Raw genomic sequence first — 226567 nt, forward strand, 5'->3', positions numbered from 1 at the left:
GAACCCGGCGCGGATAAGCTGCCTGAGCTGCCGCTATTTGACCTATTGCCCGATCGAAAGCGCCTCCTCTACCGCCAGTTCGGCCATGGCAAGCGCCGCCTCTCGGGTCCTGGCGGCGGCGATGAATCGGCCGTTGTGGCAGAAGCTCGCGCCCTCTATGCCGCACGCCGCCTCCAATGCGCCATTGGTGAGCCCGGCCCAGGCCGCCGGCAGATCGGCCCTGAGCTCGAAACCATCCTCGGCGCGGCGGATGCCGGTCACGCACCAGTCCTTTTCGCGCGGGTGGACGACGAACAGCAGATGATCGGCGCCTGCTTTCACGATAGCAGGCCGGAAGGGCATTCCCCTCGGCAATTCCAAAACACGCCCCTGCCCGGTAGCCTCGATTGCCTGATGCACGACCGCCTCGGCCCGCAATTTCGCAGCACTCTGCGCAATCCTGGCCTCGACGAAACTGCGGGCGATGGCAAGGGCCGCGTGGAAGGCACGGTCGTCGGCAGCGGGGTCGGCATCGTCGAAGACCGGTTTCAGCGTTTCCAGCAGAGCCGGCAGCGTCAACCCGGCCAGCGGCCCGGAGGGGCTGAGCGCGCCATTGTCCGTCAGGTCGACCGGCAGCACGAAACTGGCGTCGAAAGAACCATGCAGCGTCTCGACATGTGCTTCGGGAAGGCCGGAGGCTGCGAGATAATCACGGCCGTAATGCTTCCAGATCAGGCCGAAGGAACTGTAGGGCTGGCCATCGTCACGCAACGGCGCGCCGCGCTGGTGGTGGTCGAATATCCCGGCGGCAGGGTCATAGGCGCCGCCGACATCGTAGATGATGCGATCCTTGCCCGGCGTGATCCATTCCGGCGCCCGGCTGCGGACGATACGCGCCTGCGGGAAAAGCCGGGTCAGGATGACGCTCGACAGCAATTCGTCGGCATGGAAGCCACCGGAATGGGTGACGAGGAAATCGGGGATCATAAAAGGCCTTATCGTTCTCGGCGGGTTCGCCTAGGATCAGCACCAGATAGCGGTTGGCGGATATGACGACAAGTCTCTCTGGGATAAGGCTCTTGGACTTGGCCTTGATTATGTCTCGGATGCGTCATTTGCAACCCTCGCGAAACTGCCTATTCTGCCGCCACCACAAGTGAATAGCGACATTTGCGAAAACGGAAGACGCAACTCCGCCCTTCCCGGCTACCTCATGCTCAGTTCCAAGACCGATACCAACGATCTGTCGGATTTGTCTGAAGACGCTTTGGCCGAATTCGGCCCCTTGCTCGCAAGGGTTCAGAGCGCCCTGAAACGGAAATTGAATGCCCAGCGCGTCTATATCGGCCGATACGGGCACACGCCCGGTTATCCGATCCATTTCCATGTGATCCCGATATATGACTGGGTGGAGGAGTTGTTCTGGAAGGACGCTCGATATCGCCTGCTCCAGAGTTTTGCAGAGGGTCCGGGGGAAACCGCAACGGATGGCGCGGAACTGACGCTGTTTGTCTGGCGCGAATTCTGCGAACGCACAGAGCCGCCGCCCATCAGCGGGCCATCGGTCTCAGAGGTCATCAAGCTGTTGCGGGAGGCAATGCGGTTTTCGGCGCCTGAAGCCTAAGACAGCGCCGGTCCCGGCTGTCTTGCGACGAGCGCACGGCGCCAGGCCCGGAAGAAGGCCAGTGAGGTCATACCCCTCCTTGAGATCGAAATTCCCCGCCGTTCCTTAATCCATGACGTATTGGATATGATGCCGGCCATGCACGGCCGATTTCTGGACATGGGCGCGAACGCCGAAGACCCGGCCGATCATCTCCTCCGTCAGCACATCCTCCGGCGCGCCCGAGGCGATGACCTTGCCCTTTTGAAGTACCGCCAGGCTGTCGCAGAACATTGCCGCCAGGTTGAGATCGTGCAGCGCGACGATACAGGTGATACCGAGCTTCGAGATCAGCGAGAGAATGTCGAGTTGGTGCTGGATATCGAGATGGTTGGTCGGCTCGTCGAGCAGCAGTTCGCTCGGCGCCTGCGCCAGCGATCTCGCAATATGGACGCGCTGGCGCTCGCCGCCCGACAGTGTCTGCCAGAGCTGGCCTGCCCTCTCCCGCATGCCCGTCCGCGACAGCGCCTGGTCGACGGCAGCGTCGTCTTCGGCGCCCCAGGACGACAACAGCCCGCGATGCGGGGTGCGGCCAAGCCGCACCACATCGCGCACGGTCAACTGCGTATCGGTCGTCGACTGCTGCTCGACGAAGGCGACGCGACGCGCAAGGGCTGCGCGCGACAGCGAGGAAATGTCGTCCTCGCCGAGCCTGATGACACCGCTGCGAACCTTGCGCAGCCGGCAGATCAATCTGAGAAGGCTCGACTTTCCGGAACCGTTCGGCCCGAGCAACCCGAGCACCTTGCCCCTTTTCACCGTCAGGCTGACGCCGTTGACAATGACGTTGTCGCCGGCGGCAAAGCTCACCTCGTCGACGTTGATGCTCATGCATTCCCTCGTACGCGATAGAGGATGACGGCGAAGGCCGGCGCGCCGAAGAGCGCGGTGACGACACCGATCGGCAGGATCTGCTGCGGTATGATGATGCGCGAAAGGATATCGGCGCCGACCATGTAGATGGCGCCGCCGAGCGCCGTTGCCGGCAGCAGCCGCCCATGGGCCGGCCCGACAAGGAAGCGGGCGGCATGGGGTATGACGAGGCCGACGAAACCGATCGAGCCCACCATGCTGACGACGCTTGCCGTCATCGCCGCCGTCAGGGCGAACAGCACGATCTGGACGCGGCGCACGGCAATGCCGAGCGAGGCGGCGGCGTCCGTGCCGAACGCGAAGGCATCGAGCGCCCGCACATGGGCCATGCAGACGATGAAGCCGGCAAGCGCGATCGGCACCGAAAGGTAGACATCCGGCCAGCGTACGCCGCTGAGCGACCCCAGAAGCCAGAACAGGATGCCGCGCGCCTGCTCGGCATTCGCCGATGTCGTCACGATGTAGGAGGTGAGCGCGTTGAAGAGCTGCGAACCGGCGACGCCACACAGTATGATGCGTTCGCCGGTTCCCCCCGCACCCGTCGCCAGGAAGCCGACCAGCAAAAAGGCCATGACTGCGCCGATGAAGGCCCCGCTCGACAGGCCGAGAATACCGTAGCCGAAGCCGAGAATCATCACGCAGACCGCTCCCGTCGAGGCGCCGGCGGAGATGCCGAGCACATAGGGTTCGGCCAGCGGATTGCGCAGCAGCGCCTGCAGGATGGCGCCGCAGAGCGAGAGCGACGCGCCGGCGCTGGCCGCGACGAGGGCGCGGCTCAGCCGATAATCCCAGACGATGCCCTGGTGGATGCGGCTGAGCTCGAAATCGGTTCCGAACAGGCGGTTCGAAACCGCCTCAGCCGTCGTCGCAAGCGGGATGGCAATCTCGCCGATGGAAACGGCGAGACTGATCATCAGTCCAAGAAGGAGAAGCGCGGCAATGGTGAGCGCGGCGAGCGCCCACCATCCCTGCCGCCTGAGCGATACTGTCTTCACTGTGCCAGGCCGAAGGACTTGATGCCCTTCGCCAATGTCTCGACGCCGTCGATCGTACGGATCGTTGGATTCATCGATTGCGCATCCATCATCACGAAGTGCCTGTTCCTGACGGCATCGAGTTCCCTGGTCACAGGGTCGTTCTCGAGAAAGTCGAGCTTGACCTTGGGATCGTCGGCCGCATAACGGCGGCGATCCATCGTCGCCAGCACGATCACCGCCGGGTTCGCCTGGGCGATGGTTTCCCAGCCGACCAGCGGCCATTCCTCTTCGGTTGTCACGACGTTCTTCGCGCCGATCGTCTTGAGGATATAGGCAGGCGCGCTGTTCTTGCCGGCGATGAAGGCGTCGCCGTTGACCTCCTTGCTGGAGAACCAGAAGACGACCGGTAGGTTCTTGCCCGTTGCGCCCGATATCGACGCCACGGCATCCGCCTCGCGCTTCCTCAGCGTGGAAATCAGCGTGTCGCCGCGCTCCTTGACGTCGAAGATCTCCGAGAGTTCGGCGATTTCCCGGTAGATCAGATCCATCGTGAACAGCTCCCCACGCACACCGTCGCCGCCATCGGTGTTGACCTTGGCGACGCAATCGGCCGGCGCGAGAAAGGTATTGATCCCGAGATCCTTGAACTGCTCCCGCTTGCCGACGGAGCCCTGCGCGCCGACATGCCATTCGAACTCGGCCGCCACGAGGTCGGGCTCCTGCCCGACGACGGATTCGAAGCTCGGATCGTTGTCGGCGAGGCGTTTGATCTTGCTGTTGGCCTCGGCATATTGCGGCAGGACGGGGCCAACCCAGACTGCGGTTCCGGCGATCTTGTCGGCAAGGCCGAGCGAGAACAGAATTTCAGTCATGCCCTGGCCGATCGAAACTATCCTGGCGGGCGCCTTCTGGAACGTCACCTGCTGGCCGCAATTGCTGACGGTCAGGGGATATTGGGTCGCGGCCAAGCTTGGTGCCGCAAGGCCGGCCAGCCCGAAGGCAAATGTCATGATGGCGAGAAATTGACGCATGAAAACCTCGATGATGGGAAAACAGGCACGGCCGCGCCGCGCGCATATACGCAACGCTGAAGTCACGCCGACGCGTAGACTAGCCGCGGGAGGCCCAATCGAGACGGATGCATGCCGATATCAGGCGAAGGTTCAGAAGGTCAATCATGTCTGTTCCTTGTCCGGGCATCCCCGCCCGGTTGATTGGATCGCGATTGACGGCAGGTCTCCTGGCTTGCGGATATCCGTCTTTCATCCGCCTTCCCGCGATATCCGCAGTGGCGTAGCCTTTAGGCCAAGGGCATGATCGCTCCGCGATCAACCCCGAGATCGACAATCCGCTTACAGTTGCGGGGGCAGCCACGGTCTCGGTCCCTACTGGGTCGTCCTCACCGTGTTCCCTATTAATCCCCTTGGAGTCATCTTCAGGGAACCGTCTCCCCCAGTTACGTCGCCTGCCCGCGCGCCGTCAATGATTATTCAGAGGGCGCCGCGCCACCGGCGGATAAATATATCGCGCGCATGGCTGCGCGCCGCCGTTCGGTGCGCAAACTGCCGGTGGCGGTCGGTTGATATTGCGGCGAAAGGCGCTTCCTTACGATAAACTGCCTTGCCTATGAAGCAGTTGGGGAACATGGGTGCCGGCTGCTATTGGTGGGGATGACTTCGCCGGGGCTGCTATAGGAAACGCGCTTTGAACGATGCGGCGGTTGCCAGGGCCGCCCCCTCACAACGCATCCAGCGGAATCTTCAGATACCGCCGGCCGTTCTCCTCCGGCTCGGGCAGCCGCCCGCCGCGGATATTGACCTGCAGCGCGTGCAGCATCAGCTTCGGCTTCGGCAGCGTGCGGTCGCGCGCCTGGCGCAGCGCCACAAAGCCGGCCTCGTCGATGCCCGATATATGCGGATTGGCGCGCTTCTGGGCGGCAACCGTGCTTTCCCAGCGCGGGTGGCGGCCACCCGGCTGATAGTCGTGGCCGGAAAACAGCCGGGTCTCCTCGGGCAGCGACAGGATCGCCTGGATCGTGTGCCAGAGGGCGCTGGCGCTGCCGCCCGGGAAATCCGTGCGGGCGGTGCCGGAATCCGGCGTGAACACCGTATCGTGCACGAAGGCGGCGTCGCCGATTACATAGGTGATCGAGGCGAGGGTGTGCCCGGGCGAAAACATCACGCGGGCCTTGAGCGTGCCGATCTCGAACGTCTCGCCATCGGCACACAGCCGGTCCCATTGCGAGCCGTCGGTCGCGAGCGCCGGCCAATTGTAGATCTCCTTCCAGAGCGCCTGCACGTCGGTGACATGGGCGCCGATCGCCGTCGGCGCACCGGTCTTTCCCTTGAGGTAATACGCAGCGGAGAAATGATCGGCATGCGGATGCGTGTCGAGGATCCACTCGACCGTCAGCCCTTCGCTCTCGATATGGGCGAGGATGGCGTCGGCATTGGCCGTGCCCGTCGCCCCCGACATCTCGTCGAAATCGAGCACCGGGTCAATGATGGCGCAGCGTTTCGTCGCCGGGTCGGAAACGACATATTGCACACTGCAGGTGCGGGGCTCGAAGAAGGCCTTCACATGAGGTACCTGCCCTGCCCGCTTCTCCAGCCAGCGCCGCGCGCCGGCAAGATCGAAGCCGAGGCCTTGACCAAAGGCCTCGACATCCCCGGACTTCATCCGCCCGTCCAGCGCCTCGCCCAGCGCATAAAGCGTCAGCGCCCGTGTGCCGCTCTTGCAATGGGCGACGACCGGCCCCTTCGCCTCAGCTATCGCCGCCTGAAAGGCGCGGATATCGGCCTCGGTAATCTCGGCCCCCTTCACCGGCACGAAGCTGTAGGCGATCCCGGCGGCGGCGGCTGAAGCCTTCTCCGCTGCATTACCGGGTTGCCCCGGCTCCTCGCCATCCGGCCGGGCATTGATGACGGCGGCAAAGCCGTCTGCCGCGAAAGCACCAAAGTCCGCGGCGCCGGGCTGCCCCGTCACCGATATCAGCTCATTGACCCTCACGGATGTCATCGAAGCCCCCGCGCTGCCCTCATCAGGCATTATCGCATGTATATCGACACAATCTCACAAGTATATTGCCGAGCGCAAGAATAGACCACTTGTCGCATCCCCGAGCTTGCCGCCGGCCCGCAAAGCCTGACGAAACCGGCGGGAGAGGCTCCTCATACTTCCGCCCGGCCCGGCTCCTCCGGTCAAAACGACAGCGTCGCAGCGCCCTCCTTGATCTCGGCATGCATGGCGCTGGCGCCGACGATGACGACACCGTCGAGCATGTCCTCCTGCGTGTAACCGCGCGAGGTCACGCAGGGCGGGCAGGCCCAGATCGTGCCGCCGCGCTGCTGGAAATTCTCGATCAGCATCGACAGCGGATCAAGCGGCGGCACATGTGTCATGCGCTGGCCACCCTTGCGCACCAGATCGATCCCGGTGCTGGTGAGGAACACCGAGACCTTCAGCCCGGCGGTGATGCCGCCATTGGCAATGGTGAAGGCGACGGAGGACAGTTCGGATTCGATGCCCTTGGTGATGAGCACGACCAGTTTGTCGCTTTGAGTTTGCATAGTATTCTCCCAGTGAATTGAAATGAACGCTCACCACGAGTGAGCGAGAACACCATAGGAGGGTGCGCGGGGCGCGTATTTGGCCGGGATGCGTGAAGCCTTGTCCGAAAATCCAGGCGTTGCGGGTGTCGTGCGCGACGACGTGTTGTCGGCGCTGCTTTCGACGATCCGCCTGTCGGGATCGCTGCAGTTCTGCTTCATGCCGACGGGCGACTGGCAGACGGATGCCGCGCCGGCCTTAGCAAACCTCTCGGCCAAGGCTTCGGGCACGATGCCTTTTCACATCGTCGTGGCCGGCAGCTGCTGGCTGAAGACGGAAGGGGAAGAGACCGATCTGGAGGCCGGAGACGTGCTGGTCTTCCCCTTCGGCACCGGACATCAGCTCGGCGCGGGAAGGGACGGCATGCTGGTGCTGCCGACGCGCGACCTGCCGCAGAAGCCCTGGCGTGAGATTCCCGTGCTGCGCTATGGCGAGGCGGCGCAAAGGGTGCGGCTGCTCTGCGGCTATCTGCAATGGGACGGCTTGAGCTTTGCGCCGCTGCGCCAGGCGCTGCCGAAAATGATCCATGTCAGGACACGGGCCGTCAATGACGGCGACTGGTTGCGCGCCACCATCCGCCAGATGATCGAGGAGGTCGACAGGCCGCGCGCCGGCGGAGTTTCCATGCTGCCGCGGCTGACTGAAATCGTGTTCATCGAGATCCTGCGCCATCAGATCATGATGGCCGAACCGCGCTCGGTCGGCTGGCTGGCAGCCCTTGCCGACCCCGCGCTGTCGCGCTGTCTCTCCCTCATTCACGACGATCCCAGACACGACTGGTCGCTGGAGGACCTCGCCTCAGCCTCCGGCCTGTCGCGCAGCGCCCTCGCCGACCGCTTCCAGGCGATGCTCTCGACCTCGCCCATCCGCTATATCAGGGACTGGCGGCTCTACCTCGCAAGTGTCGCCCTCGCCACCTCAGGTCAGCCTATCGCAACAATCGCCTACGACGCCGGCTACGCCACCGAAGCCGCCTTCAATCGCGCCTTCTCTCGCGCCTTCGCCACCCCGCCGGCGACGTGGCGGGCGATGGCGCGGGCCTAGAGTGTGATCGGCTCGGACAAGGTTGGCATGAGGAAGCCGCAACACTCATGGGTGGAAAAAATCAAAGGATGCGCTAATTAGAAGCACCATCAAAATCGGGAGCGCGCCTTGGATTCCGAATCCCCTCAGCCACTCACAACTCGCTTTCCTGTCGGTGGCGGGGAAATTGGCCGACTGATCCAGACCCGCGACTGGAGCAAGACGCCGCTCGGTCCTCTCGATCTCTGGCCGCAAAGTCTGAAGACGGCCACCAACATGCTCCTGCTCTCACCCGTGCCGATCGTTCTTCTCTGGGGCGAGGACGGCGTGATGATCTATAACGACGCCTATTCCGTCTTCGCCGGCAGCCGCCATCCGGATCTTCTCGGTTCCAAGATCCGCGAGGGCTGGAGCGAAATTGCCGACTTCAACGACAATGTCATGAAAGTTGGGCTGTCCGGTAAAACGCTCGCCTACGAAAACCAGGAACTGACGCTGTTGCGCCACGGCAGCCCGGCTCCTGCCTGGATGAACCTCGACTATTCGCCCGTCCTCGACGAAAGTGGCAAACCCGCGGGCGTCATCGCGATCGTCGTCGAAACGACGAAAAGCGTCCTTGCCCAGCGGCGGCTGCGCGAGAGCGAAGAGCGGTTCAGGGCGTTCACTACGGCCACGACCGATATCGTCTATCGCATGAGCGCCGACTGGAAGGAGATGCAGCAGCTCGACGGTCGCAACGTTCTTGCCGACACCGCCAATCCGACTGTCGCCTGGCAGGAGGCCTATTTGTTTCCCGAGGACATTCCGGCGATCCAGGCGGTGATCGACGAGGCGATATCAAGCAAGGGTGTTTTCGAATGCGAGCATCGCGTCCGGCGGGCCGACGGCAGCACCGGGTGGGTGTTGTCACGGGCTGTTCCACTCCTGAACGACGCAGGCGCCATCGTCGAATGGTTTGGGGCCGCGACCGATATCACCGAGCGGCGACGCAAGCAGCAGCAGCTGGAACTTGTCGTTCATGAGCTCAATCATCGCGTTAAGAACAATCTGGCGATGGTGCAGGCTTTTGCGTACCGCACCTTCCGGGATGCCGACGACATCCCGCGTGCACTGGACAGTTTCACGGCGCGGCTGGTGTCGCTCGGCCGTGCCAATGATCTGCTGACGGGAGAACTGTGGAGCAGCGCGTCCCTGAAACAGACGCTCGACCAGGCGACAGTTCCGCATCGGCCGGATGGCGGGCGATGGGAGCTCACCGGAGACGATATCCGGGTTTCCGCAAAGACGGCGCTGGCGCTGACCATGGCCTTTCATGAACTCGGCACAAATGCCGTGCGCCACGGCGCATGGTCGAGTGATGGCGGCGCCGTCCGCGTCAGATGCTCCCTTCAAATCATCGACGACGGAACGCAACGCTACCGCATAGACTGGGACGAACATGGCGGACCGCCGGTGGAACAACCGAAGCGGAAGGGGTTCGGCACGGTCCTCATCCAGCGCGGCCTTGCCGCGGAGACGGGAGGCAATGTGGAGATTTCGTTTGCCGAACGGGGTTTTTCCTTCCGTCTCGACGCTCCGGCAGACCGTCTCCGGAACGAATGACATGGCCAAGCGTGTACTTGTCGTTGAAGATGAAATGACCATCGCCATGATGATCGAGGACATGCTGATGGACCTCGGTCACGAGGTCGTGGCGACCGCCGCGCGTTTGCCCTCGGCGCTGGAGGTTGCCGCCGATGGCAATCTCGATTTCGTCGTTCTCGATGTAAACCTCGCCGGGCATCAGTCATTTCCGGTGGCGGCGGTCCTTCAGCAGCGCGGTATCCCCTTCGCCTTCGCAACCGGATATGGGCCAGCGGGTATCGATCCCGCCTTTGCCGGCCGGCCGGTGCTGACCAAGCCATTCACATCAGCCGATCTCGCCGCCGTCATCGAAACCGTCAGCTGAGACCCAAGAGGGCCGACGCCCAAGTCCAAGAGCCGCCCCAATGAGACATGTTGTGGCGGGCGATGGCGAGGGCCGAACTGGATTCGATCGACACCCAGATAATCGATCAGCGCGGTTGCGGGCCTGTCAATCCGAGCGCCAGCGTAATGTCGTTGATGATCCCCAGTCGCGCTTCGATCACCGCGATTTTCTCAGGCGTATCGGCACTGCAAGCCTCGATATCGATGAACATTTGCTCGCAGCCGCCTGGCGTCACCGTGCCGAACATCTGGCCGGGTTCGTCGCCTATGTTTCGCCAGCTGTGCGGGACATGTGGCGGCAGAACGACGACGGTTCCCACAGGCGCGTCGAACGCTTCGTCGCCGCATTGGAATCGATAGAGCCCCCGGATGACCCGAAAGACTTCCGTCTCCCGCGTATGCGTGTGGGGAGCCGGACCATGACCCGGCGGTGTGAAGGTTTCCCACATCCCGAACGCGCCGCCGGTCTCGGCGGCCGTCGCATGAATGATGATCCTCGCGCCAAAGGGCGTCCTCGCCAGGCGCTCCTTGCCGGGTAAAGAGACGACGGCGTTCCTGAAACTTGACATACCCACCTCCCCTCGATTGCAATCTTTGGGCGGAGCCTGCCCCTCACCCTTGCGACGCCGGCTGATTGAGCATCGCTTCGATATTGTATCCGTCGGGATCGAGAACGAAGCAGGCATAATAGTTCTCTTCATATTCCGGCCGCGGACCGGGCGCGCCGTTGTCCCTCGCACCGGCTTCAAGCGCGGCGCGATAAAACGCCTCGACCTCCGCCCTGCTTTGGACCCGGAAGGCAACGTGCACACGCGTCAGAGGCGGCTTGTCGTCGGTGTGCTGGATCTCGAACAGACTGCCGCCGACATCGAAGGCCCAGAACACGCCCTCCTTCCCGAAGGTACGGCGATAGCCGAGGGGGGCGAGAGCACGTTCATAAAACAGCTTGCTCTTCTCGAGGTCACTCACTGCGATGGTGATATGATCAATCATGCCGTGCATCCCTATCGTTCCATCATCCCATCATAGGCGAAATCGCCGCGGCGGAAAAACAGACGACTGCTGGCGAAGGATGGATGCCAGATCAGCGGCCCTTGCCCCAACGGCGCGGGCTCGCCCATACCTCGTCTGCCACCTGCCCGCCGGACAGCAAAAGCCCCGCCAATCATTGACGGGGATGTGCATGTTGAAAATCGGCCTGCATTACATCCTGGGAAGAATCAATGATCGCCTTCTGCAAATCGAATCCGCGCTTGCGTTTTGGATCCTTATGCCATCGACCTGCAGCCGACGCATCCGCGCAGCGGAATTTTCCGACTAGCGCATCGACATCAACTTCGTCATCAGCCCTGCCTTGATCTCGATCACAGGGCGATTGATCTGGGGATGGCCGAGTTTATCCCGGGGATAGCCGATGTCCCTCAGTTGATCCGGCGTCAGGTCCGCCATTGCCTTCCGTCTTACGACGCTCAGCCGCCACGTCCTCAGGGCGGCGACGATGATTGCTACGGCGTTCGGCTTAGCCCCGAACAACTGTCCTTTCGGCGCGCTGATGCCGGCATGCGTTTCCATGTGAGCCATTTTTCCGTCTCCCATTTTTCAGATTTGCAAGTGGGAGCCTGCCACGCCGGTGTTTTCGCGCCGTTCGGCTGAGCGTGAACGGGCGGGAAAACTTCGACAAGCCGCCGCTAAATCGGTGTTAAATCTGTCTGCCGAGATGTTAATCTGCGGTGGCGGTCGAAATCTGGGAGACGGTCTGTGCGCATCAGGTTGCTGGGTGGCCTCGAAGTGACGTCCCGGGAGCACCGGCAGGTCCGCTTCACCACGCGCAAAACGTCGCTTCTCTTTGCTGCCCTGGTGCTCGCCGGCCACCGCGGTCATCGCAGGGAACCGCTTTCCGAAGCCTTTTGGCCGGGACGAGGCAGTGATCAAGCTCGCAATAGTCTCCGGCAAGCGCTCGTCGATATCAGGCGATCGTTTCCAGCCGGCGGGGATGCCACCATCTACATCGATGGGGATCAAGAGACCATCGCGCTGATAACAGGTCCTGAAGAGACCGACATTTCGATCTTCGACCGTAAACTCGAGGCGGGCCGGACGGCCGATCTCGCCTTCGCCGCCGATCTCTATCGCGGCGAGGTGTTGGCAGGCGAAGCCATTCCGGACGGGCTGGATGAGTGGTTTCGACCCTACCGGAGCACATATCAACGGAAGGCGCTGCAGCTCGTGGAGCGACTGAGCCTCGCATTCTCCGAGCCGGGTTCCGGGGAAGAATCGGCCTGCGAAAGGCTCGCCGAAAGGCTATTGGCTGCGGACCCGACCATCGAGGGCGCCCATCGGGCACTGATACGGATACACACTCTCAGGGGTCACGAAAACGCCGCCCTGCGCCAGTTCGAAGCCTGCCGGGCATTGTTGAGGAAGCATCTTCAGGCAGAACCCGAGGCAGAAACCTCCTCCTTGGCTGCTTCGCTGCAATCGCGGCAGGGATCCGAATATCAGCGGAGCGCACCTGGCCCCGACCTCGTACCGCAGCCGCAGGCCATCTCAGCGCCGGCGAAACATCACGATCGGCCATCGGTTGCCGTATTGCCGTTTCAGAATCTGAGCGGCGACGCGGAGCAGGAATATTTCGCCGACGGCATCGTCGAGGACATCACCATCGCGCTTGCTCAATTCCGCCACCTCTACGTCATCGCGCGGAATTCGAGCTTCACCTACAAAGGTCAGGCGGTCGACATAAAGCAGGTCGGGCGCGAGTTAGACGTCCGCTACGTGGTCGAAGGAAGCGTGCGCCGGACGGGTGACCGCCTGCGCATCGCAGGCCAGCTGATCGACACCTCGACCGGTGCGCACCTTTGGGCCGATCGTTTTGATGGAACCCTGGCGAATGTCTTCGATCTTCAGGATCAGGTCGCCTCGAGCATCGTCGGCGCCATAACGCCGAAAGTGGAGGAGGCTGAGATCGAGCGTGCCAAACGCAAGCCGACCGAGAGCCTCGACGCCTACGACTACTATCTCCGCGGCCTGGCGGCCTTCGACCGGACCATCACCAGCAGATCGGTCGTCGACGAAGCCTTGCGGCTGTTCATGAAGGCGATCGAGCGCGACCCGGAATTCGCCATAGCCCTTGCCCGGGCGGCGCGGTGTTACGCCACACGAAAGAGCAACGGCTGGATGGTCAATCCCGCAGAGGAAACTGCCGAAGCCACCCGACTGGCGAGGAGAGCTGTCGAACTCGGCTGGGACGATGCAGTTACGCTCTCCTACGGTGGATATGTCATCGGTTATGTCGGCGGGGACCTCGACGGCAGCGCGGCCTGTATCGATCGCGCGGTCTTTCTCAACCCGAACCTCGCCGCAGCACTCGGCGTCAGCAGCTGGGTGAAGGCGTGCCTGGGCGAGCCTGATATGGCCGTCGAACACGCCGCCCTTGCCATGCGCTTGAGCCCTTTGGATCCACGCCTGTTTGCCTGGCAGTTCAACACCGGGCTCGCGCATTTTTGCGCCGGCCGCTATGACGACGCTACAGCCTGGGCAGGAAAATCGCTACGCCACCAGCCGAACTACCCGAGCGCCATGCGCGTGATGGCGGCGGGCCAGGCCATGGCCGGGCGGATTGGCCAAGCCCAGGAAACGGTCGCTCGCCTGTGCCTGATGGATCCCGCGCTCCGGCTTTCCAACCTCGCCGACGTGCTCCCACCGTTCCGGCGGCCCGACGATCGTGCACGCTATATCGAGGCTCTCAGGATGGCGGGACTGCCGGCGTAGCGCCGTCCTCCGAGGATCGTCTCTGATCCAACGGACATGCATTTATGAACCCAACTCATAAGCCCATGCCGATATCACCGGCTAATCGATACCAGCCTTTGCCCTTAGCTTACGACCGAACCTGAGGAGGACATCCGCATGATCAAACGTAGGCTCGGCCAAAGAGGCCCTGATGTATCGGCGATCGGTTTCGGCTGCATGGGACTGAACTACCATCGCGGGCCGGCGGTGGAGCGCGGCGATGCCATTGCGCTCTTGCGGGCGGCGCACGAGCGGGGCGTGAGTTTCTTCGACACGGCAGAGGCCTACGGGCCGTTCACCAACGAGGATCTTGTCGGCGAGGCGCTGGCGCCGATCCGTGATGAGGTGGTGATCGCGACGAAATTCGGCTTCAAGGATGGCCGGCCGGAAGTCGGCCTGGATAGCCGGCCGGAACGCATCCGTGTGGTCGCAGAAGAAGCCCTCAAGCGGCTTCGCACCGATCGCATCGATATCTTCTACCAGCATCGGGTCGACCCTGCAGTACCGATCGAAGAGGTGGCAGGCACGGTGAAGGATCTGATCGGCGCCGGTAAAGTGCTGCATTTCGGCCTATCCGAAGCCGATGCCGGCTCTATCCGCCGCGCCCATGCCGTGCAGCCGGTCTCCGTGTTGCAAAGCGAATATTCGTTATGGTGGCGCAACCCCGAAGCGGAAATCCTGCCCGTCCTCGAAGAACTCGGAATCGGCTTCGTGCCCTATAGCCCGCTCGGCCGTGGCTTCCTCACCGGCAAGATGGATGAGAACACCAGTTTCGAAGGCGGCAACGACCACCGCAAGACCAATCCGCGCCTTTCGGCCGAAAACCGCAAGGCAAACCAGCCGGTGGTCGATGCAATCGAGGCGATTGCCGGCCGCAGGAAGGTGACCGCGGCCCAGATCGCCATCGCCTGGCTGATGGCCCGCAAGCCCTGGATCGTCCCCATTCCCGGCACCACCAAGCTGCACCGGCTGGAAGAAAATATCGCCGCCGCCGACATCACCTTCACATCGGAAGAACTGGCTGAGATCGACGCGGTGTTCTCAGGCATCGAGATCCACGGCGACCGCTACTCCGCAACGTCGGCAGCCCGCGTCACGCGGTGAGCCGACGACACCGAGTTCGATGCGACAGCACGAACATCCTTGTCCCTCAATGCGCCGGCGTCCGATGGATGCAGGGAGTGGCGCCTTCAGTCGTCAACCGTAAATCCCCATGCCGACGGCTCTATCAATTCGCGCGGCGGGAGCATTTCGTTGATGTCGACGGGACGGCGTTTGACCTCGACGGCGGTGTAGAATTCACCGTCCCCCATACCGAAATGCAGTTCCACTTTCAGGGGCACGCCATCCGGCGTCAAACATTCCATTCTGATCGCGTCTGCCGCGTCGGGCGTCATGTTGAACCAGGCGCAGGATTCACCAAGGTGATTATCCCTACGTTTCATGTCCGCATGGCCTGTTTCAGCGTCGAATTGATTGAACGGTCGTGCGGGATCAAGCGGTGAACGGAAGGCTTGAAGACTATATTCGCGCTTGGAGTAAATGACATTGATTCCCTGATTTTCGAGGTCGTTCCAAACCTTGAACCGCACCGATCCGTCCTTGCCGCGACGCTCTTCAGCTTGCCAGGGATAATGTCTGAATATTCTGAGGTCTGAGTCTATCCCCGCCATTCTGGCTTCAAAATCGACGAGCGCGGCGGGTCTGTCCGGATAGTACCTGAGCGGCTTCAGCCAGAACCCGGGGTCGAAAAGCCTCTTCGGGGGCAGGACTTCGGAATCGGCAACAGGTGTTCGCTCGAGCTTGACCAATTGCGTTTCGGTCATAGGCTCCTTGAGCTCCTTGCTACTGAGCAATACCCTTGTGCCAATTTCAATGCCGTCACCTGACAGGCAACTGAGCCAGAGCGGTTCGGACGTGCTACTGTGCGAGGCCTTGCGGGTGATCTCCGACCATTTGCAAGCTTCACCAGCCTGATTGTCCGCGTCCCCGGTGTCCCTCGCTTCCCGTGGCGTGGTCTTGTCGATGAAGATCCCCGTAAAGTCCTCGTCACCGGTCTTTGTTGCCCACAACAAAACGTTATCGCGGGCGCTTCCATAGGCAATGCGTGTCCTATTGCTTATGACCTCCTCGACCCGGGTCCAGCCATCGTGATGGACGACCGAACGCCAATATTCCTTCGGCTCATGATAGGCCTCTCGAACGGTCATCGACGCCCTGTAGTCCGGAACATTTCCGCTGGCGGAAAATGGGACCCCGCCGGCATCACTGGTGCCGGCCGGAAGCACCCCAGCGCCGCCCGCGAGTAAGAAGACCCACGCCACGACCCGTCTTTTCAAGATTGCACCTCGCCAATGTCTACAAGCAGAACAACTGCCAAATCAAAGCTTTGCACTCTGATTGACTCTCAAGAAAAATCCAATATTCATTCAAGCAAAAGTTGAGGGTTTATAAGTGAAAAGCATCTTTGCATATTCGATATTGGCAGCGGCGGTGATTTCGCTTTCGAGCTGCACGACAACCTCCGACAGCTTCAGACGCGAGTCCGCATCATTAACGGTACGCAGTGGTGAAAGGACGAGAGCGGGCCAAGTCTGGCGTATCCACAGCGATTGCAGCCTCGCCGATTACCCGCCTACGCATATCATCGAGCAGCCCAAGCATGGGCGTCTCCAGATTGTCCATGAACCGATATTTCCCCACGAAGCAAAGGGAAAACTGGCAAAATGCCGGACGGTCAAGGTGGGAGGCGTTGCTGGTTATTATACATCAAAGCCAGGCTACATCGGCAGTGACAGGTTCGTTGTCAGGTTCCCTGTTGGAGACGGGGAGATCAAGGAGATGGTGTTGAACGTGAGCGTCATGCAATAGCAGGCTGTTGAGATGGGGGTGGCGGTCTGCCACATCGAGCCATCACCTCCGAGAAAGTCACAAAACCACCTGCGAGAGGACGCGCCAACCGCTCTTCCGTCATGCTTGGGCTTGTCCCGAGCATCTGCATCCGGCGCCGCAGATCCTCGGCACAAGGCCTGACATGACGAAGAGCGGGGCGGCGTTCGCGTCAAACTTAAACCGCCCGCGAGAAAACGCGGACGGTTGCATTATCGTGCGGCATCCGCCTCAAGTGCGGATGATCAGTCCTGCCCCTGCAGGCGGTCCATCACCTGCAGCAGCAGATCCGCGCAGGCCTTCATCGGTTCGTCCTCGGCGCATTTCAGATCGATCCGGGTGTTTCCATCCTCGATCCGGAAATGCGCTGCCTTCGATGGCGGTAGCGGTGGCGGGCGATGACCGCGGAAGCCACGGAAGCCCATATCGCCTCTCCGACCATGCCAGCGGAAATCCGGGCGATCTCCCGGCCTCGCGTCCGGCCGGTCCGTCATCTGCTCATCGTCATCAGGAGCGGACGGAGACGGCGGCGGAGGCGGCGAGCCGGGTTCAGCCGCTGCGGGCGGAGTCGCGGCGGATGGCGGAGCCGGCGGCTGCTGGGCGAAGGCGGTGCCGGCCAGTGCGGCAAGGGCAAGGCCTGATAGCAGAAGTCGTTGCATGGAAACGTTCCTTTCGGAGTTATGAGGCGTGTCTGTTAACACCGCAGCGCGGCTTTGGTTCACGCCCGTCACGGCCTGTGATCGAAATCTGCAAACCGTCTGTGCGGAGGACCTTTCGGCGGACGCAGCGCTTCGGTTCGTCCGTCCTGGCGAACGAGGTAACTCGCATGCACAAAGCCGTCGTCGAAGCGGCCCTGGACGGTGACGGCCTCATCCTGGGTGACGAGTGCGCCACCCTCGCCGGCCCGACCGGTCTCAACAAGCGCCTTGCCGCTGTCGTCCTGCAGCACGAACTTGTTGCCGTAGATCTCGGCGACCTTGCCCTTGATGGTGACGAGGCTCGATACCGGCATGGTCGAAATCGCCACCGGCGTCATCGGCGCCATTTCGGGCGTGGGACGCATCATCTTCACGGCGCCGGCACCACCGGCAGCACCGATAACAAGCGCCACTGCGGCTGATATGACAGGGATCGCCAGCCGGCGCCGGCGGTGTCCTGGCGGCATCGGCGCGGCGGCACCTTCGGGATGTCCGTTGTCCTGGTTTTCATCAGGCATATATCTGCTCCTTGCTTCAGTAATGGCCGCAATCTAACCGCGACACCCCCTCGCCTGCCTGAACCTCTCCGTTCAGATTGAGTTAAGCTCGGCCCGATAGTTTTGGTCCGTCCCCGGCGATGCCCTATGAAAGCCCTGCCCATGCGCGTACTACTCGTCGAAGATGACGAAGACCTGAGCGGCCGGATCGCCGCCGTGCTCCGATCGGAAAACTTCGTCGTCGATATTGCGCGCAACGGCGAGGACGCTCTCCATGCGGGACTGACCGAACTCTTTGATGTCGCAATCCTCGATCTCGGCCTGCCGAAGATCGATGGCGTCAGCGTGCTGAAGGGATGGCGCGAGGGTGATCGCAACCTGCCGGTTCTGGTGCTGACGGCGCGCGACGGTTGGCCGGACAAGGTCTCGAGCTTCAAGGCCGGCGCCGACGATTTCCTTGCCAAACCTTTCAAGGTGGAGGAACTGGTGCTGCGCCTGCGCGCCCTGGTGCGCCGGGCGTCCGGTCACGCCGCCTCGCGCCTTGTCTGCGGCGCGCTGGTCTTCGATGCCCAACTCGGCACCTTCGAGCTCGACGGCCTGCCGCTGAAGCTGACGGCGCTGGAATGGCGGGTGCTCTCCTGCTTGATGCTGCGTAAGGGAATGATCGTCGACCGGCGCGAACTCACCGAGCGCGTCTATGACGGTGATGCCGAAGTCGACTCCAATTCCATCGAGGTCATCATCGCCCGCTTGCGCAAGAAGCTCGGGGCCAACAGCATCGAAACGGTGCGCGGCCGCGGCTATATGCTGACGGCAGCAGCGGCATCATGAAGGCCCCGTCCGTCAAGCCGAGATCGATCGCCGGCCGGCTGCTGATGTTTTCCGGCATCTTCGTGACGCTGGCGCTTGTCGTCGCCGCCATCGTACTCTGGCTGGCGCTGAAGACTGTGGTGCGCGAGCAGGTCGACCAGCGTTTGGACATTCAGATCGGCGCCCTCGCCAGCGCGGTGACGCGTGACGCTGGGGGAAGGCTCGCCCTCTCCGCACCGCTCGATGCGCCCCCATTTGATCGCCTCTCATCCGGCTGGTACTGGCAGATCGATGACGGACAGCAGCGCCTGACCTCACGCTCCCTGATGAACGGCACGATAGACGCGCCGCCACCCCGGCAGGATCTGCGCCATGTGCTGATGGGCATGCCGACATCAGGCATGGGCGGTGATCGCGGAAGAGGACCGCTCTATCTTCGGCAGGCCATCCGCAGCATCGACGGAATGACGCTGACGATCACCGCGACGGCGCCGATGATCGCCCTCGTCGGCCCGGCACTGCGCGCCCTCTTCTGGCTGGTGCCCTGCATGCTGCTGCTCGGCCTCGTGCTGATGGCCGGCACGCTCTGGCAGATCCGCTTCGGCCTGCGCCCGCTGATATCCATGGCGGCTAATATCGATGCCATCAACCGGGGAGAGCGCGGCCGCCTACCCGATGAGGCGACAGTCGAACTTGCGCCGCTCTCACTGAAAACCAATGCGCTGCTGGAGGCCAACGAAGAGAGGCTTGCGGCAACGCGCATGCAGTTTGCCAACCTCGCCCACGGCCTCAAGACTCCGGTGGCGAGCCTGCTGCTGGCGCTCGACGAGCAAAACGACCCCAAAGGCGCATTACGCGGCCTCGCAGCCCGGATAGACAACAGGATCAAACATCATCTCGCCGCCGCCCGCCGGGTGATGGCCTCCTCGGACAATGTCGCCAGCACCGACGTGGCGGCAGCGATCACCGATCTGCATCGGGCGATCGGCCAGATTCATGCCGAGCGCAAGCTCGCCTTCGACACCGATATATCAGAGAGCCTTCGGGTCGCCTGCGACGAAAGCGATGTCGAGGAAATGCTCGGCAACCTGATCGACAACGCCTTCAAATGGGCCTCCGCGCGCGTCATCGTCCGCGCCCGCCGCGACGGCCCGATCGCCCGCATCACCATCGAGGACGACGGCCCCGGCATCCCCCCGGACCGCCTCGCCGCTGTGCTGCTGCCGGGTGTGCGCGAGGACGAACATGTCCCGGGCAACGGGTTCGGACTCAGCATCGTCAATGAACTCGCGGGGCTTTACGGCGGCTCGCTGGTGCTAGAGGCGAATGAGGCGGCGGGCTTGCGGTGTGTATTGTGTTTGCCGGTGGCTGTGGGATCGAGGCTGTAGGTTTCTTCTGCGTCGATGCAGAAATGGAGTCACAGCGCAATTTCATTCCGAGAGGCGTAAAACAAAACCCTACGCGGCGATTTTTTCAACAATATCGCCGCAAGCTACCTTCACGGCCTGTCCTTGAAGCATAATTGTCAGCTCTCGGCATGATGCTCCCTCCCTGAAAGGCACCAGCTGGGGGCCCTTCCCGACCATCTCCGCTCCATCCGAGACGTCTTTCGCCTCGCCTCTGCCTTGTTGCTCGCGTATCCTGACGCCCGATTCGCCGTCCGCAAACGAGGGTGGGCATGAACGAAGCATCAAAGGAGAGCGCGATGACGGACGCCAAGAGCGGCATTTCTGGACTACGGCCGCATATTACAGTCATTGGCGTCGGCGGCGGTGGCGGCAATGCGATCAACAACATGATCGCGGAAAAGCTGGCAGGCGTCGAATTCGTCGCCGCAAACACGGATGCTCAGGTGCTGGCCACCTCCAAGGCGACGCGCCGCATCCAGCTTGGCGCGAATGTGACGGAGGGTCTCGGCGCCGGTTCGTTGCCGGAGGTCGGCCATGCGGCGGCCGAAGAGTCGCTCGATGAGATCATGGATCACCTGGCCGGCTCGCACATGTGCTTCGTCACCGCCGGCATGGGCGGTGGAACGGGCACGGGTGCTGCACCCGTCATCGCCCGCGCTGCGCGTGCCGCCGGCATCCTGACGGTCGGCGTCGTCACCAAACCCTTTACCTTCGAAGGCAATCGCCGCATGCGGATGGCGGAAATCGGCATCGAGGCGCTTCGCCAAGCGGCCGATACGGTCATCGTCATTCCCAACCAGAACCTCTTCCGCATCGCCGATGCAAAAACAACGTTCGCCGATGCCTTCATGACGGCCGACCGCGTGCTCTATGCCGGCGTCGGCTGCATAACCGATTTGATCGTCAAGGAAGGCCTGATCAACCTCGATTTCGCCGACGTGAAGTCGGTCATGTCAGGCATGGGCCGTGCGATGATGGGTACCGGCGAAGCCTCCGGTGAGAGCCGCGCGATGAAGGCGGCGGAAGCAGCAATTGCCAACCCGCTTCTGGATGACATCTCGATGAGGGGCGCCAGGGGCGTGCTGATCTCGATCTCCGGCGGTTCGGATATGACGCTGTTCGAAGTGGACGAGGCGGCAAGCCGCATTCGTGACGAAGTGCAGGAAGACGCCGATATCGTCGTCGGGGCGATCTTCGACCGCAGCCTCGACGGCAAGTTCCGCGTTTCGGTGGTAGCGACCGGCCTCGAAGGCAGCCCCCTGCCCGCATCCGCGCCTCACGCCGCCGAGCAGATCCAGACGCGCACGCTGCAGTAAGCGCAGCGGCGCGACATATCCGAGCACGACAGCCTGCCACGTCTTTTCAGACGCGCGGCGCTGTCGCGCTTCAATGTCATGCGCTCCGGGGAAATCGCTGCGATCACCGATCGTTGATTCGCGATCACCTGTCGTTGATCGTGGGAAGGTGCGTTTCGACCTCTACGCGGCGCTTGTCATCCAGCGGCTCGATGTGCTCCTGCCAGAAGGCCTCGGCCTCCGGCGTGTCATCCTCCCAGTGGCGGATTTTAACGATATTGTCATCGATCTTGGCCAGCCGTTTGCCGCCAAGCCGCAGGTATTCGTCCGCCAGTTCTTTCGATCGGGTCGTTTGCATGTTGTATTCCTCCATAGGCGAACCGAAAGGCCGATCGTCATTACCGGGTTGGCCGGCAATCGGCATCCCCGTTATCGGCGCTTCCGCGCCTTCCAGTTAAACAGTACTGCGGGATCATGGTTCCAAATCATCGGCCGAAACCGGTCCACGCGGCCGGCTGAGGGCATCGGCCGCCATCCATGTTCCGCACGCCCCGCCGCTCTTGCTGCAAGGACAGCCGGAGACGCCTCGTACTTGCTGGAAAGCGGCCTTGTCCGGAACGGCAAGACTGCATACGTCGGGGCGATTTCCGACCGCAGCCTCGACGGCAAGTTCCGCGTTTCAGTGGTAGCGACCGGCCTCGAAGGCAGCCCGCTGCCCGCATCCGCGCCTCACGCCGTTAAACGCCCCGCCGTGAAGAGAACGGGCGGGGCGGCGTCGGCATTCGAGCGGTAAGGCCCATTAGAGCGCCGTGCGTCCTTTCGGACGCACAAAGGACGCTCTAACACTTTCAATCCTCGCATTGTGCTTTCCGAAAATCGATTCCGATTTTCGGGCCGATGCGCTAGGCGAACAAAACGTCCGAGATATTATGCACCACGGCGATTTCGTCGGTCCCGGTGTTGGTGAGGTAGAGATTATCCGCCGCTGAGTCATAGACCACGTTGGTGATCAGGTCGTCTCCCGGTATGGCGATGTTGACGTCAACCGTTGTCTTGACCCCGGTTTCGAAGTCGAAGGCCGTGCCGATATGCTCGCTGCTGGAGGAATCGCCGAAGAAGAACGTGCCGTCGACGGCAAAGCCGTATCCGAGCCCGCCCGCCGCGAAGGTCTTGGATTCGATCGGGCTCAACGTTTCGGGGTCGATCTTCGAGACCTGCCAGGTGGAATCATTGATGCGGCCGACGACGTAAATGCCGATCGAATCCTGCATCGTATTGACGGTCGTGAATCCACCCCAGTCGAACGTACCCGCGCCATTCTTGCCGATAAGGCCGGGAATCGAAGCACCCTTCTGATCGAGAGATCCGTCGGCGGCATCCCATTTTGCAAGATAGGTCTGATCGGGGAAAGGGTCCTCCTCGCTTCTCGCCTCGTTGGTTCTTCCGATGATCTCGCCTCCACGGACCGAAAAATAGGTTCCGCCGACGTCATATTCGCCCTTGTCATAGTCGCCGAGGGAGATGGCGCCGCTGGCGTTGCCGGCTTCAAATGCCGAGGCGTTGTCGTAAACGCTCACCATGGAATCATCCGGGAAACCGTGGCCGGAACTGACGTAATACTTGCCCGTTAGCGGATCGACCGCGACTCCCTGGAGTTCGTAATGATCCAGGAAGGGGCGCACCACATCCGCCTGGACCTCGACATGATTGGTGTTCAACGACTTCCCGTCCGTCGCGCCGTCGACGGTCAGGGTGATCACGCCGGCATCCGCGTGACCGGCGCCGTCGGAGACCTTGTAATATTGGAGTTTCTCCGTGACATGCTCGCCATCGTCGAGGCCCGCCTTGACGGCCGGATTGAGATCGTAGGTGAAGCTTCCATCGCCCGCGAAATGGAAGATACCGAATTCACCCGCCACGTCGGTCGTCTGCCCCTGCCCCTGACCGGCAGGAATGCTGGTGCCCTCGACCGAGCGCAGAAAGAGCGTGCCGGCCTCTCCCGCGTGATCATTGGCGAGCACGTTGCCGGCCATCTCGCTTCCTTCGCGGAAGGAAAAGGCGCCGTCGACCGCGACCGGCGGGCTCGTGACCCCGTGAATGTCGAGCGTGAAATGGCCGACATCGGTGTTGCCGGCACCGTCGGAGATCTTGTAGCCGATCGTCTCCGTCAGCGTCATTCCCTGGAGGAAACCCGCCTTGGCGGTCTCGTTCAGCGTATAGGTGTAAGAGCCGTCGGCCTTGACGTGGAACGTGCCGTATTCACCCTCGATATCGGTGACCTGCCCGTCCCTCTTGGCAAGAACTCTCTCGCCGTCGAAGAAGTTGAGAAACATGTTGCCGGAGCCCCCGGCCAGATCATTCTCCAGCAGATTGCCTGAGATCACGTCATTCTCGGAAGCGCTGCTGACATCGTCGACCGTCACAGGTTTTGCAAGCTCTGTCATGGATATCTCCTTCAAGACCCATTCGCCTTGGCCTATCGGAAAGAAAGCAGCAGAGACTGGGACGGTCAACGAATTTTCCAGCAAAGGTAGTATTTTAGATTTTCACAGCTTTGCCATGAATGCTTCGCTTTATGGGTTGCACACCAAACCACTAGGGACGACGGAAGATGCCGCGCCTAAAGGCGTCACGGAATTGCCCTAGCCTCACCCCACCAATCCCTTGATCTTCGCCGCATCCTCCGCCGTCGCCGGGTTGTACACGACCATGCTGAGATCCGGCCGCCCGTCCACCTGGAAGGCGGAATATTCGAAGGCGAGCGGGCCGAGGATGGGGTGGCGGATATGCTTGGCGCCCTCGCCGTGGCTGCGCACGTCGTTGTCGCGCCACATCGCCAGGAATTCGGGGCTCTTGCGGCAGAGTTCGTCGACGAGGGGCTCGACCTCGGCCGCGGCACCCGCGCGGGCCGCATCCACGCGGAAAGCGGCGACGACGAAGCGAGCGACACTTTCCCAGTCGTATTGAGCGGCGCGTACGCGCGGATCGAGGAAGATGAAGCGCAGCACGTTGCGCTCTTCCGGCGGCAGCGCGCCGTAATCGGTTAGAAGCACCGTCGCCGCCCTGTTCCAGGCAATCACGTCCCAGATGGCGTTGCGGATCAGCGCCGGGCTCGGGTCCAGCGCATCAAGCACGCCCTGCAACCTCGGCGTCACGCCCTCTTGTCTGTGGTAACGCACCTCGGGCGGTCGACCGAGGCCGATGAGGAAGAGATGCTCGCGCTCGACATCAGTCAGCATCAGCGCGCGAGAGATCCGGTCGAGCACGTCGGCAGACGGCGCCCCGCCACGCCCCTGCTCCAGCCAGGTGTACCAGGTCGGGCTGATATTGGCGCGGCTCGCGACCTCCTCGCGCCGCAGACCCGGCGTGCGCCGCCGCTCCCCCGCAAAGCCGAAGGCAGCGGGATCGAGCCTGACGCGGCGCCCCTTCAAATAGGCACCGAGCCGATTGTCCGAGGTGACGAATTCGCCCATCCTGTTAGCCTTTATACCATGATAATGTCACTATTTTACCATGATATAGGCAGGGCCGATATGTGTCTCCGGCAAAAACTGGAGATATCACATGCGCGTATTCGTCACTGGAGCCACCGGCTGGGTCGGCTCGGCCGTCGTCGATGAACTGATCGCCGCCGGCCACAAGGTGCTCGGCCTCACCCGCTCGGACAAGGGAGCGGATCAACTGGCCGCCGCCGGTGCCGAGGTCCATCGCGGCACGCTCGACGACCTGGACAGCCTGAAGAGCGGCGCGGCAGAGGTGGATGGCGTCGTCCACACGGCCTTCAATCATGATTTCTCGAAATTTGCCGAGAACTGCGCCGCCGACCGGCGCGCCATCGAGGCGCTGGGCGAAGCCCTCCAAGGTTCCGGCCGGCCGCTGCTGGTGACGGCGGGCCTCGGCCATGCGCCGGGGCGCACCGGCACCGAGAAGGACCCGCCCATGCCAACGTCGCAGACCTACCCTCGCGCCTCCGAAATCACCGCGATATCGCTTGTCGCGCGTGGCGTGCGGGCCGCCACCGTCCGGCTGCCGCCGTCAGTACATGGCCATGGCGATCATGGTTTCGTGCCGATCCTGATCGATTTGGCCCGGCGGACGGGAGTCTCGGCCTATATCGGCGAAGGGCAGAACCGCTGGCCCGCCGTGCACCGGCTCGATGCCGCCCGGCTCTATCGGCTGGCGCTGGAGCGCGGCGCTGTCGGTGGCCCGTTCCTGTCAGTCGCAGAAGAGGGAGTTCCCTTCAGGCAGATTGCCGAGGTCATCGGCCGGCGGCTCGATGTGCCCGCTGTCTCGCTCTCACGGGAAGAAGCGGCCGAGCATTTTGGCTGGTTTGGCATGTTCGCCGGCTTCGACGTCCCGACATCGAGCGAGCATACCCGCGCGCTGCTCAGCTGGGAGCCAAAGCAGCCCGGCCTCCTCGCCGATATCGACCATCCGGCCTATTTCGGTGGGTAGGAACAGTGTCCACATATGAAACTGGAGCATTTCCCTGACTGGAGAAAACGGAAATGCCTCGCGGCTTGGCTCGTGAGGAGAAGCAGCGACAGCCGGAGCTAGTGCGACCGGCTCTCGTTCCTAGCGGCGGGATCGTAGTTGATATCCCAATCCTTCCCGGACTTCTTCTTGCCGGGCGGGTTCTTGTTCACCGTGGCATCTTCCGAGCCGGTGATCACGGTCGGTTTGGCGCTGGCCACACCGCTGCTTTTCCGGTCGGCCTGGGATCTGGCGAACTGGCCGGCTGCGTCTTTTTTGGGATCAGCCATGTCATTGGCCCTTCTGCTTCAGCGCATCGCTGAGAGTCTTCGTCTCGGGATCGCGGTTGTTTTCGCCATGCGCGTCGCGATCGCGATCCGGATCGTCCTTGGCCTTCATATAGCCGCGAGGTTTATTTCCCTTCGGCCCTTCCCAGCGGGGAGACTGATCGGTGGTGCCGGGGGCGCCGTCTTTCGGTGTCGTCATGCCCATCTTCGTTTCTCCTTGTTGAACAGGGGAAACCGAAAAGATCAGGAAGTGTTCCCGCGGGAATTCTTCCCCGGTGAGCCGCCCTGTCGTTCGAAAGCAAGCTTGGCGCAGCAGAGGTGAGCAGGCCCAACCCGCTACCCGGCCCCGCCCTCCGCAAAAAATATGGAACCGTGTTGTCCGCCATTGGTTGACCAGAGGTCTACCTCAAACATGGAGCCGAAAATGAGCAAGACCAACGTTCGTGAACTCCAGAAACGCGCCGAACGGCAGGTAAAGAACACCAGCGCCGGCGGCCATCTCGGCGGCACATATTTCGGGCAGCAACCGGATGGAAAGACCGCCTCGTCGACCAGCAACGACAGCGCCAAGGCGCGGCCGAACGACGGAAGCAAATAGGCGCAGCGGACCTTACCTCACCTAGTAAAAGAACTTCTCCTGCGCCCAGGGACCTGGGCGCCTCCTCTGCTCGCGCCACTCCACCTCGCTATTGATCGGCGACGCCTCCGCTCTAGCTTCTGCTCGCGGGCAGAGCGGCCGCGAGGGATACAATCTTTGGGCGAAGGCTGAGGGGCGACGTGGCATCCTATTCGATTGACGATGCGATCCGGGAACTTGCGCCGGCTCTCGGCAAGGCGCCGGCGGGCGCGGTCAGTGGCGAATGGACTGCCACCACGATGCAGGCGGGGCACTCGTCCCGGACGGGCGGTTACCGCGATGCCGAAGGAAACCATGTCCCGGAGGCCTCCAGGCATCCGCTCGATATCATCTCCGAAGTCGTCGAAAAGCTCGGTGCATCAGGGGTGCCTCGCTTCAACAAGGTGCTAATACGCTGGAAGAAGCCGAAGTTTCCCTTCATGCGGGGAGAGATCACGCTCCAAACCAGTTATGATCGGACGATCGTGCCGCGCGCCCCCGACGACCCGATCTACGAAACCGCAGCCGCTGCGCGGCGCGTCTTCTGGCAGAGCCGCGGTACAGTGCTTCAGAACTTTGCGGCCGAGCGCGGAACGGCCAACATTCACGCCCAGACGAAATGGTTCGGCCCGCATCGCCGCATCCTCGCCATCCAGGCGCCGGACAGGCTGACGCTTGCCACCGACGGGCTGTCGACCCCTTGGGCCGGCATATCCGAGCCGGAGAACGGCGTGGAATGCGAACTCTTCATGGAATTCGGCCCCGCGACCCTGAATGCGGAGGGGATCAAAAACTGGGCAAACCTGCTGATCAACATCGGCGACCTTGTGGCGGACGGCTATCGCGTCGCCCGCGATGTCGAGAAACACGGCGCCATCCTGTTCTGCCGGCTGACCGAGGATTATAGCCCGATGAGCCGGATCATGCTGAGCCAGGCCCCCGGGCGGATCGACGGCCTGCCTTTCGGCTCGGTGCCGCTGATCCGGGCAACGCCGATCGCCGAAGCCGAGATCGAAGGGCAGGATCTTTCCGACGACTGGGGCGCTGCGGCCGCCCGCAACGCGCTCGCGAAACGCGGCATCGGCAGTCATTGATGTCGGCTGGTGCCGGGCGGTTGCCGCCCGGCCAGCGCGATCTTGGACTATTCCTGGATGTCGGGCTCGACGACCCTGGCGAGGTTTCGCAGCGACTCCTGCCAGCCGAGATAACAAGCCTCGGGCGGAATGACGTCAGGCACGCCGGCCTGCACGATGTCCACCTCGGTGCCGACCGAGACCTTTTTCAGTGTCACGGTGACTTCCATTTCGCCAGGCAGGTTGGGGTCGTCGAACCTGTCGGTGTAACGCAGGCGTTCACCTGGGACGAGCTCCAGATATTCGCCGCCGAAGGCGTGGCTGTTGCCCGTCGTGAAGTTACGGAAAGACATTCTGAACGTGCCGCCGACAACCGGCTCCGAATGATGCACGGTGCAGAGGAAGCCGTTCGGCGGAAGCCACTTGGCAAGCGCGTCCGCCTCCAGGAATGCGCGGTAGACTTTCTCCGGGCTGGTCGCCAGAACGCGGTGCAGGCGTATGGTACTCGGCATGGTCGTGATCCTTTTTGAATGGACGGAATGGACGAACCTAGGACGGGCGTGGGCTGATCGATCCGACACCGGATGGAACTTTTCTTCAAGAAAAATTGCTCAAAGCATGTCGCGCAAAACTGTGCAGCGGTTTGCGTCGCGGCTCAGCCGGGCATGCCGTCGAACTGTGGAAGATCGAGCGGCCTTGCCCAGGCGAGCCGCCGCTTGGTGAACATTTCGACTCCCGGCTTGATGAGCTCGGGCCGATCCAGACTGCCGAGCGTCACGAAGACGAGGCCAGGAAAGCTCTCCAGGTTGCTGCTGAACAATCTGGCGCCGCAATCCGGGCAAAAATTGCGGTCGAGCCCCTTGCCTGAATCGGCGACATAGTGAAACGCCTTCGGGCTACCGCTGATCACGGTGAAATCATCCTGCGGTACGGCGAAGAACGTGGCGGCCTCGCCGCCCGTTGCCCTCTTGCAGTCCAGGCAATGGCAGTTGGCGACAAAGTTCGGGTCGGTGTCGAAGGCAAATCTCACCGCGCCGCAAGCGCATTGTCCCGTATATTTCCCCATCATGTCAGGCGCCTTTCATCCCGTGTTTGAACGTTGGCTCGCCGCCGCCGTGCTGCAGACGTCGTCGAGACGCACCTGCGGCCGGCGTCGGCACAAGCCGAATGAGGAGATCTCGACCTCCAGGGCAGCCGTCGTGCCCAGGGCTTAAGCCCTTAAGCCGCGTCCTGCTTTCTCAAGGCCTCAAGAAGCCTCCGGGCGCCCTGTTTTGACGAAGCCGGGTTTTGACCGGTGATCAGCAGGCCGTCCTGGACGACATGCACGCCCCAATCCGCCGTCTTCGAAAACTTTGCGCCCTGCTCCTTCAATACATCCTCGAGCAGGTAGGGAACGACCTCGACCAGGTGCATCGCCTCTTCTTCGGAATCGGTGAAACCCGTGACCGTCCGGCCCTTGGCGATGGGCTTTCCATCCGGCGCCTTCACATTCGTCAGGATACCTGGTGCGTGGCAAACGAGCGCCACGGGTTTTCCCGCCGCGAGCATATCCTCGATGAGCGACAGAGCGTTGCGGTCGTTCGTCAGATCCCAAAGCGGACCGTGCCCGCCGGGGAAGAACACGCTGTCATAGTCCGCCTGGTTGATGTCGGACAATCTCAAGGTGTTGGCGAGCGCAGCCGTTGCCGCCTGGTCGCGCTCGAACCGCCGCGTGTCTTCCGTCTGGAAGGCCGGCTCGTTGCTCTTCGGATCGAGTGGAGGCTGGCCGCCCTTCGGCGAAGCGAGCGTGATGTCGGCTCCGGCGCCACGGAAAACAAAGTAAGGGGCGGCGAGCTCCTCGAGCCAGAAGCCCGTCTTCCTGCCGGTGTTTCCCAGTTGATCATGCGATGTTAGAACCATGAGAATTTTCATTGCTCAGCTCCTTCAAAGCCGGCCGGCGGACAACGCCGTCGGCGCCCGGTTTTACGGTGAATACTGCCTGCAGATCTCATGCTGAAACGGGAGAGGACATAGAGCGGCTGCGCTGGGAAACAAGCTTTCCCGCGTGGTGTTTGCTAGAATTGTCTGAGCAGAAGCCTAACCCAACGAACGGATGTCCCAGGCGACCTCGCTCATGTCATCATTGAACTGGTGATCCCTGCCCTCGAGCGTGCGCACCACGGCGTGCGGAATCGCTTTCGCGTAGAAATGGACGTGAGCCGTCGGCACCTCGTCGTCATCAATCCCATGATAGAGATGGACGGGAAGGCCGGGCGGAAGGGACCCCGAGAAATCCTCGGCACCGCCGATGTCATCGCTCGGCCATCCGCCTTCGCCGATGAAGGGTGCGGCGATGAGAAATAGCCCGCCCAACCTCGGTGTCGGCGGCTGCTCGGCAAGCGCATGCATCAAGATGGTGCCGCCGAACGAATGGCCCACGAGCATTGCGCCATCTTCCAACAAGGCGAATTCCCTCATCAGCGCAGACTTCCACGCAGAGAAGCTGGGATTGTCTTCGCCGGGCATTCGGGGATAGCGGACAACATAATTTCCACCGAGCTCGCGCTCGAGGCTCGCCACGAGCTTGTTGTCCCAGTGGTCATGAACGCCTTCGCCGGCGCCTTGGACAAAGAGAACCTGTTTGATCATCCCGTCAGCCTATTCCCCATAGCAGAGGCAGACAAGATTGCAGCCGCGGCCACGCCCAAACTGTCCGACCTGAGAGATAGATGGACACATGAGGTTGCCACCTATCGCCACGAAAAAGTCAGCTGTCTGCGAGAGCCGTGGACGAAACATTTTCCACAAATTCAGTAGAAAAAGAACGACCTGTCTTTCTCATAATCCCTCAAGCCTCTAGCTTCCACATTGCAAATCGAGCGGAATCATCTGTCGACGGTCGATGGGGAGTCCCGCTTGAAAGGAAGACGAAAAACAAAAATGGCTTGCACCTTAGGAGCCTACCGGTCGGACGCAGCATGGCCAAGCCTTCGCCCCCTCGGTTTCTGGTCCGCTCGACACCATCGATCGCGAAACAATGCAGCCAACCTCGGCAGAACACTTGCAATGACCTGATGATATGGGCTTGCTGATCCCATGATACATTCCCAACCCGAAGCGATCCAATGAAAGAGCCTATATCAGATCAGATCCTTACCGCCGCCAGCGCGCTTTTTTATAGCGAAGGTATTCGCGCCGTCGGCATAGATCGAATCATCGAAGAGGCAAACGTTGCCAAGGCGACCCTCTATCGACACTTCCCATCCAAGGACCACCTTGTGGCAGCCTATCTCCAGGATCGCCACGACCGCGTCATTCGTTCGCTACAGGAGGTTTTGGATGCGGCAAGCACGCCGAGGGATCAGATCAAACTGATTTTCGAGCGCTTGTACGAAAAGGCCGACAGCCCGGAGTTTCGGGGCTGCGCCTTTGCACTTGCCGTCGCCGAGCACGGCGATTCCGAACGCGTCCTCACCGTCGCGCGAACGCACAAGAAGGTTGTGAGGGACATATTTCGCACCATCCTGTCGAGGGCCGATGTCAAGCCCGACCAGGCGGCTGCTCACCTTTCCCTTCTCTATGAAGGCGCCCTTGCCACGGTGGCGGTCGGACGCGATCCCCAGGCCGTTCTCGTCGCCCGGGACTGCGCACTATCGGTATTCGACGCGGCAATCTACTCGACCAGATCTCTTGAGAAGAACGGAACATGACAAAGACCATCGATTACTTCTTCGGCATTGGCTCTCCCTGGGCTTTTATCGGCCTCGAGCCGTTTGCGGCGCTCGCCTCCGAGCATGGGGCATCGATCCACCCCTATGTGATCCCATTGATCGAGGACAATGGCGCGATCTATTCCCGCAACCGGCCGCAAGCGCGCCGCGCCTATTGGGTCAAGGACCTGAAACGTTGGGCCGCGCTGCGGGGTAAAACGCTGAACTTCGAAAACCGCGCCGCCCTTTCTGACCCGACCCCCGCCGGTTTCATGGTCATTGCCGCCATCGATGCGGGGCAAGACTGGCTCAGACTGACAAAGGCGCTTCAGGAGGCCTTCTGGACACGTGGCGAGGACATCGGCCGAGCCGAGGTTCGTCGCGCAATTGCGGATAAGGCAGGGTTCGACGGTGCAGTTCTGGAGCAGCGTGCTCAGGCCGAGGACGTGCAGGCGATCTGGAAATCGAACGCCGAGACCGCCAAGGCTGCCGGTGTCTTCGGGCTTCCAACCTTCCGATACGAAGATGAGTTGTACTGGGGACAGGACAGCCTGCCATTCCTCGAGCGCCATCTCAACGGCGACAAGATCGCCGCCTGATGGATCATCGAGCAGGCCGGCGCCAACAGCATCGGCCCGTTCGTCCCCGGCCAGAGCATCATCCGGAGCACTCCATGTCCATCATCCCCACCGAATGGCTGGCGGCGCATCCGGATAACCCTAGCCGCGTCATTCCTGAAGAGCGTCGAGGCGGCAAATGAGTGTTCTTTCTCCCGCTCTTTCGCAAACGCTTCGCATCCGTTTCGGCGATCGCTTCTCCATCTCGCAGGCCTTGCGCGAACAGCACGGCCGCGGTGAATCCCACCACACGCCCGCCATCCCGGATGCTGTCGTGTTTGCGGAAAGCACCGAGGACGTGGCCGAGATCGTCCGGCTCTGCGCGGCTGAAGACGTGCCGGTGATCGCGTTTGGCGCAGGCACCTCGCTCGAAGGCCATCTGACGGCGGTGCGCGGCGGTGTCTCGATCGATCTTTCACGCATGTCGCAGATCGTCCGCGTCAGCGCCGAGGACCTCGATTGCACCGTCGAGGCCGGTGTGAGCCGCGAGCAATTGAACACGCATCTGCGCGATATGGGCCTGTTTTTCCCGATCGATCCCGGCGCCAACGCCTCGATCGGCGGCATGGCCTCGACGCGGGCATCGGGGACGAACGCCGTGCGCTACGGCACCATGCGCGAAAACGTCCTGTCACTGACCGTCGTGCTGCCGAGCGGCCAGGTCATCCGCACCGGCGGCCGGGCGCGCAAGTCGTCAGCCGGCTACGATCTGACCCGACTGTTCGTCGGTTCCGAGGGTACGCTCGGCATCATTACCGAGGTGACGCTCAGGCTCTACGGCATCCCGGAGACGATTTCCGCAGCGCTCTGCTCGTTCGAAAGCGTCGAGCAGGCGGTCAATGCGGCGATTGCGGTCGTGCAGCTCGGCATTCCGGTTGCCCGCATGGAGTTGATGGACCGCGGCCTGATCGCGGCCGTCAACGCCTATTCCAATCTGTCGCTGAAGATCGAGGACACGCTCGCCTTCGAATTTCATGGCTTTCCGGCTGGGGTTCAGGAGCAGGTCGAAATGGTCAAGGCGATCGTCGAGGAGAATGGCGGCAAGGATTTCGAATGGGCAAACGCACCTGAAGAGCGCAACCGGCTGTGGAAGGCGCGTCACAACGCGTTCTACGCGGTCGTCTCCCAGCGCCCGCATGCCAAAGGCTGGTCATCCGACGTCTGCGTCCCTGTCTCACAGCTCAGCAGCTGCATCCTCAAGACGCGTGATCTTCTGCGCGGCTGCAGCGTTCCCGCCGCCATTCTCGGCCATGTCGGCGACGGCAATTATCACGTCGTCTTCGCTGTCGACCCGGGAAATCAGGCGGAACTCAATGAGGTTGCAGCCATCAACAAGAAGATGGTGCAACATGCAATCTCGGTGGGCGGCACCTCTACCGGCGAACACGGCGTCGGTACCGGCAAGATTGGCTATCTGCGCGGGGAACATGGCGATGCCGTCGATCTCATGGCCGTCATCAAGCATGCCATCGATCCGACAGGCATCATGAACCCAGGCAAAGTCTTGCCCGGATAGACGTCCGCAGTCCGTTGATAAACCCTTGTTTGCCTGGAGCTTTACAAATGAGTTCGTTTCAGCCCCATAGCTCCCACTGGGGCGCCTTTTCCGGCCGCTACGAAGATGGAAAGCTTGAAATCCGTCCCCATCCGGCCGACCCGCATCCATCGCCCCTGCTGGGCAATCTCGCCGCGATCGCCCATAGTCCGGCGCGCATCAGACGTCCGGCTGTCCGGCGCGGCTGGCTCGAAGGCAGCACCGGCAACGCGCAAAATCGCGGGGCAGACGATTATGTCGAAGTCAGCTGGCCGCAGGCGCTGGACCTTGTTTCGAAGGAACTTCGGCGCGTTTATGCAGACTTCGGCGCGCAGGCCGTGTTCGGTGGGTCCTATGGTTGGTCGAGCGCCGGACGCTTCCATCATGCGCAGAGCCAGATCCATCGGTTTCTGAATGTGCTGGGCGGATATATCAGATCCGTCAACACCTACAGCTCGGGTGCGGCCATGGTCATCATCCCGCATGTCTTGGGACCCTACGACCATTTCGAGCGCAAGAGCGTCACCTGGGATGCCATCGAGCGGAGCAGCGAACTGGTCGTCGCCTTCGGCGGAATGGCGATCAAGAACACGGATGTGCATGGCGGCGGCATCAGTGCGCATATCGTGCCCCGGACGCTGAATGGCGCGCACGCGCGCGGTGCGCGTTTTGTCCTCATCAGCCCCCTGAAAGACGATTTTCCTGCTGAGGTGAACGCCGAATGGCTGCCCATCTTGCCCGGCACCGACATAGCGCTGATGCTCGGCCTCGCGCATGTGCTTGCCAGCGAGGGATTGCACGACCGCCAATTTCTCGACCGCTATACGGTCGGCTACGAGCGCTTCGAGGACTACCTGCTTGGCCGGACCGATGGTGTCGACAAGAGCCCGGAATGGGCGTCCCATATCTGCGGCATCGGCAAAGACACCATCAGGAAGCTCGCGCTTTCCATGGCGCGCGCCAGGACGCTGATCACCGTCAGCCATTCCCTGCAGCGTGCCGAGCATGGCGAGCAACCGGTCTGGATGGGCATCGTGCTCGCCGCAATGCTCGGGCAGATCGGACTGGATGGCGGCGGCTATTCCTATTCGCTTGGCGCATTGGGCAATATCGGCAAACACCAGCTTGCCGTCCCACTGCCCACGCTCAGTCAATTCAAGAACGCCGTGCCGGATTTCATTCCCGTCGCGCGCATCGCCGACATGCTCCTCAATCCGGGCAGCGCGTTCAACTATAATGGTCAGGCGATGCGTTATCCCGACATCCGCCTCGTCTATTGGGCGGGCGGCAACCCATTCCATCACCATCAGGATCTCAACAGGCTGCGGGCGGCGTTCAAGAGGCCGGAAACCATCATCGTGCATGAGACGGCCTGGACGTCGTCGGCCCGTCATGCCGACATCGTGCTGCCGGCGACCACCACGCTCGAGCGGGACGACATCGGCGCGGCGGACCGCGATCCGCTGATGATCGCCATGAAAAAGTTGATCGAGCCGGTCGGCGAAGCACGGGACGACTATGACATCTTCTCCGAGATAGCCCGCCGCCTCGGCAGAGCCGAACAGTTCACCGAAAGCCGCACCAGCAAGGAATGGCTCGCCTTTCTTTTCGAGACGACGCGCGAGGCGCTCATAGCCGGTGGACACGAAGCTCCCGACTTCGAGACGTTCTGGGAACGCGGAGAGATACGCCTGCCGCTGAAGCCTGACGACGGTGGACCGGCGCGCGCCTTCCGCGATGATCCATCCGGATCTCCGCTGCAGACGCCATCCGGAAAGATCGAGATCTTTTCCGAGACGATCGAGAGCTTCGGTTACGACGATTGCCGCGGCCATCCGCGATGGTATCGCCCCAAGATGGAGGCAGAGGGCGATGCAAGCAACTACCCGCTCCATCTGGTCTGCAATCAGCCGCATCAGCGGCTGCACAGCCAGTTGGACTATGGCGATTTCAGTCGTTCCACCAAGATCAAAGGCCGGGAACCAGTCCGCATCAACCCGGCCGACGCGGCCGAACGCGGCATTTCGGATGGCGACATTCTGAGGCTGTTCAATGCCCGCGGCAGCTGCCTAGCGGCAGCGGTGATAAGCGAGGACGTGCGACAGGGCGTGATGCAGCTTGCGACGGGTGCGTGGTTCGAACCGAACGACCCGACCGCCGAGAAGTCCATGTGCATCCACGGCAACCCGAATATCCTCACCCGCGACGTCGGAACCTCGCAATTGGCCCAGGGCTCGACCGGACAGCTTACCAGGGTGGAGGCGGAGCGGTTCGCCGGCGAACTGCCGCCGGTGCGGATCTTCGAGGGAATGAAGTTCGCAGACATATCGCGACAAGCCCGGAAAAGCTGATCCACACACACGCAGAAACCGAACAAAATAATCCATAAATTTAGTAGAAAAAGAACAACTGGTCTTTCTCCCTCCTGTTGCCCTGCTTAGGCTATGCGTCGTGATCTCCTTGGCAAACAATACAGGACCGCATTATGATCGAACGCTTTTCCCCGTTCTCCCTTCCCCGGCGTCGCCTGCTGATCGCCACGTCCGCACTGGCAATCGCCGCCTTGGTGGTAACGGCGGAGTTCAATCCGGCTCTGAGTGCCGATAGCCCACACAACGGCGGTGACATCACCTTCCTCATCGACTCGCTGGGCGATACCTGGATCCCGAACAACAGCGCCATCTCCAGCTTCCAGGGCCACATCTGGGGCCATGTGACCGATAAGCTCCTTTACGTCGATGCTGACGGCAAGGTCAGCCCCTGGATCGCCGAGCGCTGGGAGCAGAACGACAAGGCCACCGAGTTCACCCTGCACCTGAAGAGCGGCGTGACTTTCTCCGACGGCACCCCGCTCGATGCGTCGGCCGTCGTCGCCAACCTCGACATCTGGTACGCCGGCCGCAAGAGCGAGGGCATCAACCCGATCGGTCTCTTCCCGAAGACTTACGACCACGCCGAGGCAGTGGACGCGGCTACCGTGAAGGTCTTCTTCAAGGCGCCGACACTCGGCTTCATCCCGACCCTCGGCTACCACGGCTCGATCCTGATCTCCCCCAAGACCCTCGCGCAGCCTGCCGCCCAGCAGGCCGACCTCAGCAAGACCGCCGGCAGCGGCCCCTATGTGGTCGATTCCTGGAAGGAAGGCGACTTCGTCAAGCTGGTCAAGCGCAAGGACTACAACTGGGGTCCCGCCGCGGTCGGCCATACCGGCCCGGCCTATCTCGACACGATCACCTACAAGCTGGTGTCCGAGCCGTCGCTGCGCGTGGCTGCGGTTCAGTCCGGCCAGGCCGACGTCGCCTACAACGCCTCGCCGCAGGAGCTGGAGTCTCTCAAGGCAGAAGGCTTCACCACCGCGACACCACGTTATCTCGGCTTCGTGAACGGCTGGGCTGTCAACACCAAGCTTGCGCCCTACGATGACGTGAAAGTACGCCAGGCCCTCCAGGCCGGCATCAATCGCCAGGAGATCATCGACACCGTCTATACGTCAGACTGGAAACTGGCGACCTCCTTCATCCAAAGCAACGTGCCGGGAGCGACCGACCAAAGCGCCCTGCTGGCCTACAACCCCGAAAAGGCCGAGAAGCTCCTCGACGAAGCGGGCTGGACAAAGGGCGCGGACGGCATCCGCACCAAGAACGGCCAGCCGCTGGTGCTGACGCTGCATTCCAACCCCTACCTCGCAACCTCGAAATCGGTCGATGAGCTTATCGCCCAGCAGCTCGGCAAGATCGGCTGGAAAGTCGCTATCCGTTCCTACGACGTCGTCACCTACGGCCAGAAGGTCAAATACGGCAGCCCGGCCGTGCCGGCCTATGAGGTGACGCGCAGCTTCATCGACGCCGGCACCGTCGCCAGTATCCTGACAAATGCCAACAACGGCGAGAACTGGTTCGCCCTCGACGAGAGCGACAAGACGCTCAACGAACTCCGTGACAAGATCGCCAGCGCCGGTTCCATCGAAAGCCGCAAACCGCTCCTCGACGAACTACAGAAATACATCCTCGATCAGGGTTACTTCATCCCGCGCACACAGATCGTCCAGCGGATCTACGTGCAGTCTCCGAAGCTCAAGGGCGAAGTCTACAACGGCGTCGCCTATGCCAGCTACTACACGGCCACGAAGAGCGAATAACCCGCAATTCAACCGAGCAACTTAAGAAGGTGACGGCATGAGCAAAGCCTACCTCAACTACGCCGCAAAACGCCTCGTGCAGGCGATCGTCGTGATCCTGCTGGCTTATGTCTTCACCTTCGTCGTCGTCAGCATCCTGCCCGGCGACCCGATCACCAATGTCCTGAACAATCCTCAGAATGGCTTCACACCGGATGAGATCAAGGAGATCATCGCCGCCCAGGGCCTGGATAAGCCGATCCCGGTCCAGCTGTGGACATCTTTTTCCGGATTCGTGACCGGCGATCTCGGCCTGTCGATGCGAACCAACCGGCCCGTGTCGACCCTGATCGCCGAGGTGCTGCCGTCGACCTTGGTCCTTGCTTCCGCAGGCCTCGTCGTCGCGCTGCTGCTGTCGGCGGTGATCGCCTATGGCACGCAGTTTCTGCCAAAACGGTTCGGTCAGGGCCTGCTGCGCGGCTTCCCGTCCCTGTTCCTGTCGGTGCCGAACTTTGTGATCGGCCTGGTGCTGATCCATCTCTTCGGCTTCCAGCTCGGCGTCTTTCGCGTGATCGAGCCCGACAGCTTCTGGGCGACGCTTTTCGCGGCCATCGCGCTCGGCATCCCCATCTCCGCGCAAATCGCCGAAGTGCTCATCGCCAATCTCGATCATGAGTCCGGGCAGGAATACGCCGCCGTCGCCCGGGGTCGCGGCCTCGGGCAAATGCGCCTGTTCGCCAAGCACCTGCTCAAGCCGTCGTCGCTGCCGGTTATCACCGTTATCGCGCTCACCATCGGCGAACTGCTCGGCGGTTCGCTGATCACCGAGACGGTGTTCGGACGCACCGGTCTCGGCAGCCTGGTGCAACGGTCGGTGAGCACGCAGGACCTGCCCGTCCTGCAGGCGGTCGTCTCGCTGGCAGCGGTGGTCTTCGTGATCGTCAACCTGATCGCCGATCTGACCTACCCACTGCTCGACCCGCGCGTAAAGCTTCTTGGCGCTCCCGAGCGCCGTCCAACCACGGCTGACGAAGGCTCCATCGGCATTTCCAAGGCGGTGACGCCATGACCCTCGCCTCCGCTTCCTCTGCCTCGCATGTCGCGGCGATCAGCCGGCTGACGGCGCTACGCCTACCGCCGATCGTCGCGCTGTCCTTCGCTATCGTCGCGCTCGCCATCGCCTGGTCTCTCGCTCCGAGCCTGTTCACCAGCTATGACCCGGTCAACGGCGTTCCCGCTCAAAAGCTGCTCGGCCCCAGCGCGGCGCACTGGTTCGGCACCGATCACCTCGGCCGCGATCTCTACACCCGCGTCGTCTACGGCACGGCCTCCTCGGTGGCGAGCGCGCTGATCGCCGTCGTCATCGGCGTTGTCGCCGGTGGCCTCATCGGCCTCCTGGCCGGCTTCTTCGGCGGCTGGGTGGACACCCTGTTCGCCCGCCTCGTCGACGTTCTGCTGGCTATTCCGAAATTCCTGCTGGCCGTCATCGTCGTCACCGCGATCGGCTTCGACACCACCAACGCCGCCATTGCAACCGGCGTTTCGGCGGTCGCCCTCTTCGCCCGGGTGATGCGCTCGGAGGTGATCAAGACCCGGCAGGCGACATTCGTCGAGTCCTCCTTTCTGCTCGGCGGGTCGCGCTGGCACATCCTGTGGCGTCACGTGCTGCCGAACGCCTCGCGCTCGGTGCTGCCGCTTGCGGTGCTGCAGTTCGGCGACTCGATCCTGGTGATCGCCAGTCTCGCTTTCCTCGGCTACGGCGACCCGCCGCCGGCCTCCGACTGGGGCCTGCTGATCTCGATCGGCAAGGACTACCTCAAATGGCCGTGGCTGGTTTACGCCCCCGCCTTCGTCACGATCGCAACCGTCCTCTCCGTGAACAGGATCAGCCGATGGCTTCGCAAAACAGACTGACTGAGCTTTTCGCCCACACAGACGCCACCGGGCTGCCGCTCCAGCGATCAGCCCCTCTGCTCCGGGTTGACGGGTTGTCGGTTTCCTACGGGCCGCACGAAGTCGTCAGCAACGTCGGGTTTCAACTCGGCCGCGGCAAGAGCCTCGCCCTCATCGGCGAGTCGGGTTCGGGCAAATCGACCATCGCCCGGGCGGTGTTGCGGCTGCTCCCCAGCGGTGGACGCGCTGCCGGCCGCGTCGAGTTCGACGGCCAGGAGATACTGGGACTCCCGGAGCGCCGTTTCCGGCCGCTCAGAGGACGGGCGATCGGGTTCGTCCCGCAGGATCCCGGCAACTCGCTCAACCCGGTGCGGACGATCGGCGCCCAGGCGATGGAGGCGGCAGCACTCGTCGACGAGCCCAATAAGGCAATCCGCAAGGCGCTCATCCTGGAGACCTTCGCCCAGGTCGGGCTCGACAATCTCCAACGGGTCTACGACTCCTACCCGCACCAGCTCTCCGGCGGCATGCTGCAGCGCGTGCTGATCGGCCTTGCAGTCCTGCCACGGCCGTCGCTGCTGGTCGCGGACGAGCCGACGTCGGCGCTCGACGTCACGATCCAGAAGCGTATCCTCGACCTGCTTTCCAAGTTGCAGCACGAGCTTGAGATCAGCCTGCTTCTCATCACCCACGACCTGGCGATCGCCGCCGAGCGGGCGGACTCCCTGGTGGTGCTCAAGGACGGCGTCGTCCAGGAAGCCGGCAGCACCGCTTCCGTCTTCTCCGCGCCCTCCTCGGCATACGCCAGGAAGCTGCATGCCGACGTCCCGGCCCTCAACCCCGATCGCTACCGTGCGCTGCGCGATCCCGGCTTCCGTTTCCTCGGAACCAAAGCCGACAAGGCACCGAAGATCGAAGTCAGCGGCGTCACGAAGACCTTCACGGTCGACGGCAAGGTTCTGACGGCCGTCAATGAGGTGTCGTTTGCCGTCCCGGCTGGCACCACACACGCGCTGGTCGGCGAATCCGGTTCGGGCAAGACGACGGCAATCCGGCTGCTGCTCGGGCTCGAGCAACCCGACATCGGCAATATTGCCGTCGCCGGCGAGCAGCTCGCCGGTCGCTCGCCAGAGTCCCTGCGCGCGGTATGGCGCCACCTTCAGCTCGTTTATCAGAACCCGTTCACCTCACTGGACCCGACCTGGAAAGTCGAGCAGTTGGTGCGCGAACCGCTCGACCGGTTCAAGATCGGCACCCGCGAGGAGCGGGCCGAGCAGGTCCGCGAAGCGCTGGCCAATGTCGGGCTCGGCGAACACCTGCTTTCCCGCAAGCCGGAAGCCTTGTCAGGTGGCCAGCGCCAGCGCGTGGCCATCGCCCGGTCGCTGGTGCTCAAGCCTGACGTCATCGTGCTCGATGAGCCCACCTCCGCGCTCGACGTCAGCGTCCAGGCCGATATCGTCGAGGTGCTGCTCTCGCTGCAAGCCAAGCTTGGCCTCACCTATGTTTTCGTCTCCCACGATCTGGCTCTGGTGCGCCAGCTCGCCCACACGGTTTCGGTGATGCAGCGCGGGCGCATCGTCGAGCATGGGACCGTCACCGACATCTTCGAACGCCCCAGGGAGCCGTACACACGCTCGCTGCTGGAATCGATCCCATCAGGCGCCGCTGCTATCGCCCGCGCGCCACACCCCAGACCGCAGTGGTTCGTCAACGAGGAAAAGATCGCATGACCATCGCCGCGCCTGCCATCCCTCAGCCCGCGCCGTTCCGTCCGAAACAGCGGCTCGGCTTCAACACCCGGGTGTCCTTCAACGACGACGCCGGGCCGGCGCAGGGGCTACGCGACGGGATCGAGCTGTTCAAGGCCGCCGAGCGGCTGGGTTATCAGTCGGGCTGGGCCTACCAACGGCACTTCGACCACTACCTGTCGTCACCGCTTCCGTTCTTCGCCGCGGCCGGCCAGCATACCAGGCATATCACGCTCGGCTCGGCTGTTATCCCGATGCGCTACCAGGACCCCATCCTGCTCGCCGAGGCGGCCGGCACGACCGACCTTTTGATCGGCGGCCGCTTGGAGCTGGCCATCTCGACGGGCGCCAATGCGGCGTTCGACGCCGTCTTCGGTACGGCAGACACCGATGCCCGGACGGAAGCCAAACGCCGTCAGGCGCGCTTCCTCGCCGCGATCTCGGCTGAGGTTCTCCACACCGTCGCTGGGCAAGGCCAAGGCGCCCCGGAGGGTACTGAACTGCGGGTGACGCCGCACAGCCCGACCCTGCGCTCGCGGATCAGGCAGGGCTCGGCTAGTCTGGATTCGGCGGTGCAGGCTGCCAAGCTCGGAATCGGGCTCATCTCAGGCACTGTGCAGCACGACCACGACGAGGGCGAAACCTTCGGGGAGTATCAGGCTCGCTGCATCGCGGCTTTCCGTGCGACCTGGCGCGAGACGTGGAACACCCAACCGCCGCCAGTCGCCGTTGCCGCCTCAATCCTGGTCGGCACCACGGCCGAGCTTCGGGAGAAGTATGCCGCCTACGACCTCGAGCGCCGCACCCAGGGAATTGCCGCGTCCCGTCCCAAGGGGGCGCTGACGCCGGCCGCGCCAGCCAATCAGCCGCCCGGCATCCAGATCTCCCCGGTCTTCCAAGGCACGCCCGACCAGGTGCTTGAGGCCGTGCTTGACGACCCAGGCCTTGCCTCCGCCGATGAGCTTGTGCTCTTCCTTCCCCCCGCCTTCGACCTTGCCGAAAACGTGCGGCTGCTGACGGACCTGGCAGACACGGTGGCCCCCAACCTCGGCTGGTCGCCTACCATTTGAACCACACTGATGCCAGCGGTTGAGCGTCGCCATTGCGGCTGGAGCAGCCATCAGGGTTTTCAATGGAGAAGGTGACCAACTCTTCCCCACCAGGCTGCGACGCGCGAATATTTTCTACAGTTTTAGTAGAAAAAGAAAGACCTGTCTTCCTATGGGATTTGTCACGCCATAACGTGAAGGCATGTTCGGCAACCCCGGGAGAAACGCTCACATGGCCACGGAATTCATCAGCGCAAGCTTCGCCAATGCCTCCAATGACCTCAACCCTATTCCCGACGCGCCGGTCGATGCGCGTTTTCTGGAGCGATACGCACGGGCGCTCGACGATTACGGCTTCAACTACACGCTGATCCCCTATTCCTCGTCCTCCTTCGATCCGTTCACGCTTGGAGCGACGATCCTCGCACATACGAAAAAGCTCAGCATCATCGTCGCCCTACGTCCGAACACGGTCTATCCGACGGTTGCGGCGAAATCGTTGGCGACGCTCGATCAGTTGAGCGGCGGGCGCGTCGTCGTTCACTTCATCGCCGGCGGCAGCGACGAGGAGCAGGCGCGTGAAGGCGACTTCCTCAATAAGGAAGAGCGTTACGAGCGGCAGGAGGAATATATTCGCATCTTGCGTCTGGCCTGGACGTCGACCGAACCCTTTGATTTCGATGGGAAGTATTATCAGTTCAAGCAGTTCCGCAGCGCCGTGCGTCCCACCAGGGGCCTCATCCCCATCTCGCTCGGCGGCTCGTCGGATGCGGCTTACCGGATCGGCGGTTCGCTGTGCGATATCTTCGGCCTATGGGGTGAGCCGCTTGCTGAAACCAAGCAGCAGATCGACCGGATTTACGACGAAGCCGCCAAGGCTGGCCGCACGGATCGCCCGCGCATCTGGGTCACCTTCCGGCCGATCGTGGCCGAGACCGACGAATTGGCCTGGGCGAAGGCACATAAGGTTCTGGACCGGCTGAACGAGAACCGCGAGAAAGGTTTGAGCCGTGCGCCGCTTTCGGCTCCGCGTCCGGCCAATGTTGGCTCTCAGCGGCTGCTGGACATTGCTGCACGCGGCCATGTGCAGGACCGCGCCCTGTGGTATCCGACAGTAACCGCCACCAATGCCAGCGGCGCCACCACCGCGCTGGTGGGTTCGCCACGCACCATCGCTGATTCCATCCTCGATTATATCGATCTTGGTGCCGACCTGATCTCGATCCGCGGCTACGACAATTACAACGATGCCGTCGATTATGGCCGCTACATCCTGCCGCTGGTGCGTGACGGCATCCGCGAGCGAGAAGAGACCAAAAAGAAGACGGCCGCCTGATGATCACGGTCCGGTACGGTTGGACCATGCATTCAATCCCAGAACGAGCAGGCGACGCTGTCTTCATCGCGTCGGAGGATATCGCTCGGGCTTCCATCAGAAGGCTTCAACGACATGCCCCATGACACAAGCGTCCTGAACGCAACCGCGCGGGTTCTAGCCGAGGCCGCTCCGGAAGCGGATCGTACCGGTCAGTTTCCATGGACGGGCATTCGTGCCGTTCATGAAAGCGGCCTTCTGGAAAGCACTGTCGCCGTCCGCTACGGCGGAGGAGGTGCCAACCTTGCCGACACGGCTCACATCCTAGCCGCCCTCGGGCGAGGCGATCCGTCGGTCGCGCTCATCAGCGCCATGACAATTTTCAACCATCTCGGCCAGGCCGGAAAAAACCATTGGCCGGAAGATCTCTACATCAGGCTGCTGGCGGAGGGAAAGCAGCGTCCGCTGCTGCTCAACGCCGCCCGCGTCGAGCCGGAACTGGGGTCGCCGGCGCGCGGCGGTCTGCCGGCAACGCGCGCCCGCCGCACGGCCAACGGCTGGTCGATCACCGGTCGCAAGCGCTTCGTCACCGGCGCGGATGGTCTCACGCATTTCCTCGTCTGGGCGCATACCGATGAAACCCCAACGCGGGTTGGAACCTTCGTCGTGCCGAATGGACTGCCTGGCATTCGCGTGATCGAAAACTGGAGCAGCCTCGGCATGCGCGCCACAGGTTCGCACGACGTCGAATATACCGACGTCGAGATCCCGGCAGAGGACGTGCTTGATCTCACCGACGCCACAGTTGCCCAACAGGACAATCGCGCCCATGCGGCGCTCACGCTGGCGCTGACCGCGCTCTATCTCGGCGTGGCGGAAGCCGCGCAGGCCGCCTTCATCCGCTTCGCGCATGAGCGGGTGCCGACCAATCTCGGCCATCCCATTGCCCGCACGGAGCGTTTCGTGACGCTTTCGGGCGAAATCGACCTGCTTGTCTCCGGCGCCCGCCAGATCATTTTTGGCGCGCTCGAAGCCGGCCAAAGTGACGCGGAAAAATTCATAAGAGCCCGGCTCATTGCCGGCCGGCAGTTGCGCGAGGCAGTCCAGATCGCGGTGCGCGGCATCGGCAATCCGGGCCTGAGCGCCGACCTGGGGCTTGAACGGCATTTCCGGGACATCCAGTCCGTGCTCGTCCATGCTCCGCAGGAAGACGTATCGATTTCCATTCTGGGGCGCGCCGCCTTCGACCGGTGGAACCGGGATGAGACCGCCCTATCGAGCTATTCGACAGGCGTCCCCGTCCTTAAAACAGCCTGACGCGACGGGGACGGACCTCACCTGATGACCTTCCCACCTTCCCCTTCGGCCCCCCGGCCAACTCGCAGTGGACGAACATGACACGCTACATCATCATCGGCGCCGGCGCGGTCGGCGCAAGCCTTGCCGCCGAGTTCGAAACCCACGACATTCCTTACGTTCTGGTGGGACGCGGCGCTCAGATCGCTCATATCGCCGCCCATGGCCTTTCCTATCGCCGCCCGAGGGAAACCCGGGTGGTTCAGCTCAATGCGGTCGACACCGCAACGCCGCCCGTTCTGAAGCCGGACGATATCCTGATCCTCACAGTCAAGGCGCAGGATGTCGAAGCGGCAACCGATTTCTGGGCCTGGCGCGATGTGGATGGCGCAGGTCTCGCATCCGATCTGCCGCTGGTCACGCTCCAAAACGGGCTGGCGGCCGAGGATATCGCGCTGCGACGCTTCCATCGTGTTTATGCGGCCAGTATTCTCATTCCCGCGCGCTATACCGTGACCGGTGAGGTCGTCGTCGGCGGTGAACCGAATGTCGGCATTGTCACGCTCGGACGCTATCCGCACGGATTGGACGATACCGCATCGGCTGTTGTCTCCGACCTGACGAAGGCGGGATATCTGGCCGAAGCGCGTGCAGACATCCGCCGCTGGAAGGCCGCCAAACTGCAGCACAATGCGACTAACGCAGTCGAGCTTTTCGCCGGCACACCGGAGGTGCGCGCAAAAGCCGGCGCCGAATTGGCAGAAGAAGCGCGCACCGTCCTGAAGGCGGCGGGATACGATCTGGCGGCCCCTTCGGAACGGGCGATCGACATATCAGGCTGGCGCGTCGCCGAAGACAGCGGCATCGAACGCGGCCAGCAATCGACATGGCAGAGCTTCGTGCGCGGCACGTCAAGTGAAGTTGACTACCTGAACGGTGAGATCGTGCGGCTCGGACGTCTTCACGGCGTGGCCGCACCCCTCAACGCGGCCTTTCAACGAGCGGCGGCAAAACTCGCACGCGATGGAGGCAAGCCGGGTTCGCTGAGCATTGAAGAGGTGGGACGGTTGGCATGACCAAGGGATCAACAATTCAAGGCGGCTCTTCCTCCGAATGACAGAACAGAGAAAATATGTGGTCGGAATCACCGACCACATGATCGGCTCTCCGGACCTCGAGGCCGAGGTGCTCGGCCAGGATGTCGAGATCGACTTCTTCGCCACCACGGATGAAACGCTTTTCGCTGCCGATCGCCTCGCCCGGCTCGATGCCCTGATGGTCTGGGGCGCACGGCTCGGGCCGCGAAGCATCGCGCATTTGACCCGCTGCCGGGGCGTCGTGCGTTACGGCGTCGGTTACGAGAAGATCGATATCGAGGCCTTGGCGGCCGCCGGCATCCCCTTCGCCAACAACCCGGATTATGGCACCGAGGAAGTTGCCGACCACGCGGTCGCGATGATCCTGTCCCTGCAAAGACGGCTCTGGGAACATGATGCCCGCGCCCGTGGCTATCGATCCGGATGGCAAGTCCACAGCCTCAAGCCGCTTTCCCGTTCAAACCGGGCCACTGTGGGCGTCGTCGGTGTCGGACGGATCGGAACGGCGGTCGTCAACCGCCTGAAGCCCTTCGGCTTTCGCATCCTCGGCTATGATCCCGGCCAACCGCCTGGTCACGAAAAGGCGATGGGATACGAGCGTGTCGACAATGCGGGCGATCTTTTCGCGCGCTCGGATATCCTCACGCTCCACTGTCCAGCCACGGAGGAGACACGCGGCATGCTCGACGCCAACGGACTTGCCCGGATGAAACCCGGAGCCATTTTGGTCAATACGGCGCGCGGCGAACTTATTGACGATCTCGATGCGCTTGAAGCGTCCCTCAGAAGCGGCCACCTGGCAGCGGCCGCGATTGACACGCTGATGCAGGAACCGCCGGGCGACCATCCGCTGCTTTCGGCCTGGCGCAAACGTGAAGACTGGCTCGCGGGACGGTTGGTGATAACCCCGCACAATGCCTTTTACTCCGATCACGCCGCGGTCGAGATGCGCCAAAACGCAGCGCGGACGGTCAGAATATTGCTCGATGAAGGCAGGCTCCGAAATCGGATCACCGCCTGACGGCCTCCTGTGGTCCTGCTTATCCCAGTGCAGGCGCGGGCAAGACAGGTGATCGATTGCTTCTTTTTATCCGTGACATAAGTGTATCTCAATGCTGCGGTTGGGGATTGTTAATCAGAAATGCCTAATGTAAATCTTAGCGTGCACAAGTTGTGTGGGAGTCAAACTGCTACAATATCTGGTTAGGACATTCAGCAAGGGAGAGCCTCGGACATGCGGAAAATTCGTGCGGCCCACTCGGCCCTCGGAAAAACAGAGGCAGAGGCTTCGAGTTCGATCGACCGACTTTTGTTCTTTGACCGCGATCTCAATCCCGTCGAGAATTTGCTGGGCAATGAGCTGCCTGCTTCTGTCAAACCAGCAGCGTCCTTTTGGGAGCATTTTCCGGAACTGGACCAGTCGGCGATTACGCTTGCGTTACGTTCCCTGGGTGACAGTGCACAGCCTTTGCGAATATCGGGCGATCTTGGCGAGCCGGGATCGCGCGGACTGACGATCTATCGGATCGGAGATCTGTTTGCCGTGGTGCGCTCCGAGGAAAGTCTCGATGATGAGCGTGCAACCCTTCTGCACCTGGCGACCCATGATCCCCTGACCGGACTGCCGAACCGACGACAGTTCAGCGAGGACCTCACAGTATTGCTGCAGGAGGCCGCAGGCGCGAACGAGACCCTGTCTTTGATGCAGCTCGACCTCGACGATTTCAAGCCCGTGAACGACACGCTTGGGCATCCGGCCGGCGACAAGGTTCTTCAATTTGCGGCAAGGCGTATTCAAGGCTGCCTGACCAGCGATGACAGAGCCTATCGACTTGCGGGTGACGAATTCACCGTTATTTCCATGGGCTCGGGACATCCGGCCAAGGGGCAGTGGCTAGCAGAAGTTCTGGTTGCCGAATTCAAAAAGCCCTTCACGATAGATGGCATTGCCGTATTTGTTGGTACCAGCATCGGCATTTCCACCGCGCCATCGGACGGTGCAAGTCCGGAGCAACTGATGAAGGCGTCCGATCTCGCGCTCTATGCCGCGAAGAAAGACGGGCGCGGCCGGGCAAAAGCATTTGATCCCTCGATGCTTGAATCGCTGGAGCAACGCGAACTGCTGCGCCGCAGCCTTCGCATGGCCTTGGCCCAGCAGCAGTTCTCTGTCGAATACCAACCCATCTCAGAGGGCGGCTGCGTTGTCGGCTTCGAAGCATTGCTGAGATGGCACCATCCCCTGCTTGGAAAAATTTCACCGGCGGCATTTATTCCGATGGCCGAGGCCGATGGAATGATGCCGGAAATAGGAGCGTGGGTTTTAGAGCAGGCATGCCGCGAGGCGATGAAGTGGCCGCAGAACTACATCGTTGCCGTCAATTTATCGGCGGCCGAATTCCTGACCAGCGGCCTTACCGATCGGGTCTCCCAGACGCTCGACCTGGTCGGCTTGCCGCCCGACCGTCTGGAGCTTGAGATAACCGAAAGCGTGCTGCTCGAGCGGACCGTCAACAACATCGACACCCTGAATACGCTCAACGTGCTGGGGATACGAATCTCGCTTGATGACTTCGGCACCGAATATTCTTCGCTCAGCTATCTGAAGACATTCCCTTTCGACACGATCAAAATCGACAAATACTTCATCACCGATCTCGAAAGCGATCTGAAAAGCCAGGCAATCGTCCGCTGCATCGTGAACCTCGCCCATGACCTCGACATGCAGGTGACAGCGGAAGGGGTCGAGACGCCAGGTCAGGCGGAATGGTTGCGCGGCGTGGGCTGCGACAGGCTTCAAGGCTACTTGGTCAGCAGGCCGCTTCCGATCGAGGCAATTGGCGAGTTCCTCGCCAGAGCCGAAACATCCCTGAGCCACGCGCTATCATAGTGAACAATCGATTTTCGGAATCAACCTGACGCCCCGGACAAACGAATGGAGGGTGTAGTGGAAAAGGAAGCATCTCGCTTCGATGACCATGCATTTGCGCCGATGGTATCGCTGGAAATGAATACCGCCATGTTCAAATCGCGATGGCAGTTTTGCGACAGGATCACGGAATATCTCTCCGACATTCTCGGCCAGGGTCACAACGATCCCGCTCGATATTCGAACTTTCTTTCCGTCGCAGCCAACGAGCTCATTGAACTCGCTTTCCGTTCAACGGGTGAGCTGGGAAGGATACGTTTCAGTCTCTATCGGAGCGCAGCATTCAATCGGCTGAGAATTGCGTTTCCCAACGAGGAAGCATTTGGCCGCAAACAAACGGGTGCGAGATCAGGCGAATATCTGCCTGTCCCCGATACCGAGTCTGGATACTTGGTCATGAAATCCGATGGGACGGTTTTGCTCAGCGATTTGGCAACAATATTCCGCGCCGCTATCCGAATTGAGAAAGACGGCGGACAAGGGATTCAAATCATTGCGGATTTCCCCTCGGCCGAGGACTTCCGATGAACCTGCTGCTACGACCCTTCACGGTTTATTTTGATCCGACAAATCAGGAGCTGGTGCTGTCTGGCAAGATGCGGCCCGAAAGTGCCGCTGAGATTGGCGATGCTCTCGAACTGGTGCAGCAAAGTTTGGAAAAATACGGCGGGGTCGTTTACCTCAACGTCAAACGTCTGACGCATATCAACATGACTGCCTTCTCTGCCCTGTCGGATGTCCTCGCGGCAACCTGCCGGGCCAGGCCGGAACGGAAGATCGTCATCATTACGTCAAGCGTGGTGGCATGGTCGACCTCGTTATTCCAAACGCTTGCGGCGTCACAACCAAACTTGTCGGTCGAGGTCTACGATTCGGCATTCTATCCGGGCCAGAGCTTTGTCGAGGATGAGACTTTCATTCCCATTCTCCGCACCCAGACGAAAATGACATGGCGACATGAACGCGAACTGCTGCCGCGCCACGGCCTGCGTAACGGTCTTGCCATCGCCGATATCTGTTGTGGAATAGGTGATTTCGCGGCCTTGGTTCAACGGGAATTCAAACCGGCACGCCTTGTCGCGCTGGATCATTCGGTGCGCAGCCTCGAATATGCGCGCAGGGTCGCTACCGACTTCGATCTACAGGGAATCGAGTACACCTATGGCGACGCCTCGCAAATGTTGCTGCGAGACAATCAATTCGACTTTGTGACCTGCCGTCATTCGCTGCAGATTTTCAACCGTCCCGAGATGCTCCTGCGGGAGCTTTACCGCATCTGTAAGCCTGGCGGCCGCGTCTACATCACCAACGAAAAAAATTCTCATTGCCTTGGGGAGCCACATGCTGACACGATAAAATGGACTTACGAGGAGGTCGCCAAACTGTTCAGCCACTTCGACATGGATGTCGAGATGGGGCCGAAAAGCCGCCATCTCCTTGCCGATGCAGGCTTCGACAACATCAAGGTGGATTGTTTTATGGTGACGAACCTCGACGGCGATCCCCAAGACTTCGCAGACGTCATCGAAGCTTGGGAAAATGTCTACGCCGGTGAGATGGCCGTCCGGCGGGGCGACTCAATAGATTTCATTCGCAGGTTCCGGCAGGGATTCAAGGATCATGTCTTTGCCGCTCTTCACCCCAAGGGTTATGCGGGCTGGCCCATCTGGGCGGCCTCCGGGCGAAAGCCGCTGTGATGGACGCACGCTCATCGAAAAGACCGGCAAGACTGGGCTCATTTCGGGCAAAGTTCATCCTGGTCGTCGGTGGAGCCGTTCTCTTTGACTTGCTGGTCAGCGGTGGACTGGCGCTTTGGAACGTTCAGAGACTGTCGCGCGACGCAACCCTCGAAGTCGGCCAAGGTCTTGAAGCGGCAAGCCAGGAATACATTCGCACATATGCTGATTCGACCGCGGCGCAGGTAAGTTTGCTCCTGCGGCAGGTTCATAACGACGTCGGCACCTTGGCAGGGGTGCTCCAGGCGCAGATCGACGATCCCGCGCGCAATTCCGACGTCGGCGCGGCGATCGCTCGCACATCTCCCGGCAGCGTCAGCCTGTCCTACGATCAGAAGACGAACTGGTCTCAGAACGCTCCGGGCTCCGCCTCGGTTGTGAGCGTTTGGGGTTACTTGCTCGGACAAGACCATCAGCCAAGGCCCGACGTCCAGAGCGATATCCAGACCAGCGCGGTTCTCGACCTTGTTGCGCCGAGCCTGCTGCAGCGCGGTGCTTCGAAGCTGCAGATGTATTTCATCGGCTCGAAAGAACGCCCAATCTTCAGGACGGCGCCCTACACCGACCAGGCTCAGACCTTCGACCGCCTTTATCCCGGACACAACGAGGCCAATTTCTGGGACTTCTTTTTTCCCGGACTTTACGAGTCCTGGCAGGGCTGGGCCAAGGACATGAAAACGCGGCCGGTCGCGGACGATATAACACAGACGGCGCCATATACGGACGCCATTACCGGGAAACTGATCGTTTCTTTCTTTCAGCCATTGTGGACCGCCGACAGGAAGGATGTCGCCGGGACGGCCGGTGCTGACATCACACTCGACCAGCTCGCGCAAACTGTTGAAAATGTGAAAGTGGCCCAGTCCGGCTTTGGATTTCTCGCAATGTCCGACGGAAATGTTGTGGCGATCAACAGCACAGGCGAAAAAACTCTCGGTCTGCGTTCTGCGAGCGATGCGAGCGGAGCCGGAGTGACTGGACTGGAGCGCTCCCTGAAGGGAAGCGCCCAGCCTGCGATCGCAAAACTGGCCCTTGACCGCGAACAGGGCATCCAACATTTGATGTTGCAGCAGGACGGTAACGAGGTCCCCTATATCGTTATCGTCAAAAGGCTCCCTGCGACCAATCTCTGGGTCAGCGGCCCGGTGCGGCAAGAGGCGATGTCTCTTGGAGTCGTTGTGCCCGAACGAGAAATCGAAGCCTCGCTCTATGCGGCCCAGGCCAAGATTTCAGAGGCTACGAACCGGATCGTGCTCTACCAAATTCTCGCGATCTTACTGTCGCTGCTGGTTGTGACGATCGCGGTATTTGCGGCTTCGAAACGAATAACGGGCGGGATCAGTGCACTTGCAGATGCCGCCAAGCGGATTCAGGCGAAAGACTATTCGGTCAGGGTGGCCATAGCGAGCAAAGATGAGGTCGGTGAGGCTGGCGAAGCATTCAATCGGATGGCTGAGCAGATCAGCTATCACACCGAAAATCTCGAGCAACTCGTCGAAGAGCGAACTGCTCAAATCGAAGATGCAAAGGAAGAGATTTCGACGCTGAACGCACAGCTCGAGCGAGAAAATCGACGTCTTGGAACCGAGCTCGCCGTCGCCGAGAGAATCCAGCTCATGGTCCTTCCGCTGCATCAGGAGCTCGAGGAGTTTCAAGCCCTCGAGATCGCCGCCTATATGAGGCCGGCCGAAGAAGTCGGCGGCGATTATTACGACGTATTGAAGAACGGAAATCGGTTGAAGATCGGCATCGGCGACGTCACCGGACACGGGCTCGAAAGCGGCGTGCTGATGCTGATGGTTCAGTCCGTTGCCCGCGCCCTGCAGGAAGCCGGAAACACCGATGCCGTCAAATTTCTCACAGACCTGAACAGCGCCCTGTTTAAAAATATCGTCAGGACCAAAATCGACAAGCATCTCACTCTGGCGTTTCTTGACTACGACGGTAAAGAGATGATTCTATCAGGACAACACGAGGAAGTTGTGATTGTGCGGGCGAACGGCGATGTCGAGCGCATAGACACCATGGATCTGGGCATGCCGATCGGGCTGGAAGCCGATATTTCTGCGTTCATCAAAACCCGTGAGATAGCGTTCGCGACGGGGGATCTCATACTCTTGCATACGGACGGCGTAACAGAAGCAGCAAACGACGGGGGAGAACTCTTTGGCATTGAACGTCTCTGCCGCGAAGCACGTCGCTTGAAGGATCAGAGTGCTGAGAAAGTCGTTTCCGGAATTGTAGCGGCATTGATGCGCTTTGTCGGATCGCAGAAGATTTACGACGACATCACGCTTCTCGCAGTGCGGCATAGGTGAGACAATGACGCCAACGGTATACGGCAAGGAATCTCTGGCGGGCATAAGCTTAGGTTCGGCCACTCGCCTCACGTTGAGCGATGGACCTCTTCAGCTTGGATGGAAGCACTCGGGAATGACGGCGGACTTCATAGCGGAAGTCATGGCTCTGCCCTATTCACGTTCAAGGAAAGATTACACGCAGGCGCATCATGACATCGGATATCTCAGCAATGAGCTGATTGAAAATGCCGTCAAGTTTCGACAACCTGGGGAGATCCTCATTGAAGCCGGCATATTCGACGGAGCCTTTTTGATAAGGGTGAAGAACACGATCGATGGCGTGACATCGTCCCGCTTCCAGCAATTGCTGCATCGCCTCCAATCGAAAGATCCCGGGGAACTTCTTCTTGAGCAAATCGAAACCAACGCCATATCGGCAACGAGCGGTTCGGGCTTGGGATTGCTCACCCTGCTGAGCGACTACGACGCAAAAATGGCTTGGGCATTCGAAGAGAACAATGACCAGCGTATCATACTGACGACGACTGCAGCTGTGGCGATGCCGCCCTCCTCCAATCTGTGAGCGAAGAATGGAAATCAGCGACGAAAACTTCCGCGTATGGGCGGAAAGAAACCAGGTATATTTCGACGGCGTATTCCGGCTGGCCGGACCGGACGCCTATGCGCCCATTTATTCATTGATTTCGGGTCTGCTCCATGAGGGGCACAAACAGGTGACGTTCAACCTGACGGGTCTCGAGTTCCTCAATTCCTCCGGCATAAATCTGTTGGCCAAGCTGACGATCGAAGCCAGAAAGATGGGCGATCTCCTGCTCGTCATCAAAGGCACCAATCAATATCCCTGGCAAGCTAAGTCTCTGCCGAACCTGAAGAAGTTACATCCGCTTATTGATTTACGCCTGGGGTGATTGCGCCGCCGCCTCTCGTTCGGGATCTGCCTGTCGATCATTTCGACGGCGCGGACACGTTTGAAGACCCTCCATCCAAAGGACGCTGCGTACGCAATCCTTGGTTCTGACAATCTGCGATGTCTCAGCTTCCGGCCGACTGCGAAAAATCGACCGGCGGCGGATCGCCGGCTCCAAGGTTCCGGTAAAAGATCGTCCGGTGTTCAGCTGCTTCAGCCACGCCGAGCACCTACTCCCTTTTCACGGCGTGTCGCCACATCAGCCCAACCTGGCTGACGATGTCGATTTATCAAATATTTCAACTTGTTTAGGACCATAGTCCCGACCGACGTCGGACCTCGTGCCGATGTGCGATACGCAATCAGCGTCTAACCTCTCACATCTCCCTATGCAGTGCAGTTGCACCGCACTTGATGATCTGACTCGGAGGAAAATGATGCGGATAGCAACCTTAGCGTCCTTGGCCGTGCTCTCGCTGGCTCTTGCAGCAAGCCCGGCTACGATTGCCGGGATCGACATTGCCGCGCTGGCAAAAGACGGTGGGAACGGCGGGGGCAATGGTGGTGGCAACGGGGGCGGTCATGGCGGCGGCAACGGAAATAGCGGCAGTCACGGCAACGGCAACCAGGGTAGCGGTTCAACCCATGGCAGCTCTAAATCCTCAGGCGTGAAAGGCAAATCCACCGACGCAGGAAGCAAGTCCAAATCCACGAAGGCTGATGGGACCAAAACCGTCACGAAAGAAAAGAACCTGTCGGCGCAGATGGCAGGCCTGAACTCCCTGAAGCGAAATTACAGGGCGCTGATGCATACGTCGGACCCGCGCATGACCGCCATCGCGGCCTATGCCATGGCTTATGCCCAGTATGAACTCGACAATGGCATCGAGCCCGCCGCCGATGACCCTCTATTGGGGGACGAGGCGCTGGAGGACGCATTGGCTTCCGCAACGAAAACCGGCCAGGTCAGCCCGGCGGTTTTGGCCGAAGCCAAGTCCATCCTCGGGGTTGGCGAGGCGAACGGGAAGATCGATCAAATCCGCGTTTCGCTGGAGAACGCCGCGCCGGAGACATCCGAGGAATAGCCTATAAACAGGTGCGAGCAGTGTGGAGCTGACAAGTATGGCTCCGCACTAAACTACGAGAGAGCATTTCCGTTTTGTTTCAGTACGGAGATGCTCTTTTTTTCTCATGAAACACTACGCCGTGGCGATGCCTCAAGCCGCCTTCTCAGCCACCGCCTCGCGCATCGCCTGCGGCCTTCCGAGCAGGTAACCCTGCGCCTCGTCGCATTGCTCTTCGAAAAGCGTATCGAGCTGCGCCTGCGTTTCCACGCCTTCGGCGAGCACCGGAACCTCCAGGCTGCGGCCGAGCGCCAGGATGGCCCGGACAATCGCCTTGGATTGCGCGTTGCTCTCGACCTCGGCCATGAAGCTCTTGTCGAGCTTGATCTTGTCGAAGGGGAAGGCGCGCAGCGTCTCCAACGACGAGTAGCCGGTGCCAAAATCGTCGATCGCGATCGAGACGCCGAGCGCCTTGATCTCCCGCATGGTGCGCAGGGCCTTGTCCTTGTCGATGATGATAGAGCTTTCGGTGATCTCGATTTCGAGGCGTCGCGGATCGAGGCCGGTCTCCAGGAGGATGCTTGAGATGACGGCCGCCATGTCGGCATGGCCGAGCTGGATCGGCGAGAGGTTGACGGCGATCTTGTGGCCGCTGTTCCAGCCCGCGGCCGCCCGGCAGGCTTCCCGCAGCACCCATTCGCCGATCGGCAGGATCGCGCCGCATTCCTCGGCAAGGCCAATGAAATCCATGGGCGGGATGTTGCCGCGTTCGTGATGGCGCCAGCGCAGCAGCACTTCATAGCCGGTGATCTCTCCCGTCCGCACCGATTTCTGCACCTGATAATGCAGATGAAGCTCGTCGCGGTCGATGCAGGCCCAGAGATCGTTGGCGAGCGCGCGACGGCGGCGCGCGGTCTCGTCCATGGCAGCCTCGTAGAAGCAGACTTTCTGCAGCAGCGATTGCTTGGCCCGGTACATGGCTAGGTCGGCATTGGCGAGAAGCCCGTCCACGCTCTCCGCATCGCCGGGATAGATGGCGAGGCCGAGGCTGGCGCCGGTCTTGATCTCGAAGCCGTCGACGGAAACCATTCCGGTCAGCGCGCCTTCCAGGCGGCCGATGAAATCGTGGAGCGCGCTCAGATCGTCGAAGCGCTTGGTCGCGGCGAACTCGTCGCCGCCGAAGCGGGCGATGAATTCGCCCTCCTGCTGTGCCTCGCCGAGACGGCGCGTCAATTCGACAAGCACCAAGTCGCCGGTGCCGTGCCCATGCTGGTCGTTGACCTCCTTGAACTTGTCGAGATCGATACCGATGACCGCAACCCTGCCCCTCAGCCGGTCGGCGACCATCATTTCCTCGGAGACGCGCTCGCCGAACTCCAGCCGGTTCGGCAGGCCCGTCAGCGCGTCGTGCTTGGCCAGGAAGGCGACCTGCTCCTCGGACTTTACGCGATCGCTGATATCCTCGAAGGTCACGACCCAGCCGCCGTTTGGCAGGATGTTGACATTCTGCTGGATAGAGATGCCGCTTGCATATTTGTGAACCGCACTGCCGGCCCCGCCCCGGATCAGCGCCATGTTCCTGATGTAATGGGCCTCGGCCCGCGCCGCCGCTTCCGCAGGGGTCTCGGCGTGGGCGGCATAACCGACCTCGACGATCTCCCTGTAGTACATTCCCGGACGCACCGACCCTTCGGGAAATTTGAAGATTTCGAGATAGCGCTTGTTGCACAGCACCAGGCGCTCATCCGCATCGAACATGCAGATGCCCTGCCCCATGTTTTCGAGCGCGACATCGAGATTGCGGCTGACCTCCTCGATCCGGTCGGCATCCGTCTTCTGCTTGCTGTTGTCCTTGGTGATCTTCGCATAGCCGATCAGCGCTCCGATCTCGTCGTAGATCGGGTCGATGACGACATAGGCCCAGAAGGAGGAGCCGTCCTTGCGATAGCGCCAGCCCTGCGCCTCGAACTTGCCCTCGGTGCGGGCGGTCGCGAGCGCCCGCTGCGGCAGGCCGTTCCGGCAATCTTCCGCCGAATAGAACAGCGAGAAATCCTTGCCGACTATCTCCTCGGCGCGATAGCCCTTGGCGCGCTCGGCCCCGGCATTCCAGTTGCTGACCTTGCCGTCGGGATCGAGCATATAGATGGCGTAGTCGGTGACGCCCTGCACCAGCAGCTTGAAATTGCGCTCCGCCTTGGCGGTCTTGGCCTCCGAGCGCACGGCGAAAATGGCCGCCGCAAAACCCGCCGCCAGCAGCGAAAAGGTGACGGCGGCGATCGTCACCACCATGATCGCAGGCGAAAGCAGCGTCGCGGGATCGAGCGCCACAATGCCAGGCGTGACGGTGACACCCGCCATCGCGGTGAAATGCAGCGCGACGACACCTGATGTCAACAGAAGCGTCGGCGCGAGCCCGCCGAGAAGCGACCGCTCGCCCCTGACCGCAAACCGAAAGGCCGCGACCGAAAAGACGATGCCGAGAGCGAACGAGGCCGTCACGAACCCGCTATCCCATGAGATCGCTCCCGGGAATTCGATGGCGAGCATTCCGGAAAAATGCATCGACCCGATGCCGGCGCCGAAGAGCACGCCCGCCAGAATATTCGCCGTCCACCTGGTATAGGCGATCTTGGCCGCGATCGCGCCCGTCGTCGCGACGATCGCGACCAGCAGCGAAATCAGCGTCAAGCCAGCATGATAGCCCACGACGACGCCGGGGTCATAAGCCAGCATCGCAACGAAATGCGTCGCCCAGATCCCAAAACCCCCAGCCGCCCCCGCCGTCCCGATCCACACCCACCGGGCAGCGCCATCGGAAGACATCGCCCGATCGAGCAGAACCATCGCGCAAAGGCTGGCGAGAAAGCAGATCAAACCCGCGAGACCGACCAGCGTGAGATTATGCTGCTCGGTGACGCACGTCAGAACGGTGAACATGGAATAGGCCCTCGATTTGAGGGGCACGCTATGGGGCGGGCGCTTAAGGAAGGTTGAAGTGGAGTGGGCGGCTGGCGGGAAAGGCGGGTGTTTGGGCGGGTTGGAGGTGGGGTTGTGGGATTAGGGTTTATCGCGGGTGTCTTGGTATGGTGAATGGATTTTCGACTGGCGCGGAGGGCGAGGCCCCGCGAAATTGGTCTTGCCCTGCCCCACCACGACCGGGTGCAGGTAGATGATATTCGTCGATCAGGCCAAGTTCGGTCAGGTTGTGGGCAAGGTCCGGGCCGGCGACTTCGATCTCCCCAATTTCACCCAAGCACCATGGTAGCGGACTTGGATGAGTTGGAATCTGGGATGTCGATCTTGCTAAGAAGTTTGTCGCTACTGGTTGGAATAATATTGGCGGCACCAGCCTTTGGCAATTGCTTAACCGCCAATCAGACCAAACAGGGCGTACTGCTAACCAGAGAAGTGCCTTTCCTTTCCGTATTCTACAAGCCGAACGGTCCAGGTCTCACCGAACAAAAGCTGGTGGAGCGTAACCGTTCACTGCAGCCGGTGTCGGCCGTATATTTACATCCCCTGCTCGTCGAAAAGAGAGTTGGTCCCAATGGGACGCATGAGCTGAAATACGCGAATGCGGTTGCGTTGGACGACCTACCACAGAAGAAGAACTGGCAATCCGACACTACGCTTTTCATCAATGGCAAAAAATCCGTTTCGGGCACTACTTTTATGAGATTCGACGGCTTGGGAGAGGAAACGATTGCATCTTGTTCCTACAAAGTTTGGGCCATCAATAGCCGTCTGGAACTGACGGGATTGCCTCCGATTATTTTCGAACAATACTATTCCCCCGAGCTTCATCTCGTTCTTCGTTCAGTACGGCTAGGCCCCTCCGGCCAGCCGTTGAGCGAGGTTCGATTTGATCGGTTCCAAATTGGCTGGGGCAACTGATTGATCGTGAGGTCAAGCTGCCAGCACCCCGCATGCCTGGGTTGATGAGATGACGAAATACTGGAAACTTCAGGGCTGAAGTGAGTACCAGGCGGAGCATCAGCAAGATCAAGAACCATATCCTGACGATTGGGTAGCTATCCAACGCGCCTTTATAGATAGCCTGTAATTTTGCGGATTGACCACGATCGATGGTCAGTTGCCTTAGTTTTCAAGGCAACTGGTCTTTCGAACGAGATTCTGCACTTGTGCCCAGGTGCGGTCAGGTACACCGCCTGTTGAACACGCGGGTCCACTTTCCGTCACCGCCATTCAATATGCCGCAACCTCACCCCTCCAACTCCACAATCGCACACCCATACCCGTCAAGCTCCAGCCCCCCCGTCACCCTCTTCTCCCCATCCAGCAGATCCCGCCCGGCAGGCACCCCACCCACAGTCACCGCCTGATCCGTATAATTCTGCACAAACAGCAGCCGCCGCTCCTCGTTCATCCGCATCGTCACCTCCACGCCCTCGGGCAGGCCGCCGACCAGCGGTTCGATGCCGGCGGGGGCGAACAGGCGTTCGGTCAGCGCTTCGGTCAGATCAGGCGTGAGATAGGTGCCGAGATAGACGACCTGCCCCTTGCCGAGCTTGCGGGAGGTCGCCATCGGCTGGCCCTCGGCGTAGCGGTTGGACCAGGCAGCGATCACCTCGACGTCGGGGTCGATGGTGAGGTTTTCGTAGAAATGGCCGGCCGTCATTTCGCGATTGCCGATCTTGAAGCGGCGCTGGCGGCGGTTGCTTTCGGCCGGTTTGTTTGGGGGAATGACAAGGCCGCCCGAGCGCTCCATCACGTCGAAGAGGCCATTGGCGCCGGGGGCTGTCAGACGGCCGAAATCTTCGACGCGCACGCCCGTCAGTCTGGAAAGCGCAGTGCCGGGAGCCGTTTCGCGGATGACGTGGTTGTCTTCGTTGCGGGTGCCGGTGCGCGCGCCGATGACGACGGTGCCGCCTGCTTCGGCGAAGGCTTCGAGCCTGGCCGTCCATTCGTCCTTCCACATCACCCAGTGCGGAACATAGAAGAGCTTCAGCCTGGAAAGATCGTCCTCGGGATGAATGAAGCCGCAGGCAATGCCGCGGTCATAGCAGTATTGGTGCAGCAGGATCGCATCGTCCTGCGGGCTCGGCAGGCCGATCGGATAGGTCTTGTGGGCTTCCTGATTATCGAAGTCCGATCCGGCAATGCCGACATCCATACGCACATAGGTGCCGAGGATCTTGGGCGCTAGTGCCGTCATCTCGGTGGCGAAGCGCTTGGCCTCCTCATAGCGATGGCGGCCGATATCGTCATGGTCGATGATGCCCATCCAATAGATCTCGGCGCCGAAATGGGCCGGCCGCCAGCGGAAGAACATCAGGCCGTCAGCACCATGAGCAACCGAGGAAAGCGCCATGCGACGCAGCTCGCCCGGCTCCGGCGTCAGCGTGCAGAAGCCCGGCTGGCTGCCGAAACCCGACTGCTGCTCGGGCACGATGTAATTGCCGGAGAAGCCTCGGCAGATATCGAGGTGCAGCGCCTGAACCTTGGCGTGATTGCCGAGCCGCTGGAACTCGTCATAGAGCATCGGATAGATGTCGTAGCCGACGAAATCGAGATCGGTCGAGAACTGGCCGCGAAAGTCGATATCCCGCAAGCCGCCGAGATTGTGGAAGACGAACCAGGAGGGTTTGACGGCACGCAGGATCTCCACCTGGTCATGCTGGAAGCGCGCCGTCGAGAAGGCGAGGAAGCGGTGATAATCCTGCAGGTGGCCAGGGCTCGGGAAGGTCGGGCCGAACTCGATCGGCAGCACCACCTGGTCGAAACTGTCATAGGCCGTCGCCCAGAAATCACCGCCCCAGGCCGTATTGAGCTTGGCAATCTCGCCATATTTGCCGGCAAGGAAGGCCTGGAATTCGGTGAGCGTCGCTTGGGAAAAGCTCTCCGGCATGCTGGTGTTCAGCTCGTTATCGGTCTGCCAGCCGACAACAAAGGGATTGTCGCGATAGTGCTCGGCCATCGCCCTGGTGATGCGCTTGCTGTGTTCGCGGAAAACCGGGCTTGCCGTGTCGCAGTGCTGGCGCGAGCCATGGCTCATCGGCCGGCCCTTGCCGTCGACCCTTAGAATTTCAGGGTGTGCCGCCGTCAGCCAGCGCGGAGGGGTCGCCGTCGGCGTGCACATGATCGTGTCGATGCCGTAGCGCCCGAGCATGGCGATCGCGCGGTCGAACAGATCGAAGTCGAAGGTGCCGAGCTTCGGTTCGAGAATGTGCCAGGCGAATTCGGCCATTCTGACCACGTTGAAGCCGGCTTTCGCCATGCGCTCGGCGTCGCGCTCCCAATAGCTTTCATCGACATGCTCGGGATAATGCGGAGCGCCGACTAGGAAGCGGTCAGTCTGGACGGGGTTCCATACGGAGAGGGTCTTGTCGGACACGGTGGTCTTTCCTGTGTTTATCGGTCGAGGATGGTCTTGCGGGCGCTGATCGTGCGTCCGCCGTCGGGCGAGAAGAGATAGAGTTCGCTGGCGTCGAGCTTCAGCGCGACGTTCTGATCGGCGGCAAAAGGCGCGACATAGCTGAGCTGCACCGTGATGTTGCCGGTGCCGCTCTCCGAGGCGACGGTCCTGAGATTGCCGGCGTCGATATAGAGAATGGTCTCGCGGCCGAGATGCTCGACGAGCCGGACCTGACCGTTGATCGCCCCGCTTTGGCTGCCGTCGGCGACCACCGAGATGTTCTCCGGCCGCACACCCAGCGTCAGGTTGGCGCCTTTCGCCAGCGCTGTCGCCTCCGCCAGTTCCACCGTCACCGGCACAAGGCCGGGCGCCGAAACCGTGACATTGCGGCCGGACACCTCATCGACGGTGACGCCGAGGAAGTTCATTCTGGGCGCGCCGAGGAAGCCCGCGACGAAGAGGTTGTCGGGGTTGCGGTAGAGCTGCAGCGGCGAGCCGACCTGCTCGATCACCCCCTGGTTCAAGACGACGATCCGGCTTGCCATGGTCATGGCCTCCACCTGGTCGTGGGTGACATAGACCATGGTGGCGCCGAGTTCCGCATGCAGGCTGCTGAGCTCGACACGCATCTGGGTTCTGAGCGCGGCGTCGAGGTTCGACAGCGGCTCGTCGAAGAGGAAAACGTCGGGCGAACGGGTGATCGCCCGGCCGATCGCTACGCGCTGCCGCTGGCCGCCGGAGAGCTGCTTCGGCCGCTTCTCCAGCTGGTCGGTGATCCTCAGGATCCGGGCGGCGCGTGCCACGGCCGCCTCGATCTCGGCCTTCGGCCGTTTGGCCATCCGCAGGCCGAAGCCCATGTTCTCCGCTACCGTCATGTGCGGATATAGCGCGTAGGACTGGAAGACCATGGCGATGCCGCGGTCGCCCGGTTCCTGCTTGGTGACGTCGCGGCCGTTGATCAGGATCTGGCCGGAGGAGATCGCCTCCAGGCCGGCGATCGACTTCAAAAGCGTGGACTTGCCGCAGCCGGACGGGCCGACCATGACGATGAACTCGCCTTGCGCGACGGAAAGATCGATACCGCGCAACGCATGATAAGCGCCGTAATTCTTGTTGATCTCACGGAGTTCGAGACTGGTCATGCGTCCTGGCTCTCTGCTGTTGAAACTGGAAAATCGAAGTGCTGGATCATCCCTTCACCGCTCCCATGGTCAGGCCGGCGATGAAGTGCCGCTGCATCAGGAAGAACATGATGACCGGCGGCACGGCGACGACGATCGTGCCTGCCGAAATCAGGTTCCAGGCCGAGACCCATTCGCCGCGCAGATTGGCAAGGCCTGCCGTGACCGGCTTGACGTTGTCGCTGACGGTCAGCACCACGGCCCAGAAGTAGTCGTTCCAGATGAAGGTGAAGATCAGGATGGCAAGTGCCGCCAGCGCCGGCCGCACCAGCGGGATCGCCACGTGCACGAGCGTCTGGAAGGGAGAGGCGCCTTCGGCGCGGGCCGCCTGGAACAGTTCGTCGGGAAGTGCCGCAATGAAATTGCGCATGAAGAGTGTCGCAAAGCCTGTCTGGAAGGCGACGTGGAAGATGATCAGCGCCGCCGTCGTGTCGATCAGATCGAGCTGCACCATCAGGTCGCGCACCGGGATCATCATGATCTGATGCGGCAGGAAATTGCCGCCGACGAACAGCGCAAAGATCAGCATGTTGCCGGGAAAGCGGTACCGCGACAGCACGTAGCCGGCGAGCGTGCTGAGCGCCAGCACGCCGATCACCGAGGGAACGGTGATGATCAAGCTGTTGAGGAAGTAGCGGGCCATCGGCGTCTGCGTGAAGACATCAGTATAATTGTCGATCACGCCGATGCCGGTCGGCCATCCCCACAGATTGCCGCCCATGACATCCTCGGTCGTGCGGAAGGAGGTCAGGATGATCGCAAACAGCGGGCAGAGCCAGAGCAGCAGCACGATGACGACGGCGAGCACATAAAAGCGTCGCTGCCAGACTGCGGCTTCGGGAATAGGACGAGGATACATCAGCCTCCCCTTTCTTCGGTGCGGATGATGCGGCTGAGGTACCACGCGATGAAGGCGGCCATGATCACGAAGAGCACGGAGGCGATCGCGGCGCCGTAGCCGAAGCGATAGGAGAAGATCGACTGCTCGAACATCTGGTAGGCGAGAACCGAGGACGAGCCGAACGGACCACCGTTTGTCATCACCGACACCATGTCGAAGGATCTGAGCGCGCCGACGACGGTGACGGCAATGGCGATGAAGGTGACCTGGGTCAGTTGCGGCAGCACGATGTGCCACAGCATGTTCCAGCCCCTCGCCCCGTCGACACGGCCGGCCCCGATCAGCTCTTCGCTGAGATTGTTGAGACCTGCGAGATAAAGCACCATGCAGAAGGTGATCTGCGGCCAGAGTGCTGCAATCACGATGGCGAAGGTGACGAAATGCTCGTCGGAGAGAACCGCCGGCGCCGTCGCTCCAAAGGCCTTGAAGATCAGCGCGAGCAGCCCGAATTCCGGCGTATAGACCCAGGTGAAGACGACGCCGACGGTGACCGAGGCGAGCACCAGCGGGATGAAGAACAGCGATTTCAGAAAGCGCATGCCGCGGATTTTCTGATTGACCAGCAGCGCGATGGCGAGGCCGAGCGGCGGTGCCGCCATGAACATGACAAGCCAGATCAGGTTGTTCTTCAGCGACACGTAGAATTGCGGATCGTCGTAGAGCTCGACGTAATTGCCAAAGCCGATCCACACCATCGGGCCGAAGCCGTCCCAGTCGTGCAGGCTGATCCAAAGGCTCCGGGCGGCCGACAGCAGGATGACGGTGAAAAACAGCAATATCGCCGGCGCGATGAGCAAAGTCGGGGTAAGCCACCAACGCTGGCGGCGCCATAATGTCTGCATTTCAGGAGCCTCGTTTACGACAAAAGCAAGCGGCGAACTGCCCCTCATCGGGCTGCGCTGGTCGGGCTGCCCCTCATCCGGCTGCCGCCACCGACCGGGGTCGAGCCACGGGTCTCGACCCGTCCTTCGGACCCACGCTCGCGGGGCGAAGGGACGAAGCCACAACCTCTCCGCCGCCCGCACACGTCTCGCAGGGCACGTCCCCTCTCCCCGTCAAAACGGGGAGAGGCTAGGGTGAGGGGCAACCATGAACGCCAGGACGAGCGGCCGACGTCAGATCTTGTAAATCCGCTTACGCGTGCCCTCGAGGCGCGTCAGGATCGCCTTGCGCCGTTCGGGTTTGGCCATGAATTCCTGGAAGCCGACGAGGCCGGCCTGCGCCATGTCGGGGTCGCTGTCACGGTCGTAATATTGCGACGTGCCCTCTACCGTTTTCATCGTCTCGACGGCAATGTTGACCAGCGGGTCCTTGCTGGGCGGCAGGTCGTGGCGCGGCGGCACGTTGCCGCCCGGCTCCAGATAGGCCGCCAGATTCTCAGGCTTGTAGAAATAGGCGAGGAATTCGCGCGCGCCCTGCTTGTTCTTGGCCTTCGCCGGAATATGGATCGAATTGACCGAAAACTCTTCGAAGTGGCCGACCTTGGAATCGAGCACCGGGAAGGTCGCATAGGAGAGCTGCGGCAGATCGTCGGCGGTGAAGGCCGAGCGCAGGAAGGCGCCCAAGTTCATCATGCCGGCCTTCTTCTGCGCCAGCAGCGCCGCGGCCTCCTGCCAGCCGAAGGACGTGTGGTTGGCCGTGAAGAAGTCCTTTGATATCATCGCTTCCCACTGGTCGAACACGGCCGTCAGCGACGGATCGAGATAGCTCATCTCGCCATTCATCAGCGCCATGTGCTTGTCGAGGCCGTTGATGCGCAGGTTCATCTGATCGAACCAGCCGGCAGCCGGCCACAATTCCTTGGTACCGATCGCAACCGGCGTAATGCCCGCCGCCTTGCACTTGTCGCCATAGGCCATGAATTCCTCGGCGGTCTTCGGCACGGTCAGCCCATGCTGCTCGAACACATCCTTCCGGTAGAACATGCCCCAGAGCGTGCCGCCTGTGGGAAGGCCGTACTGCTTGCCGTCTTCGGTAACGGCCCCCGCCGTCGCGCCGAGCACGTCCTTGTACTTCTCTTTCTCGAAAAGATCGGAGATGTCGTCGAATAGGCCGCGCTTGACGAAGGCGCGCATGCGATTTCCCGAAAACCAGGAGCAGACATCAGGCGCGCCGGCGACGAGATAGTTGCGGATGGCCGTCTTATGGGCCTCGTGATCCATATTGTTGATGACGACGTTGACGCCGGCTTCCTTGCTGAAGCCCGCGGCGATTGCCTTCAGCGCATCGAGCGCGGCCCCATTGTTTTCGGCCGAGATCATCGTGACCTCTTGGGCCTGCGCGATCGCGGGAATTGGAAAACTGCCGGTGACCGCAGCGGCAGACACGATGCCCGCACCCTTCAGGAAGCTCCTGCGGGTGGCTGACGGAAATTGCTTCGAAAATGCCATTGAATTCCTCCCAGTTGATCGATCGACATCTCCCGACCGCCGCCTCCTCCATGAAACGACCGACCAGGCTTTCAACGCTGCGATCCACCCCAATTCCAGCGATAATCCGCCTGGCTGAGTTGATCCGCGGCCGAACTTATGCATAGATCTTTGCAGCCCGCAATAATTAATTTACAAAATTAAGGAATGCAAAGTGAAGCTCAAAGGCGACCAGACCACGGCGAGAGCCATGAACCGACGCCTCATCCTCAACCTCCTCAGGCGCGAGGGACCGAGGAGTCGCGCCGACATCGCCACCGTCATCGGCTTGAGCCCGGCGGCCGTGACCTTCGTTGTTTCAGACCTGCTGGAGGAAGGCATCGTCGTCGAAGGCAAGACCGTACCCGGCCTCACCGGCCGCCGACCGATCCCCGTGGATATCAACTACGAACACGCGCTTGCCGTCGGCTTCAAGCTGATGGTGGATTCGGTGGAATGCGTGGCGACCGACCTCGCCACCAACCCCATCGCCGCCATGCGCGTAAGCCTCGACGGCCATGAGCCCGAGAAGGTCGCCGACCTGTTGGCGGGTACCGTGCCAGAACTGGTGAAGCTCGCCGGCCGTCCCAACGCCAAGCTCGCCGGCATCGGCATCTCCATGCCGGGCGTCTTCAACCACGAACAGACCGCCTGCGTGCGCAGCCACCGCTTCAGCTGGGACAACGTCCCCCTCGCCTCGCTGGTCGCAAACCGCGTGCATGTCCCGGTCTGGCTGGAAGACGATACCAACGCCTATGCCATCGCCCAGCAACTCTTCGGGCTCGGCCGCCAACATCGCAACATGGCTGTCCTCGCCGTCGGCGTCGGCATCAGCTGCGCGCTCGTCATCGACGGCAAGCTCTATCGCGGCGCAAATGGAGCGGCCGGCAAGTTCGGCCATACCCTCTTCGAAGAGAACGGCCGGCTCTGCGAATGCGGCAAGCGCGGCTGCCTGATGGCCTATCACTCCGAAGCTTCGATGCTAAGGCGCTGGCGGGAAGCAACTGGCCGAGACGAGCTCGATCTGCCAGAACTCTGCAAGGCGCTCACATCAGGCGACCCCACCGCCCTCGCCCTCGTCGCCGATTCCGGCCGCGGCATCGGCACCGCCCTTGCCAATCTCGTCAACATCACCGATCCCGAAGTCATCGTCGCCGGCGGCGAAGCCGTCTCCCTCGGCGATCCTTTCCTGGCGCCGCTGCGCGAGGCGCTGGCCGCCCGAACCTTCAGGACCGCGCCACCGCTTTTGCCCGACTGGGAAGACAATTCCTGGGCAAGGGGTGCCGCCGCCCTGGTGACGCAGAAGATCTTCGACTTTGAATCGTCGGGTGGGGTGACTGATATTGCGACGCTGGGAGGGGTTAGGTTGAAAGCGCCGGGGTCTTCGTCGGCGGCTTGAGCGATGAGGTCATTGCTGCTGGCGAACGTGTGGCTTCGGCAGCTTACGAATACAGTGAAGGGATCACTGGGTGGGAAGTTCCCGTGGTCGATTGCAATTCGCGCTCGCGCGACTAGTTTTTATACTGGGCCACGCTCCCCTCGGTGGCAAAGAGAAATGACCGTGAGCAAGCCATGTGCCGAAATATAAAACCACTGTTCAATTTCGATCCGCCAGCGACGGATGAGGAGATTCATGATGCCGCGCTGCAGTTCGTACGCAAGCTGAGCGGAGCGACCAAGCCGTCGAAGCGCAACGAGGTTGCGTTCGAACGCGCGGTCGGTTCGATCGCTGCTTGCGCCCGCGAACTGCTCGATTCACTGGAGACGTCTCAACCGCCTCGCGACCGCGAGGAAGTAGCGGCGAAGGCCCGCGCGAGAATCGCGATCCGCTTCGCGTAAGAAAAGTCCCGTCCTCGCAGGAGGTAGGCCTGCAGATACACTGTCTTACAAAAATGGGGGTTTCCAGACACATCCCTGGTTCAATCATCGACTGAAATACCGATGCGGCCGATGAGCCGAAAATGGTCAATTCAGAAGGATGCAACGATGAAAATGATCCAGGCTATCGCACTCGCCCTTGTTCTCGGCGGCGCAGCAGCAGCACAGGCAGAACAGCCGCTGCAGCGCACTGATCTCATAAGGAACGATATTGACGTGCCCGGCCACGAGGCTATTCAGGTCCGCGTCGATTTTGCTCCCGGCGTTCTCGCCCCCAAGCACTCGCATCCCGGCGAAGAGATCGCATTCGTCATCGAAGGAACATTGGAATACCAGCTCGAAGGCGCAGAGCCGGTGACCCTGAAAGCCGGCCAATCCTTGTTCATTCCATCAGGCGTCGTTCACTCGGCGAAGAACATCGGCAGCGGCAAGGCGTCGGAATTGGCGACCTACGTCGTCCGCAAGGGAGAGACCCTCGTCGTGCCTGCGAAGTGAGACCACATCAGCATTGAACCGCCGGCACGTAAAGCGCTCACGCTCGGACCTTTGGTCCGAGCGCCCGCTAGGTGACGATCTCAGAACTCGTCCCACTGGCCGCTCGCCAGCGCCGCGTTGCCCTGTGTCTGATACGCCTTGGCGACCCTGGCCTTGAGTTCGCGCGCGGGAGACCCCGCATCCGTCGGCTTCGCCGGCGCCAGCCTTGGGGGAGCGGAAGATGCGGACCTCTTGCCGATATGGAATTGGCTGAGCATTTCCGCGATCCGTCCGATCTCCCGGACAAGAGCATGGCTTGCGGCCGTGGATTCCTCCACCATGGCGGCATTTTGCTGCGTGCCCTGATCCATGGCATTGACGGCCATGTTGATCTCGGCAAGCGCGGTCGCCTGTTCGCGCGCCGCCTCGACGATCGAGCCGATATGATGGTCGATCTCCTTGACCTCATCGACGATGACAGCCAGCGCTTCTCCCGTTTCCCCAACCAGCGAAACGCCTGTCTTGACCTGCTCGCCGGAGGTATTGATCAATTCCTTGATCTCTTTTGCCGCCTTGGCCGAACGCTGGGCCAGCTCGCGGACTTCCTGGGCGACGACGGCAAATCCCTTGCCGGCCTCACCGGCGCGCGCGGCCTCGACGCCGGCGTTCAGCGCCAGCAGGTTCGTCTGGAAAGCAATCTCGTCGATCACGCCGATGATGCTGGAAATCTCACGCGATGAACTGTCAATCGCGCCCATCGCGGTAACCGCCCGCTGGACGATCTGGCCGGATTTTTCCGCACCGGCGCGCGCCTTTGAAACCAGCTGCCCCGCCTCCTCCGCGCGCCTGCTGGAATCCTTGACGGTCGTGGTGATCTCTTCGAGCGCGGCCGCAGTCTCCTCGATGGAAGCGGCCTGTTGCTCGGTGCGCTTGGCAAGCGCGTCGGCGGCGGAGCGAATCTCCTGCGATCCGGCATGGATCTGCGACGCGGCGGAATCGATCTCGCTGATCGTGCTCGTCAATTGATCCAGCGCGTGGTTGAAATCGTCACGCAGTTGGTGATAGGCGGCGGGCAGGTCATCGGTGATGCGATAGCTGACATCCTTGGCGACGATGGCGGACATCGCCTTGCCGAAACAGTCACTCACAAGCTTCTGCTCGCTCGCAATCGCTTCCGCCTGAGCCTTCTGCTTGGCGATTTCCGCTTCGTCGATATAGACCGAAATGGCCAGATCCATATCGAGCATCACGGCCTTGACCAGACTTGCCAACGCCTTCGCGAAGTCCGCCGGCTTCATGGTTTTCTTGGAAAACATTCTGCCTTTTGGAAACATCTCCTCGACAGCGCTCTTGATCAGGTGGTCGACAAGGATGGCGTAGCCGCCGATATACCATCTGGGTTCCAAGCCGATACGCGCGTGAACGGTGCCGATGGTACGGACCTTGGCGACGTAGTCCTCATTGAAGTTGCCATCGGATATATTCGCCCAATGCCCCACCTGGGCGCCCTTGGCTCTGGCAATATGCTCATCCGACGAAAAGAAGCGCTTGACCTCGGGGCTGTTGCGCAACTGCGCATAGAATTTGTCGAGACCATGCGGCAATTCCCGCTCGATCAGCGCTTTCAGCGAACGGATCCCGGCACGCCCTTGCTGGTCGAGCCCCATGAATTCGAGGCGACGTTCGATATTCCGGTTTTGCGACCCGGCATCGGCCTGTCCGGGTGTCGGGTGCCCATGAGCCTGATGACCAGTGGGGGCATGGAAATAGTTCGACATTGGCACCTCTTAGAGACAAAACTTCGGTAACCGATGTGGCGCGGGAATCCGTCTCCGAAACCCTTATTCATAGCAGCTTTTCGTGCAGACCCCGCCCATCGGACAACCGCGAATTGACGGCCGGCATGGTTTGGAAAGAGTAAATTCCCTTGATAAAACACAATTATTCAACGCCCTTTGGATACACACGCGGATTTTGGATGTTCTTGCGCAAAGCGGGCATTATCGAGAGGAACGGGGACCGACGGTCCGCACAGACTGTGGATGCCAAGCCCTTTCAATGATACCCGTTCGCCTCGGCCAGCCGCAGCAGCTCGTCATTTTCGTCTGCGACGCCTTCCGTCAGGCGGGCAGCGGCAATTACGGGAAGCCAGGCCAGGATGGCACCGACCTCCACCTCGGCCACGGTGGACGAAAACAGGTGAGCGAAATTGTCGAAACACGCATAGGACGAACGGATCGCTGATGCCTGTTATAGAGAACTTGTCGGGCCACGATGGAGGGTATTCAGTCCGAAGCTCCAACTACGAGGGGAACGTCGGCCATGAAGACCGCCATCATATTCGACTGTGAATTTCTTTGCCTCGAAGGCTCGCAGCGCAGATTTTGGTGCGCGGCCCACGATCCCGATCCTGTCATTGCGCAGTCGGAGCCGTCAAGCTCGGACTCGAAGGCGAGTTTCCGATCCTTGGCACGTACAAGTCCTACGTCCGGCCCGTCGACCGCTTCGGCAAGCGGTATCCGCTCGATCCATACTTCACCCATCTGACCGGCATCACCGAAGAGGATATCGACGCCCATGGCGTGGCGCTGGAGGATGCGCTTTCCGGTGTCGACAGCTTCTCGGGCGGCGCCCGGTTCTGGTCCTGGGGTAAGGATGAGATGAACATGGTGGCCATCAGCTGCTATGTCGCAGGCATCCAGCCTTCCATCCCGGCCCGCCGGTTCGACAACGCCGTCAAGCTTCTCATCGCAGCGGGCATGCCGATCGAGGATTTGGCAAAGACGCCCAGCAACAAGCTGGCCGACTACTACAACGTCGACCATCCTGCCTTGCAGGCGCATGACGGGCTCGACGACGCTCTGTCGCTATCGTACACGCTGCAGCATCTGATGAAGATCCGGAAATTGCAGCCCGAGGTTTTCGATCGGCTCTGAAGGCACGAGACACCAAGGGCTTGAAGCAGCGCCCGGCCAAACGGCGGGCACTGCTTTCTTAGGGCGGGCAGCTTATTGCTGCTGTTGCGCTGGCGCTGCCGGCGGCGTACCGATCTTTTCCAGAACCTTCTTGGCCAGGGCCGGGTCGCTCTGCGCGGCGGTCAGGATCGAGGAATATTCCTCGACGGAGATGCCGTTGGAGGCTTCGACGGTATCGACCATCTGCTTCTTGGCTTCATCCTGTAGCTTTTGCTTGGCAGCCTCGTCCTTCGTCGCGCCGATCTTGGCCGAATATTCCTGGCGGACCTTGTCGACCTGCAGATAAGCAACGGCAAAGGCCTCGATTTTCTGATCGCTGACGGGTGCGGCCGCGCCGTTGCCACCGGTCTGTCCCTGCATCGGCGCCTGGCCTTGTGCCGGCGGCTGCTGTTGCGCCTGGGCCATATCAACAGCGAATGCCGGGCTGAAAGCAAGCAGGCTGAAGACCGCAGCGGTCATCGTTGCGACGGGTGTGTAACGAGTGATCATATTCGTTCCTTTTCACGTGCATGATTTGAGCGGCAGCAGAACCGCCTCGGTCGATCGCTCAGCCGTTGGGGCTGGCGAGGTCGCGACGATGGAACCTTTAAGAGGGCACGGTGCGGCGGCAACGGGGCGATTTGCTGACGATTGAGCGGCGGCTTTGTGACCGTCGACATGTCGGCTGGTGGTCACCGCACCGTCACTTCCAACCACTTGCCGTGACCGGAGCAACCGCTACCGCGCAAACCTGCGGGCGCCGGCCACGCACAGAATGACGGCGACCGTGACGGCGAGCATGGCCCAGGTCACGGGCTCGTGCAGCAGGGTGGCAGCAAGCGCCAGGCCGAAAAACGGCTGGAGCAGCTGCAGCTGGCCGACGGCGGCAATGCCGCCCTGCGACAGGCCGCGATACCAGAAGATGAAGCCGATCAGCATGGAAAACAGCGAGACATAGGCAAGACCCAGCAGCGCCGGCGTTTCAATGCCGGAAAAGCTTGCCGGCCGATGCAAAAGCGCGACCGCGACCATCACCGGCAGCGACAGCACCAGCGCCCAGGAAATCACCTGCCAGCCGCCGAGCGTGCGCGAAAGCCTGCCGCCTTCGGCATAGCCGAGGCCGCAGACGATGATCGCCGCCAGCATCAATAGGTCACCGATCGGTGACGCAGTCAGCCCTTGCGCCAGCGCGAAGCCCGCCACCAGCGCGCTGCCCAGGATGGAAAACAGCCAGAATGCCGGCTTCGGGCGTTCTCCGCCGCGGATCACGCCGAAGATCGCCGTCGCCAGCGGCAGCAGGCCGACGAAAACGATCGAATGAGCTGATGTGACGTGCTGCAGCGCCAGCGCCGTCAGCAAGGGAAAGCCGACCACGACGCCGAGCGCGACGACAGCAAGGGAGAGGGTATCGCGCCCGCTCGGCCGTTTCTCTCTGAAAGCGATCAGCAGGCCGAGGGCGAGAATGCCGGCGATCGCCGCGCGCGCCACGGTGAGAAAGACGGGATCGAACTGCATCACCGCCACGCGCGTCGCCGGCAGCGATCCGCTGAAGATCACCACCCCGATAAAACCATTGATCCATCCCGATGCCATGCGGTCCATGATGCGCTGCACTCCTTCTTTTCCCAGCTCTTATCGGCCAACGGCGATGGTCATGACAGTGACGGTCTGATACGATTTCGTGAAACTGTACTGATGCAGAAAGCAATACAGATGAATGAAGGACGCACACGGGTAGAGATGGTCGTCGCGACGATCAGGCAACGCATTGCCGGGCGCAGCCTGACGCCGGGCGCAAGACTGCCGTCCGTCCGGGGGCTGGCGGCGACGTTGAAGCTGTCGACATCGACGGTCGTCGACGCCTATGAGCGGTTGGTCGCCGAAGGCGCGATCCTGGCAAGACCGGGTTCGGGGTTCTATGTCGCCAACCAGGCAGCCCCGTTTGCGCTTGCGCAGAGCGGACCGAAGCTCGACCGCGCCGTCGATCCGTTCTGGATATCGCGGCAATCGCTGGAGGCTGATGAAACAGACCTGAAGCCCGGCTGCGGCTGGCTGCCACCCTCCTGGCTGCCGGGGGAAGGGATGCGCCGCGGGCTGAGGACGCTTGCCCGCGCCGACGGGCCGGCCCTCGCCGACTACGGCTCGCCGCTCGGCTTGCCGCAACTGCGCCAGCTGATTTCGCGGCGCATGGGTGAACGGGGGATCGAAGCCTCCCCTGAGCAAATCATGCTGGCAGATTCCGGCACGCAGGCAATCGATCTGCTCTGCCGTTTCCTGCTGGAACCCGGCGACACGGTGCTGGTCGACGATCCCTGCTATTTCAACTTCCATGCGCTGCTGCGCGCCCATAGGGCAAAGATCGTCGGCGTCCCCTATACCCCGTCCGGTCCCGATATCGAACTGTTCGCGCAAGTCGTCGCCGAAGAGCGGCCGCGGCTCTACATCACCAACTCCGCCATCCACAATCCCACAGGCGCAACGCTTTCCCCCGTGACGGCCCACCGGCTTCTAAAACTCGCCGAGCAGTTCGATCTGACCATCATCGAGGACGATATCTTCGCCGATTTCGAATATTCGCCGGCGCCCCGCCTTGCCGCCTTCGACGGGCTCGAGCGGGTCATTCACATCGGCAGCTTCTCGAAGACCCTGTCGGCCTCGGCCCGCTGCGGTTTCGTCGTGGCGAAACCGGAATGGATCGACGGACTGACAGATCTCAAGATCGCCACCTCCTTCGGCGGCGGCCGGCTGACGGCGGAACTGGTGCTGAACGTCCTGAGCGACGGCAGCTATCGCAAACACATGGAGACGCTGAGACACCGGCTCTCTCGGGCGACGAGCGAGGTCTCGGCCAGACTGAAGGGCTTAGGGATAACGCCGTGGCTGGAGCCACAGGCCGGGATGTTCCTCTGGTGCCAGCTGCCCGAGGGCATCGATGCGGCCGATGTGGCGCGCGCTGCACTGGAAAGGAGGATCGTTTTGGCTCCCGGAAACGCATTCAGCCTGTCGCAATCGGCGACCAATTTCATGCGCTTCAACGTGTCTCAAACACTCGATCCGCGGGTGTTCGAGGTGTTGGGCGATGCACTGGCAGGACGAGGACAATGGAGGTCGGAGGCACAGGCTCAAGCGCCTTCTTCTCACTGCGTCCAGGCCCTCTCATGAGGGCGGCACCCCCAACGCTTCCGGAGTGGCATTCACCAACGCCCTCATCATTGAGGCGCGCAGCCCGCAGGGCGGAGCCTCCTGCGGAGCACCTCTGAGTGAGGCTCTCTCGGTCTCCGCCCGCAACGATCAAAACGACCGGTGAACCGCCTTGTCATTGGCAAGACGCGTCACGCAGCCTTCGAGCTTGGCGAGCAGCAGATCGAAGTCGAGCGGCTTCGTCAGATAGTCCGCCGCTCCGCCGCGTAAGCCGGCAAGCGTGTTTTCCCGGTCGGTCAGCGCCGTCAGCAGGATGAAGGGAATGTTGGAGAGCTCGGGGTGGTTGATCTGAATTTCCGCCAGTAGCTGGTGCCCATCCATGACAGGCATCGAAATGTCGCTGATGACGATGTCGGGCCATTTCGACAGGATCATTTCCAGCCCCTCGGCGCCGTTCGAAGCCTCGAGCGTCTTGTAGCCGGCTTCGCTCAACTCTTCGACGAGGAGGTTCCGGATCTCGACTTCGTCTTCTATGCACAGGACTGTAACCATGAGCTCTTCCTTAAGCTGCGACTTGTTGATCCGACAATAGGAACGCTATTGGCAGAAGAATGGTGAATGTTGTGCCCTTGCCGAGCTCGCTGGTCACCTCGACGGTGCCGCCATGCAGTTCGACGACCTGCTTGACGACGTTAAGGCCGATGCCGGTTCCGGCAATGCCCGTCGCGCTACGGGCCCGGTAATAGGGCTGGAACAGCTTCGGCAGATCCTCCGCATCCATGCCGATGCCGCTGTCGGAGATGGCGATCTCCACCGTCTTCTCGTCAGCCCGGGCGCGGACATGAATGTCGGGCGCGTTGGGCGAATATTTGACGGCGTTCGAAATCAGGTTGGTGAAGACCTGTTCCATGGCGCTGCGGTCGAATGTCAATACATTGGGTATCGGCTCGAGATCGAGATGAAACACATGCGAGCGGCTGAGATGGCGCTGTCTGTCGCAGCAGGTGACGAGCAGGGCTTTCAGATCGCCTTCGCTGCGCTTCAGCGTGATCTGTCCGGTTTCGAGCCGGCCGCTGGCGAGAATGCTCTCCATCAGATCGACCATGCGCACCACTGCGCTGCGGATCACGCCGGCTTTTTCGTGAACGTAATCGCCACTGACGTTGGTCGTCGAGCGGCAGAGCCGCTGGGCAGCGGCGTCGATGATGGCGAGCGGTGTGCGAAACTCGTGCGAGGCCATGGCGACGAACTGGCGCTGGAGCGCATTCACCTGGCGTTCGTGCACCAGCATCCGATCCAGTTCCTCTCTCTGCCTTTCGATCTCGGCCGTTCTATCGGCCACCATCTCTTCCAGATGGTTGCGGTGATGGGTGAGTTGCGCCTGGCTGTCCAGCAAGGTCAGCGAGGTGCGATGCAGACCTCGTCCGAGCCAGAACACGACGGTGATCAGCAGCGCCAGACAACCGAGCCCCGCCGGCGCGATCTGCTGAAGCAGCATGTATCCGGGCCGGATGGGCGGCCACACGAAATAGCCGATCGTGCCGCCGTCATGCGATGACACAGGCACTTGCGCCCGCTCGTCCTCACCTTTCGAAGACGCGAAATGCAATCCTTCGAGCAGCGCATGATGGGCGATGCTTTCGGCAGTTTTTCCATCGATGAACTTGACCGCGATGGCGATGAACTCCTCCTGGTCGAACTCGGCAGAATGGGACGCGCGCTTGTTATCGCCGGCCTTTTGCCGATCATGATCGTCCGAACCGTGGCCAGTTGACCAATCGGTTCGGCGCCGGGCTCTGCAGCCCGCTCGACGAGAGCGGCACGCATCTCTCCGGCAAGAGCGGTCATTTCTTTGCCGTCGTCGTCATCGAGCCGCGGCGGCATCGCATCCGCGCCGTCACGGAACGCAAACATCAGGCGATTGGTATCGTCGAAGATATAGGTTCTGTCGTGCCCGAAATACTGGCTCGTCCACCGCCCGACATTGTCGAGCAGCCATTCATGGTTCCGCTGCTTGGCATAGAGGAAGGCATCGTCCCATTTGGTGACGCTTTCCTGCTCACGGGGAAGTGCTGCGATCTGCTCGTCCAGTCCCTGTCGGACGAAATCGGCCTGTCGGCGCAAATAGAGATCATCGACCTTGATTGCGGCGAGCCACGCAAAACCGCACAGCAACACGGCCGCAGCGCAGGTGAGCGTTACCAGGACAAACGTAATGTGGGATGTGAGTCTGACCTTCAATACCTGCAACCTTTTGATGGCGACTGCCACCGAGAAATTGACACGCAAAGGTTGACGGACCGTGAATTATGCGCTCCCGTGCAGGTCCGCAACATGTCTCCTATAGGCATTTCACGATCTTCGAAGGAGAAGCGTATGGATGCTCCCGCATCGCCGGAAACGTCGGATATCAGGATCGAACCGATCGCTGCCGCCCACATCGATAGCTTTCATCACGCACTCGACGTGGTCGCGCGGGAGAAAAGATACCTGTCTATGCTGGAAGCGACTCCTCTGCCGCAGACGCGGGAGTTCGTGATGGGCATGATTGCAAAAGGCAATCCTCAATTCGTTGCCACCGCTCAAACCCAAGTCATCGGTTGGTGCGACATCAGTCGTCATTTTTTTCCCGTCGCATGCCCATCGTGGAAACCTGGGAATGGGTATCCTTCCCGCCTATCGGGGCAAGGGTCTGGGACGAAGGCTTATCGAGACGACATTGAAAGCCGCGCGGGAAGCCGGTTTTGCGCGTGTTGAACTCGATGTTTACGAGGACAATGCCCGTGCTATCGCTCTCTACGATAAGGTCGGATTTGCACGCGAAGGCATCGTCCGACGTGCGGCGCACATTGACGGCCGGTTCATCGACGCGATCAGCATGGCGCTTTTGTTCGACGGGCACGGCTTCTGATAGATCCTGGTATCGCGTCGATTTTTGAACAGGCTCCCGCGAGTCCGGCTGATCATCATTTCGGCCTGAACTTGGAACAAATGCCGTTTCGCGCAATGAGCCCAGCCATCCCCTATCGGGCGAAAGCCTCGAACGGATTGTCGTGGGTCAGGCGCATCAGGATCCTGTCGTCTACGCCCCGCCGTTTCAACTCGGGCAGCAAGACCGTGGAAAGATGCGTGTACGGCTTGGGTGTCCCGCCCATCGGCAGTGCCGGATCGAACCAGCCCCGGTCATGGCTCAACAACAGGCGGTCGCCGCAGCCGGCCTCCAGCACCTTGATGACCAGATCCGCCACCTCGTTATCTTCGGACCGGCCGACATGGTCATACTCGATCCAGGCGCCTCGCTCGGCCACGGCGACGTTATAGGCGAAGTCCTTTTCTTCCTGCGTATGGATCGAGATGAATCTGTCGGCCCTGTAGCCCTCCGCCTCGATGACATCGAGCTGATCCATGACGACCCGTCCCCTGATCGTATGACTGCCGATGACGGCGTCTGTCTGCGCCGCGGCGCGCGCGGCCGCCCGCAGGATTTTTGTCTCGAGCGCCGTCATGCCGTCATCGCCGGCACTGAGCTTGATCCAGCCTGCCTGGAACCCGGTCTCGTCGATCTGCTCTGTCAGCTCGCGAAGCATCCATACCTCCAGTTCCTTCTCGGAAGCATGGCGGACCCATTCGGGAATCCAGGGTTCACGGTAATTGCCGGTGGGAACGACAATCGGAAAATCCGTCGCGAGCGACACGGCAAGATCGATATCCGCACGGCGTCCGACGCCGCCCGTCGAGCATTCGACCAGTGCCGTCACCCCGAGTTTCTTGATCCGTTCGATTTCGGGGGCCATCAGCCGAACGACGTCTTCAATGTCTGCTTCGGCATAACCGGGCTGGTCCGGCGTCCTGAGGTCGACGAAGACGTGCTCGTGCGGGAGGATCATCCCAAGTTCGGATTTGCTCTTAGGCCCAAGTGTCGTGCGCAGATATTTCAAAGTCTCTCCCCGCGGTCATGCCGCTTGCGTCGAGCCCTCGACCGCCCCCGAAGCTTCGACACTGCCGCGAAAGTAGATCGTCCCATGACGAAATCAATCGCTCACTCGACCGAAATTCTTCCGGGCTTCACGCCGGCCGGCGCACCGCGCGGATCTTGCCACTGCCGCCTCCGCCACAGAAGAAGCGGTCGGCACCGTCGGATTCGAGGCCGGAGACGCCGGTGCCTTCGGGCATGTCGAGCCGTTCCAGCACCTCTCCCGTTTCCGGGTCGATGCGCCTGACGTCGCTGTCGTCGCCCTCCCAGGTGCCGTGCCAGAGCTGACCGTCGACCCAGGTGACGCCTGTCACGACGCGGTTGGATTCGATGGTGCGGAGGATCTTGCCGGTCTCGGGATCGATCTGGTGGATCCTGCGGCCGCGATGCTGGCCGACCCAGAGCGTGCCCTCGGCCCAGGCAAGGCCGGAATCGCCGCCATTGCCAGGCGCCGGGATGGTGGCGAGGATACGGCCGGTCTTCGGCTCGATCTTGTGAATGACATCCTCGGCGATCTGATAGAGGAATTCACCGTCGAAGGCCGTCCCGGCATGGGATGCAACCTCGATCGAGCGCACCACCTCGCCGCTTTCGGGATCGAGCGCGTTCAGGCGGTCGCCCGAGGCAAACCAGACGTGCTCGCCGTCGAAGGTGACGCCATTGACGCGCTCAGCGCCGGGAAAAGGTCCATATTCACGCAGGATATTCGCAGCCGATTTCTTCATCTCTTCCATCCCTATGGTTCGGGCATCACAATCAGTCAGCCCACACTAATCGCTGGGCAGCGGTCCGGGGAGTAACAAGATCGTCGGGAAACCCGGCAGCGGCGGGCTCATCCAGCGCCGCGCCCGCCCGCGCCCCAGCGATTGCACCTTGCCTTCGCCCGCAAGGGAATCCAGTGCCCGCTGCACGGTGCGGGGGCTGGCGGCGAGCGCGATCGCCAAGGCCGAGCTCGACCAAGCCTCGCCATCGGAGAGGAATGCGAGCACTGCCCCATGCTGACCTTCGACGAGCGGCGCCAGCACCGCGATATCCCGGGCGCCACGCGGCGAAAGCGCAAAGCCGCGCTTCGTCGCTGACACCTCCGCCAGTCCTCGCAGTTCGGCCCGCAGCCGGCCAATCTCGACCCGCAGCCTGGCGCGATGCGATTCATCGGCGTGTTTGCCGCGGAAGGCGCGCGCGATGAGCGTTCCCCGTGTCACATCGCCCGGCCAGGCTTCGGCCAGCGTACGGGCAAGCGCAAACAGCACCGGCCGCGTCGCCAGCGAGACGGCGGCGCCCGCATTCCACACCACATGGCGGCAGGCATCGACGACGAGCGTGCCCGAACCGAGCAGCGCTTCCACCTCGCCGAGCAGCAGCAAGCGCTCCTGGCCGCGCGACATCAGCCGCGCCGCTGGCGTGTCGAGCACGAGGGCCGCAGTTTCGACCTCCGCCGTCAAAGCCTGAATATCGGCCGCACGCGCCGCAAGCCTTGCCCGGGCGAGCGCCGCACGCGCCGCCTGCGTCTGCAGGCGCCGGACGGCGATGCCGGCGGCCACCAGCTCGTGGGCAGTCCGCAGGGCCGGCGGCAGCGGCGTCGGATCGAGTGCTGCAAGCGCGCGTTCGGCCTCGTCGAGACGCCCGATCAGCACCAGCCTGCGAATGGCGACATTGCCCGCATGCGCGGCATTGACCCTGTCGCCATGCGCTTCCAGCACTTTGCGCGCCGCTTCCAGCGCCTTCGGCGGCCAGAGAAGATCGCGCGAGACGAGCGCGATCTCGGCCTCGGCAACCACGCAACGCGCCCGCGCCACCGCCTCCCGCGGGCCGAAGGCGCGCGCAGCACTCTTCAGCAGCGCCTTGGCGCGGACGAGATCGCCGAGCTGCGCCATCGCGATGCCGCGCAGCGCCAGCGCCGGCGCGTCGTCACGCAACGCCACCCGCTTCAGCGCGCCGAGCGCATCACCCGATGCCAGCGCCTGCGCCGCGGCTGTGATCAGCGAGTCCATTCAAATCCCGTCACACTTGTCACTCCCGCCATTCCCCGGCCCAGCCGTAATCTGTTCAGGACCCGGCAACCAATTCGCGCCGGATGCTACGACGACAGACAGGCAAAGGAGAAGACCCATGACGACACAGCTGAACGCAACACGGCAGCAATGGCTGACGGCAAGGCTCGACCTGCTCGAAGAGGAAAAGGCGCTGACCCGGCAGAGCGACGCGCTGGCGCTCAAGCGCCAGCAATTGCCGCGTGTGAGAATCGATAAGGAATACCGCTTCGATACGGACGACGGCAACGTCTCACTGAAGGACCTCTTCGGCGGCCGCTCGCAGCTTCTCGTCTATCACTTCATGTTCGGGCCCGATTATAGCGCGGGATGCCCCTCCTGCTCCTCGATCGCCGACGGTTTCAACGGTTTCTTCGTCCACCTCGAAAACCACGACGTCGCCTTCTGGGTGGTTTCGCGTGCGCGACTGCCCAAACTTCAGGCCTTCAAGCAACGCATGGACTGGAGTTTTCCCTGGGCCTCCTCCTTCGGCAGCGATTTCAACGGCGATTTCAGCGTCTGGTTCTCTGCCGAGCAGCAGCACCAGGGCGGCATAGAATACAACTACCGCCGCGAGCTCCCCGCTCCCGAACCGCTCGCCGGCAAGACCGTGCAAGAATGGCAGTCGCCCGGCAGCGAGGGCCCGGTCGCTCAGATCGCCGCCATGACCGGCACCGATGTCGCGACCTACACCCGCGACCGGCCGGGCGTCAGCGCCTTCGAGCTCATCGATGGCACGGTCTACCACAGCTATTCCAGCTATGCCCGCGGGCTGGATGGGCTCTGGGGCATGTACCAATGGCTCGACCGCGCCCCCAAGGGCCGCAACGAAACCGGCATCTGGTGGCGCCATCACGACCGCTACGGCAAGGAGTGACTGCGATGCTGCTTTCCACCCCCACCCCGGAGAGAGGCGACGGCAACGCCGAATGGCTCTCGCTGGCCGCCGCCGCAGTCGGATCAACTGATAAGCCGAGCAGCAGTGTGGCTAGCGCCGGCGGCCGGCTCGCCGCCCACGCCGCCGACTGGCTGGCATTCGCCGCCGCCCCAACATTCGCGATCATGGCGCTGCTGACGGCAGCAACCGGCAGCACCGACATGATGTGTATGACAACGCCTGATGCCTTCCCGATCGGGGGAATGGTGCCGATGTACCTGCTGATGGGCGGTTTCCATCTAACGCCCTGGCTGCGGCTCGTCGCCGGCCGGCAGGGCCGGAAGTGAGGATTCTGCCGCACCCCATGGAAAAGAGAGATGGGGTAGCGCTCTCGCCAAACTTCTGCTGACGGAGCGCGGCGGAGCGGAAAGGATTCCTTGCTCCGCGCTGCAAGTTCATGCCCTCACCTCGATAAAGTCGATCGGCCCGCCGGCAACCTCGTCGTCGAAGACCGCGCAGGAAAGCTTGCCGCCGAAGACACAGCCGCTGTCGATGTTGGTGCGGTTTCCTGTCGTCACCGGGTTGGACAGTGACGGCGTATGGCCGTGGACCAGGTGCTTGCCCCAATAGTCGCTGGATTCACCGGGAGGGAACCGCAACCACAGAAGATCGTCCTCGCTCTGCCGTTCCAGCGGAAACGCCGGATCGACGCCGGCATGGACGAAGATGCGATGCCGGTCGACATGCATGAGCGGACGATCAGCCGCCCATTGCAGATGCTGGGGCGGAACTCTGCCGCCATAGGATATTTCGGTCTCGAGCCCGCCATTGCCGAGCCATACGGCTCGGCTGCCGCTGTCGGCATAGGCAGCGACCATCATGTCCTCATGATTGCCTTTCAGGCATATCCATCGCCATGGGTCGGCCGTGCCGGCAATGATGCGGTCGAGGACGTTTTTGCTGTCAAACCCGCGATCGATATAGTCGCCAAGGAAGACGACTGTCCCTTCAGGCGCATAGGTTTCGACCCGATCGATCATCCTGTTCAGCGGATCGATGCAGCCATGGATATCGCCTATGGCGAATGTGTAGCGCATGTCGCATTCTTAACGCCTGTCGAGAGCCAGGTGAAGTCCGCACCACCGATGCCGACAGAAAATCCGACTCCCTCTCAGCCGCTTACCGCAATTCCTTCTGCTTCCGCTTGAAGAAAGCGGCCGGCGAGATCGGTCATGCAGCACGCGTCCAGCCCGGCTGGCGCGAAAGCGTCATCAGAGCGGCGGACGATTGCGGCTTACCGAAGAAGTAGCCCTGGCCCTCCTCACAGCCCATCTGCGCCAGCATCTGCCATTCCGTCTCGGTCTCTATCCCCTCTGCCACGACCTTGAGCCCCAGCCCGTGGGCAAGCGAGCCGACCGTCGCGACGATCGCCAGGATCTTGGGATCGTCCGCGATCTTCCTGACGAAGGACTGGTCGATCTTGAGCTTGTCGAGGGGAAAGCCGGCCATATAGCTCAGCGACGAATAGCCGGTTCCGAAATCGTCGAGCGCGACGGCAATGCCGAGCGCTCTGAGCTCCGAGATGACCGACATGATCTGCTCGCTGCCGTCGACAAAGGCGGATTCGGTAATTTCGAGATGCAGGCGCGAGGCCGCCAGGCCGCTTGTCGCCAATGCAGCCTTGACCTCTGCAACCAGATCCGGCCGGGAAAACTGGATCGGCGATACGTTGACGGCGAGATTGAGTCGATCCGGCCATTCGGTCGCCGCCCGGCATGCTTCGGCAAGCGCCCAGCAGCCGAGATCGCAGATGAAACCGCTGGCTTCGGCGACCGGAATGAAATCTGCCGGCGAAACCAGCCCGAACTCCGGATGCTTCCACCGCAAAAGAGCTTCAGCGCCAACCAATTTGCCCGTCTTGAGGTCCACCTGCGGCTGATACAACAGGAAGAATTCGAGACGATCGAGAGCAGCGCGCATCTGCCGCTCGAGCAACCGCGATTGATGCTGCCGCAGGGCGGTTACCGGATCATGAGCGCGCCATCCGCTGCCAGCCACCCGCTTGGCGTCGTCGAGCGCAATCTCGGCATGCTGAATCCAAATGTCGGCGTCACCGTTGCGCGCCGCGCTGGTGCAGATCCCGAGCCGGGCGGCGACATGGATCATCGTACCGCCAAGCGCGAACGGCTCTCGGAAAAGATCAAGGATGAACTGCGCACACCGCTCCTGACCGCACTCCACGGACGCCGGGATGACGGCCGTGAAGACATCGCCCCCCAGCCGCCCGACGAGGCTGATTGCACCCTCCGCCTCCATCCGCGCGGCGACGGCCCGCAAAAGCTCATCCCCGACATCCCGTCCCATCGCCGTATTCAGGACGGAGAAACGGTGTAGCCCCAGCGCGATCACATGGCATTCACCCTCGAGCCGATCGAGGCGACGGCGGAATTCGCGCCTGTTCATCAGACCGGTCAACTCGTCGAATTCGGATAGACGCTGAAGCTTGTCCTCGTACCGCCGGCGGGCGGTCATATCCCTGACGATCAGGCTGCCGATGAAGGATTTCGCGGCGACGATGCCGGATTCGCCGGGCCGTTCGACAGGCGAAATGGTGATCGCGGCCTCGAGATGCTTTGTCCCTCTCTCGGTTTGAAGCGAAAAACGCGCGTTGCAGGCGTGGATTGTGCCCGGCTGCGCCATATAATCCGAAGCAAGCTTGACGATGCGATGAACGAGAGGGGGCGGGATCATCGCATCAAGCGTTCTGCGCCTGTCAGCCTGTGGCTCCAAACCCAGCATCGCCGCGGCCGAGGCGCTTTCGTTCAGAATGCGGAACTGGTCGTCGAAGGCGATGACGGCGTCGACGCTGTCAGCCACGATCCTCTCGAGCAGCCGGCGCGTGTTGCGCTGCTCGGCCTTGGCAAGCTCGACCAGAAACCGGCCGAAATCGACCTTCTCGTTCAACAACAGCACGAGACCGGCAAGAAGAATGATCCACGGCCGCACCGTGTGAAGGATGAGAGCGTGATCCTTCTGAAGAAGGAAGGCCGTCACTTCACCGGCGGCGACGATGGCAAGGGCAAACGCGACGGCATGGGCTGCGGGCCGGCCGCGCATGCCAAGGGCGAGCGCAATAATGGCTGCGGCAAAGAGAAGCTCCAGCGGCATCTGGTCGATGTCCTCGAGCAGCCGCTTCTGCAGGATCGTTTCGGAAGCGAGAATATGCAGCATTGCCCCGGGCAGTGCGCCATAGACCGGGACGGGGAAAATATCCTTCAGCTCGCTCGCATAGGCGCCGACAACCACCGAACGCCCTTCCAGATCGGGCCTACCGACCTTCCCGGCAAGAACATCCGACAGCGAGAATGTCGGGACGCTCGCCGGGGCGATCGAATAGTCGATCGGATAGGAGCCTGCCGCCCTGTCGAATTTCGCCAGCACTGCGGCAACGCTTTGCGTCGGCTGATTGTCGAGAGTATCGCCAAGTGCAAACCGCCTGACCGTGCCGTCGCCGTCGAGGCCGACATTGGCGAGGGAAAGCCAGGCATTGTCGGCGAGATCCGGAATCGGCCGCGTCACCACCGTCTGCGATCCGGCCTCGGCGCCGAGATATTGCTTGAAGACCGGCAGGATCACGCCGCCTCCGGCTTCAGTCAGAGCCTTGGCCAGCCGGCCATCCTCGGCAAAGTTCGACGGCGTGCTGAAATCGACGTCGATAAAGACGTCGCCTGCGCCTACCGCAATCAGCTTGTCAATGAGCTCGGCATAGAGGCTGCGGGGCCACGGCCAGGTGCCGACCGCATCGAGGCTGCGCTTATCGATCGCGACATAGACAATATTTCCGGACGCCGCCCGTGGCGCCGCGCTGAAGCGCCAGCTCACCAGGGCATTGTCGAGATAATTCACAAAGGGCAGGATTTGCCCCGAGAGCGGCAGGCCGATCATCATCAGGATGAATAACAGCCTGACTGGGCGCAAGCGCGACAGCCGAAAGCCACGACCGCCCTTCATCAACGATGGAAACCTCTCACACCGGCCGACGGGGAAACTTCAGTCGTCATCGTTTCCCTTGCCTTTGTTCTTGTCCTTTTTGTCGCTTTTGTCTTTCTTATCTTTCTTGTCCTTATCCTTGCCGCTCCCGATTCCATTGTTGTCGCCGTTGTCGCTGTCATTCCCGACAGCGTTTCCTTGGCCGTCATCGTTGCCGGCTGCATTCTCATTGCCATTGCTGGAGCCATTATCGGCGCCGTAGCGATTGCCATTGCGGCCTTCATTGCCGAAGGAGTGGGAAGCGCTATCTCGGTCGCCGGAGCCGACGCTATTGGAAACGGATGAAGATGCGCCGGATGCCTTCGAACTCTCTGTCTCCGCCTGCCCGTTGAGGGTCGTCGCGCCGACGGCAGGCACTCGCGCCACCGACGGGGCGACCGCGGTCACCACAGGCGTCGAAACGTCGCCCGAAACCGTCATCCCTTTCACACCGTCGACGGATGCGCCCTGCCCCGGCCCGACATTCGCCCTTTGACCGCTCGCAAACGAGGTCACCTGCACCAGGCCGCGGTTGACCGTAACCTCAGCCGCGGATTTCGAGACGGAAACGCGGAAATTCGTCCCCTTCACAACGGCCGCCAGGAAAGGCGTCTGGACTGTTGTATGCGGCTTGCTGCGTTTCTCGATCTCCAGATCGAGCACACCCGCCTGCTCGACGACCTCCGTCTTCCTCTCGCCAAAGCTCGAGGTGAAGATGCCGGCGACGGTGTTGGGTTGAAACGAAATGCTTTCGACGCCGCGCACCAGCTGAACGCGTCCCCTCGGCCCGGTCGCGATCCAGGCGGTGTTGGGGATGATGTCTCCCGCTCGAACCGCTACCCAGTTCCGCTTGTCGACGGTGAAATTCACCTGCTGGCTGGCCTTGGCCACTTGCCAGTCACCCTCAGCGGCATTCGCGGACACTATCGAAGAAAAGAAAAGCACCAGAAAAAACGAAAAAGCGCGAAACATATAATCTCCCAAATACCAACCGATAAAACCACTATCTCCTTAATTTCATTTGAATGATTCCAGAAAAACTCTCGCGAATCCGGCGATTCCCGACCTTCGCCGGCGAAGTGCGGGTGGGCGGCGTATTTTTTCCAGAGACAATGTGGGTGATTTTACGTCACCATGGTCTCGAATGATAGGACGCAGGCCGACACTGCATAGCAAACAAGCCACCCCGCTCAAACCGAGCAAAGTCTCTTCTCAGATCGGCTTAATTTCACCCCAGACAATTCTGGTAGCGACAACGAAACTCAACTGATCATCATCCGAATAGAAGCGCAGCAGGTCGGAGAGTTCGGCGTCAAAGCTTGCGATGCGGTCGCCAAGTTTAGACGGCGCGAAAGTATCCCGCGAATGCTGGCAGGAGACGAAATCCGCGACGCTCTGCTGAAAGGGATGCTCCGATACGAAGCGTTCGCTGCCATAGAGATTGAGATAGTTCTGGTAGCTTCGCACGCCCTCGGACCTTTTGTCGTGATCGAAAGGCTGACCCGTAACCTCTGGGACCCACTTCCCCAGGAAAGAATGCCAGTCCGATTGCCACGGAGGCTCGAACGGGTCGTCTCCGGAAATCACGGCCATGACATGGCCTGGCGCGGCATTTGCCAAAAGATGCGGAAACAACCTGCTATGATCCATCCAGTGGATGCTTGCCGCTGCGACCGTCAAATCGAAAGGACCACCTTTGACCGGAAAGTCCTCGGCAAAACTTTCTATCCAGCGGATATTCTGCGCGTTGCCACCCGGCAGCGACCGGCCGAGAGCGATCATATTCTCGGAAGGATCGACGGCCGTGATGGTCGCAAACGAACCTGTCAGCGGGCGGGAGATTTTTCCCGGCCCGCAGCCGATATCCAGGAGATGCCCTGTCCGCGGGGCGATTGCCAGAAGCTTTCGAAAGACGGCATCGGGGTAAGGTGGACGATACCGATAATTTGCGACAACGTCGGTTTCCGAAAAGGAGGAGCTTCTGTGCTGATCCATCAAAACTCCAGGCTCTCCCCACGGTGAGTGGTGTGTAGCACATGTTTATGTCGAGGATTTAGCGCTAGGTAGTGATCCACCCTAGTGGTCAACCGGGTGAGTTTCTGCTTGGCGCAGACACATCTGATCAAGGTGCGCACATCACCCCATCCTCCGTCATTCCTGTGCTTGTCACAGGAATCCAGCGCGCCCAGGTCCCTGGGCGCGAGAGACTTTCTTGCTTGGATGAGAGTCATTCACGGCGCAGACGCGCCGTGGCTGGATTCCTGTGACGAGCGCAGGAATGACGGAGGAAAGGGCACGCGACACTCTGTAGAGATAGCGGAAGATAGCGCGTCAAATGCCGGATAAGTGATACGCCACATCCCCCCGCTTCCGATTGTCTTCCGGCCCGAAACTATGCCATGACCCATCCACCATGAGATGCAACGGAAAAGGCGCGGCATGAAGAAGATCGGTTTCCTCTCGTTCGGGCACTGGACGCCCTCGCCCCAATCGCAGACGCGCTCGGCAGGCGACGCGCTGCTGCAGTCGATCGATCTTGCCGTAGCGGCCGAAGAGCTCGGGGCGGACGGGGCGTATTTTCGCGTGCATCATTTCGCCCGCCAGCTGGCCGCGCCCTTCCCGCTGCTATCGGCCGTCGGCGCCAGAACCAACCGGATCGAGATTGGCACCGCCGTCATCGACATGCGCTACGAGAACCCGCTCTATATGGCCGAAGATGCCGGTGCGGCCGACCTCATTGCCGGCGGCCGTCTGCAGCTCGGCATCAGCCGCGGTTCGCCCGAGCAGGTGATCGATGGCTGGCGCCATTTCGGCTATGCCCCGCCGGAAGGCCAGAGCGAGGCCGACATGGCCCGGCACCATGCCGAAGTCTTCCTCGAAGTGCTGCGCGGCGAAGGTTTTGCCAAACCGAATCCGCGGCCGATGTTTCCGAACCCGCCCGGCCAGCTGCGCCTCGAGCCGCATTCCGAGGGCCTGCGCGAACGCATCTGGTGGGGCGCGAGTTCCAACGCCACTGCCGTCTGGGCAGCCAAGCTCGGCATGAACCTGCAGAGCTCGACGCTGAAGGACGACGAAACGGGAGAGCCGTTCCACGTCCAGCAGGCCGACCAGATCCGCGCCTATCGCGCGGCCTGGAAAGAAGCCGGCCACACACGCCAGCCGCGCGTCTCGGTCAGCCGCAGCATCTTCGCGCTGGTCGATGACCGCGACCGCGCCTATTTCGGCTACGGCAACGACGAGGGTGACAAGATCGGCTTCATCGACGAGAAGACCCGGGCGATCTTCGGCCGCAGCTATGCTGCCGAGCCTGACGCCCTGATCAAGCAGCTCGCCGAGGACGAGGCAATCGCCGAAGCCGACACGCTGCTGCTGACCGTCCCCAACCAGCTCGGCGTCGCCTACAACACCCATGTCATCGAAGCGATCCTCACCCATGTTGCCCCGGCGCTCGGCTGGCGCTGACGTTCAAACCCGCCTGTATCTCGTGCGGAATTCACGAGGACTGCAGCCCTCGCGTTCGTGAAAGACACGCGAAAAATAAAACGGGTCATCCAGGCCGATCATGGCAGCAACCGTTTCGATCTTCTCGTCGGTAGTTGCCAGTAGCTGTTTGGCGTGATCTATGCGCGCCCGAAGCTGAAACGCCTTGGGAGGCAGCCCCGTCTCGAGCGTGAACCGCCGGCGCAGGGTGGCCGGCGAGATGCCGTGCTCGGCGGCGAAGGCAGCGAGATCCAACGGCTGCATCGCTCGCTGCCGCAGCGTTTCCACGATTGCGGCCATGTCGGGCCTTTCCTGTCGTCGATCGCCCGCGACACTTGCCGCCTGTCTGGCGGCTGAGATGACGATGCGATGCAGCATCAATGCCGCCGACGCCTGTCCGAGGTTGGTATCGTCAAGCAGATCGGTATGAAGCTTGGCGAAGAGCCGCGCGACGTCATCGAGATGATGCAAAGCGACGACCGGGTGCCGCTCGGCGATGAGCCTCAGCCGCACGAAGTCCCGCGTGAAGGACCCTTCGAAAAGCGCCCAGCGCTCGTCCCAGCCTGCTTCATCGGGGCCATAGGAATGGGCGCGGTTGGGAAACAGCCAGAAGAGGGCCGGCCCCGCCAAGCTCAAGCGGCCGCTGGCGGAGGTTTCCAGCCAGCCCTGCCCGCGCTCCACCAGCACGATGGCGAAACTCGGCAGTTTCCGATCCCTCACCGCATGATGGGCATGCTGCCGGCCACTGCCGGTGACCGCAAGTCCGCCGGCCGCGCCGAGCGGTGACCGATAGATGGCCTCGACGTCTTTCATGGTGAGCGAAAAGTCCAGCTATGATTTTCCTCTATGTCGGTTGTCCCAACAGATCAGCTAACGAATGGCGAGCCAACTCAAGCGATGGAAGGCTGAAATGTCAATTACCGCCGAAACGATGCAAGCCCGAAAGCCGGAATTTCCCCTTGCCGCCCACGGCAAGACCTTGCCTGCGGAGCGGACGGGCTGGCTCGCGCCGACCGATCCCGCCATCGGCGTCGACGCCATCCGCCGCCGCTACCAGGACGATGGTTATGTCTGGCTGAAACGCCTTCTGCCGCGGACCGATGTCCTCGATTTTCGCCGCTGGGTCTTCGAACGGCTTGCCGAAACCGGGCTGGTCGAGCCCGGCAGCGATTTTTCGCTGGGCATCGCGTCTGCCGCCGGCTTCGACAGGAGCCTGGCGGACCGGCGCCTGATGTCGCTGGTCCGCTCTGCCGCCTATGAAGGCTTCTGCGCGCAGCCGCCGCTTGCCCGTTTCATGGACGATTTCCTGCAGGGCATCTCTTATCTGCACAAGCGCAAGATCATGCGTTTCGTTCAGCCGGGATCGCCAACGGCCACACCGGCTCACTATGATCTCGTCTATCTCCGCGGCGGCACCAGACGCCTGGTGACGGCCTGGATTCCGATCGGCGACATCCCCGCCGAGATGGGTGGCCTGGTCTACCTCGAAGGCTCGCACGCGCTGGGCATCAAGATGGAGGCCGAGTTCCGGGCCGCAAGCGGTGATCTTTCTCCGGAAGAGCGGATCAGCGCCTATAACCGCCACATGGCCGAAGGCGGCTGGGTCTCGAAGGATCTCCCTGATATGGCGGAGCGCTTCGATACTCGCTGGCTCGCCGCCGATTATGAGGCCGGTGATGTGATGCTCCACTCGCCCTACATGATCCATGCCTCGACCACCAACCAGGACTGCAGCCGACGGCTGCGCCTCTCCACCGACATAAGATATCAGAATGTCGACGACGAGATCGACGTCCGATGGAACAACCATTGGAGTCTCGGCGACATGCTGTAGCGCGGTTCGACGGCCTCATTGGGCACAGCCCCGGCTCTGCCGGCGTATCATCCGGTATAGGCGACGGCGCTGCTGCGGAAAGGCGAGGCCAAAAACGCCCGTCAGCGTGGTCGCGGCGGCCGTTGTTGACCGGCAATCCGGTGTGATGGCCGCTATGGCAGGTTGATTGACGAACGGACGTCGACACAGAAGCGAAGCGCCCGGACCTTACTGCCGCGTCGGACGTTGATGCTGCGAACCTTGAATCTGTCGCATGACTGACCGAGCTATGCTGTAGCCGAACCGCTCGAGTGACCTGATGCCGCGTACGAACCTGAACGATATCCTGATCTTCATGGCAGTCGTCGATGCCGGAAGCTTTATCGCCGGCGGCCAGGCCATGGGCCTATCCCGTTCGGCGGCAGGAAAGGCCGTCATCCGCCTCGAAGACCGGCTTGGCGCGCGCCTGCTCAACCGTACGACGAGAACGCTGGGCCTGACCGATGAAGGCCGGATGTTTTACCAGCGCGGGCTGCAGATCCTCGCATCGGTCGACGAGGCGGAGGCGAGCGTGGCGGGGCAGAGCGGCACGCCGCAAGGTGTTCTCAGGCTCACCGTTCCCGATGCCTTGGGGCGGCTCGTCGTGCTGCCCCTGCTTGAAAAATATCTTCGGGCCTGGCCCGACATCCAGGTCGAAGTGAGCTTCACCGATCGCCCGGCCGACATCGTCGAAGAAGGCTCCGATCTGGCGATCCGGATCGACGCGACGGCGTCGGATACCCGCCTGGTCTCGCGCGTGATCGCCACCTATAAGGCGCGGCTCTGCGCGTCGCCGTCCTACCTGACTGAGCGCGGGGAACCGCGCAATATCGACGACCTTGCGGCCCACGATTGCCTGATCTTCGCCAGCCGCCATCAAAGGCAGGGCTGGCGCTTTCGCGGCGAAGGCGGCTCCTGGGTCAAGGCGCAGGGCCGCAGTCGCCTGAGGCTCGACAGCGGAGAGGCGATCCGCGACGCCGCGCTCGCGGGGCTTGGCATCGCGCTGCTTCCCGATTTTCTCGTCGCCGACGATCTTACCGCCGGTCGCCTCCGGCAGATCCTGCCCGACCTCGAAACCGACGACGCAAAAATCGTCGCCCTCTATCCCGACAAACGCCTGCTGGAACCGCGTGTCAGCCGCTTCATCGATCTGATGGTCGAGGAGCTTGGGGGCCAGGTACGCGACCATGACGCTAGCTCTCGGTGACAGCCTTGTCGAAGCCGCGGAAACTTTTCAGCGCCAGAGGAAAGAGGGTTGCGGCGAGATAGGCGAACCCGGTGAGCGAGAGCGCTGCGGCAAGGCCGATCATGCTGATCAGGGCGCCGCCGAAGAGGCCGCCGAACGGGATGAGGGCAAAGCAAAGGGCGGCGTTCATTGCGGTGACGCGGCCGATCAGCGGCTTGGGGATGCGCTCGAAGATCACCGCCGACAGGATCGGATTGAGGAAGCCCGAGGCAAATCCAGCGATTGCCAGGGTGAGGAAGATGATGGGGAGCGGCGCGTCCAGCGCAAGAACGAGAAAACGCGGAAATCCGGTCAGCAGGAAGGCCACCGTATAGACCATCAGGCGCGGCATCCGCTCGCCGATCGCAGCGGCAATCGCCGCGCCGGCGATCGAAGCGCCGGTGAAGGCCGCAAACATCGCCCCCAGCAATTCCGGGCCATGGCCCGAACTCTGCGTCCAGACGGGCAGCAGCACCGCCCCATAGGCCTGGTCCAGCAGATTGGTGGTCGCCACCATGATGACGATGCTGACGAGCACCGCATCGCCGCGCAGAAAGCACCAGCCTTCCCTGAGATCGCCGAGATAGGAGGACATTCCGCCCGGCCGAGTCTCGGGCGTGCCTCGCGGCGCGGGCATGCATTGCAGCCTTGGCATGCGTTGCAGCCTGGGCATACTTTTCAGCCCGGGGATGCCTACCCCCACAATCAGCGCGGCGGCGGCGAAGGTGACGGCATTGACGACCAGCGCCTGGCCCGGGCCGATCAGGCTGATCAACGCACCGGCGCCGGCCGCACCTACCGTGGAGGCCAGCCGCTCGATGGCGCCAACGACACCGGTCACCCGCTCAAGCGGCACGGCCGCCAATTCGGCGATATCAGGCACCATCGCCTGCTTGGCGGCATCGGACGGACCGCGTAGCACACCCATGGCAAAAACGATCGGTAGCAGTACCTGCATACCAAGCAGCCCGAGCCGGTCGAGCAGCGGCACCAGCATCACCACGGCCACCGAGGCGGCGTCGCAGACGACAGCGATGCGCTTCGTGCCGACGCGGTCGATCAGCGGCCCACTGAGCGCCTTGGCGGCGACATAGGGCAGCATTTCCATCATCGCCGTCAGCCCCGTTAGAACCGGGTTGCCCGTAGCGACCAGCACCAACCAGGGAATGGCGATGGTCGACAGCCGTGTGCCGGAAAGCGAAAGCGTCTCGGCGGCGGCAAGCGCCAGGAAAGGCCCACCCCTTCTCATGACCCGCCATCCTCCTCGCTATGCGGGAGCCGGCCCGGATAGGGAAAGGCGTGTAGCATGATCGAGAAAGGCACCATGCCCGGAGCGGTCGCCTCGCCCAAAGGCGGAGCCACCCGCATTGCTTCGAGGATGATGTCGGTCAGCTGCCTGGTCAGGACCTCGGCCTGTTCCGCCGTCATCGGGATGATGACGTCGTTGGCAGCGCTCGCCTTGCGCCATTCCGCCGGCAGTTCGGCATACTCCTCCAGCGCCTGCTGCATCTGGCCGACCTGCAGGGAGAGTACCGCCTGGTTGAAGGCGAGGTCGAGGTCAAGCGCTTCGCCCTCGGCCTCGCTTGCCGGCACCGAGGTGAGTTCGTGGCTGGCGCGCCACCAGCGGTCGCGCCGCGAAGCATGCGGCGCTTCCTCGATGAAGCCGTATTGGGCGAGCTGGCGCAGGTGATAGCTGGTCGCGCCGCTGTTCAGCCCAAGCCGCGCTGCAAGCTGTGTCGCCGTGGCAGGCCCGTCGATCCGCAGCATGCCGAGCATGCGCAGCCGAACCGGATGCGCCAGCGCCTTCAAGGCGGTCGGATCCGGCACGACGCGACTGACGGTGCGCGGTGCGGTGACGGATTGAACAGGCTGTGGGCGCGGTTTTTTCATGCGCGAAGCCTACTATTGCAAAGACATCTTTGCAAAGCTTTCTTTGCAATAATAGATGCCTTGCGCGTGGCTCAATCCGTCGGCAGCGTGAACACCGCACAAGGGTCGGCAATGCCCCGCAAGGTATGCTCTCCCAGCGGCATCAGCGCGGTCGTCGTATTCGCTGCCACGGCACCCGAGATCAGCACGCTTCGGCCGAGCGGCTTGCACAGCCCCTCCAATCGACTGACCAGATTGACGGCGGGGCCGATGGCGGTGAAGTCCAGCCGGTCGGCCGCGCCGATATTGCCCCACAGGATCTCGCCGAAATGCAGCGCCGCGCCGAAGGGCAGCGGCGCCAGCCCCTGCGCCTGCCGCAGTTGGTCGAGATGGGCCATGCCCGCCCGGCTGGCGGCGACCGCGCGAAGGGCGGCCTCGCAGGCTTCGCGATCCCCTTGGGCTGCATCGCCTTCGCCCGACGCAACAGTGACCGGAAAGATCGCCAGCACGCCGTCGCCGATGAACTTCAGCACCTCACCGCCGAAGGCATGCACTGCGCCGGCGACGCGGTCGAACCAGGCATCCAGCGCTGATATCATCACGTGAGGTTCGGTTACCTCGGAGAGCGCGGTGAAGTCGCGCAGATCGGCGCAGAGAAGCGCCGCGCGGATGGTCTCGCCGGTGCCGCGGGCAAGCGCGCCGGCCTGCACCCGGGCGGCACTGCGCCGGCCGAGATAGGCTTCGAGCAGCGCGGCCCGCGCCTCCCGCGCCGCCAAAGCGGCGAGCGGCGCTGCGGCAAAACGCGCGACCTCGCAGAGCAGGCTGGCTTCGGCCGGAGCGAATGCACCGCCCCCTGCCCCGTCGGCAATCCCTGCCCAGCCGAGTAGCGGGCTGTCCGATGCCTGTTTGTCCCGCGGCGGCCCGATCCTTGCCTCCCATACCGGCCCCAACCCGGCGAGCCACTCGCGCCCGGCCTCACTTTGCGGGGCCGCGGCGAAGGCCAATGCCTCGATGACGGCGCCGGTCTCGGCCCGCCACAGCCAGGTGCGCCGCGCGATGATCGGATGCGGCACCGAAAGCGTCAGCGCCCCGCCGGAAAGCGGCAGGCCATCGGCCAGCAACCGTCGCCCGAGCTCGGCCAGAAACCGTTCGGGACCAGGCGAGGCCCCGGCCTCGTCAACCAGCCAGGCAAGGGGAGACGGCAGATCCATCGCTCAACATCGCATGCCGACGTGGACGTCCGCAAGGATATCGCCGGGGTGATCGCGGAGACGTTTTTCAGCGACCAGTCCGACGCCTGTAAAAGGCGTCCGCATCGCCTGTCGAAAACCGTCCAGCGCGGTGGAAAACAAAAAATAAACACTTTAAACTTGCGCGACTTTGATTCCATTATAGGATCGTTCGTCATCGTGTGATTGAGGGGTACGATGGGCACGATATTCTGGCCGAAAGATCCGCTGGATGGGGATGACATGACGCTGCTGACGTCGATCCTCCGGCGATGGTGCGAAAGATATCAGGTCGAGCTGACGGCGGAGGAGAGCAGCCGCAAGGCGAAGGAACTCGTCGAATGGTTCGAATTCGGCGTCAAGGATCCTGTTGAGCTTGAAGAACTGATCGACGGCAAGTACTGGCTCGTCAGCAGTATTTGACCATATCGGACAAATCCAGAGAACGCTGCCTGTCAGCGTCGGCGAAGCCGTTTCATCAGAAAAGGCCGGGCGAAAATCGCTCCGGCCTTCGTCCATCTCGATCTCATGCATGTCGCCCAAAAGCGTGCAGCGGTTTTGGGACAACCACATGCATAAATCAAAGACTTAAAGCGCGTCGCATGACTCCGGTTTGACGCGACGCGCTTTAAGCGAGACGTTTAGTCATCATCCCGCCAACGACGGTCGCGATCCCAGCGCCTCTCATGGCGCCAGCGCGGGCCATCCCAATCCCGGTGACGCCGCTCCCAGCCCCAGCGGGGCGGACCACCGTAGAAAGCGACTGGCGGCGGGCGGCGCCAGTTTCGCCGGCATTCGCCCCAGCGGGTCAGGTGCCAGCCGCGACCGCAGGCATAGTCGACCTTCGTCACATTGCTCTGCACATTGATTGTTCCAATCGGCATCGCCTCAGCTGTACCGATCGAGAGGCTGCCGGCAAGCAAGGCAGCCGCGATAGAAAGTGCCTTCATCGAGAACTCCATTTCAATCCAGCCGCAATCACTTTAGGAGCGCCAAATTGAACTGGAGATGAACTGCGCGTTCATGTTTGCGGGAGCAAAAGAAGCGCTTTCGGACAGCCGATCGCAGCGCCGGCCGGCAGTATTCCCCGCTGCGGCAAACGCTTCCGGGCACCCTGCTGCCGGCGCAAAACCGTTCATGTCCTGCCGTAAAAAGGATCGGGACCCGGATCACGCCCGGCGGCGACCTCGGTCAGCCGCCCGAGATAATGGGCCCAGCCTTCCGCATGGCCGGCGCATTGATCGGCGCTGGGCAGGCCGCTATGGGTGAGCCGCAGCAGCGTTCCGCCGCCCTGCTCGATCAGGTCGATCTCGACCAGGCTCGATCCCGGCGGTACCACTTCGCTGCCGTCCCAGCCGAAACTGTAGGCAAGGCGATGAACCGGCACCACCTCGCGAAACGAGCCGCGCGCAAAGCGGGCGCCGGTGACATTGACGAGATAGAGCCCGCCCGGTTGCGGCTCTACCTGCGCTTCCGTTCCCATCCAGCGCAGGATCTTCTCCGGATCGGTCATCAGCGCAAACACCGCAGCCGGCGGCGCCGCGATATGCGCCTCGCGGTGAACGACGAAAGATTCTGGCATCACTCCCTCCCATGGTGGCTGTCGCCTGCCCCGCCTCGGGCGAAGACGGCGTATCCTGTTCCGTTATGTTGTTCCGACGTGGATGTCCTCACCCGAGCATGTAGGGGCAAGCCCATCCTCAGCAAGAGGCATCGGCTGTTCGCCATCGACGGAGAAACGAAACCGCCACTTTGCGAGCCTTGATCCGCATCGACAGATTCATCGATCACGAAAGCATTTCCGACCTATTGCCAGCCCGCCGCCTTCCCCCTATTGTCGCCGCCGTTCTCAGGGCGGGGTGAAAGTCCCTACCGGCGGTATGCAGTTTCGATTGCGAGCCCGCGAGCGCCTTCTTAAGGAAGGGTCAGCAGATCAGGTGAGATGCCTGAGCCGACGGTCATAGTCCGGATGAAAGAGAACGTGCGTTCCTGCCGCCCTTGCGGCTGTCGGGAACGTTCGTGATCGCCTTGGGTGATGTGTCTGTTCGCCAAAGGAGATTACCATGACACCCACCCGCTACGCCTTCGTCAAAGCGAGCTGGCACGCCGACATCGTCGACCGCGCCCTTGATGGCTTCTATCAGCTCGTTCCGCCCGAGCAGGTCGATGTGTTCGATGTTCCCGGCGCATTCGAGATGCCGCTGCTGTCGCGCGATCTCGCCGCAACCGGGCGTTATGGCGCCGTCATTGCCGCCGCCTTCGTCGTCGACGGCGGCATTTACCGCCACGAATTCGTCGCGCAGGCCGTCGTCGATGGGCTGATGCGCGCCGGCATGGATACCGGCGTGCCGGTGCTGTCGGTTTCGCTGACGCCGCATCAGTATCAGGAAACCGAACACCACAAGCAGATCTACCGTGCGCACTTCATCGAAAAAGGGCGCGAGGCAGCAAAGGCAGCCCTGACGATCGGCAAAACCCGCGCCGCTCTCGCCGCGTAGTAGGATCCATCTTCCCGAACGCGGCTCGATGAGCCGCAACACAAGAGCGAAGACGGCGGGAACTAACCCGCCGCCTCACTGGATCGACTGACCTTGCCACCCCGCGGGTCGGAAACGACACGCCCAAGGGTGGGGAACGACACGTCCGCGGATCGGAGCAACAGGCCTTGTGTCGCAGCGGAATCCGCCAATACCGGCCAAATCCGACAGAATAATTGATTCGACGGCCCGACCGCGCTGTGGTCCACTGACCGCTGACATGTATCGCCATTCTTAACGCATCCCAAACCCCATGGAGCTGAAGATGAGCAATGCACTGCGCAGCGAAACCCCCATGCAAACCCCAAAATCACAGCCTGTCGACACCAAGCTCGAGGTGGTCGTCATCCCCGTTTCCGATGTCGACCGCGCCAAACGTTTTTACGACGGCTTGGGTTGGCGGCTCGACGCCGACTTTGCAAATGACGCCGATTTCCGTGTGATCCAGTTTACCCCGCCCGGCTCCGGCTGCGCGATCATCTTCGGCAAGAATGTCACTGCCGCAGCCCCGGGTTCCGCCCAGGGACTCTACCTGGTCGTCTCCGATATCGAGGCTGCCCGTCGCGATCTGATCGCCCGCGGCGTCGAGGTCAGCGACGTGTTTCATGACGCTGCCGGCGTCTATGCCGGCAGGGACGAGCCCTATCTGTTCGGGCGGCTGCGCATCGCCGGCCGCGATCCCGAACATCGCAGCTACCGCTCCTTCGCCTCGTTCAAGGATCCGGACGGCAACGGCTGGCTGTTCCAGGAAGTCACCACGCGGCTGCCCGGACGCATCGACGCCGACGAAACGAAATTCACGACTTCCACCGAGCTTGCGGCAGCACTGCGCCGCGCGGCAACCGCCCACGGCGAACACGAGAAGCGAAACGGCGGCAAGCACGACGAAGGCTGGCCGGACTGGTACGCCGAATACATGGTCAGCGAACAGGCCGGCAAGCAGTTGCCGCTATAGGCACGGGCTCCAGCGTCATCGCAGACGGCAACATCGTTTGACAAGCGTCTCGGCACGCATCGCGCCGAGACGTTTTATCGTGTCTGCCTTCCTCGTAGCGGCTCTCGGTTCAGACACCCTCGCCGCCTCGTCAGCCGACCTCAGCCGCCATACCACATCCGCCGCAGCAGGTGATCGCCGCGGACGAGTTGGTGAAAGAGCGCAGCGCCGGCATGGAAGACCAGCAGGCCGACAAGCAGCAAGGCGCCTAACCCATGCGGGCCACGCGGCGGATAGGCAGTGAAATCAGGCAGCATGGCGCCGGGTGTCCCGAAGACGGCGGGGGCGGCACCGCTGAGGATCATCATCCCGATGCCGCTGGCGACCATGCCGAGAATGAAGACGTAAAAGGCGACGTGGACAAAGCGCGCGAGGCGCGCCTGCCAGCGAGGCGATGCCTTAACCGGCGCAGGCTTGCGATCGAAACGCCACCACCAGACAAGGCGAAGAGCCGTGAGAAGCAGGACGATGACCGCCACCGGAATGTGGAAGCGCAGCAGCCCAGCCTTGGTCGCCGCGTCCACGGCGTTGGCGGCCCGGAAGCCGGAGCCGAGCAGCGCCAGGATCAGAACCGCGCTCAGCCAGTGGATCGAGATCGCTATTGCGCCATAGCGATCAGGCCTGCTCTTCAACATCTCCATTTCCTTCCAGTTTGCTGCGCAGCGCCTTCATGACGGCGTGCGTGGTTTTGAGATCCTCGACCTGAAGCCCTTCGGAGAGCATATCGACCCACGGCGCCTGCAGGTGCATGGCGGTTTCATATGCCTGTTTTCCCTTGTCCGTCAGCACGACGAGCTGTGCCCGCCGGTGATGCGGATTGGGCTGGAACGCCAGAAGCCCTTCCTTGTCCAGATCGTTGACGATGCGCTGGACGTTCTGGCGGTTGGCCCCCATGTCGCGCGCCAGCCACGCGACTGGCTGCGGCCGATCTGCCGTGGCCACAGTGCCGAGGACATGCCATCGGGCGCTCGTCAGACCGAGCCCCTCGACGAGCTTGTCGCCCGCGTTGATCATCCGGTTGTTGAGCCGGAAGAGATCCAGAATGAGGTCGGTCAAGGCTGTTCCAGCCGGGCTTCGCTGAGGTCTTTGCATTTGTCACCATGTACCTATATTGACATTATGGTGTCAAAGGAAATATGTATCCTTATCACCAGATTGACATCATGTAATCAATTCAGATGGAGCCGACCATGTCACTCATGCGTCCGATGGACCCCGCCTTCCCGATCGATCGTCAAATCGCGCTCGATGCTTCCGCGATCGTCCTCATCAATCTCTTCACGCTCGACAAGGCCGACGAGCAGGCCTTCCTTGAAGCCTGGCAGGCCGATGCGGCCTTCATGAAACGCCAGCCGGGCTTCATCTCGACCCAGCTTCACCGGGCTATCGGCGAAAGTCCTGCCTATCTCAACTATGCCGTCTGGGAATCGACCGCCGACTTCAGGGCGGCATTCTCGCATCCAGAGTTCAGGGCAAAGCTCTCCTCCTACCCGTCCTCGGCCGTTGCCTCCCCGCACCTCTTCCAGAAGGTCGCCGTGCCGGGCATCTGCGTCGCCTAGGAAGCCCGTTCCCTGAGAGCGGGCACATGGATCTTCGCGGTCCGGTCCCTCGACTCCGCGCCAGAAGGTCTCATTGAGATGTGGAAGACATCTGCGACATTATCCAATCGGAAAATGCGAGCATGGCTGCCGTTGGCGGCCTTGATTGAAGTCGGGTCAGCCAATAGCTCCCCAATGATATCGTCGTGGGAAAGGGTTGGTTTAGAGCCCCTGACGACAGGTGCCTGGAAAACATCGACGGCGGCGCCAGAGCGATTCCCAATCCTTGCAGCGCCGCCTCCGTCATGGCGACGGAAGAGTCGAAAACGATGCCTGCGTTGACCTGCGCCGCCGGAGGAACATCCGCTGCCGCAAACCAGGTGCTCCACTCGTCGGCCCTGTAACTGCGCAAAAGCGTCGCCTCGAGTAGGTCTGCGGGCGACCTTAAACGCTCCGCCAATTTGGGGGTGCAGAGTGGAGAGAGCGGAGCGTCGAACAGACGCGAGGCTTCCGTGCCGTGCCAGGAGCCGCTGCCAAAGCGAATGGCGAGATCCAGTCCTTCAGCGGCCATGTCGACGCGATTATTGTTTGTCGAAATGCGCACGTCGATGAAGGGATGACGCTGTTGAAAATCCGGAAGCCTTGGCAATAACCAGCCGACAGCAAAGGTTCCGACGACGCCCAAAAACAGCAATTCCCGAACCTGACCGGCTTCAATCCTGTCCAGCGTGATTGCCATTTGATCGAAGGAAGTGGTCAACGTCGGCAAAAGAGCTTCACCTTCTGCGGTGATTTTCAGGCCCCTTGGAAGGCGCTGGAAAAGGGCAACGCCCAATCGCTTCTCCAGGCTTTTGACCTGCTGGCTGACAGCGGCCTGGGTAACACAAAGCTCGATCGCGGCGCGGGTGAAGCTGAGATGTCTCGCCGAAGCTTCAAAGGCCCTCAAGCCATTCAAAGGAAGGAATTGCCGAACCATTTTAGCCATAGATTTTCTTGTGTTTCCTCCGAGATATCATCGTTTGCCGCCACAAAACAGTGCCGCTAAATGCCATGCTCATGCGCCCTTTGGCGCTGAGAAAGCTGCTTCCAGAGGATGAAAAAATGAAGTGTGACTGGCTAGGAATTCTATCGGCCGCATTGGTCTCGACATGCGTTTCTACAAGTGGCTTTGCGGCCGACGAGATGAAGCTCAAAGCCATCTCGGACGCTGCGATCAAACCGGTCATGGACAAATACGGCATCCCCGGCATGGCCGTTGCCATCACCGTCGACGGCGAGAACCACATCTTCAATTACGGTGTCGTCTCGAAGGACACCGGCAGGCCGGTCACTGCGACCACCATGTTCGAACTGGGATCGATCAGCAAAACATTTACGGTGACCCTGACATCCTACGCGGAAGCGATCGGCCGACTTTCACTGTCGGATCAGGTCAGCAAATATCTTCCGTCGATGAAGGGAAAGCCTTTCGGCGAAGTCGCGCTGATGAATTTGGCCACGCATACGGCTGGTGGGTTTCCGCTGCAGGTTCCCGATGACATCAAAACCGAAAAACAACTGATCGACTATTTTAAAACCTGGCGCCCCTCATACGAGGCTGGGACCCATCGAACTTACGCCAATCCAAGCATTGGAATGCTTGGATATATAACGGCGAAAAGCATGGATGAGGGTTTCGTCGCTTTGATGGAAGGCAAATTGTTTCCCTCCCTTGGATTGAAAAGCACGTTCATCGATGTGCCGAAATCGCGAATGGCGGACTATGCCCAAGGCTACAAGCGGAGCGGCGATCCCGCCCGGATGACGTCGGCATCTCTTTCATCGGAAGCCTATGGTGTCAAATCGACAGCGAGCGACATGATCCGGTTCGTCGACGCGAACATGGGCCTGGTCAAGCTGGACGAGACGTTCCAGCGGGCGATCACGAATACGCATCGGGAATACTTCGATGTCGGCGCGATGACCCAAGACCTTATTTGGGAGCAGTATTCCTATCCCACCACGCTGACGACGTTGATGGACAACAATTCCAGCGCGATGCTGAAGACCATTCCCGTCAAGCAACTGACGCCTGCAGCGGAGCCGCGCGACGATCAATGGATCAACAAAACCGGCTCGACGAATGGTTTCGGCGCCTATGTGGCCTTCATCCCGAAAGAGCGGATTGGCATCGTCATCCTGGCCAACAAAAACTATCCCAACGAGGATCGCGTCTCTGCCGCTTACCGAATACTGACTGATATAATTTCGGCGCCCTGACCCGGTAGAGCATGATGCCGAAAAGTGTGCGCGGTTTTCGGACGACATCCGGTTCTGGCATCAGCGGTCGAACATGTCCCGCCATTGCTTCTCACCGATCAGGCAGTCGGCACCCGTCTCGCCGCCGGCGGTTTTCTGCACCGTCGCCGGCGGGGAAAGGCCGCTGATCTCCAGCACCAACTTGCGGCGCACGGCAACGGCAAAATCCTCGATCTTGCGGACCGGCAGCACGAAGGCGCCGGGCCCGCCGATCACGCAGTCCGCATAATATTTGTCGAGCCCGTTGGGCGCATCGGAAGGTCGCAGCATGATGGCCAGGCCGTTGATGATCATGCCTGCTTCCACCGCCTTGTCGCGGGCGGGGCTGACGGGATTGCCCGAATTGTTCGGCCCGTCGCCGGAGACATCGATCACCTGTCGTCTGGACTGAAAGGGACTGGAAACGATCATGCTGGCGCCCTGGGCGATCGCGGTGGAGATCGATGTGCGCCGCTGCGTGGCAATCGGCCGGGCTTCGAGCTTGTCGGCAAAAGCGATCGCATCCTCTTCCGTCTCGATCACCTGCCAGTCGATCACCGAATCCTGGACGACATAACCGGCCCATTCGAAATAGCTGATGGCGATGCGGCCGGTCAGCCCGCCCTTCACCGCGTCGATGAATTCCTTGTGCTTGAGCGCTTCGACATAACCCTCGCGCTGGATGCCGATCTCCTCGAAATCCATCGACCGCGAGGTGTCGACGGCGAGCACCAGCGTCGCGTCGACCTCGCTTCCCCCCGCCTGCGCGGCCGGGACGAGGCCGGAAAGACCCATAAGCACCGCAAGTGTCGTCAGCATTGGCAATCCAATCCCCGCACCATCCAGGCCAGCGAACTCTAACACAGCTTGGCCGACGCAGGATGCCCGGCCGTGCGCCCAGCTTCAATTTTCGGTGATGGAATCGAAAGCCGTCAATGCAAGGGAAGCCACAAGGGGCTCTTCCATGTTTTCAGCGCCTCGAGAAAGACCTGCAACCGGGAGGGCAGGAAGCGGCGCGTGGGATAGACGGCATGCACGAAAATTTCTTCGGACGACCAGTCCGGCAGCAGGCGGATAAGCTCGCCGCTTTTGATCTGCTCGTCGCAATAGGTCGAAGGCAACAACCCGATCCCGTGTCCGCGATAGGTGAAGGCGCTCACCGCATCGAAATCCCGGCTCGATACCAGCCCCGATACATGCACGTCGATCGATTTGCGCCCGCTGACGAGATGCCATTCCGCTTCGCCGTTGCGACCGTTCAGCAGAACGCACTGATGGTCCTTCAGGTCTTCGGGCTTTAAGGGAAGCACCCTGCCCTTCAGGTAGTCCGGCGCGGCGACCAGATAGCGTACGCTCTTCCCGAGCCGCTGCGCAACGATGGTCGAATCCTTGAGATCGCCGAAGCGGATGCCGAGATCAATGTTCTCCGCGATCAGATCAAGGAACAGGTTGGTGACGAAGAGATCGACCTGAATCTTCGGATATGTCTTCAGGAAGGCCGAGACGAATTCGTAGAAGGCCTCCTGTCCAAAAATGACGGGCACGGAGATCTTCAGCAGACCTTCAGGCTTTTTCTGGGTCTCGGTCAGCACCTCCTCGGCGTCGAGGAGATGGGCAAGCGGTTCACTGCACTGATCGAAATAGGCCCTGCCCTGCGCCGTGAGGCTCAGCTTGCGGGTCGTCCGCTGCAGCAGCGTCACGCCGAGTTGCTCCTCCAGCGACGTCACCTTCCTGCTGACGGTCGACACCGGCATGCCAAGTGAATGGGCCGCACGGCTGAAGCTGCCATACTGCGCCACCTTCACGAAAACGGCGATGTCGTTCAGATCGGCCATGCCGGGATTTTTGCATATGTGCAAAAGAGAATCCAGATATTTCCATCTAACCGAGTAATGGAGTTTTCGCCATATTCACCCTGCGAAAACAATCACAACCCGATGGAGGCGCATTCGCAGCAGCCCCATCTCGAGCGACCCCGCCTTCGCAAAGCCAAGGCCCGCGTTGCCCGAACCAGTTTATGGAGATCAGCATGACTACGGGAAAAACAGTCATCGTCACGGGCGCCTCCCAGGGTATCGGAGCCGGGCTCGTCAACGCCTTCATCGAGCGCGGTTACAATGTCGTTGCCACCTCGCGCCAGGTCAGCGCCTCAGAGGCGTTCCAAGCCTCCGACAAGCTGGCGCTCGTTGACGGCGACATCGGCGATGCCGAAACCGCAGCGCGGGTAGCAAAAACCGCAATCGACCGGTTCGGCTCGATCGACGGCCTCGTCAACAATGCCGGCATTTTCCTAGCCAAGCCGTTCGTCGATTTCACAATGGCCGACTTCAATAAATTGTCCTCGACCAATCTCGAAGGCTTCATCCACCTGACCCAACTGGTCGTCAGGCAGATGCTCGCGCAGAAAACCGGCGGCAGCGTCGTCAGCATCACCACGCCATTGACCGATCATCCGATCGCCGGCTTCTCCGCCTCGGTGTCGATGATGACCAAGGGCGGCATCAACGCCATCTCCAAGAACCTGGCGATGGAATATGCAAACGAGAAAATTCGCTTCAACATTGTGGCTCCCGGCGTGGTGGACACGCCGCTGCACAAGGACAATCCGAAGGATTTCCTGAAGACGCTGTCGCCGATAACAGGCATATCCAACGTCGAGGAGATCGTCGACGCTGTCATCTTCCTGACCGAAGCGCCGCGCGTAACCGGGGAGGTGCTGCACGTCGACGGCGGCGCACATCTGGGCAAATGGTAAACCATGCGAAAGCACAGGCAGCCGGCGCGGAACGACGGCTGCAGGAACTCGGCATCACCCTTCCCCCGCCGCCGACGCCCTTCGGCGCCTATGTCGAAGCGACAAGGACCGGCAATCTGGTCTTCTTCAGCGGGATGCTGCCCGTCGTCGGTCATGAGCCCCGCTATATCGGCCGCGTCGGCGGTGCCCTGACGGTCGAAGACGGCAGGAAGGCGGCCGAAACGGCAACGCTGAGCGCGCTTGCGGCCGCCAGAGACTATCTGGGCTCGCTGGAAAGGGTCGCCAGAGTCGTCAAGCTCGGCGTCTACATCGCGACCGAAGGTGATTTCCGCGACCATCCGAAGGTGGCCGACGGAGCATCCGAAATGCTGCTTGCTGTCTTCGGCGAGGAAAAGCTCTCAGGCCGCGTCGTGCTCGGTGTCGCCAGCCTGCCCCTCGGCCTGCCGATAGAACTGGAGCTCGTCCTCGAAGTTGATGGCTGAAAGCAGCCGGGCATGTTGCGGCATGCCCGGCCAAAGCGTCCGCATCAGACTTGATGCGCTCACACCGCCACCAACAGCAGCACATAGGCGATCACACTCACCATCAGCCCGCGGAACGCGAAGGTAACGCAGCGGTATTTGCTGCGGGCGATGGCCGAGAGGATGTTGGCGTTTTCGAGATATTGGTCGAAAAGATAGCGTTCGTCTCGCCGCAGTGCCGCCTCGAAGAACAGATCGCGGTGGTTGTGCCATGCGCCCCAGAACAGCGAGGTCGAGCTGTCCAAACGGCGCGGCAGCACGACGAGGATCGCCGACAGGATGGAAAAGACCGAAGCGGCAGCAAGCAGGCCCGAGAACAACATGCTCCCTGGCGCCCCGTTCGCGTAGCGGGCCGGGCTGAAGACTGCCCTCACCTCGCTAGAGCTCACCAGGAAGGCCAGCATGAAAGTAAAGATATAGGCAGCCTTCTGATCGGAGATCTTGATCTGATCATAGAATATATCATTGATTTTCTTGATGTGGTCGAAATAACCGGCGCCAATGTCACCTGTCGACGGTTCGCTTGGCATAAGTTCAGTTGCACTCTCGAATTCGCTCACCTGAATACTCCACCCAAAAAGTGTTTCCCTGATATTACACTTCACAGCGAATTCAAGAACACGTGTGCAACGCGCTTGACTTTTCTTTTCTACATGGACAAAGGGGAAGTGGGGTTTGGGGTTGGGGTCATGCTGGGTCGCTGGAAAAACATCTGTCGCGCCGGGGTGGCGCTTGCGCTTGTCGTGCCGGGCTTTTCCCCGGCGGCGGCCGACCCGGTGCAACGTGCAACACCGGTCGCCGGATCCGTCATCGCCCGCAAGACCGGCGAGGAGGTCCGCTTCATCGACGTGTCGAACTGGCGCGTCGTCGACATCCATCAGGATCTGCTGACTGGCGACGTGCTGCGCACCAATGCCAACGGCCAGCTCGCCATCGTCTTTTCCGATCACACCCAGGTTCGCCTCGGCCGCAATTCCTCGCTACAGGTCAAGAAGATGGCCGCAAGCGGCGACACGACGCTGGAGCTGCAATCAGGAACGATCTGGGCGCGCGCCGAGCGCGGCGGCCAAGGCCTGACGGTGGAAACGCCGGCGGCCGCAGCCGCCATCCGCGGCACCGATTGGACCATGACGGTCGAGGGCGACAAGACCTCGATGATCGTGCTCGAAGGCCGCGTCGCGCTCAGCAACCCACAGGGCAGCGTCGAAGTGAGCGAAGGTGAAGGCGCCGTCGCCACCATCGGTCAAGCGCCGCGTAAGCTCGTTATCGTCACGCCCGACGATCGCGAGCAGATGCTGTTTTACCTGAACCTGCGAGACGGCTTCGGCCTGATGCCGACCTCGCCGCTGCCGGCAGGCCGCATGGCCGACGAGCGCCGCCGGCTGCTGGCATTGCCGCCGGAGCGTCGCACAACCGAGGACTGGCTGGAGCTTGCCGAAGTGCAGAGCGCCTTCGACGGCCGGCAGGTCGCCGCAGAGACGCTTCAGCAGGTTCGGGGCCGCAAGCTGACGACCGCCCAGAAGGCGCGCGTCGACCTGATCGATGCCACGATCGCCGGCTCCGAAAAACGTTACGACGAAGCCGCAAGGCTGTTTGCGACGGCACTGCCGCATCTCGACGCCAACCGCCGGAACATGGCGCAGTATGGCGCTTACTTCGCCCGCTCGCTTGCCGATCCCGCCCATGTCGAAAAACCGCCGTCGGCTGCCGTCGGTCCCTATGGCGCGATCATGAAGGCCTACACCGCCGGCTTTCTGGAAAACCCGCGCGCCGCTCTCGATGTGATCAGCCAAGCAGAGAAGCGTTTTCCCGACGATCCCACCCTACCCGCAATCCGCGCCCAACTGGCGCAGCTGATCGATGACCGCGCCCAGATGCAGGAGGCCGTGAACCGCGCCCTCTCGCTCGATCCCAACCATCCGATCGCCCTTGCCGCGCGCGCCTCCTACAAGGCGAGCTATGAAAGCGATATCGACGGCGCCCTGGCCGACCTGAACCGCGCCATCGAGCTTGCGCCCGGGGCATCGGGATCGTTGAACTCGATGGGCCTGCTGCAGAATGCCCGCGATGCCAATGGCGAGGCCGAGGCGGCCTTCCTGAAGGCGATCGCGCTCGATCCGCAGGACCCGGTTCCCCACGGCAATCTTGCCATTCTGTACCTGGACCAATCCAGGATGAAGGATGCCAAGCGCGAGATCGACACAGCGCTCGCCGTCGATCCGTCCTACGACATCGCTCTCCTCGCCCGCGGCCGCTACTACCTGCAGACCGGCGAGCGCGACAAGGCGCTGGCGGACTTGCTGGCGGCCAGCACCGCCAATCCGGCGCATTCGCAGTCGCAGCTGATGCTTGCCGCCGCCCACTACGAAAAGGGCGACCGTCTCCCCTCCGAGCAAGCGGTCGACAATGCCGACAGGCTCGACAAGAACGATCCCGTCATCTCTTCCTTCCGCACTGCGGTCGATATCGACGATTACGACGCCGACGGCGCGATCCGCAACGCCCAGGAGTTTCTCCGCCGCTCAAGGGCGCGCGGCGGCGATTACAGCGCGCTCGGCGCCAACCAGGACGCCGGCTCGACCCTGAACAACGCCTTCCGCCTCCAGGGCCTGGACGCTTGGGGCCGCTATTATGGCGATGCGGTCTTCAGTCCCTTCGAAGGCAGCGGCTATACCGACCAGTCGATCAAGGGCAGCATCTTTCCCTTCAGCAATGCGACGGATTTCGGCGACGACAATATCAGCCAGTACCGCCTCAACACGTCGAGCTTCTCCTCGCTCTTCCAGGGCCTGCTGCTCGATCCGCATATGCTGTCGGGCCGTTCGCGCTCGGCCACGCTTCTGCGCACTCCCTTCATCGAAGGTTCGCTCGGCGGCGGCATCAACAGCGTCGACGGCCATACCAGGCGCATCGGCGAGGCCGAAATCCAGGGCTTCTCCAACGAAACCATCCCGCTCAGCTTCTACGGCAACCTGAACTGGGAGGAGATCGCCCGCGACAGTGACTATACGGATTTCGGCGGCTTCTCCACCGACAACAAGATCCTCAGCGGCAACGGTTATCTCACAGCGACGATCACCCCGGATGACCGCGTCGTCGCCTACTTCAATGGCGCCAAACGCGATTTCGACCTCGACACATTGAGCAGCAATTCCCAGCTGTCGACCATTCTGAACGACGGCCTGTTCATTCCCCTGCTCGGCTTCCCTCTGGCACCCGACGAATTGCCGCTTTATCAGACCCGGCGCGACATCATCACGACGACCAATGCCGGCATCGGCTGGAGCCACACATTTGGCTATGAAAACGTGCTGAATGCAGCGCTGCTCTATTCCGGCACGCGAACGAAGACCACCGACGAACTAGCGTTCGATTGGGAGACGGTGCCGTTCCTTGGCGGTCCCGGCACCGATATCCATCCTTTCGGACAGATCAGCCAGGACCAGAGCTCGAAGACCTATGTCGCCGCCCTCAACCACGATATCGGCGCGGGACCCATGACCTTCCGCTATGGCATCGAGGGCGGCTGGATCGATGCCCACAACAGCAGCTTCCTCCACATCGAGGATATCGTTCCGGGCTTCCTCGACGGCACGACGCTCGGCCCCACGGAGGCCGACAACCGCGTCGACATTGCCCGCGCCTATGTCGACGTGCTGCACGAGATCACGCCTGATCTGAAGGGCGAATATGCGCTGTTCGGCACCCGCATGTCGGGTGACGGCGTCGATGTCAGCCGGCTGGAGCCGCGCTTCGGCCTTGCCTGGGCGCCCGTCCAGAACCATTGGCTGCGCGCCGCCTTCATGCGCCAGAGCGTCGACACCGGCGTTCCGACCCTTGCCCCGGTCGGCATCCTCGGCCTGCAGCCGAACCAGTTTTCGGTCGGCATCGAAGGTTATAGCGATACGGTGGCGCTGCAATGGGATGCAGAGTGGACCGACCGCTTCTTCACCTCGGTCGAATACCAGCACCAGGAACTGCATGATTTCTCGATCGATTTTCCGTTGATCTCGCTTCCGGCAGCCGACAGCCTGCCGCTGTCGCGCGGCAGCATCGACCGCGCCGCCGTCACCGCCAACGTCGCCCTCGGCTATGGCTTCGGCCTGTCCGCCACCTATGCCTACATGGAGTCGGAGAACAAGGACCCGCTGGAGCCGAATTACGGCGGCTCGCTTCCATTCATTCCGAAAAATTCCGGCCAGATCGCCCTGACCTGGGTCAATGAGGCCAAGGTCAAGGCGACGGTGGCGGCCAACTATATCGGCGAACGCGACGGCGACGATCTCGGCACCAAGCTCGACGACTATTGGAGCCTCGACGCCCATCTGATCTGGGAACCCCTGGACAAGCGCATCGCGCTGGAGGCGGCCGCCTACAACCTGCTCGACGAGGATTTCGAGCTGACGCCCGGCGTACCCGGCTGGGGCCGCGCCTTCAAGGGCACGCTCAAAGTCCGCTTCTGATGCAGGCGCAGGACAAGCCTCGGCAGGTCGGACCCGCCAGCCGGCAAACCGAAAGCCGTCATCTCAGGCTGCTGGTGCTGGCGCTTGCAACGCTGGTCGCCATCTCGCTCTTGTCGCGCCTGCCCGCCTGGTCGCTGCTCGAGCTCAGAAGCTTCGACTATCTCTCGACCGTCGACGATCCGCGCCCGCCGCAAGGCGGACCCGTGATCGTCGCCATCGACGAGCCATCGCTTGCCGATATCAATGCGCAGTGGCCCTGGCCGCGCAGCCTGCATGCCGAACTCATCAGGCAGCTGCGCGCGGCCGGCGCCCGTGTCATCGGCCTCGACATCATCATGGCCGAACCGTCGAACCCCGACAATGATGCGGCAATCACCGGGGCCGTCGGTCCCGATGTCGTGCTCGCCGGCGATGAAACGCTGATCGAAACGCCGCAGGCCTCGCAGCTGATCCGCGCCACGCCGCTGCCGCAGCTGACCGAAGCAGGTGCGGTGACCGGCATCGCCTCCATCGATCTCAGCGGTGACGGCACGTTCCGGCGCATTCCAGGCTATGAGGACGGTTTTGCAGCCATGCTGATGAAGGCGGCGGGAGCAGCAAACATAGCCTTGCCCTCCGGCCGGCTCATCCAGTCCTTTGGCCCGGCCCGCTCCTATCCGACGGTCTCCTACTACCAGGCGCTCGACCCCGAGAATCTGCTGCCGCCGGGTTATTTCAAGGACCGCGTCGTGCTCGTCGGCCTCAGCCTGCAGAATGCGCCCGAGATCGAAAAGGGCGGCGTCGATGCCTTTGCCTCGCCCTATACCGTTCATACCGGCAAGCTCGTCTCCGGCGTCGAGATCCAGGCGACGATCTACGACAATATCCGCCGTGGCCTGTCGATCGCGGAGGCTCGTCTGCCGCTGGTCGCCGCCTGCATACTGATCTCGGTGCTGCTGGCCGCCGCCACCGTCTGGCGTTCGACGGGATTGCTGACGATCGTCGCCAGCGCCGCCGCACTCATCGCCTTCGCGGCAGCGAGTTTTGCCGGCATGCGCTTTGCCCATGTCTTCGTCTCGCCGCTCGGCCCAGTCGTCGCCTATGTCTCGGTCGCCTTCGGCCAGGCGGCCTTCGATTATGCCGAGGAGCGCCGCAACAAGCGGCAGATCATTCGCGCCTTCGCCCAATATATCTCGCCCGATCTGGTCCGCCGCCTGTCGAACGATCCCTCGCAGCTGAAGCTCGGCGGCGAGCGGCGCACGCTCTCGGTGCTGTTTTCCGATGTGCGGGGGTTCACCACCATCGCCGAGACGCTGAAGGACGATCCGGAGCAACTGACCGGCCTGATCAACCGGCTGCTGACGCCGCTCTCCGACGTGGTGATGGATCACGGCGGCACGATCGACAAATATATGGGCGATTGCATCATGGCCTTCTGGAACGCGCCACTCGACGATCCCGACCACGCGCTCCATGCGGTGCGCGCCTCGCTTGCCATGCAGGCGGCGATATCGAGGCTGAACAGCCAGCTGGAGCGGGAGGCGGCGATACGCGGCGACAAGCCGCATGTGCTGAAGATGGGCGTCGGCATCAACACCGGTGAATGCATCGTCGGCAATATGGGCTCGACCCGCCGCTTCGACTACTCCTGCCTCGGCGACAGCGTCAACCTCGCCTCCCGCCTCGAAGGCGCCTCGAAGAATTATGGCGTCGCCCTGTTGCTCGGCGAGGAAACCGCCAGGCTGGTCGCCGATACCTACACCGTCGTCGAACTCGACCGCATCATCGTCAAGGGCCGCACCGTGCCCTCACCGGTCTATACCGTCGTGCACAAAGCCGATGCTGAAGCGCTTGCCGCCCACCAGGCTTTCATCGAGACGAAATATGCCGGCACACTTGCGCCAGCCGACCCCGCCTTCGACAGGCTGGCCGCTGATATCCCCGAGCTTGCCGCCTACTACGCGATCGTGCGGGATGCGCTGGTGGGCGATGGTGGGGAATGATGGCCACTTGTACGGCAGGCGATCAGTGACGGCTTTCGGCTCAACGCGACCCCGCTCGCGGCGCAATCTTCGGTGCACGAGATTTGCGGGAGACGATTACGTTCTTTCGCGCTATGAAGGGTGATCACCAGATCCCGCCCATAGACCCCGAGGTCACTCATGGCTTTGAAAGTTCTTTTCATTGGCGGCACCGGCCAGATTTCCTATCCCTGCGTCGACCGCGCCGTTGCTGAGGGCCATCATGTCAGCGTCTTTAATCGCGGCTTGAGAAGCGACCCATTGCCTGCGGGGGTGACCTCGATCGTCGGTGAACTTGGGTCGACCGCCTATGCGGATCTCGCCAGGGCCAATTATGATGTCGTCTGCCAATTCATCGCCTTCACGCCCGATCAGGTGGCGCGCGACATCGAGCTGTTTGCGGGCAATTGCGGTCAGTATATTTTCATCTCTTCGGCCTCGGTCTATGAAAAGCCGCCGCGTCACTACGTGATCACCGAGGAGACGCCGGCGATCAATCCCTACTGGCCCTACAGCCAGGCCAAGATCGCCTGCGAGGAATTGCTCAAGAAGTCCAGCAATCTGGCCTGGACGATCATCCGCCCCAGCCACACCGTTCGCACCGGCCTGCCGATCATGATGAGCGATAGCGACGTCATGGCGAGACGCATGCTGGACGGCGAACCCACCATCGTGGCGGGCGATGGCCACACGCCCTGGACACTGACCCGCTCCGTCGATTTCGCAGTGCCTTTCGTCGGGCTTTTCGGCAAGAAAGCAGCGCTCGGCGAGATTTTCCACATCACCTCCGATCGCGCCCACATCTGGGACGATATCCAGAAGACGATTGCAAGATTGCTGGGCGTAGAAGCCAAGATCGTCCACGTACCGACCGACACCCTGATCAGGTACAATCCGGATTGGAGAGGCCCGCTGGTCGGCGACAAGGCCTGGACGGCCATCTTCGACAATTCGAAGGTCAAGCGCGTGGCGGGTGACTTCACCTGTGCCGAGAGCCTGGATGAAATCCTGGCTGAGCCGATCATGCACCTCAAACAGCGCCTGGCCAAAAGCCGTCCGCCAAAAGGTGAACTTGATGCCCTGATCGACAGGATATGCGCCGCGCAAAGCGCTCTCGGCTAGCGCGCCGCGTGCCCTTTCGGACGCAGAAAGGACGCTCTAGCACTTTCAATCCTCGCATCGTGCTTTCCGAAAATCGATTCCGATTTTCGGGTCGATGCGCTGGGCATGTCCCGACCCGTCAGCTCGCCAAAGTCAGGCCGCCGTAACGGCTGACTTCATTCTCGATTTCGGCGACCAGCGTATCGAGCGCCGGATTTCGCGCCTTTCGGGCGCGGCGCACCACATAGGCCAGGGCGGGAGGTGTGGGCAGGCGGTTGGTGATGATATTCATCTCGGGGCGCAGGTGGCGCCCGTTCAGAAGCGCCACACCCAGGGCGGATGTGACCGCCGAGACGATTCCGGCGGCGCTGGCGCATTCGAACACCGTCTCGAGCAGCGTGTCGCCGTCCTGCCCGATATCAAGCGCCCATTGGCGATAGAAGCATTCGTCGTCAAAAGACAGGAATGGAATGGGACCACTCGGCGGCAGAGGCAAGTGCGCATGCTTCACCCAGTAGAGCTGCTCCCGGAAAAGGACGATATCGGTCGGGCGAACCTCGTGGGCAAAGATCTGCACGATCGCAGCATCGAGCTCGCCCCGCTCCAGCATCCCCCTGAGAACCAGACTCATTCTGACCTTGGTGCGCACCGCGACATCAGGATGGAGACGACGAAACCGGCCCAATATGCGGGCAAGGTCCGTGCAGGTCGTGTCCTCGGTCAGCCCCAGCGCGATGCGCCCGGCGAGCGGCGTTTTCGTCAGGCTGAGAAGCGCTTCGTCATGAAGGCCAAGGATACGTTCGGCATAATCCAGCAAGTCCTCTCCGGCGGCGGTGAACATGGCCGAGCCTGATTTGCGGCTGAGCAAATCGCAATCGAGGCTGACCTCGAGCCGCTTGATCTTATGGCTGACGGCCGATTGCGACAGACCGAGCGCCTCGGCGGCGCGGGTGACTCCACCATGACGGCGAACGGACCACAGGACCCGCAACGCGTCTATTTCCAATCGTCGGCTGTTGAGTTCGGTCACGGCGGCGCCCTCTGCTCACTGTGTCGCAAAATCTATGCATGGAGCTGGTCGGCCTGACAAGTCGCCATCGATAAAGCGAGCGTCTTGTCATGTCACGATCGAAATTTGTCATGTGCGATGACACCTGGCCTGACCTATGTCAGAGCAGAACGTTATCGAAATGAGTATGCCATGACAGATCAATCAATCGTCCGGCCCGAGCCGCGACGACACCCTCTCCTCTGGCCCGTGCTCGCGGCACTTCTGGTGATCAGTTGGAGTTCCGGTTTCGTCGGCATCCGCTACGCCAGCGAGGGGGCAAGCGTCATTCTGGTCTTGTTCTGGCGCACCCTTCTGTCGGGACTGATACTGCTGCCCTTCGCGCTGACCATCGGGCCAAGGATGCATCTGCGCAGTGTGCTGGGGCAAATGCTGTTCGGCGTGATGTCGGTCTTCCTCTATCTCGGTGGATTCGCTCTCGCCATCGAGCAGCGCGTGCCGACGGGACTGGTCGCACTGATTTCCGACCTCTTGCCGCTGGCGATTGCGTGCCTGTCGCAACCGCTCCTGGGCGAACGGCTGACATTGCGGCAATGGCTGGGGACGACGATCGCCGTGGTGGGCGTTCTGCTCGTTTCGCTCGAAAGCCTGAGCTTCGGCCAGGCCCCGCTCTGGGCCTATGGGCTGACGGCCGGCTCGATGCTGATTTTCGCCCTCGCCTCGGTTCTCTACAGACGGCGGCGCGACGAGCACATGCCTGTCCATCAGAGCCTTTGCATCCAGACCCTGACCGGCTCGGCCTTGTTTTCGTTCTGCGCCTTCATGCAGGGCAATATGATCCCGCCGATGACCATCGATTTCGCCATCGGCATGACATGGCTCGTGCTGATCGCAACCTTTACCGCCTATTCGGTCTATTACACCAGTCTTCGACTTTTCCCGGTGGCGCAGGTCAGCGCCGCAATCTACCTCAGCCCACCCGTCACCATGTTATGGGCCTGGGCCCTGTTTTCCGAGCCGCTGACGGCAACGATGTTCGTCGGATTGGCGGTGACAATGGTGGGTGTCTGGATGACCTCGCGAGCGTGAACGCTTGTGCGGATGCGATCGGCGCTTGCCGCTTAAGTCCGGAAACTGCCGAAGGCGTACATGTTGGTCGGCGCGCCGTGCAACATCACCTCGCACTCGAAGGCGAAGCCACATTTTTCGAGAATGCGTCTTGACGTGGTGTTGGCGGTGCGAACCAATCCGATCACGCGATCGGCCTGCAGATCGTCGAATGCAAATGTCAGGGATTCCCTGACCAATTCCGTGGCATAGCCATGGCCCCAGCTTTCAGGTTGCAGATGATATGAAAGGTTGAGGCCATCGAATTCCGTGGAAACAGTGACGCCGCCGAACCCTATCAGCGCGCCGTCTGACTCAACAGCCCAACGCCCGAACCCGTGATCTTTCCAATGCCCGATATCGCGCGCGAGCCGCGCAGCACTTTCCTCCGGCGTATCAGGCCGGGGCACCGGTCGGTGTGCGACCAGTTCCGGCCGCGAAAAAAGCCGGATCAGGAAATCGGCATCCCCTTCCACCGGAGGTCTGAGAAGCAATCTGGCGGTGCGCCTCACGGCAGACTGCAAGACACCTTTGAACTCATTCTCAAACATCTTTCATCCAATTTTCAAAATGCGGCAACGTGACCGATACCAAATTATTCCAGGCGGCGCGCTTCCAGCGGCGCGTTCTGCCGGTACCCGTCGAAATAGCGGCCGCCATGCGGGGCGAGCTCGCGGTCGGCAAGGGCCAGCAACCGGGCGCCGTCGCCCTGCCCCGCCAGCCTGAACGCCGCGTCGAATTCGGCCGCCAGTTGCGCATCGAGCGTCTTCAGGACACGCGGCGCCCACTTGCCGCGGCCGCTCCATGCGCCGCGCCCGAGCAGGATCAGATCGGCGAGCTTCTGGTAGAGCAGTGCGGCGATAGCGGCGACCTCTTCGGGCGGGCGGGCGCCGCGCAGGTCATCGGCCAGATCGGTGACCTGATAGCGCAGCATGTCATAGTCTGCCCCGGCAAGAGGCTTGGGCCCTGCCGCCAGAATATCCGCCGCCTTTGCCTGGATGAGGCGGGCGCTGTCGATATCCGGTCCCAAAATGCAGCCTGTCATCACCATGTTGACCATGATCGGATAGCCGCTGTCAGCATCCCGATGAAGATAATGCGCTAGCGTCTGCGCATCGTGGACGAAGGCCTCGACCGGGAAGCCGTCCTCAGTGAACGATTCCCGCCAGGCTCTTTCCAGCGACGGGAAGACGACGACCAGATCGATATCGGAAAACGCAGTCCCTTCGCCGCGCATGATGGAACCCGCCACATAGGTGAAAGCAGCCCCGGCAAAGCGGCTGGCGACACAGCGGCGGGCAGCGGCCAGCGCCCGCTCCGCGAGAATATGTTTCTGGATATCGTCCACGATCTCGTCCTCGAATGCGGGACACGGGCGGGAACAAAAAACCCGCTCGTTTCCGGCGGGTTGGTCTCAGCAGCGATGAACGGAATTCAGTTCACGCGTCCACCACCCACCGCGGCGCGGTGGTCGTAGACTTGGTCGAAACTGCAAAAATCCTGCTCATGGCCAAGGTTAACCCGCGACCGTGACGGCGTCAATGCACCCGATCCGGGCGCCAGGGATGCTTTCCCGGCGCGACGTTTTCCGTCTAAGATGGCGCAAGAGTCGAAAACAGGAAGAGCCCGCCCATGCCCCATCCCGCCACCGTCATTCCGCGTCCCGCACCGGTACTACTGCCGGTGGACGGCAGCGCCGAGCGTTTTCCGGTGCGCCGCGTCTATTGCGTCGGGCGCAACTATGCCGACCATGCGATCGAGATGGGCCATGATCCCAGCCGCGAGCCACCCTTCTTCTTCCAGAAGAATGCCGACAACCTGCTGCCGGCGGGCCACGCCTTTCCCTATCCGTCGCTGTCATCAGACGTGCATTACGAGGTCGAATGTGTGCTGGCGCTGAAATCCGGCGGCGCGAACATTCAGGCCGCGGATGCGCTCGACTGCATCTACGGCTATGCCGTCGGCATCGATTTCACCCGCCGCGATCTGCAGGGCGAGGCAAAGAAGCTCGGCCGTCCCTGGGAAGTCGGCAAGGCTTTCGAACATTCCGCCCCCGTTTCGTCGATCGTTCCGGCCAGTCGCCTCGGCCACCCCACGCAGGCAAAGATCTGGCTGGAACAGAACGGCAAACGCGTTCAGGACGGTGATCTCAACCAGATGATCTGGAAGGTGCCGGAGATCATCGCCGAATTGTCGAAGCTTTTCACCTTGGCGCCCGGCGATATCATCATGACCGGCACGCCCGCCGGCGTCGGCGCAGTCGCCAGGGGCGATCATATCTATTGCGGCATCGACGGTATCGCCACCCTATCGGTCGAGGTCGTCTGAGGAGAGAGTCATGCCCGTCTATGCGCTCGGCGGATCGACGCCGAAACTGCCCGCCGCCGGCCTCTATTGGATCGCACCGGATGCCAACATCATCGGCCGAATCGAGCTCGGCGAGAATGTCGGCATCTGGTTCGGCGCAGTGCTGCGCGGCGACAACGAGAAGATCACCGTCGGCGAAGGCAGCAACATCCAGGAGGGCGTGATGGCCCATACGGACATGGGCTTCCCGCTGACGATCGGCAAAGGCTGCACCATCGGCCATCACGCCATTCTCCACGGCTGCACCATCGGCGACAACGCGCTGGTCGGCATGGGCGCCACCATCCTCAACGGTGCGAAAATCGGCAACAACTGCCTCGTCGGCGCCAATGCACTGGTCACCGAAGGCAAGGAATTCCCAGACAACTCCCTGATCGTCGGAGCACCCGCCCGCGTCCTGCGCACGCTCGACGAAGCGGCAATCGGAGCCATCCGCCGCTCGGCGGAAAACTACGTCGCCAACTGGCAACGCTTCGCCCGCGATCTCAAGCAGATCGGGTGACGCGCCACAGAGTTGTTGCCATTGGCAATCCAATCAAGAAAAACGCCGCTTCGGGATTCCGAAATTCGCGGCGTTTCGTGAGGTGTGGACGGAGAGAAACAGCCAATGATTTCAATGCCGCAACCAATTTCGGGATTCCGAAGTGCTATATAGAGTCTGGTCGGGTATTGCCGGCATCGACTAATCGCAGCCGGGCCAATAGCTGCCGTAGCCACTCCAGTGGAGACCTCGCATCGATCCCCGACGCCTCGAAATGACGGCCCAGCCCGATTTCGCGGAAGAGTGCCTTATTCGGCGGCTTCGAGAAACTGGCTGTTCCGTGAGGAAGAGGCAAGAGCCTGAACCCTGGCTTCGGCCTTGGCGATCAATTGATAGAATTCGTCCTGCGCTTCGACATCCAGTTGGATGACGGCATTGACGTCGTCAGGTGTATCGCAGACGCAAGCGACCGCCGAAATGGGACAGATGCCGCCGGGATAACGTTTGCCGCTGCCCGTATAGGCGCGGCGACCCCAGCGCTCGGAATAGACCGTCTCTTCCCGTTCGAGATGCAGGATCGTTCCCTTGCAAGCGGTCACGATAGCTGCCTTGCCGTAAGCGAACCAATGATAGTTCAGCTTCCGGAGAATATATTTGCCGGTGATATCTTCGCCCGCCAGCTCGGCAGGGTTTTCAATCATTCTGATCATGACGGCTTCCTCAACGTTTAAACAATATCCGTCATGTCGTCGCGCGCAGCAAGTCGAAAAACGCTGCTTTTGGAGACACTTAGTCACAAAGTGTTTCCGATTCTTACACCAAACGCTCGCGGAGCTGCCCGTCGGGCACACAATTCTTCGTCGAATTTACCGCAACCTGCCACCGATTTTGCCCTTGCTCGAGCTGGCGGCGACGTCAATGTCCCCTGGTGTTTCTCGGTCAGGGCTCGATATCTCTTTCTGACTGGCCCGAAGACCGCGCCGTTTTCATCCCGGGAAACGGCCGGTTCGTTTCGCCAATTTGCCACCTGCAGAAGAATTTTATGGTCGACGCGATCAACCCATCTCCGCCACCGTTCCGTCAGAACCCACCAAGGTCGGCAAACCGCAAGACCGTGCAATCACCTCTCGCCTCGAAGCTGAGCTTCGATTGCCACCTTGTCGATCACCGACCAGACCTCGACGATCTTTCCGTGGCGAAATTCGTAGATCACGTTCTCGCTGAAGGCAACGCGCCTACCGTTGACCTCGAGGTCGAGGAATTTTCCCTTCGGCGTGCAGTCGAAGCCCAACCGGCAAGCGACGTAAGGCGGGTCGGCGATCAGCATCAGGACATTGAAATGGAGATCGGGAATCTCATCGAAATCCCGCTCGAGCATGGCGACGTAACCCGACAGCCCAAGCCGCCGGCCGTTATGGATCGCGCCGTCGTCGACGAATTGCCCTAGCTTCTGCCAGTCCTGGCTGTTCAGGCAGGCAATGTAATCGCGGTAGCGGTCGGAGAGGTCGGTTTTCGTCACGCGATTGCTCCTGTGTTGCAGGAATGAGGTGGGTGGCGTTCTCACCAGACGTGGCGCATCGGGAAACGGCCGCAACCCGCTCCAATCAGGCCGCACAGGCCTCGCACAATCCGCGGATCTCGATCGTCGTCTTTTCCGGCTTGAACTTCTGGCCGCGCACCCAGGCCATCAGCCGATGGTCGACTTCATGGTCGTGGAACTCCATCACCTGGCCGCAGCTTTCGCAGATCGCGAAGGCGACGATGCCGTGGCTGTGGCAGTCGTCGCCGGGATGGGCGCAGGCGACGAAGGAGTTGATGCTTTCAAGCCGGTGCACGACGCCATATTCGAGCAGCTTCTCCAGCGCCCGGTAGACCTGCAGCGGCGCGCGAAAACCGTGATCGCGCAGCTTGTCGAGAATGGTGTAGGCGCTGAGCGGCCCATCGGCCTTTTCGAGCACATCGAAAACAAGCGACTGGTTCTTGGTCAATTGCGGTGTCGTCATGAGCCTTGTCCTTGCATGACCGCGCGATGGCGCCTGAGGGGAAGCAGGCTGAGCATGAAGAGGATCAGCGCCGCAACCACGATCGAGGGGCCGGAGGGCGTGTCGTAGGTGAGCGAACCGAACAGCCCGCCGACGACGGCGATGGCCCCGATCAGCGAGGCGAGCACCGCCATGACCTCAGGCGTCGACGAGAAGCGCCGCGCCGCAGCCGCCGGAATGATCAGCAGCGAGGTGATCAGCATGATGCCGACGATCTTCATGGCAATCGCGATGACGACGGCCATCAGCAGCATGAAGAACAGCCGCGCCCGCTCCGGCTTCAGCCCCTCGGCCTCGGCGAGCTCGGCATTGACGGTCGCCGCCAGCAGCGGCCGCCACAGCCAGGCCATTGCCACGAGAACGAAGAGCCCACCGCCCCAGATCAGCGCGATGTCGGTCGTGGAAACGGCAAGGATATCGCCGAACAGGAAAGCGATGAGATCGATCCGCACCCAGCTCATGAAGGCGACCATGACGAGGCCGATCGCAAGGGTCGCATGCGAGAGGATGCCGAGCAGCGCATCGGCCGACAGCGCCTGGCGCTTCTGCAGGAACAGCAGCAGCACCGATACGAGGGCGGCGACGGCAAACACGGCCAGTGTCAGATTGAGTTCGAAGAGCAGCGACAATGCGACGCCCAGCAGCGCCGAATGGGCGATCGTATCGCCGAAATAGGCCATGCGCCGCCAGATGATGAAGCAGCCGAGCGGCCCCGTCGTCAGCGCCAGCCCGACGCCGGCAAGGATGGCGCGCACGAAGAAATCGTCAAGCATGGCGATCTCCCGCCGCATGCTCATGGGCGTGCGGATGCGTGTGGCCATCACCGGCATGCCCATGGTCATGCCCGTCATGCCCGTGGTCGTGCGCATGGCCGCCGTCATGCGCGTGATGCCCGTCATCGGCGTGGCAATGATCGGTGACCGTGCCGTCCGCATGCTGCACGCGCCCATCCGGCAGATGCGTATGATCGTGATGATGGCTGTAGACGGCCAGCGTCTGCGCCGCCCGGCTGCCGAACAGGCGCACATATTCCGGGCTGCGGCTGACGGATTCGGGCGTGCCGCGGCAGCACACATGACCATTGAGGCAGATGACGGTGTCGGTCTCGGCCATGACGACGTGGAGATCGTGCGAGATCAGCAGAATGCCGCAGCCGCTGGCGTTGCGGATCGATTTGATGAGATCGTAGAGGGCGATCTCGCCGGAGAAATCGACCCCCTGCACCGGCTCGTCGAGCACCAGCAGATCCGGCTTGCGGGCAATGGCGCGTGCCATCAGCGCCCGCTGGAATTCGCCGCCGGAAAGATGCTGCACTTCGGCATCGAGCATATGGGCGATGCCGGCGGATTCGAGCGCCGAGAGCATGTCGCGCTCGGGCAGCGGGCCGGTCAGCGTCATCAGCCGACGCACCGAAAGCGGCAGGGTCCAGTCGATCGACAGCTTCTGCGGGACATAGCCGACCTTGAGGCCGGCCTTGCGCTCCACCCTGCCCTCGTCGGGCTTCAGCACGCCGATTGCCGCTTTGGCGCTCGTCGATTTGCCGGAGCCGTTCGGCCCGATCAGGGTAACGATCTCGCCGCGCGAGACGGAAAAATCGACGCCGCGCACCAGCCAGCGGCCATTGCGGAGAACGCCGACATTTTCAAGCGAAACCAGCGGTTCGGCCCTGACACTACCGAGGGTCTTTGCGGGAGAGAGCATCAAATTTTCCGAAAGTGCTGTTGCGTCCTGCTATTGCACACGTTATAGCATAACGCAATTGATGTAATAACATAACAATTGTAATTCAAGGGAAGCACACTGATGCAACGTGCCCTGGGGCCATTTCTCAAAGTCTTGGCCTTCAAAATACCGGCTCTCGCAATCATGGGCGTCGCAATCCCCGCCTTGCTCTTTGCCGGAACGATGCGGGCCGCCGATGCGCCTGTCGTCGTCACCTCGATCAAGCCGATCCATTCGCTGGTTTCGGCGATCATGCAGGGCGTCGGCGAACCGGAACTGATCGTCGACGGCGCCGCCTCCCCGCACACCTACAGTCTGAAGCCGTCGAATGCCCGCGCTTTGCAGGACGCCAAGGTGATTTTCTGGGTCGGTCCCGGCCTCGAGGCCTTTCTCGAAAAGCCACTGCAGGCGCTCGGCCGGGATGCCAGCATCGCTGCACTCGATGAAGCGCCCGGCCTCGTCAAACTCCCCTTCCGCGAGGGCGGCGCCTTTGAAGCGCACGATGACGGCGACGAGCACGACACTGCCTCCGGTCACGAACATCACGATGCCGAAGCCACGCATGCTGCCGACGATCACCACGACCACGGCGCCTTCGACACCCATCTCTGGCTCGACCCGATGAATGCCAAGGCGATGGCCGCCATGATCACCACGACGCTGGTCGCCGCCGATCCCGCCAATGCGCTGACCTATCAGGGCAACGCCAAGGCTCTCGACGACAAGCTGGATGCGTTGGATACCGAGATCAAGGGCATTGTCGCTCCCGTCAAGGACAAGCCCTTCATCGTCTTCCACGATGCCTACCAGTATTTCGAGCATCGCTACGGCATCCGGGTCGCCGGCTCGATCACCGTCAGCCCGGAAACCATTCCCGGCGCCGAGCGTGTTTCGGAAATCCACAGCAAGGTCGGGCAACTCGGCGCCACCTGCGTCTTTGCCGAGCCGCAGTTCGAACCGCGCCTCGTCGATGTGGTCATCGAAGGCACGCACGCCAAATCAGGCGTGCTCGACCCCGAAGCGGCGACGCTGAAGGCCGGCCCCGATCTCTACTTCACCCTCATGCGCGGCATCGCCAACAGCATTAAGGGCTGCCTCTCCGGCGCATGATTGTCATGCGCCGCGCTGCGCGTCCTGCCGGACACGCGACGTTTTGGAGAAAGCTGAAGCGGAAGAAGGCGGACACCCCCGTTCCGCCTTTTTTCAGCGCAATCCATGTAATGATATAACATTAATAATTCGATGAGGTTCCCATGGACAATAGACTTCCCGTCACCGTGCTTTCAGGCTTCCTCGGCGCCGGCAAGACGACGCTGCTCAACCATGTGCTCGCCAATCGCGAAGGTTTGCGCGTCGCCGTCATCGTCAACGACATGAGCGAGGTGAATATCGACGCGGCGCTGGTGCGCGACGGCGGCGCCAATCTCTCCCGCACCGAGGAGCAGCTTGTCGAAATGACCAACGGCTGCATCTGCTGCACACTGCGCGACGACCTGTTGAACGAGGTGCGCCAGCTCGCCGACCAGGGCCGCTTCGATTACCTCCTGATTGAATCCACCGGCATTGCCGAGCCCCTGCCCGTCGCCACCACCTTCGAATTTCGAGATGAGAACGGCCAAAGCCTTTCCGACGTCGCAAGGCTCGACACCATGGTGACCGTCGTCGACGCCGCCAACCTGCTTGCCGATTATGCCTCAGCCGATTTCCTCGCCGACCGCGGCGAAACGGCGGGTGACGGCGACAACAGGACCATCGTCGACCTGCTGGTCGAGCAGATCGAATTCGCCGATGTCGTGGTGCTGAACAAGGTCGGCACGGCCAGCGAGGAAGAGCGCGACGCCGCCCGCAAGATCGTCACCGGCCTCAACCCCGATGCCAAGCTGATCGAGGCGGATTTCGGCAGGGTGGCGCTGAACGAAATGCTCGGCACCGGCCGCTTCGACATCGACAAGGCCGAGACCCATCCACTCTGGTACAAGGAGCTGCACGGCTTCCGCGATCACGTGCCGGAGACCGAGGAATACGGCATCCGCTCCTTCGTCTATCGCGAAAAACGGCCCTTCCATCCGGCAAAGCTGCAAGCCTTCCTCGACAGAAGCTGGCCGGGCGTGGTGCGCGCCAAGGGCTTCTTCTGGCTGGCGACCCGGCCGCATCATGTCGGCGAGATCAGCCAGGCGGGCGCGATCGTTCGTACCGGCAAAATGGGTCTGTGGTGGGCGGCCGTACCCCGCGAACAATGGCCCGAAGAGCCAGGCTTCATGCGCGCCATCGGCCCCTATCTCGACCCGGTCTGGGGCGACCGCCGCCAGGAAATCGTTTTCATCGGCGCCGATCCGATGGACGAAGCCTGGATCAGGAAGGAACTCGACGCCTGTCTGGTCGACACCACGGTGTTTGCACCGGAACGCTGGCGCAAACTGCCTGATCCCTTCGCCAGTTGGAGCCGGCAGGCAGCATGAAAGCGACGGCGATCAAATCCTACCGCTGCATCTGCCAGGAATGCGATCCCTTGCCAACAATCGAAGGACTTCATCCGCTGACGTATCCACCGGACCCTGAGACTGAAACCCGCAAACCGAAGGGATTTCTCGGCATCATCGCTGACCGGGTAATGCCTTTGCGCCGGCAGGATTAACCGATCACCGGCGAGAGCAACCCCTCCCTCACCTGCGCCTGTCGCAGGACTGACGGAGAGAACGAGGATACCTATCGATACTCATTGCCCTCAGTTGGAAAGAGGGCAGCCAAATCCGTCCTCTTTCCTCATCCATCTGCGATCAACGGACGGTAATGATGCTGGAGATGATGCCGCTGGTGACGCTGATCAACAGGTAGTCATTGTCAGCGCGGACCCAGCGATAACCGCGCGGCGGAGGCGCCAGCCGATAGCGGCGGTAGTCGTTGACATCGGAGAACCGGCGACGCTCGCTGGCATTGACGCGGTATCCCTTTTTCCAATGCGGCCGGATGACCTTCTTCTCAACGATCACCCGCTTCTGCACGACAGGCGGACGGCGATAATCGTCAGCACTGGCCTGGGAGACAATCATCGGAGACAGAAGAAAGGAGGCGGAAAGAAGAGCTGCAAGAATCTTTTTCATGTCGGGTTCCTCGTGTTGGCACGGGAACAAACTAGGGCTGAAAAGATGAACCGAAACTGAAATATAAATTAAATTTTCGTAATAGAATCCGATGGCTGTGGGTTGCGGCTAATATTTTAGGTTAGTCTTATACACTATGACGAAGAGCCGTTTTACCCGACACGGCACAATCGCTGCATAGCGCCAAAAGATCGGATTCGATTTTCGGAAGAATTGGGCGCAGATTCAAATAATGCAGCGTGTCCCTGCCTCCGAACGAGCGCTTGGCGCCGTCGGGACTGTCGTGCGGGATCGCTCTAGAGACAGTGGAGGAAATCATGCCCGGCATCAGCGTGCGCTATATCGTCGACGACGTCGACGTCGCGTTGGAATTTTACACGAGACATCTCGGCTTCTCGATCGCGCTTCATCCCGCGCCCAGCTTCGCCATCCTCACCAGGGACGGCTTTCGTCTGCTCGTCAGCGGCGTAACGGGACCGGGCGGAGCGTCTCAGGCGATGCCAGACGGACGAAAGCCCGAGCCCGGCGGATGGAATCGCATCCAGATCGAAGTCGCGGATCTGGAAGCCGAAGTCGCCACGCTGCGCCAGGCCGGCGCGCGTTTTCGCAACGAGATCGTGCAGGGCATGGGCGGCAAGCAAATCCTCCTCGAAGACCCGGCCGGAAACCCGATCGAACTCTTCGAAGCACCGAAGAGATGACGCGGCAGCGGTCACCCGATGACGGCAACCCGACATCCACATCGCGTGCAGCAAGAATGCGGCTGCGCCTTGCTACCTCTGTCCGAGCGTGTAGTTTCGGACTCGCATCAATTCAGAGGTAGGGAAACATGTCCGAATCCGCGGGCGGGCTCTTCGACTATGTCGGGATACTAGCCGTGTTGCTTCTCGTGGCCGCCAATGGCTTCTTCGTCGCCGCCGAATTCGCACTGGTGTCGGTGCGGCGCAGCCGTGTCACGGAACTTGCCGCGGCAGGCCGCATGAATGCCTCCGCACTTCAGCGCGCCGTCGACAATCTCGATGCCAACCTCGCAGCCACTCAGCTCGGCATCACCATTTCGTCGCTCGCCCTTGGCTGGGTCGGCGAGCCGGCGCTTGCGCACCTGATCGAGCCTCTGCTGTCCTGGCTGCCCGGGCAATGGGCGGCGACAGGCGCGCATACCGTCGCCATCATCATTGCCTTCGTCATCATCACGGCGCTGCACATCGTGCTCGGCGAGCTCGCGCCGAAAAGCCTGGCGCTTCAGCGCAGCGAGGCCACCTCGCTTGCTGTGGTGCGTCCGCTCGGGTTCTTCCTCTTGCTGTTCAAGCCGGCGATTTTTGCCCTGAACGGCATGGGCAACCTCGTGCTGCGCGGTGTGGGTCTTCGCGCCGGAACCGGCGAATCGTCGTTCCATTCGCCGCAGGAGCTCAAGCTGCTGGTCGCCGAGAGCCAGGAGGCCGGCCTTCTCAACCAGGTGCAGCAGCAACTGGTCGAGCGGGTGTTCAACATCGGCGACAGACCGATCTCCGACATCATGACCCCGCGTCTCGATATCGAATGGTTCGACGCCGACGACAGCGACGCCGAGATCCTGAAGACCATCCGCGAATGCGGCCATGAGCAGTTGCTGGTCGCGCGTGGCTCGATCGACGAACCGATCGGCATGGTGTTGAAAAAGGACCTTCTCGACCAGGTTCTGGACGGCGGCAAGGTCCGGCCGATGGAGGTGATCAAGCAGCCGCTGGTGCTGCATGAGGGCACCTCGGTCGTCCGCGTGCTCGACAGTTTCAAGGCCTCGCCCGTTCGCCTCGCCATCGTCATCGACGAATATGGCAGCCTCGAAGGCATCGTCACCCAGACCGATCTGCTCGAAGCCATCGCCGGCGACCTGCCGGGATCCGATGAAGAGCCCGACATCGTCGTCAGGGAAGACGGCTCGCTCTTGATCGATGCGATGATGCCGGCCTTCGACGCCTTCGAACGGCTGGGCCTGCGCGATCGTCCGGATGCCGATTTCCATACGCTTGCGGGCTTCGCGCTGCATCAGCTCCAGCACATCCCCGAAGCCGGCGAAACCTTTCTCTTCGACGGCTGGCGCTTCGAAGTGCTCGACATGGACGGCATGCGCATCGACAAGATGCTCGCCACGCGCATTCCCGCGGATGGGGCGGAAGCCTAGTCTAGCGGATCGTCCCGCACGATGCGGAGGTCTGAAGTATTAGAGCGTCCTTTGTGCGTCCGAAAGGACGCACGGCTCTAGTTCACCGCCAGCGTCCAGATCATCCCTGCAACAGCACAGGCGAGCAGCGTCGCGATCACGGAAGCCTTGAAGCGGAAGATGGCGACGGCAGCAGCGGCCGACAGCGCCATAGCCGCCGGCACAGCCGATTGCAGCACGGGGATATCGAGCCGCAAGCCGCCAAGGCCGACGGTCGCGACCTCGGCAAACAGCGTGTGCAGGGCAAACCAGATGGCGAGGTTGAGAATGACCCCGACGACCGCCGCCGTTATGGCCGACATCGCGCCGGCAAGCGCGATGTTGCCGCGCAGTTTCTCGATGAAGGGCGCGCCGAGGAAGATCCAGAGGAAACAGGGCACAAAGGTGACCCACGTCGTCAGCATCGCCGCAAGCGTGGCAGCAAGCATCGGGTTCAGTGCTCCTGGATCGCGGTAGGCGCCCATGAAACCGACGAACTGCACGACCATGATCAGCGGCCCCGGGGTCGTCTCGGCCATGCCGAGACCATCCAGCATCTCGCCGGGTTTCAGCCAGCCGAAATGCTGCACGGCCTCCTGCGCGACATAGGCCAACACGGCATAGGCGCCGCCGAAGGTGACGACCGCCATCTTGCTGAAGAACAGGCCGATTTGGGTAAAGACACTGTCGGCACCGAAGGTTGCGTAGAGCACGGCGAGCGGAGCGAGCCAGAGGGCGAGCAGCGCGGCCGACATGCGCAGCGACCAGGCAAGATTAGGGCGCGCATGCACCGGTATGCCCTCGCCGAGCGCCGACTCGGCATCCGACAGCACCGGGCCGCTTCCGGCCTTGTGGCCACCGCCCGTCCGGAAGGCCGCAAGCCCGAACCTGCCGCCGACAAAGCCGGCGATGCCGGCCGCGAGCACGATCAGCGGGAACGGCATATGGAGAAAGAAGATGGCGATAAAGGCCACGGCCGCAATAGCGACCATGACGTTATTCCTCAGCGCGCGGCTGCCGATGCGGATGACCGCCTGCACGACGACGGCGAGCACCGCCGCCTTCAGCCCGAAAAACAGACCGGCGACGATGGCGACGTTACCGTAAGCCGCATAGATATAGCTGAGACAGAGGATCGATAGAAACCCCGGCAGCACGAACAGCAAGCCGGCGACGAGACCACCCGCTGTCCGGTGCATCAGCCAGCCGATATAGACGGCGAGCTGCTGCGCCTCGGGTCCGGGAAGCAGCATGCAATAATTCAGCGCATGCAGAAAACGATGCTCGCCGATCCATCGCTTCTCGTCGACAATGATCCGGTGCATGACGGCGATCTGGCCGGCGGGACCGCCGAAGCTCAAGGCGGCGACGCGCAGCCACACCCTGAAGGCGTCACCAAACGAGACGCCGTGATGATGCGCCCCATTCGCGTCCTCCCCCGCCATTTTGCCGCCGGATGCAGCATCCGTCATCTCGGCCATCTCATGCCCTCTTCTTCGGCGCTGGCCAGTTGTGGGTTTCCTCGGTCGCATCCCGGCACCAGCGGAAGAAGGCGTCGTAGAGCAGCATCCCGGCTTCCAGTTGCTCCAGATCGTCGGAATACATCCTGGAGAGGCCGAGCGACGCCGCAAGCAAGCCAGGCGCCTCGGGCGCGAGGTCGGGCCTTGCGGTATCCGCCGCCCTGACGATCCGCGCCAGACGCAGAAGCGGTTCCGACGCCAGTCCGAACTCCTCGACCATGACGTCAAAAGTGCAGAATTCGCCGCGGTGGCTCCAGAACACATCTTCGATATCGAAGGGCGCCGCCCCAAAGCGTTCTCCGACGGCGATAACTTCCGGCGCCGGCACGAACAGGAAGACAGCGCTCGGATCGACGAAGCGCCGGATCAGCCAGGGGCAGGCGATGCGGTCGATCTTCGGCCGCGCGCGCGTTACCCAGACAGTCCGTCCCTCCGCGTCGCGGCGCGGCAGCTTTTCCCAGGGGACCGCCGGTCCGCCTGCGATCCAGGCTTCGAAGCCGCCCTCGAGGCTCTCGGCATCGATACCGGCATGGCGCAGGTAGGCTGCAACGCCATGGCTGAGCTTGCTGCCCTTCTGGCAGACCACGACGACGGAATCGGCATCGACGCTGCCGGCCCAGGACGCTACCTCGGTATGGTCGCGCCGGATCGAGCCCGGCACCAGGCGCGGATCGAGCCCGAAGTCCTCCTTCGTGCGAACGTCGATAATGCAAGGCGCACCGGGAGTTCCGATGAGGCGGCTGAGCTTGTCGGGAGAAATTTCGAGAAATGACGGCATGACGCGTCCCTCCGTTGATCGGTTCTGTTGGACGCGATTCTTCAGCATGACGCCTCGTGGGGTGATCGCGACCCCATGGGAAAACCATGCAAAAGTGCCCCCGCCATGTCAAGGGCATTGGGTCGCGGCGGCTGCTGTCCGCAGGGCACCCGATCGGCCGGCATCTCGTCCTCCGGGACAAGAATGAAGAGGACGAAAACTCAATCAACACAGGCGCTTCGGCCCAGAACGGAACAAAATGCCCACTTCGGCATTCTTCTGTCACCGAAAGAGGAGAAAGTACCATGACGTACGACCCCAATAATGCCAACGACCCCAACCGCCCCCTGAACCCAAATTTGGATCTGCGCACCACGCCGAGCGCGCGCAACAATAATACGTGGGTTGTCTGGGTCGCTGCATTGGCCGTGATCGCTGTCGCTGCATTCGCCTATTCGCAGTGGAGCACCCCCGGCACATCGCCGGATACGACAGCCTCCACGACCCAATCCGAGCCGGCGCCGGCCAAGCCGATCGCTCCGACCGACAACAGCGCAACGCCCGCACCGGCACCGGCACCGGCCACTCCGCCGGCTGCCCCTGCCCAGCAGTAACCGCTGCTCGGCCAAAGGAAGCCGGCCGGATGCCGGCTTCCTGACCGCTGTGGGCTCTTGAAGATTATTAAGCAAACCCTACTTAAGGGATATCATATCTGTCTCTAACGGCTGACCACGGATGTACTGGCAGCCGTTATCGAGACTGATCGAGGAAGGTCGGTGCGAGTTTCGCCCGGCCTTTTTCTTGACCTCGTCATCGATGCCGAATGGGGCAGTCATGCCTGCTCCTGCCAAAGCGCTACCCGAAAATCGAAAGCGATTGTCGCGGCGCTCCAGGCCGACCTAAAGCGCCATGCGTGCTTTCGAACGCACAATGGACGCTCTAACACCTTGAATTTACGCATCGTGCTTTCCGAAAATCGATTCCGATTTTCGGGCCGATGCGCTAGCGCCTTGCACTCGACCGCTTGGTCGGGCAGGTTGGCGGCGCGATGACGATTCAAGGAGGCTGATGTGGCGCGAAGCTACAGCGTCTATGACGTGTTCACCGATCGAAAGCTTGCGGGCAACCCGCTGGCGGTGATCTTCGACGGAGACGATCTCAGCGACGAGGCGATGCAGGCGATCACCCGGGAGCTTAATCTCTCCGAGACGGTGTTCGTGCAGCCTTCGAGCAACCCCGCCTATGCAGCGCGGCTGAGGATATTCACGCCGGGGCGCGAGCTGCCCTTTGCCGGCCATCCGACGGTCGGCACGGCGGTGGCGCTGGCCGAGCGGGCTCATGGCGCGACGACCCGCGATCTCGTCTCGGTACTCGAGGAAAATGTCGGGCCAGTGCGCTGTGCGGTGCGGCTGAGGGAGGGCGAAGCGAGCTTTGCCGAATTTGACCTGCCGCGTAAGTCGCAGCCGGCCATCATGCCGCTCGACAAGCTCGGCATTGCCGATGCGCTGTCGCTGAAGGTGACCGAAATCGGCTTCGAAAATCATGTCCCATCGGTCTGGAGCGCCGGTGTCCCCTTCCTGCTCATTCCGGTGCACGATGTCGGAGCCACGCAGCGGGTGGAATTCGATCCGCAGCTCTGGGAAAAGATCGTGCCTTTCGTCGACGGTGCGCTCGCCTCGGCCTATGTCTATTGTCGCGGCGGCGTCAACCACGTGGCGAAGTTCCATGCGCGCATGTTTGCAAGCGGCATGGGCATCGTCGAAGACCCGGCTACCGGGGCGGCAGCGGCGGCGCTCTCCGGAGCGATCCACCATTTCGACCGGCTGACGGACGGACATCATCCAATCATGATCGAGCAGGGCGTCGAGATGGATCGTCCATCCTTTATCCACCTTCATATCGATGTCGACGGCGGGACGATCTCCAACGCGCGCATCGGCGGCCAGGCGGTGCGGCTGGCCAGCGGCACGCTCGACCTCTGATTTCACCGGAGCGCCGCGCGTCCGCCAGGACGCGCCCTATCACTTTGAATCGGCGCATAATCCTTTCCGAAAATCGCTTCCGATTTTCGGGGTTATGCGCTGCATTTCAGCCATGCCGAAAAATCTTCGCGATTAACCAAAGAAATTTCGCCTATGCGCTGGACAAGCCTGCCGATCCTGTTTATACGCCCCGTCACACCGCGCAGCCAAGCGCGAACGGGTGATTAGCTCAGTTGGTAGAGCAGCTGACTCTTAATCAGCGGGTCGTAGGTTCGAGCCCTACATCACCCACCAAATCTCTTGAAAAGATTGATGTTTCTGAATTCAGGCCGGATTTTCCGGCCTGCCGGGAACCGTTCTGGACGCCGGCGGCATGGTTCGTCTTGCCCTCAAGGCTGGCCGCCGCGATCCGCGCGCCCTATCTCCCTCTCACAGACGGGAGGGGTGCATGAGAAGCGTTATTTTGGCCGTCGCCTTGTCTCTGCCCTTGCCGGCCTTTGCCGCCGGTGCAACGGAGGTCAATGCGGGCGATCACAGCTGCGGCGAGCTTGCGCAGATCATCCGTCAGAATAAAAAGGTCTTTGTCCGCGTCGGCTTTGGCGGCCGCAGCTTCCGCTATCCGCCCGCCCAATGCAGCATGGGCGACAAACGCACCACCACCAGTTTTCGCGATGCTAAGGGGAAACAGTGCATTCTCGACTATGCCTGCGTCTTCGACCCGGCATCGCCCTATAATTTCCCCTAGAGCGCCGTTCGTCCTTTCGGACGCACAAAGGACGCTCTAACACTCTGATTGCGCCAGCCGCCTCTTTCTCACATGCAGGAGTTTCCATGAAAAGCACTGTTCTAGCCGTCGCATTGCTGTTTCCGTCCGCAGCCCTTGCCGTCGAGGCGGTGGAGGTCAATGCCCGCGATCACAGCTGCGAGGAGCTTGCGCAGATCATCAGGAAGGACAAGGCTGTTTTTGTGCGCATGGGCTTTGGCGGCCGCAGCTTCCGTTATCCGCCGGCCAGGTGCAATCTGGGCGACAAGTACGACACCGCCAGGGTAAGGGATGCCAACGGCAAGCTTTGCCTTCTCGACTACGAATGCGTCTACGATCCCCAGTCCTTCTATAACAGGATCCCCAAATAATATCCTGAAGCGTCGCCCAATACGGTTCCAGGCATCGGCTTCGAATCTCATGGGAGGCACGAACCACCGCCCTCTTCCTTCGAGGCCCCTTCCGGAGCACCTCTGGATGAGGGCTGATTGGTGTGGCGTGACGCGGACGAACTGATCGCCTATGCGCCGGCCTTGCCGAAATACCAGTCGATCACCGGCAGCATGGCGATGTTATAGGGATAGGCCGAGGGATCAGCCGAGCGGATGGCCACGGCGCCCGCGATCTCCTGGTCGTCGGCGACCAGCATGTGGCGCTCGATCTGCTCGATCATCTCGTCCGCCGTCATCTCGAAGCGGAAGAGCCGCAGCAGCGTTACCGTGCGCTTGTTATGGGTGGCGAACAGTCCCTGCCCCGCGACGGCATCGGCAAGATCGAGCCCGGTCTCTTCGTGGACCTCGCGGCGCATGTTTGCCTCGATGTCGCAGCTGTTGTCGACGATATCCTCCGGTTCGAGCGAACCGGCGGCGAAATAGACCTGGCCGGGATTGGCGGTATGGGCGCCCATGCGGATCGCCACCAGCGCGCCGTCGGAGCTTTCCAGCACCGGATAGGCGAAGACGTGAATGCCGCCCTGACGCTGCGGCTGCCGGCGCCACCACATGAACGCGGAAAAGGGAATAACATGGCCCTCGCCCACAATCCCGTCTTCGCTGAGCGATATCAGTCGCTGGAACACCATGCGCCCGTCGAATAGCGCCGGGTTGGCAGCGGTCTCTCGTGCCCAGTTCTCTCGAATCGCCGCTTCTTCGGTGGCGACGAGGGGATGGGGGCCGGGCAGGACGCGCAGATCCACGCCGGCAATCGGGAAGACCGTCGCCGACGGCGGCCAGCCGGCGAAATCATCGGAGAAATTGGCGTTGGTGAAATTCATGTTCAAATTCGTTTTCATGTTCGCTTTCAGGGGAGATCCAGTGTCATGACGACGGGGCAATGATCGGACGCCTTCGGCCTGTCCCAACCGGTGCGCGGATAACGCTCCACCTCCTGCCCTGGCGGGAAGATGGTGCGGTAGGGCTGGCCGCTGCGGATGATTTCGGGCAGGCGACCGGCATTATGGGCGGCGAGCGCTGGTGAAAGCCAGAGATAGTCGAGCTGGCAGAGCCACTGCTCCTGCGGCCCGCGCGCATGATAGAGCGTCCAGCGGTCCAGCGCCGCGCGGCGGCGTACGACGTTTTCGGCAAAGCCGTCGCGGCTGAAAACGTCGAGCGCGCTTTCGGCCTCGTCCTGATGCTCGAAACGATAGCCGGCGCCCCGCCGGCCGATGACGTCGACGCGCTCCTGATAATCATTCATGTCGCCGCAGATGGCGAAGCTCTTGGTGCCCGCGTGATCCGCACCGAAACGATCCTCGATGATACGGCGCACCGCGCGCGCCTCGGCACGGCGGATCGGCATGGTCGATTGCCGCCCGTCCAGCCCGTCGCGCGGATTGCCCATCGACTTGAAATGCACGACATAGAGCGAAAACGGCCGGCCGCCGATCAGAAGGTCGAGCTCCAGGCAATCGCGCTTGAAGATCTTGTCGTCGATGCGGTTGGTGAGCCCCAGTTCCTCGTCGAACAGATCGAGATCGCGATAGGTCGTCATTGCATGGCTGCGGATGTCCCTGAGCTCGATCTTCTGGCCGTCGCGCGTTTCCTCGCGCATCAGCACCGCGACATCGATGCCGCGGCTGTCATTGCCCTCGACCAGATATTTCTGCCGGTAGCCGTTTCCGACCATGCGGAAGAGATAGCCGTATTCAAAGGCCTGAAGAGCCGCCATGTTGTCGATTTCCTGCAGGCAGAGGATGTCGGCATCCGCATCGGCGATCGCGAGCGCCGTCATCTGCCGCGTATCGTCGGTCGCAGCGATCACCCGAGCCTGCTCGAGTTGCTGGTAGACGCCCTCGCTCGACACTTGGAAAAGCTTGATGACGCGGTCCTGGCGCAGCTGATTGCGGAAGCCGGTGAAATCGAAACGGGTCAGGAGATTTTCGACATTGAAGGTGGCGAGGCGAAGCGACATGGGAAGGATCCGGTTGCGGGGAGTACCTTAACCAGCAGAAGCCGCAGGAAAAGATGGCCGGCCAAGAAATATGCGGACAACCACCCCTCTTGCGGCCCCGGAGGCGATTGCCAGTGACTTAGGCCGCTGACATGCTCCCGCAGGCTCCGAATAATTCGTCCCGGACGACATTCACCGGTTCCGGGGCGGGAGCATTTCATGAAACGGATTTCTGCATCGATTGCGGTTTTGACTGCCCTCGCCGGCACCGGCCCGGCACTTGCAGACAGCTACGGTGCCATCACCTATTCGCCATCAACGGGCGCTCTGGGTTGGTCCAATGCCAATGACAATCGCGGCGACGCCGAAACCGTCGCCCGGCGCAATTGCGACAGCAGCGCCGATGACTGCCGCATCGCCATCTGGTTCCGCAATGGCTGCAGCGCGGTGGCCGTCGGCCATCGCGGCGGCTGGGGTTACGACAACCGTGAGGCCCAGCGTCAGGCGATCGGCAGCTGTGGACGTCAGACCGGAACCTGCCGTGTCATCCGCTGGCAATGTTCCGGCAGCGAGTGATCCCGAAAGGGCGCGGGCGTCTCAAAGCCGCCATGCCGCGCGCACCGATAACCTGAGACTGTCACCCGTCCGGACTGGAAAGCGGGAATAGGCCCGCAGCGCCTGCCCGTCGGCGAGGGTGAGCTTCAATGCATAGCGCTCGCCCTCGAAGAGAACGGATTCGACCGCCGCCGCGATCCCCTCGCCGGCGGCGGTATTCTCGCCGGAGACCATCACATCCTCCGGCCGGACGAGGACATCCATCCGGTCGCCGCTGGCGGTCCCGGCGACAGCACCGGCAAACAACGGCTCCAGCACAGGCCGGTCAAACGCCCTGCAATTTCCGGCAATCCGCGGCAGCGTCACGATCGCCCCTCGCCCGATCAGCCCGCCGACGACGCGGCCTTCCGGCCGGGCGTAGATCTCGGCCGGTGACGCCACCTGCAGCAGTCGCCCTTCCGACATGACGGCAACGTCGGTCGCGAGCGCCATCGCCTCGCTCTGGTCGTGGGTGACATAGATCATCGTCGCGCCCGAGCGTTGATGGAAATCGCGGAACGTTTCCTCCATCTCCTGTTTCAGGTGGCGGTCGAGATTGGCGAGCGGCTCGTCGAGCAGCACGACGTCGGGCGATGTGACCAGGCAGCGGGCAAGCGCCACGCGCTGGCGCTGGCCGCCGGAAAGATCGGCCGGCCGCCGTTCGGCATATTCGGCAAGCCGCACGATGCCGAGCGCATCGCGCACCTTCGTCCGATAGGTCTCGCCCGAAATGCCGCGCACCTTGAGGGGATAACCGACATTGTCGGCGACGCTCATATGCGGCCAGAGCGCATAGGACTGGAACACCATCGCCATGTTTCGCTTTTCCGGCGGCAGCGATTGCGCGGCATCGGCAAGCAGCCGCTCGCCGAGATGGACCGACCCGTCGGTCGGCGTCTCGAAACCGGCGATCATGCGCAGCACCGTCGTCTTGCCGCAGCCGGAAGGCCCGAGCAGCGCCAGGAAGCCACCCTCACGCACATCGAGCGAAAACCCGCTGACGACAGCCCGTCCGGTGCCGAAATCCTTGCCGAGCTGATTGAGGATCAGCCTCGCCATGGGACCACTCCTTTCGGCAGCTGTTTGGCCAGAAGCTCAAGCAGCAGCATCAGCATGACGACCATGACGACGACGAGCACCGAAAGCGCCGAAGCAAGGTCGGAACTGCCGCTGTCATCGAGATTATAAATGGCGACACCGAGCGTCTGCGTGCCGGCCGACCAGAGAAGTGCGGAGATCGTCAGCTCGTTGCAGGCGATCAGGAAGACGAGGATGACGGAGGCGCCAGCGGCCGGCGCGATCAGCGGCACGATGATATCGGCAAGCCGGCGGAAGAAGCCGGCCCCGGAAAGCCGTGCCGCCTCTTCGAGCGCCGGATCGAGCTGATGAAAGGCACTGACCACCGGTTTCAGGCTGACGGCGAAGAAGGAGGAGAAATAGGCAATCAGGATGATCCAGATCGTGCCGTAGAGCGAGACGCGCAGGAATGGGATGGGTGCAGCGAACACCAGGATGAAGGAAACAGCCATGACGATGCCGGGCAGCGAATAGGGTATTTCGATGAGGCCGGAAACGATGCGGGAAGCCGCATCCTTGCGCCGCGTCAGCGCATAGGCTGCAAGCATTGTCACCACCAGGAGACCAAGCGCGGTGGCGCCGGCAAGCGACAGCGAATTGACAAAGGCCGTGCGCGTCACCGCCTGCCGGAACAGGATCTCCTCAAAAGCATGCAGCGACATGGTCTTGAAGGTGAGCGGCACGCCATAGGCCGGCACCAGCGCGCCGGCAAGGAGCGCGAAGAAGGGCGCCGCCAGCATGAAGAACAGGATCACCCAGACGAGTGGCGCCAAGGCAAATCGCCAGGCACCGAGTTCGAAGGCGGCGCTCGCTCCGGATAGACCGATGACACGGTAGTCGCGGCCACGCAGTGCCCGGTCCTGGATCATCAGGCCGACGACCGAGATGATGGCGATGATCGCCGAGAGCACGGCGACATCGCCGAAGGTCCGGCTGGTGAAGGCGGAAAACTTGGTGAAGATGAGCGTCGGCAGCGTGAAGATCGAGGCCGGAATGCCGAGAATGGCGGGAATGCCGAAATTGCCGGTGCAGGAGACGAAGGAAATTGCCGCCCCGGCGATGATGCCGGGCAGCGACAGGGGCAGGATGATGTCGCGGAACACCCGCAGGCTGGAGGCGCCGGAAAGCCGTGCGGCCTCGACACCGTCGCGCGGCAGCGTCATCAAGCCGGCCCGAAGCGCCAGATAGACCAGCGGCGCATGCTGGACGCCGTAAAGCAGCGCGATACCACCCACCGAATAGAGCGGCTGCGGCGAGCCGAGCGGCGGGGCAATGGAAAGCGCCTTCAACATCGGGCTGGAGGGGCCGGACATCTGCACCCAGGCCAATGCCGTCACTTGCGGCGGGATCATCATCGGCAGCACGAAGAAGAAGCTGAGTGGCCCCTTGGCGCGGATATCGGTCAGCGTCAGCAGAAAGGCGAAGAGGCAGCCGATGACGAGCGAGATGATCGTGCCGAGGATGGCGGTGACAACCGTGTAATAGGTTGCCGACCACAGCGACGCCTCGCTCAAAACAGTCATCACGCCGCCATCGGCGAAGGCCGAGATCCCGACCATGGCAAGACGAGCGAGCGGCAGCACGCTGAGGATCAGGACGACGATGACGACAAAAGGAAACAGCCAGGCGGGCTGGCTGTTTCCTGTTTTGACATATCCGTGCATGAAAGTATCAGTTCGAACCGTAGATGCCCGAGAAGGTCTTCAGGTCCTGGTCGGTATTCTTCAACGCTTCGGCCGCCTTGATAGGCAGGACCTTGATGGTGTCGCGCGCCGGGAAGCCTTCCGGCACCTTCATGCCGTTGCGGGCCGGGATGTAGCCGAGCTTCTGAAAGCCTTCCTGGCCCTTTTCGGAGAGCACATAGTCGACGAACTTCTTGGCGGCGTCGGCATTCTCAGTGCTGGCGAGGATGCCGACCGGCTCGGTGACAACAGAAACGCCTTCGCTCGGGAACACGAAATCGACCGGAGCGCCCTTGGCCTTCTCGCGGATCGGCAGATAGTCAACGACCACGCCATAGGCCTTCTCGCCCGAGGCGACCGACTTCAGCACGGCGCCGTTGCCGCCGGCCGCGATCGCGCCGTTTTCCGCGAGCGACTTGTAGAAATCCCAGCCGAGGCCGGGAACGGCGGCAAGCGTCTGGGCGTGGATGAGTGCCGCACCCGAAGCAAGCGGGCTCGGCATGGTGACGAGGCCCTTGGCTTCCGGCTTGGTCAGATCCTTCCAGCTCGCAGGCTTCATCGAAGCCGACGTGTTGTACATGATGCCTGTCGTGATCAGCTTGGTGGAGTAGTAGTAACCGTCGGCATCATAGAGGGCAGCATCGTACCCTGCGGCTTCCGGCGACTTGTAGGCCAGGAGCCTGCCGTCTTCCTTGAGGCGCTCCAGCGTCACGACATCGGCGATCAGCAGAACGTCGGCGAGCGGGTTGCCGGCCTGGATCTCGGCCTGGAGCTTCGCCATGATCTTCGGCGTGCCGTCGCGCACCCAGTCGACCTTGATATCAGGATTGGCGGCCATGAACCCATCGACCGTTGCCTGCGCATCTTCGTTCGGCTGGCTGGTGTAGAGAACGAGGTTTGCGGCCGAAGCCGGAAGGGCAAAGAGGCTCGCGGCGACAAGTGCTGCGGCAGAAACGATCGTTTTCATGGGAAGGATCCTCGATTTCGATACCCCTCCCTTATTAGGGGTCGTTGACAGCGATGTGACAGCACGCCGCAGCCGCCAGGCCCAGGCTTCACAACCTTCCTTGACCTCCCCCGGCTTTGCCGACAATCGGGGCGATAGCTGTGGCGCAATCTCGCAGGCGTCGTCTTCAACCCTGTGAAACATCCGATCATCTGGTATCCTGGCGCCAAGCAATCTCACCCAGGCGTGAACACTCGGAGATTGCCATTGCCGGGCTTTGCGCTACGTCACTCACGTTTCAATGAAGGAGGAATTTCTATGGAATATCGTCTGCTCGGCCGTTCCGGCCTGAAGATTTCGACTTTGACCATGGGCACGATGACCTTCGGCGGCGTCGGCTGGGCGAAGACCGTCGGGGACCTCGGCGTTTCCGAGGCTCGCAAGATGATCGATATGTGCATCGATGCCGGCATCAACCTGATCGATACCGCCAATGCCTATTCATCAGGCGAATGCGAAAACATCATCGGCGAGGTGCTTTCCGGCAAGCGGCCGCAGGGTGTGCTGCTCGCCACCAAGGCCCGCTTCAGCATGGGCGACGGCCCGAACGACCAAGGCCTGTCGCGCTACCACCTGGTCCGCGAATGCGAGGCGAGCCTCAAGCGCCTGAAGACCGATGTCATCGACCTCTACCAGGTGCATGAATGGGACGGCCAGACGCCGCTCGAAGAGACGATGGAAGCCCTCGATACCCTGATCAAACAGGGCAAGGTGCGTTACGTCGGTTGCTCCAACTATTCCGGCTGGCACATCATGAAGGCGCTTGGCATTGCCAACGAGCACAGGTACCAGCGTTTCGTCAGCCAGCAGATCCACTATACGCTGGAAGCCCGTGATGCCGAATATGAGCTGCTACCGATCTCGATCGACCAGGGCCTCGGCGTGCTGGTCTGGAGCCCGCTCGCCGGCGGCCTGCTCTCCGGCAAGCATCGCCGCAACCAGGCAGCCCCTGAAGGCACGCGCCAATTCGCCGGCTGGACCGAGCCGCCGATCCGTGACGAAAACCGTCTATGGAACATCGTCGAGACACTGGTCGCGATCGGCCAGGAACGCGGCGTTTCGGCGGCTCAGGTGGCGCTCGCCTGGCTAATCGGCCGCAAAGCCGTGACCTCGGTCATCATCGGCGGCCGCACCGAAGCCCAGTTCCGCGACAACATCGCCGCCGCCGAGCTGAAGCTGACGGACGAGGAGCGCAAGCGCCTCGACGCGGTCAGCCTGCCACTGGTGATCTATCCCTACTGGCACCAACTGAACACGGTCAGCGACAGGCTTGGCGAGGCCGATCTCGAGCTTTTCGCCCCGCATCTGCAACAATAGGCAGCGGATCAAGCACTGCACGGCCGCCACAAAACTCCAAGTCAACTAGGGCGTGAACTCATAAAAACGCAGCCATAGTCGCATGGAGGCGACGGGGGTCCGCTCGCCAATGGTTGCATCTCCTGATAAGCTCAGCATCACACTTCAGCTTAAATTAAGCCCCGATCTGGAGGCCTCGCATGCCTTGCAGCAGCGCGCTCGCTCCGTTCGTCATCGCCGCTCTCGTGGCCCTCGGTCCGCTGCCGGCTAGAGCGCAGAACAATGCTGCGCCACCGCCGGCGGCAATCTCCCACAGGGCCAAGCTTTGCGGGATGTGTCACGGTATGAAAGGTATGCCGACTGTTAAGAACACGCCAATCATCGCCGGCCAGCACGAGTCCTCTTTGCTGATAGCTTTGCAGGAATATCGCAATGGAGAGCGCACCGACGACCTCATGGGCCGGATCGCGAAGAATCTTTCCGACGACGACATGAAGGCGCTTGCGGCCTACTTCTCCGCACTGCCCTGGCCCGCCTACCGCGAGCCGGCCGACGCAGCGAGCATTACCCGCGTCCGAGCGCTCGACGCCGGGAAGAAGTGCACCTCGTGCCACCGGGAGGGTTTCGTCGGATACGCCAACACTCCGCGCGTCGCAAATCAGAAGCTGGACTACCTGATCAAAACCCTCTCCGACTTTCGCGATAACAAGCGCCCGAACATGCCCAGCATGACGGCCTTGGTGCGCAATTTTTCGGCCGACGACATCGCTGCCATGGCTCACTATCTTGCCGGCCTCTGACGATCAGTTCGGGGTCGGCGATGCACCGAATAGGGCCGACGAATAGCGATCACTGCGTTACGGCGATTGGCACCTCTTGCCCACGAACAAGCTATCCGTGCGCCGGTCATTTCTGGCCGTTTATCTGCTTAACAACCGCTCTGATTGCACTGCGTGACCTTTATGGCAATTGCTACATAAGTCCGCAAAAGTGTGCAGCGGTTTTGCGACCACGACATGGGTAAATCAAAGACCTAAAGCGTGGCAGGCGAATCTGAAGGATCGCGCCATACTTTAGTCGTCACAAAAGATGCACTTTCGCCGTGTTATCGTCAGACCCCGCCACTCCCGCGAGGTTCTCCATGCTGAAGAATTACAAGGTCCTGAAGGGCACGGCGAGCGCACTTGCCCTCGACGACGACAACGATCCTCATATCGAGATCCGCATCGAGGCAAACGGCGTCAGTTATCGCATCGCGCTCAATGTCCGCTCCAAGGAAACGCCGCACGATCTGCTCTACGCCAATATCGTCGATTTCAAGCACTCAGCGCTGACGGAGGCGCTCGAAGCGCTGCCGATGGGGCTGATCGACATCCGCAAGGACCGTCCGGAGCTTGCGATAGACTATGTTCGCGGCGGGCTGATCGAACGCGAGGATATGAATGTCGCACCCTTCCAGCTATCCGGCCCGAAGAACGACCTGCGCGACTTCATCGAGCCGATCGTCCAGGAAGGCATTGCCGATTCCGACGTGCATTTCTACGCCTTCGGCGAGGCCTGGGGTCCTGAGCACAACAAGCCGGACCAATATTTCCGTTTCGAGCCGGGCAACGGCATCCACGACATTCACATGAACCAGGGCGACGGCGGCAGCTTCAAGGCGACCAACGGCCCCAACCAGGACGGCGCCCTTCTCGTCCACTTCAACGATACCGACGAATGGGCGGCGATCTTCCTCTGCTTCCAGTCGCAGAATTGGAACACCGATGCGGCGACCGGCCATCCGGTTTCCGACAGCCGTGGCGGCCAGGGCCGCGGCGAAGGCACGCGCCGACCGCAGCCGATCGTCGCCTCGTCGCTGCGCATCGTCGCCGCGCTGATCAACCCGGTGAACGGCGAAGGCGGCACCGAGGCCGAAACGGTCACGATCATCAACCGCTCCGACATGACCGCATCGCTCGACGGCTGGAAGCTGGAAGACGAAAACGGCAGGACCCAGACACTGTCGGGGTCGCTTGGCGCAGGCGAGCTGCGCACCGTGGCACTCGATGCCGCGGCCGGCGGCCCGCAGCTTGCCAACAGGGGCGGCGACATCATCCTGCGCAACGCCGACGGCGCCGTGGCCGACCGGGTCGGCTACGGCAAGAGCGAGACGGCGAACGAAGGCTGGACGACGATCTTCTGATCGACGCCCTCGCCAGCCTGGATCAGCCGCCGATTTCGGCCGAGATCAGCGCGCCCAAGCGGCCGATGCCGTCCTCGATCATCTGCTCGTTGGCGCAGGAGAAGCTGACGCGGAAGGTGTTGGCGCCGGAACCATCGGCGAAGAATGCCTTGCCGGGTACGAAGGCGACCTTGGCGGTCTCCAGCGATTTCGCCAAGAGCTTGGCGCCATCCATCCCCTCCGGCAGCGTGATCCAGATAAACATGCCGCCCTCCGGCTTCGTCCAGCTCGTGCCTTTGGGCATATATTTCTCGAGTGCCGTCAGCATGCAGTCACGGCGCTTGCTGTAGGCGGCCTTGATCTTGGCGACCTGCGCGTCGAAGCCGCGCTCGGCGACATCTGATATCGCCATCTGGTTGATCGTCGAGGAATGCAGGTCGGCCGCCTGCTTCATCAGCACCAGCTTGCGGATGACAGGCGCATTGGCGACGATGAAGCCGACGCGAAGGCCAGGCGCCAGCGTCTTCGAGAAGCTGCCGCAATAGATGGTGCGCGTATCGTTGATATGGCCCTTTTCGGCAATCTCGAGCGCCAGGATCGGTGGGATCGGATCGCCGTCGTAACGCAACGACTGGTAGGCCGCATCCTCGATGACGGCGATGTCGAGGTCTTCGGCTAATGCCAATACCTTCTTGCGGCCATCGAGATCGACGGTCTCGCCGGTCGGGTTGGAGAAATCGGCGGAGAGATAGGCGAACTTCACCTTGCCGCCGGCAGCCGCTGCGGCCGCCCGATAGGATTCCGGCGTCCGGTTGCCGTTCGGCGTCAACTGGTCATAGGCCGGTTCATAGGCGTTGAAGGCCTGCAGCGCGCCGAGATAGGTGGGCCATGTCACCAGCGCGGTATCACCAGGCGACAGGAAGAGCTTGCCGAGATAATCCAGGCCCTGCTGCGAGCCTGATACAATGAAGACGTTGTCGAGTTCGCAGGGGATGCCGAGAGCTGCCATCTGCTTGACCAGCCATTCGCGCAGCGGCTTGTAGCCTTCGCTCACTGAATATTGCAGCGCCGAGTTGACGGCGGCGCCGTCGAAGATATCGGCATAGGCCTGCTTGAATTCCCGATCCGGAAACAGCGCCGGATCAGGGATGCCGCCGGCAAAGGAGATGATGTCGGGCCGGTCGAGAAGCTTCAGCAACTCGCGGATCTCGGATGCGCGCATGCGCGACGAGCGCGACGCAAACATGGTGTCCCAGTTCAGCATGGGGTTTCCTCATATTTTCTATACCGCCGACAAACCATGCCAGGGAAATTATGTCAATAATACTGACCTATTTTCTTGTCATGGTGACAAGCGTAGACGCCATCCGATATCGAAGACGCTCGATCCCGAATTTGCTGCTCGACGTCAGCCACTCCAAGCGATTATTCCTCTGATCAAAGTCGAAACCGGCTGATTCAGACCTTTCCAAGACCAGCTCGGCGGCAGTAGTGTCGCCGCCACTATTCAAATTACTATCAAGGTGCCAGCAATGACCGTGACGTCGGCCTCTCCTGAAATCAAAATCGAACTCCACCAGTCTCCCGTCTCCGACGCCGATCGCATCCAGGCACTGGAGACACCCGGCTTCGGCAAGGTGTTCACCGATCATATGGTCCTGGCACGATGGACTGCCGACAAGGGCTGGCACGATGCGAAGGTTACGCCCAGGCGGCCGCTGGAGCTCGATCCCGCGAGCGCCGTGCTGCATTATGCTCAGGAAATCTTCGAGGGCATGAAAGCCTACAAGGCAGACGATGGCCGGATTCTGCTCTTTCGGCCTGAAGAGAATGCCCGCCGCTTCGCGCAGTCTGCAGCCCGCATGGCGATGCCTCCTGTGCCCGAAGAACTCTTCCTGAAGGCCGTCGAAGAACTGGTCCGCATTGACAAGGCTTGGATTCCGTCCGGCGACGCCAGCCTCTACCTTCGCCCCTTCATGTTCGCCAACGAGGCGTTTCTCGGTGTTCGTCCGGCTCAGGAATATATCTTCTGCATCATCGCCTCTCCGGTCGGCGCCTACTTCAAGGGCGGCGCGAAGGCCGTCTCCCTGTGGGTCGAGACCGAATACACCCGTGCGGCTGCCGGCGGCACCGGCGCTGCAAAATGCGGCGGAAACTACGCAGCCAGCCTCGTGGCGCAAGCCGAGGCGGCGAAGAAGAATTGCGATCAGGTCGTCTTCCTCGACGCAACAGAGCATCGTTGGGTCGAAGAACTCGGCGGCATGAACGTCTTCTTCTTGATGAATGACGGATCGGTGGTGACCCCGCCCCTTGGCGGCACGATCCTGCCGGGCATCACCCGGGCCTCCGTGATCGTACTCGCCGAAGAAAGAGGCTTGCGCGTCGAGCAGCGTCCCTACTCCTTCGCGGAATGGCAAGACGACGCTGCCAGCGGCAAGCTCGTCGAAGCCTTCGCTTGCGGCACTGCCGCAGTCCTGGCGGGCATTGGCCTGGTTCGACATGCCGGCGGCGAGTTTCTGGTCGGAGACGGACAGACCGGCAAATTGACCAGCGAACTGCGCCAGCAGCTCGTCAGTCTGCAGAAGGGCGTAACGAACGATGAGCGCGGCTGGACCCGTCTTATCCCGGCCTGAACTCCGGACGTTCCACGCAAACGGCGGCGTCAACACCAACATGGTGGGCGCCGCTCTCCGCCTCGCGCGCAAAGCCGCCGGGCTGTCGACCCTATTCCGCCCTCGCCGGAGTTCGTGTCGAGCTGCACGATACGCTACGATGCTCTTCGAGCGGACGGCCACCAAGCAATCCGCGGATCTCTTTCGAAACCGCGCGCCGCCCGGTCTTTTGTGGCCGAGTCAGCGGGAAAAATCATCGCTACTTCTCCTTTGGCGACCAAAATAGCACTAACGCCGAAAACACTTCGTCATTGACGGATGTCAGATGAATTCTTACCATTCATCTATCGATGGAGGAAAGGTAAGAATGACAACCGCAACCCTCTCCACAAAATTCCAGATCTCCATTCCCAAGGAAGTGCGCGAACAGCAGCACTGGTCGGCGGGGCAGGAATTCGTGTTCATCCCCAAAGGGAAAGGCGTGCTGCTGATGCCGGTCCCGACGCTTGCCGATCTTCGCGGCATTGCCGAAGGCGCTGACAAGGAAAACTACCGCGACCGGAACGACCGTTTCTGATGCGCGTGGTCGACAGCTCCGCATGGATAGAATGGCTGACGAAAAGTGCCGCCGGAACCCGGTTGCAGGCCAATATCCCGGTGCGCGATCAATGCATCGTTCCAACCATCGTGCAGCTCGAGCTCTCCAAATGGCTGGCACGCGAGAAGGACGAGGAAGCCGTCGACAGCTTCATCGCTTATACCGCGACATGCATGGTTGTCTCTCTCGACACGACGCTTGCCCGCCGTGCTGCCGAAATCTCGACGATCCACAAACTCGCCACCGCCGATGCGATCATTTATGCGACCGCGGAGCGCCATGATGCCGACATCCTGACCTGCGACGCCCATTTCAAGGATCTCGAACGCGTCATCTATGTCGATAAAAAAGACTGACCTGGATGTGACCCAAGTGCTCGACGGCGGAGCGCAACGCTTCTATCACAACGTGGGAAATGGTAATCTGGCATCAACCGGCATGGACGGACTGCACCGAATTCAATGGCGAAAATGACGATCTCTCTTCCGGATAATCTGGCGGATTACGTCGCACGCCGTGTCGCAAGCGGCAGATACGCCAATGCCAGCACATATCTGGCGGAACTCGTCCTGAGGGACCAGGACCATCGCAAGCTCGATGACGAAGAATTGCGTGAGATTCTGAGGTTGGCCGAAGAGAGCGGCATCAGCGACCGGCGCATTGCCGATATCCTGTTGGAAACGAAGGCAAAGCTGCGTGACATCAACCTATAGGCTGACCCGAACCGCAGATGCCGTGCTGTCGGGCATCGACGAATATGCCAGCTTGCACTTCGGCGAGGCACAGGCGGATGCCTATCTTCTCGACTGGGACAGAATTTTCGTGCTTCTTTCGCGCGCGCCCTCCATGGGAGACGAATGCGAAGAGCTTGGCGTCGGCCTTCGCCGCCTTCTTCACATGCGCCACGTCGCCTTCTATCGTGAAATACCGGACGGCATCCTCGTCATCGACATCATCGGCGCCGATCGGCTCCCCGAAAGGCACCTTCAATCCAACCGACGCTCCCGAACGGCCGATCCGCATGCCTCGTGACAATACCTCTGACTTCTACAGGCAAAACGCCGAGACCTACGCCAACCGGGCGCGCAGCCTGCCGAAGCAGCAGCTCGATGCCTTCCTCGCCGGGCTTGCGCGGGGTGCGGCAATCCTCGAACTCGGCTGCGGTGGCGGACAGGACAGCGTCTACATGCTGTCGCAGGGTTTCGACGTGACGCCGACGGATGGCTCTGCCGAGCTTGCAACACAGGCCGAAGCGCTGATCGGCAGGCCGGTCAGGATCATGCTGTTCCAGGAACTCGACGCCGACAGCGCCTTCGACGGCGTCTGGGCGCATGCGAGCCTTCTTCATGTCCCCCGATCCGAACTGCCCGACGTCTTCGCCCGCATCCGCCGCGCCCTGAGGCCCGGCGGCCTCCTTCACGCAAGCTTCAAGGCCGGGGAAGCAGAAGGCCATGACGGCTTCGGTCGTTATTACAACTATCCCTCCGCCGAATGGCTCTCGGAGCTTCTGACGAAAGGCGGTTGGGGGAATATCGCCCTAAGCGAATACGACGGCGGCGGATATGACGGCAAGCCGACGCGCTGGCTGACCGTCAGCGCACAACGATAAAGGCCGGAGCTTTCGCCCCGGCCCTCGATTCCTACAGTCTGAAAACCGCTTAGTTCACGCTCTTGTCGACCAGCTTGTTCTTGCCGATCCAGGGCATCATGCCGCGCAGCTTGGCGCCGACTTCCTCGATCTGGTGGCTGTCGTTCAGGCGGCGGATGCCCTTGAAGCGCGAGCCGCCAGCGCGGTATTCCTGCATCCAGTCGGAAGTGAACTTGCCGGTCTGGATGTCCTTGAGGACGCGCTTCATCTCGGCCTTGGTCTCAGCGGTGATGATGCGCGGACCGGAGACATATTCGCCCCACTCGGCCGTGTTCGAGATCGAGTAGTTCATGTTGGCGATGCCGCCTTCATAGATCAGGTCGACGATCAGCTTCACTTCGTGCAGGCATTCGAAATAGGCCATTTCAGGCGCGTAGCCGGCTTCAACAAGCGTTTCGAAACCGGCGCGGATGAGTTCGACCAGACCGCCGCAGAGAACGACCTGTTCGCCGAAGAGGTCGGTTTCGCACTCTTCGCGGAAGTTGGTTTCGATGATGCCCGAGCGGCCGCCGCCGACGCCGCAGGCGTAGGAGAGAGCGAGTTCAAGCGCATTGCCGGAAGCGTTCTGGTGAACGGCAACGAGGCAGGGAACGCCGCCGCCCTTCTGGTATTCGCCGCGAACCGTGTGGCCCGGGCCCTTCGGCGCGATCATTACGACGTCGACCGTGGCCTTCGGCTCGATCAGGCCGAAATGCACGTTGAGGCCGTGGGCGAAGGCGATCGCCGCGCCGTCGCGGATATTTGCAGCGATTTCCGACTTGTAGATGTCGGCCTGCAGTTCGTCGGGCGTTGCCATCATCATCAGGTCGGCCCAGCCGGCGGCTTCGGCAACCGTCATGACCTTGAAGCCGTCGGCTTCAGCCTTCTTGACGGTCGGCGAACCGGCCTTGAGCGCGATGACGACGTTCTGGGCGCCGCTGTCCTTGAGGTTCAGCGCATGGGCACGGCCCTGCGAACCGTAGCCGATGATGGCGACCTTCTTGGCCTTGATGAGGTTGAGATCGGCATCACGATCGTAATAGACGCGCATTTGAAGTTCCTTCCCTTTGCTTGTCTTGTTGACTGTCATTAAAGCGGAATCAACCGAGAACCGGCATCTCCACCAGAACCTTGTCCGTGCCGTAGAGCCGGAGGAAGGCGGTAACCGCCCTCTCCGCCTGGCGCGCGGTATCCTTGAGGCCCGGCTCGCCGAGCAGCATGCGCACATGCAGATCGGAAACAACAAGGCCGTAAAGCGTGTGATAAGCCTCGTCGGCATCGGAAAAACGCAGGAGCCCTGCCCTCTTTCCGGCATCGATCAACGCCATCGCGCGCCGGTCGATCTGGCGGCGGCCGCGCTCGAGCAGCAGCTTGCCGAGCTTCGAGCCGTCGCGGTTCGACTGGCCGATCGCCAGCCGGTTCAGCGCCAGCGAGACGTCGCCGGCGAGCACCTCCAGCAGATCACGCGCGAAAATGACGACATGGTCGTGCAGACTTGCCGCCGTCAGTCGCTCGCCGTTGCGCTCGAAGGTGCGCACCTTGCTCGCCTGATAGGCGATCATCGCCGACAACAGCCCGTCGCGGTCGCCGAACCACTTGTAGAGGCTCTCCTTCGAGCAATTGGCGGCACGCGCCACACCCGAGGTCGTCAGCGCCTTCTCGCCGCCATCGACGAGCAACCGCAACGCCTGCTCCAGAACAGCGTTCTGGCGCGGCGAAAATTCGCTCGGCTCTGCGGTATCGACAGACAAGGTCGTAGCTCCCATGTACGTACCGTACGGTACGGTTCGCGAGGTTTATGCGATAAACCGATCAGATCGTCAAGAAGCCCGGATCATTTTTTTAATACGGGAAACCGCGATCAAACACCAGAATTGGATAGGCGCGAATCCTTGGTGATCGCATATTGTCGCGGTACCCGTTTGCGCCTGGAGGCTTCGATGTCACGCCTGTCTGCAGCTCTTCTCCTGCTCGGAGCAATTTTCCTGGGCGGCTCAAGCGCTCTCGCGCAGTCCGACAGCGACGTCTATAACCGCATCGAAGAACTGCACGGCGACGCCGCAGGCTTCGACCGGCCGCTGCGCCAGCTCGTTCGGGCGATGCGCTCGGGCGACGCCGAAACCATTGCCGGGCTTGCCGAATACCCGCTGACGGTCAAGGCCAGGGGCGAGACTTACGACGTCGAGAGCGCCGAGGATTTCATCGACAATTTCGACGATCTGGTGACGCCGGAAACGCGCCGCGCCGTCGGGCGCCAGCAATACGGGGATCTCTTCGTCAATAGCGACGGCGTCATGCTCGCGGGTGGCGCCCTCTGGATGGGCGCGGTCTGCGATGACGACGCCTGCGAGGAAAGCCATTGGGCGATCATCGCGATCAACAACTGAAATCTGGCGATGAGGAAAAGCCGATGAAATACCGGATAGCTGCCGCGGTCATCACCGCAGCTCTCGCCATCGCCGCGAACGCACAGGCGGCAGAAACGCGCTGCGGCTGGATTGAAAATCCGACGCCCGCCAACTGGTGGCTGGAGGATGCGGAAAACACCTGGACGATCATGACCCAGGGCGACGATGCCGGCGAGGTGGAAGGCATGGAGCTGATCTCCGACATCTCCGAACATGAGTATGTCAGAACCAACGGCAATTACGGCTATGCCTGCGCCTGCATGAGTGTGGAGACGGATGGCAAGGAGCGCATCACGAAAATCCTCTCCTTCCGCCAGCTCAAGCTCGCCAAATGCCGTGCCGACAAGGCGCTGAAATTCCCCGGCTGATGAGCCGCGGCTTATAACGCCGTGGCGCAACCCGCCGGGATAGCCAAAGGCTCTGCCGGCATCGTCTTATCGATCGCGTAAAGCTTCGCGAAACCGGCATCCTCGATGACCGTCAGGCCCGACGGCATGAAGGTGCCGACATAGCGATCGAGAATATCGGCATTGGCGACCAGGACGAAATCGAAACGACTGCGCCAATCCGACAGATAGGGCGTGAAGTCTCGATATTGCTGCAACATTGTCGGGCATGAAAGCACACCCACCGACAGCAGATTGCCCTCTGGAACCGCGATCTCAGACCAGGGCGACAGAACGGAAAGTGGCTGCTTGCCTTTTGCGGTGAAGAGCGTCGGCACGAAAGCATGCGAGACGGGCACGGCAAGCGTCGGCAGATGCCGGAAAGTATCCAGTCCCCAGAAAAAATGCCGGTTGGAGTGGGCAAGGTAGCTCACTGTCTCAGGTTCATGCCCAAGTGGTAGCACGGCTGCACCGGCCGGCACCCTTTTCAGCACGCTCTCGACAGCGGCAACATCCTTTTGCGCCAGCCACCAGTTCCAGCCGATCCAGCCGGTACGGCCGAAGACCGCAAGATTGATGACGAGCGAAAGCAACAGCGCCTGCCGGCGCGGGAGATTGGCGAAGGGGCATACCATCGCCATGGCGACGAGCGCCGTCATGATCGGAAAGCGCCAACTGATCCATCCGGTGCCGAGCATGTGGCGAGGCGAAATACAGGAGAGCAGCAGCAGACCGCCAGCGGCGACGGCAAGCCCCGCATGCATGCGGATGTCGCCCGCTCGTGCGGCACGTGTGCAGATGAGGATCAGCGGCAGAACCAGTAAGACATCCACCACCGGGACATAGGTCGTGATGGCGGAGAGCAGATTGAGGACGATCAGGACGACGCCGTCGTTCCATGCAAGCCCAAGGCCGTTGCCACCGGCGTTGGGCAAAGATGCCGTGTGAAGGTAGAGCGCGAGCGGTGGCAAGACGCAGGCGCCAATCGCCAACGCCAACCGGCCGACGAGCCTCGTGAGACCCGCCTTCGATCGCAGTATGTCGATGCGCCACGAAAATTCGAGGCCGCAGACGATCGCCATATAGAAGCCGAGCGAGAAGATGTGCATCACCGTCAGCAGCAGCGAAGCGGCGAGCCGCCAGGCAAAAACCAGCGCGGGATTTTTGCCCTGCAGCCGGAGGTCGACGCAGGCGAAGAAGAGCGCCATGCCGAGGCCGATCTGGAAATTGATGAAGCCGCCGATCATGGTGGCGCACCAGCCGAGCGACAGCATGGCGGTCTGCCAGTGGTGCCGGCCGCCGAAAAGCGCGCGATGCAAGCCGATCGCGCCGAGCGGCGGCAGCACGATCGCCAGGAAAAGCAAAGTCCGCGCAAGCCTGTCGGCGCCGACAAGCGGTCCCAGCCAGGTGGCGAGAATGTCGATCCCGACATTGGTGAAGGTGCGGCTCCAATCGACCGCATAAATCTCAGGAAACGGCTGCTCGCCGATGCCGCCCGAAAGGAGCCATATCCGGGCGTAGTGATTGGGGTAATCGAGAACCGGCGGAAAACGAAACAGCACCACCAGCGCCGCGGCAAGCGCGACGAAAGCGGCGACCGCAATGGCGGAATCCTGTCTGGCGGCCAATCCCTGAGGCTCGCCTGCGACCACAGCAGGCGTGTCGATCTGGTCCATTATCCGATCCGACTGCTCTTTTGCGCTCGCGGAAACTCCCCGGATGTAAAGGCGACATCGAGTGCGGCGCGCTTATCGCTGGCGTTCATCTCCGGAAAAGCAGTCGGCAGCTCGGCGTGTTCGCCGCCGCGCAGGATCGTCTCGATCATGAACATCGGCCGCTTCTTGCTCTCCTGCACGAGACGGCCGAGATATTCGCCGATGATGCCGATACAGATCAGCTGGATGGCGCTGAAGGCGCTGACGGCGGCCATGATCGACGACCAGCCGGTAACCGTTTCGCCTTCCAGCCAGCGAACGAAGGTGTAGACGAGCAACGAGATCGCGACGCAGGCGCTGATCATGCCAAGCCATGTGGCTATACGCAGCGGCGTCGTCGAAAAGCTGGTGATCGCATCGAGCGCAAAATTGATCATCTTGCGCAGCGGATATTTCGTCGCGCCGGCAAAACGGGCGTCACGCTCATAAGGGAGAGCAACCTGCCTGCCGCCGATCCAGCTGACCATGCCACGGATAAAGCGATCGCGCTCCGGCATCGCCAGCAGGATATCGACGACGCGCCGGCTCATCAGCCGGAAATCGCCGGTATCGCGCGGAATGGTCACCGAGGCGAGCCTGGACAGCGCACGATAGAAAAGCGAAGCCGAGGCAACCTTGAACCAGGTTTCACCCTCGCGGCGCGTGCGCTGACCATAAACGACGTCGGCGCCACGCTCCATGATCGGCATCATCATCAAAAGCAGTTCGGGCGGATCCTGAAGATCAGCGTCGATCAGGAGCACACGCTCGCCCCGCGACGCGGAGAGACCCGCCGTCGATGCCAATTGGTGGCCGTGATTGCGAAGAAGACGAACGCCGAGCACTTGCGGCACATCAGCCGCCAATTCGGAAATGATCTCCCAGCTGCGGTCGGACGAGCCGTCATCGACGAGAATGAGCTCGAAGGCATCCCCAGCAACGCTCCGAGCAGCTGCGACGGCTCGGCGGCAGAATTCGCGGAGGCCCTCTTCCTCGTTATGACAAGGCGCGACGATGGACAGAAATGGTTCTTGCGTCATACGGACTTCGGGCCTGCTGGATGGTTGGCGCCAGACTAGCCACGAAACGTCAAACATCCTTTAATGATCGGATGCCCGGGATGCGCGACAGACTACTCCGCCGCCATGACCTCGCGCGCGCCATCGATATCGCGCGCCGGCGAAGCGCCGTAGAGGCGACTGTATTCGCGGCTGAACTGCGACGGGCTTTGATAGCCCACGCGGTGGCCGGCCGTGCCGGCATCGAGGCGCTCCACCAGCATCAGGCGACGCGCCTCGTGCAGGCGAAGCTGCTTCTGATATTGCACCGGCGTCATCGCCGTGACCGATTTGAAGTGATGATGGAAGGACGACACGCTCATGCTGACGCGGACGGCAAGATCTTCGATGCGCAGCGGCCGCGCGAAATTCTCCTTCAGCCATGCGACGGCGCGGGCGATCCTGTTGCTGTGGCTGTCTGCTGTGGCGATGTTGATCAGCCGCGCGCCATCCGGCCCGGTCAGCACCCGGTAGAGGATTTCCTGCTCGATCAGCGGCGCCATGGCAGGAATGTCGCCTGGACGATCGAGCAAGCGCAGCAGGCGGACGGCGGCATCCAGGAGCTCCGGCGGAGCGACGTTCACCGCCATCCCGCGCTGCCCGTCGGTATGGGCCGCCGGACGCGGAATATCGATACGGCTCAAAAGCTCAAGCAGCTTTTCGGAATCGATTGCCAGCCCCAGGCAGAGATGCGGCACTTCAGGGCTTGCCTCGGTGACCTGCCAGGCGACCGGCAGGTCGAGCGAGGTCAGCAGATAGTCTCCTGTCCCGTAGCTGATAAGTTCGGTGCCGAGGCGCAGGCTCTTGGCCCCCTGCAGGACGAAGGCAAAACAGGGCCGGTAGCTGCTGTGAAGCGGATCGCTTGGCTTGGACCGACGGCTGACGTGAAGATTGCCGATATCAGTTGAGAACTCGCCGTCGCCAGGCGCGAAGCGCATCGCGATGTCGACAATTTCCTGATAGGGGCTGAAGGGCAAAGTCATGCGGCAACTCTTTCTGTCAACTGGCTGACGCCGGTGATACCGCCCTTATCTAGAGTGCCTTCGCCATTTCGCAAACAGGCCGGCGCCTCACTTTTGCAGGATCGTGCAAAAAGCTGAGAGGATCGCTCTAACCCTCTCACGCAGTTCCGGGCAATAGTCCGCCATCCCGTTCAACCCCCACCACAATCGAAAAGGAAGGTTCCCATGCCTATTGCAAGAGGCTACGCCGCAACCGACGCTTCCAAACCGCTGACCCCTTTCACCTTCGAACGCCGCAACCCCAACCCCGATGACGTCGTGATCGACATCAAGTTTGCCGGCATCTGCCATTCGGACATCCACACTGTCCGCAACGAATGGAAGAACGCCGTCTATCCGATCGTGCCGGGCCATGAGATCGCCGGCATCGTCTCGGCCGTCGGTTCCGCCGTGACCAAGTTCAAGGTCGGCGACCGCGTCGGCGTCGGCTGCTTCGTCGATTCCTGTATCGGCTGCGCCGAGCGCGACCTCGATCGCGAACAGTATATGCCGGGTCTCAGCGGCACCTACAATGATTTCGAAGCCGACGGCAAGACACGCACCCAGGGCGGCTATTCCGACTCGATCGTCGTCAAGGAAGGCTATGTCATGTCCATCCCGGACAACCTTCCGCTCGATGCCTCCGCGCCGCTGCTCTGCGCCGGCATCACGCTTTATTCGCCGCTGCGCCACTGGAATGCCGGCCCCGGCAAGAAGGTCGCGATCGTCGGCATGGGCGGCCTCGGCCATATGGGCGTCAAGCTGGGTGCGGCCATGGGCGCCGATATCACCGTTCTTTCCCAGAGCCTTTCCAAGAAGGAAGATGGGCTGAAGCTCGGCGCCAAGGAATATTATGCCACCAACGACCCGGAAACCTTCAAGAAGCTCGCCGGCACTTTCGACCTGGTCATCTGCACCGTCAGCGCCGAAATCGACTGGAATGCCTATCTCGGCCTTCTGAAGGTGGATGGTTCCTTCGTGGTGGTCGGCGCGCCTGAGAATCCGATCCCCGTGCACGCCTTCTCGATCATCCCCGGCCGCAAGAGTATTTCCGGCTCGATGATCGGCTCGATCAAGGAAACCCAGGAAATGCTCGACTTCTGTGGCAAGCACAACATCGTCTCCGAGATCGAGAAGATCAACATCCAGCAGGTCAACGAAGCTTATGAACGCGTCCTGAAGAGCGACGTCCGCTACCGCTTCGTCATCGACATCGCCTCGCTGGCAGCATAAGAAAACGAGAGGCGGCTCCTTCGGGGGCCGCCTTTTTCAATGTCGGGCGATTTCAACTGTGGCGGTGCTGTCAAGATCTCCGCCCTTGGGCGCAGCCGCACCGTCTGCCACCCACGATCAAATGCGACACTCGGATGTCACGATATGCCTCCGGCAAGTCGATGCAGGCGCAGCAGATATTCGACGCCGTTGAACGGATCAGGACCTGATCGCGGGCGCGAGCGCGGCGGGCCAGCCACTGGGGCATAATGATCGAAGCTGCTTTCCATGGTCCCCGCCCCGCTCGTCAGGCGCGGCAATTGCTGCTGGACACCGCGGACCATCTGAGACGCCATGGTACCCTCGAGCCGGGCGACGCCATCGGCAATGACCGAATCCGTCGTCGTTGCTGCCGATTTTGCAAGCAGGGTGACCACGCCGCTCAAATTTTCCGCGGGCGTTTCGAGATAAAAGCGGTCGATTGGCTCGCAGAGCACGGTCCGCGCGGCCGATAGCGCCGTTGCCAGCACCCATGGCGTCAACTGCCGGAAATCGGCGGCGGTGCTTGCAGGCGAACTGTGCCGGGCCGCCGTCATCGCCACGTGGCAATCGATGACCTGCCAGCCGAAAATCCCCTGTTTCAGCGCTTCGAACACGGTCTCCTCGACCGCTCGATAAAAGGCGATGGGCATCTGGCCGACATCCACTTCGAGCGCAAAGCTGTTGCCCGCCCCGGGAGGGCGTGGTTCGACGCGCAGGCCGACGGTTGCCAGGAAGGGATTGGGCTCCTTGAAGAGGATCTGCAGGCCGGCCCCGGTCCCGACTGGCCTCTCGACCAGGATGACGGTGCTTTCCTCGAACTTTGCCTCAAGTCCGAAATCCGTCAGCAGGGTCGATTGGATAACGTCCTTCTGCACCTCGCCGTAGAGTGAAACGAAGACTTCGTCCGTCTCCTCGTTGCGGCGCAAATTGATCAAGGGATCCTGTTCGGCCATCTGGTTCAGCGCCAGCCAGAGCGCCGCCTTGTCGGAAGGCCGCCGCGCAAGAACCCGGGTTTCGAGCGTCGGCGGCGCAAAGTGAGCCCGCCCGCCCGCGGGATCTCCGCCCACCGCATCCCCGATCCGGGCGCCGGCAAGGCCGGCGACGCGGGCAATCTGCCCTGCGCGAAGTCTCTCGGCGCCTTCGATCCGGCCGGCCTCGAACAGGTGGATCGCAGTCACCCGTTCCGGGCCTCTGGGCAGGTCCAGATATTGCCGAAGCCGCACCGTGCCTGAGGCGAGGTAGATATAGGCGAGCTTTTCCCCACCCCAGCCGCGTTCGATCTTGAAGATCTTGCCCGCGACCGGGCCATCCGGATTGGAGCACCGGCCGGGCAAGATCGTCGCAATGGCCGATGCCAGGGCGGGGATGCCGACACCGGTCATCGCTGCGCCCGCGAAGACCGGATGGACGAGGCCGCTCGCCACCTGCTCTGCCAGGCAGCGCCCAAGCCTTTCCTCGCTCAGGCGACCGGGAGCAAGGATATAATCGGCAAGCAGGGCCTCGTCGTTTTCTGCCAGTGCCTCGCAGAGCGGCGTGAAAAGCGGCTCGTCTCCCGGCGCGAGCGTCTCCACCCGGGCAAGCTTGGCTCCGGCATCGATGACCGACGACATGGCGATGGGGCGGACCGCCAGCTGCGCGGCTAGGGCCTCCACCACCTCCTGATATCGGGCCCCAAGACGATCGACCTTGTTGACGAAGAAGATGAAGGGAACGCCAAGCCGCCGCAGCGCTCGCACCAACACCCGTGTCTGGGCCTGCACGCCTTCGACCGCCGAAACGACGACGACCGCGGCATCCAGCAATCCCAGCACCCGCTCGACCTCGGCGATGAAATCCGGGTGGCCGGGCGTGTCGATGAGATTGACGATCCTGTCGCCGATCGCAAACGACACCACCGCCGCCCTGATCGTGATGCCGCGTAGTCGTTCGAGTTCGAGAGTGTCCGTCTGTGTATTGCCGGTATCGACGCTGCCGAGCTTGTCGATGACGCCGGCGTCAAAAAGCAGTCTTTCGGTAAGGCTAGTCTTGCCTGCATCTACATGGGCGAGAATGCCCAGATTCAAAGTGCGCATGAACCACCAACTTCTCAGAATTTCGAATGTGATTTTCGTGAGAAGTGAATCGGCGCATTGGAACCTCTACCCGTTGCTACGGCTGGATGCGCACCTCCCGGTGGTTGGGAGACGCGGATGGAATGCTAAGGGTGTGCGGGGAGATGTGTCAAGCTTGGGCGTATCGCGTTGTCTAAAGGCTCCGACATGTGTGCCGCAGGGCACGACAATCAGCCCTCATGGTGAGGGTGAGGAGCGAAGCAATCGATCCAGTGATCGATTGCAGCGACAAACGCAGGGCCGTCTCGAACTACGAGGGCGGGTGGCTAAGCGGTGCATGCTGCATGCAGATGTCGCTGGGTGAAGCGCCGGTGGCCGTCCCCGATCCTTCGAGGCCCTCCGGGTGCACCTCAGAATGAGGCAGGAGAGACGGCGCATTCCCGGACAGCTTTCACGGGCAAAGGAGGCCTACTCCTCCTCTCGCATCGTTTCTTTCTGGGTGATCAGCCGGGCGCTGTGCTGGCCACTCAGATAGATCCACAACCAACTCCAGGCGACGGAGAAGCGCGAGCGGGTGCCGATCAGGAAGTAGATATGGGCAAGACCCCAGATCCACCAGGCGATCCAGCCCTTCAGCTTGATCCGGCCGAAATCGATGATGGCCGCACTCTTGCCGATCGTGGCGAGGCTGCCCTGGTGCCAGTAGCGGAAGGGCGCCGGTGCCGGCTTGCCGGACAGACGGGCACGGATCACCTTGGCGACGTAGCCGCCCTGCTGCTTGGCGGCAGGCGCGATGCCCGGCACCGGCTTCCCGTCCTCGCGCATCACCGATGCGGTATCGCCGACGACGAAGACGTCGGGTAGCCCCGGCGCGCTCAGATCCTTCTCGACCACGACGCGCCCTGCCCGGTCGGCCGCAACGCCGAGCCACCGTGCCGCCGGCGAGGCGGTGACGCCGGCTGCCCAGACGATCGTCCGGCTGGCAACGAAGGTGTCGCCGATCTTCACGCCGTCGGCATTGCATTCCGTCACCGGCCTGCCGAGATGGATCTCGACCCCGAGTTTCTCCAGCGCCTTCTGGGCATAGGCCGAAAGCTCTTCGGCGAAGGTTGGCAGCACCCGCGGACCAGCCTCGACCAGCACGACGCGGGTCTTGCGCGTATCGATGTTGCGGAATTCCTTGGGCAGCGTGAAATGCGCGAGTTCGGCAATGATGCCGGCCAGCTCGACACCGGTCGGCCCGGCCCCGACGATGGTGAAGGTCAGAAGCGCATCGCGCACGGTTGGATCGGCCTCCATCTCCGCCCTCTCGAAGGCAAGCAGCACGCGCCGGCGGATCGTCGTCGCATCCTCCAACGTCTTCAGGCCCGGCGCCACCGGCTCCCATTCATCATGGCCGAAATAGGCATGCGTCGCCCCGGTCGCCAGCACCAGCGTATCGTAACCAAGAGTCATGCCGTTACGGAGGGAAACAGTCTTTGTGCCGCTGTCGACGCCTGTGACCTCGCCGAGCAGAACCGTCACGTCAGGCCGGTCGGCATAGAGCCGGCGGATTGGCCAGGCGATTTCCGAGGTGGAGAGAATGGTCGTCGCCACCTGATAGAGCAGCGGCTGGAAGAGATGATGGTTGCGCCGGTCAACGAGCGTGATCTTGACGCCAGCGCCTTTCAAACCGTTGACGAGTTGCAACCCGCCAAAACCGCCGCCGACAACGACGACATGATGATCGCCCATGACCTGCCCCTTCTGCGCCATTTCGCTGAAAGCCAATGTGGCCCTCGCCGCAAAGGTTGCAACCGCCGTTTCGGCATGTCTCCCCTGCGTCACCCGCAGTCGAAAGAGCATGTCGCGCAAAAGTGTGCAGCGGTTTTGCGAGAACGACATGCTGGAATTGAAAGGCCTAGACCAAAGCGCGACAAACGAGTCCGATCGCGGCGCGCTTTAGCGCCGAGATTATCGGCAACTCCTGCAATCCAACCCGGCGACGCTTGTGAAGCGGACGTCGGGCAGAATTATAACTGCCCAGAGCCTCGGTCGAGGTGCGACACAGACATAGCGTTCGAACGGGTAGTCGGCCCGGAACAGTTCACGGCGCAGCAATCAATAGGGACCGACGCACTGGCGACGGGGTCCATGATAGGGCTGGAAGGTATTGTCGAACGCCCTGTACGACCGATAACGCGCATAGCACCAACTCTCGTGGTTGCCGCCCCGTCCATAATAGCCAGACGACGCATAGGCCCGATAGGGCCGGCCATAATAGCGATACGGCGAACCGTAATAGCGGTAGGGCGAGCCGTAATAGCCGTAGGGTGAACCGTAATACGAGCCGTAATAGGGCTGTGCCAATGCGCCGCCAATGATGGTGCCGACGGCTAGGCCACCCAAGGCCCAGCCCCAGTCCGCTCCATGGTTATGGTGGTAACCTCTGTAATAGCCGCCTCGGTAATGGCCGCCACCCCAGTGGCCGCCTCGTCCACGCCATTGCACATGCTCTATCTGCTGCTGCGCTTCGATCCTGGGTGGGTTGATAGCCGGAAACGCTTGAGCCGGCGTGATGCCGGGGGCACCTATGATCAAGCACAACGCGGCGACGGTCAGCTTTCTCATGACTGTTCTCCTCTGCTCCTCCAAGTGAGGGAAATATCTTCCCCTCCTCCTGAACCAAAGGTGAACGCAATATGTCCAAAAACGTTCCTTATAGAGACACATTAATCCCTATCGATGGCACTGCGAATTATCGGCTGCTGGTGCAATCCGACCTTGCTGTTTCCAGGAGGCTGTAAACGTGTCGCGCATCCTCGATCCCCAGAAGCTGAGGTTCGTTGGCCAGACTTGGCGTCCAGCCGCTCATCCTCCTGTTGGACGGCACGCAGAATTTGATCGTACCCTTGCCGCGGCTGCCCTCTTCAAGACTGATCGACGGCAGGAGTTCGAGCTGGTTGGTGGACAAATGTCGAAAGAGCCCGCTTCTGCGAATGATCACACGTCTGTTGGTCAGTACATATTCCGTCCGAGCCCGGGCAGCCGCATCGACGAAAAAGCGTCCGGCCATTAGGTAAAGGCCCATGAGTACGAACGGAATACCCCATAATTTTGTGAATACCGGCGTTTCCGTGCTGATGGCAGTAATTTCCCAGAAGATCGCAAAGCCGCCCCACAAAAGCGAGAACGGAACGAGGAGGAAATCCCGCGATGTCAAAAGAAATCCTTGTCCGGGACGCCCTGACTAAAGAAGCTTTTCCCCCGGCATGAGAAAGCTACGAATATCGCTATCGCTCATACTGTCATGCCCCTTCAAATGATTTTTCACCGGGCGTAGCCCACCGGTATTGCCATTCCATGTTTCAATTCTTCCATCGAGATCGACGCCGAGACGTCGAAGAGTTCGAGCTTGCGCACGATCTGCTTGTAGATCACGTCGTAATGCTCGACGCGCGGCAGCACGATCTTCAGAATGTAATCGTGATTGCCGGTCAGTCGGTGCGCCTCGACGATCTCGGGAATGTCGCCGATGATCCGGCGAAAGCTTTCCGTCCATTCGTCGGAATGGTGAGCCGTCTTGACGAGAGCGAAGACCGTCGTCGGCACGCCCATTTTCTCCCGGTCGAGCACGAAGATGCGCCGGGCGATATGGCCGCTTTCTTCCAGCCGCTGGATACGCCGCGAACAGGCCGACACCGAAAGCGCCACGCGCTCCGCAAGATCGGTCACGGATATGCCTGCATCCTTTTGCAGCATGTCGAGAATGCGCCTGTCGCGATCATCAAGCATGTATCCTCCGCCCAATATTTGCACGATTTCATCAAATGGCGCAAAATTATAGCACATATCCCACCATGGAAACAAATAACGCAAACACACCGCGCCGGGATTACGGCATCATTTTCGAAAGTTCAGAATCATGGAGAGCGTGAAGACATGGAAACGATCGGCCTGATCGGCGGCATGAGTTTCGAAAGTTCGGCGGTCTATTACCGTCTCGTCAACGAGATGGTGCGAGACCGCAAGGGTGGCCTTGCCTCGGCCGAACTCATCCTGCATTCGGTGAACTTCGAGGAGATCGTCGCCCTTCAGAAGGCCGGCGCCTGGGATATGGCCGCCCGTCGCCTTGCCGACGTGGCTTTGCGCCTGCAGATTGCTGGCGCCGGCTGCATCCTCATCTGCACCAACACCATGCATCTGATTGCCGACGAGGTTGCCAAGAAGATCTCCGTGCCGCTGATCCACATCATCGACGAGACGGCGAAATCGCTGCATGCCGGCGGCCGGAAGCGCCCGTTGCTGCTTGCGACCCGCTACACGATGGAACACGGCTTCTACAGCGACCGCATGAAAAACCTCGGTCTCGACATCATGGTTCCCGATGCCGGCGACCGCACCACCGTGCACGACATCATTTTCAATGAACTCTGCGCCGGCAAGGTACTCGACAGCTCACGCGACAAGCTCATGGCGGTCATATCACGCGCCATCGACAACGGCGCCGACAGCATCATCCTCGGCTGCACCGAGATCTGCCTGATCCTCGATCCCGACCATCTGCCGCTGCCCGGCTTCGACACCACGGCGATTCATGCGCGAGCGGCAGTCGATTTCGCACTTGGCGCGGACGAGATCGCGGAAGAGGAAGCGGCCTGAAAGTGTCTCGCCTCGGATTGCCAAATTAGTTGACTCAGTCCATTAAATACAGGACAAGATCTCTATTTGGAGATTCTTGAGTTGTTGACAAGGCTCGTTCTCTCCTCGGCGTTATCCTCGGCCTTGTGCCGAGGATAAACGAAAGATGAGCGGGCCGACTTGTCAGCAGTCTGACAAGGTCTCCATCTGGAGATCTTTGCCATGTCCGATATCGCCCTCATCGAAACCGCCCGCGATTTCAACCGCTTCTATACGAACTTCCTCGGCCTCCTGAACAAGGCCTATCTCGACACCGCATTCACGCTGACGGATGCCCGGATCCTCTTCGAGATCGGCTCGCATGACGGTGTCAGCGCCGTGGCGCTGGTCCGCGACTTGCATCTCGACCCGGCCTATCTCAGCCGTATCCTCAAGCGTTTCCGCGCAGAGGGACTGATCGAGACCAGTCCGGATCCGGCCGACCTGCGCAGCCAGGTCATCATTGTCACCGACCGGGGACGTGAGCAGTTCGAAGAACTCGGCCGGCGCGCCAATGCGCAGATCGCCGCCCGTTTCGACAATCTCGCGGCCGGCGAGCCGGAGGCGGCAGTCTCGGCCATGCACACCATCCGCACCCTCCTCGACCCTACGGCCAAACCCGCACCGGCCGTCATCCGCGCCCATCGCGCCGGCGATATCGGCTGGATCGTTCAGAGCCAGGGCCGCTTCTACGCCGAGGAGTATGGCTGGGACCTGCGCTTCGAAGCGCTGGTCGCCGAAGTCGCCGGGAAATTCCTCGCCAATTTCGATCCGGCCAAGGAATATTGCTGGATCGCCGAGCGCGGCGGCGTCAATGTCGGCTCGGCCCTCGTCACCAATGGCGGCGACGGCATCGCCAAGCTCCGTCTGCTCTATGTCGACAAATCAGCCCGCGGCCTCGGGCTCGGCAAGATGCTGGTCGACGAATGCATCCGCTTCTCCAGACAGAAGGGCTACCGCGAACTCTCGCTCTGGACCAACGACATGCTGGAGACCGCCCGCGCCATCTATATCAAGGCCGGCTTCCGGCTTGTCTCCGAGGAGAGACACCGCATGTTCGGCCCCGAGGCGAACGGCCAGAACTGGGTTCTGGCTCTGTGATTTGCTGCGTCGCAAAAGTTTCGCTTGATTTGGAAACGAACATTTCCTAATTAGATGCCATGAATACGGCGACCATTGAACATCAAGAAAAGACCAGGGGCCGCGGCCGGCCGCGCGAATTCGACGTGGAGGCAGCGCTCGACGCTGCCCTACGCGTCTTTTCCGAGCGCGGGTATCACGCCGCCTCGATCAGCGAACTGACCGAGGCCATGGGTCTTGCCGCCGGCAGTGTCTACAAGGCGTTCGGCGATAAGCGTGGCATCTTCCTTGCAACGTTCGACCGCTACCGCGCCGTGCGCCGTGGCATGCTCGATGCCGAACTCGCCAAGGCAGAGACCGGCCGGGATAAGCTGCATGCGCTGATCGCCTTCTTTGCGGCCTCCTCCCACGGCGAAACCGGGAGGCGTGGCTGCCTGGTGGTCGGCAGCGCCGGCGATCTCGCTCTCTTCGACAGCGAAGCGGCCGAACGTGTCGCCGCCGCCTTCATGACCGACGAGACACTGCTGGCCGATCTGATCCGCCTCGGCCAGTCCGACGGCTCGATTTCTGCAGACCTCGATATATCAGCGACCGCGCTTGCGCTTCTCTGCCTCACCAAAGGCATGCGCGTCATCGGCAAGGTGGAGCGCAGCGGTGAAGAAATGGCGGCCGTCGCCGAAGCCGCGATGAAGTTGGTGACCTGACATCCCCCGGAGAAAGGCAAGCCATTCTCTCGGAGGAGCGGCAAGCCGTTGCACAGCCGGAAGCGGGTGGCCGGCGGCAAGACCATTTGAAATCATTCCTTTCAATCTTTGGATACCGGAGTTCCCGATGAGCATTTCAGCCACCACGCCGGATAAGGCCATTCCCAGGGCGCTATCCCCCTGGCTAACCTTCCTTTTCGCCGCCGCCTGCGGGCTGGTGGCCGCCAATCTCTATTACGGCCAGCCGCTTGCCGGCCCGATCAGCGCCGATCTTGGCTTCACGCCTGCCGCCACCGGCCTGATCGTCACGCTGACGCAGATCGGCTACGGGCTCGGCCTGTTGCTGATCGTGCCTCTCGGCGACCTCACCGAAAATCGCCGTCTGGTGTTGCTGCTGATCGCCGTCTCCGCCGTTGCGCTGATCGGCGCGGCGCTGTCGTCGACGCCGACGGCCTTCCTCATCGCCTCGCTCTGCATCGGTCTTTCGTCGGTGGCAGTTCAGGTCCTGGTTCCCTTCGCCGCCAACATGGCGCCGGATGCAACGCGCGGTCAGGTCGTCGGCAATGTCATGAGCGGCCTGCTCTGCGGCATCATGCTGGCTCGCCCCTTTGCAAGCTTCGTCGCCGAAGCTTCCTCCTGGCATGTGGTCTATTACCTCACCGCGGCGCTGATGATCGTGCTTGCCGTCGTGCTGCGCTTCAACCTGCCGGTTCGGCTGCCGAAGACGAAGCTGCGCTATGGCGAGTTGCTCGCCTCCATGGGTCATCTGGCGCTGACCTCGCGCGTGCTGCAGCGCCGGGCACTCTACCAGGCCGGTATGTTCGGCGCCTTCAGCCTGTTCTGGACGACGACGCCGCTGCTGCTTGCAAGCCCGGTTTTCGGCCTGACACAGAACGGCATCGCTGTCTTTGCTCTTGCAGGCGCTGCCGGCGCCATCGCCTCGCCGATCGCCGGCCGGCTTGCCGACCGCGGCATGACGAGGATCGCCTCGACGATTGCGATGCTGCTCGGCATGGCTTCCTTCCTGATCAGCCATTTCGCCACGGACGGTTCGCTCACCGCTCTGCTGCTTTTGACGGCCGCGGCGATCCTTCTCGATTTCGGCGTGACGACCAATCTGGTCTGCGGCCAGCGCGCCATTTATGCCCTGAACCCGGAACACCGCAGCCGGCTCAACGGCCTGTTCATGGCGACCTTCTTTGCCGGCGGCGCGCTCGGCTCGGCGCTCGGCGGCTGGGCCTATGCGACCGGCGGCTGGACGATGACAGCCTGGATCGGCTTCTGCTTCCCGGCGTTGGCCTTCCTGCTGTTCCTAACGGAAGGGCGCGGCCGGTAGGAAGCCAGCCTATTTGTCGGTGGAATCAAAATGCGAACGGGCGGCGCGAACGGCATCGTGGTTTGCCTCCGCCCAGTTCAGCAGCTGCGACAGTGGCTGGTAGAGCGAGCGTCCGAGTTCGGTCATCGAATATTCGACGCTCGGCGGCTTGGTCGGGAACACTTCGCGATGGATATACCCGTCCCTCTGCAGGTCGCGTAGCGTCTGTGTCAACATGCGCTGCGAGATATCGGGGAGCATCCGCCGCAGCTCGCCGAAGCGACAGGGCCGAGCCGCCAGCACTTCGAGCAGCAGCGTCGACCATTTGCCGCCGATTTGCTGCATCATGTCCCTGACCGGGCAATTCGAAAAATCGAGACTGGCGAGATCGATCTCGCGCCGCATCCCCGGCATTCTGTTCTTCAGACTGAGGACCGCGCCGGTCATCTGCTGGTTCCCTTTTGGTAACGTAGAGCCGAAAAACTGCCTCCTTTACACCGCTAAGTCAATTCCTATTCTAGTGTAACTCTCTTTTTGAGACCGCCACCAAAACATAGAAGGAAACGACCTATGAGCGAAACCATCCTGGTCACCGGCGCTGCCGGGCAGCTCGGCCAGCGTGTCATCCACCACCTCATCGAGACCTACAGGGTCGCGCCCGGCAGCATCGTCGCGGCAACGCGCAGCCCGCAAAAGCTCGCCGAGCTGGAAAAGAAGGGCGTTCTCACCCGCAAGGCCGATTTCGACGATGTGGCAGGCCTGGAAAAGGCTTTTGCCGGCATCGACCGCCTGCTGATCATCAGCACCGACGCGCTCGACACGCCCGGCAAGCGTATCGCCCAGCACAAGGGCGCCGTTGCAGCGGCCGTCAAAGCCGGCGTCAAGCACATCGCCTACACCTCGATGCCAGCGCCGGACAATTCGCTCGTTTCCTTCGCGCCCGATCATCTCGGCAGCGAGAACGCCATCAAGGCAAGCGGCATCGCTTACACGATCATCCGCGACGCCTGGTATCACGACAATTACCTGCACGGCATGCCGCACAACCTGCAGGGCGGCAAATGGTACAGCGCCACCGGCGACGGCAAGATCTCGACCATCTCGCGTGACGACTGCGCGCTGGCCATCGCCGCAGCCCTTGCCTCCGGCACCGCCGAGAGCGCCACCTATACGCTAACCGGCGCGCAATTGCTGAACAACCGGCAGATCGCCGCCATCGTCTCCGAAGCCGCCGGTAAGCCGCTCGAAGTCGTCGACGTCAATGACGAACAGCTCGGCCAGGGCATCCGCGGCGCGGGTCTTCCCGGCTTCGTCGCCGACATGCTGGTTTCGGCCGACGCCAACATCCGCGCCGGCAACTTCGCGATCGTCACCGAAGACTTCACCAAGCTGACCGGCAAACAACCACAGCCGCTGAAGGATTTCTTCGTGGAACACAAGGCGGCCCTGACGGCGTCAGGCAATGCCGGAGGCCATTAAAGCCTTTCGCTGTGTTCCTGCGCTAGTCGCAGGGATGAGCGAACTCCGATTCTGGATCCCCCATCGGGGCAGATGAGTCACGCACGGCCAGGGCGCGCCGTGGCTGGATTCCTGTGACAGGCACAGGAATCCAGCGCGCCCAGGTCCTTGGGCGCGGGAGACTCTTGCTTCAAAACGCATTGTGTGACTCACAGTCAGAAGCGTAATAACCCGCTTCCAGTCAAAGCGTTGAAGGCAACGCCCCGATCAAACTGCCTGCCCGCAGGCCCGGCAAAAGCGCCGTACCGTTTCCGCCATGCCGTATTCCAGCGCATCGGCGGTCAGCCCGTGGCCGATCGAGACTTCAGCAAGCGCGGGAATGCGTTTCACCAGCGCTGGCAGGTTTTCAACTGTCAGATCATGGCCGGCATTGACGGCAAGGCCGATTGCAAGGGCCGCATCCGCCGTCCGTCCGAGTGCGTCGAGGATCGGGGCCGCCCGTTCCGGCGCGCCGTAACAGCCGCCATAGGGGCCGGTATAAAGTTCGATCCGGTCGGCGCCGACTGCCTTGGCGATCTCGACTGCTTCGGCATCCCCGTCGCCATCGGCAAACAGCGACACCCGGCATCCCATCTTCTTCAAACGGGCGACGGCATCAGTCAGAAACGCCCGGTGCTTGCGGAAATCCCAGCCGTGATCGGATGTCGCCTGCGCGGGATCGTCGGGCACCAGCGTCACCTGCTCGGGCGCCGCCCCGGCGCAGAGTTCGAAGAATTCCTCGGTGGGATAGCCCTCGATATTGAATTCGGCCTTGGGAAATTCGTCGTCGATCAGGTTGCGGATCACGGGCAGGTCGGAAAAGCGGATGTGCCGCTGGTCGGGGCGCGGATGCACCGTCAGGCCGCTGGCGCCGGAGGCGAGTGCGATCCGCCCGAGCGCTTCGACGCTTGGCCACGGCAGATCGCGCCGGTTGCGCAGCATGGCGATGGCGTTGAGGTTCACGGAGAGCTTGGCGGGCATGGCGAAATCCATCGGTCATGAAAATGGGAGGCCCTGCTTTTAAGCCATGTGCGCCGTGATGGCCAACGAGATTCACAAATGGATGCGATGCCAATCGCTGATGGACACCGAAATTGCGCTGAGCATTTGCCGCACGCGTACCGCAGATAGTAAATCCCGTCACCCTTGAAGAGGACCGCGAGATTCCGCAGTGCAGCACATGTTTTTGTGCGACACACCCAAGAACCCGGCAAAATATGCCGGTAAAGTTGCTATCCCATTTAAAAGAGATTATTTTTAGCACTTATAAAAAAGATCGTTCACGCATAACGTGGACATCGTATCGCGTAGAGTACGCCGCGTACTGCTTCTTTCCCACTGAGAAGAACGCTTAGAGGAAACCCCACTCGCCGCGCATGGGAAGCAACTGGCAAATCCGCATGAGGTGCAACAACATGCCCTAGGAGGGTTCATGCCAGACGGTTCCAAACGCCTGTTTGCCACCGCCGGTATCGCTTCGGAGGCCCGATCGAAATATCGGTTCCTGCCTTCAGCCGCGCTGCCGCCGGATCTACCTGATGGTCCCGTGCCCATCGCCGATATGGCCAATGCATTCGGGGTGACACACAGGACACTGCATTTCTACGAAGAGAAGGGCTTGATTTCGGCCAATCGCATCGGCCTGATGCGGGTCTACGGGCAGGACGACGTGATGCGCATGGCCGTCATCACCGTTTGCCGTGAGACGGGCATGGCGATCGCCGTCATCCAGGAATTGATGGACGAGCTTCGCAGCGCCGATTCGCAGGAATCGGCCGAGGCAATGTTCCGCGAGGCCCTGCAGGTACGCAAGCGCGAGCTGACCGCCGAGATGTCGACGCTGCACCGCCAGCTCCAACAGGTCGGCGACCTCCTGGATTACGACGGCAGCATCGAGGAGCCGCCGTTGAACGACAATCAGGACAGCGCCAGCCTGAGTCCACAGGAGCGGCGTTGCCTGGAACTGATGGCGGAAGGCTATTCCACCCAGCGCATCGCTCGGGCGCTCGACCTGAAACATGACGAGACCAAGGATCTCGAGGCCGGGATCATCCTGAAATTCCGCGCCAACAACCGCTTTCAGGCCATCGCCAAGGCGGTTCTGCTCGGCATTGTGCAGGCCTGAACACACACGACGGCCGCCACCGTCTCCTGCCCGCCAAACCTCAACGGACGATCGTCAGCGTCTCCGCCGCGCGCGTAATCGCGGTATAGAGCCAGCGCTCCCGCGTATCGCGAAACGCCCAGCTCTCATCGAACAGCACGACATCGTTCCATTGCGAACCCTGCGCCTTGTGCACGGTGAGCGCGTAGCCATAGTCGAACTCGTCGTAGCGCTTGCGGGTGTTCCAGGGGATCTCGCCCTCGACATCTTCGAAGGCCTGCTTCAGCAGCTTGATCTTGGCAGCGCCGCGGTCCATGTCGTCGTCCTCGGGGCGGACCAGCAGATTGATGCCGGGCTTCGTCGTTTCCTTCGACGAGGTCATTACCTGCCAGAGCGAGCCGTTGAGCAGGCCCTTGGCCGGATCGTTCCGCAGGCAGACAAGCTTGTCGCCGGTCTGCGGATAATCGGCATTGAAGCCTTTCAGCTCGCGCAGGCGCTGATTGTAGCGGCGGCGCGTCCGGTTGGTGCCCACGAGTACTTGGTCGGCCTTCATCACCAGATCCTGCGTCACCTCGTTCTTCGAGATCACCTTGGCCGTGCCGTAATCGCCATACATCACCTCATTGCCTTCGCGCACCTGCATGGCAAGTTTGATGATCGGATTGTCGCGCGCCTGGCGGTGAATGTCGGTGAGCAGGTAATCCGGGTCCTGATTGGTGAAGTAACCGCCGCCGCTGACCGGCGGCAGCTGGCCGGGATCGCCGAGCACCAGGATCGGTGTGCCGAAGCTCATCAGATCCTTGCCGAGCGCCTCGTCGACCATCGAGCATTCATCAACGATGATCAGTGCAGCCTTGGCGACCGGGCTTTGCCGGTTGATCGAAAACATCGGCGCGATCGACGTCTTGCCGGTTTCCTCGTCCTCCACCGCCTCCTCGCCGCGCGGCCGGTAGATCAGCGAATGGATCGTCCGGGCGTTGGAGGCGCCGCGCGAGCGCAGCACCTGCGCGGCCTTGCCGGTGAAAGCGGCAAACAGCACATCGCCATCGACATTCTCGGCGAAATGCTTGGCAAGCGTCGTCTTCCCCGTTCCGGCATAACCGAACAGGCGAAAGAGCGGCGAGCGCCCTTCATTCAGCCATTTCGAAACAGCCTTGAGGGCTTCGTCTTGTTGCGGCGCAAATTGCATGATTGCACGACTTGGCAGGATTCGCGGGCGTTAGGCAAGGCGGAAACTGACGCGGCAAGGCCGATGACGCCAAATCCGCCCGGCCGACAATCATCCCTCCCACCGCCGATCCGCTCCGCTTGCTGACATCGACGGATCCTGCCCGATGGCATCAGTCAGAAAGTCCAGAACCGTCTTGACCCGCAGCGGTATGTTTCTGCGGGAGGGATAGACGACATAAATGGGCAGCCGGGTCGGTTGAAAGTCGTTCATGACGGGGATCAGCCGACCCGCGGCGATATCCGGCACGGCGATGATGTGGGAGAGCACCGCCAAGCCCGCGCCGGCAAGGGCCGCCCTATGAATGGCGACGGCGCTGCACGCCGTCAGCCGCGGCGAGATCCTGACGGATATGTCTTCCGAGCCGTTCGAAAACGACCATGAACAGGCATCGCCGGCCCTGCTGTAGCAGAGGCATTCATGGTCCTTGATGTCCTTCGGCGTCCGCGGCGGCGACCTGCGAGCGAGATAGGCGGGCGAGGCGACGAGGAAGGCCGTCGTCCAGCCGATCCGCCGGCAAACGAGGCTGCTGTCGGCGACGGAGCCCAGACGCACCTCGAGGTCGAGGCGCTCCTCGATCATGTCGGAGCTTTGTTCCCGGAACATCAGTTCCACCGAGAGTTTCGGATGGGCGGCGAGAAGATCGCCCAGCCGATCACTGAGATAGAGGCCGAGTGGCGCTGGCACGCTGAGCCTGACCTTTCCGGAGGCCATGGCACCTTCCGGTCCGGCGGCATCGCCGAGCTCCTCCACCGCCTCGAGAATCTTCATCGCCATTGGCAGCATCCGTTCACCCTCCGCCGTCAGCGAGAGGCCACTCGTCGTGCGATGCAGCAGGCGGGTGTTGAAATGCCCCTCAAGGGCCGCGACCTGCCGCGAGACCGCCGGCTGCGTCACGTCAAGATCATGCGCCGCCGCCGAGAACGAGCCCGTCTCCACGACGCGCAGAAAGGTCCGCAATGCCGATACGATATCCATCCCCGCCCCCTCATACTTTTGCGCATAGGCCTTATGCAGCCAGACTAAGCGAGAATGGCTTTACAGTCCAGCAATTAAGGATATCTTATATCCATAAGGATATTTTATATCCTTAATTAGAGGAGAAACGATATGACTCAGCGATTGAACTACGCCCAGCAGTCCCCCGAGCTTTTCAAGAAATTCATGGAATTCAGCATGGCGCTGAAGAACAGCGTGATCGACGAAAAGCTGCAGGCTCTCATCGAGATCCGCGCTTCGCAGATCAATGGATGCGGCTTTTGCCTCGACATGCATGTGAAGCAGGCGAAGATCTATGGCGAGAGCGAATTACGGATCCACCACGTTGCCATCTGGCGGGAATCGAACCTGTTCCTTCCCCGCGAGCGCGCCGCCCTTGCCTGGACCGAAGCTCTGACCAAGCTGCCGGAAGGCGGCGTTCCCGAGGAGATCTACGAACGGGTTCGCGGCCAGCTTTCGGAGAAGGAAATCTCGGACCTGACCTTCGTCGTCATGGCCATCAATGCCTGGAACCGCGTCAATGTCGGCTTCAAGACCGTGCCCGGCTCGGCCGACAAGGCTTACGGCCTCGACAAGGCAGGACTGAACTAAGCTTCGCAATTCATTGAGAAGATTCAATTTTAACGCTGCCGCATCTCGGCAGTGAACGGAGATCTGTTATGAAAATCGTTGTCATCGGCGGAACCGGCCTCATCGGTTCGAAGACTGTCGAACGTCTGCGCAAGCAGGGACATGACGTGGTAGCCGCATCGCCGAACTCAGGCGTCAACACGATCACGGGAGAAGGACTGGCCGACGCGCTCGCAGGCGCCGAAGTCGTGCTCGATCTCGCCAATTCGCCATCCTTCGAAGACAAGGCCGTGCTCGAATTTTTCGAGACCTCTGGCCGCAAACTTCTCGCCGTCGAAAAGGTGGCCGGCGTGAAGCATCATGTCGCGCTGTCCGTCGTCGGCACCGAGCGTCTGCAGGAAAGCGGCTATTTCCGCGGCAAGCTCGCCCAGGAAAAGCTGATCAAGGCGTCAGGGATTCCCTACACCATCGTGCATTCGACGCAGTTCATGGAATTCCTCGGCGGCATCGCCCAATCGGGCACTGTCGGCCAGACGGTTCGCCTGTCGCCGGCCTATGTGCAGCCGATCGTATCCGACGACGTCGCCGATGTCATGGCGGATGTGGCGCTCTCACCGCCCGCCAACGCGACGATCGAGATATCAGGTCCGGAACGGGCGCGCCTGAGCGAGCTCGTCGCCAGATATCTGAAGGCCATGAAGGATCCGCGCACCGTCGAGGCTGATGCCGAAGCAAAATATTTCGGCGCCAGGCTCAACGACCAGTCGCTCGTTTCCGACAATAACCCGCGGCTCGGCTCGATCACCTTCGAGCAATGGTTCGCAAAGACCGCGCAGCCGAAGTGATCTTGCCAGGGCGCCATGCGCGCCCTGCGCACCACGATCCCATGGAGATTCCGATGATCAGAACATCATTCCTCGCCGTCGCCCTCGCCTGCCTTGCAGCCACCGGCGCCGGCGCGCACGACGCAAACAAGGCCTCGAAGGTCACCCTCGTTTACGAGCACGAGCTTCCGAACGTGCCGGGCAAGAGCATCAAGGGCGTGCTGGTCGAATACGGTCCGGGCGGCTTCTCCGAAGGCCACACCCATCCCGACACCGCGTTCATCTATGCCACCGTGCTCGAAGGAGCGATCCGCAGCCAGGTCAATGACGGCCCGGTCAAGGTCTATCATGCCGGAGAGAGTTTTTCCGAAATGCCGGGCGATCGTCACGGCGTCAGCGCCAACGACAGCGAGACCAAACCCGCCCGTCTGCTCGCCGTTTTCGTCGTCGACACCAATCAGAAAGAACTCACCTACCCGCTCAAGAAGTGACATCCGCCGATACCGCCCGTGCAAGCCCGATGCTTGCGCGGGCGGCCGAGATGCTGAATCATGTGCGGCCCGCCCTATCCCGGAGACAGAGAGATGATCTACGACGTGCTCTTCGGCAAGCCTCTGATATCCCTCATTGCGATAGGTTTCGCCGGTATCGTCGTCTGGCATCTGCTCTCCAGCCATCGGCCGACGACGCGACTGGTGGTGCAGATTCTCTTCTTTGCGGCGATGACATTGATCCTCGTCGGCAGCGGTATCGAACCTCACCGGTTTCAAGGATATGAGTCCGAGGATCCACAAGCCTTACTCGTCATCGTCGCGAAATCGCTCTGGTGGATCCATCTGGCATGGGCCGTCATCGGTTTCATCAGACTGTATCTGGTGCTGGAGGGCAGCCCGCGAGAGGCCCGCCTGCTCCAGGATCTCGTCATCGGCGTCGTCTATATCGGCATGGCCCTGTCGGTCCTGGCCTTCGTCTTCGGCGTGCCGATCGGCACGCTCGTCGCGACCTCGGGCGTCGTCGCCATCATTCTCGGCCTGGCGCTCCAGAACACCCTCGCCGACGTCTTCTCCGGCATCGCGCTGACGCTCGGCCGGCCCTACATCATCGGCGACTGGATCCTCCTCAGCGACGGCACGGAGGGGCGTGTCGTCGAAAGCAACTGGCGCGCGACGCATATCCTGACCAGCGCAAACAATATCGTCGTTCTGCCGAACAGTTTTCTGGCAAAGCTCGGCCTGACGAATGTAAGCCGGCCGGACGAGACCCATCTCTTGATCCTCACCATCCGCATCGCCCCGACGCGGATGCCGGCATCGGTCCGGCACGTGATGGCGACAGCGCTGGCGAGCTGCAATTCGATCGTGCGCGAGCCGCCGCCGGTCGTGGCGCTGAAGGCGCTGGATGCCACGGCGCTGGAGGTCGAGCTGCAGTTTCGGGTGACGAGCCCCAGCCAGCGTGTGCCGGCGCGAAACGAGGTGCTCGATCTTGTCTATCGCCATTGCAAATCGGCCGGCCTGCTTTTGGCCGTTCCTGCCGCCGCCTCAGTCCTGACCGGCGAACTGCCGACCGAAGAGAGCGCACGGCCGCCCCGCGTGACGCCGCTCGAATTGATCGAGGCCATTCCGATCTTTGCGACGCTGACGAGTGATGAAAAGCAGAAACTCGCCGAGACCACGGCCGTGCGCGAATTCCGCAAGGGCGATGTCATCGTGCGGGAGGGCGAAATGCTGCCGTCGCTGATGATGGTGCGGGCGGGCATCATCGCGGCGCGCCACGGAGATCAGGAGCGCGGGCGGCTGGCACCAGGTGATTTCTTCGGAGAGACCGGACTGCTCGCGGGCATGCAGGAAGTCTGCACCCTGGAGGCTCTGACCCCGGTGATCGCCTATGAAATCGATCAGGGGGCCTTTGCACCGCTGCTGAACGAACGTCCCGCACTGGCGGAAGAGATCGCCGAAGACCTTGCCAGCCGCGCCGAGCGCTTTCGCGACGGCGCCGCCCTGCCCCCGGAACAGGCCCACAGCGCGCGCGCCATTCTGAAAACCATCAGGACCATCTTCAGGGCTTAGAGCCTTTCCTCTCAGCCTGCGCGCTTCAGCACCCAAGCGAAGGTACTCTGCCAGAGTTCGGCCGGAACCTCCTCGGACAGGATGCTGACGAGATCGGAGAGCCGGACGCGCCTCAGCGTATTGCGCCAGGCCTCGTCGGCTTCCCACATGATGCGGGCGACCGCGCAAGGCTTGCTGTCACAATAACCTTCCGCCCGGCATGGATTGTTTTCCCGGATATTCGTGCAGGTGAAACTGCGCGCACTTCCCTCGACCGCCTCGACGATATCGAGGAAATTGATCTCGGACGAGGCTCTCGCAAGCCGGTAGCCGCCGCTCGGGCCGAGCGTGGTGTTGACCAGCGATGCCTGCGAAAGGCTCTGCAGCGCCTTGGAGAGATATTCTTTCGGCAGACCATGAAGCTCGGCGAGCGCCTTGGTGGAAAGGTACCTGCCCTCAGGCAGGCCCGCGAGAATGGCGCAGCAATGCAACGCCCACTCGACCTGGCTTTTCAGGATCATTCGGCAACTCTTGTGATGGCTGGCTCGGCCATTGGAATTAAGGATATATCATATCCGAAAACCGGTATGGTGTAAACGACCTGCATAAGCAGCGAGTTGCCGCCTGAGCCGTGAACCTCAGCCGGCCTCGCTCTCTCCCCTCGGCTGATCATTCTCAATCCCGGCAATCAGCTTGCGCAGCAGCGCCGCGAGCGCCTCGCGCTCCTGTCCGTCAAGAGCCTGCAGAAACGAGGATTCGCTCGCCATATCGGTGCGGAAGGCCTTTTCGGCGAGTGCGGCGCCGGCTTCTGTCAATGCCACCAGCACACTGCGCCCGTCCCGTGGCGATTTCTCCCGGCAGATCAAGCCCGCTTTCTCCAGACGGTCTAGCCTGTGGGTCAGGCCTCCCGACGAGATCATCAGCGCCGAATACATGTCCGTTGGGGTCAGCCGGTAAGGCGGCCCGGAACGGCGAAGCGCTGCGATCACGTCGAATTCGCCGCGGTCGAGGCCAAAATCGGCAAAGGTCGCCTCGATGCTGGGGCGCACCAGGTTGGACAGCCGAAAGGCCCGCCCCAGGATCGCCATCGGCTCCGTGTCGAGGTCGGGCAGTTCCAGCGTCCATTGCCGGCGCAGCCGGTCGACATGGTCCTCGCTCGGGCGGCCCTTATCCTCGGGGCGGTCACCGTTCCCTTCAGTTCCATCCATCATTCTCTGCCTCATATCACCACGGGCGAGACATACACCTTTCACTCGATTCACGGAAGATATCTTGACGGGAAGATAATTTTCAGAAATATATCTTCTCGCAAAGATAGTTTGCGTTCGCAGACGGCACGAGCAGGAGGCACGTGATGTTCAGGATTCTTCGACACCAGGAACCACGGCCGGATCAGAGCAGGACGGTCCGCTTCGAAGGCCACGATTACGGCGGCGAGATATCGCTCTTCCTCGTCGACAACGAGCCCGGCCAAGGCCCCGATCTGCATGTCCATCCCTATTCCGAGACATGGGCCGTCCGGAAAGGCGAGGCCGAGTTCACCGTTGGTGACGCCAAAACCCGGGCCTTTCCCGGTGATATCGTCGTCGTGGCCGCCAACGTTCACCACCGCTTCGAAAATGTCGGCACGGGACGGCTCGAAATCGTCTGCATTCATGCCAGCGACACGATCGTGCAGGAGTTTGTGTGAGGCGAGACTGTCCCCCCGAAAAACACCCAAAGAGGAGGAAACCGCAATGCCCAAGATGATCTTCGTGAACCTGCCGGTAAAAGACATTGCTGCTGCGACCCGCTTCTACGAAGCGATCGGATGCAGCAAGAACGAACAGTTCAGCGATCACCAGGCCTCGAATATGGTCTGGTCCGAGGCGATTATCTTCCACTTGCTGACGCGCGATTTCTTCGCGAGTTTCACGCCGAAACCCGTTGCCGAAGCGGAGAAGGCGAGCGAAATGCTGATCGCACTGACGATGGACAGTCGCGAAGACGTCGACGCCATCGTCGAGGCGGCCTCAACCGCCGGCGGCAAGACCGATCCGCGCGCCCCGACAGACATGGGCTGGCTCTATAACCGCGCCTTCGAAGATCCCGACGGCCATATATTCGAAGCGGTATGGGTCGATATGGCGGCGGCGTCCGCCACGGGGCAATAGCCGACAAGGCGCTCCGATGCGATCTGCGCGGGCGAAGCGGGTTTCGGCTCGCCTCGCCCGCCATGAAAACTTTTCCTGCGCCTGGAATAAAACTGCCTCGTGCCGTGTCTCATCTCAGGCATCGCAAGATTGCGTGCCCAATTTGAGGAGAGACATCATGAAGTCCGTGAAATTTCTGTCCGTCGTGGCGGCCGCCGCCCTTGCCGCGACCGCTGCTTTCGCCGCCGCTCCCGTCAAGACCGTCGATTCCGCCAAGGGCAAGGTGCTCGCCGGCGAAAACGGCATGACGCTCTACACCTTCAAGAAGGACGTCAAGGGCGTTTCCAACTGCAACGACGACTGCGCCAAGAACTGGCCGCCGCTGATGGCCGCTGGCGACGCCAAGGCCGATGGTGCATATTCGATCATCGATCGCAAGGATGGCACGAAACAATGGGCCAAGGACGGCATGCCGCTCTATTTCTGGGTCAAGGACACGAAGGCCGGCGACATCACCGGCGATGGCGTCGGCGGCAACTGGGATCTCGCCAAACCCTGATTGTAGGGGCCCTGATTGTAGGGGCCCTGATCGCCCAGACCCAAATCACCAGAGAGCCGGCGTGAAGATACCCGCACCCGAAACCTTCGAGGGCCAGATCCTGGCCCTCCTGCCCTCGCTCAGACGCTATTCGCGCAGCCTGACGCGCTCGGATGCCGATGGCGAGGATCTGCTCCAGGATTGCGTCGAGAAGGTTCTCACGCGCCGCGGCCAATGGCGCGGCCTCAACCTGCGCGGCTGGGTCCTGACCATCATGACCAATCTCTATCGCAACGGCCGGCGCGGCAAGGCGCGCGACGGCCTGATCGAACTCGACGCGGCTGAGGATATGGCCTCTTCCGAACCACCGACCGATCCGCTGGAGCGCGCCCGGCTCGACGATGCGCTGAACAGCCTTTCGGAAGAACACCGCGCCGTGCTGATGCTCGTGGTCATCGAGGGATATACCTATAGCGAGGTCGCCGCCGCGCTCGACATCCCGATCGGCACCGTCATGTCCCGCCTGTCGCGCGCCCGCCGGCGCATTGCCGAGCGGCTGAAGGCCGACAACATCATTACGCTTCGGAGACCGAAATGAACGACACCAATCCGAGCGTCACCGAAGCCGATCTCCACGCCTATGCCGACGGCCAGTTGCCGGAAACGACACGTGCCCGCATCGAGGCCTTCCTGGCCGACAATCCGGACGAGGCGGCGATGGTCGCCGCATGGCAGGCGCAAAATGGGGCGATCCGCTCGATGTTTGCAGGTTATGAGCAGGCGAAGGATACCGACCCCCTGCTGGTCGTCCCCCCGCGCGCCGCGCCATCAGGCTCGAAACGCTGGGCGATCGCTGCGGCCGCCCTCGTCGTCTTCGCGCTCGGCGCCGTCAGCGGCCATTATGGCCCGGCGCTTCTGGAAAAGCCGGAGTTGCAGCTTGCCGGCGCCGAAACTCTGCCGAAACAGGCTGAAACCGCCTTCGCGGTCTATGCCGCCGAGGTTCGTCACCCCGTCGAGGTCTTCGCTAATGAGGAAACCCATCTCGCCACCTGGCTTGGCAAGCGCCTGGCAATCCAGAATCTCAAGATCCCGAACCTGCAGCCGCTCGGCTTCAAGCTGGTCGGCGGCCGCCTGCTGCCGGTCGACGGCAGGCCGGGCGCCATGTTCATGTACGAGAATCAGGCCGGCGAGCGCCTGACTGTCCTGGTCGGCCGCAACACGGACAATCGCACGACGAGCTTCCGCTTCGCCTCGTCGGGCAATGTCGAGACCTTTTACTGGATCGACGGCGAACTCGGCTATGCCGTCACCGGCGAAATCTCCCGCGAGACGCTACGGAAGGTGGCTGAGGAATGCTATAAGCAGTTTCCGTCGTGAGGATCAGCGCGAGGGATCGTTGCTGAGCTCGATCGGCCGTCCGTGCGGCGTCGCTTCCGCCGCCCGCTGCCAACTCTGCTGAAGTGCCAGGATCGTTTTCGCATCGGCGATGCCGTTGCCGACGATCAGATCCGAGAGAGCCGCCACCCAGCAGTCGAAATAGTCGCTGCCATCTTCGGCCCGCCCAGGCTTGTGCAATTGCGCGGACAGCGTTTCAGCCCATTGGCTCCAGCTGAACAGGCCTTTTGCGTGCAGGTGCACGGTCATGGCAAAGGCTTCGGCCGCCCATGGCTCGGGAAAGACCGGCTCTCCCTCCGGCGATCTCGGCAGGCTGGGCGATTGCCTCAACGGCGATGTCTCATGCCGGCTCAAGATAGCTCTCCCAGGCATCGATCGACACGGTCAGCGTGGGATCGGCATCCGCGCCCCAGATCTCCGCACCGTCGAAAACGATGGTATACAGCCATTGCGGGTTTTCGCCCTTGCCATGCGCATTGTCGTCAGGGAAGACGAACGAACCTTGTACTGCTTCGACCACACCGGTCCTGGCGCGCGCGTAACGCGGTAGGCGCGTATGCGTCGGCGGGTTGAAGTTCTTCGTCCTCACCGTCGCGCCGACCACAAAGAGCGGCGCGGTCTTAACAGGACGATCGCAAGGCCCACCCTTTGCCAAAACGGCGGGCACGATGTCCGCTTTCAGCACGCGCTTCGGCACCGCGCCGTCCTGCAATGCATGGCCGGACAGCAACTCCTCGCGCGTCGCAAAGCCGTGCCGCTCCAGCAGCTTGTCGATGCCGCGGATCCAGATCTCGTAGTAGCTGGCGGCGAGGTAATCGGCCGGCGGAATATTCTCGCGCGCATGCCGGCTTTCATCGATCGTCCACGCGCCGAAAGCGCCGCAGGAGATGGTGATGCCGAGCGCCCGCTTTTCCCATGCCGCATGAAAATAGGGCTCATTCTTTTCGGGCGCGACCGGCCCGAAGCCCATCTGCCCGCCGAGATCGTGCGGTCCGTTCATGGTGTGCTCTCCGGGCTGGCGGCAACCGCGGTGCCGATCATCGCATCGCGGCTGACGAGACCGGCAAGCGCCTGTTCGTCCATTCCTTCCGTGCCTTCCGGCCGCTCGGGAATGACGAGGTAACGCAGCTCTGCCGTCGAATCCCAGACGCGGATCTTCTTGTCCTCCGGCAGCGTCAGCCCGAATTCCGCAAGCACGCCGCGCGGATCGATGACGGCGCGCGAGCGATAGGCCGGCGCCTTGTACCAGACCGGCGGCAGGCCGAGCACCGACCAAGGATAACAGGAGCAGAGCGTGCAGACGACAAGGTTATGAGTCTCCGTCGTGTTGAAGACGGCACGCATGTGCTCGCCCTGCCGGCCAGTGTAGCCGAGACTGGCGATCGCCGCCGTCGCATCACGCTTCAGCCAGTCGGCGAAATCGGCATCGCTCCAGGCTTTGGCTACGACATGCGCGCCGTTTCTCGGCCCCACCTTCGTCTCATAGGTCTCGACGATCGCATCGATCGCCGCCGGATCGATAAGCCCCTTCTCCGTCAGCAACGTTTCCAACGCCTTCACACGTGCCTGCATGTCGGAATAGTGATTGTCGTGGTGATGATCATGGTGATCGTCGCCATGATGTGCATGGTAGTCTTTGTGCCGCATGACACTCTCCTGGGTAGCGGCTTAATCTTAAGCGCCTGCCGGAGAACCGCCAAGCGTCTTTCTCGTCGAGAAGGCTCAATGGATGGCATTGATTAAGAGCCAAATAGGGATTGTTAAGCAAGCCCTCGCTCGCGTCACCGCTCTAACCAAACGTTAACAGTTTCACCTCCAGATTGTACCCATGAAAACTCCGACATTCGGCCGTAGAACCAGCCCTCCCGCCCCTCCATCCGTCCCCCAGAGAGAAAGGATGGCGAGCCGTGCGTATAGCGCCGCCCCTGACGATCCGCGCCCTCGCGACGCCGGCGATACTTTGCAAAGCCCGAGGATGATCGCGCGCGTCCTGCTCGACTGCCTCATTCAGGACTTGACGAGGGACGGCTATGTTCATTCGATAGATCTATTCGCAGCCCTGGGTTCGGTCGGCGGCTTTTCGTGCATACTTGCCGCCCTGGATATTGCCTCCGCTGGACAGCTTCGCGACGGCGCTGATCTCGTCGTCGTGGAAACCAAGGATGGCTCTCGATACTATGCGGGTAACCTACCGAATGCCTTCCTTCTCGAAAGCCATGATTCCTTTCTTAACCTCACATATGGCGCAGCAAGACAGTCTGGCGGCTTGATCTCGCAAGAGATGGTAATGGAAACGTTTCGTCACGTAGCCGCAACCATCGGACATCCGCAGTTCGGAATATCGCGATTGTTGGAAGAGCATAGGCCAGGCGATACTCCCCTCATCTACGTTCGCCGCCTGTGGCCCAAGGTAGCCGAGATCCTCGACCGGCACCTCGTCCCCATCAGGAGGCGCCCTTTGGCGATCGGCATGGCGTTGGAACTTGCCTTCGTGTCTGGCAAACCACCGCTCGACCCGTCTCTAGCGGCGCGGATCGTCACCGAATGCGCCGTTCCCATGGCAAAACTCGATCCGCGCAGTATCGCTTGAGCGTCCGGCATCAAAGCGACGCGGGCGTTGTGCGCCTCCCTGCTCGACATGCCCTTTTTCGATAGTCTTCTCCCATGAACATCCTGATTCTCGGTGCTACAGGCTTCATCGGTTCGGCCGTCGCAGCGCAGTTGCTGAAAGACGGCTATACCGTGACCGGCCTTGCCCGCAATCCCGACCGGGCTTGCGTCCGGCAGTCCGATATCCGCTGGATCAGCGCCGATCTCGAAAAAATGACCAATGCAACCGACTGGTCCTCTGTGCTCGAAGGCCAGCAGGTGGTCATCAACAGCGCGGGCGCCTTACAGGACAGCCTGTCAGACGATCTCGCAGCCACCCAGCAACGCGCAATGATCGCGCTCCAGCAAGCGGCGCGACCAGCCGGCGTGAAACTGATCGTACAGATCTCCGCCCGGACGGACGGCGCCGGCAGCAACCTCCCCTTCCTCGCCACAAAGCGCGCCGCCGATACGGCCCTTGCAGCATCCGGCCTGCCTTACGTGATCCTGCGCCCATCCCTCGTGCTCGGCCGTAACGCCCATGGCGGCACAGCGCTTCTGCGTGCACTTGCATCCTTCCCCCTCGTCGTCCCGCTCCTCCATGCCGACAGCACGGTCAACACCGTCGCCGCCGAGGATGTCGCTACCGCCGTTTCGGCAGCGGTTTCCGGCACACTCCCCTCCGGCAGCGATATCGAACTGGCCGCCGAGGAACGGCATACGCTCGCGAGCCTCGTCAAATTGCACCGCGCCTGGCTCGGCCTGCCGGATGCGCGTGTTGTCTCCATCCCACCAGCGATCGCACGGCCTGTCTCATGGCTTGCCGATATTGCCGGTCATCTTGGCTGGCGCTCGCCGCTGCGCTCCACCGCCATGATCGTCATGTCCGAAGGTGTGCGCATAGGCCCCACGCCTTCGGGTCTGCCGACGCTTTCGGCTGCAGAGACGCTTGCCGCCAATCCCTCCGGCGTTCAGGACCTGTGGTTTGCCCGCCTCTATCTCTTAAAGGCGCCCGTCATCGCCGGCTTGTCGCTCTTCTGGCTGTTGTCCGGTCTCATCCCGCTTCTGGCGCCAACGCAGGCAAGCGCCCACTTCCTGCCCTTCATGCCCGCAGGCGCCGCCGTAGCGCTGACGCTTGCAACCTGCCTGATCGACGTGGCACTCGGTGCCGCCGTCCTTGTCCGTCCCCTGGCGAAACGCGCCCTTCTCGGCATGCTTGGTGTATCGCTCGCCTATCTCGCCGGCGCCAGCCTGCTCGAACCCGCGCTCTGGCTCGATCCGCTCGGGGTTCTCGTCAAGGTGCTGCCGTCGATCCTGTTGACGCTGGTAGCCCTTGCCATCCTGGATGAACGCTGATGTTTGAAGAATGGCTGCTGCTCGCCCATGTCATTGGCGCGACCGTGCTCTTCGGTACCGGCGCCGGTATCGCCTTCTTCATGGTGATGGCGCATCGCACGCGCGATCCCGCACTGATCGCCCATGTCTCAGCAACCGTCGTCATCGCCGATACGGTCTTCACCGCCACCGCGGCCATCCTCCAGCCGGTGACCGGCACTCTGCTGGCGCGATCGATCGGCTGGGACCTGTCGGAGGGCTGGATTGCGCTGTCGCTGCTGCTCTATGTCGTCACCGGCCTGTTCTGGCTGCCGGTCGTCTGGATACAGATCCGGCTGCGCAATCTCGCTCGCGCTGCCGCGGCATCGGGAAAAGCCCTGCCGCCAGCCTATTTCAGCCTTTACCGCATCTGGTTTGCTTTCGGCTTTCCAGCCTTCTCAGCCGTCCTCGGCATTTTCTGGCTGATGCTGATGAAGCCGTCGATCGCTCTATTTTAACATCGGCCAGAGGCTTAGCACCAACAGCACTGCCATGCTGATGTTGAACCATTTCAGCCGCACCGGATCGGAAAGCCATTCCCTGAGCGCCGAGCCGAAGCCTGCCCATGTCGAAACGCTCGGCACATTGACCGCCGCGAAGGCGAGACCGACGATCAGCACGCTGACGAGATAGAGTTGCGGATTGGTATAGGTCGCCATCGCGGTGACCGCCATCACCCAGGCTTTTGGATTGACCCATTGGAAGGCGGCAGCGGCGAAGAAGGACATCGGCTCGACGCCGCTCCTGCCTTCGCTGAGCGAGCGCGACGAGGCGATCTTCCAGGCGATCCAGACGAGATAGGCGCCGCCCGCAAATTTCAGCGCCGTATAGACGGCCGGCACCGTATGCAGAAGCGCGCCGAGCCCGAGGCCGACGCCGATGAGCAGCGAGAAAAAACCGGCGCCGATGCCGAACATATGCGGGATCGTCCTGCGGAAGCCGAAGTTCACGCCCGATGCGAAGAGCATCATATTGTTCGGTCCCGGCGTGATCGATGTCGTAAAGGCAAAGAGAACGAGGGCGAGAAACGTATCCAGCGGCATCCGACCTCCCCAGCCAGCTTTTTGCGGCCTGTCTATTTAGGTCAACATAGCTGCCCTAAACTGCCGATGCCATGACATCATTGTCATGGTGACAGGATTACTTGAAAGATGGCGAGCCGGCCCAATCTCTTGCCGAAGGGACAGAAAATTATGCAAGACGACCCGATTCCATTGATCACATTCCCGAACGGCACCGAGGTGCCGGCGCTCGGCCAGGGAACCTGGGCCATGGGCGAGGATGCCGGCCACGCCAGGGCCGAGATCGAAAGCCTGAAGGCCGGCATCGATCTCGGCATGACACTGATCGACACCGCCGAAATGTATGGCGACGGCGGCGCCGAGGAGATCGTCGGCCAGGCAATCAGGGGACGGCGCGACGAGGTCTTCGTCGTCAGCAAGGTCTATCCCTGGAACGCCAGCCTGAAAGGCACGATCGAAGCCTGCGAGCGCAGTCTCGAACGGCTCGGCACCGACCGCATCGATCTCTATCTCTTGCACTGGCGCGGCAACTACCCGCTCGCCGAAACCGTCGCCGCCTTCGAAATGCTGAAAACATCCGGCAAGATCGGCGCCTGGGGCGTCTCCAACTTCGACACCGACGACATGCAGGAATTGCTTGGAGTGCCCGACGGCGCCAATGTCGCCGCCAACCAGGTGCTCTATAATCTCTCCCGCCGCGGCATCGAATTCGACCTGCTGCCCTGGTGCCAGAGCCGCAAGATTCCCATCATGGCCTATTCGCCGATCGAGCAGGGAAATATCCTGCATCATCCCGAGCTGATCCGCATCGCCAAGGCCTATCAGGCAACGCCCGCCCAGCTGGCGCTCGCCTTCCTGCTGGAACGCGACGGCGTCATCGTCATCCCGAAGACCTCGAATGCCGAACGCGCGGCCGAAAACCGCGACTGCGTCTCGCTCGATATCACCGACGAGGACTGGCAGGCGCTGGACGCCGCCTTCCCGCCGCCGGCAAAGAAAAAGCCGCTGGAGATGCTCTGATCTCCAGCGGCTTTCGCAATTATTTCAGCAGCGGGCCTACATGCCCGGGCTGTAATATTTACATGCCCGGGCTGTAGTCTCTACATGCCCTGGACACCGCGGTTCATCGCCGCAATGCCGGTACGGCAGACCTCGATCAGGCCGAGCGGCTTCATGATCGCGACAAACTGGTCGATCTTCGACGACTTGCCGGTGATCTCAAGAATGAAGTGACCGACCGTCGCATCCACCACCTTGGCGTGGAAGGCATCGGCAAGGCGCAGGGTCTCGGCGCGCATGTCGCCCTCGCCGATCACCTTGACCAACGCCACCTCGCGCTCGATCGGCCGGTCCTGGCCGAGTTCGCGGGCGCGCACCGTCAGGTCAACGACGCGATGCACCGGCACGATCCGCTCCAGCTGCGCCTTGATCTGCTCCAGCACGTGCGGCGTGCCGCGTGTGACGATGGTGATGCGGGAAAGATGCGCCTGATGCTCGGTCTCGGAGACCGTCAGGCTCTCGATATTGTAGCCGCGGCCGGAGAACAGGCCGATGACCCGGGCAAGAACGCCCGGCTCGTTGTCGACGAGAACCGAAAGCGTGTGGCTTTCGACGGCCGCCGTTTCCGGCGAGATGAAATAGGCGGAGCCCGTGGGCTGTAGATGTGCGTTCATGGTCCTGAGTTTCCTCTTCCCTGCCGCATAACCCCGAAAATCGGAAACGATTTCCGGAAAGGATTATGCGCAAATTAAAAATGTCAGACGAGCGCGCGGCCCTTGGCATCGATCGCATTGGCGACCGCCTCGTCGGTGGCTTCATCCGGCAGCAGCATTTCGTTATGGGCCTTGCCTGAGGGAATCATCGGGAAGCAGTTGGCGAGATTGGCGACGCGGCAATCGAAGATGACCGGCTTTCTGACCTCGATCATCTCCAGAATGGTGTCGTCGAGCTCATCCGGCTTTTCGCAGCGCAGGCCGACGGCGCCATAGGCTTCCGCCAATTTGACGAAGTCGGGCATCGCCTCGGTATAGGAGTTCGACAGGCGGTTGCCGTGCAGCAGCTGCTGCCACTGGCGCACCATGCCCATATACTGGTTGTTCATGATAAAGATCTTGATCGGCGCATCGTGCTGGATCGCCGCCGACATTTCCTGGATGCACATCTGGATCGAGGCATCGCCGGCAATGTCAATGACGAGGCTGTCGGGATGGGCGATCTGCACGCCGAGTGCGGCCGGCAGGCCGTAACCCATCGTGCCGAGGCCGCCCGAGGTCATCCAGCGGTTCGGCTGTTCGAAGCCGAAGAACTGCGCCGCCCACATCTGATGCTGACCGACCTCGGTGGTGATGTAGGTGTCGCGGTCCTTGGTGTGGGCGTAGAGCCGCTCCAGCGCATATTGCGGCATGATGACGTCGTTGCTCTTCGTATAGGCGAAGGAGTTGCGCGCCCGCCAGCGGGTGATATCGGTCCACCAGTCGTCGAGCCGGCCCTTTTCCGGCTTCTTCGGCAGCGCCCGCCACAGGCGGACCATGTCTTCGAGGACGTGGCCGACATCGCCGCGGATGCCGATATCGACCCGGACGTTCTTGTTGATCGAAGACGGATCGATGTCGATATGGATCTTCTTCGAATTCGGCGAAAAGGCATTGAGACGGCCGGTGATGCGGTCGTCAAAACGCGCGCCGATGCAGACCATGACGTCGCAATCGTGCATCGCCATGTTGGCTTCGTAGGAGCCGTGCATGCCGAGCATCTTCAGCCAGTTCTTGCCGGAAGCGGGATAGGCGCCGAGGCCCATCAGCGTCGAGGTGATCGGGAAATCGGTGAGCTCGACCAGCTCGCGCAGCAGCTTGGAAGCCTCGGGACCGGAATTGACGACGCCGCCGCCGGAATAGATGACGGGACGGCGTGCATTCGCCATCAGCTCGATCGCCGCATGGATCTGGTTGAGGTCGCCCTGGGTCTTCGGCTGGTAGCTCTTCTGGATCGTGTAGTCGGCCGGCGGTGTGTAGGTGCCAGTCGCAAACTGCACGTCCTTCGGAATATCGACGACGACAGGGCCCGGACGGCCGGACTGGGCGATGCGGAAGGCCTCGTGAATGACGGCGGCGAGTTCGTTGACGTCCTTGACCAGCCAGTTGTGCTTGGTGCAGGGCCGGGTGATGCCGACCGTATCGCATTCCTGGAAGGCGTCGGAGCCGATCAGCGAGGTCGGAACCTGGCCGGTCAGGCAGACGAGCGGGACCGAATCCATCAGCGCATCCTGAAGCGGCGTGACCGCATTGGTGGCGCCCGGACCCGAGGTTACCAGCATGACGCCGACCTTGCCGGTCGAGCGGGCATAACCTTCGGCCGCATGGCCTGCCCCCTGCTCGTGGCGGACGAGGATGTGCTTGACTTCCTCCTGCTGGAAGATCTCGTCGTAGATCGGCAGGACCGCGCCGCCGGGATAGCCGAAGATATGTTCGACGCCATTGTCCTTCAGCGCCTTGAGAACGATCTCCGCTCCCGTCATCCGATTGCCTGCCGCCTGATTGTCCGTGCTCATCTGTCTGTTCCGTTTATGCTGGGATTTGCGTTTGTGGCCGGAAGCCCTGATTTCGGGCATAAAAAAAGGCCCCGGAGGAGCCTGTCATCTAGCGCATGGGTGGCTATCGCCGGATGGTTACACCATCCTGCCCATGCGCTTTCCCACCACGATAAGAGCCGTTGCGATTTTCATGGTCGGAAGTGATAGACAGAAAATTTCGCAGCGTCAACGCATGCCGCAATAAAAAACTGCCCGACGCCCGTATCCCCGAAAATCGATAGGATGAAGGATTTGTTAAAGGATCGACTTTATTCTTATACGCTACCGCATGGAGTAGCCCTTTGCTCAACAACGACTTGCGCACGTCTGGCAAGGCAGGCGAGCATGATCGCCGCGATGGCCATGCGCCGGGGAATCGCTTTCTCGGCCGCGTCGTTGCATGCAGCGGCTCCAGGGCGACAATTGCCGCCGTCGCCGAACAGGGCGGCACCGATCTTACCGAACTCTGGTCCGTGGGCCGGCTGATTTCGATCAGCGTCGGCCGCAACCGTGTCGTCGCCCTCGTCTATCAGATGAACACCGGCAGCCATGCCTGGGATGAAGGCCAAGACAACACGTTCCGGATCGAGACCGAACTGCTCGGCGAAGTCCGTGTGGATGAGGACGGCACCGAGGAATTCTCGACCGGCATCTCGCGTTACCCCTATCTCGGCGCCATCGCCCACCGCATCCGTTCCGCCGACCTGATGCGCATCTATGATGCCGGCGAAGGTACGACCGCCGTCATCGGCAAGCTGACGCAGGACGAAAGCATCGATGCGGCGATCCACATCCCCTCGATGCTCTCCAAGCATTTCGCCGTCGTCGGCTCCACCGGCGTCGGCAAGTCGACCGCCGTCTCGCTGCTCCTGCACAAGGCGATCGAGGCGGATCCGAAGCTGCGTGTGCTGATCCTCGATCCGCATAATGAATTTGCCGCCGCCTTCCCCAAGCACGCGGTCACCATCGATACCGATACACTCGACCTGCCCTTCTGGCTGATGCGGCTGGAGGAATTCGCCGAGGTCGTCTTTCGCGGCCGTCCGCCGGTGCCCGAAGAACTCGACATGCTGCGCGATATCCTGCCGGAGGCCAAACGCGCCTTCCGCGGCAGCGACAACTCGCTGGTGCGCCGGACGACGGAAAAAAGCTCGATCACCGCCGATACGCCGGTTCCCTACCGCATGGCCGATCTGCTGGCGCTGATCGACGAGCGCATCGGCCGCCTGGAAGGCCGCTCGGAAAAGCCCTTCCTGCGGTCGCTGAAGATGCGCCTCATCGCCGCGATCAACGATCCGCGCTATCATTTCATGTTCTCCAACAACACGATCAGCGACACGATCACCGAAACCATCGCGCAGATCTTCCGCATCCCCGGCGAGAATCGGCCGATCTGCACCTTCCAGCTTGCCGGCATTCCCTCCGAGGTCGTCAATTCGGTCGCCTCGGTGCTCTGCCGCATGGCCTTCGAAGTGGCGCTGTGGAGCGACGGCGCCATCCACATGCTCGTCGTCTGCGAGGAAGCTCACCGTTATATCCCCTCCGATCCGAGCCTCGGCTTCGTGCCGACACGCCAGGCGATTGCCCGCATCGCCAAGGAGGGCCGCAAATACGGCGTCTCGCTCGGCATCATCACCCAGCGGCCGGGCGAGCTCGACCAGACGATCCTGTCGCAGTGTTCGACGCTCTTTGCCATGCGCCTTGCCAACGACCGAGACCAGGAAATCATCCGCTCGGCCATCCCGAATTCGTCGATCTCGACGACGAGCTTCATCTCCTCGATCGGCAATGGTGAGGCAATCGCTTTCGGCGAGGCGATCAGCGTGCCGATGCGCATGCGCTTTTCCCGCGTCGAGGAGAACCTGCTGCCGAAGGCGAGCAGCGCCAACAGCAAGCAAAGCGAGGAAGATCCGGATACAGTCGACCTGCGCAAGATCGTCACCCGTATGCGGGCGGTGACCGTCGGACCCGACATTTCGAATTTCCAGCAGAACTACGCCGCATCCGTGGCAAGCTTGGACGAGGCTGATGCAGCCGACGAGGATCTCGACGCCACGGCTTACGCGCCACCCACCTCTTCGGCCGCGCCGCTCGAATCCTACCGACGCGAGCTGCTGCCGCAAACGCCGCGGCTGGATCCGGCTGCAGTGCCGGCGATCGATCCCCGGCTGGACGCGCTCCGCCGCGAGATGCGCCGCGAGGAGCCGGTCTTTCCCCGGCCGGCGCCGTCGGCGGATCAGCCAGCGATCACCCGCCGGGAGCCTGGCACGTCGCTGCGCGAAAGCATCCTGAAAAAACCGCTGAGCAGCCTCTACAACAAGGATTGACGCTTCAGCTCACTCTCCAGCGTCATTAGAGGTCCGACGGCGTCGAGCACCCGTTGCCGGTCCATCGGTCCGAGCGGCAACAGAGGTCGTGGGAGCTCTGCCTGGGCGAGTGAGAGAATGTCGACCAGCGTATAGACCACGCGAAGGCTTCCGAATTCCTTGAACGTTTTCCAGAGCGGCTGGAGGAGAGCATCGAGCCGGCGCGCCTCACCACTGTCACCCGCAATCGCGGCCTTGCTGAGCGCAAGGGCGACGCGCGGAAGCAAGCCGCCGATGACGCTGTACCAGGCATCGGCGCCTGAAAGCAGCGCTTCGGCCGCCCCCCAGTCGCCGCTATAGCCGATCGCAAGCTCGGTCTTCTCCCGCAATGCCGCCAGTTCGCCTGCGAGATGGCCCTCAACAGGCAGAGGCATCTTTACCGCCTTGATCGTCTCGAGGTCGGACAGGCGTTGCAGAAGCTCGCGGCTGAAGGTGAAGTGGGTCGTGCCGGGATTGTTGTAGATGCAAAGCGGCAGCTTCGCCGCCTCCGTGACCGCAAGGAAATGCCGATAAGCTTCTTCCTGGGTCAGCGGCGTATAGGATACAGGCGCCAGCAGAAGCGCATCTGCACCAGCGGCCTCGGCATCCCTCGCAAGGTTTTGGGCCTGGTCTGTCCTCAAAGCGCCAACGCCGACGACGAGGGGAATACGGCCGTGAACGCATTCGACCGCAGCCTCGACGGCTCGCCGCCGCTCCTCAGGTGCAAGAAAGGCATAGATCCCGGTGCTGCCGAGAAGACCTATCGAGGCGACGCCTGCATCGCACAGGCGCTCCAGCAGGCGGCTAAGAGCTTCGGTGTCGACCCTGCCATCCCGATCGGCGGGCGTTGGCGGAAAGGCCGAAAGACCATGAAACGGAGAAGCGACAGACATGATGCGATCCTGAAAAACGGTCAATGTGAAAACAGCAGGCGCGATCCGGCGCCGGCGAAGAAGACGGCGAGACTTCCCTCGATCCACCGCCGCGCGCGGGCATAGCCGCGCACCATCGGCGCCGTCGAGAAGAGCACGGCATATCCGGCAAATATCGAGATCCCGAGAAGCACGCAGCCGCCGAACGCCGTGACGGCCATCTCTGGCGAAGCGCCGGGCTTAAGGCCGAGCGACATGATCGCGACCCAGGCCAGAACCGCCTTCGGATTGCCGAGATGCATCAGAACGCCGCGGCGATAGAGCATGCCGAGTCGCGCGTCAGGCCGGACGAGCTCACCTGCCGGCCTGTCCGGCGCGGCTGCCGAGCGGGCCGCCTTCCAGGCGAGCCAGAGGAGATACAGCCCGCCCGCGACCTTGAGGAACAGCAGGGCATGGGCATAACGGACCAGCAGTGTCGATATGCCGGTGACCGCGATCAGCCCCCAGCATGTCGACATCGTGATGACCCCGGCGGCCAAGGTTAACGCCGGTCGACGCCCCTGCCGCATCGCCACATTCATGATGGCCATGTTGCTTGGTCCGGGACTGCCTGCAGCAATTGCGTAGGCGATGTAGACGACGAGAAGATCCTGCATTTGCGTGTTTCCAGAAGTTTGCGCCCGCGGACGCCCCTAGAAACGAAGAAAACGGGGAGCCGCCAATCCGCTTCCTTTTCCTCGAAAATTGGTCCACTATGAAGCACCATTTTTGAAGAAAATCTCTAGACCACTTTTTGCGATGTCCAAACGGCGCAGCACCATCGAAATCCCGTCGCTCAACGCGATCGATCGAACGACCAATGTCGGCCGCCAGCTTGCCCAGAGCCTGCGCAGCGCAATCGCCAGCGGCGAACTGAGGCCAGGCGAACGCCTTCCTTCGACGCGCAGCCTTGCGGCTTCGCTGAAGATCGCGCGCGGCACTGTCGTCGAGGTGTTCGATCAGTTGGTCGCCGAAGGCTATCTCGAAGCGCGGGTCGGAGCCGGAACCCGGGTTGCCGCTCATCTCCTGGACGCGATGCCGGCGCCGGCAGCTCCGCCGGTCGCTGATGCTGTCGATCTGCCTCCCCCGGCTGCCCGGCTGATCGCCGTTGCCCGTGCGCTCACCCCGCACCCGCCGGTTCCCTTCGCCATTGCCGTCCCGGCGTCCGGTATTGCGCCCGACGACACCTGGCGCCGCCTCGGCAATCGCGTGCGCGCGTCGAGACAGGCCGCACCCTCGGGTTACCACGACCCGATGGGTCTGCACGAGCTCAGGCTTGCCATTGCCGACCACATCCGGCGCGCGCGGGCCGTTCATTGCGAGCCGGAACAGGTCATCGTTACATCGGGCACCCAGCAAGGCCTCTATATGGCAGGCCGGGTGCTTCTCTCGCGTGACGATCCGGTATGGGCCGAAGACCCCGCCTATCCCGGGTTGACGGCAGTGCTCGACGATCTCGGCGTACGGACCCACCGCTTGCCCGTCGATGCACAGGGGATGAACGTGGAACGCGGCCTCGAACTCTGTCCGCAGGCGCGCGCCGCATTCGTCACCCCTTCGCACCAATATCCGATCGGCATGCCGCTCAGCATGGCGCGGCGCAATGCCTTGATCGCCTGGGCCGACCAGAATCGCGCCTGGATCGTCGAGGACGATTACGACAGCGAGCTGCGTTATGCCGGACACCCGTTTCCCTCGATGCAAGGATTGCGTCCGTCACGCGTCATCTATCTCGGAACCTTCAGCAAGGTGCTCTTCCCCTCCCTGCGCCTCGGCTACGTCATCGCCCCTCCTCCGCTCGTAGAAGCCTTTGCCGGCGCCCGCGCCATTCTCGACCGGCATTCGCCGATCGCAGAACAGCATGTTCTGGCGGCTTACATGCGGGAAGGCTATTTCGAGGCGCATATCCGGCGCATCCGCGGCCTCTATGCCGACCGCCGCGCTGTCCTGCTCGCAGCGCTCGAGCGGGCCTTGCCCGAGGGATGCCAGGTTCAGCCGAGCGACCAGGGCATGCACATTCTTCTGTGGCTGCCCGAGCAGGCCGACGACGTGCAACTTGCAGCACGCGCCTTATCGGCCGGCCTCGCCGTGCGGGCGATCTCCCCGATGTATGCCGCGGAGCCGGCGCGCCCCGGCCTGATGCTGGGCTTCGGCGGATTTCTTCCGGACCAGCTGCGGGCGGCGGTCGGCGAACTCGCCAAACTGCTGAGCCTGCAGATGACTGGAGCGGAAGGCCCGCGTCAGGTCTGACACTTAAGCGATCAGCCGTTCCCAGCTGTCGTCCATCTGGTTGCGGAACCATGTCATCTGCCGCTTGGCATATTGCCGCGTCGCCGCAGCACCCTTCTCCAGCACCTCGTCGCGTGTCATCTCGCCCCTCAGCATCGCCGCGATCTGCGACACGCCGATTGCCTTCATCACGGGCGCCTCGGCCGGCAGGTCGAGCGCAAGCAGCGCCCTCACCTCGTCTTCGGCGCCTTGCTGCAGCATTTTTTCGAAACGGCCGTTGATGCGTTGATGCAGCACCGCCCGGTCCGGCAGCACGACGATCTTGCGGGCCTCACCCGCGTCGATCACCACCGGTCCCGACTGGCCCTGGAAATCGGCGATCGACCGCCCCGTCGCCTTCATCACTTCCAGCGCCCGGACGATGCGCTGTCCGTCCTGGCGGTTGAGACTTGCCGCCGTGGCGGGATCGGCGTCAGCGAGCTCCGCATACAACCCGTCCGGCCCCTCCTCCAGCAGCCGTGCCCTGAGGCTTTGCCGCAGTGTCTCCGGTATCCCGGGCATATCCGAGAGTCCGCCGGTCAGCGCCTTGAAATAAAGCCCCGTGCCGCCGACGAAGACCGGCAGCCGTCCTTCGGCCTTGAGCATCGGCAGCAGCGCCGAGACATCGCGCAGCCAGGCGCCTGTGGAATAGGCCGCCCCCGCCGGCACGTGGCCGTAGAGATGATGTGGCACGCCTTGCATCTCCCCCTCCGACGGCCGCGCCGTCAGCACCCGCAGCGTATCGTAGACCTGCATGCTGTCGGCGTTGACAACGACACCGTCATGGCGTTTGGCCAATTCGACGGCGAGCGCGGACTTGCCGCTGGCGGTCGGCCCGGTTATCAGGATCGCGTTCACTGTGCTCAGAAGGTTTTCCATCATGGCCCTCGTTGCCACGCTTGTTGCCAATCCGTCAAATCCCGTGCTGACACCCGCAATCGCCGAACAGGCGGCCGAGGTGGTGAAGGCTTCCGGCCTCTATTGGCTGGCCGACGGCATCGCCTGCGACATCGCGCTGCGCGACGGCACGGATGCGCAGGCGGCCGAGGCCAATATCCTTGCGCTCATATCAGGCGCGCCGATCGACCTCGTCATCCAGGAGCAGGAGACCCGCCGCAAGAAGCTGCTGATTGCCGACATGGATTCGACGATGATCGGCCAGGAGTGCATCGACGAACTCGCCGCCGAAGTCGGCCTGAAGGAAAAGGTTGCCACCATCACCGCCCGCGCCATGAATGGCGAGATCGCCTTCGAACCTGCCCTGCGTGAGCGTGTCGCCCTGCTCAAGGGCCTGCCGCTGTCGGTCGTCGACGAAGTGATCGCCAAGCGCATCACACTTACCCCTGGTGGCCCGGAACTGATCGCCACCATGAAATCGAAAGGCCATTACACCGCCCTCGTCTCCGGCGGCTTCACGGTCTTCACCAGCCGCATCGCCGCCACCCTCGGCTTTGATGAGAACCGCGCCAACACGCTGCTCGAAGACGGCGGCATACTCTCCGGCTTCGTCGCCGAACCGATCCTCGGCAAGCAGGCGAAAGTCGATGCGCTGAACGAAATTTCGGCTCGCCTCGGCATTTCGCCGGAAGAAGCGATCGCCGTCGGCGACGGCGCCAACGACCTCGGCATGCTGCACCTCGCCGGCGCCGGCGTCGCCCTCCACGCCAAGCCCGCCGTCGCCGCGGAAGCTGAGATGCGCATCAACCACGGTGATCTCACAGCCCTGCTCTATATCCAGGGCTACCGGAAGACGGATTTCGTGACGGCTTGAAGACCGACGTGGCACACCCTCATCCCTATGCTCGTCACAGGAATGGGCGAGAGTTGGAGACGACGGCGGTAATTCACCACCGCCGCAACTTTCTCATTCCATCGGCACCGCCACGAACCGGAGATCGCCATTCGCCGATGCGATCATAAGCTGGGCGTTGCGGCGGCCTTCCTGTTTCAGCGCCTGCACCTTGGCGGCGACCGCATCCGGCGACTTCATGAACTCCTGCGCCACTTCGACGATCACATCGCCGGGCTTCAGCCCCTTTTCGGCCGAGGCGGAGCCGGGCGTCACCTCTGTCACGACGACGCCGTCGACGCTCTCGGCGATGCCGAAAGCCTTGCGCGTCTCGGGGCTCAAAAGCGACAGCGACAGGCCGAGCACGTTCTTCGGCGTTGCCGCATCCGGCGCCACCTGACCCTTATGCTGGTCCGGCGTGCCGGGTTCGGGCTGGACCTGATCGCCGCTGTCAGGCTGGTCCATGTCATTGTTTTCGCCGGGATCCGGCGTGATCACGCCGTCGTCCTGCGAGCCATCGGGCGCCGCATCGCCGGATGCGGCCGCCTGATCGCTGTCTTCGAGCCGGCCAAGCTTCACCTTGACGGTCTGCTCCTTGCCGTCGCGCAGCACCACCACGTCGACTTCCTTGCCGACCGTGCTTTCCGCCACGACGCGCGGCAGGTCGCGCATTTCGCTGACGGTCTTGCCGTCGAATTTCAAGATGACGTCGCCTGCCTTGATCGAGCCATCGTCGACGGGTCCGCCCTTGATGACGCCGGCGACCAGCGCGCCCTTTGCGCTGTCGAGCCCGAGGCTGTCGGCGATATCGTCGGTCACCGGCTGGATGCGCACGCCGAGCCAGCCGCGCCGCGTCTCGCCATATTCGCGCAACTGGTCGACGACGCCGGACGCAAGCTCCGACGGCACCGAGAAGCCGATGCCGATCGAACCGCCGCTCGGCGAGATGATCGCCGTGTTGATGCCGATCACTTCACCCTTCATGTTGAAGAGCGGTCCACCGGAATTGCCCTTGTTGATCGCCGCATCCGTCTGGATGAAGTTGTCATAGGGGCCGGCATTGATATTGCGGCCGCGGCCGGAAATGATGCCTACCGTCACCGAACCGCCGAAGCCGAACGGATTGCCGATGGCCATCACCCAGTCGCCGATGCGCATCGTGCTGGAATCGCCGAATTTCACGGATTTCAGCGGCGCCTTCGGCTCGACCTTCAGCACGGAAAGATCGGTCTTCGTATCCGTGCCGATCAGCTTCGCCTTGAGTTTCGAACCATTGGCGAAATTGATCTCGATGTCGTCGGCGCCCTCGATCACGTGATTGTTGGTGACGATATAACCGGCCGGATCGATGACGAAGCCGGAGCCGAGCGAGCTGACATTGTGATTGCCGCCCTTGTTGCCCTGCTGCTTGTTGAAGAAATCGTTGAAGAACTCCTGGAACGGCGAGCCGTCGGGTGCACGCGGCGCCGGGCCGGCCCCCTCGTCGTCCTTCACATTCTGCGAGGTCGAGATATTGACCACGGCATCGAGCAGCCCCTCGGCGAGATCGGCGACAGAAGCCGGGCCGTTGTTTGGCGTGACGGCCTGGATCGGGGCGATCTGCTGTGGCGCGCCGGGTGCGGGCGGCGTGGGCGTAGGAGCAGCCGCCTCCGGAGCAGCCGGAGCGGGCGTGGCAACCCCAGGAGCGGTCGTCTCAGGTGCGGTTTGCGCATAGGCAATCCCGTTCATGCCGGCATGCGCAAGAATTGCAGCGCTGGCCATAAGCGCGAGCGTTCGTCTGAAGGGCGAGCGTTTCGTGGGGGCCATCAAGCTTCCTCATAAGGGGTAAATGCGCACATTGAGCACCAGCATAAGGCGGAATGATGGAGGGTGAAATCACCTTTTCGCGAAATCCCCGTGCAATGTGACGTGGCCTCGCAAATGCCGGATCATCTCAATCATCCCACGAAAAAAGGGCCGGCACTCGGGCCGGCCCTTCGAGGATTGTCGGGATGCGATCGGCATCCCTTGCCGTCAGTTCGCCGGCTGGGCGGGTGCTGCGGGAGCAGCCGCAGCCGGTGCGGCCGGATTTGCCGGCGACGGCTGCAGAGTGCCGGCGGCATTGTCGAAAAAGCGGAAAAATTCCGAATTCGGCGACAGCACCAGCGTCGTGTCCTGGGACGAAAGCGCCGAGGAATAGGCCGCCATCGAGCGATAGAACTCGAAGAAGGCTTGATCCTTGCTGAACACTTCGGCGAAGACGCGGTTGCGTTCGGCATCGCCCTGGCCCCGAAGGATTTCCGCATCGCGCTGGGCGCCTGCGGTGAGCTCGACAACCTGGCGGTCGGCGACGGCCCGGCGCCGCTGGCCTTCCTCATTGCCTTCGGCACGGATACGCTCGGCCTCGGCAAGGCGTTCCGAACGCATGGCATTATAGGTGTTCGGCGCAACCTCCGGCGAAAGGTCGGTACGGCGGATGCGAACGTCGTCTATATGCAGGCCGAGATTTTCGGCATCCGTACGCAGGTCGTCGCGAATCTCCAGCATCATCGCGACACGCTCTTCCGAGAGTGCGGCATTGTAGTCACGCAGACCGTAGACGCGGCGAAGCGATGAATCGAGCTGCGCCCTCAGCCGCGCTTCCGCGGCCTCACGATCACCCGATACCGTCTCGCGGAAACGACGGACATCCGAGATATTGTAGATCACGAAGGCATCGACGTCGAAGGTCTGGCCGTCCTGGACCTGAACCCGGATATTGTCGAGATCGAGCCTCAGCGCCTGCTTTTCGACCAACTGAACGCGGTCGGCATCCATGAAGCCGAACGGCAGCTTGAAGTAAATGCCAGGCTCGGTCTTGACCGACTGGATCTGGCCGAAACGGACGACAATGGCCTGCTCGCGCGCATTCACCACGAAGATGGACGAATAGAGCCCGACCAGCACGATGGCGAGGATGAGGAGAATGATGGGAAGTCTGTTCGATGTCATGACTCAACCTCCCTGCTGCGCCGGTTTGCCGAGCTCGTTGAGCGGCAGATAGGGCAACACGCCCTGCTTCTCATCGATGATGACCTTCTTCGAGTTCTTCAGCACCTGCTCCATCGTTTCGAGGTACAACCGCTTGCGGGTTACGTCAGGCGCCTTGGAATATTCGTCGTTGATCGCGGTGAAACGCTGCGCTTCACCTTCCGCCTCTTTCACGACACGGTCCTTGTAGGCGGCGGCATCTTCACGGATTCTGGCCGCATCGCCTCGCGCCTGGCCAAGCTTCTGGTTGGTGTAGCGATTGGCCTCCTCGATCGTGCTATCGCGGTCACGGCCGGCACGCTGCACCTCTTCGAAAGCATCGGCGACTTCCCGCGGCGGCGCCACGTTCTGGATCGTCACGCCGGTGACGGTCACGCCGGCGCCATAGCGGTTCATGGTATCCTGCAGAATATTGAGCACATCCACTTCGATCGGCTGGCGATTGCTGCGGAAGGCGTCCTGGGCCGGACGCCGGCCGACGATTTCGCGCATGGCGCTGTCGGAAACCTGCTGCAGGGTCTCTGCCGGATTTTCGACGTTGAAGAGATAGGCCTTCGGATCACTGACCGTGTAGAAGACGGCGAACTGCACGTTGATGACGCTCTTGTCGCTGGACAGCATCAGGCCGTTCGAAGACGAGGCCGAGGTCGCCCCGATATTCAGCTGTTGCACGGTCACCTTGACCGTCTCGACGGTTTCCATCGGCCAGAAATGGAAATGCAGGCCGGGCATCGAGATCTCTTCCTTCGGCTTGCCGAACCGCAGCTCGACGCCGCGTTCGTCCGGCTGCACCACGTAGATGCACTGGATCAGCCAGAACACCGCGAGGATCGCCACGACGATCACCGCCACGCCGCCGTTGAAACCGCCGGGAACGATGTTGCGCAGCTGGTCCTGGCCGCGCCGGATGATATCTTCCAGATCGGGCGGTCCGCCCTTGCCGCCGCCACCGCGCGGGCGGTTCGGCCCCTGGCCCCATGGTCCCTGATTATTACCGCCGCCGCCGCCCCAAGGGCCGCCGCCGCCATTCTGATTGCTCCAGGGCATCAAAACCTCGTTGTTCGTTAAGTCTTCCACACATCCGGAACCGTGGGGGCTGACCGGCGGATGCGTTGGTGACCGTTATAGGTATCGCCGCATCGGCTTTCAACGCAACGTGGGAAACTTGGTCAATTTAATTGGAAAATAGTTCATTTTCAGGCGTGTCGGCGTTCATAGACGACGAAACGCGTGGGATAGCTGTCCTTCTCGCCGGCCGGAACCGCGATAGGCTCCCCCGCCTGCCAGATATAGGGATCGATGGCGGGAAATGAGGCGTCCCCATCGAGATCGGCCTCGACATGCGTGATGCACATCCGGTCGGCAAGGCCGATCGCCTGCGCATAGACCTGACCGCCGCCGAGAATGCAGATCTCATCGACGCCGGTTTCGAGCGCCAGCCTTTCGGCCGCCGTCATCGCCTCCGGCAGCGACTGCGCCATGCTGACATCCGGATGATTTATCGTCGCTTGCCGCGAGATGACGACATTCGGCCGCCCCGGCAGCGGCTTGCCGATCGAATCGTAGGTCTTGCGGCCCATCACGACGGGCTTGCCCAATGTCAGCGCCTTGAAGCGCTTGAGATCGCTCGAAAGCCGCCAGGGCATATCGCCGTCGCGGCCGATAATGCCGTTGCGGGCAACGGCGGCGAAGATGGTCCTGCGGATGTCGGCCATGGAATGTCCCGGATCAGACGGCGATCGGCGCCTTGATGCTGGCATCGGCCTCGTAGCCGATCAGCTCGAAATCGTCGAAGGTGAAGCCGAAAATGTCCTTCACATCAGGATTGATGCGCATGAAGGGCAGCGGCTTCGGCCGGCGCGCCAGCTGCAGCTTCGCCTGGTCGAAATGATTGTGATAAAGATGGGCGTCGCCGAGCGTGTGGACGAAATCGCCGGGCTTCAGCCCGGTCACCTGGGCCACCATCATCGTCAGCAGCGCATAGGAAGCGATGTTGAACGGCACGCCGAGGAAGATATCGGCCGAGCGCTGGTAGAGCTGGCAGGAAAGCTTGCCATCGGCCACATAGAACTGGAACAGGCAATGGCAGGGCGGCAGCGCCATTTCATCCACTTCGGCCGGGTTCCAGGCCGAGACGATATGGCGGCGTGAATTCGGGTTGTTGACGATGCCTTTGACGAGATTGGCGATCTGGTCGATATGGCCGCCATCCGGCGCCGGCCAGGAGCGCCACTGGGCGCCGTAGACAGGCCCGAGATCACCGTTTTCGTCGGCCCATTCGTCCCAGATAGAAACGCCATTCTCCTTGAGATAGCGGATATTCGTCTCGCCCTTCAGGAACCAGAGAAGCTCGTGGATGATCGAGCGCAGATGCAGCTTCTTTGTGGTGAGGACAGGAAAGCCCTCTTCGAGGTCGAAGCGCATCTGGTAGCCGAAGACCGAGCGCGTGCCGGTGCCGGTGCGGTCGCCCCGGTCGGAGCCCTTGTCCATCACATGGTTCAGGAGATCGAGATATTGCTTCATGTCGCGCTGATTCCGTTTGCCCCAATTTAAGCCCTCAGCGGCGGGAAACCAATCGCCACCGGGGATTTTCCCAATGTTTCTGATGGGCTGCATAACGCTTTTATGACGTTTGCCCTTTCCTTGGGCTGAGGAAACCACTATATCACCCTTGCCGGCTTTCGGGTCGGCTATGGCGATAAATGAGCGGTGTAATAAACCTATTGGACCCGGGGGCGGTACCCGGCGCCTCCACCAAAAACCGGCGGCCTCGAAGGCCGGCTTTTGATGGGGGCGAAACAGGATCGACAAGGGTGTAAAGATCGTCTTTTTGCTCGGCATTGTACCGCCGTTATCGGGCTAAAATTGTAGTTGCAAACGACAACTATGCGGAAGCTCGTCTCGCTGCTTAATCGCGGTGTGACACTTCAATCAAAGTCCTAGTGGTTCGCACCTCTAGGCGGGGTCCGAAGGCACCTGGCAACAGAAGCCTTCACCTTCTCCCTGCCGCCGAAATCATGTATGCTGCTTCAAAACGTGACTCGGCTCCGGTCTTTCCCAAGGCGCCCGGACGTGGCATATAACCTTGTGAAAAGACTTCCGAACCGACGAAAGACAGGAAAAGCATGGGGCAGGATCATATCCGCTACGACATTCTGGCACAGGATGCACTTCGCGGCGTCATCCGCAAGGTTTTGGCGGAAGTCGGCGCGACAGGCCGTCTGCCCGGCGACCATCACTTCTTCATCACCTTCCTCACGGGTGCCGCCGGCGTACGCATCTCCCAGCACCTGAAGTCGAAATATCCCGAGCAGATGACCATCGTCATCCAGCACCAGTTCTGGGACCTGAAGATTACCGAGACGCATTTCGAGATCGGCCTTTCCTTCTCAGACGTTCCGGAAAAGCTGGTCATCCCGTTCAATGCGATCCGCGGCTTCTACGACCCCTCCGTCAATTTCGAACTTGAATTCGACGTGCCGCTGGCCGATGGCGAGGAGCTGCCATCAGGCGAGATCACCGCTTATCCTGTCGATGCGGCTGCAAAGCCCGATGACGCGGCGGGCGCGAAACCTGCCGACGGCGAAGAGAAGAAGCCGGGCTCCGTCGTCTCGCTCGACTCCTTCCGCAAGAAGCAGTGATTTGAAGGGAGGCCAAGCCTCCCTTTTTCATAGGGAATTCAGGCAACCGCATGAGCGCCGAAATCATCAATCTGCGCCAGTTCCGCAAGAAGCAGGCCCGCTCCGAAAAGGAAAAGCAGGCTGAGCAGAACCGCGTTTCCTTCGGCCGCACCAAGGTCGAAAAGCAGCTGACCCGCAGCTTGAACGACAAGGCCGACAAGGCCCATCGCGACGGCCGGATCGAAACGGATGACGACGGCGCGTGACGCTTTCACCGACGGCTTGAAGAGCCGGAATGGATTCTGCAATCAACCACTTGCACGGCCGCCTTGAATCGATCTTCGAACCCGATCGAAACGCGAAACAGCCTTCATGATCCGCAAGCATTCGGCAACATTGCACGGCCATCGCACCAGTTTCTCGCTGGAGGATGAATTCTGGGCCGAGCTGAAGACCATCGCCGCATGCCGCTCGATGCCGCTTGCCGCGCTGATCTCCGAGATCGACGACCACCGTCCTGCCGACAGCAACCTGTCCTCGGCGCTGCGGCTCCACGTGCTCGCCTGGGCGAAGGCCGGCGGCGACCGCCGGACCTGATACATATTGCTTAAGATCGCATGGCGCTTTGTGACGGCGACATCAATGAAAACAAAGAGCTGAGGCGCGTTGCATGAATCAAATTCTATGCGCCGTCACTGCGCCTGAACGCCCGGCAGCTGGTCGAAATTGAGCGGACCGGGCTGCGCCTGCCCGCTACGGCGCGCCGCTTCCGCCTCGGCAGCGGCCCTTGCTTGCGCATCCGCCTTGGCTTTGGCTTCCGCCACACGCGCGGCCTCCGCCTCGGCAGCCGCCTTCTGCACCGCTGCCGCCTGCGCCAATGCGCGCAGCCGCTCTTCTTCCGCCCGACGTTGTTGCTCGATCTCGGCTGCCCGGACTCGCTCCGCGTCGTTGAACCGGTAGAGCGCCACCTCGCGGCGCAGCCGCTGCTTTTCGAGCACGATCGCCTGCAGCCGCTCAACCCGCCGGCGCTCGCGCTCAAAGGCACGCAGCGACAGATAGCTGGTGATATCGGTCACATCCATCGTCTTGCCGGGCGATGGCAGCATGCCGGAAAAATTCAGCCTGAGCGCCGGCTCGGCGCCGGAAAGCGCTTCCGTGCCGGGATTAAGGCCAACACCAAGCGTCGCGCTGATCCGTTCCTCCGGCAGCGCGATCTGCGCATCGGCGGTAATGCGGGCGAGATCGTTGGCGACGGTGACATTCTGCACCCTCAGCGTGCCGTCGGTGATGTTGAAGGGAATACCGAGCGGCGGCAGCTTCGCCTCGCCGTTGCTGAGCAAAGTCTCGACGATCGGATGCACCTTCCCGGCATTGATCTGCTCCTGCATCGTGTCGGTTGCGGCAAGCAGCGGCGGAAGGATGGCGAGGTTCAGCCCGCGTATGCTGGTATCGCCGAGCCTCAATTCGCCCGAACCATTGAGCGAGCTGGCGATCTCGCCGATCGTCTTGCCCGAGGCCTCCATCGACAGCGACAAACCGAACTTGCCGTTGGCGATCGGCGCGCCATCGCGCAGCCAGACGATGCCGGAAAGATCGGAATCGGCAAGCGCAAGCTTCGTCTGCAGGAAACCGGTGCCGTTGGCATTGGTGAAGAGCAGGTTGCCGGAGAGTTTTCCGCCGTCCCAGTTGCCGGCCATGTCGTTGAGCTGCAGCTCATCGCCCTTGTAGGCGACGTTGCTGGTAAAGTCGGACACCGCAGTTTCCGGCAGGCCGGGCCAGAACTCCTTGGCCGTCAGCTTCACGTTGACGTCGAGATCCTTGAAGATGGGCAGCCCCAGCGGCGCCGTCGTCAGCTGACCGTTGGCCGGATCGACGATCTGGCCGAACACTGCCTCGCCGAGCCAGCCGGCATCGGCCTTCGAAAGCGTCAGCCCGCCGCTCGCCGTCGTCTTCGCAGCCTTCCGGTCGAAGCTCAGCCCGCCTGAAAATTCGTTGTCGGCCGCATGACCCTTGAGATCGGAAAAGACGATCTTGTCGCTGTCGACGGCGGCATTGACCTGCAGGCCGAACGGCAGCCCCGTCCCAGTCTGCGGCAGGGCGATGCCGTTCATGATCAGATATGGGTCGATATCGGCGCTGTCGAGCGAAAGGGCGATCCGGCCGTTCATGAAGGTTTCCGGCCGGACATCGACCTTGCCGTTGGCGGTGAACGAGGTCCGGTCGGTCGCAAAGGTCAGCGCCGCATCGGCGGGATCGTTGCCCGATGCCTTCACCTTCAGCGTCAGGCGGCCGTTGGCGCCGACATCGACCGGCAGCGGGTCGAGCCCGGCCTGGCCGAACAGGATGGACGGCACGGCGTTTTCGAGGGTCGCCTCCAGGCTCGTCGTGCCGTTGCCGGTCAGCGCCAAGAGGTCGGACATGCGGTAATCGAGATTGACGCGGCTGCCGTTCGAGACGCCGGCAAGCGTCACCGTCAGCGCGTCGCCCTCGTCGCCGCCGAGCGTCAGCGCCCCGCGAAGCGCGGTATTGCCGTACCAGCCGGCATTGCGCACCAACCGGTCGAGTACCGGGTGATGCGGCAGATGCTCGCGCAGCATAGTGAAGAAGCCGCCGGGATCGGCGGATTTGAAGGTAATCTCACCCGCGCCCTTGTAATCGAGCAGCGAACCTTCCGCCCTGCCCGTCGCCGTCAGCTCGGCGCCTGCGATATTCTTGATCGACAGCCGGTCGACGGCAAGCTCCCCATCGGCAATCGTGAAGGTGGTCTCGACATTCTCGGCATTGACGCCGAAGGCGGTGAACTTGTCCGCCTTGAGCTGGGCGGCGATCTTATGGTCGAGCACGTTGTCGCCGGCGTCTTGACCGGTCATCAGCCCGCTCAGCGCCTGCAGCGCGTCGAGATCGAGCGTATCGCCATTCAATGCCACAGACAGCGTCGGCGTCTGGCCGGAAATCGCCTGGCGCTCCAGTCGACCCTTCAGCGTCGCCGGTCCGATGGCGATCTCGAGATTTTCGAAACGCTGCAATTCATGCGTCAGGCTGACATTGGCGGAAAAGCCCGCCTGCCGTAATTGCCGGATGGCCGGATCGACCGAGCCGGCAAGCCAGGAGGCAAGTCCCGTCGGCTGGCTCGAAGCCACCACGATCTGGCCGTTGAAGGAGGCTTCGCCCTGAAGCTGGAGCTTGCCCTTGCCTTCCACCTGCGTGCGCCCCGGCAACGTGCCGGTGGCGCTGTCGATCATCCAGCCTGTTCCGGCCGGCTCCAGCTCCAGCTGCACGTCACGCAGCGTCGTATCGCCGGCGACGATGGCCGGCAGCTTGACGCTCGCCTTGCCCGGCACCTGCGGGATTGGCACCTGCCCGACGATATCGATCAGCGAATTCAGCCGCTGGCGCGCCGAAACCGCCGCATCCCGCGTCGTCTTGCCGGCCGCGCCCTGATTGCCGATACGGTTGACGTCAATCTGCTGGCCGTCGGCGGTCAACAGGAATTCCGGCGCATTGCCGGTATCGAGCGTCGCCTCGCCAGTTATGACATAGGGATCGTCCGTCGGGCCGATCTCCATCCGGTATTCGGGAATGCGGATGCGTTCGTTGGTCAGCTCGAAGCGGCCCTTGACGCGCGGCGGCTGCTCATTCTTGTCGGCCGGCCTGGCGCTGTTGCGGGTCTCGATCGCCGCCGAAAGCTGGCCTTGATAATTCGGCTTGCTGTCGACGAGCTTTAGCTCGCCGTCAAGATCGACGCTGACGGGGTGCTTGTCCGGCGAAAGCTTCGTGCGCATGCGCAGCACGCCCTTCTCATCCGGCTGGCTGCTCGAGATCGAGAAACTGCCGTGCTCGCCGTCGAGCGCCGCATCGCCTTCGATGCGCCAGGGTCCGGCCAGCGACTTCGCCGACATTTCCGCATTGAGGCCGGTGATGCGGCGCGAGCGGCCCGACTGGTCGTCGACGAACTCGACTTCACCGCCGCTGACATGCACATTTTCGAGAACGACGGTCTTTGCCGGTATCTCAGCGCGGCTGCCGCGCATCCAGTCGAGCGTGCCATCCTTGAGCAATCTCAGGCGCACCTTCGGATTGACGACACGCATGTCGAAGATCAGCGCTTCGCCCGACAGGAAAGGCGCGAGTTCCGCATCCATGGAGAACTGCTCGACCTTGACGATCGGCGTGCCGTCCACTTCCTGGCCAACGCGCACGTCGTGCAGCGTGACCGACGGAAACGGCAGCAGGCGCGCGTCCACCGTGCCGTAGACGGTGACTTTCTTGCCGATGATGCGGCTTGCCTGATCCTCGAAATTCTTGCGGAAATCCGTCCAGTCGATGAACAGTGGCGCAAGCAGCGCCACAAACAGCACTACGACGATCACTCCCCCCAGAAAGACGAGGAACCGGCCTACCAATGCAAGGAGTCTCCATTCGGGATTCTGTTGCCGACACTAGAGCAATTCCAGCACAAGTGCACAGCGGTTTTGCGTCCGGAGTTGCGGAAAAACAAAAAGATAGAGCATTTCCGCAGCTTGGAAAAAAACGGAAATGCTCTAGCGCCGTTCATGCCGGGGGCAAGGCCCAACTTCATGAGAATATTCCGTTTTCAGCCATGGTGGAAAATCTTGCCGGGATTGAAGATATCGTCCGGATCGAGCGCCTGTTTCACCTGTCGCATCAGATCCACCGCGCCTCCGAGCTCCTGTTCCAGAAACGCCATTTTGCCTTGCCCGATCCCGTGTTCACCGGTGCATGTCCCATCCATGTCGAGCGCCCGCCGGTTAAGCCGCTGCACGAAGCTCTCGGCCCTGGCGATGTCCTCGGCACTGCTGTCGTCAAACAGCAGCAGCACATGGAAGTTCCCATCGCCGGCATGGCCGACGATCGGCCCCAGCAGCCCGTGTTCCTCGATATCCGCCTGCGTTTCGGAAACACAATCGGCGAGCTTCGATATCGGAACACAAACATCGGTCGAAAGTGCGGCAAGCCCGGGCGCCAAGGCCCTTGCGGCCCAATAGGCGTCGTGGCGCGCTTTCCAGAGCTTCGTCCGCTCCTCGGCGTTGGCGGTCCAGAGGAATTCGCCGCCACCGCATTCCGCCGCGATCTCGGCAAAGGCCGCCGATTGCAGCGGCACCGTCTCGTCGGTGCCGTGGAATTCGAGGAACAGCGTCGGGCTCTCGGCATAAGAGAGCTTGGAATAGGCGTTGCAGGCCCGCATCTGCACCGTATCGAGCAACTCGATACGCGCCACCGGAATGCCCATCTGGATCGTCATGATGACGGCATCGCAGGCAGCCTTGATGCTCGGGAAGGCACAGGCTCCGCCGGCGATCTTCTGCGGGATCGCCTGTAGGCGCAGCGTCACCGAGGTCAGGATGCCGAGCGTGCCCTCGGCGCCGACGAAGAGCCGCGTCAGGTCGTAGCCGGCGGAAGATTTGCGGGCGCGCCGGGCCGTGCGGATTTCCTCGCCACTGGCGGTGACCGCGGTGACGGCAAGGACATTGTCCTTCATCGTCCCATAGCGCACGGCATTAGTGCCGGAAGCCCGCGTCGAGGCCATGCCGCCGATCGAGGCGTTGGCGCCGGGATCGATCGGGAAGAACAGGCCGGTATCGCGAAGGTGGATGTTCAGCGCCTCGCGCGTCACACCCGGCTCGACGGTGCAGTCGAGATCTTCGGGATTGACCTCGAGCACCCGGTTCATGCGGCTGAAATCGATCGAAATGCCGCCATTGGCGGCGTTGACCTGCCCCTCCAGAGAGGTGCCGACGCCGAAGCCGATCACCGGCACCTTGTGGGTCGCACACGCCCTGACCGCCGCCTTCACATCCTCGGCGCTCACCGCAAAGAGCACCCCGTCCGGCAGTTGCGACGGGATATAGGTGGTCGTGTGGGCATGCTGCTCGCGGAACGACTGGCCGGTCTGGAAGCGCTCGCCGAAGCTCTGTTTGAGAATGCCGAGCACGGCAGCTATGCCCGCCTCGTTGCGTGTGCCGGCCTTCGCGTCCTTCAGCGCCATTCCTTTGATCTCCCTGCTATTCCGCAGAAACCCTATCATGTCTCGCAGGCTACAGCGCCGCGGTCTTTTCAGACGCGCAAAGGACGCTGTAGGACTTTAAAATTGCTGCATAATTTCATCCTTAATTCGATTCCGATTTAAGGAATTATGCAGCAGGCTGGGTATGCGGCAAGTCAAAGCGGCTGTCCAGTTAAGATTGGCAGAAGATTTCATTCCCCTTTTGTTATAGGCCGGCTGTTATAGCCAAGTTCGCCTTCCGACACCTCAGACGAGCGGCGGATTGAGCCGCGCAAAACCCTCCTGCCGCCGATAGGGGAAATAGGGATAGGGCGCAGTGAAAGTGCTGACGGCGTCGAGCCTTTCGATCTGGTCTTTCGACAGGCTCCAGCCGACCGCGCCGAGGTTCTGCCGGAGCTGCTCCTCATTGCGGGCGCCGATGATGACGCTCGATACCGTCGGCCGGCCGAGCAGCCAGTTGATGGCGATCTGCGGCACCGTCCGGCCGGTCTCCGCCGCGATGGCGTCCAGCACCTCGACGATGTCGAACAGCTTCTCATCATCGACCGGCGGGCCGTATTGCGCCGTCTCGTGCAGCCGGCTTGCCTTGGGTAGCGGCTGTCCGCGGCGGATCTTGCCGGTCAACCGTCCCCAGGCAAGCGGGCTCCAGACGAGAGCCCCCACACCCTGGTCGGCGCCAAGCGGCATCAGTTCCCATTCGTAATCGCGCCCAGCCAGCGAATAATAGACCTGATGGGCGACATAACGCGGATAGCCATAGCGCTCGGCGGCAGCAAGCGACTTCATCAGCTCCCAACCGGCAAAATTGGAAACGCCGACATAGCGGATCTTGCCTGCGGCGACGAGGCCGTCGAGCGCCGACAGCACCTCCTCGACCGGCGTCGAGGCATCGAAGGCGTGAAGCTGCAAGAGATCGATATAGTCGGTCCCGAGCCGGCGCAGCGCATCCTCGGTCGCGCGGATCAGCCGCGCCCGCGACGTTCCCCAGTCCTGCGGCCCCTCGCCCATCGGCAGCGCCGTCTTCGTCGAGATCAGCACCGCGTCGCGCCGGCCACGGATCGCCTGGCCGAGCACCTCTTCGGAAGCGCCGGCCGAATAGACGTCGGCCGTGTCGAAGAAATTGACGCCGGCTTCGAGGCAGATGTCGACGAGCCGTCGCGCCTCTTCCGCATCGGTATTGCCCCAGGCGCCGAACAGCGGACCGTTGCCGCCGAATGTGCCTGCGCCGAAGCTCAACACCGGCACCCTGAGGCCGGATGCACCGAGATTTCTGTAATCCATCGATCTGTCTCCTGTATTTCCTCTGAGATAGACCTTGGCCAGCTTGTGATATAGATTGCCTGAAAGAAAATCATCTGTGAATTGAATTCATCATGAGCCGTCAGGACATCAACCGCTCCGGCGAAATGGAAGTCTTCGTCAGTGTCGTCGAGCGCGGCGATTTTTCCGCGGCCGCCACGGCCCGGCGCATGACACCGTCGGCCGTCAGTAAGCTCGTCGCCCGGCTGGAGACGCGCCTCGGCGCCCGCCTTATCAACCGCTCGACGCGCAAGCTGCAGCTGACGCCGGAAGGCTGCGCCTTCTACGAGCGCAGCATTGCCATCCTTGCCGATATCGCCGAGGCCGAACGTCAGGCCTCGACAGGCGAGCAGGCTTCGGGCCGCATCCGCATCAACACCAGCGGCTCCTTCGGCAATCATGTGCTGGCGCCGCTGGTGCCCGCCTTCATGGCGCTTCATCCGGCCGTGACGCTGGATATTTCCCATACCGACAGAATAGTCGACCTGATGGAGGAGCGCGCCGATGTCGCGATCCGCGCCGGCCCCCTGAAGAATTCCAGTCTGATCGCCCGAAAGCTCGGCGCCACCGGCAAGATCATCGTCGCATCGGCGGATTATCTCTCGCGTCATGGCGAGCCACGCACTGTCATCGATCTCCGCCGCCATTGCCGCATCGGCTTTTCCTACGCCCGCGCCGTCGAGGGCTGGCCGTTGCACGAAGACGGCGAGACCGTAACCATCCCGGTCACCCCCGGCGTGCAGGTGACAGACGGAGAAGCCATGCGGCACCTCGCTCTGTCAGGCGCCGGCCTTGCCCGCCTCGCCGCCTTCACCGTGCGCGCCGATATCGATGCCGGGCGTCTGGTGCCGGTGCTCGAAGAGGCCAATCCCGGCGATCTCGAGGAATTCTACGCCCTCTACATGGGCCAGGGTGGGCTGCTGCCGGCACGGGTCCGCGCACTGCTCGATTTCCTCGTCAGCCACGTGCGTTTTTGAGGGCAGCTCAACCGAAACCGCTCAGTGGCTTCGGAAGTCAACCTCCATGAAAACAATAGCTTACAAAAGCTATATGAATCAATTTCGCATTCCCAGGCGCCGAGAAGCCAGATTTCGCAATTGACCGTTCGTCTTCCACCCGCCTATATCGGACCCGCGCCAGCCGGCTCTTGCAGCCGGCCTCTCTTCGTCATGCCGGAGCCCCCTCCCATCTTCAGCCTCAGGGCTTGGCGCCGGCCAGAAAAAGACACGGGGATCATGTCATTCAGCGACGCGAGCCGCCTGCTGCGGGATGCCGGCCTGCCGAAATGGGCGCTGCTGCTGGCGCTTTCCACAGCTCTCGTCATCTTCCTCGAACTCTTCGCCCTGCCCGCCTCGCTGCTGATCGGCCCGATGGTTGCGGCCATTCTTCTGGCGCTGACCGTCGGCAAGGGAAAGCTTCGCGTGCCCTTCTGGCCGTTGCAATTCGGCCAGGTCCTCGTCGGCCTGATGATGGCGCGCACCATCACCCCCGACATTCTCGGCACCATGGCGAAGGAAGCGCCGCTCTTCCTGCTGTTCATTTTCTCGGTCATCGCCATCGCCACCGGCCTCGGCTGGCTGCTGACGCGCTGGCAGGTGCTGCCGGGAACGACTGCCGTCTGGGGCTCCTCGCCGGGCGGCGCTTCCGCCATGGTCATCATGTCGGAAGCCTATGGCGCCGATGCCCGCCTCGTCGCCTTCATGCAATATCTCCGCGTCGTCTTCGTCGCCGTCGGCGCCTCGGTGATCTCGCGCCTGTGGGTGGCGGCCGACGGCGGCGAGCCGCCGCCGCTTGTCCTCTTTCCCGAGATTGACTGGCCGGCCTTCGCTGCGACGATGGCTTTTGCCGCCTTTTGTGCCTATGGCGTCCGGCGCCTGCGCCTCCAGGGCGGCACGATCATCGCACCGCTCTTTCTCGGCGCCTTGCTCCAGGGCATGGGTCTCCTGAAGATCGAGCTGCCGATGTGGCTGCTCGCCATCGCCTATGCACTGGTCGGCTGGAGCATCGGCCTGCGTTTCACCCGCTCGATCCTCAAGCACGTTGCGCGTGCCCTGCCGAGGGTATCGGCCTGCATCGTGCTGCTGATGGCGCTCTGCGGCTGCATGGCCGCAGCGCTTCACGTCTTCGCTGGCATCGATCCGCTGACCGCCTATCTCGCCACAAGCCCTGGCGGCGCCGATTCCGTCGCCATTATCGCCGCCTCCAGCGATGTCGACGTACCCTTCGTGATGGCGATGCAGACCGGCCGTTTCCTGGTGATCCTGATGATCGGGCCGATGCTCGCCCGCTTCATCGCACGCCGTTCCGGCCTTGCGGAAAATCCCGCATAGAACGCTGCGCGGAATTATGCGCGAGCGCTGCCCACTGGCCGGGCGTCATGCCGTAGGCCTTCTTGAAATGGCGATTGAGATGGCTCTGATCGGCAAAGCCGGTCGCCGCCGCCACATCGGAAATCCCCTCGCCCGCGCCGATCATCGCCCGCGCCTGCTGCAGCCGCCGCATTAAGAGGTAGCGATGCGGGCTGGTGGCGAAGGCCGCCCGGAAATGCCGCGACAGCGCGAAACGGTCGAGCCCCGTCACCGCTTCCAACTCGCCTGAACGCACCGCCCGGGTCGCATGCGCCTCGAGATAATCCCGCGCCGCCCGCGCCTGCCGCCAGGCGACGAGGCCGAGCGGCCGGCGCGGCATACGCGCATGCCGTGACAGCCCGCCCGTCACCCGCGACAGGAAATCGTCAACGAAAAGTTCGTCCAGTTCGCGATCGAGTTCGCCGAGCGCCGCGAGCAGCACGCCCGCCAGCACCGGATCGCTGATGACAGGTTCGTCGACGAAAGGCAGGCCTGCGCCATCCGTCTCCAGGCATTCGAGAAGCAGCGATGGTTCCAGGTAGAGCATGCGGTACTGCAACCCATCCTCCGTCCCCGCCCCACCGTCGTGTTCCTCGTCGGGATGCAGCACGATCACCTGCCCCGGCAGGCTGAAGCGCTGTTCGCCGCGATAGCGGAAGGTCTGCACGCCCTTCAGTGTGACCCCGAGTGCATAGGTGTCGTGCCGGTGCGGCTCGAAGGCATTGCCCGAGAATTGCGCCTCGATGCGCTCGATGCCGGGAAAGGCCGGCGCGGCCAGGATGGCGTTGCCGGATGGTCCCGCGCACAAACGTTCAAGACCTTCGAAGGCCTGCGGATGTAAATCCTGGCTCAACGCGCCCGATACTCCTTAACCCGAGGTGAAAGACCATCCGATGTTTGATACCAAAATTGCCGTCGTCCTGCGAAACAATCTTGCCGGCTGGCAGAAACTGAACGTCACCGCCTTCCTGATGACAGGCATCGCCGGCGGACACCCCGAAATCATCGGCGAACCCTACAAAGACCGCGCCGGCAATCTCTATAATCCGCTGTCGATCCAACCGATCATCGTGCTCTCCGCCGAGGAGGCGACGATGTCAGCCATCCATCGCCGTGCGCTGGAGCGCGATGTCACCGCCTCGCTGTTCATCGAGGAAATGTTTGCAACCGGCCACGACGCCGCCAACCGCGCCGTCTTCGCCGAATTCGCGCCCGAAGATGCCAAGGTGGTCGGTATCGCGCTGCGCGCCGAAAAGAAGATCGTCGACAAGATCACCAAGGGCGCGACGATGCAGCACTGACGTAAAGATTGGAATGAAAAAGGCCGGGCAATGACCCGGCCTTCGTGTTGTCTGGGAAAGCGTGCGATCAGCCCTGCGTGATCGGCGCGATCTGGATTTCGACGCGGCGGTTCTGTGCGCGGCCGGCCTCGCTCGCATTGGAGGCGACGGGCTGCGACGGGCCGAAACCAACGGCGGAGACGCGGCGCTGGTCGATGCCCTGGCCGCCGAGATAATCGGCAACCGAAAGCGCGCGGCGCTGCGACAGATCCTGATTGTGCTGCAGGCTGCCGGTCGAATCCGTATGGCCGTTGACGTCGATCAGCGTCCGGTTGAACTTGCGCAGTACGATCGCCACCGAATTCAGCGTCGGATAGAAGCCCGGCTTCACCGCATCCTGGTCGACGTCGAAGGTGATGTTCGAGGGCATGTTGAGGATGATGTTGTCGCCGTTGCGGGTCACCGAAATGCCCGTGCCTTCGAGCTGGGCACGAAGCTCGGCTTCCTGTTGGTCCATGTAATTGCCGATCGCGCCACCGGCGAGAGCCCCGACGCCTGCGCCGATCAATGCCGCATTACGCTTGCCGTGGCCGCCGCCGCCAACAGCCACACCGACGAGGGCACCGCCGAGGGCGCCAAGCGCAGCGCCGCCGGCCGTATTGGAAACCTTCTGCTCACCGGTATAGGGATCGGTCGTCGTGCAGGCACTGAGATAACTTGCTGCAACAGCCAGAAGTATGAATTTCTTGATCATGGACAGGACGGTCTCCGTTCGAACTGATGCGAGCAAATGGCAAGGATTGCGGCAAGAAAATGAAGATGCTCTCTTGATAGGGGAATTTCAGGCGCCGAAACAGAAGCCATGTTGCGGGAATGCGCGGATATCACCAGTTTTAGCGAGTAGTGCGCCCTTGATTGCCGTCATCGGCTGACGTCTCCATAGTGCGTTGTTGGAGCCGCCACTTCTCCTCCCTCATTCCTGTGCTCGTCACCGGAATGAGGGAGAGTGGGATCGCACTCTTAGAAATTCTGGAACAACTGCCTGACCGTATCGTAAGTCGCATTGGCGATGTTCAGCGATTGCAGGCCGAGTTGCTGCTGCGTCTGCTGCGCCTTGAGCTTGCTGGACTCCTCTTCCATGTCGGCATCGACGAGCCGGCCGATGCCGGCGGTGATGTTATCGTGCAGTTTGCCAGCGAAATCGTTCTGCAGGTTGATGCGTTTCTCCAGCGCGCCGAAAGCCGAGCCGACCGTCGTCAGCTGCGTCAGCGCTGCATCGACGACGCTGATCATTTCGCTGACCTGTCCTTTCGTCGTGGTGTCCGAAAGCGAGATCACCACTTGGCCGGTGGTGGTGCCGTTCTTGCTCGTCATCAGCACGTAGTTCTGCGAGGCGCCGAGCTCGGTGGCGAAATAGGCCGACGTCAGCACACCGTATTCACCCGAACCGGTGGCGCGATCATCGATCAGATAGCGCGCATCCTTGGAGGACGTGCTTCCGCTCGGCGTCGTATCGATATGGTAGCTCAGCATGCCGACCGAGACAGTGCCGTCGGCATTGCGAATGAAGGAGGCCGGAATCTGGCGCGGCTGCGTCGGGGTCGCATCGTTATTGAGGACCACCCAGTTGTCACTGTTGAAGGTCGCCGCTTCCGAGACGCTGCGCAACTGCTCCTGCAACTGCTTGAGCTCTTCGTTGATCTTGTTCTTGTCGACACCATCTTCCGTTGCGGCGACCAGCTTCGCCTTGATCTCGGAGACGACGTCGATGACGTCCTGAACGCCGGTATAGGCCGTTCCCATCGTCGCCGCCGCCATGCCGAGCGCATCCTGGATCGCTGAAATCGCCTTGTTATCGGTTCGCGCGGTTGTGGCGACCGACCAGTAGACGGCATTGTCGCTGGCTTTTGCAACACGCATGCCCGTCGTGATGTGATTTTGAGTGACGGCCATGTTCCGATTGATATCGCGCAGCACATGAAGCGCCGCGTCCACGGAAACGCGCTGATAAATACTCACGGGAACTAGACTCCAAAAACTCAACAGACGCAAACTGTACAAAAATGAACCGTGCCGCGCGGACGCTCATGTCCGGGGTCGCTGACGCTTCAGCGCTGCGGCCTTCAAGAAACGAAGAAGACCAGTCGGTGTCTGGAGCAATCATTGCCGTTTATGCTTAACAAACGGCTAAACTTCAGAAGTAATTCATCTTATTTTTCAAGGTTTCGTACACCATAAGAAACGCCGCCGGACGAGGTACGGCGGCGTTGCAAAATCGGATGGAAGCCTTATTCGGCAGCCTGTAGCTGCTCATCGTCGGGGGCAGTGCGCGACCGTGTGGCGACCGCCATCTCTTCGTGCAGGCGCGCTTCCTCATGGGCGTGCGGCTTGGCGAAGCGGGCAAGCAGCAGATAGGCGACCGGCGTGATGAACAGCGTCACCAGCGTCGCGAAACCGAGACCGCCGACGATCACCCAGCCAAGCGCGACGCGTGCTTCGGCGCCCGCGCCATGGGCAAAGACCAGCGGCACGCCGCCGAGGATGGTGGCAATCATCGTCATCATCACCGGGCGAAGGCGTAGCGCGCAAGCTTTCTCGATCGAGGACCGCACGTCCTCGCCGCGGTCGCGCAGCTGATTGGCGAATTCGACGATCAGGATGCCGTTCTTGGCCATGACGCCGACGAGCAGCACGAGACCGATCTGGCTGTAGATGTTGAGGCTGGAGCCGGTGATCACCAGCGCGAAAACGGCGCAGGCAAGGCCGAGCGGCACCGTCGACATGATGATCAGCGAGGACAGCACGCTTTCGAACTGCGCGGCCAATACCAGGAAGATGATGACGATGGCGAAGCCGAAGGTCAGCGCCATGCCGCTCGAATTCTCCTCGAGCGTCGCCGCTTCAGCAAGCGGCAACAGGCGGGAGCCTGCCGGCAACAGCGGCTCGGCGAGCGCTGTGACCTGCTTGACCGCATCGCCGAGCGACATGCCGTTCCTGAGGCCGGCCGTGATCGCGACCGAAGCGAGCTGCTGCTCGCGGTTGAGCTGCGGCGCAACCGAACCTTCCTTCATCGTGGCGATGACCGACATCGGCACGATCTTGCCGTCGCCGGTCTTCAGGAACACGTTCTCGAGGTCGGTCGGATCGTCGATCGGCCGCGTCGTCGAGGTCAGAAGCACGGGATAGGATTCGCCGTCGACGAAGACGTCGACCACCGAGCGCCCTTCGAGCAGCGACTGGATCGCCGTCGAAAGCCCGGTGATGTCGATGCCGAGGTCGGAGGCACGCTCGCGGTCGATCGCCACCGATACCTGCGCCTGGCTCGGCTCGTTGGTCAGGCGCGGCGTATCGTATTGGCCGGTGGCCTCGAGCGCCTGAACCAGCTTGGCGGCTGCCGCCGTCAGCGCCTCGTGATCATTGCCGATCAGCGCCATCTGCACGCCGCTGCCGGCGCCGCGGATGCGCAGGCTGTTGGAGGAGATGGCATTGCCGCGCAGCGCCGGCACCCTTGATGCCGCCTGGTTGATGTCGCCGACGATCTCCGCCTGCGTCCTCTGACGCTCTCCCCAGGGAGCAAGTGTCAGCACCATGAAGCCGCTATTCAAAGAACCGCCCTGGCCTGAGATCGAGAAGACGTTGCGGATGTCGCCGCTGTCGACCAGCGGCTGCAGATATTCCTCGACGAGCTGCATCTTGTCGCGAGTATATTCGAGGCTCGATCCCTGCGGCGTCGTCAGCCGCATCATCACCATCGAGCGGTCCTCTTCGGGCGTCAGCTCGCTCTTGACTGTGGAAAAGGCGATGACCGCCGCGCCGGCAAAGATTACCGAAAACAGGATGACGACGAAGGGCGCGTTGAGGCAGCCGTGCAGCGCCCATTTATAGAGACCGGCAAGCGCCCCGCCGAAACGGCCGAGCGCGCCGTGATCCTCGAGAACCGGCTTGGTCAGCATGCGCGAGGCAAGCATCGGACACAGCGTCAGCGCCACAATCGACGACAGCCCGACCGAGAAGGCGAGCACGAAGCCGAATTCGCGAAAAAGGCCGCCGACCTGTCCCGGCAGGAAGGAGAGCGGAATGAACACCGCCGCCAGCGTCGCCGTCGTGGCGATGACGGCGAAGAACACCTCGCGCGTGCCGAGCACGGCGGCCGCGCGCGGCCCCATGCCTTCGGCGCGCCGGCGCACGATATTTTCGAGCACGACGATCGCATCGTCGACGACGAGGCCGGTCGCCAGCACGATGGCAAGCAGCGTCAGGATGTTGATCGAGAAGCCGACCATATAAATTGCCGCCAGCGTGCCGATCAGCGCCACCGGCATGCTGACCGCCGGGATCAGCGTCGCGCGCCAGTCGCGCAGGAAGAGATAGATGACGGCGGTGACGATGACGGCGGCGAGCACCAGCGCCAGCACCACCTCGTGGATCGCGCCCTGGATGAAGACGGCGTCGTCGCTGGTTATGGCGATCCTCGTGCCCTCGGGCAACGTCTTCGATAGCTGGTCGACAGCGGCCTTGATGCCGGTCGAGATGTTCAGCGTATTCGACTGCGCCTGGCGAATGATGCCGAGGCCGATGCCCGGCTTGCCGTTGGAGCGCAGCGCCGTTTCACCGTCGCGCGGCCCAAGCGTCACCGTCGCCACATCACCGAGCCGAATACGATCCTGCAGCATGACGTTGGAAAAATCCGCCGGCGTCTGCAGATTGGCGGTGGCGCGCACCACGATATCCTGCGTCTTGCTTTTCAGCGAGCCGGCCGGCACGTCGAGGGCCGCATTGTCGAGCGCCTTCGTCAGGTCGCCGATGGTCAGCCCGCGGCTGGCCAGCGCGCCCTGGTCGACATCGACGCGGAAAACCTTCTCCTGGTCGCCATATTCCTCGACATCGGCAACGCCATCGACGGAGGCGAGGCGATCGATCACCTCGTTTTCGACGAGCTGTGTCAGGTCGTCCATGTTGAGTTTGGTGGAGGTGACGGCAAGGCGCATGATCGCCGAGGAATCCGAATCCGCCTTGACGATCTGCGGCGCATCCGCCTCATCCGGCAGGTTCTGGGTGACGCGGCCGATCGCGTCGCGCACGTCGTTGGCGGCGACCGCCAGATCGATCGCATCGGAGAATTCCAGCGTCACCCGACTCTGGCCGAAGGAAGAGGTCGACGAGATCGACTTCAGGCCGCTGACGCGCGCAACCGCCCCCTCGATCACCTTGGTCAGTTCCTGGTCGATCGTCTGCGGCGATGCGCCGTCGAAGGTGGTGCGCACGGTGACGACGGGACGGTCGACATCCGGCAGTTCGCGCACCTCGACGCCGACATAAGCCGCAAGGCCGGCGACGACCATCAGCGTGTTGAACACCAGCGCCAGGATCGGCCGGCGAACGAAAAGTGCGGTGAAGCTCTGCTTGCCCGAGGCCCTGTCCTGATGAATCTCGGTCACGCTCATTGGGTCGCGACCTCCGCAGTGGATGCGACATCGGCGCTGATACGCACCGCCCCGCCCTCCCGCACACGCTGCAGGCCCTGCGTTACGATCTTGTCGCCGTCCTTAAGGTCGGCTTTGACGAGCACGAAATCGGGATTCCGCTGCACGACGCTGACGCGCACCTTATGCGACTTGTCGTCGGTCACCTGCCAGACGAAGGAACCCTGCGAATCCCACTGCACGGCGACCGGGTCGACGGCCGGATATTTGTCGCCGGGAAATTTCATGCTGACGCTGAAGGACATGCCGGCACGCAGCTCATCGGAGCTGTTGTCGATCCGGGCGCGCAGGCGAAGCGTGCGGCTTGCCGCGTCGATGCGGTTGTCGACGGCTTCGACGACACCGGAAAACACCTGTCCCGGCCTTGCGACCGACATCGCCTCGACCGGCTGGCCGACCGACACTGTATTGGCGAAGCGCTCCGGCACCCAATAGTCGACGAGGATTTCCGAACGGTCGTCGAGGGTGACGATCGGGATGCTCGTCGTGACGTTGTCACCAATATTGACCGGCACGATGCCGACGATGCCGTCGATCGGGGCTGTGATGTTGCGCCGTGCGAGATTGAGCTCGGCAGCCTGCAGCTGCAGCCGCGCGCCCTGCTCGGCGATCTCGGAATCGAAGACATCCATGCGCGACACGCTGGACTTGATGTTGTGATAGAGATTGGATTTCTCGACGGCGGCCTTGACCGCCACATCCGCCTGGCCGCGGGCGATCACCTGCTCTTCGCTGTCGAGCTTGGCCAGCACCTGCCCGGCCTTCACCCTGTCGCCCGACTTGATGAGGATTTCGCGGATTGTGCCCGATGCCTGCGGCGTGACCGCAACCGAACGGATCGCGTCACCCGTGCCGATGGCATTCAGCCGATCGTTGACGACGCCCTGGACGACGGCTTGCGTCGCGACGAGGATGGCGCTGTTGCGCCCGCCGCCATTGCGGCGGTTCTGGCTCTGGCCTTGTCCCTCACCGCGCTGCTGACTTTGCGCCCGGCCGGGAGCATCGGCATCCGCCGTCTCCTCGGCCTTCGGCGCGATCTTGGAAACGATGCTCTCTGGAATACCTGCATCGCGCATCGTATCGCCGGCGCCAGGCACAAGGAAAACCCACGCGGCAAAGCCGGCAATGATGACGACGAGCGACAGTATAAACTGCTTCCAAAAGGCCATTCACGTCTCCAGAGGGACTCGAGGTTGGACCAGGGTCGGTCGAAAGAGGCGCCGCGGGATCGAGAGTCCCGTCTGATGCGACAATATCGCGCGTTTACAGTTTACCGGCAAGCATAAGCAGCCGGCATTACCGATTTGTAATATCAGCAAAGAATGGAAATAACCCGGCCGCTCACTTTTGCTTGAACGGACACTCACGCATGTCTTTGACGCCGTCGATTTCGGGAGAGATGCCGTATCCAATCTCTGGCGATGCGGGTTGGTGCCTATCGGCGCATCGACCATCGCAGGCCCATTGCGGCGGCAATCCCGAGGATCGGCCACACCGCCCAGAACTGCCCCGTCCAGGTGAAGAGGTTGATGCTGACAAAGCCGAGCGCCAGGATCGCCAGCAAGGTGATCTTCCGGTGGAACCGGGTCTGGTCGCGATTCCAGGCGAGTGCCGCGACAACGGCGAGCGCAAGCACCGGAAAGCGCGCCCAGAAAACGCCCTGCCACGATAGAAGGTTGATGCCGATCAGGACCACGGCGATGACGCCAAGCACCCCGTACAGCCTGCGTCCGCCCGGTGCCGGCCTTACCTCGGCCATATCAGCCGGCATAACCGCCGCCGGCTGCGGTCGCGCCGGACCGGATCTTCCAGCAGGCGGCGTCTCATCCCTGGCGTCGCCGATCTTCACCGCATAGCTCGGCACGCCTTCATCGACGTTCTTCACCATCAGCGGCCCGAGAAACTCGAAACCCACAGCCACCTTGTTGCGGACCTGGTCGTAAACGGTGCTCGATATGACGATGCCGCCGGCCGCCGCCGAAGCCTGCAACCGCGCCGCGATATTCACGCCGTCGCCATAAATATCGTCGCCTTCGACGATGACGTCGCCGAGATTGATGCCGATGCGGAAGAGCATGCGCCCGTCGGCCGGGCGGCGGGCGTTGAAGCCCGCGAGTTCGTTCTGGGTGTCGACGGCCGCGCGCACCGCTTCGACCACGCTCGGGAAATCGGCGATCAGCCCATCGCCCCAGGTATTGATGACGCGGCCGCCATGGCTTTCGATCAGGCGCCCCATCGCCTCGCGGCAGCGCTTCAGGCTGGCAAGCGTGCCCTCCTCGTCAGCCCCCATCAGCCGCGTATAGTCCTGCACGTCAGCACAGAAGATCGTCGTCAGCTTGCGCCGCGTTTCACTCATGGTCTCTCGTCTCCGCGCTATCCGCCCGCCGGGAAAGATCGCTGCAAAGGGTGAAACTGGCCGAGATCAGGTGGGCGATTGCAACGGCGATAAACTACTAAGGCTTTGTGTTTGTTGCCACCGATAATTGTTGATTATCGCCCGTCAGCATAACGGCTGATTATTGAACGATTTTGCGCGGGCTCGCCGTGTGTTCTCTCGCCACCGTGCTGGAGCTGTCGATTTCCTGAAGCAAGACGTCGTAGCCCCAGAGATCGGCGAGATGCTGCAGGACGAGTTTCGTGTCATTTTCCTGAAGGTAGCAGCCATTCACGACGATGTGCTGCAGCAACAGGCGGCGGTCGCCGGCGAGGTCGACATCGACGATATCGATTGCCGGGTCGGTCCAGCCGATATCGTATTCGCGGGAGAGCTGGCGGCGGATGCGCAAATATCCGCGCTCATTGTGGATCGCCGAAACCAGTATCCCCTCGGTCTGTTCCGGATCGTCGTAGAGATGGAACAACCGCAACTGCCGGATCAGGTTCGGGCTCAGGAACTGGCTGATGAAGCTCTCGTCCCGGTAGTTGGCCCAGATGTCGCGCAGCACCGCCATCGCATCGCCTCGTCCGGCGATATCGGGAAACCATGCGCGGTCCTCTTCCGTCGGCGCCGTGACGATCCTCTCGATATCCTGCATCATCGCAAAACCAAGCGCATAGGGGTTGAATCCCGAGAACCGCCGGTCGTCATAACTCGGCTGGAACACCACATTGGCGTGCGACTTCAGGAATTCCAGGAAGTTTCCGTCGCTGATCTGCCCTCGCTCGTGAAGCCGGTTCATGATCTGGTAGTGGACGAAGGTGGCGGTTCCCTCGTTCATCACCTTGGTCTGGCGCTGCGGATGAAAATATTGCGCGACGTGGCGGACGATGCGAAGGATCTCGCGCTGCCACGGCTGCAGCCGCGGCGCCGTTTTCTCGAGAAAGTAAAGGATGTTGTCCTGCGGAAGACCGAGGGCGGCGCGGCGCTTATCCAGGCCGCTGTCGCTCGCCTTTTTGGCCTTGCCGACGGGAACCGTGCGCCACAGGTCGTTGAACATCTGTTCCTCGTGGGCGCGGCGCTCCTGCTGCCGCTTCTCCTCCTGGCGAAGATCGATGGTGGTCTTGCCCGCGTATCGATGCACCCCGTGCGACATCAGCGCATGGGCTGCATCGAGCGTGCGCTCGACGGCCGTCTCGCCGTAACGCTCCTCGCAGCGCGTGATATAACCCTTGGCGAAATCAAGGTAATCGAGGATGCCCTCCGCATCGGTCCAGAGCTTGAAGAGATAATTGTTCTTGAAGAAATGGTTGTGGCCGAAGGCCGCATGCGCGGTGACGAGCGTCTGCATCGTCGCCGTGTTCTCTTCCATCAGGTAGGAAATGCAGGGAGAGCTGTTGATGACGATCTCATAAGCAAGATCGCGCATCCCCCGGCGATAGAAAGTTTCGTGATGCGCGAAGTGTTTGCCGAAGGACCAATGGCGGTAAAAGAGCGGCATGCCGGTTGAGGAATAGGCATCCAGCATCTGCTCGGAGGTGATGACTTCGATTTGGTTCGGATAGACGTCGAGGCCGAGTTCGTTAAGCGCGATGTCCTCGCAGGCGTCGTGGATGCGCTGGAGTGTTGAAAAGTCCCAGTCGGCCCCCTCGAACAATAGCCGCTCTCGTGGCCTCATCGTCATGGTCATGGCGTTACCTTCGACTGTGCGTCACGTTTCTGGAAGAGATCGTGGAAAACCGGGAATATTTCGTTTCGCCGGCAGACCTTGCGCATCGAAAGCGGCTGCAGCTCGGAACGGATCCCGTCATAGAGCATCCAAAGCGGTGAGCGGGATACGGAGGAGTCGCCGCCCTCTTCGCCAACCTCGATATAGGCGAAATACTGGCACAGCGGCAAAATCTCGCGCAGCAGCTGCCCGCTCAGGTTCCCGTCCGAATGGGCATTGTCGCCATCCGAGGCCTGGGCGCCATAGATATTCCATTCTGCCGGATCGAAACGCGCCGCGATGATCGCCCGCATTGCCGCCAGCGCGCTGGAGACCAGCGTGCCGCCCGTTGCCGGGCCATAAAAGAAGGTTTCCTCGTCGACTTCCTCGGCCTTGTCGGTATGGCGGATGAAGACGATCTCCACTTTCTTGTAACGCTTCGACAGGAAGAGGTAGAGCAGCAGATAGAAACGCTTCGCCAGGTCCTTCATGTGTTCCGACATCGAGCCGGAGACGTCCATCAGGCAGAACATCACGGCCTTCGCCACAGGCTTCGGCTCGTTTTCGAAGCGGCGATACCGCACGTCGAGCGGATCGATATAGGGAATGCGCCGGCTTTTTTCCGTCAGGGATTTGAGTTTTGCCTCAAGCGTCAGGCGGCTCTCGTCGTCCTCGCATTCCTCGATCTGCCGCTGCAGGGCTTCGATTTCTTCGCGGCGCGGACGGCCAAGCGCGACACGGCGCATCATCGCGAGCCTGGTCGTGCGGCCGACGGCGATGTTGGACGGCGATCCCGACACGGAATAGCCGGCACGGAAGGGCGTTTCCTCCTCGGTTTCGGCCAGGCGCCGCTTGGCAAGGTCGGGCAGTTCCAGATCGTCCAGGAACACATCGAGGAATTCCTCGCGCGTGAGCACGAAACGGAAGCCGTCCTCGCCGTCGCCCTCGCCCGCATCCTTGGGTTTTCCGCCCCTGCTCCCCGGCGGGCGCGGAAGAATGTCGCCTTCGACGAAGGCCCTGTTTCCAGGCAGGATATGATCGCGGATGCCGCCGTCGCCCCTTCGCAAGTTCGGTTCGGCCATCCCATCGATCGGCAGGCTGATTTCCCCGCCGTCGAGCACATCGCGAATGTTGCGGTTTTGCAGAGAACGTTTGACCGCCTGCTGCACGGCGCCCTTCATGCGTCGAAGGAACCGCTGCCGATTTTCCAGACTTTTACCGCGCGGATTCAGCCGCCGGTCGACAATGTGCATAATGGCTCCGCATTAACTTGCCTGTTTGACGCGCATGTACCATTCCACAAGGCGTCGAACCTGCCTCTCGGTGTAACCCCGCGCGGCCATGCGCGAGACGAATTCGCTGTGCTTCTTTTCCGTTTCGGAATCCTTCTTCGATCCGAAGGAAATGACCGGCAAAAGATCTTCGACCTGCGAGAACATTCGCTTTTCGATGACTTCCCGGATTTTCTCGTAGCTCGTCCATGACGGATTCTTTCCGCCGTTGGCTGCCCGCGATCTCAAGCAGAACTTGACGATTTCGTTGCGGAAATCCTTCGGATTGGCGATTCCCGCCGGCTTTTCGATCTTCGTCAGTTCCTGGTTGAGGAGCTCGCGGTCGAGAAGCTGGCCAGTATCGGGATCCTTGAAGTCCACATCTTCGATCCAGGCATCGGCATAGTCCACGTAGCGGTCGAACAGGTTCTGTCCGTAGTCCGCATAGGATTCAAGATAGGCCTTCTGGATTTCATTTCCAATGAACTCTGCGTAACGCGGCGCAAGATCGGCCTTGATGAACTCCAGATAGCGCTTCTCGACATCGTCGGAAAACTGCTCGCGGCGGATCGACTGCTCCAGCACATACATCAGATGAACCGGATCGGCGCCGATATCCGTGGTGTCGTGGTTGAAGGTGGAGGCGAGCACCTTGAAGGCGAAGCGGGTGGATATGCCGTCCATGCCCTCGTCGATGCCGGCGGCATCCCGATATTCCTGGACACTGCGGGCGCGCGGATCCGTCTCCTTCAGGCTTTCGCCGTCGTAGGTGCGCATCTTCGAGAAATACGTCGAATTCTCATGCTTGCGCAGGCGTGAAAGCACGGAGAAGCGGGCCAGCATTTCGAGCGTCGCCGGGGCGCATGGCGCATCGGCGAGTTCGGATCCCTCGATCAGCTTCTCGTAGATCTTCTGCTCTTCCGTCACGCGCAGGCAATAGGGCACCTTGATGACGCAAATACGGTCGATGAACGCTTCGTTGTTCTTGTTGGCCTTGAAGGTCTGCCATTCCGCCTCGTTCGAATGCGCAAGAACGATGCCGGAGAAGGGTATGGCGCCGATATTCTCGGAGCCGATATAGTTCCCCTCCTGCGTCGCCGTCAGCAGCGGATGCAACATCTTGATCGGCGCCTTGAACATCTCGACGAATTCGAGCACGCCCTGATTGGCGCGGTTGAGGCCGCCCGAATAGCTGTAGGCATCGGGATCGTTCTGGGAATAGGTCTCCAGCTTGCGGATATCGACCTTGCCGACCAGCGACGAGATATCCTGATTGTTCTCGTCTCCAGGCTCGGTCTTGGCGATGGCGATCTGGCGCAGCCGCGAAGGCTGTACTCTGACGACGCGGAAGCGGGAGATATCGCCGCCGAAATCGTCGAGTCGCTTCAGGCACCACGGGCTCATCAGTCCGTTCAGGCGACGCAGGGGAATACCGTATTGCTCCTGCAGGAGCGATCCCATCGTGTCCGGGTCGAAGAGGTTGAGCGGACTTTCGAAAACGGGGCTGATCTCGTCACCGGCCTTCAGCACGTAGATCGGATGAACCTCCATCAGCAGCTTTAGCCGCTCCGCCAGCGATGACTTGCCGCCGCCGACCGGGCCGAGCAGATAGAGGATCTGCTTGCGCTCTTCGAGCCCCTGGGCTGCATGCCGGAAGAAGGAAACGATGCGTTCGATTGTCTCTTCCATGCCGTGGAAGCCGGCAAAGGCGGGATAGATCCGGATGGTCCGGTTCATGAAAATCCGGCCGAGGCGCGCGTCCCTGGCGGTATCGACCATCTGCGGCTCGCCTATCGCGGCGAGCAGCCGCTCGGTCGCATTGGCATAGGCAAGCGGTTCTTTTTTACAAAGGTCGAGATACTCCGCGATCGACATATCGGTCTCGCGGCGCGCATCATAACTGCGGGTGAACGCATCAAATACGGATTCGCTCAGCATGGGCCCTCCATTCAAGGTTACTGCCACAGGCTCTAGGTCGTCATACCAAAGGAGATGGCCACGACATTCCTAAGAATCAATAGTTTCGCAGGTATATTCCACGCTCACCGGCTGTTTCTGGCAATGCACAAAAACGTGCATGCACCGGTTATTTTTTTACTCTACGAAACTGTTTCTTATTGTAGTTGAGAAAAGGGCTTTTGCGGTATCAGCACATTTCGCGACGTGACAGAAAGATGAAAAGGGTGTGCAATGTCGCCCGTGATTCGAGCCCTGGAAAAATCGACGCTTGGCAGCCAATCTGCGCAAAGTCGATGCTGGACAGCGCATACCCATCCGCGCCTGACATGATAAAGACGGGCGCATCACAGCCATGCGCCCGTTTTTCGTAACGATATGCCACCGGCGCGACTCAGCCGTTGAACGCCTTTTCCAGCGCGGCGATATCGATCTTGATCATGCCGAGCATCACCTCGGTCACGCGCCTCGCCCGCTCGCGGTCGCTATCGGCGACCATCTCGGAAAGCATGCGCGGCACGATCTGCCAGGAAAGGCCCCAGCGATCCTTCAGCCAGCCGCAGGCCTCCGGCGTGCCGCCATTGGCGAGGAATGCCTCCCATATCCGATCGATCTCGGCCTGGCTTTCCAGGAGAATCGCGATCGAGAAGGAATGGTTGAAGCTATCGAGCGGCCCGGCTTTCATCGCCAGGAAGGCCTGGTCGCCGAGCGTGAACTCGATCAGCTCGACGCTGCCGGGAGGCCCGCTCGGCGTTTCCGCCGGCAATATAGTGATGCGGCCGATCCGGGAGTCGGGGATAACGGATGTGTAGAATTCGACGGCTTCGCGCGCTTGCTCGGCGAACCAGAGATTTGAAACGACCTTCGGCATGAAACGGCCTCCTTGTTGACGAGTATTGATCCGGACCCCGTCCGATGATCGAAGCCCGATGCTTCAAGGACGTCGCGCCGGCATCGCTTCCGACAGGCTGCGATCTGAATTTTTTCGCCCGGTTCGCCGGCATGGCGATCGCAGCCGCGCTCGCGGCGCCCTTAGTGCCCAGAGCATCCCGCTTGGGATAGCGGCCACTTGGGAATGAAAGCAGAACATCTTTTCTGGTCTTTCCTTCCCGAATCACTACATTACGCGCCATGAGCAATAGTTTCGACGATATTCCCTTCTTTGATGAAGAGCCGGGCGAGATGGCGCGCAAGCCGCAGCCGCCTCAGGCTTCGTTGGGAAAGGCGCCTGCAACAGGGAGCATTGCAGCTGGAGGCCTCGCCGCGCGCGCCATGGCGGCCCGCGACGGCGGCAAGCGGCCGGATTATCTTGCCGGGCTGAATCCTGAGCAGACAGATGCCGTCGAAACGCTGGAGGGCCCGGTCCTCGTGCTCGCCGGCGCCGGCACCGGCAAGACACGGGTGCTCACCACCCGCATTGCCCATATTCTCAACACCGGCCGCGCCTTCCCCTCGCAGATCCTCGCCGTCACCTTCACCAACAAGGCCGCCCGCGAGATGAAGGAGCGCATTGCGCTGCTCGTCGGCGGCGCCGTCGAAGGCATGCCCTGGCTCGGCACCTTCCACTCGATCGGCGTCAAGCTGCTGCGCCGCCACGGCGAGCTCGTCGGCCTGCGCTCCGATTTCACCATTCTCGATACCGACGACGTCGTCCGCCTGATCAAGCAGCTGATCCAGGCCGAAGGCCTCGACGACAAGCGCTGGCCGGCCAAGCAGTTCGCCGGTATGATCGACACCTGGAAGAATAAAGGCCTCGGGCCTGCCGATATTCCCGAGGGCGACGCCCGCGCCTTTGCCAATGGCCGCGGCCGCGATCTCTATTTTGCCTATCAGAACCGCCTGACGACGCTGAACGCCTGCGACTTCGGCGACCTGCTGATGCATCCGATCGCGATCTTCCGCAAAAATCCGGATCTCCTGAAGGAATATCACGGCCGCTTCCGCTATATCCTGGTCGACGAGTACCAGGACACCAACACCGCCCAGTATATGTGGTTGAGGCTCCT

The 226567-nt window shown here is 61.9% G+C and carries 217 protein-coding genes, 1 tRNA gene, 1 other RNA gene, 5 pseudogenes and 2 riboswitches (1 of these 226 only partly in view); of the genes and pseudogenes, 112 read left to right on the forward strand and 112 right to left on the reverse strand.

The window, feature by feature from the left end; translation table 11 throughout:
• Window positions 1-42 precede the first annotated feature (42 nt).
• Window positions 43-966: an MYG1 family protein gene (locus NE851_RS24735; RefSeq protein ID WP_127430280.1), complete on the reverse strand. Its 924-nt coding sequence runs from the start codon at window positions 964-966 to the stop codon at window positions 43-45.
• Between the two features lie 145 nt (window positions 967-1111).
• Between NE851_RS24735 and NE851_RS24740 the strand changes: the two genes are divergently transcribed.
• Window positions 1112-1603 (forward strand): HIT family protein, encoded by a 492-nt coding sequence (locus NE851_RS24740; RefSeq protein ID WP_127430279.1) that lies wholly within the window; start codon window positions 1112-1114, stop codon window positions 1601-1603.
• 105 nt (window positions 1604-1708) lie between these two features.
• On the opposite strand, the gene NE851_RS24745 is transcribed toward NE851_RS24740, so the two are convergent.
• The 5 genes from NE851_RS24745 to NE851_RS24765 form a co-directional block, all read right to left on the reverse strand.
• The gene (locus NE851_RS24745) at window positions 1709-2473 is read right to left on the reverse strand and encodes an ABC transporter ATP-binding protein (protein ID WP_127430278.1); all 765 of its coding nucleotides are present in this window, start codon (window positions 2471-2473) and stop codon (window positions 1709-1711) included.
• A complete protein-coding gene (locus tag NE851_RS24750; protein ID WP_047610579.1) occupies window positions 2470-3510 on the reverse strand; it encodes a FecCD family ABC transporter permease in 1041 nt (346 codons plus the stop codon). The genes NE851_RS24745 and NE851_RS24750 overlap by 4 nt, the downstream gene beginning before the upstream one ends.
• Window positions 3507-4523, reverse strand: coding sequence for an ABC transporter substrate-binding protein (locus tag NE851_RS24755; RefSeq protein WP_127430277.1), 1017 nt, complete (start codon window positions 4521-4523; stop codon window positions 3507-3509). The genes NE851_RS24750 and NE851_RS24755 overlap by 4 nt, the downstream gene beginning before the upstream one ends.
• Before the next feature lie 182 nt (window positions 4524-4705).
• Window positions 4706-4955: riboswitch (cobalamin riboswitch) on the reverse strand.
• Window positions 4956-5229: 274 nt separating this feature from the next.
• A complete protein-coding gene (gene blh, locus NE851_RS24760) occupies window positions 5230-6510 on the reverse strand; it encodes a bifunctional sulfur transferase/dioxygenase Blh (RefSeq protein WP_127430276.1) in 1281 nt (426 codons plus the stop codon).
• Between the two features lie 182 nt (window positions 6511-6692).
• Entirely contained in the window at window positions 6693-7061 is a 369-nt protein-coding gene (locus NE851_RS24765; protein ID WP_063475164.1) for a DsrE family protein, read from the reverse strand.
• 88 nt (window positions 7062-7149) lie between these two features.
• On the opposite strand from NE851_RS24765, the gene NE851_RS24770 reads away from it, so the two are divergent.
• From NE851_RS24770 to NE851_RS24780, 3 genes are all read left to right on the forward strand, one after another.
• Window positions 7150-8145 (forward strand): AraC family transcriptional regulator, encoded by a 996-nt coding sequence (locus NE851_RS24770; protein ID WP_127430363.1) that lies wholly within the window; start codon window positions 7150-7152, stop codon window positions 8143-8145.
• A gap of 108 nt (window positions 8146-8253) precedes the next feature.
• On the forward strand, window positions 8254-9726 hold the full coding sequence (locus NE851_RS24775; protein WP_127430275.1) for a sensor histidine kinase: 1473 nt from the start codon (window positions 8254-8256) through the stop codon (window positions 9724-9726).
• 1 nt (window position 9727) lies between these two features.
• On the forward strand, window positions 9728-10072 hold the full coding sequence (locus NE851_RS24780; RefSeq protein ID WP_127430274.1) for a response regulator: 345 nt from the start codon (window positions 9728-9730) through the stop codon (window positions 10070-10072).
• 106 nt (window positions 10073-10178) lie between these two features.
• Here NE851_RS24780 and NE851_RS24785 read toward each other — a convergent pair whose 3' ends face one another.
• The 3 genes from NE851_RS24785 to NE851_RS24795 form a co-directional block, all read right to left on the reverse strand.
• Window positions 10179-10661, reverse strand: a complete 483-nt coding sequence (locus tag NE851_RS24785) for a cupin domain-containing protein (protein ID WP_063475166.1) — start codon at window positions 10659-10661, stop codon at window positions 10179-10181.
• Window positions 10662-10704: 43 nt separating this feature from the next.
• Window positions 10705-11085 (reverse strand): VOC family protein, encoded by a 381-nt coding sequence (locus tag NE851_RS24790; RefSeq protein WP_047611701.1) that lies wholly within the window; start codon window positions 11083-11085, stop codon window positions 10705-10707.
• A 324-nt stretch (window positions 11086-11409) separates the two neighbouring features.
• Window positions 11410-11673 carry a hypothetical protein gene (locus tag NE851_RS24795; RefSeq protein WP_047610594.1) on the reverse strand — a complete coding sequence of 88 codons (264 nt, stop codon included), beginning with the start codon at window positions 11671-11673 and terminating at the stop codon, window positions 11410-11412.
• Window positions 11674-11850: 177 nt separating this feature from the next.
• On the opposite strand from NE851_RS24795, the gene NE851_RS24800 reads away from it, so the two are divergent.
• Window positions 11851-13863 (forward strand): BTAD domain-containing putative transcriptional regulator, encoded by a 2013-nt coding sequence (locus NE851_RS24800; RefSeq protein WP_127430273.1) that lies wholly within the window; start codon window positions 11851-11853, stop codon window positions 13861-13863.
• A gap of 138 nt (window positions 13864-14001) precedes the next feature.
• Window positions 14002-14988, forward strand: a complete 987-nt coding sequence (locus NE851_RS24805; protein ID WP_047610596.1) for an aldo/keto reductase — start codon at window positions 14002-14004, stop codon at window positions 14986-14988.
• 86 nt (window positions 14989-15074) lie between these two features.
• On the opposite strand, the gene NE851_RS24810 is transcribed toward NE851_RS24805, so the two are convergent.
• From NE851_RS24810 to NE851_RS24825, 3 genes are all read right to left on the reverse strand, one after another.
• The gene (locus NE851_RS24810; RefSeq protein WP_210294331.1) at window positions 15075-16223 is read right to left on the reverse strand and encodes a hypothetical protein; all 1149 of its coding nucleotides are present in this window, start codon (window positions 16221-16223) and stop codon (window positions 15075-15077) included.
• Between the two features lie 795 nt (window positions 16224-17018).
• Complete coding sequence (locus NE851_RS24820; RefSeq protein ID WP_047610598.1) at window positions 17019-17432, reverse strand: hypothetical protein; 414 nt, start codon at window positions 17430-17432, stop codon at window positions 17019-17021.
• Between the two features lie 68 nt (window positions 17433-17500).
• Complete coding sequence (locus NE851_RS24825; protein WP_097542254.1) at window positions 17501-17989, reverse strand: hypothetical protein; 489 nt, start codon at window positions 17987-17989, stop codon at window positions 17501-17503.
• A gap of 141 nt (window positions 17990-18130) precedes the next feature.
• On the opposite strand from NE851_RS24825, the gene NE851_RS24830 reads away from it, so the two are divergent.
• From NE851_RS24830 to ftsZ, 3 genes are all read left to right on the forward strand, one after another.
• The gene (locus NE851_RS24830; RefSeq protein WP_063475171.1) at window positions 18131-18799 is read left to right on the forward strand and encodes a response regulator transcription factor; all 669 of its coding nucleotides are present in this window, start codon (window positions 18131-18133) and stop codon (window positions 18797-18799) included.
• Window positions 18796-20166, forward strand: a complete 1371-nt coding sequence (locus tag NE851_RS24835; protein WP_063475172.1) for a sensor histidine kinase — start codon at window positions 18796-18798, stop codon at window positions 20164-20166. The genes NE851_RS24830 and NE851_RS24835 overlap by 4 nt, the downstream gene beginning before the upstream one ends.
• A 317-nt stretch (window positions 20167-20483) precedes the next feature.
• Complete coding sequence (gene ftsZ / locus NE851_RS24840) at window positions 20484-21503, forward strand: cell division protein FtsZ (protein ID WP_012758070.1); 1020 nt, start codon at window positions 20484-20486, stop codon at window positions 21501-21503.
• Between the two features lie 124 nt (window positions 21504-21627).
• On the opposite strand, the gene NE851_RS24845 is transcribed toward ftsZ, so the two are convergent.
• Both NE851_RS24845 and NE851_RS24850 read right to left on the reverse strand, forming a co-directional pair.
• Entirely contained in the window at window positions 21628-21840 is a 213-nt protein-coding gene (locus NE851_RS24845) for a hypothetical protein (protein WP_047611710.1), read from the reverse strand.
• A 544-nt stretch (window positions 21841-22384) separates the two neighbouring features.
• Window positions 22385-23926, reverse strand: coding sequence for a cadherin-like domain-containing protein (locus NE851_RS24850; protein ID WP_127430271.1), 1542 nt, complete (start codon window positions 23924-23926; stop codon window positions 22385-22387).
• On the opposite strand from NE851_RS24850, the gene NE851_RS24855 reads away from it, so the two are divergent.
• The gene (locus NE851_RS24855) at window positions 23925-24128 is read left to right on the forward strand and encodes a hypothetical protein (RefSeq protein WP_125853736.1); all 204 of its coding nucleotides are present in this window, start codon (window positions 23925-23927) and stop codon (window positions 24126-24128) included. The genes NE851_RS24850 and NE851_RS24855 overlap by 2 nt on opposite strands.
• Window positions 24129-24130: 2 nt before the next feature.
• Here NE851_RS24855 and NE851_RS24860 read toward each other — a convergent pair whose 3' ends face one another.
• Window positions 24131-24955 carry a helix-turn-helix transcriptional regulator gene (locus NE851_RS24860; protein ID WP_028757274.1) on the reverse strand — a complete coding sequence of 275 codons (825 nt, stop codon included), beginning with the start codon at window positions 24953-24955 and terminating at the stop codon, window positions 24131-24133.
• Between the two features lie 91 nt (window positions 24956-25046).
• Between NE851_RS24860 and NE851_RS24865 the strand changes: the two genes are divergently transcribed.
• Window positions 25047-25937: an SDR family oxidoreductase gene (locus NE851_RS24865; RefSeq protein ID WP_063475174.1), complete on the forward strand. Its 891-nt coding sequence runs from the start codon at window positions 25047-25049 to the stop codon at window positions 25935-25937.
• 98 nt (window positions 25938-26035) lie between these two features.
• On the opposite strand, the gene NE851_RS24870 is transcribed toward NE851_RS24865, so the two are convergent.
• The gene (locus NE851_RS24870) at window positions 26036-26245 is read right to left on the reverse strand and encodes a hypothetical protein (protein WP_028757272.1); all 210 of its coding nucleotides are present in this window, start codon (window positions 26243-26245) and stop codon (window positions 26036-26038) included.
• A gap of 1 nt (window position 26246) precedes the next feature.
• The gene (locus NE851_RS24875) at window positions 26247-26447 is read right to left on the reverse strand and encodes a hypothetical protein (protein ID WP_028757271.1); all 201 of its coding nucleotides are present in this window, start codon (window positions 26445-26447) and stop codon (window positions 26247-26249) included.
• Between the two features lie 219 nt (window positions 26448-26666).
• On the opposite strand from NE851_RS24875, the gene NE851_RS24880 reads away from it, so the two are divergent.
• On the forward strand, window positions 26667-26840 hold the full coding sequence (locus NE851_RS24880; protein ID WP_088930348.1) for a hypothetical protein: 174 nt from the start codon (window positions 26667-26669) through the stop codon (window positions 26838-26840).
• Window positions 26841-27019: 179 nt separating this feature from the next.
• Window positions 27020-27952, forward strand: coding sequence for a hypothetical protein (locus NE851_RS24885; RefSeq protein ID WP_127430269.1), 933 nt, complete (start codon window positions 27020-27022; stop codon window positions 27950-27952).
• Between the two features lie 47 nt (window positions 27953-27999).
• On the opposite strand, the gene NE851_RS24890 is transcribed toward NE851_RS24885, so the two are convergent.
• From NE851_RS24890 to NE851_RS24905, 4 genes are all read right to left on the reverse strand, one after another.
• Window positions 28000-28443, reverse strand: coding sequence for an SRPBCC family protein (locus NE851_RS24890; protein ID WP_003560606.1), 444 nt, complete (start codon window positions 28441-28443; stop codon window positions 28000-28002).
• 143 nt (window positions 28444-28586) lie between these two features.
• Window positions 28587-29000: a GFA family protein gene (locus NE851_RS24895; protein ID WP_127430268.1), complete on the reverse strand. Its 414-nt coding sequence runs from the start codon at window positions 28998-29000 to the stop codon at window positions 28587-28589.
• Between the two features lie 149 nt (window positions 29001-29149).
• Window positions 29150-29842, reverse strand: coding sequence for a type 1 glutamine amidotransferase domain-containing protein (locus tag NE851_RS24900; protein WP_028757268.1), 693 nt, complete (start codon window positions 29840-29842; stop codon window positions 29150-29152).
• A 165-nt stretch (window positions 29843-30007) separates the two neighbouring features.
• Window positions 30008-30559 carry an alpha/beta hydrolase gene (locus NE851_RS24905; RefSeq protein ID WP_127430267.1) on the reverse strand — a complete coding sequence of 184 codons (552 nt, stop codon included), beginning with the start codon at window positions 30557-30559 and terminating at the stop codon, window positions 30008-30010.
• A 476-nt stretch (window positions 30560-31035) separates the two neighbouring features.
• Between NE851_RS24905 and NE851_RS24910 the strand changes: the two genes are divergently transcribed.
• The 21 genes and pseudogenes from NE851_RS24910 to NE851_RS25010 all read left to right on the forward strand — a co-directional run bounded on the left by NE851_RS24910 (window position 31036) and on the right by NE851_RS25010 (window position 55261).
• Window positions 31036-31620: a TetR/AcrR family transcriptional regulator gene (locus tag NE851_RS24910; RefSeq protein WP_097542251.1), complete on the forward strand. Its 585-nt coding sequence runs from the start codon at window positions 31036-31038 to the stop codon at window positions 31618-31620.
• A complete protein-coding gene (locus tag NE851_RS24915; RefSeq protein WP_097542250.1) occupies window positions 31617-32219 on the forward strand; it encodes a 2-hydroxychromene-2-carboxylate isomerase in 603 nt (200 codons plus the stop codon). Before NE851_RS24910 ends, NE851_RS24915 begins: the two co-directional genes overlap by 4 nt.
• 157 nt (window positions 32220-32376) lie before the next feature.
• A complete protein-coding gene (locus NE851_RS24920) occupies window positions 32377-33753 on the forward strand; it encodes an FAD-binding oxidoreductase (protein WP_028758199.1) in 1377 nt (458 codons plus the stop codon).
• A 47-nt stretch (window positions 33754-33800) separates the two neighbouring features.
• Window positions 33801-36122, forward strand: a complete 2322-nt coding sequence (locus tag NE851_RS24925) for a molybdopterin guanine dinucleotide-containing S/N-oxide reductase (protein WP_127430266.1) — start codon at window positions 33801-33803, stop codon at window positions 36120-36122.
• A 134-nt stretch (window positions 36123-36256) separates the two neighbouring features.
• Window positions 36257-37909: an ABC transporter substrate-binding protein gene (locus tag NE851_RS24930; RefSeq protein ID WP_097542248.1), complete on the forward strand. Its 1653-nt coding sequence runs from the start codon at window positions 36257-36259 to the stop codon at window positions 37907-37909.
• Between the two features lie 37 nt (window positions 37910-37946).
• A complete protein-coding gene (locus NE851_RS24935; RefSeq protein ID WP_097542247.1) occupies window positions 37947-38957 on the forward strand; it encodes an ABC transporter permease in 1011 nt (336 codons plus the stop codon).
• Window positions 38954-39802, forward strand: a complete 849-nt coding sequence (locus NE851_RS24940) for an ABC transporter permease (RefSeq protein WP_097542246.1) — start codon at window positions 38954-38956, stop codon at window positions 39800-39802. The genes NE851_RS24935 and NE851_RS24940 overlap by 4 nt, the downstream gene beginning before the upstream one ends.
• The gene (locus NE851_RS24945; protein ID WP_127430265.1) at window positions 39781-41511 is read left to right on the forward strand and encodes a dipeptide ABC transporter ATP-binding protein; all 1731 of its coding nucleotides are present in this window, start codon (window positions 39781-39783) and stop codon (window positions 41509-41511) included. The genes NE851_RS24940 and NE851_RS24945 overlap by 22 nt, the downstream gene beginning before the upstream one ends.
• A complete protein-coding gene (locus NE851_RS24950; protein WP_097542244.1) occupies window positions 41508-42599 on the forward strand; it encodes an LLM class flavin-dependent oxidoreductase in 1092 nt (363 codons plus the stop codon). Before NE851_RS24945 ends, NE851_RS24950 begins: the two co-directional genes overlap by 4 nt.
• A gap of 211 nt (window positions 42600-42810) precedes the next feature.
• A complete protein-coding gene (locus tag NE851_RS24955; RefSeq protein ID WP_097542243.1) occupies window positions 42811-43914 on the forward strand; it encodes an LLM class flavin-dependent oxidoreductase in 1104 nt (367 codons plus the stop codon).
• A 114-nt stretch (window positions 43915-44028) separates the two neighbouring features.
• Complete coding sequence (locus NE851_RS24960) at window positions 44029-45210, forward strand: acyl-CoA dehydrogenase family protein (RefSeq protein ID WP_127430263.1); 1182 nt, start codon at window positions 44029-44031, stop codon at window positions 45208-45210.
• Between the two features lie 77 nt (window positions 45211-45287).
• A complete protein-coding gene (locus tag NE851_RS24965) occupies window positions 45288-46265 on the forward strand; it encodes a ketopantoate reductase family protein (protein ID WP_127430262.1) in 978 nt (325 codons plus the stop codon).
• Window positions 46266-46302: 37 nt separating this feature from the next.
• The gene (locus tag NE851_RS24970) at window positions 46303-47307 is read left to right on the forward strand and encodes a C-terminal binding protein (RefSeq protein ID WP_127430261.1); all 1005 of its coding nucleotides are present in this window, start codon (window positions 46303-46305) and stop codon (window positions 47305-47307) included.
• Between the two features lie 213 nt (window positions 47308-47520).
• Entirely contained in the window at window positions 47521-49173 is a 1653-nt protein-coding gene (locus NE851_RS24975) for a putative bifunctional diguanylate cyclase/phosphodiesterase (RefSeq protein WP_047610640.1), read from the forward strand.
• A 57-nt stretch (window positions 49174-49230) separates the two neighbouring features.
• The gene (locus tag NE851_RS24980; protein WP_127430260.1) at window positions 49231-49740 is read left to right on the forward strand and encodes a hypothetical protein; all 510 of its coding nucleotides are present in this window, start codon (window positions 49231-49233) and stop codon (window positions 49738-49740) included.
• Entirely contained in the window at window positions 49737-50909 is a 1173-nt protein-coding gene (locus NE851_RS24985) for a class I SAM-dependent methyltransferase (RefSeq protein WP_047610642.1), read from the forward strand. Before NE851_RS24980 ends, NE851_RS24985 begins: the two co-directional genes overlap by 4 nt.
• Complete coding sequence (locus tag NE851_RS24990; RefSeq protein ID WP_047610644.1) at window positions 50909-53266, forward strand: SpoIIE family protein phosphatase; 2358 nt, start codon at window positions 50909-50911, stop codon at window positions 53264-53266. Before NE851_RS24985 ends, NE851_RS24990 begins: the two co-directional genes overlap by 1 nt.
• Window positions 53267-53270: 4 nt before the next feature.
• Entirely contained in the window at window positions 53271-53831 is a 561-nt protein-coding gene (locus NE851_RS24995) for a slr1658 superfamily regulator (protein WP_028758184.1), read from the forward strand.
• Window positions 53832-53838: 7 nt separating this feature from the next.
• Window positions 53839-54177 (forward strand): slr1659 superfamily regulator, encoded by a 339-nt coding sequence (locus tag NE851_RS25000; RefSeq protein WP_028756789.1) that lies wholly within the window; start codon window positions 53839-53841, stop codon window positions 54175-54177.
• A pseudogene (locus tag NE851_RS25005) lies at window positions 54177-54287 on the forward strand (GFA family protein); the annotation flags it as partial. The gene NE851_RS25000 and the pseudogene NE851_RS25005, both read left to right, overlap by 1 nt.
• A 326-nt stretch (window positions 54288-54613) precedes the next feature.
• Window positions 54614-55261 (forward strand): hypothetical protein, encoded by a 648-nt coding sequence (locus NE851_RS25010; protein WP_097542240.1) that lies wholly within the window; start codon window positions 54614-54616, stop codon window positions 55259-55261.
• A 132-nt stretch (window positions 55262-55393) separates the two neighbouring features.
• Here the strand turns inward: NE851_RS25010 and NE851_RS25015 are convergent, their stop codons facing one another.
• Together NE851_RS25015 and NE851_RS25020 are read right to left on the reverse strand one after the other, a co-directional pair.
• Window positions 55394-58177 carry a bifunctional diguanylate cyclase/phosphodiesterase gene (locus NE851_RS25015; protein WP_127430259.1) on the reverse strand — a complete coding sequence of 928 codons (2784 nt, stop codon included), beginning with the start codon at window positions 58175-58177 and terminating at the stop codon, window positions 55394-55396.
• A 120-nt stretch (window positions 58178-58297) separates the two neighbouring features.
• A pseudogene (locus NE851_RS25020) lies at window positions 58298-58481 on the reverse strand (dihydrofolate reductase family protein); the annotation flags it as partial.
• Window positions 58482-58531: 50 nt separating this feature from the next.
• Here NE851_RS25020 and NE851_RS25025 point away from each other — a divergent pair.
• The gene (locus tag NE851_RS25025; RefSeq protein WP_127430258.1) at window positions 58532-59134 is read left to right on the forward strand and encodes a hypothetical protein; all 603 of its coding nucleotides are present in this window, start codon (window positions 58532-58534) and stop codon (window positions 59132-59134) included.
• A gap of 328 nt (window positions 59135-59462) precedes the next feature.
• Here the strand turns inward: NE851_RS25025 and NE851_RS25030 are convergent, their stop codons facing one another.
• The 5 genes from NE851_RS25030 to NE851_RS25050 all read right to left on the reverse strand — a co-directional run bounded on the left by NE851_RS25030 (window position 59463) and on the right by NE851_RS25050 (window position 66088).
• On the reverse strand, window positions 59463-61595 hold the full coding sequence (locus NE851_RS25030; protein WP_127430257.1) for a beta-galactosidase: 2133 nt from the start codon (window positions 61593-61595) through the stop codon (window positions 59463-59465).
• A gap of 17 nt (window positions 61596-61612) precedes the next feature.
• Window positions 61613-62758 (reverse strand): ABC transporter ATP-binding protein, encoded by a 1146-nt coding sequence (locus NE851_RS25035; protein WP_127430256.1) that lies wholly within the window; start codon window positions 62756-62758, stop codon window positions 61613-61615.
• A 46-nt stretch (window positions 62759-62804) separates the two neighbouring features.
• Window positions 62805-63656, reverse strand: coding sequence for a carbohydrate ABC transporter permease (locus tag NE851_RS25040; protein WP_127430255.1), 852 nt, complete (start codon window positions 63654-63656; stop codon window positions 62805-62807).
• A complete protein-coding gene (locus NE851_RS25045) occupies window positions 63656-64540 on the reverse strand; it encodes a carbohydrate ABC transporter permease (protein WP_127430254.1) in 885 nt (294 codons plus the stop codon). The genes NE851_RS25040 and NE851_RS25045 overlap by 1 nt, the downstream gene beginning before the upstream one ends.
• 273 nt (window positions 64541-64813) lie before the next feature.
• Window positions 64814-66088 (reverse strand): ABC transporter substrate-binding protein, encoded by a 1275-nt coding sequence (locus tag NE851_RS25050; protein ID WP_127430252.1) that lies wholly within the window; start codon window positions 66086-66088, stop codon window positions 64814-64816.
• Between the two features lie 193 nt (window positions 66089-66281).
• Here NE851_RS25050 and NE851_RS25055 point away from each other — a divergent pair, with 193 nt between their 5' ends.
• From NE851_RS25055 to NE851_RS25065, 3 genes are all read left to right on the forward strand, one after another.
• Entirely contained in the window at window positions 66282-67505 is a 1224-nt protein-coding gene (locus tag NE851_RS25055; protein ID WP_127430251.1) for an ROK family transcriptional regulator, read from the forward strand.
• 173 nt (window positions 67506-67678) lie between these two features.
• The gene (locus NE851_RS25060) at window positions 67679-67945 is read left to right on the forward strand and encodes a DUF2277 domain-containing protein (RefSeq protein ID WP_127430362.1); all 267 of its coding nucleotides are present in this window, start codon (window positions 67679-67681) and stop codon (window positions 67943-67945) included.
• Window positions 67946-68092: 147 nt separating this feature from the next.
• Window positions 68093-68479: a cupin domain-containing protein gene (locus tag NE851_RS25065; protein ID WP_063475218.1), complete on the forward strand. Its 387-nt coding sequence runs from the start codon at window positions 68093-68095 to the stop codon at window positions 68477-68479.
• A gap of 80 nt (window positions 68480-68559) precedes the next feature.
• On the opposite strand, the gene NE851_RS25070 is transcribed toward NE851_RS25065, so the two are convergent.
• Entirely contained in the window at window positions 68560-70236 is a 1677-nt protein-coding gene (locus tag NE851_RS25070) for a globin-coupled sensor protein (RefSeq protein ID WP_254958487.1), read from the reverse strand.
• 544 nt (window positions 70237-70780) lie between these two features.
• On the opposite strand from NE851_RS25070, the pseudogene NE851_RS25075 reads away from it, so the two are divergent.
• Window positions 70781-71394, forward strand: a pseudogene (locus tag NE851_RS25075) (3'-5' exonuclease).
• Window positions 71395-71466: 72 nt separating this feature from the next.
• On the opposite strand, the gene NE851_RS25080 reads toward NE851_RS25075, so the two are convergent.
• Window positions 71467-71922, reverse strand: coding sequence for a DUF4168 domain-containing protein (locus NE851_RS25080; protein WP_028756803.1), 456 nt, complete (start codon window positions 71920-71922; stop codon window positions 71467-71469).
• 228 nt (window positions 71923-72150) lie between these two features.
• A complete protein-coding gene (locus NE851_RS25085; protein WP_028758216.1) occupies window positions 72151-73014 on the reverse strand; it encodes a DMT family transporter in 864 nt (287 codons plus the stop codon).
• 90 nt (window positions 73015-73104) lie between these two features.
• Between NE851_RS25085 and NE851_RS25090 the strand changes: the two genes are divergently transcribed.
• On the forward strand, window positions 73105-74574 hold the full coding sequence (locus tag NE851_RS25090; protein WP_254962447.1) for an aminotransferase-like domain-containing protein: 1470 nt from the start codon (window positions 73105-73107) through the stop codon (window positions 74572-74574).
• 129 nt (window positions 74575-74703) lie between these two features.
• Here the strand turns inward: NE851_RS25090 and NE851_RS25095 are convergent, their stop codons facing one another.
• On the reverse strand, window positions 74704-75105 hold the full coding sequence (locus tag NE851_RS25095; protein ID WP_003560657.1) for a response regulator: 402 nt from the start codon (window positions 75103-75105) through the stop codon (window positions 74704-74706).
• A 10-nt stretch (window positions 75106-75115) separates the two neighbouring features.
• A pseudogene (locus NE851_RS25100) lies at window positions 75116-76842 on the reverse strand (sensor histidine kinase).
• 87 nt (window positions 76843-76929) lie between these two features.
• On the opposite strand from NE851_RS25100, the pseudogene NE851_RS25105 reads away from it, so the two are divergent.
• A pseudogene (locus NE851_RS25105) lies at window positions 76930-77464 on the forward strand (GNAT family N-acetyltransferase).
• Between the two features lie 112 nt (window positions 77465-77576).
• Here NE851_RS25105 and NE851_RS25110 read toward each other — a convergent pair.
• From NE851_RS25110 to NE851_RS25120, 3 genes are all read right to left on the reverse strand, one after another.
• The gene (locus tag NE851_RS25110; protein ID WP_097542227.1) at window positions 77577-78491 is read right to left on the reverse strand and encodes a phosphotriesterase family protein; all 915 of its coding nucleotides are present in this window, start codon (window positions 78489-78491) and stop codon (window positions 77577-77579) included.
• 127 nt (window positions 78492-78618) lie between these two features.
• Complete coding sequence (locus NE851_RS25115) at window positions 78619-79251, reverse strand: Vgb family protein (protein WP_028758212.1); 633 nt, start codon at window positions 79249-79251, stop codon at window positions 78619-78621.
• A 45-nt stretch (window positions 79252-79296) separates the two neighbouring features.
• Window positions 79297-80517 carry a helix-turn-helix domain-containing protein gene (locus NE851_RS25120; protein WP_097542226.1) on the reverse strand — a complete coding sequence of 407 codons (1221 nt, stop codon included), beginning with the start codon at window positions 80515-80517 and terminating at the stop codon, window positions 79297-79299.
• Window positions 80518-80635: 118 nt separating this feature from the next.
• Here NE851_RS25120 and NE851_RS25125 point away from each other — a divergent pair, with 118 nt between their 5' ends.
• Together NE851_RS25125 and NE851_RS25130 are read left to right on the forward strand one after the other, a co-directional pair.
• The gene (locus tag NE851_RS25125; RefSeq protein WP_097542225.1) at window positions 80636-81433 is read left to right on the forward strand and encodes a DUF899 domain-containing protein; all 798 of its coding nucleotides are present in this window, start codon (window positions 80636-80638) and stop codon (window positions 81431-81433) included.
• Window positions 81434-81438: 5 nt separating this feature from the next.
• The gene (locus tag NE851_RS25130; protein ID WP_047611722.1) at window positions 81439-81780 is read left to right on the forward strand and encodes a hypothetical protein; all 342 of its coding nucleotides are present in this window, start codon (window positions 81439-81441) and stop codon (window positions 81778-81780) included.
• 108 nt (window positions 81781-81888) lie between these two features.
• Here the strand turns inward: NE851_RS25130 and NE851_RS25135 are convergent, their stop codons facing one another.
• From NE851_RS25135 to NE851_RS25150, 4 genes are all read right to left on the reverse strand, one after another.
• A complete protein-coding gene (locus NE851_RS25135) occupies window positions 81889-82530 on the reverse strand; it encodes a metallophosphoesterase family protein (RefSeq protein WP_063473335.1) in 642 nt (213 codons plus the stop codon).
• 133 nt (window positions 82531-82663) lie between these two features.
• Window positions 82664-85411, reverse strand: a complete 2748-nt coding sequence (locus NE851_RS25140) for an EAL domain-containing protein (RefSeq protein ID WP_244604777.1) — start codon at window positions 85409-85411, stop codon at window positions 82664-82666.
• A gap of 72 nt (window positions 85412-85483) precedes the next feature.
• Entirely contained in the window at window positions 85484-86353 is an 870-nt protein-coding gene (locus NE851_RS25145; RefSeq protein ID WP_244604776.1) for a FecR domain-containing protein, read from the reverse strand.
• A 321-nt stretch (window positions 86354-86674) separates the two neighbouring features.
• Complete coding sequence (locus NE851_RS25150; RefSeq protein ID WP_097542221.1) at window positions 86675-87457, reverse strand: class I SAM-dependent methyltransferase; 783 nt, start codon at window positions 87455-87457, stop codon at window positions 86675-86677.
• Window positions 87458-87901: 444 nt separating this feature from the next.
• Here NE851_RS25150 and NE851_RS25155 point away from each other — a divergent pair, with 444 nt between their 5' ends.
• Window positions 87902-88924 carry an LLM class flavin-dependent oxidoreductase gene (locus tag NE851_RS25155; protein ID WP_063473338.1) on the forward strand — a complete coding sequence of 341 codons (1023 nt, stop codon included), beginning with the start codon at window positions 87902-87904 and terminating at the stop codon, window positions 88922-88924.
• A gap of 3 nt (window positions 88925-88927) precedes the next feature.
• On the opposite strand, the gene NE851_RS25160 is transcribed toward NE851_RS25155, so the two are convergent.
• Entirely contained in the window at window positions 88928-89755 is an 828-nt protein-coding gene (locus NE851_RS25160) for a helix-turn-helix transcriptional regulator (protein ID WP_254958510.1), read from the reverse strand.
• Window positions 89756-89852: 97 nt separating this feature from the next.
• On the opposite strand from NE851_RS25160, the gene NE851_RS25165 reads away from it, so the two are divergent.
• Complete coding sequence (locus tag NE851_RS25165; protein ID WP_097542219.1) at window positions 89853-90776, forward strand: phytanoyl-CoA dioxygenase family protein; 924 nt, start codon at window positions 89853-89855, stop codon at window positions 90774-90776.
• A gap of 298 nt (window positions 90777-91074) precedes the next feature.
• Complete coding sequence (locus NE851_RS25170; RefSeq protein WP_097542218.1) at window positions 91075-92001, forward strand: LysR family transcriptional regulator; 927 nt, start codon at window positions 91075-91077, stop codon at window positions 91999-92001.
• Here the strand turns inward: NE851_RS25170 and NE851_RS25175 are convergent.
• From NE851_RS25175 to NE851_RS25185, 3 genes are all read right to left on the reverse strand, one after another.
• A complete protein-coding gene (locus NE851_RS25175; protein ID WP_097542217.1) occupies window positions 91988-93268 on the reverse strand; it encodes an MFS transporter in 1281 nt (426 codons plus the stop codon). The two genes, NE851_RS25170 and NE851_RS25175, sit on opposite strands and share 14 nt — an antisense overlap.
• On the reverse strand, window positions 93265-93909 hold the full coding sequence (locus NE851_RS25180; protein ID WP_063473342.1) for a winged helix-turn-helix domain-containing protein: 645 nt from the start codon (window positions 93907-93909) through the stop codon (window positions 93265-93267). Before NE851_RS25180 ends, NE851_RS25175 begins: the two co-directional genes overlap by 4 nt.
• Before the next feature lie 71 nt (window positions 93910-93980).
• Window positions 93981-95099: an adenylate/guanylate cyclase domain-containing protein gene (locus NE851_RS25185; protein ID WP_047610688.1), complete on the reverse strand. Its 1119-nt coding sequence runs from the start codon at window positions 95097-95099 to the stop codon at window positions 93981-93983.
• Window positions 95100-95315: 216 nt separating this feature from the next.
• On the opposite strand from NE851_RS25185, the gene NE851_RS25190 reads away from it, so the two are divergent.
• Window positions 95316-95540: a hypothetical protein gene (locus tag NE851_RS25190; RefSeq protein ID WP_047610691.1), complete on the forward strand. Its 225-nt coding sequence runs from the start codon at window positions 95316-95318 to the stop codon at window positions 95538-95540.
• Window positions 95541-95758: 218 nt separating this feature from the next.
• On the opposite strand, the gene NE851_RS25195 is transcribed toward NE851_RS25190, so the two are convergent.
• Together NE851_RS25195 and NE851_RS25200 are read right to left on the reverse strand one after the other, a co-directional pair.
• On the reverse strand, window positions 95759-96067 hold the full coding sequence (locus NE851_RS25195) for a GCG_CRPN prefix-to-repeats domain-containing protein (protein WP_018485640.1): 309 nt from the start codon (window positions 96065-96067) through the stop codon (window positions 95759-95761).
• Window positions 96068-96252: 185 nt separating this feature from the next.
• Window positions 96253-96699, reverse strand: coding sequence for an SRPBCC family protein (locus tag NE851_RS25200; protein ID WP_018242718.1), 447 nt, complete (start codon window positions 96697-96699; stop codon window positions 96253-96255).
• A 259-nt stretch (window positions 96700-96958) separates the two neighbouring features.
• Window positions 96959-97102, forward strand: a riboswitch (FMN riboswitch).
• Window positions 97103-97180: 78 nt separating this feature from the next.
• Between NE851_RS25200 and NE851_RS25205 the strand changes: the two genes are divergently transcribed.
• Window positions 97181-97615, forward strand: coding sequence for a 6,7-dimethyl-8-ribityllumazine synthase (locus NE851_RS25205; protein ID WP_047610695.1), 435 nt, complete (start codon window positions 97181-97183; stop codon window positions 97613-97615).
• Window positions 97616-97919: 304 nt separating this feature from the next.
• Window positions 97920-98609 carry a VOC family protein gene (locus NE851_RS25210; RefSeq protein WP_063474706.1) on the forward strand — a complete coding sequence of 230 codons (690 nt, stop codon included), beginning with the start codon at window positions 97920-97922 and terminating at the stop codon, window positions 98607-98609.
• Window positions 98610-98749: 140 nt separating this feature from the next.
• Here NE851_RS25210 and NE851_RS25215 read toward each other — a convergent pair whose 3' ends face one another.
• Window positions 98750-99283 (reverse strand): cytochrome b, encoded by a 534-nt coding sequence (locus NE851_RS25215; protein ID WP_097542214.1) that lies wholly within the window; start codon window positions 99281-99283, stop codon window positions 98750-98752.
• The gene (locus NE851_RS25220) at window positions 99264-99740 is read right to left on the reverse strand and encodes a MarR family winged helix-turn-helix transcriptional regulator (protein ID WP_097542380.1); all 477 of its coding nucleotides are present in this window, start codon (window positions 99738-99740) and stop codon (window positions 99264-99266) included. Before NE851_RS25220 ends, NE851_RS25215 begins: the two co-directional genes overlap by 20 nt.
• A gap of 98 nt (window positions 99741-99838) precedes the next feature.
• Between NE851_RS25220 and NE851_RS25225 the strand changes: the two genes are divergently transcribed.
• Window positions 99839-100207 carry an antibiotic biosynthesis monooxygenase family protein gene (locus NE851_RS25225; protein WP_174824441.1) on the forward strand — a complete coding sequence of 123 codons (369 nt, stop codon included), beginning with the start codon at window positions 99839-99841 and terminating at the stop codon, window positions 100205-100207.
• A 70-nt stretch (window positions 100208-100277) separates the two neighbouring features.
• Here the strand turns inward: NE851_RS25225 and NE851_RS25230 are convergent, their stop codons facing one another.
• The gene (locus NE851_RS25230) at window positions 100278-101162 is read right to left on the reverse strand and encodes a LysR family transcriptional regulator (RefSeq protein ID WP_063474677.1); all 885 of its coding nucleotides are present in this window, start codon (window positions 101160-101162) and stop codon (window positions 100278-100280) included.
• 125 nt (window positions 101163-101287) lie between these two features.
• Between NE851_RS25230 and ampC the strand changes: the two genes are divergently transcribed.
• On the forward strand, window positions 101288-102445 hold the full coding sequence (gene ampC, locus NE851_RS25235; RefSeq protein ID WP_063474676.1) for a class C beta-lactamase: 1158 nt from the start codon (window positions 101288-101290) through the stop codon (window positions 102443-102445).
• A 60-nt stretch (window positions 102446-102505) separates the two neighbouring features.
• Here ampC and NE851_RS25240 read toward each other — a convergent pair whose 3' ends face one another.
• Window positions 102506-103282, reverse strand: coding sequence for a DUF1194 domain-containing protein (locus NE851_RS25240; RefSeq protein WP_127430242.1), 777 nt, complete (start codon window positions 103280-103282; stop codon window positions 102506-102508).
• Window positions 103283-103395: 113 nt separating this feature from the next.
• A complete protein-coding gene (locus NE851_RS25245) occupies window positions 103396-104298 on the reverse strand; it encodes a LysR family transcriptional regulator (RefSeq protein ID WP_047610706.1) in 903 nt (300 codons plus the stop codon).
• 194 nt (window positions 104299-104492) lie between these two features.
• Here NE851_RS25245 and NE851_RS25250 point away from each other — a divergent pair, with 194 nt between their 5' ends.
• The gene (locus tag NE851_RS25250; protein WP_097542378.1) at window positions 104493-105218 is read left to right on the forward strand and encodes an SDR family NAD(P)-dependent oxidoreductase; all 726 of its coding nucleotides are present in this window, start codon (window positions 104493-104495) and stop codon (window positions 105216-105218) included.
• Window positions 105212-105700: a RidA family protein gene (locus NE851_RS25255; protein ID WP_063474673.1), complete on the forward strand. Its 489-nt coding sequence runs from the start codon at window positions 105212-105214 to the stop codon at window positions 105698-105700. Before NE851_RS25250 ends, NE851_RS25255 begins: the two co-directional genes overlap by 7 nt.
• 59 nt (window positions 105701-105759) lie before the next feature.
• Here the strand turns inward: NE851_RS25255 and NE851_RS25260 are convergent, their stop codons facing one another.
• Window positions 105760-106299, reverse strand: a complete 540-nt coding sequence (locus NE851_RS25260; protein WP_047610710.1) for a Pycsar system effector family protein — start codon at window positions 106297-106299, stop codon at window positions 105760-105762.
• Between the two features lie 129 nt (window positions 106300-106428).
• Between NE851_RS25260 and NE851_RS25265 the strand changes: the two genes are divergently transcribed.
• The 3 genes from NE851_RS25265 to NE851_RS25275 all read left to right on the forward strand — a co-directional run bounded on the left by NE851_RS25265 (window position 106429) and on the right by NE851_RS25275 (window position 113324).
• Entirely contained in the window at window positions 106429-110202 is a 3774-nt protein-coding gene (locus tag NE851_RS25265) for a FecR domain-containing protein (protein ID WP_127430241.1), read from the forward strand.
• Window positions 110202-112184 (forward strand): adenylate/guanylate cyclase domain-containing protein, encoded by a 1983-nt coding sequence (locus NE851_RS25270; protein ID WP_127430240.1) that lies wholly within the window; start codon window positions 110202-110204, stop codon window positions 112182-112184. Before NE851_RS25265 ends, NE851_RS25270 begins: the two co-directional genes overlap by 1 nt.
• Window positions 112185-112343: 159 nt before the next feature.
• Window positions 112344-113324: an SDR family oxidoreductase gene (locus NE851_RS25275; RefSeq protein WP_254958549.1), complete on the forward strand. Its 981-nt coding sequence runs from the start codon at window positions 112344-112346 to the stop codon at window positions 113322-113324.
• Between the two features lie 118 nt (window positions 113325-113442).
• Here the strand turns inward: NE851_RS25275 and NE851_RS25280 are convergent, their stop codons facing one another.
• A complete protein-coding gene (locus tag NE851_RS25280) occupies window positions 113443-114333 on the reverse strand; it encodes a LysR family transcriptional regulator (RefSeq protein ID WP_127430239.1) in 891 nt (296 codons plus the stop codon).
• 171 nt (window positions 114334-114504) lie between these two features.
• On the opposite strand from NE851_RS25280, the gene NE851_RS25285 reads away from it, so the two are divergent.
• Window positions 114505-115401: a DMT family transporter gene (locus NE851_RS25285; protein ID WP_063474668.1), complete on the forward strand. Its 897-nt coding sequence runs from the start codon at window positions 114505-114507 to the stop codon at window positions 115399-115401.
• 32 nt (window positions 115402-115433) lie between these two features.
• Here the strand turns inward: NE851_RS25285 and NE851_RS25290 are convergent, their stop codons facing one another.
• Together NE851_RS25290 and NE851_RS25295 are read right to left on the reverse strand one after the other, a co-directional pair.
• Window positions 115434-115970 (reverse strand): GNAT family N-acetyltransferase, encoded by a 537-nt coding sequence (locus NE851_RS25290; RefSeq protein ID WP_097542208.1) that lies wholly within the window; start codon window positions 115968-115970, stop codon window positions 115434-115436.
• A gap of 44 nt (window positions 115971-116014) precedes the next feature.
• Complete coding sequence (locus NE851_RS25295; RefSeq protein ID WP_047610721.1) at window positions 116015-116767, reverse strand: nucleotidyltransferase domain-containing protein; 753 nt, start codon at window positions 116765-116767, stop codon at window positions 116015-116017.
• 284 nt (window positions 116768-117051) lie between these two features.
• Between NE851_RS25295 and NE851_RS25300 the strand changes: the two genes are divergently transcribed.
• Complete coding sequence (locus NE851_RS25300) at window positions 117052-117747, forward strand: fumarylacetoacetate hydrolase family protein (protein ID WP_097542207.1); 696 nt, start codon at window positions 117052-117054, stop codon at window positions 117745-117747.
• A 10-nt stretch (window positions 117748-117757) separates the two neighbouring features.
• Window positions 117758-118288, forward strand: coding sequence for a gamma carbonic anhydrase family protein (locus tag NE851_RS25305; RefSeq protein ID WP_097542206.1), 531 nt, complete (start codon window positions 117758-117760; stop codon window positions 118286-118288).
• A gap of 287 nt (window positions 118289-118575) precedes the next feature.
• Here NE851_RS25305 and NE851_RS25310 read toward each other — a convergent pair whose 3' ends face one another.
• From NE851_RS25310 to NE851_RS25330, 5 genes are all read right to left on the reverse strand, one after another.
• Window positions 118576-118977: a hypothetical protein gene (locus NE851_RS25310; protein WP_047610727.1), complete on the reverse strand. Its 402-nt coding sequence runs from the start codon at window positions 118975-118977 to the stop codon at window positions 118576-118578.
• Between the two features lie 410 nt (window positions 118978-119387).
• The gene (locus NE851_RS25315) at window positions 119388-119786 is read right to left on the reverse strand and encodes an ester cyclase (protein ID WP_047610729.1); all 399 of its coding nucleotides are present in this window, start codon (window positions 119784-119786) and stop codon (window positions 119388-119390) included.
• Window positions 119787-119871: 85 nt separating this feature from the next.
• Window positions 119872-120270, reverse strand: coding sequence for a Fur family transcriptional regulator (locus NE851_RS25320; RefSeq protein ID WP_047610731.1), 399 nt, complete (start codon window positions 120268-120270; stop codon window positions 119872-119874).
• Window positions 120267-121082: a zinc ABC transporter permease subunit ZnuB gene (gene znuB, locus NE851_RS25325; protein ID WP_063474663.1), complete on the reverse strand. Its 816-nt coding sequence runs from the start codon at window positions 121080-121082 to the stop codon at window positions 120267-120269. Before znuB ends, NE851_RS25320 begins: the two co-directional genes overlap by 4 nt.
• The gene (locus tag NE851_RS25330) at window positions 121075-122010 is read right to left on the reverse strand and encodes an ATP-binding cassette domain-containing protein (RefSeq protein ID WP_063474662.1); all 936 of its coding nucleotides are present in this window, start codon (window positions 122008-122010) and stop codon (window positions 121075-121077) included. Before NE851_RS25330 ends, znuB begins: the two co-directional genes overlap by 8 nt.
• Window positions 122011-122112: 102 nt before the next feature.
• On the opposite strand from NE851_RS25330, the gene NE851_RS25335 reads away from it, so the two are divergent.
• The 3 genes from NE851_RS25335 (at window position 122113) to NE851_RS25345 (ending at window position 124666) form a co-directional block, all read left to right on the forward strand.
• Window positions 122113-123141 carry a zinc ABC transporter substrate-binding protein gene (locus NE851_RS25335; RefSeq protein WP_063474661.1) on the forward strand — a complete coding sequence of 343 codons (1029 nt, stop codon included), beginning with the start codon at window positions 122113-122115 and terminating at the stop codon, window positions 123139-123141.
• A gap of 143 nt (window positions 123142-123284) precedes the next feature.
• A complete protein-coding gene (gene zigA / locus NE851_RS25340) occupies window positions 123285-124490 on the forward strand; it encodes a zinc metallochaperone GTPase ZigA (protein WP_063474660.1) in 1206 nt (401 codons plus the stop codon).
• Window positions 124487-124666 carry a hypothetical protein gene (locus NE851_RS25345; RefSeq protein WP_063474659.1) on the forward strand — a complete coding sequence of 60 codons (180 nt, stop codon included), beginning with the start codon at window positions 124487-124489 and terminating at the stop codon, window positions 124664-124666. Before zigA ends, NE851_RS25345 begins: the two co-directional genes overlap by 4 nt.
• A 142-nt stretch (window positions 124667-124808) precedes the next feature.
• Here the strand turns inward: NE851_RS25345 and NE851_RS25350 are convergent, their stop codons facing one another.
• Window positions 124809-125132: an RcnB family protein gene (locus NE851_RS25350; RefSeq protein WP_063474658.1), complete on the reverse strand. Its 324-nt coding sequence runs from the start codon at window positions 125130-125132 to the stop codon at window positions 124809-124811.
• Window positions 125133-125449: 317 nt separating this feature from the next.
• Here NE851_RS25350 and NE851_RS25355 point away from each other — a divergent pair, with 317 nt between their 5' ends.
• Entirely contained in the window at window positions 125450-125833 is a 384-nt protein-coding gene (locus tag NE851_RS25355) for a VOC family protein (protein WP_047611743.1), read from the forward strand.
• Between the two features lie 128 nt (window positions 125834-125961).
• The gene (locus NE851_RS25360; RefSeq protein ID WP_254958556.1) at window positions 125962-127293 is read left to right on the forward strand and encodes a hemolysin family protein; all 1332 of its coding nucleotides are present in this window, start codon (window positions 125962-125964) and stop codon (window positions 127291-127293) included.
• 77 nt (window positions 127294-127370) lie between these two features.
• Here NE851_RS25360 and chrA read toward each other — a convergent pair whose 3' ends face one another.
• Complete coding sequence (gene chrA / locus NE851_RS25365; RefSeq protein ID WP_127430238.1) at window positions 127371-128792, reverse strand: chromate efflux transporter; 1422 nt, start codon at window positions 128790-128792, stop codon at window positions 127371-127373.
• A 1-nt stretch (window position 128793) separates the two neighbouring features.
• A complete protein-coding gene (locus NE851_RS25370; protein WP_127430237.1) occupies window positions 128794-129609 on the reverse strand; it encodes a chromate resistance protein ChrB domain-containing protein in 816 nt (271 codons plus the stop codon).
• A 284-nt stretch (window positions 129610-129893) separates the two neighbouring features.
• Between NE851_RS25370 and NE851_RS25375 the strand changes: the two genes are divergently transcribed.
• The 5 genes from NE851_RS25375 (at window position 129894) to NE851_RS25395 (ending at window position 132704) form a co-directional block, all read left to right on the forward strand.
• Window positions 129894-130202 (forward strand): hypothetical protein, encoded by a 309-nt coding sequence (locus NE851_RS25375; RefSeq protein WP_047610744.1) that lies wholly within the window; start codon window positions 129894-129896, stop codon window positions 130200-130202.
• Window positions 130203-130658: 456 nt separating this feature from the next.
• Window positions 130659-131570 carry a PhzF family phenazine biosynthesis protein gene (locus NE851_RS25380; RefSeq protein ID WP_063474655.1) on the forward strand — a complete coding sequence of 304 codons (912 nt, stop codon included), beginning with the start codon at window positions 130659-130661 and terminating at the stop codon, window positions 131568-131570.
• Between the two features lie 218 nt (window positions 131571-131788).
• Window positions 131789-131864 (forward strand) — tRNA-Lys (locus NE851_RS25385).
• A 154-nt stretch (window positions 131865-132018) separates the two neighbouring features.
• Complete coding sequence (locus NE851_RS25390; protein WP_047610748.1) at window positions 132019-132315, forward strand: hypothetical protein; 297 nt, start codon at window positions 132019-132021, stop codon at window positions 132313-132315.
• Between the two features lie 86 nt (window positions 132316-132401).
• Window positions 132402-132704, forward strand: coding sequence for a hypothetical protein (locus tag NE851_RS25395; protein WP_097594224.1), 303 nt, complete (start codon window positions 132402-132404; stop codon window positions 132702-132704).
• A gap of 149 nt (window positions 132705-132853) precedes the next feature.
• Here NE851_RS25395 and NE851_RS25400 read toward each other — a convergent pair whose 3' ends face one another.
• Complete coding sequence (locus NE851_RS25400; protein ID WP_063474653.1) at window positions 132854-133624, reverse strand: NUDIX hydrolase; 771 nt, start codon at window positions 133622-133624, stop codon at window positions 132854-132856.
• An 8-nt stretch (window positions 133625-133632) separates the two neighbouring features.
• Window positions 133633-134742 carry an endonuclease/exonuclease/phosphatase family protein gene (locus NE851_RS25405; protein ID WP_063474652.1) on the reverse strand — a complete coding sequence of 370 codons (1110 nt, stop codon included), beginning with the start codon at window positions 134740-134742 and terminating at the stop codon, window positions 133633-133635.
• Window positions 134743-134940: 198 nt separating this feature from the next.
• On the opposite strand from NE851_RS25405, the gene NE851_RS25410 reads away from it, so the two are divergent.
• The gene (locus tag NE851_RS25410; protein ID WP_047610755.1) at window positions 134941-135297 is read left to right on the forward strand and encodes a DUF4189 domain-containing protein; all 357 of its coding nucleotides are present in this window, start codon (window positions 134941-134943) and stop codon (window positions 135295-135297) included.
• A 21-nt stretch (window positions 135298-135318) separates the two neighbouring features.
• Here NE851_RS25410 and NE851_RS25415 read toward each other — a convergent pair whose 3' ends face one another.
• Genes NE851_RS25415 through NE851_RS25425 form a run of 3 tightly spaced genes read right to left on the reverse strand, consistent with a single transcriptional unit; the run spans window position 135319 to window position 139041 of the window.
• Window positions 135319-136374 (reverse strand): ABC transporter ATP-binding protein, encoded by a 1056-nt coding sequence (locus NE851_RS25415; protein ID WP_047610757.1) that lies wholly within the window; start codon window positions 136372-136374, stop codon window positions 135319-135321.
• The gene (locus NE851_RS25420; protein WP_063474651.1) at window positions 136362-138056 is read right to left on the reverse strand and encodes an ABC transporter permease; all 1695 of its coding nucleotides are present in this window, start codon (window positions 138054-138056) and stop codon (window positions 136362-136364) included. Before NE851_RS25420 ends, NE851_RS25415 begins: the two co-directional genes overlap by 13 nt.
• A gap of 7 nt (window positions 138057-138063) precedes the next feature.
• Window positions 138064-139041, reverse strand: a complete 978-nt coding sequence (locus NE851_RS25425; RefSeq protein ID WP_063474650.1) for an ABC transporter substrate-binding protein — start codon at window positions 139039-139041, stop codon at window positions 138064-138066.
• Window positions 139042-139338: 297 nt separating this feature from the next.
• Between NE851_RS25425 and NE851_RS25430 the strand changes: the two genes are divergently transcribed.
• From NE851_RS25430 to NE851_RS25440, 3 genes are all read left to right on the forward strand, one after another.
• A complete protein-coding gene (locus tag NE851_RS25430) occupies window positions 139339-140397 on the forward strand; it encodes an aldo/keto reductase (RefSeq protein ID WP_063474649.1) in 1059 nt (352 codons plus the stop codon).
• Window positions 140398-140720: 323 nt separating this feature from the next.
• Window positions 140721-141176, forward strand: coding sequence for a c-type cytochrome (locus NE851_RS25435; protein ID WP_244604775.1), 456 nt, complete (start codon window positions 140721-140723; stop codon window positions 141174-141176).
• A gap of 341 nt (window positions 141177-141517) precedes the next feature.
• Window positions 141518-142561: a DUF2278 family protein gene (locus NE851_RS25440; protein WP_063474647.1), complete on the forward strand. Its 1044-nt coding sequence runs from the start codon at window positions 141518-141520 to the stop codon at window positions 142559-142561.
• A 22-nt stretch (window positions 142562-142583) separates the two neighbouring features.
• Here the strand turns inward: NE851_RS25440 and NE851_RS25445 are convergent, their stop codons facing one another.
• Window positions 142584-143804, reverse strand: a complete 1221-nt coding sequence (locus NE851_RS25445; protein WP_047610768.1) for an aminotransferase-like domain-containing protein — start codon at window positions 143802-143804, stop codon at window positions 142584-142586.
• A gap of 268 nt (window positions 143805-144072) precedes the next feature.
• On the opposite strand from NE851_RS25445, the gene NE851_RS25450 reads away from it, so the two are divergent.
• The 6 genes from NE851_RS25450 to NE851_RS25475 all read left to right on the forward strand — a co-directional run bounded on the left by NE851_RS25450 (window position 144073) and on the right by NE851_RS25475 (window position 147359).
• Window positions 144073-145173 (forward strand): branched-chain amino acid aminotransferase, encoded by a 1101-nt coding sequence (locus tag NE851_RS25450; RefSeq protein ID WP_063474646.1) that lies wholly within the window; start codon window positions 144073-144075, stop codon window positions 145171-145173.
• 346 nt (window positions 145174-145519) lie between these two features.
• Window positions 145520-145729, forward strand: coding sequence for an AbrB/MazE/SpoVT family DNA-binding domain-containing protein (locus NE851_RS25455; protein ID WP_047610772.1), 210 nt, complete (start codon window positions 145520-145522; stop codon window positions 145727-145729).
• Window positions 145729-146106: a type II toxin-antitoxin system VapC family toxin gene (locus tag NE851_RS25460; RefSeq protein ID WP_047610774.1), complete on the forward strand. Its 378-nt coding sequence runs from the start codon at window positions 145729-145731 to the stop codon at window positions 146104-146106. The genes NE851_RS25455 and NE851_RS25460 overlap by 1 nt, the downstream gene beginning before the upstream one ends.
• 105 nt (window positions 146107-146211) lie before the next feature.
• The gene (locus NE851_RS25465) at window positions 146212-146463 is read left to right on the forward strand and encodes a ribbon-helix-helix domain-containing protein (protein WP_047610776.1); all 252 of its coding nucleotides are present in this window, start codon (window positions 146212-146214) and stop codon (window positions 146461-146463) included.
• Window positions 146447-146782 carry a type II toxin-antitoxin system RelE/ParE family toxin gene (locus tag NE851_RS25470; protein WP_047610777.1) on the forward strand — a complete coding sequence of 112 codons (336 nt, stop codon included), beginning with the start codon at window positions 146447-146449 and terminating at the stop codon, window positions 146780-146782. Before NE851_RS25465 ends, NE851_RS25470 begins: the two co-directional genes overlap by 17 nt.
• Window positions 146772-147359, forward strand: coding sequence for a class I SAM-dependent methyltransferase (locus NE851_RS25475; protein ID WP_254958577.1), 588 nt, complete (start codon window positions 146772-146774; stop codon window positions 147357-147359). Before NE851_RS25470 ends, NE851_RS25475 begins: the two co-directional genes overlap by 11 nt.
• A 49-nt stretch (window positions 147360-147408) precedes the next feature.
• Here the strand turns inward: NE851_RS25475 and ilvC are convergent, their stop codons facing one another.
• Window positions 147409-148428, reverse strand: a complete 1020-nt coding sequence (gene ilvC / locus NE851_RS25480) for a ketol-acid reductoisomerase (protein ID WP_047611747.1) — start codon at window positions 148426-148428, stop codon at window positions 147409-147411.
• 49 nt (window positions 148429-148477) lie between these two features.
• Window positions 148478-149143, reverse strand: a complete 666-nt coding sequence (locus tag NE851_RS25485; RefSeq protein WP_028757491.1) for a TetR/AcrR family transcriptional regulator — start codon at window positions 149141-149143, stop codon at window positions 148478-148480.
• A gap of 174 nt (window positions 149144-149317) precedes the next feature.
• Here NE851_RS25485 and NE851_RS25490 point away from each other — a divergent pair, with 174 nt between their 5' ends.
• On the forward strand, window positions 149318-149764 hold the full coding sequence (locus tag NE851_RS25490) for a hypothetical protein (protein WP_047610780.1): 447 nt from the start codon (window positions 149318-149320) through the stop codon (window positions 149762-149764).
• 23 nt (window positions 149765-149787) lie between these two features.
• Complete coding sequence (locus NE851_RS25495; RefSeq protein ID WP_047610782.1) at window positions 149788-150153, forward strand: DUF4087 domain-containing protein; 366 nt, start codon at window positions 149788-149790, stop codon at window positions 150151-150153.
• Between the two features lie 11 nt (window positions 150154-150164).
• Here the strand turns inward: NE851_RS25495 and NE851_RS25500 are convergent, their stop codons facing one another.
• The 3 genes from NE851_RS25500 to NE851_RS25510 all read right to left on the reverse strand — a co-directional run bounded on the left by NE851_RS25500 (window position 150165) and on the right by NE851_RS25510 (window position 153906).
• On the reverse strand, window positions 150165-151847 hold the full coding sequence (locus tag NE851_RS25500) for a hypothetical protein (protein WP_254958582.1): 1683 nt from the start codon (window positions 151845-151847) through the stop codon (window positions 150165-150167).
• A complete protein-coding gene (locus tag NE851_RS25505; RefSeq protein ID WP_063474643.1) occupies window positions 151847-152905 on the reverse strand; it encodes a glycosyltransferase family 2 protein in 1059 nt (352 codons plus the stop codon). Before NE851_RS25505 ends, NE851_RS25500 begins: the two co-directional genes overlap by 1 nt.
• Before the next feature lie 92 nt (window positions 152906-152997).
• Window positions 152998-153906: an AraC family transcriptional regulator gene (locus NE851_RS25510; RefSeq protein WP_028757486.1), complete on the reverse strand. Its 909-nt coding sequence runs from the start codon at window positions 153904-153906 to the stop codon at window positions 152998-153000.
• A 204-nt stretch (window positions 153907-154110) separates the two neighbouring features.
• On the opposite strand from NE851_RS25510, the gene NE851_RS25515 reads away from it, so the two are divergent.
• Window positions 154111-155157, forward strand: a complete 1047-nt coding sequence (locus tag NE851_RS25515) for an NAD(P)-dependent alcohol dehydrogenase (RefSeq protein ID WP_028757485.1) — start codon at window positions 154111-154113, stop codon at window positions 155155-155157.
• A 137-nt stretch (window positions 155158-155294) separates the two neighbouring features.
• Here the strand turns inward: NE851_RS25515 and NE851_RS25520 are convergent, their stop codons facing one another.
• The 5 genes from NE851_RS25520 to NE851_RS25540 all read right to left on the reverse strand — a co-directional run bounded on the left by NE851_RS25520 (window position 155295) and on the right by NE851_RS25540 (window position 161003).
• Window positions 155295-157250, reverse strand: a complete 1956-nt coding sequence (locus tag NE851_RS25520) for an elongation factor G (RefSeq protein WP_028757545.1) — start codon at window positions 157248-157250, stop codon at window positions 155295-155297.
• 447 nt (window positions 157251-157697) lie between these two features.
• Window positions 157698-158963, reverse strand: a complete 1266-nt coding sequence (locus NE851_RS25525; protein WP_028757546.1) for an NAD(P)/FAD-dependent oxidoreductase — start codon at window positions 158961-158963, stop codon at window positions 157698-157700.
• A 366-nt stretch (window positions 158964-159329) separates the two neighbouring features.
• Window positions 159330-159839 carry a BA14K family protein gene (locus NE851_RS25530; RefSeq protein WP_080759837.1) on the reverse strand — a complete coding sequence of 170 codons (510 nt, stop codon included), beginning with the start codon at window positions 159837-159839 and terminating at the stop codon, window positions 159330-159332.
• Between the two features lie 127 nt (window positions 159840-159966).
• A complete protein-coding gene (locus NE851_RS25535) occupies window positions 159967-160431 on the reverse strand; it encodes a PH domain-containing protein (RefSeq protein WP_246740198.1) in 465 nt (154 codons plus the stop codon).
• 107 nt (window positions 160432-160538) lie between these two features.
• Window positions 160539-161003 (reverse strand): Lrp/AsnC family transcriptional regulator, encoded by a 465-nt coding sequence (locus NE851_RS25540; protein ID WP_047610791.1) that lies wholly within the window; start codon window positions 161001-161003, stop codon window positions 160539-160541.
• Window positions 161004-161150: 147 nt separating this feature from the next.
• Between NE851_RS25540 and NE851_RS25545 the strand changes: the two genes are divergently transcribed.
• From NE851_RS25545 to NE851_RS25560, 4 genes are all read left to right on the forward strand, one after another.
• Window positions 161151-161870: an aspartate/glutamate racemase family protein gene (locus NE851_RS25545; RefSeq protein ID WP_028757544.1), complete on the forward strand. Its 720-nt coding sequence runs from the start codon at window positions 161151-161153 to the stop codon at window positions 161868-161870.
• Between the two features lie 201 nt (window positions 161871-162071).
• A complete protein-coding gene (locus tag NE851_RS25550; RefSeq protein ID WP_097542186.1) occupies window positions 162072-162989 on the forward strand; it encodes a bifunctional helix-turn-helix transcriptional regulator/GNAT family N-acetyltransferase in 918 nt (305 codons plus the stop codon).
• A gap of 59 nt (window positions 162990-163048) precedes the next feature.
• Complete coding sequence (locus NE851_RS25555) at window positions 163049-163672, forward strand: TetR/AcrR family transcriptional regulator (protein ID WP_028757542.1); 624 nt, start codon at window positions 163049-163051, stop codon at window positions 163670-163672.
• Window positions 163673-163799: 127 nt separating this feature from the next.
• The gene (locus tag NE851_RS25560; protein ID WP_047610793.1) at window positions 163800-165008 is read left to right on the forward strand and encodes an MFS transporter; all 1209 of its coding nucleotides are present in this window, start codon (window positions 163800-163802) and stop codon (window positions 165006-165008) included.
• A 9-nt stretch (window positions 165009-165017) separates the two neighbouring features.
• On the opposite strand, the gene NE851_RS25565 is transcribed toward NE851_RS25560, so the two are convergent.
• Entirely contained in the window at window positions 165018-165434 is a 417-nt protein-coding gene (locus tag NE851_RS25565) for a winged helix-turn-helix transcriptional regulator (protein ID WP_028757540.1), read from the reverse strand.
• A gap of 123 nt (window positions 165435-165557) precedes the next feature.
• On the opposite strand from NE851_RS25565, the gene NE851_RS25570 reads away from it, so the two are divergent.
• Window positions 165558-166466 (forward strand): SDR family oxidoreductase, encoded by a 909-nt coding sequence (locus NE851_RS25570; protein WP_097542185.1) that lies wholly within the window; start codon window positions 165558-165560, stop codon window positions 166464-166466.
• 246 nt (window positions 166467-166712) lie between these two features.
• Here NE851_RS25570 and NE851_RS25575 read toward each other — a convergent pair whose 3' ends face one another.
• The gene (locus NE851_RS25575; protein WP_254958596.1) at window positions 166713-167465 is read right to left on the reverse strand and encodes a pyridoxine 5'-phosphate synthase; all 753 of its coding nucleotides are present in this window, start codon (window positions 167463-167465) and stop codon (window positions 166713-166715) included.
• Window positions 167466-167916: 451 nt separating this feature from the next.
• Here NE851_RS25575 and NE851_RS25580 point away from each other — a divergent pair, with 451 nt between their 5' ends.
• A complete protein-coding gene (locus tag NE851_RS25580; protein ID WP_047610796.1) occupies window positions 167917-168609 on the forward strand; it encodes a MerR family transcriptional regulator in 693 nt (230 codons plus the stop codon).
• A gap of 40 nt (window positions 168610-168649) precedes the next feature.
• Here the strand turns inward: NE851_RS25580 and NE851_RS25585 are convergent, their stop codons facing one another.
• Both NE851_RS25585 and NE851_RS25590 read right to left on the reverse strand, forming a co-directional pair.
• The gene (locus NE851_RS25585) at window positions 168650-169777 is read right to left on the reverse strand and encodes an ATP-dependent DNA helicase (RefSeq protein ID WP_047610798.1); all 1128 of its coding nucleotides are present in this window, start codon (window positions 169775-169777) and stop codon (window positions 168650-168652) included.
• A gap of 90 nt (window positions 169778-169867) precedes the next feature.
• Window positions 169868-170794 carry a LysR family transcriptional regulator gene (locus tag NE851_RS25590; protein ID WP_097542184.1) on the reverse strand — a complete coding sequence of 309 codons (927 nt, stop codon included), beginning with the start codon at window positions 170792-170794 and terminating at the stop codon, window positions 169868-169870.
• Between the two features lie 132 nt (window positions 170795-170926).
• On the opposite strand from NE851_RS25590, the gene NE851_RS25595 reads away from it, so the two are divergent.
• The 4 genes from NE851_RS25595 (at window position 170927) to NE851_RS25610 (ending at window position 174275) form a co-directional block, all read left to right on the forward strand.
• Window positions 170927-171406 carry a carboxymuconolactone decarboxylase family protein gene (locus NE851_RS25595; protein ID WP_047610801.1) on the forward strand — a complete coding sequence of 160 codons (480 nt, stop codon included), beginning with the start codon at window positions 170927-170929 and terminating at the stop codon, window positions 171404-171406.
• A 68-nt stretch (window positions 171407-171474) separates the two neighbouring features.
• Window positions 171475-172230 (forward strand): SDR family oxidoreductase, encoded by a 756-nt coding sequence (locus NE851_RS25600; RefSeq protein WP_254958604.1) that lies wholly within the window; start codon window positions 171475-171477, stop codon window positions 172228-172230.
• Between the two features lie 53 nt (window positions 172231-172283).
• Window positions 172284-172700, forward strand: coding sequence for a cupin domain-containing protein (locus NE851_RS25605; protein WP_097542182.1), 417 nt, complete (start codon window positions 172284-172286; stop codon window positions 172698-172700).
• A gap of 93 nt (window positions 172701-172793) precedes the next feature.
• The gene (locus NE851_RS25610; RefSeq protein WP_097542181.1) at window positions 172794-174275 is read left to right on the forward strand and encodes a mechanosensitive ion channel family protein; all 1482 of its coding nucleotides are present in this window, start codon (window positions 172794-172796) and stop codon (window positions 174273-174275) included.
• An 11-nt stretch (window positions 174276-174286) separates the two neighbouring features.
• Here the strand turns inward: NE851_RS25610 and NE851_RS25615 are convergent, their stop codons facing one another.
• A complete protein-coding gene (locus tag NE851_RS25615; RefSeq protein ID WP_047610807.1) occupies window positions 174287-174775 on the reverse strand; it encodes an RrF2 family transcriptional regulator in 489 nt (162 codons plus the stop codon).
• A gap of 117 nt (window positions 174776-174892) precedes the next feature.
• Window positions 174893-175465, reverse strand: coding sequence for a MarR family winged helix-turn-helix transcriptional regulator (locus NE851_RS25620; protein WP_254958610.1), 573 nt, complete (start codon window positions 175463-175465; stop codon window positions 174893-174895).
• Window positions 175466-175608: 143 nt separating this feature from the next.
• On the opposite strand from NE851_RS25620, the gene NE851_RS25625 reads away from it, so the two are divergent.
• The 5 genes from NE851_RS25625 (at window position 175609) to NE851_RS25645 (ending at window position 178301) form a co-directional block, all read left to right on the forward strand.
• The gene (locus NE851_RS25625) at window positions 175609-175944 is read left to right on the forward strand and encodes a cupin domain-containing protein (protein ID WP_254958612.1); all 336 of its coding nucleotides are present in this window, start codon (window positions 175609-175611) and stop codon (window positions 175942-175944) included.
• Between the two features lie 46 nt (window positions 175945-175990).
• Complete coding sequence (locus NE851_RS25630) at window positions 175991-176407, forward strand: VOC family protein (RefSeq protein WP_097542180.1); 417 nt, start codon at window positions 175991-175993, stop codon at window positions 176405-176407.
• Between the two features lie 157 nt (window positions 176408-176564).
• Entirely contained in the window at window positions 176565-176945 is a 381-nt protein-coding gene (locus tag NE851_RS25635; RefSeq protein WP_047610815.1) for a COG4315 family predicted lipoprotein, read from the forward strand.
• 61 nt (window positions 176946-177006) lie between these two features.
• The gene (locus tag NE851_RS25640; RefSeq protein WP_047610817.1) at window positions 177007-177522 is read left to right on the forward strand and encodes an RNA polymerase sigma factor; all 516 of its coding nucleotides are present in this window, start codon (window positions 177007-177009) and stop codon (window positions 177520-177522) included.
• Window positions 177519-178301 (forward strand): anti-sigma factor family protein, encoded by a 783-nt coding sequence (locus NE851_RS25645; protein ID WP_254958615.1) that lies wholly within the window; start codon window positions 177519-177521, stop codon window positions 178299-178301. The genes NE851_RS25640 and NE851_RS25645 overlap by 4 nt, the downstream gene beginning before the upstream one ends.
• Before the next feature lie 3 nt (window positions 178302-178304).
• Here the strand turns inward: NE851_RS25645 and NE851_RS25650 are convergent, their stop codons facing one another.
• From NE851_RS25650 to nthA, 3 genes are read right to left on the reverse strand one after another with little or no spacing between them, the layout of a single operon-like run.
• Complete coding sequence (locus tag NE851_RS25650; RefSeq protein WP_097542178.1) at window positions 178305-178673, reverse strand: nitrile hydratase accessory protein; 369 nt, start codon at window positions 178671-178673, stop codon at window positions 178305-178307.
• On the reverse strand, window positions 178660-179319 hold the full coding sequence (gene nthB / locus NE851_RS25655; RefSeq protein ID WP_254958618.1) for a nitrile hydratase subunit beta: 660 nt from the start codon (window positions 179317-179319) through the stop codon (window positions 178660-178662). The genes NE851_RS25650 and nthB overlap by 14 nt, the downstream gene beginning before the upstream one ends.
• Window positions 179316-179966, reverse strand: a complete 651-nt coding sequence (nthA, locus tag NE851_RS25660) for a nitrile hydratase subunit alpha (protein ID WP_254958620.1) — start codon at window positions 179964-179966, stop codon at window positions 179316-179318. The genes nthB and nthA overlap by 4 nt, the downstream gene beginning before the upstream one ends.
• 250 nt (window positions 179967-180216) lie before the next feature.
• Between nthA and NE851_RS25665 the strand changes: the two genes are divergently transcribed.
• The 3 genes from NE851_RS25665 (at window position 180217) to NE851_RS25675 (ending at window position 182740) form a co-directional block, all read left to right on the forward strand.
• Entirely contained in the window at window positions 180217-180909 is a 693-nt protein-coding gene (locus tag NE851_RS25665; protein WP_127430227.1) for a hypothetical protein, read from the forward strand.
• Window positions 180910-180983: 74 nt separating this feature from the next.
• Complete coding sequence (locus tag NE851_RS25670; protein ID WP_127430226.1) at window positions 180984-182264, forward strand: SDR family oxidoreductase; 1281 nt, start codon at window positions 180984-180986, stop codon at window positions 182262-182264.
• A complete protein-coding gene (locus NE851_RS25675) occupies window positions 182264-182740 on the forward strand; it encodes a DUF2269 family protein (RefSeq protein WP_097542175.1) in 477 nt (158 codons plus the stop codon). The genes NE851_RS25670 and NE851_RS25675 overlap by 1 nt, the downstream gene beginning before the upstream one ends.
• Here the strand turns inward: NE851_RS25675 and NE851_RS25680 are convergent.
• Window positions 182732-183325 (reverse strand): LysE family translocator, encoded by a 594-nt coding sequence (locus tag NE851_RS25680; RefSeq protein ID WP_047610830.1) that lies wholly within the window; start codon window positions 183323-183325, stop codon window positions 182732-182734. The two genes, NE851_RS25675 and NE851_RS25680, sit on opposite strands and share 9 nt — an antisense overlap.
• A gap of 150 nt (window positions 183326-183475) precedes the next feature.
• Here NE851_RS25680 and NE851_RS25685 point away from each other — a divergent pair, with 150 nt between their 5' ends.
• Window positions 183476-184324 (forward strand): aldo/keto reductase, encoded by an 849-nt coding sequence (locus NE851_RS25685; protein ID WP_097542374.1) that lies wholly within the window; start codon window positions 183476-183478, stop codon window positions 184322-184324.
• 80 nt (window positions 184325-184404) lie between these two features.
• On the opposite strand, the gene ilvN is transcribed toward NE851_RS25685, so the two are convergent.
• Both ilvN and NE851_RS25695 read right to left on the reverse strand, forming a co-directional pair.
• Entirely contained in the window at window positions 184405-184977 is a 573-nt protein-coding gene (gene ilvN, locus NE851_RS25690) for an acetolactate synthase small subunit (protein WP_047610833.1), read from the reverse strand.
• Between the two features lie 83 nt (window positions 184978-185060).
• A complete protein-coding gene (locus NE851_RS25695; RefSeq protein WP_047611753.1) occupies window positions 185061-186851 on the reverse strand; it encodes an acetolactate synthase 3 large subunit in 1791 nt (596 codons plus the stop codon).
• A 323-nt stretch (window positions 186852-187174) separates the two neighbouring features.
• On the opposite strand from NE851_RS25695, the gene NE851_RS25700 reads away from it, so the two are divergent.
• Entirely contained in the window at window positions 187175-189199 is a 2025-nt protein-coding gene (locus NE851_RS25700; RefSeq protein WP_127430225.1) for an ATP-binding protein, read from the forward strand.
• On the opposite strand, the gene NE851_RS25705 is transcribed toward NE851_RS25700, so the two are convergent.
• Together NE851_RS25705 and NE851_RS25710 are read right to left on the reverse strand one after the other, a co-directional pair.
• Window positions 189184-190110 (reverse strand): dihydrodipicolinate synthase family protein, encoded by a 927-nt coding sequence (locus NE851_RS25705; protein WP_127430224.1) that lies wholly within the window; start codon window positions 190108-190110, stop codon window positions 189184-189186. The genes NE851_RS25700 and NE851_RS25705 overlap by 16 nt on opposite strands.
• Window positions 190111-190130: 20 nt before the next feature.
• Window positions 190131-190745 (reverse strand): LysE family translocator, encoded by a 615-nt coding sequence (locus NE851_RS25710; protein ID WP_047610838.1) that lies wholly within the window; start codon window positions 190743-190745, stop codon window positions 190131-190133.
• A gap of 142 nt (window positions 190746-190887) precedes the next feature.
• On the opposite strand from NE851_RS25710, the gene pdxR reads away from it, so the two are divergent.
• On the forward strand, window positions 190888-192378 hold the full coding sequence (gene pdxR / locus NE851_RS25715; protein ID WP_047610840.1) for a MocR-like pyridoxine biosynthesis transcription factor PdxR: 1491 nt from the start codon (window positions 190888-190890) through the stop codon (window positions 192376-192378).
• A gap of 3 nt (window positions 192379-192381) precedes the next feature.
• Here pdxR and miaA read toward each other — a convergent pair whose 3' ends face one another.
• Window positions 192382-193278, reverse strand: coding sequence for a tRNA (adenosine(37)-N6)-dimethylallyltransferase MiaA (miaA, locus tag NE851_RS25720; RefSeq protein WP_047610844.1), 897 nt, complete (start codon window positions 193276-193278; stop codon window positions 192382-192384).
• Here miaA and serB point away from each other — a divergent pair.
• Window positions 193277-194167 (forward strand): phosphoserine phosphatase SerB, encoded by an 891-nt coding sequence (gene serB / locus NE851_RS25725; RefSeq protein WP_047610846.1) that lies wholly within the window; start codon window positions 193277-193279, stop codon window positions 194165-194167. The genes miaA and serB overlap by 2 nt on opposite strands.
• 93 nt (window positions 194168-194260) lie before the next feature.
• Here the strand turns inward: serB and NE851_RS25730 are convergent, their stop codons facing one another.
• The 5 genes from NE851_RS25730 to NE851_RS25750 form a co-directional block, all read right to left on the reverse strand.
• Entirely contained in the window at window positions 194261-195991 is a 1731-nt protein-coding gene (locus tag NE851_RS25730) for a DegQ family serine endoprotease (protein WP_097542168.1), read from the reverse strand.
• Window positions 195992-196198: 207 nt separating this feature from the next.
• Window positions 196199-197155, reverse strand: a complete 957-nt coding sequence (hflC, locus tag NE851_RS25735; RefSeq protein WP_047610850.1) for a protease modulator HflC — start codon at window positions 197153-197155, stop codon at window positions 196199-196201.
• Between the two features lie 3 nt (window positions 197156-197158).
• On the reverse strand, window positions 197159-198241 hold the full coding sequence (gene hflK / locus NE851_RS25740) for an FtsH protease activity modulator HflK (protein WP_047610852.1): 1083 nt from the start codon (window positions 198239-198241) through the stop codon (window positions 197159-197161).
• A gap of 149 nt (window positions 198242-198390) precedes the next feature.
• A complete protein-coding gene (locus tag NE851_RS25745) occupies window positions 198391-198909 on the reverse strand; it encodes a dihydrofolate reductase (RefSeq protein WP_127430223.1) in 519 nt (172 codons plus the stop codon).
• Window positions 198910-198922: 13 nt separating this feature from the next.
• Entirely contained in the window at window positions 198923-199717 is a 795-nt protein-coding gene (locus NE851_RS25750) for a thymidylate synthase (protein WP_063474617.1), read from the reverse strand.
• 111 nt (window positions 199718-199828) lie between these two features.
• Here NE851_RS25750 and ssrA point away from each other — a divergent pair.
• The 4 genes from ssrA (at window position 199829) to NE851_RS25770 (ending at window position 201411) form a co-directional block, all read left to right on the forward strand.
• Window positions 199829-200191, forward strand: a transfer-messenger RNA (tmRNA) gene (gene ssrA / locus NE851_RS25755).
• 128 nt (window positions 200192-200319) lie between these two features.
• Window positions 200320-200835, forward strand: a complete 516-nt coding sequence (locus NE851_RS25760) for an SspB family protein (protein ID WP_047610856.1) — start codon at window positions 200320-200322, stop codon at window positions 200833-200835.
• A 50-nt stretch (window positions 200836-200885) separates the two neighbouring features.
• Window positions 200886-201080 (forward strand): DUF4169 family protein, encoded by a 195-nt coding sequence (locus tag NE851_RS25765; protein ID WP_127430221.1) that lies wholly within the window; start codon window positions 200886-200888, stop codon window positions 201078-201080.
• Window positions 201081-201186: 106 nt separating this feature from the next.
• Window positions 201187-201411, forward strand: a complete 225-nt coding sequence (locus tag NE851_RS25770; protein WP_047610860.1) for a ribbon-helix-helix domain-containing protein — start codon at window positions 201187-201189, stop codon at window positions 201409-201411.
• Window positions 201412-201506: 95 nt separating this feature from the next.
• Here the strand turns inward: NE851_RS25770 and NE851_RS25775 are convergent, their stop codons facing one another.
• The 3 genes from NE851_RS25775 to NE851_RS25785 all read right to left on the reverse strand — a co-directional run bounded on the left by NE851_RS25775 (window position 201507) and on the right by NE851_RS25785 (window position 208120).
• Window positions 201507-205217: an AsmA family protein gene (locus NE851_RS25775; RefSeq protein WP_127430220.1), complete on the reverse strand. Its 3711-nt coding sequence runs from the start codon at window positions 205215-205217 to the stop codon at window positions 201507-201509.
• A 191-nt stretch (window positions 205218-205408) separates the two neighbouring features.
• Window positions 205409-206821, reverse strand: coding sequence for an FAD-binding oxidoreductase (locus tag NE851_RS25780; protein ID WP_127430219.1), 1413 nt, complete (start codon window positions 206819-206821; stop codon window positions 205409-205411).
• 264 nt (window positions 206822-207085) lie between these two features.
• The gene (locus tag NE851_RS25785; protein ID WP_254958631.1) at window positions 207086-208120 is read right to left on the reverse strand and encodes an aldo/keto reductase; all 1035 of its coding nucleotides are present in this window, start codon (window positions 208118-208120) and stop codon (window positions 207086-207088) included.
• Between the two features lie 92 nt (window positions 208121-208212).
• Here NE851_RS25785 and NE851_RS25790 point away from each other — a divergent pair, with 92 nt between their 5' ends.
• Entirely contained in the window at window positions 208213-209115 is a 903-nt protein-coding gene (locus NE851_RS25790; protein WP_254958633.1) for a LysR family transcriptional regulator, read from the forward strand.
• A gap of 258 nt (window positions 209116-209373) precedes the next feature.
• Window positions 209374-210468, forward strand: a complete 1095-nt coding sequence (locus NE851_RS25795) for an AbrB family transcriptional regulator (protein WP_127430216.1) — start codon at window positions 209374-209376, stop codon at window positions 210466-210468.
• Here NE851_RS25795 and NE851_RS25800 read toward each other — a convergent pair.
• On the reverse strand, window positions 210428-211339 hold the full coding sequence (locus NE851_RS25800; RefSeq protein ID WP_127430215.1) for an AraC family transcriptional regulator: 912 nt from the start codon (window positions 211337-211339) through the stop codon (window positions 210428-210430). The genes NE851_RS25795 and NE851_RS25800 overlap by 41 nt on opposite strands.
• 40 nt (window positions 211340-211379) lie before the next feature.
• On the opposite strand from NE851_RS25800, the gene NE851_RS25805 reads away from it, so the two are divergent.
• The gene (locus tag NE851_RS25805) at window positions 211380-211787 is read left to right on the forward strand and encodes a DUF2000 family protein (protein ID WP_063474611.1); all 408 of its coding nucleotides are present in this window, start codon (window positions 211380-211382) and stop codon (window positions 211785-211787) included.
• A gap of 67 nt (window positions 211788-211854) precedes the next feature.
• Here NE851_RS25805 and NE851_RS25810 read toward each other — a convergent pair whose 3' ends face one another.
• From NE851_RS25810 to NE851_RS25850, 9 genes are all read right to left on the reverse strand, one after another.
• Complete coding sequence (locus NE851_RS25810; RefSeq protein ID WP_047610874.1) at window positions 211855-212520, reverse strand: YiaD family glycine zipper/OmpA-like lipoprotein; 666 nt, start codon at window positions 212518-212520, stop codon at window positions 211855-211857.
• Between the two features lie 266 nt (window positions 212521-212786).
• Window positions 212787-213785: a flagellin N-terminal helical domain-containing protein gene (locus tag NE851_RS25815; protein WP_063474610.1), complete on the reverse strand. Its 999-nt coding sequence runs from the start codon at window positions 213783-213785 to the stop codon at window positions 212787-212789.
• Between the two features lie 269 nt (window positions 213786-214054).
• The gene (locus NE851_RS25820; RefSeq protein WP_127430214.1) at window positions 214055-217210 is read right to left on the reverse strand and encodes an efflux RND transporter permease subunit; all 3156 of its coding nucleotides are present in this window, start codon (window positions 217208-217210) and stop codon (window positions 214055-214057) included.
• Entirely contained in the window at window positions 217207-218418 is a 1212-nt protein-coding gene (locus NE851_RS25825; RefSeq protein ID WP_127430213.1) for an efflux RND transporter periplasmic adaptor subunit, read from the reverse strand. The genes NE851_RS25820 and NE851_RS25825 overlap by 4 nt, the downstream gene beginning before the upstream one ends.
• A gap of 266 nt (window positions 218419-218684) precedes the next feature.
• The gene (locus tag NE851_RS25830; RefSeq protein WP_063474608.1) at window positions 218685-219605 is read right to left on the reverse strand and encodes an adenylate/guanylate cyclase domain-containing protein; all 921 of its coding nucleotides are present in this window, start codon (window positions 219603-219605) and stop codon (window positions 218685-218687) included.
• Window positions 219606-219765: 160 nt separating this feature from the next.
• Window positions 219766-221316 carry a SpoVR family protein gene (locus NE851_RS25835; protein ID WP_047610884.1) on the reverse strand — a complete coding sequence of 517 codons (1551 nt, stop codon included), beginning with the start codon at window positions 221314-221316 and terminating at the stop codon, window positions 219766-219768.
• Window positions 221313-222587: a YeaH/YhbH family protein gene (locus NE851_RS25840; RefSeq protein ID WP_047610886.1), complete on the reverse strand. Its 1275-nt coding sequence runs from the start codon at window positions 222585-222587 to the stop codon at window positions 221313-221315. Before NE851_RS25840 ends, NE851_RS25835 begins: the two co-directional genes overlap by 4 nt.
• Window positions 222588-222599: 12 nt before the next feature.
• Complete coding sequence (locus NE851_RS25845) at window positions 222600-224543, reverse strand: PrkA family serine protein kinase (protein ID WP_047610888.1); 1944 nt, start codon at window positions 224541-224543, stop codon at window positions 222600-222602.
• A gap of 412 nt (window positions 224544-224955) precedes the next feature.
• A complete protein-coding gene (locus NE851_RS25850; RefSeq protein WP_047610889.1) occupies window positions 224956-225432 on the reverse strand; it encodes a VOC family protein in 477 nt (158 codons plus the stop codon).
• A gap of 260 nt (window positions 225433-225692) precedes the next feature.
• Between NE851_RS25850 and NE851_RS25855 the strand changes: the two genes are divergently transcribed.
• A protein-coding gene (locus NE851_RS25855) for an ATP-dependent helicase (protein WP_047610891.1) crosses the window boundary here: on the forward strand, window positions 225693-226567 show its 5' portion. It continues 1618 nt past the right edge of the window; 875 of the gene's 2493 nt are visible here — the first part of the coding sequence; its start codon is at window positions 225693-225695; the stop codon falls past the right edge of the window.

Origin of the sequence: Rhizobium anhuiense bv. trifolii, from assembly GCF_024346605.1 — a bacterium.
Classification (GTDB): Bacteria; Pseudomonadota; Alphaproteobacteria; order Rhizobiales; family Rhizobiaceae; genus Rhizobium; species Rhizobium anhuiense.

Bases quoted from the DNA above. Each gene is read 5' to 3' on its own strand.
- NE851_RS24890 (WP_003560606.1), bottom strand. From the start codon at position 28,443: ATGCCGAGTACCATACGCCTGCACCGCGTTCTGGCGACCAGCCCGGAG.
- NE851_RS25370 (WP_127430237.1), bottom strand. From the start codon at position 129,609: ATGCCGTCATTTCTCGAAATTTCTCCCGACAAGCTCAGCCGCCTCATC.
- NE851_RS24795 (WP_047610594.1), bottom strand. From the start codon at position 11,673: ATGGCTCACATGGAAACGCATGCCGGCATCAGCGCGCCGAAAGGACAG.
- NE851_RS25710 (WP_047610838.1), bottom strand. From the start codon at position 190,745: ATGCAGGATCTTCTCGTCGTCTACATCGCCTACGCAATTGCTGCAGGC.
- NE851_RS24770 (WP_127430363.1), top strand. From the start codon at position 7,150: ATGCGTGAAGCCTTGTCCGAAAATCCAGGCGTTGCGGGTGTCGTGCGC.
- NE851_RS25070 (WP_254958487.1), bottom strand. From the start codon at position 70,236: ATGTCGAACTATTTCCATGCCCCCACTGGTCATCAGGCTCATGGGCAC.
- NE851_RS25580 (WP_047610796.1), top strand. From the start codon at position 167,917: ATGCCAGACGGTTCCAAACGCCTGTTTGCCACCGCCGGTATCGCTTCG.
- NE851_RS24820 (WP_047610598.1), bottom strand. From the start codon at position 17,432: ATGCAACGACTTCTGCTATCAGGCCTTGCCCTTGCCGCACTGGCCGGC.
- NE851_RS24960 (WP_127430263.1), top strand. From the start codon at position 44,029: ATGCCCCATGACACAAGCGTCCTGAACGCAACCGCGCGGGTTCTAGCC.
- NE851_RS25795 (WP_127430216.1), top strand. From the start codon at position 209,374: ATGTCATTCAGCGACGCGAGCCGCCTGCTGCGGGATGCCGGCCTGCCG.
- NE851_RS24755 (WP_127430277.1), bottom strand. From the start codon at position 4,523: ATGCGTCAATTTCTCGCCATCATGACATTTGCCTTCGGGCTGGCCGGC.
- NE851_RS25015 (WP_127430259.1), bottom strand. From the start codon at position 58,177: ATGTTCACCGTTCTGACGTGCGTCACCGAGCAGCATAATCTCACGCTG.
- NE851_RS25585 (WP_047610798.1), bottom strand. From the start codon at position 169,777: ATGCAATTTGCGCCGCAACAAGACGAAGCCCTCAAGGCTGTTTCGAAA.
- NE851_RS25630 (WP_097542180.1), top strand. From the start codon at position 175,991: ATGCCCAAGATGATCTTCGTGAACCTGCCGGTAAAAGACATTGCTGCT.
- ftsZ (WP_012758070.1), top strand. From the start codon at position 20,484: ATGACGGACGCCAAGAGCGGCATTTCTGGACTACGGCCGCATATTACA.
- chrA (WP_127430238.1), bottom strand. From the start codon at position 128,792: ATGGCCGAGATGACGGATGCTGCATCCGGCGGCAAAATGGCGGGGGAG.
- NE851_RS25490 (WP_047610780.1), top strand. From the start codon at position 149,318: ATGTCACGCCTGTCTGCAGCTCTTCTCCTGCTCGGAGCAATTTTCCTG.
- hflK (WP_047610852.1), bottom strand. From the start codon at position 198,241: ATGCCCTGGAGCAATCAGAATGGCGGCGGCGGCCCTTGGGGCGGCGGC.
- NE851_RS25645 (WP_254958615.1), top strand. From the start codon at position 177,519: ATGAACGACACCAATCCGAGCGTCACCGAAGCCGATCTCCACGCCTAT.
- NE851_RS24995 (WP_028758184.1), top strand. From the start codon at position 53,271: ATGACGCCAACGGTATACGGCAAGGAATCTCTGGCGGGCATAAGCTTA.
- NE851_RS24785 (WP_063475166.1), bottom strand. From the start codon at position 10,661: ATGTCAAGTTTCAGGAACGCCGTCGTCTCTTTACCCGGCAAGGAGCGC.
- NE851_RS24745 (WP_127430278.1), bottom strand. From the start codon at position 2,473: ATGAGCATCAACGTCGACGAGGTGAGCTTTGCCGCCGGCGACAACGTC.
- NE851_RS25625 (WP_254958612.1), top strand. From the start codon at position 175,609: ATGTTCAGGATTCTTCGACACCAGGAACCACGGCCGGATCAGAGCAGG.
- NE851_RS25785 (WP_254958631.1), bottom strand. From the start codon at position 208,120: ATGGATTACAGAAATCTCGGTGCATCCGGCCTCAGGGTGCCGGTGTTG.
- pdxR (WP_047610840.1), top strand. From the start codon at position 190,888: ATGTCCAAACGGCGCAGCACCATCGAAATCCCGTCGCTCAACGCGATC.
- NE851_RS24865 (WP_063475174.1), top strand. From the start codon at position 25,047: ATGCGCGTATTCGTCACTGGAGCCACCGGCTGGGTCGGCTCGGCCGTC.
- NE851_RS24855 (WP_125853736.1), top strand. From the start codon at position 23,925: ATGGATATCTCCTTCAAGACCCATTCGCCTTGGCCTATCGGAAAGAAA.
- NE851_RS25270 (WP_127430240.1), top strand. From the start codon at position 110,202: ATGCAGGCGCAGGACAAGCCTCGGCAGGTCGGACCCGCCAGCCGGCAA.
- NE851_RS24900 (WP_028757268.1), bottom strand. From the start codon at position 29,842: ATGAAAATTCTCATGGTTCTAACATCGCATGATCAACTGGGAAACACC.
- NE851_RS25045 (WP_127430254.1), bottom strand. From the start codon at position 64,540: ATGCAGACATTATGGCGCCGCCAGCGTTGGTGGCTTACCCCGACTTTG.
- NE851_RS24955 (WP_097542243.1), top strand. From the start codon at position 42,811: ATGGCCACGGAATTCATCAGCGCAAGCTTCGCCAATGCCTCCAATGAC.
- NE851_RS25465 (WP_047610776.1), top strand. From the start codon at position 146,212: ATGGCGAAAATGACGATCTCTCTTCCGGATAATCTGGCGGATTACGTC.
- NE851_RS25670 (WP_127430226.1), top strand. From the start codon at position 180,984: ATGAACATCCTGATTCTCGGTGCTACAGGCTTCATCGGTTCGGCCGTC.
- NE851_RS25590 (WP_097542184.1), bottom strand. From the start codon at position 170,794: ATGGATATCGTATCGGCATTGCGGACCTTTCTGCGCGTCGTGGAGACG.
- NE851_RS25570 (WP_097542185.1), top strand. From the start codon at position 165,558: ATGAGCGAAACCATCCTGGTCACCGGCGCTGCCGGGCAGCTCGGCCAG.
- ilvC (WP_047611747.1), bottom strand. From the start codon at position 148,428: ATGCGCGTCTATTACGATCGTGATGCCGATCTCAACCTCATCAAGGCC.
- NE851_RS25245 (WP_047610706.1), bottom strand. From the start codon at position 104,298: ATGGCCGATCTGAACGACATCGCCGTTTTCGTGAAGGTGGCGCAGTAT.
- NE851_RS25595 (WP_047610801.1), top strand. From the start codon at position 170,927: ATGACTCAGCGATTGAACTACGCCCAGCAGTCCCCCGAGCTTTTCAAG.
- NE851_RS25060 (WP_127430362.1), top strand. From the start codon at position 67,679: ATGTGCCGAAATATAAAACCACTGTTCAATTTCGATCCGCCAGCGACG.
- NE851_RS24870 (WP_028757272.1), bottom strand. From the start codon at position 26,245: ATGGCTGATCCCAAAAAAGACGCAGCCGGCCAGTTCGCCAGATCCCAG.
- NE851_RS25810 (WP_047610874.1), bottom strand. From the start codon at position 212,520: ATGATCAAGAAATTCATACTTCTGGCTGTTGCAGCAAGTTATCTCAGT.
- NE851_RS25160 (WP_254958510.1), bottom strand. From the start codon at position 89,755: ATGAAAGACGTCGAGGCCATCTATCGGTCACCGCTCGGCGCGGCCGGC.
- NE851_RS24765 (WP_063475164.1), bottom strand. From the start codon at position 7,061: ATGCAAACTCAAAGCGACAAACTGGTCGTGCTCATCACCAAGGGCATC.
- NE851_RS25830 (WP_063474608.1), bottom strand. From the start codon at position 219,605: ATGAGTGAAACGCGGCGCAAGCTGACGACGATCTTCTGTGCTGACGTG.
- NE851_RS25320 (WP_047610731.1), bottom strand. From the start codon at position 120,270: ATGACGACACCGCAATTGACCAAGAACCAGTCGCTTGTTTTCGATGTG.
- NE851_RS25265 (WP_127430241.1), top strand. From the start codon at position 106,429: ATGCTGGGTCGCTGGAAAAACATCTGTCGCGCCGGGGTGGCGCTTGCG.
- NE851_RS25445 (WP_047610768.1), bottom strand. From the start codon at position 143,804: ATGCTGAACTGGGACACCATGTTTGCGTCGCGCTCGTCGCGCATGCGC.
- NE851_RS25200 (WP_018242718.1), bottom strand. From the start codon at position 96,699: ATGCCAGAATCTTTCGTCGTTCACCGCGAGGCGCATATCGCGGCGCCG.
- NE851_RS25035 (WP_127430256.1), bottom strand. From the start codon at position 62,758: ATGACCAGTCTCGAACTCCGTGAGATCAACAAGAATTACGGCGCTTAT.
- NE851_RS25780 (WP_127430219.1), bottom strand. From the start codon at position 206,821: ATGGCGCTGAAGGACGCGAAGGCCGGCACACGCAACGAGGCGGGCATA.
- NE851_RS24915 (WP_097542250.1), top strand. From the start codon at position 31,617: ATGACAAAGACCATCGATTACTTCTTCGGCATTGGCTCTCCCTGGGCT.
- NE851_RS25410 (WP_047610755.1), top strand. From the start codon at position 134,941: ATGAAACGGATTTCTGCATCGATTGCGGTTTTGACTGCCCTCGCCGGC.
- NE851_RS25195 (WP_018485640.1), bottom strand. From the start codon at position 96,067: ATGAAGGCACTTTCTATCGCGGCTGCCTTGCTTGCCGGCAGCCTCTCG.
- NE851_RS25635 (WP_047610815.1), top strand. From the start codon at position 176,565: ATGAAGTCCGTGAAATTTCTGTCCGTCGTGGCGGCCGCCGCCCTTGCC.
- NE851_RS25525 (WP_028757546.1), bottom strand. From the start codon at position 158,963: ATGGGCGATCATCATGTCGTCGTTGTCGGCGGCGGTTTTGGCGGGTTG.
- NE851_RS24780 (WP_127430274.1), top strand. From the start codon at position 9,728: ATGGCCAAGCGTGTACTTGTCGTTGAAGATGAAATGACCATCGCCATG.
- NE851_RS25230 (WP_063474677.1), bottom strand. From the start codon at position 101,162: ATGGTTCGGCAATTCCTTCCTTTGAATGGCTTGAGGGCCTTTGAAGCT.
- NE851_RS25530 (WP_080759837.1), bottom strand. From the start codon at position 159,839: ATGAGAAAGCTGACCGTCGCCGCGTTGTGCTTGATCATAGGTGCCCCC.
- nthB (WP_254958618.1), bottom strand. From the start codon at position 179,319: ATGAACGGACCGCACGATCTCGGCGGGCAGATGGGCTTCGGGCCGGTC.
- NE851_RS25730 (WP_097542168.1), bottom strand. From the start codon at position 195,991: ATGGCCCCCACGAAACGCTCGCCCTTCAGACGAACGCTCGCGCTTATG.
- NE851_RS25540 (WP_047610791.1), bottom strand. From the start codon at position 161,003: ATGCTTGATGATCGCGACAGGCGCATTCTCGACATGCTGCAAAAGGAT.
- NE851_RS25605 (WP_097542182.1), top strand. From the start codon at position 172,284: ATGATCAGAACATCATTCCTCGCCGTCGCCCTCGCCTGCCTTGCAGCC.
- NE851_RS25575 (WP_254958596.1), bottom strand. From the start codon at position 167,465: ATGCCCGCCAAGCTCTCCGTGAACCTCAACGCCATCGCCATGCTGCGC.
- NE851_RS25455 (WP_047610772.1), top strand. From the start codon at position 145,520: ATGACAACCGCAACCCTCTCCACAAAATTCCAGATCTCCATTCCCAAG.
- NE851_RS25620 (WP_254958610.1), bottom strand. From the start codon at position 175,465: ATGATGGATGGAACTGAAGGGAACGGTGACCGCCCCGAGGATAAGGGC.
- NE851_RS24920 (WP_028758199.1), top strand. From the start codon at position 32,377: ATGAGTGTTCTTTCTCCCGCTCTTTCGCAAACGCTTCGCATCCGTTTC.
- NE851_RS25760 (WP_047610856.1), top strand. From the start codon at position 200,320: ATGGGGCAGGATCATATCCGCTACGACATTCTGGCACAGGATGCACTT.
- NE851_RS25335 (WP_063474661.1), top strand. From the start codon at position 122,113: ATGCAACGTGCCCTGGGGCCATTTCTCAAAGTCTTGGCCTTCAAAATA.
- NE851_RS25210 (WP_063474706.1), top strand. From the start codon at position 97,920: ATGAGCAATGCACTGCGCAGCGAAACCCCCATGCAAACCCCAAAATCA.
- NE851_RS25125 (WP_097542225.1), top strand. From the start codon at position 80,636: ATGACGACACAGCTGAACGCAACACGGCAGCAATGGCTGACGGCAAGG.
- NE851_RS25440 (WP_063474647.1), top strand. From the start codon at position 141,518: ATGCTGAAGAATTACAAGGTCCTGAAGGGCACGGCGAGCGCACTTGCC.
- NE851_RS25850 (WP_047610889.1), bottom strand. From the start codon at position 225,432: ATGCCGAAGGTCGTTTCAAATCTCTGGTTCGCCGAGCAAGCGCGCGAA.
- NE851_RS25790 (WP_254958633.1), top strand. From the start codon at position 208,213: ATGAGCCGTCAGGACATCAACCGCTCCGGCGAAATGGAAGTCTTCGTC.
- NE851_RS25745 (WP_127430223.1), bottom strand. From the start codon at position 198,909: ATGGCCGACATCCGCAGGACCATCTTCGCCGCCGTTGCCCGCAACGGC.
- NE851_RS25275 (WP_254958549.1), top strand. From the start codon at position 112,344: ATGGCTTTGAAAGTTCTTTTCATTGGCGGCACCGGCCAGATTTCCTAT.
- NE851_RS25285 (WP_063474668.1), top strand. From the start codon at position 114,505: ATGACAGATCAATCAATCGTCCGGCCCGAGCCGCGACGACACCCTCTC.
- NE851_RS25185 (WP_047610688.1), bottom strand. From the start codon at position 95,099: ATGGATCTGCCGTCTCCCCTTGCCTGGCTGGTTGACGAGGCCGGGGCC.
- NE851_RS25840 (WP_047610886.1), bottom strand. From the start codon at position 222,587: ATGCACATTGTCGACCGGCGGCTGAATCCGCGCGGTAAAAGTCTGGAA.
- NE851_RS25430 (WP_063474649.1), top strand. From the start codon at position 139,339: ATGGAATATCGTCTGCTCGGCCGTTCCGGCCTGAAGATTTCGACTTTG.
- NE851_RS25435 (WP_244604775.1), top strand. From the start codon at position 140,721: ATGAAAGGTATGCCGACTGTTAAGAACACGCCAATCATCGCCGGCCAG.
- NE851_RS25400 (WP_063474653.1), bottom strand. From the start codon at position 133,624: ATGAAAACGAATTTGAACATGAATTTCACCAACGCCAATTTCTCCGAT.
- NE851_RS25600 (WP_254958604.1), top strand. From the start codon at position 171,475: ATGAAAATCGTTGTCATCGGCGGAACCGGCCTCATCGGTTCGAAGACT.
- NE851_RS25290 (WP_097542208.1), bottom strand. From the start codon at position 115,970: ATGTTTGAGAATGAGTTCAAAGGTGTCTTGCAGTCTGCCGTGAGGCGC.
- NE851_RS25750 (WP_063474617.1), bottom strand. From the start codon at position 199,717: ATGAAGCAATATCTCGATCTCCTGAACCATGTGATGGACAAGGGCTCC.
- NE851_RS25695 (WP_047611753.1), bottom strand. From the start codon at position 186,851: ATGAGCACGGACAATCAGGCGGCAGGCAATCGGATGACGGGAGCGGAG.
- NE851_RS24735 (WP_127430280.1), bottom strand. From the start codon at position 966: ATGATCCCCGATTTCCTCGTCACCCATTCCGGTGGCTTCCATGCCGAC.
- NE851_RS25050 (WP_127430252.1), bottom strand. From the start codon at position 66,088: ATGGCATTTTCGAAGCAATTTCCGTCAGCCACCCGCAGGAGCTTCCTG.
- NE851_RS25765 (WP_127430221.1), top strand. From the start codon at position 200,886: ATGAGCGCCGAAATCATCAATCTGCGCCAGTTCCGCAAGAAGCAGGCC.
- nthA (WP_254958620.1), bottom strand. From the start codon at position 179,966: ATGCGGCACAAAGACTACCATGCACATCATGGCGACGATCACCATGAT.
- NE851_RS25450 (WP_063474646.1), top strand. From the start codon at position 144,073: ATGACCGTGACGTCGGCCTCTCCTGAAATCAAAATCGAACTCCACCAG.
- ampC (WP_063474676.1), top strand. From the start codon at position 101,288: ATGAAGTGTGACTGGCTAGGAATTCTATCGGCCGCATTGGTCTCGACA.
- NE851_RS25165 (WP_097542219.1), top strand. From the start codon at position 89,853: ATGTCAATTACCGCCGAAACGATGCAAGCCCGAAAGCCGGAATTTCCC.
- NE851_RS25545 (WP_028757544.1), top strand. From the start codon at position 161,151: ATGGAAACGATCGGCCTGATCGGCGGCATGAGTTTCGAAAGTTCGGCG.
- NE851_RS25560 (WP_047610793.1), top strand. From the start codon at position 163,800: ATGAGCATTTCAGCCACCACGCCGGATAAGGCCATTCCCAGGGCGCTA.
- NE851_RS24975 (WP_047610640.1), top strand. From the start codon at position 47,521: ATGCGGAAAATTCGTGCGGCCCACTCGGCCCTCGGAAAAACAGAGGCA.
- NE851_RS25555 (WP_028757542.1), top strand. From the start codon at position 163,049: ATGAATACGGCGACCATTGAACATCAAGAAAAGACCAGGGGCCGCGGC.
- NE851_RS25215 (WP_097542214.1), bottom strand. From the start codon at position 99,283: ATGTTGAAGAGCAGGCCTGATCGCTATGGCGCAATAGCGATCTCGATC.
- NE851_RS25770 (WP_047610860.1), top strand. From the start codon at position 201,187: ATGATCCGCAAGCATTCGGCAACATTGCACGGCCATCGCACCAGTTTC.
- NE851_RS25170 (WP_097542218.1), top strand. From the start codon at position 91,075: ATGCCGCGTACGAACCTGAACGATATCCTGATCTTCATGGCAGTCGTC.
- NE851_RS24805 (WP_047610596.1), top strand. From the start codon at position 14,002: ATGATCAAACGTAGGCTCGGCCAAAGAGGCCCTGATGTATCGGCGATC.
- NE851_RS24790 (WP_047611701.1), bottom strand. From the start codon at position 11,085: ATGATTGATCATATCACCATCGCAGTGAGTGACCTCGAGAAGAGCAAG.
- NE851_RS24950 (WP_097542244.1), top strand. From the start codon at position 41,508: ATGACCATCGCCGCGCCTGCCATCCCTCAGCCCGCGCCGTTCCGTCCG.
- NE851_RS24925 (WP_127430266.1), top strand. From the start codon at position 33,801: ATGAGTTCGTTTCAGCCCCATAGCTCCCACTGGGGCGCCTTTTCCGGC.
- NE851_RS25405 (WP_063474652.1), bottom strand. From the start codon at position 134,742: ATGTCGCTTCGCCTCGCCACCTTCAATGTCGAAAATCTCCTGACCCGT.
- NE851_RS24935 (WP_097542247.1), top strand. From the start codon at position 37,947: ATGAGCAAAGCCTACCTCAACTACGCCGCAAAACGCCTCGTGCAGGCG.
- NE851_RS25225 (WP_174824441.1), top strand. From the start codon at position 99,839: ATGTCACTCATGCGTCCGATGGACCCCGCCTTCCCGATCGATCGTCAA.
- NE851_RS24905 (WP_127430267.1), bottom strand. From the start codon at position 30,559: ATGATCAAACAGGTTCTCTTTGTCCAAGGCGCCGGCGAAGGCGTTCAT.
- NE851_RS25010 (WP_097542240.1), top strand. From the start codon at position 54,614: ATGCGGATAGCAACCTTAGCGTCCTTGGCCGTGCTCTCGCTGGCTCTT.
- NE851_RS24965 (WP_127430262.1), top strand. From the start codon at position 45,288: ATGACACGCTACATCATCATCGGCGCCGGCGCGGTCGGCGCAAGCCTT.
- NE851_RS25120 (WP_097542226.1), bottom strand. From the start codon at position 80,517: ATGGACTCGCTGATCACAGCCGCGGCGCAGGCGCTGGCATCGGGTGAT.
- NE851_RS25305 (WP_097542206.1), top strand. From the start codon at position 117,758: ATGCCCGTCTATGCGCTCGGCGGATCGACGCCGAAACTGCCCGCCGCC.
- NE851_RS25350 (WP_063474658.1), bottom strand. From the start codon at position 125,132: ATGAAAAAGATTCTTGCAGCTCTTCTTTCCGCCTCCTTTCTTCTGTCT.
- NE851_RS24895 (WP_127430268.1), bottom strand. From the start codon at position 29,000: ATGATGGGGAAATATACGGGACAATGCGCTTGCGGCGCGGTGAGATTT.
- NE851_RS25250 (WP_097542378.1), top strand. From the start codon at position 104,493: ATGACTACGGGAAAAACAGTCATCGTCACGGGCGCCTCCCAGGGTATC.
- NE851_RS25240 (WP_127430242.1), bottom strand. From the start codon at position 103,282: ATGCTGACGACACTTGCGGTGCTTATGGGTCTTTCCGGCCTCGTCCCG.
- NE851_RS25095 (WP_003560657.1), bottom strand. From the start codon at position 75,105: ATGGTTACAGTCCTGTGCATAGAAGACGAAGTCGAGATCCGGAACCTC.
- NE851_RS24830 (WP_063475171.1), top strand. From the start codon at position 18,131: ATGCGCGTACTACTCGTCGAAGATGACGAAGACCTGAGCGGCCGGATC.
- NE851_RS24860 (WP_028757274.1), bottom strand. From the start codon at position 24,955: ATGGGCGAATTCGTCACCTCGGACAATCGGCTCGGTGCCTATTTGAAG.
- NE851_RS25515 (WP_028757485.1), top strand. From the start codon at position 154,111: ATGCCTATTGCAAGAGGCTACGCCGCAACCGACGCTTCCAAACCGCTG.
- NE851_RS25130 (WP_047611722.1), top strand. From the start codon at position 81,439: ATGCTGCTTTCCACCCCCACCCCGGAGAGAGGCGACGGCAACGCCGAA.
- NE851_RS25415 (WP_047610757.1), bottom strand. From the start codon at position 136,374: ATGGCGAGGCTGATCCTCAATCAGCTCGGCAAGGATTTCGGCACCGGA.
- NE851_RS25040 (WP_127430255.1), bottom strand. From the start codon at position 63,656: ATGTATCCTCGTCCTATTCCCGAAGCCGCAGTCTGGCAGCGACGCTTT.
- NE851_RS25550 (WP_097542186.1), top strand. From the start codon at position 162,072: ATGTCCGATATCGCCCTCATCGAAACCGCCCGCGATTTCAACCGCTTC.
- NE851_RS25355 (WP_047611743.1), top strand. From the start codon at position 125,450: ATGCCCGGCATCAGCGTGCGCTATATCGTCGACGACGTCGACGTCGCG.
- NE851_RS25395 (WP_097594224.1), top strand. From the start codon at position 132,402: ATGAAAAGCACTGTTCTAGCCGTCGCATTGCTGTTTCCGTCCGCAGCC.
- NE851_RS24825 (WP_097542254.1), bottom strand. From the start codon at position 17,989: ATGCCTGATGAAAACCAGGACAACGGACATCCCGAAGGTGCCGCCGCG.
- NE851_RS25255 (WP_063474673.1), top strand. From the start codon at position 105,212: ATGGTAAACCATGCGAAAGCACAGGCAGCCGGCGCGGAACGACGGCTG.
- NE851_RS24940 (WP_097542246.1), top strand. From the start codon at position 38,954: ATGACCCTCGCCTCCGCTTCCTCTGCCTCGCATGTCGCGGCGATCAGC.
- NE851_RS24970 (WP_127430261.1), top strand. From the start codon at position 46,303: ATGACAGAACAGAGAAAATATGTGGTCGGAATCACCGACCACATGATC.
- NE851_RS25475 (WP_254958577.1), top strand. From the start codon at position 146,772: ATGCCTCGTGACAATACCTCTGACTTCTACAGGCAAAACGCCGAGACC.
- NE851_RS25805 (WP_063474611.1), top strand. From the start codon at position 211,380: ATGTTTGATACCAAAATTGCCGTCGTCCTGCGAAACAATCTTGCCGGC.
- NE851_RS25175 (WP_097542217.1), bottom strand. From the start codon at position 93,268: ATGAGAAGGGGTGGGCCTTTCCTGGCGCTTGCCGCCGCCGAGACGCTT.
- NE851_RS25420 (WP_063474651.1), bottom strand. From the start codon at position 138,056: ATGCACGGATATGTCAAAACAGGAAACAGCCAGCCCGCCTGGCTGTTT.
- NE851_RS25820 (WP_127430214.1), bottom strand. From the start codon at position 217,210: ATGAGCGTGACCGAGATTCATCAGGACAGGGCCTCGGGCAAGCAGAGC.
- NE851_RS25360 (WP_254958556.1), top strand. From the start codon at position 125,962: ATGTCCGAATCCGCGGGCGGGCTCTTCGACTATGTCGGGATACTAGCC.
- NE851_RS25025 (WP_127430258.1), top strand. From the start codon at position 58,532: ATGTCGATCTTGCTAAGAAGTTTGTCGCTACTGGTTGGAATAATATTG.
- NE851_RS24845 (WP_047611710.1), bottom strand. From the start codon at position 21,840: ATGCAAACGACCCGATCGAAAGAACTGGCGGACGAATACCTGCGGCTT.
- NE851_RS25675 (WP_097542175.1), top strand. From the start codon at position 182,264: ATGTTTGAAGAATGGCTGCTGCTCGCCCATGTCATTGGCGCGACCGTG.
- NE851_RS25500 (WP_254958582.1), bottom strand. From the start codon at position 151,847: ATGGACCAGATCGACACGCCTGCTGTGGTCGCAGGCGAGCCTCAGGGA.
- NE851_RS24880 (WP_088930348.1), top strand. From the start codon at position 26,667: ATGAGCAAGACCAACGTTCGTGAACTCCAGAAACGCGCCGAACGGCAG.
- NE851_RS25135 (WP_063473335.1), bottom strand. From the start codon at position 82,530: ATGCGCTACACATTCGCCATAGGCGATATCCATGGCTGCATCGATCCG.
- NE851_RS24930 (WP_097542248.1), top strand. From the start codon at position 36,257: ATGATCGAACGCTTTTCCCCGTTCTCCCTTCCCCGGCGTCGCCTGCTG.
- NE851_RS24875 (WP_028757271.1), bottom strand. From the start codon at position 26,447: ATGGGCATGACGACACCGAAAGACGGCGCCCCCGGCACCACCGATCAG.
- NE851_RS25180 (WP_063473342.1), bottom strand. From the start codon at position 93,909: ATGAAAAAACCGCGCCCACAGCCTGTTCAATCCGTCACCGCACCGCGC.
- NE851_RS25485 (WP_028757491.1), bottom strand. From the start codon at position 149,143: ATGGGAGCTACGACCTTGTCTGTCGATACCGCAGAGCCGAGCGAATTT.
- hflC (WP_047610850.1), bottom strand. From the start codon at position 197,155: ATGACATCGAACAGACTTCCCATCATTCTCCTCATCCTCGCCATCGTG.
- NE851_RS25345 (WP_063474659.1), top strand. From the start codon at position 124,487: ATGAAAGCGACGGCGATCAAATCCTACCGCTGCATCTGCCAGGAATGC.
- NE851_RS25835 (WP_047610884.1), bottom strand. From the start codon at position 221,316: ATGACCATGACGATGAGGCCACGAGAGCGGCTATTGTTCGAGGGGGCC.
- NE851_RS25300 (WP_097542207.1), top strand. From the start codon at position 117,052: ATGCCCCATCCCGCCACCGTCATTCCGCGTCCCGCACCGGTACTACTG.
- NE851_RS25705 (WP_127430224.1), bottom strand. From the start codon at position 190,110: ATGTCTGTCGCTTCTCCGTTTCATGGTCTTTCGGCCTTTCCGCCAACG.
- NE851_RS25085 (WP_028758216.1), bottom strand. From the start codon at position 73,014: ATGGACCGCATGGCATCGGGATGGATCAATGGTTTTATCGGGGTGGTG.
- ilvN (WP_047610833.1), bottom strand. From the start codon at position 184,977: ATGAACGCACATCTACAGCCCACGGGCTCCGCCTATTTCATCTCGCCG.
- NE851_RS25000 (WP_028756789.1), top strand. From the start codon at position 53,839: ATGGAAATCAGCGACGAAAACTTCCGCGTATGGGCGGAAAGAAACCAG.
- NE851_RS25685 (WP_097542374.1), top strand. From the start codon at position 183,476: ATGCAAGACGACCCGATTCCATTGATCACATTCCCGAACGGCACCGAG.
- NE851_RS24985 (WP_047610642.1), top strand. From the start codon at position 49,737: ATGAACCTGCTGCTACGACCCTTCACGGTTTATTTTGATCCGACAAAT.
- NE851_RS25190 (WP_047610691.1), top strand. From the start codon at position 95,316: ATGGGCACGATATTCTGGCCGAAAGATCCGCTGGATGGGGATGACATG.
- NE851_RS25520 (WP_028757545.1), bottom strand. From the start codon at position 157,250: ATGCGCACTTTGAATCTGGGCATTCTCGCCCATGTAGATGCAGGCAAG.
- NE851_RS25330 (WP_063474662.1), bottom strand. From the start codon at position 122,010: ATGCTCTCTCCCGCAAAGACCCTCGGTAGTGTCAGGGCCGAACCGCTG.
- NE851_RS25425 (WP_063474650.1), bottom strand. From the start codon at position 139,041: ATGAAAACGATCGTTTCTGCCGCAGCACTTGTCGCCGCGAGCCTCTTT.
- NE851_RS25390 (WP_047610748.1), top strand. From the start codon at position 132,019: ATGAGAAGCGTTATTTTGGCCGTCGCCTTGTCTCTGCCCTTGCCGGCC.
- NE851_RS25665 (WP_127430227.1), top strand. From the start codon at position 180,217: ATGGCGAGCCGTGCGTATAGCGCCGCCCCTGACGATCCGCGCCCTCGC.
- NE851_RS25845 (WP_047610888.1), bottom strand. From the start codon at position 224,543: ATGCTGAGCGAATCCGTATTTGATGCGTTCACCCGCAGTTATGATGCG.
- NE851_RS25220 (WP_097542380.1), bottom strand. From the start codon at position 99,740: ATGCAAAGACCTCAGCGAAGCCCGGCTGGAACAGCCTTGACCGACCTC.
- NE851_RS24945 (WP_127430265.1), top strand. From the start codon at position 39,781: ATGGCTTCGCAAAACAGACTGACTGAGCTTTTCGCCCACACAGACGCC.
- miaA (WP_047610844.1), bottom strand. From the start codon at position 193,278: ATGATGGAAAACCTTCTGAGCACAGTGAACGCGATCCTGATAACCGGG.
- NE851_RS25680 (WP_047610830.1), bottom strand. From the start codon at position 183,325: ATGCCGCTGGATACGTTTCTCGCCCTCGTTCTCTTTGCCTTTACGACA.
- NE851_RS25460 (WP_047610774.1), top strand. From the start codon at position 145,729: ATGCGCGTGGTCGACAGCTCCGCATGGATAGAATGGCTGACGAAAAGT.
- NE851_RS24850 (WP_127430271.1), bottom strand. From the start codon at position 23,926: ATGACAGAGCTTGCAAAACCTGTGACGGTCGACGATGTCAGCAGCGCT.
- NE851_RS25495 (WP_047610782.1), top strand. From the start codon at position 149,788: ATGAAATACCGGATAGCTGCCGCGGTCATCACCGCAGCTCTCGCCATC.
- zigA (WP_063474660.1), top strand. From the start codon at position 123,285: ATGGACAATAGACTTCCCGTCACCGTGCTTTCAGGCTTCCTCGGCGCC.
- znuB (WP_063474663.1), bottom strand. From the start codon at position 121,082: ATGCTTGACGATTTCTTCGTGCGCGCCATCCTTGCCGGCGTCGGGCTG.
- NE851_RS25115 (WP_028758212.1), bottom strand. From the start codon at position 79,251: ATGAAGAAATCGGCTGCGAATATCCTGCGTGAATATGGACCTTTTCCC.
- blh (WP_127430276.1), bottom strand. From the start codon at position 6,510: ATGACATCCGTGAGGGTCAATGAGCTGATATCGGTGACGGGGCAGCCC.
- NE851_RS25155 (WP_063473338.1), top strand. From the start codon at position 87,902: ATGAAGAAGATCGGTTTCCTCTCGTTCGGGCACTGGACGCCCTCGCCC.
- NE851_RS25205 (WP_047610695.1), top strand. From the start codon at position 97,181: ATGACACCCACCCGCTACGCCTTCGTCAAAGCGAGCTGGCACGCCGAC.
- NE851_RS25080 (WP_028756803.1), bottom strand. From the start codon at position 71,922: ATGATCACTCGTTACACACCCGTCGCAACGATGACCGCTGCGGTCTTC.
- serB (WP_047610846.1), top strand. From the start codon at position 193,277: ATGGCCCTCGTTGCCACGCTTGTTGCCAATCCGTCAAATCCCGTGCTG.
- NE851_RS25150 (WP_097542221.1), bottom strand. From the start codon at position 87,457: ATGGATCAGCACAGAAGCTCCTCCTTTTCGGAAACCGACGTTGTCGCA.
- NE851_RS25615 (WP_047610807.1), bottom strand. From the start codon at position 174,775: ATGATCCTGAAAAGCCAGGTCGAGTGGGCGTTGCATTGCTGCGCCATT.
- NE851_RS24835 (WP_063475172.1), top strand. From the start codon at position 18,796: ATGAAGGCCCCGTCCGTCAAGCCGAGATCGATCGCCGGCCGGCTGCTG.
- NE851_RS25065 (WP_063475218.1), top strand. From the start codon at position 68,093: ATGAAAATGATCCAGGCTATCGCACTCGCCCTTGTTCTCGGCGGCGCA.
- NE851_RS25825 (WP_127430213.1), bottom strand. From the start codon at position 218,418: ATGGCCTTTTGGAAGCAGTTTATACTGTCGCTCGTCGTCATCATTGCC.
- NE851_RS25375 (WP_047610744.1), top strand. From the start codon at position 129,894: ATGACGTACGACCCCAATAATGCCAACGACCCCAACCGCCCCCTGAAC.
- NE851_RS25505 (WP_063474643.1), bottom strand. From the start codon at position 152,905: ATGACGCAAGAACCATTTCTGTCCATCGTCGCGCCTTGTCATAACGAG.
- NE851_RS25310 (WP_047610727.1), bottom strand. From the start codon at position 118,977: ATGATCAGAATGATTGAAAACCCTGCCGAGCTGGCGGGCGAAGATATC.
- NE851_RS25510 (WP_028757486.1), bottom strand. From the start codon at position 153,906: ATGACTTTGCCCTTCAGCCCCTATCAGGAAATTGTCGACATCGCGATG.
- NE851_RS24910 (WP_097542251.1), top strand. From the start codon at position 31,036: ATGAAAGAGCCTATATCAGATCAGATCCTTACCGCCGCCAGCGCGCTT.
- NE851_RS25610 (WP_097542181.1), top strand. From the start codon at position 172,794: ATGATCTACGACGTGCTCTTCGGCAAGCCTCTGATATCCCTCATTGCG.
- NE851_RS25565 (WP_028757540.1), bottom strand. From the start codon at position 165,434: ATGACCGGCGCGGTCCTCAGTCTGAAGAACAGAATGCCGGGGATGCGG.
- NE851_RS24990 (WP_047610644.1), top strand. From the start codon at position 50,909: ATGGACGCACGCTCATCGAAAAGACCGGCAAGACTGGGCTCATTTCGG.